The organism is Arthrobacter sp. UYP4 (genome assembly GCF_057291175.1).
This window is the reverse complement of the sequence record NZ_JBXAVU010000001.1, coordinates 1-230,101: the sequence shown is the minus strand read 5'-3', so window position 1 is coordinate 230,101 and position 230,101 is coordinate 1. Positions and strand designations below refer to the sequence as shown.

The 230,101-nt window shown below is 69.6% G+C and carries 201 protein-coding genes, 2 tRNA genes, 3 pseudogenes and 2 riboswitches (1 of these 208 cut by a window edge); of the genes and pseudogenes, 76 read left to right on the top strand and 130 right to left on the bottom strand.

What is annotated here, in order from left to right; genetic code table 11:
* From AC0Z9V_RS01030 to AC0Z9V_RS01005, 6 genes are all read right to left on the bottom strand, one after another.
* A protein-coding gene (locus AC0Z9V_RS01030; protein ID WP_485140447.1) for an alpha/beta hydrolase crosses the window boundary here: on the bottom strand, positions 1–39 show its start. 759 nt of this gene lie to the left of the window's left edge; the window shows 39 of its 798 coding nt (coding positions 1–39); it begins with the start codon at positions 37–39; its stop codon lies off the left edge, out of view.
* Between the two features lie 60 nt (positions 40–99).
* Positions 100–780 (bottom strand): thiamine phosphate synthase, encoded by a 681-nt coding sequence (thiE, locus tag AC0Z9V_RS01025; RefSeq protein WP_485140446.1) that lies wholly within the window; start codon positions 778–780, stop codon positions 100–102.
* A complete protein-coding gene (gene thiM, locus AC0Z9V_RS01020) occupies positions 780–1,661 on the bottom strand; it encodes a hydroxyethylthiazole kinase (protein WP_485140445.1) in 882 nt (293 codons plus the stop codon). Before thiM ends, thiE begins: the two co-directional genes overlap by 1 nt.
* Positions 1,662–1,701: 40 nt before the next feature.
* Positions 1,702–1,796, bottom strand: a riboswitch (TPP riboswitch).
* A gap of 50 nt (positions 1,797–1,846) precedes the next feature.
* Complete coding sequence (locus AC0Z9V_RS01015; protein ID WP_485140444.1) at positions 1,847–2,878, bottom strand: aldo/keto reductase; 1,032 nt, start codon at positions 2,876–2,878, stop codon at positions 1,847–1,849.
* Between the two features lie 136 nt (positions 2,879–3,014).
* The gene (locus tag AC0Z9V_RS01010; protein ID WP_459289637.1) at positions 3,015–3,299 is read right to left on the bottom strand and encodes a DUF427 domain-containing protein; all 285 of its coding nucleotides are present in this window, start codon (positions 3,297–3,299) and stop codon (positions 3,015–3,017) included.
* 116 nt (positions 3,300–3,415) lie between these two features.
* The gene (locus AC0Z9V_RS01005) at positions 3,416–4,192 is read right to left on the bottom strand and encodes a thioesterase family protein (RefSeq protein ID WP_133081782.1); all 777 of its coding nucleotides are present in this window, start codon (positions 4,190–4,192) and stop codon (positions 3,416–3,418) included.
* A 268-nt stretch (positions 4,193–4,460) separates the two neighbouring features.
* On the opposite strand from AC0Z9V_RS01005, the gene AC0Z9V_RS01000 reads away from it, so the two are divergent.
* The gene (locus tag AC0Z9V_RS01000) at positions 4,461–5,999 is read left to right on the top strand and encodes an MDR family MFS transporter (RefSeq protein WP_485140443.1); all 1,539 of its coding nucleotides are present in this window, start codon (positions 4,461–4,463) and stop codon (positions 5,997–5,999) included.
* Between the two features lie 65 nt (positions 6,000–6,064).
* Here the strand turns inward: AC0Z9V_RS01000 and AC0Z9V_RS00995 are convergent, their stop codons facing one another.
* A complete protein-coding gene (locus tag AC0Z9V_RS00995; protein WP_485140442.1) occupies positions 6,065–6,922 on the bottom strand; it encodes a Rieske (2Fe-2S) protein in 858 nt (285 codons plus the stop codon).
* Between the two features lie 232 nt (positions 6,923–7,154).
* On the opposite strand from AC0Z9V_RS00995, the gene AC0Z9V_RS00990 reads away from it, so the two are divergent.
* The 4 genes from AC0Z9V_RS00990 to AC0Z9V_RS00975 all read left to right on the top strand — a co-directional run bounded on the left by AC0Z9V_RS00990 (position 7,155) and on the right by AC0Z9V_RS00975 (position 10,867).
* The gene (locus AC0Z9V_RS00990; RefSeq protein ID WP_485140441.1) at positions 7,155–8,015 is read left to right on the top strand and encodes a pentapeptide repeat-containing protein; all 861 of its coding nucleotides are present in this window, start codon (positions 7,155–7,157) and stop codon (positions 8,013–8,015) included.
* A gap of 127 nt (positions 8,016–8,142) precedes the next feature.
* Positions 8,143–9,099 carry an SGNH/GDSL hydrolase family protein gene (locus AC0Z9V_RS00985; protein ID WP_485140440.1) on the top strand — a complete coding sequence of 319 codons (957 nt, stop codon included), beginning with the start codon at positions 8,143–8,145 and terminating at the stop codon, positions 9,097–9,099.
* Between the two features lie 61 nt (positions 9,100–9,160).
* Complete coding sequence (ypfJ, locus tag AC0Z9V_RS00980; protein ID WP_208739740.1) at positions 9,161–10,063, top strand: KPN_02809 family neutral zinc metallopeptidase; 903 nt, start codon at positions 9,161–9,163, stop codon at positions 10,061–10,063.
* A 42-nt stretch (positions 10,064–10,105) separates the two neighbouring features.
* Positions 10,106–10,867, top strand: coding sequence for a glycosyltransferase family 2 protein (locus AC0Z9V_RS00975; RefSeq protein WP_485140439.1), 762 nt, complete (start codon positions 10,106–10,108; stop codon positions 10,865–10,867).
* Positions 10,868–10,882: 15 nt separating this feature from the next.
* Here AC0Z9V_RS00975 and AC0Z9V_RS00970 read toward each other — a convergent pair whose 3' ends face one another.
* The gene (locus AC0Z9V_RS00970; protein WP_485140438.1) at positions 10,883–11,494 is read right to left on the bottom strand and encodes a DNA alkylation repair protein; all 612 of its coding nucleotides are present in this window, start codon (positions 11,492–11,494) and stop codon (positions 10,883–10,885) included.
* 10 nt (positions 11,495–11,504) lie between these two features.
* Complete coding sequence (locus tag AC0Z9V_RS00965; protein WP_133081957.1) at positions 11,505–12,272, bottom strand: CPBP family intramembrane glutamic endopeptidase; 768 nt, start codon at positions 12,270–12,272, stop codon at positions 11,505–11,507.
* 209 nt (positions 12,273–12,481) lie between these two features.
* Here AC0Z9V_RS00965 and AC0Z9V_RS00960 point away from each other — a divergent pair, with 209 nt between their 5' ends.
* Both AC0Z9V_RS00960 and AC0Z9V_RS00955 read left to right on the top strand, forming a co-directional pair.
* Entirely contained in the window at positions 12,482–13,369 is an 888-nt protein-coding gene (locus tag AC0Z9V_RS00960) for a ribonuclease Z (protein WP_133081775.1), read from the top strand.
* A gap of 177 nt (positions 13,370–13,546) precedes the next feature.
* Positions 13,547–13,801, top strand: a complete 255-nt coding sequence (locus AC0Z9V_RS00955) for a hypothetical protein (RefSeq protein WP_485140437.1) — start codon at positions 13,547–13,549, stop codon at positions 13,799–13,801.
* A 511-nt stretch (positions 13,802–14,312) separates the two neighbouring features.
* Here AC0Z9V_RS00955 and AC0Z9V_RS00950 read toward each other — a convergent pair.
* Complete coding sequence (locus tag AC0Z9V_RS00950; protein ID WP_459289659.1) at positions 14,313–14,576, bottom strand: hypothetical protein; 264 nt, start codon at positions 14,574–14,576, stop codon at positions 14,313–14,315.
* A 242-nt stretch (positions 14,577–14,818) separates the two neighbouring features.
* Here AC0Z9V_RS00950 and AC0Z9V_RS00945 point away from each other — a divergent pair, with 242 nt between their 5' ends.
* From AC0Z9V_RS00945 to AC0Z9V_RS00935, 3 genes are all read left to right on the top strand, one after another.
* Positions 14,819–15,163 carry an ANTAR domain-containing protein gene (locus AC0Z9V_RS00945; RefSeq protein ID WP_133081772.1) on the top strand — a complete coding sequence of 115 codons (345 nt, stop codon included), beginning with the start codon at positions 14,819–14,821 and terminating at the stop codon, positions 15,161–15,163.
* Between the two features lie 302 nt (positions 15,164–15,465).
* Complete coding sequence (locus AC0Z9V_RS00940; protein WP_244185979.1) at positions 15,466–15,765, top strand: YegP family protein; 300 nt, start codon at positions 15,466–15,468, stop codon at positions 15,763–15,765.
* 305 nt (positions 15,766–16,070) lie between these two features.
* Positions 16,071–16,784 (top strand): VOC family protein, encoded by a 714-nt coding sequence (locus AC0Z9V_RS00935; RefSeq protein WP_485140436.1) that lies wholly within the window; start codon positions 16,071–16,073, stop codon positions 16,782–16,784.
* A gap of 86 nt (positions 16,785–16,870) precedes the next feature.
* Here the strand turns inward: AC0Z9V_RS00935 and AC0Z9V_RS00930 are convergent, their stop codons facing one another.
* Complete coding sequence (locus AC0Z9V_RS00930; protein WP_485140435.1) at positions 16,871–17,164, bottom strand: hypothetical protein; 294 nt, start codon at positions 17,162–17,164, stop codon at positions 16,871–16,873.
* Between the two features lie 123 nt (positions 17,165–17,287).
* Here AC0Z9V_RS00930 and AC0Z9V_RS00925 point away from each other — a divergent pair, with 123 nt between their 5' ends.
* The 8 genes from AC0Z9V_RS00925 (at position 17,288) to AC0Z9V_RS00890 (ending at position 24,425) form a co-directional block, all read left to right on the top strand.
* Positions 17,288–18,124, top strand: a complete 837-nt coding sequence (locus tag AC0Z9V_RS00925; RefSeq protein ID WP_485140434.1) for a formate/nitrite transporter family protein — start codon at positions 17,288–17,290, stop codon at positions 18,122–18,124.
* A 379-nt stretch (positions 18,125–18,503) separates the two neighbouring features.
* Entirely contained in the window at positions 18,504–18,890 is a 387-nt protein-coding gene (locus AC0Z9V_RS00920; RefSeq protein ID WP_208739601.1) for a PadR family transcriptional regulator, read from the top strand.
* A complete protein-coding gene (locus AC0Z9V_RS00915) occupies positions 18,887–19,600 on the top strand; it encodes a hypothetical protein (protein ID WP_485140433.1) in 714 nt (237 codons plus the stop codon). The genes AC0Z9V_RS00920 and AC0Z9V_RS00915 overlap by 4 nt, the downstream gene beginning before the upstream one ends.
* Positions 19,601–20,075: 475 nt before the next feature.
* Positions 20,076–21,308: a saccharopine dehydrogenase family protein gene (locus tag AC0Z9V_RS00910; RefSeq protein ID WP_485140432.1), complete on the top strand. Its 1,233-nt coding sequence runs from the start codon at positions 20,076–20,078 to the stop codon at positions 21,306–21,308.
* Positions 21,309–21,907: 599 nt separating this feature from the next.
* Positions 21,908–22,228, top strand: coding sequence for an ANTAR domain-containing protein (locus AC0Z9V_RS00905; RefSeq protein WP_459267768.1), 321 nt, complete (start codon positions 21,908–21,910; stop codon positions 22,226–22,228).
* Between the two features lie 320 nt (positions 22,229–22,548).
* Positions 22,549–23,256: a PAS and ANTAR domain-containing protein gene (locus AC0Z9V_RS00900; RefSeq protein WP_485140431.1), complete on the top strand. Its 708-nt coding sequence runs from the start codon at positions 22,549–22,551 to the stop codon at positions 23,254–23,256.
* Between the two features lie 184 nt (positions 23,257–23,440).
* Positions 23,441–23,593: a hypothetical protein gene (locus tag AC0Z9V_RS00895; RefSeq protein ID WP_485140430.1), complete on the top strand. Its 153-nt coding sequence runs from the start codon at positions 23,441–23,443 to the stop codon at positions 23,591–23,593.
* Positions 23,594–23,666: 73 nt separating this feature from the next.
* Positions 23,667–24,425, top strand: coding sequence for a DUF7010 family protein (locus AC0Z9V_RS00890; RefSeq protein ID WP_485140429.1), 759 nt, complete (start codon positions 23,667–23,669; stop codon positions 24,423–24,425).
* Positions 24,426–24,457: 32 nt separating this feature from the next.
* Here the strand turns inward: AC0Z9V_RS00890 and otsB are convergent, their stop codons facing one another.
* Positions 24,458–25,234, bottom strand: coding sequence for a trehalose-phosphatase (gene otsB, locus AC0Z9V_RS00885; RefSeq protein WP_485140428.1), 777 nt, complete (start codon positions 25,232–25,234; stop codon positions 24,458–24,460).
* A gap of 81 nt (positions 25,235–25,315) precedes the next feature.
* Here otsB and AC0Z9V_RS00880 point away from each other — a divergent pair.
* Positions 25,316–25,384: pseudogene (locus tag AC0Z9V_RS00880) on the top strand (hypothetical protein); the annotation flags it as partial.
* 266 nt (positions 25,385–25,650) lie between these two features.
* Here AC0Z9V_RS00880 and AC0Z9V_RS00875 read toward each other — a convergent pair.
* Entirely contained in the window at positions 25,651–26,064 is a 414-nt protein-coding gene (locus tag AC0Z9V_RS00875; RefSeq protein WP_485141258.1) for a VOC family protein, read from the bottom strand.
* 70 nt (positions 26,065–26,134) lie between these two features.
* Complete coding sequence (locus AC0Z9V_RS00870) at positions 26,135–27,310, bottom strand: FAD-dependent monooxygenase (protein ID WP_485140427.1); 1,176 nt, start codon at positions 27,308–27,310, stop codon at positions 26,135–26,137.
* A 255-nt stretch (positions 27,311–27,565) separates the two neighbouring features.
* Between AC0Z9V_RS00870 and AC0Z9V_RS00865 the strand changes: the two genes are divergently transcribed.
* The 4 genes from AC0Z9V_RS00865 (at position 27,566) to AC0Z9V_RS00850 (ending at position 32,452) form a co-directional block, all read left to right on the top strand.
* Complete coding sequence (locus AC0Z9V_RS00865; RefSeq protein WP_485140426.1) at positions 27,566–28,606, top strand: AAA family ATPase; 1,041 nt, start codon at positions 27,566–27,568, stop codon at positions 28,604–28,606.
* A 478-nt stretch (positions 28,607–29,084) separates the two neighbouring features.
* The gene (locus tag AC0Z9V_RS00860) at positions 29,085–30,479 is read left to right on the top strand and encodes an ABC transporter substrate-binding protein (protein ID WP_485140425.1); all 1,395 of its coding nucleotides are present in this window, start codon (positions 29,085–29,087) and stop codon (positions 30,477–30,479) included.
* Between the two features lie 63 nt (positions 30,480–30,542).
* On the top strand, positions 30,543–31,499 hold the full coding sequence (locus AC0Z9V_RS00855; RefSeq protein WP_133081758.1) for an ABC transporter permease subunit: 957 nt from the start codon (positions 30,543–30,545) through the stop codon (positions 31,497–31,499).
* A complete protein-coding gene (locus AC0Z9V_RS00850) occupies positions 31,496–32,452 on the top strand; it encodes a carbohydrate ABC transporter permease (protein WP_485140424.1) in 957 nt (318 codons plus the stop codon). The genes AC0Z9V_RS00855 and AC0Z9V_RS00850 overlap by 4 nt, the downstream gene beginning before the upstream one ends.
* 39 nt (positions 32,453–32,491) lie before the next feature.
* On the opposite strand, the gene AC0Z9V_RS00845 is transcribed toward AC0Z9V_RS00850, so the two are convergent.
* On the bottom strand, positions 32,492–33,022 hold the full coding sequence (locus tag AC0Z9V_RS00845) for a sigma-70 family RNA polymerase sigma factor (RefSeq protein ID WP_208740312.1): 531 nt from the start codon (positions 33,020–33,022) through the stop codon (positions 32,492–32,494).
* Between the two features lie 508 nt (positions 33,023–33,530).
* Between AC0Z9V_RS00845 and AC0Z9V_RS00840 the strand changes: the two genes are divergently transcribed.
* Positions 33,531–34,277: a GAF domain-containing protein gene (locus AC0Z9V_RS00840; protein ID WP_485140423.1), complete on the top strand. Its 747-nt coding sequence runs from the start codon at positions 33,531–33,533 to the stop codon at positions 34,275–34,277.
* Between the two features lie 279 nt (positions 34,278–34,556).
* A complete protein-coding gene (locus AC0Z9V_RS00835; protein ID WP_485140422.1) occupies positions 34,557–34,997 on the top strand; it encodes a hypothetical protein in 441 nt (146 codons plus the stop codon).
* A gap of 150 nt (positions 34,998–35,147) precedes the next feature.
* On the opposite strand, the gene AC0Z9V_RS00830 is transcribed toward AC0Z9V_RS00835, so the two are convergent.
* The 7 genes from AC0Z9V_RS00830 to AC0Z9V_RS00800 all read right to left on the bottom strand — a co-directional run bounded on the left by AC0Z9V_RS00830 (position 35,148) and on the right by AC0Z9V_RS00800 (position 42,728).
* Positions 35,148–35,879 carry a DinB family protein gene (locus AC0Z9V_RS00830; protein WP_485140421.1) on the bottom strand — a complete coding sequence of 244 codons (732 nt, stop codon included), beginning with the start codon at positions 35,877–35,879 and terminating at the stop codon, positions 35,148–35,150.
* A gap of 215 nt (positions 35,880–36,094) precedes the next feature.
* Complete coding sequence (locus tag AC0Z9V_RS00825; protein ID WP_459289692.1) at positions 36,095–36,709, bottom strand: ankyrin repeat domain-containing protein; 615 nt, start codon at positions 36,707–36,709, stop codon at positions 36,095–36,097.
* Between the two features lie 236 nt (positions 36,710–36,945).
* A complete protein-coding gene (gene nrdF / locus AC0Z9V_RS00820) occupies positions 36,946–37,920 on the bottom strand; it encodes a class 1b ribonucleoside-diphosphate reductase subunit beta (RefSeq protein ID WP_133081752.1) in 975 nt (324 codons plus the stop codon).
* A gap of 96 nt (positions 37,921–38,016) precedes the next feature.
* Entirely contained in the window at positions 38,017–40,176 is a 2,160-nt protein-coding gene (gene nrdE / locus AC0Z9V_RS00815) for a class 1b ribonucleoside-diphosphate reductase subunit alpha (protein ID WP_133081751.1), read from the bottom strand.
* On the bottom strand, positions 40,173–40,646 hold the full coding sequence (gene nrdI / locus AC0Z9V_RS00810; RefSeq protein ID WP_485140420.1) for a class Ib ribonucleoside-diphosphate reductase assembly flavoprotein NrdI: 474 nt from the start codon (positions 40,644–40,646) through the stop codon (positions 40,173–40,175). Before nrdI ends, nrdE begins: the two co-directional genes overlap by 4 nt.
* A 39-nt stretch (positions 40,647–40,685) precedes the next feature.
* Positions 40,686–40,931, bottom strand: a complete 246-nt coding sequence (nrdH, locus tag AC0Z9V_RS00805; RefSeq protein ID WP_133081749.1) for a glutaredoxin-like protein NrdH — start codon at positions 40,929–40,931, stop codon at positions 40,686–40,688.
* 516 nt (positions 40,932–41,447) lie between these two features.
* Positions 41,448–42,728 carry a class I SAM-dependent methyltransferase gene (locus tag AC0Z9V_RS00800; protein ID WP_485140419.1) on the bottom strand — a complete coding sequence of 427 codons (1,281 nt, stop codon included), beginning with the start codon at positions 42,726–42,728 and terminating at the stop codon, positions 41,448–41,450.
* Between the two features lie 282 nt (positions 42,729–43,010).
* Between AC0Z9V_RS00800 and AC0Z9V_RS00795 the strand changes: the two genes are divergently transcribed.
* Together AC0Z9V_RS00795 and AC0Z9V_RS00790 are read left to right on the top strand one after the other, a co-directional pair.
* On the top strand, positions 43,011–43,964 hold the full coding sequence (locus AC0Z9V_RS00795) for a LysR family transcriptional regulator (protein WP_133081747.1): 954 nt from the start codon (positions 43,011–43,013) through the stop codon (positions 43,962–43,964).
* Between the two features lie 95 nt (positions 43,965–44,059).
* Positions 44,060–45,097: an SDR family oxidoreductase gene (locus AC0Z9V_RS00790; protein ID WP_485140418.1), complete on the top strand. Its 1,038-nt coding sequence runs from the start codon at positions 44,060–44,062 to the stop codon at positions 45,095–45,097.
* 49 nt (positions 45,098–45,146) lie between these two features.
* Here AC0Z9V_RS00790 and AC0Z9V_RS00785 read toward each other — a convergent pair whose 3' ends face one another.
* Positions 45,147–46,049, bottom strand: a complete 903-nt coding sequence (locus AC0Z9V_RS00785) for a methylenetetrahydrofolate reductase (RefSeq protein ID WP_485140417.1) — start codon at positions 46,047–46,049, stop codon at positions 45,147–45,149.
* A gap of 121 nt (positions 46,050–46,170) precedes the next feature.
* Positions 46,171–47,310 (bottom strand): phosphatase domain-containing protein, encoded by a 1,140-nt coding sequence (locus AC0Z9V_RS00780; RefSeq protein ID WP_133081744.1) that lies wholly within the window; start codon positions 47,308–47,310, stop codon positions 46,171–46,173.
* 185 nt (positions 47,311–47,495) lie between these two features.
* Between AC0Z9V_RS00780 and AC0Z9V_RS00775 the strand changes: the two genes are divergently transcribed.
* From AC0Z9V_RS00775 to AC0Z9V_RS00765, 3 genes are all read left to right on the top strand, one after another.
* The gene (locus AC0Z9V_RS00775; protein ID WP_133081743.1) at positions 47,496–47,849 is read left to right on the top strand and encodes a hypothetical protein; all 354 of its coding nucleotides are present in this window, start codon (positions 47,496–47,498) and stop codon (positions 47,847–47,849) included.
* 205 nt (positions 47,850–48,054) lie between these two features.
* Complete coding sequence (locus AC0Z9V_RS00770) at positions 48,055–48,429, top strand: hypothetical protein (protein ID WP_485140416.1); 375 nt, start codon at positions 48,055–48,057, stop codon at positions 48,427–48,429.
* A gap of 68 nt (positions 48,430–48,497) precedes the next feature.
* The gene (locus AC0Z9V_RS00765; protein ID WP_485140415.1) at positions 48,498–49,343 is read left to right on the top strand and encodes an HNH endonuclease; all 846 of its coding nucleotides are present in this window, start codon (positions 48,498–48,500) and stop codon (positions 49,341–49,343) included.
* Between the two features lie 31 nt (positions 49,344–49,374).
* Here the strand turns inward: AC0Z9V_RS00765 and AC0Z9V_RS00760 are convergent, their stop codons facing one another.
* The gene (locus tag AC0Z9V_RS00760; protein WP_485140414.1) at positions 49,375–50,028 is read right to left on the bottom strand and encodes a M23 family metallopeptidase; all 654 of its coding nucleotides are present in this window, start codon (positions 50,026–50,028) and stop codon (positions 49,375–49,377) included.
* A gap of 89 nt (positions 50,029–50,117) precedes the next feature.
* Here AC0Z9V_RS00760 and AC0Z9V_RS00755 point away from each other — a divergent pair, with 89 nt between their 5' ends.
* From AC0Z9V_RS00755 to AC0Z9V_RS00745, 3 genes are all read left to right on the top strand, one after another.
* A complete protein-coding gene (locus AC0Z9V_RS00755; RefSeq protein WP_485140413.1) occupies positions 50,118–51,602 on the top strand; it encodes an MFS transporter in 1,485 nt (494 codons plus the stop codon).
* Between the two features lie 126 nt (positions 51,603–51,728).
* Positions 51,729–52,106 carry an ArsR/SmtB family transcription factor gene (locus tag AC0Z9V_RS00750; protein WP_133081739.1) on the top strand — a complete coding sequence of 126 codons (378 nt, stop codon included), beginning with the start codon at positions 51,729–51,731 and terminating at the stop codon, positions 52,104–52,106.
* Positions 52,103–53,029, top strand: coding sequence for a cation diffusion facilitator family transporter (locus AC0Z9V_RS00745; RefSeq protein WP_485140412.1), 927 nt, complete (start codon positions 52,103–52,105; stop codon positions 53,027–53,029). Before AC0Z9V_RS00750 ends, AC0Z9V_RS00745 begins: the two co-directional genes overlap by 4 nt.
* A gap of 55 nt (positions 53,030–53,084) precedes the next feature.
* Here the strand turns inward: AC0Z9V_RS00745 and AC0Z9V_RS00740 are convergent, their stop codons facing one another.
* From AC0Z9V_RS00740 to AC0Z9V_RS00725, 4 genes are all read right to left on the bottom strand, one after another.
* Positions 53,085–55,547, bottom strand: a complete 2,463-nt coding sequence (locus tag AC0Z9V_RS00740; protein ID WP_485140411.1) for a right-handed parallel beta-helix repeat-containing protein — start codon at positions 55,545–55,547, stop codon at positions 53,085–53,087.
* Between the two features lie 275 nt (positions 55,548–55,822).
* On the bottom strand, positions 55,823–56,416 hold the full coding sequence (locus tag AC0Z9V_RS00735) for a methyltransferase domain-containing protein (protein ID WP_485141257.1): 594 nt from the start codon (positions 56,414–56,416) through the stop codon (positions 55,823–55,825).
* Between the two features lie 39 nt (positions 56,417–56,455).
* Positions 56,456–56,677 carry an SAM-dependent methyltransferase gene (locus AC0Z9V_RS00730; RefSeq protein WP_485140410.1) on the bottom strand — a complete coding sequence of 74 codons (222 nt, stop codon included), beginning with the start codon at positions 56,675–56,677 and terminating at the stop codon, positions 56,456–56,458.
* A gap of 125 nt (positions 56,678–56,802) precedes the next feature.
* Positions 56,803–57,627 (bottom strand): GAF and ANTAR domain-containing protein, encoded by an 825-nt coding sequence (locus AC0Z9V_RS00725; protein ID WP_485140409.1) that lies wholly within the window; start codon positions 57,625–57,627, stop codon positions 56,803–56,805.
* A 382-nt stretch (positions 57,628–58,009) separates the two neighbouring features.
* On the opposite strand from AC0Z9V_RS00725, the gene AC0Z9V_RS00720 reads away from it, so the two are divergent.
* Both AC0Z9V_RS00720 and AC0Z9V_RS00715 read left to right on the top strand, forming a co-directional pair.
* Positions 58,010–58,264: a hypothetical protein gene (locus tag AC0Z9V_RS00720; protein WP_133081734.1), complete on the top strand. Its 255-nt coding sequence runs from the start codon at positions 58,010–58,012 to the stop codon at positions 58,262–58,264.
* Positions 58,265–58,415: 151 nt separating this feature from the next.
* On the top strand, positions 58,416–59,072 hold the full coding sequence (locus tag AC0Z9V_RS00715) for a PAS and ANTAR domain-containing protein (protein ID WP_485140408.1): 657 nt from the start codon (positions 58,416–58,418) through the stop codon (positions 59,070–59,072).
* 149 nt (positions 59,073–59,221) lie between these two features.
* On the opposite strand, the gene AC0Z9V_RS00710 is transcribed toward AC0Z9V_RS00715, so the two are convergent.
* A complete protein-coding gene (locus AC0Z9V_RS00710; RefSeq protein WP_485140407.1) occupies positions 59,222–60,196 on the bottom strand; it encodes a DMT family transporter in 975 nt (324 codons plus the stop codon).
* 72 nt (positions 60,197–60,268) lie between these two features.
* On the opposite strand from AC0Z9V_RS00710, the gene AC0Z9V_RS00705 reads away from it, so the two are divergent.
* Positions 60,269–61,198, top strand: a complete 930-nt coding sequence (locus tag AC0Z9V_RS00705; RefSeq protein WP_485140406.1) for a LysR family transcriptional regulator — start codon at positions 60,269–60,271, stop codon at positions 61,196–61,198.
* A gap of 238 nt (positions 61,199–61,436) precedes the next feature.
* Here AC0Z9V_RS00705 and AC0Z9V_RS00700 read toward each other — a convergent pair whose 3' ends face one another.
* On the bottom strand, positions 61,437–62,171 hold the full coding sequence (locus AC0Z9V_RS00700) for an NADPH-dependent F420 reductase (protein ID WP_485140405.1): 735 nt from the start codon (positions 62,169–62,171) through the stop codon (positions 61,437–61,439).
* A 298-nt stretch (positions 62,172–62,469) separates the two neighbouring features.
* Here AC0Z9V_RS00700 and AC0Z9V_RS00695 point away from each other — a divergent pair, with 298 nt between their 5' ends.
* A complete protein-coding gene (locus tag AC0Z9V_RS00695) occupies positions 62,470–64,002 on the top strand; it encodes a DHA2 family efflux MFS transporter permease subunit (RefSeq protein ID WP_485140404.1) in 1,533 nt (510 codons plus the stop codon).
* 58 nt (positions 64,003–64,060) lie between these two features.
* On the opposite strand, the gene AC0Z9V_RS00690 is transcribed toward AC0Z9V_RS00695, so the two are convergent.
* On the bottom strand, positions 64,061–64,450 hold the full coding sequence (locus AC0Z9V_RS00690) for a MerR family transcriptional regulator (protein WP_133081728.1): 390 nt from the start codon (positions 64,448–64,450) through the stop codon (positions 64,061–64,063).
* A gap of 143 nt (positions 64,451–64,593) precedes the next feature.
* On the opposite strand from AC0Z9V_RS00690, the gene AC0Z9V_RS00685 reads away from it, so the two are divergent.
* The 4 genes from AC0Z9V_RS00685 (at position 64,594) to AC0Z9V_RS00670 (ending at position 67,769) form a co-directional block, all read left to right on the top strand.
* Complete coding sequence (locus AC0Z9V_RS00685; RefSeq protein ID WP_485140403.1) at positions 64,594–65,922, top strand: NtaA/DmoA family FMN-dependent monooxygenase; 1,329 nt, start codon at positions 64,594–64,596, stop codon at positions 65,920–65,922.
* A 400-nt stretch (positions 65,923–66,322) separates the two neighbouring features.
* Complete coding sequence (locus tag AC0Z9V_RS00680) at positions 66,323–66,847, top strand: hypothetical protein (protein ID WP_485140402.1); 525 nt, start codon at positions 66,323–66,325, stop codon at positions 66,845–66,847.
* 134 nt (positions 66,848–66,981) lie between these two features.
* Positions 66,982–67,254 (top strand): hypothetical protein, encoded by a 273-nt coding sequence (locus AC0Z9V_RS00675; protein WP_485140401.1) that lies wholly within the window; start codon positions 66,982–66,984, stop codon positions 67,252–67,254.
* Positions 67,255–67,421: 167 nt separating this feature from the next.
* Positions 67,422–67,769 (top strand): hypothetical protein, encoded by a 348-nt coding sequence (locus AC0Z9V_RS00670; RefSeq protein WP_133081725.1) that lies wholly within the window; start codon positions 67,422–67,424, stop codon positions 67,767–67,769.
* A gap of 113 nt (positions 67,770–67,882) precedes the next feature.
* Here the strand turns inward: AC0Z9V_RS00670 and AC0Z9V_RS00665 are convergent.
* The 16 genes from AC0Z9V_RS00665 to AC0Z9V_RS00590 all read right to left on the bottom strand — a co-directional run bounded on the left by AC0Z9V_RS00665 (position 67,883) and on the right by AC0Z9V_RS00590 (position 87,460).
* A tRNA-Ala gene (locus tag AC0Z9V_RS00665) sits at positions 67,883–67,958 on the bottom strand.
* Positions 67,959–68,053: 95 nt separating this feature from the next.
* A complete protein-coding gene (locus tag AC0Z9V_RS00660; protein WP_485140400.1) occupies positions 68,054–68,734 on the bottom strand; it encodes a histidine phosphatase family protein in 681 nt (226 codons plus the stop codon).
* A complete protein-coding gene (rsfS, locus tag AC0Z9V_RS00655) occupies positions 68,731–69,141 on the bottom strand; it encodes a ribosome silencing factor (protein ID WP_133081723.1) in 411 nt (136 codons plus the stop codon). The genes AC0Z9V_RS00660 and rsfS overlap by 4 nt, the downstream gene beginning before the upstream one ends.
* A gap of 27 nt (positions 69,142–69,168) precedes the next feature.
* On the bottom strand, positions 69,169–70,197 hold the full coding sequence (locus AC0Z9V_RS00650; protein WP_485140399.1) for a hypothetical protein: 1,029 nt from the start codon (positions 70,195–70,197) through the stop codon (positions 69,169–69,171).
* A gap of 7 nt (positions 70,198–70,204) precedes the next feature.
* On the bottom strand, positions 70,205–70,873 hold the full coding sequence (gene nadD / locus AC0Z9V_RS00645) for a nicotinate-nucleotide adenylyltransferase (RefSeq protein WP_279628611.1): 669 nt from the start codon (positions 70,871–70,873) through the stop codon (positions 70,205–70,207).
* Between the two features lie 35 nt (positions 70,874–70,908).
* On the bottom strand, positions 70,909–71,145 hold the full coding sequence (locus AC0Z9V_RS00640) for a hypothetical protein (RefSeq protein WP_459267711.1): 237 nt from the start codon (positions 71,143–71,145) through the stop codon (positions 70,909–70,911).
* 108 nt (positions 71,146–71,253) lie between these two features.
* Positions 71,254–72,576, bottom strand: a complete 1,323-nt coding sequence (locus tag AC0Z9V_RS00635) for a glutamate-5-semialdehyde dehydrogenase (RefSeq protein ID WP_485140398.1) — start codon at positions 72,574–72,576, stop codon at positions 71,254–71,256.
* A gap of 48 nt (positions 72,577–72,624) precedes the next feature.
* Complete coding sequence (gene proB / locus AC0Z9V_RS00630; protein ID WP_459289751.1) at positions 72,625–73,782, bottom strand: glutamate 5-kinase; 1,158 nt, start codon at positions 73,780–73,782, stop codon at positions 72,625–72,627.
* A 2-nt stretch (positions 73,783–73,784) separates the two neighbouring features.
* The gene (gene obgE / locus AC0Z9V_RS00625; RefSeq protein WP_485140397.1) at positions 73,785–75,368 is read right to left on the bottom strand and encodes a GTPase ObgE; all 1,584 of its coding nucleotides are present in this window, start codon (positions 75,366–75,368) and stop codon (positions 73,785–73,787) included.
* A gap of 118 nt (positions 75,369–75,486) precedes the next feature.
* On the bottom strand, positions 75,487–75,747 hold the full coding sequence (rpmA, locus tag AC0Z9V_RS00620; RefSeq protein ID WP_087073579.1) for a 50S ribosomal protein L27: 261 nt from the start codon (positions 75,745–75,747) through the stop codon (positions 75,487–75,489).
* A gap of 56 nt (positions 75,748–75,803) precedes the next feature.
* Positions 75,804–76,112: a 50S ribosomal protein L21 gene (rplU, locus tag AC0Z9V_RS00615; RefSeq protein WP_087073581.1), complete on the bottom strand. Its 309-nt coding sequence runs from the start codon at positions 76,110–76,112 to the stop codon at positions 75,804–75,806.
* Positions 76,113–76,331: 219 nt separating this feature from the next.
* Positions 76,332–77,927, bottom strand: coding sequence for a bifunctional hydroxymethylpyrimidine kinase/phosphomethylpyrimidine kinase (thiD, locus tag AC0Z9V_RS00610; protein WP_485140396.1), 1,596 nt, complete (start codon positions 77,925–77,927; stop codon positions 76,332–76,334).
* A riboswitch (TPP riboswitch) is annotated at positions 77,919–78,029 on the bottom strand. It overlaps the preceding gene by 9 nt.
* Before the next feature lie 102 nt (positions 78,030–78,131).
* Positions 78,132–81,458 carry an Rne/Rng family ribonuclease gene (locus tag AC0Z9V_RS00605; RefSeq protein ID WP_485140395.1) on the bottom strand — a complete coding sequence of 1,109 codons (3,327 nt, stop codon included), beginning with the start codon at positions 81,456–81,458 and terminating at the stop codon, positions 78,132–78,134.
* Between the two features lie 559 nt (positions 81,459–82,017).
* Complete coding sequence (gene dxs, locus AC0Z9V_RS00600) at positions 82,018–83,991, bottom strand: 1-deoxy-D-xylulose-5-phosphate synthase (RefSeq protein WP_485140394.1); 1,974 nt, start codon at positions 83,989–83,991, stop codon at positions 82,018–82,020.
* A gap of 121 nt (positions 83,992–84,112) precedes the next feature.
* Complete coding sequence (locus AC0Z9V_RS00595; protein ID WP_485140393.1) at positions 84,113–85,474, bottom strand: class I SAM-dependent RNA methyltransferase; 1,362 nt, start codon at positions 85,472–85,474, stop codon at positions 84,113–84,115.
* 9 nt (positions 85,475–85,483) lie between these two features.
* A complete protein-coding gene (locus tag AC0Z9V_RS00590) occupies positions 85,484–87,460 on the bottom strand; it encodes an APC family permease (protein WP_485140392.1) in 1,977 nt (658 codons plus the stop codon).
* A gap of 102 nt (positions 87,461–87,562) precedes the next feature.
* On the opposite strand from AC0Z9V_RS00590, the gene AC0Z9V_RS00585 reads away from it, so the two are divergent.
* Together AC0Z9V_RS00585 and AC0Z9V_RS00580 are read left to right on the top strand one after the other, a co-directional pair.
* Complete coding sequence (locus AC0Z9V_RS00585) at positions 87,563–88,237, top strand: potassium channel family protein (protein WP_133081714.1); 675 nt, start codon at positions 87,563–87,565, stop codon at positions 88,235–88,237.
* On the top strand, positions 88,234–88,911 hold the full coding sequence (locus AC0Z9V_RS00580) for a potassium channel family protein (protein WP_133081713.1): 678 nt from the start codon (positions 88,234–88,236) through the stop codon (positions 88,909–88,911). The genes AC0Z9V_RS00585 and AC0Z9V_RS00580 overlap by 4 nt, the downstream gene beginning before the upstream one ends.
* 206 nt (positions 88,912–89,117) lie before the next feature.
* On the opposite strand, the gene AC0Z9V_RS00575 is transcribed toward AC0Z9V_RS00580, so the two are convergent.
* The 5 genes from AC0Z9V_RS00575 to dut all read right to left on the bottom strand — a co-directional run bounded on the left by AC0Z9V_RS00575 (position 89,118) and on the right by dut (position 92,973).
* Positions 89,118–90,251 (bottom strand): glutamate--cysteine ligase, encoded by a 1,134-nt coding sequence (locus tag AC0Z9V_RS00575; RefSeq protein ID WP_133081712.1) that lies wholly within the window; start codon positions 90,249–90,251, stop codon positions 89,118–89,120.
* A 174-nt stretch (positions 90,252–90,425) separates the two neighbouring features.
* On the bottom strand, positions 90,426–91,208 hold the full coding sequence (locus AC0Z9V_RS00570; protein WP_485140391.1) for a DUF3159 domain-containing protein: 783 nt from the start codon (positions 91,206–91,208) through the stop codon (positions 90,426–90,428).
* The gene (locus tag AC0Z9V_RS00565) at positions 91,209–91,448 is read right to left on the bottom strand and encodes a hypothetical protein (RefSeq protein WP_244186211.1); all 240 of its coding nucleotides are present in this window, start codon (positions 91,446–91,448) and stop codon (positions 91,209–91,211) included.
* Positions 91,449–91,573: 125 nt separating this feature from the next.
* Positions 91,574–92,386: a DUF3710 domain-containing protein gene (locus tag AC0Z9V_RS00560; RefSeq protein WP_485140390.1), complete on the bottom strand. Its 813-nt coding sequence runs from the start codon at positions 92,384–92,386 to the stop codon at positions 91,574–91,576.
* A 77-nt stretch (positions 92,387–92,463) separates the two neighbouring features.
* Positions 92,464–92,973 (bottom strand): dUTP diphosphatase, encoded by a 510-nt coding sequence (gene dut, locus AC0Z9V_RS00555; protein WP_133081708.1) that lies wholly within the window; start codon positions 92,971–92,973, stop codon positions 92,464–92,466.
* Positions 92,974–93,185: 212 nt separating this feature from the next.
* On the opposite strand from dut, the gene AC0Z9V_RS00550 reads away from it, so the two are divergent.
* Positions 93,186–93,662: a DUF3093 domain-containing protein gene (locus AC0Z9V_RS00550; RefSeq protein ID WP_133081707.1), complete on the top strand. Its 477-nt coding sequence runs from the start codon at positions 93,186–93,188 to the stop codon at positions 93,660–93,662.
* 72 nt (positions 93,663–93,734) lie between these two features.
* Here AC0Z9V_RS00550 and AC0Z9V_RS00545 read toward each other — a convergent pair whose 3' ends face one another.
* Positions 93,735–94,049 carry a DUF4193 domain-containing protein gene (locus tag AC0Z9V_RS00545; protein ID WP_485140389.1) on the bottom strand — a complete coding sequence of 105 codons (315 nt, stop codon included), beginning with the start codon at positions 94,047–94,049 and terminating at the stop codon, positions 93,735–93,737.
* 186 nt (positions 94,050–94,235) lie between these two features.
* Between AC0Z9V_RS00545 and sepH the strand changes: the two genes are divergently transcribed.
* Entirely contained in the window at positions 94,236–95,654 is a 1,419-nt protein-coding gene (sepH, locus tag AC0Z9V_RS00540) for a septation protein SepH (protein WP_485140388.1), read from the top strand.
* Positions 95,655–95,711: 57 nt separating this feature from the next.
* Here sepH and AC0Z9V_RS00535 read toward each other — a convergent pair whose 3' ends face one another.
* Genes AC0Z9V_RS00535 through AC0Z9V_RS00520 form a run of 4 tightly spaced genes read right to left on the bottom strand, consistent with a single transcriptional unit; the run spans position 95,712 to position 101,267 of the window.
* Complete coding sequence (locus AC0Z9V_RS00535) at positions 95,712–96,494, bottom strand: thymidine kinase (RefSeq protein WP_485140387.1); 783 nt, start codon at positions 96,492–96,494, stop codon at positions 95,712–95,714.
* Positions 96,487–97,692, bottom strand: coding sequence for an alkaline phosphatase family protein (locus tag AC0Z9V_RS00530; protein ID WP_485140386.1), 1,206 nt, complete (start codon positions 97,690–97,692; stop codon positions 96,487–96,489). Before AC0Z9V_RS00530 ends, AC0Z9V_RS00535 begins: the two co-directional genes overlap by 8 nt.
* A 6-nt stretch (positions 97,693–97,698) precedes the next feature.
* Positions 97,699–98,373 (bottom strand): DUF5998 family protein, encoded by a 675-nt coding sequence (locus AC0Z9V_RS00525; RefSeq protein WP_133081702.1) that lies wholly within the window; start codon positions 98,371–98,373, stop codon positions 97,699–97,701.
* Positions 98,374–98,420: 47 nt separating this feature from the next.
* Positions 98,421–101,267, bottom strand: coding sequence for a bifunctional acetate--CoA ligase family protein/GNAT family N-acetyltransferase (locus tag AC0Z9V_RS00520; protein WP_485140385.1), 2,847 nt, complete (start codon positions 101,265–101,267; stop codon positions 98,421–98,423).
* Between the two features lie 124 nt (positions 101,268–101,391).
* Between AC0Z9V_RS00520 and AC0Z9V_RS00515 the strand changes: the two genes are divergently transcribed.
* Complete coding sequence (locus AC0Z9V_RS00515; protein ID WP_485140384.1) at positions 101,392–103,998, top strand: DNA gyrase/topoisomerase IV subunit A; 2,607 nt, start codon at positions 101,392–101,394, stop codon at positions 103,996–103,998.
* Between the two features lie 23 nt (positions 103,999–104,021).
* Here the strand turns inward: AC0Z9V_RS00515 and AC0Z9V_RS00510 are convergent, their stop codons facing one another.
* The 4 genes from AC0Z9V_RS00510 to AC0Z9V_RS00495 form a co-directional block, all read right to left on the bottom strand.
* A complete protein-coding gene (locus AC0Z9V_RS00510; protein ID WP_485140383.1) occupies positions 104,022–105,068 on the bottom strand; it encodes a GNAT family N-acetyltransferase in 1,047 nt (348 codons plus the stop codon).
* A gap of 49 nt (positions 105,069–105,117) precedes the next feature.
* The gene (gene cydC / locus AC0Z9V_RS00505; protein WP_485140382.1) at positions 105,118–108,588 is read right to left on the bottom strand and encodes a thiol reductant ABC exporter subunit CydC; all 3,471 of its coding nucleotides are present in this window, start codon (positions 108,586–108,588) and stop codon (positions 105,118–105,120) included.
* 20 nt (positions 108,589–108,608) lie between these two features.
* The gene (gene cydB / locus AC0Z9V_RS00500) at positions 108,609–109,631 is read right to left on the bottom strand and encodes a cytochrome d ubiquinol oxidase subunit II (protein ID WP_485140381.1); all 1,023 of its coding nucleotides are present in this window, start codon (positions 109,629–109,631) and stop codon (positions 108,609–108,611) included.
* A gap of 81 nt (positions 109,632–109,712) precedes the next feature.
* On the bottom strand, positions 109,713–111,314 hold the full coding sequence (locus AC0Z9V_RS00495; protein WP_208740953.1) for a cytochrome ubiquinol oxidase subunit I: 1,602 nt from the start codon (positions 111,312–111,314) through the stop codon (positions 109,713–109,715).
* Positions 111,315–111,537: 223 nt separating this feature from the next.
* Here AC0Z9V_RS00495 and AC0Z9V_RS00490 point away from each other — a divergent pair, with 223 nt between their 5' ends.
* The 3 genes from AC0Z9V_RS00490 to AC0Z9V_RS00480 all read left to right on the top strand — a co-directional run bounded on the left by AC0Z9V_RS00490 (position 111,538) and on the right by AC0Z9V_RS00480 (position 113,473).
* Positions 111,538–111,906 carry a BlaI/MecI/CopY family transcriptional regulator gene (locus AC0Z9V_RS00490; RefSeq protein WP_133081698.1) on the top strand — a complete coding sequence of 123 codons (369 nt, stop codon included), beginning with the start codon at positions 111,538–111,540 and terminating at the stop codon, positions 111,904–111,906.
* A 7-nt stretch (positions 111,907–111,913) separates the two neighbouring features.
* Positions 111,914–112,906 carry a M56 family metallopeptidase gene (locus tag AC0Z9V_RS00485; RefSeq protein ID WP_485140380.1) on the top strand — a complete coding sequence of 331 codons (993 nt, stop codon included), beginning with the start codon at positions 111,914–111,916 and terminating at the stop codon, positions 112,904–112,906.
* A gap of 252 nt (positions 112,907–113,158) precedes the next feature.
* Positions 113,159–113,473 carry a hypothetical protein gene (locus AC0Z9V_RS00480; RefSeq protein WP_133081696.1) on the top strand — a complete coding sequence of 105 codons (315 nt, stop codon included), beginning with the start codon at positions 113,159–113,161 and terminating at the stop codon, positions 113,471–113,473.
* 138 nt (positions 113,474–113,611) lie between these two features.
* On the opposite strand, the gene AC0Z9V_RS00475 is transcribed toward AC0Z9V_RS00480, so the two are convergent.
* A complete protein-coding gene (locus AC0Z9V_RS00475; protein WP_133081695.1) occupies positions 113,612–115,720 on the bottom strand; it encodes a DNA gyrase subunit B in 2,109 nt (702 codons plus the stop codon).
* A gap of 249 nt (positions 115,721–115,969) precedes the next feature.
* Here AC0Z9V_RS00475 and AC0Z9V_RS00470 point away from each other — a divergent pair, with 249 nt between their 5' ends.
* On the top strand, positions 115,970–116,191 hold the full coding sequence (locus tag AC0Z9V_RS00470) for a DUF7455 domain-containing protein (RefSeq protein WP_133081694.1): 222 nt from the start codon (positions 115,970–115,972) through the stop codon (positions 116,189–116,191).
* 277 nt (positions 116,192–116,468) lie between these two features.
* On the opposite strand, the gene AC0Z9V_RS00465 is transcribed toward AC0Z9V_RS00470, so the two are convergent.
* From AC0Z9V_RS00465 to AC0Z9V_RS00450, 4 genes and pseudogenes are all read right to left on the bottom strand, one after another.
* The gene (locus AC0Z9V_RS00465) at positions 116,469–117,686 is read right to left on the bottom strand and encodes an RNA polymerase sigma factor (protein ID WP_208740947.1); all 1,218 of its coding nucleotides are present in this window, start codon (positions 117,684–117,686) and stop codon (positions 116,469–116,471) included.
* Between the two features lie 249 nt (positions 117,687–117,935).
* Positions 117,936–119,372 carry a DUF4192 family protein gene (locus AC0Z9V_RS00460; protein ID WP_485140379.1) on the bottom strand — a complete coding sequence of 479 codons (1,437 nt, stop codon included), beginning with the start codon at positions 119,370–119,372 and terminating at the stop codon, positions 117,936–117,938.
* 89 nt (positions 119,373–119,461) lie between these two features.
* The gene (locus tag AC0Z9V_RS00455; RefSeq protein WP_485140378.1) at positions 119,462–120,805 is read right to left on the bottom strand and encodes an MFS transporter; all 1,344 of its coding nucleotides are present in this window, start codon (positions 120,803–120,805) and stop codon (positions 119,462–119,464) included.
* Positions 120,806–121,101: 296 nt separating this feature from the next.
* Positions 121,102–121,995 (bottom strand): annotated as a pseudogene (locus tag AC0Z9V_RS00450) (proteasome assembly chaperone family protein); the annotation flags it as partial.
* A gap of 232 nt (positions 121,996–122,227) precedes the next feature.
* Between AC0Z9V_RS00450 and AC0Z9V_RS00445 the strand changes: the two are divergent.
* The 4 genes from AC0Z9V_RS00445 (at position 122,228) to AC0Z9V_RS00430 (ending at position 128,037) form a co-directional block, all read left to right on the top strand.
* Positions 122,228–123,775: a leucyl aminopeptidase gene (locus AC0Z9V_RS00445; protein WP_485140377.1), complete on the top strand. Its 1,548-nt coding sequence runs from the start codon at positions 122,228–122,230 to the stop codon at positions 123,773–123,775.
* A 263-nt stretch (positions 123,776–124,038) separates the two neighbouring features.
* Positions 124,039–125,421, top strand: a complete 1,383-nt coding sequence (gene lpdA, locus AC0Z9V_RS00440; RefSeq protein WP_133081688.1) for a dihydrolipoyl dehydrogenase — start codon at positions 124,039–124,041, stop codon at positions 125,419–125,421.
* A gap of 150 nt (positions 125,422–125,571) precedes the next feature.
* Positions 125,572–127,398: a 2-oxoglutarate dehydrogenase, E2 component, dihydrolipoamide succinyltransferase gene (sucB, locus tag AC0Z9V_RS00435; protein ID WP_485140376.1), complete on the top strand. Its 1,827-nt coding sequence runs from the start codon at positions 125,572–125,574 to the stop codon at positions 127,396–127,398.
* Positions 127,399–127,605: 207 nt separating this feature from the next.
* Positions 127,606–128,037 carry an OsmC family protein gene (locus tag AC0Z9V_RS00430; protein ID WP_133081686.1) on the top strand — a complete coding sequence of 144 codons (432 nt, stop codon included), beginning with the start codon at positions 127,606–127,608 and terminating at the stop codon, positions 128,035–128,037.
* Between the two features lie 74 nt (positions 128,038–128,111).
* Here AC0Z9V_RS00430 and AC0Z9V_RS00425 read toward each other — a convergent pair whose 3' ends face one another.
* Complete coding sequence (locus AC0Z9V_RS00425) at positions 128,112–131,519, bottom strand: S41 family peptidase (protein ID WP_485140375.1); 3,408 nt, start codon at positions 131,517–131,519, stop codon at positions 128,112–128,114.
* Positions 131,520–131,648: 129 nt separating this feature from the next.
* Between AC0Z9V_RS00425 and AC0Z9V_RS00420 the strand changes: the two genes are divergently transcribed.
* Entirely contained in the window at positions 131,649–132,545 is an 897-nt protein-coding gene (locus AC0Z9V_RS00420; RefSeq protein ID WP_485140374.1) for a TIGR01777 family oxidoreductase, read from the top strand.
* A 27-nt stretch (positions 132,546–132,572) separates the two neighbouring features.
* On the opposite strand, the gene AC0Z9V_RS00415 is transcribed toward AC0Z9V_RS00420, so the two are convergent.
* Positions 132,573–134,657 (bottom strand): protein kinase domain-containing protein, encoded by a 2,085-nt coding sequence (locus AC0Z9V_RS00415; protein WP_485140373.1) that lies wholly within the window; start codon positions 134,655–134,657, stop codon positions 132,573–132,575.
* 133 nt (positions 134,658–134,790) lie between these two features.
* Between AC0Z9V_RS00415 and AC0Z9V_RS00410 the strand changes: the two genes are divergently transcribed.
* From AC0Z9V_RS00410 to AC0Z9V_RS00395, 4 genes are all read left to right on the top strand, one after another.
* Complete coding sequence (locus AC0Z9V_RS00410) at positions 134,791–135,153, top strand: hypothetical protein (protein WP_485140372.1); 363 nt, start codon at positions 134,791–134,793, stop codon at positions 135,151–135,153.
* A gap of 69 nt (positions 135,154–135,222) precedes the next feature.
* Positions 135,223–135,969: a lipoyl(octanoyl) transferase LipB gene (gene lipB / locus AC0Z9V_RS00405; protein WP_485140371.1), complete on the top strand. Its 747-nt coding sequence runs from the start codon at positions 135,223–135,225 to the stop codon at positions 135,967–135,969.
* The gene (gene lipA, locus AC0Z9V_RS00400) at positions 135,966–136,967 is read left to right on the top strand and encodes a lipoyl synthase (protein ID WP_133081680.1); all 1,002 of its coding nucleotides are present in this window, start codon (positions 135,966–135,968) and stop codon (positions 136,965–136,967) included. Before lipB ends, lipA begins: the two co-directional genes overlap by 4 nt.
* A gap of 74 nt (positions 136,968–137,041) precedes the next feature.
* Positions 137,042–137,794, top strand: a complete 753-nt coding sequence (locus AC0Z9V_RS00395) for a DUF4191 domain-containing protein (protein ID WP_208740932.1) — start codon at positions 137,042–137,044, stop codon at positions 137,792–137,794.
* Positions 137,795–137,875: 81 nt separating this feature from the next.
* Here the strand turns inward: AC0Z9V_RS00395 and AC0Z9V_RS00390 are convergent, their stop codons facing one another.
* Positions 137,876–138,313, bottom strand: coding sequence for an RDD family protein (locus tag AC0Z9V_RS00390; protein ID WP_133081678.1), 438 nt, complete (start codon positions 138,311–138,313; stop codon positions 137,876–137,878).
* Positions 138,314–138,574: 261 nt separating this feature from the next.
* Between AC0Z9V_RS00390 and glnA (AC0Z9V_RS00385) the strand changes: the two genes are divergently transcribed.
* Positions 138,575–139,999 carry a type I glutamate--ammonia ligase gene (glnA, locus tag AC0Z9V_RS00385; RefSeq protein ID WP_133081677.1) on the top strand — a complete coding sequence of 475 codons (1,425 nt, stop codon included), beginning with the start codon at positions 138,575–138,577 and terminating at the stop codon, positions 139,997–139,999.
* Between the two features lie 74 nt (positions 140,000–140,073).
* On the opposite strand, the gene AC0Z9V_RS00380 is transcribed toward glnA (AC0Z9V_RS00385), so the two are convergent.
* On the bottom strand, positions 140,074–143,082 hold the full coding sequence (locus AC0Z9V_RS00380) for a bifunctional [glutamine synthetase] adenylyltransferase/[glutamine synthetase]-adenylyl-L-tyrosine phosphorylase (RefSeq protein WP_485140370.1): 3,009 nt from the start codon (positions 143,080–143,082) through the stop codon (positions 140,074–140,076).
* Positions 143,083–143,111: 29 nt separating this feature from the next.
* The gene (glnA, locus tag AC0Z9V_RS00375; protein ID WP_133081675.1) at positions 143,112–144,452 is read right to left on the bottom strand and encodes a type I glutamate--ammonia ligase; all 1,341 of its coding nucleotides are present in this window, start codon (positions 144,450–144,452) and stop codon (positions 143,112–143,114) included.
* A 289-nt stretch (positions 144,453–144,741) separates the two neighbouring features.
* Between glnA (AC0Z9V_RS00375) and panB the strand changes: the two genes are divergently transcribed.
* On the top strand, positions 144,742–145,620 hold the full coding sequence (gene panB, locus AC0Z9V_RS00370; RefSeq protein ID WP_133081674.1) for a 3-methyl-2-oxobutanoate hydroxymethyltransferase: 879 nt from the start codon (positions 144,742–144,744) through the stop codon (positions 145,618–145,620).
* Between the two features lie 21 nt (positions 145,621–145,641).
* Here panB and AC0Z9V_RS00365 read toward each other — a convergent pair whose 3' ends face one another.
* Positions 145,642–145,803, bottom strand: a complete 162-nt coding sequence (locus AC0Z9V_RS00365; RefSeq protein ID WP_208740926.1) for an SPOR domain-containing protein — start codon at positions 145,801–145,803, stop codon at positions 145,642–145,644.
* Positions 145,804–145,901: 98 nt separating this feature from the next.
* On the opposite strand from AC0Z9V_RS00365, the gene map reads away from it, so the two are divergent.
* Together map and ppgK are read left to right on the top strand one after the other, a co-directional pair.
* Entirely contained in the window at positions 145,902–146,780 is an 879-nt protein-coding gene (gene map, locus AC0Z9V_RS00360; protein WP_208740924.1) for a type I methionyl aminopeptidase, read from the top strand.
* 82 nt (positions 146,781–146,862) lie between these two features.
* Positions 146,863–147,675: a polyphosphate--glucose phosphotransferase gene (gene ppgK, locus AC0Z9V_RS00355; RefSeq protein ID WP_485140369.1), complete on the top strand. Its 813-nt coding sequence runs from the start codon at positions 146,863–146,865 to the stop codon at positions 147,673–147,675.
* A 131-nt stretch (positions 147,676–147,806) separates the two neighbouring features.
* Here ppgK and nrdR read toward each other — a convergent pair whose 3' ends face one another.
* The 3 genes from nrdR to AC0Z9V_RS00340 form a co-directional block, all read right to left on the bottom strand.
* Complete coding sequence (nrdR, locus tag AC0Z9V_RS00350; protein ID WP_133081670.1) at positions 147,807–148,304, bottom strand: transcriptional regulator NrdR; 498 nt, start codon at positions 148,302–148,304, stop codon at positions 147,807–147,809.
* Positions 148,305–148,414: 110 nt separating this feature from the next.
* A complete protein-coding gene (hisD, locus tag AC0Z9V_RS00345; protein ID WP_244186207.1) occupies positions 148,415–149,785 on the bottom strand; it encodes a histidinol dehydrogenase in 1,371 nt (456 codons plus the stop codon).
* 62 nt (positions 149,786–149,847) lie between these two features.
* A complete protein-coding gene (locus AC0Z9V_RS00340; protein ID WP_485140368.1) occupies positions 149,848–150,375 on the bottom strand; it encodes a hypothetical protein in 528 nt (175 codons plus the stop codon).
* Positions 150,376–150,510: 135 nt separating this feature from the next.
* Between AC0Z9V_RS00340 and AC0Z9V_RS00335 the strand changes: the two genes are divergently transcribed.
* The gene (locus AC0Z9V_RS00335) at positions 150,511–151,038 is read left to right on the top strand and encodes a flavin reductase family protein (protein ID WP_244186205.1); all 528 of its coding nucleotides are present in this window, start codon (positions 150,511–150,513) and stop codon (positions 151,036–151,038) included.
* Positions 151,039–151,096: 58 nt separating this feature from the next.
* Here AC0Z9V_RS00335 and dnaE read toward each other — a convergent pair whose 3' ends face one another.
* The 23 genes and pseudogenes from dnaE to dinB form a co-directional block, all read right to left on the bottom strand.
* Entirely contained in the window at positions 151,097–154,636 is a 3,540-nt protein-coding gene (gene dnaE / locus AC0Z9V_RS00330; protein WP_485140367.1) for a DNA polymerase III subunit alpha, read from the bottom strand.
* 103 nt (positions 154,637–154,739) lie between these two features.
* The gene (locus AC0Z9V_RS00325) at positions 154,740–155,675 is read right to left on the bottom strand and encodes an RluA family pseudouridine synthase (RefSeq protein ID WP_133081668.1); all 936 of its coding nucleotides are present in this window, start codon (positions 155,673–155,675) and stop codon (positions 154,740–154,742) included.
* A gap of 157 nt (positions 155,676–155,832) precedes the next feature.
* A pseudogene (gene lspA, locus AC0Z9V_RS00320) lies at positions 155,833–156,339 on the bottom strand (signal peptidase II); the annotation flags it as partial.
* A gap of 292 nt (positions 156,340–156,631) precedes the next feature.
* Complete coding sequence (locus AC0Z9V_RS00315; RefSeq protein WP_133081667.1) at positions 156,632–157,285, bottom strand: DivIVA domain-containing protein; 654 nt, start codon at positions 157,283–157,285, stop codon at positions 156,632–156,634.
* Positions 157,286–157,432: 147 nt separating this feature from the next.
* A complete protein-coding gene (locus AC0Z9V_RS00310) occupies positions 157,433–157,723 on the bottom strand; it encodes a YggT family protein (RefSeq protein WP_133081666.1) in 291 nt (96 codons plus the stop codon).
* A 59-nt stretch (positions 157,724–157,782) separates the two neighbouring features.
* On the bottom strand, positions 157,783–158,304 hold the full coding sequence (locus AC0Z9V_RS00305) for a cell division protein SepF (RefSeq protein ID WP_133081665.1): 522 nt from the start codon (positions 158,302–158,304) through the stop codon (positions 157,783–157,785).
* Between the two features lie 96 nt (positions 158,305–158,400).
* Positions 158,401–159,162, bottom strand: a complete 762-nt coding sequence (locus tag AC0Z9V_RS00300) for a YggS family pyridoxal phosphate-dependent enzyme (RefSeq protein WP_485140366.1) — start codon at positions 159,160–159,162, stop codon at positions 158,401–158,403.
* Positions 159,159–159,908 carry a purine nucleoside phosphorylase YfiH/LACC1 family protein gene (locus AC0Z9V_RS00295; RefSeq protein WP_485140365.1) on the bottom strand — a complete coding sequence of 250 codons (750 nt, stop codon included), beginning with the start codon at positions 159,906–159,908 and terminating at the stop codon, positions 159,159–159,161. Before AC0Z9V_RS00295 ends, AC0Z9V_RS00300 begins: the two co-directional genes overlap by 4 nt.
* Positions 159,909–159,911: 3 nt before the next feature.
* Positions 159,912–161,111, bottom strand: coding sequence for a cell division protein FtsZ (gene ftsZ, locus AC0Z9V_RS00290; protein ID WP_133081662.1), 1,200 nt, complete (start codon positions 161,109–161,111; stop codon positions 159,912–159,914).
* Between the two features lie 251 nt (positions 161,112–161,362).
* Positions 161,363–162,196, bottom strand: a complete 834-nt coding sequence (locus tag AC0Z9V_RS00285; RefSeq protein WP_485140364.1) for a cell division protein FtsQ/DivIB — start codon at positions 162,194–162,196, stop codon at positions 161,363–161,365.
* A complete protein-coding gene (murC, locus tag AC0Z9V_RS00280; RefSeq protein WP_485141256.1) occupies positions 162,193–163,557 on the bottom strand; it encodes a UDP-N-acetylmuramate--L-alanine ligase in 1,365 nt (454 codons plus the stop codon). Before murC ends, AC0Z9V_RS00285 begins: the two co-directional genes overlap by 4 nt.
* A gap of 173 nt (positions 163,558–163,730) precedes the next feature.
* Positions 163,731–164,849, bottom strand: a complete 1,119-nt coding sequence (murG, locus tag AC0Z9V_RS00275) for an undecaprenyldiphospho-muramoylpentapeptide beta-N-acetylglucosaminyltransferase (RefSeq protein WP_485140363.1) — start codon at positions 164,847–164,849, stop codon at positions 163,731–163,733.
* Entirely contained in the window at positions 164,846–166,276 is a 1,431-nt protein-coding gene (gene ftsW / locus AC0Z9V_RS00270) for a putative lipid II flippase FtsW (RefSeq protein ID WP_485140362.1), read from the bottom strand. Before ftsW ends, murG begins: the two co-directional genes overlap by 4 nt.
* Positions 166,276–167,856 carry a UDP-N-acetylmuramoyl-L-alanine--D-glutamate ligase gene (murD, locus tag AC0Z9V_RS00265; protein ID WP_485140361.1) on the bottom strand — a complete coding sequence of 527 codons (1,581 nt, stop codon included), beginning with the start codon at positions 167,854–167,856 and terminating at the stop codon, positions 166,276–166,278. The genes ftsW and murD overlap by 1 nt, the downstream gene beginning before the upstream one ends.
* The gene (mraY, locus tag AC0Z9V_RS00260; protein WP_133081657.1) at positions 167,853–168,953 is read right to left on the bottom strand and encodes a phospho-N-acetylmuramoyl-pentapeptide-transferase; all 1,101 of its coding nucleotides are present in this window, start codon (positions 168,951–168,953) and stop codon (positions 167,853–167,855) included. The genes murD and mraY overlap by 4 nt, the downstream gene beginning before the upstream one ends.
* Positions 168,950–170,464, bottom strand: coding sequence for a UDP-N-acetylmuramoyl-tripeptide--D-alanyl-D-alanine ligase (locus tag AC0Z9V_RS00255; RefSeq protein WP_485140360.1), 1,515 nt, complete (start codon positions 170,462–170,464; stop codon positions 168,950–168,952). The genes mraY and AC0Z9V_RS00255 overlap by 4 nt, the downstream gene beginning before the upstream one ends.
* A 6-nt stretch (positions 170,465–170,470) precedes the next feature.
* On the bottom strand, positions 170,471–172,075 hold the full coding sequence (locus AC0Z9V_RS00250) for a UDP-N-acetylmuramoyl-L-alanyl-D-glutamate--2,6-diaminopimelate ligase (RefSeq protein WP_485141255.1): 1,605 nt from the start codon (positions 172,073–172,075) through the stop codon (positions 170,471–170,473).
* A gap of 56 nt (positions 172,076–172,131) precedes the next feature.
* Complete coding sequence (locus AC0Z9V_RS00245) at positions 172,132–173,922, bottom strand: peptidoglycan D,D-transpeptidase FtsI family protein (RefSeq protein ID WP_485140359.1); 1,791 nt, start codon at positions 173,920–173,922, stop codon at positions 172,132–172,134.
* A 63-nt stretch (positions 173,923–173,985) separates the two neighbouring features.
* Positions 173,986–174,660, bottom strand: a complete 675-nt coding sequence (gene ftsL / locus AC0Z9V_RS00240) for a cell division protein FtsL (RefSeq protein ID WP_485140358.1) — start codon at positions 174,658–174,660, stop codon at positions 173,986–173,988.
* Positions 174,657–175,658, bottom strand: coding sequence for a 16S rRNA (cytosine(1402)-N(4))-methyltransferase RsmH (rsmH, locus tag AC0Z9V_RS00235; protein WP_485140357.1), 1,002 nt, complete (start codon positions 175,656–175,658; stop codon positions 174,657–174,659). The genes ftsL and rsmH overlap by 4 nt, the downstream gene beginning before the upstream one ends.
* Before the next feature lie 237 nt (positions 175,659–175,895).
* The gene (gene mraZ, locus AC0Z9V_RS00230) at positions 175,896–176,327 is read right to left on the bottom strand and encodes a division/cell wall cluster transcriptional repressor MraZ (protein WP_133081654.1); all 432 of its coding nucleotides are present in this window, start codon (positions 176,325–176,327) and stop codon (positions 175,896–175,898) included.
* A gap of 345 nt (positions 176,328–176,672) precedes the next feature.
* Positions 176,673–177,050, bottom strand: coding sequence for a DUF3040 domain-containing protein (locus AC0Z9V_RS00225; RefSeq protein WP_133081653.1), 378 nt, complete (start codon positions 177,048–177,050; stop codon positions 176,673–176,675).
* A 221-nt stretch (positions 177,051–177,271) separates the two neighbouring features.
* Positions 177,272–178,552: a DNA polymerase IV gene (gene dinB, locus AC0Z9V_RS00220; RefSeq protein ID WP_133081937.1), complete on the bottom strand. Its 1,281-nt coding sequence runs from the start codon at positions 178,550–178,552 to the stop codon at positions 177,272–177,274.
* Between the two features lie 228 nt (positions 178,553–178,780).
* On the opposite strand from dinB, the gene AC0Z9V_RS00215 reads away from it, so the two are divergent.
* Positions 178,781–179,905 carry a polyprenyl synthetase family protein gene (locus AC0Z9V_RS00215; RefSeq protein WP_485140356.1) on the top strand — a complete coding sequence of 375 codons (1,125 nt, stop codon included), beginning with the start codon at positions 178,781–178,783 and terminating at the stop codon, positions 179,903–179,905.
* A 34-nt stretch (positions 179,906–179,939) separates the two neighbouring features.
* Here AC0Z9V_RS00215 and AC0Z9V_RS00210 read toward each other — a convergent pair whose 3' ends face one another.
* Positions 179,940–180,293 carry an Rv2175c family DNA-binding protein gene (locus AC0Z9V_RS00210; RefSeq protein WP_208740248.1) on the bottom strand — a complete coding sequence of 118 codons (354 nt, stop codon included), beginning with the start codon at positions 180,291–180,293 and terminating at the stop codon, positions 179,940–179,942.
* A 308-nt stretch (positions 180,294–180,601) separates the two neighbouring features.
* Here AC0Z9V_RS00210 and AC0Z9V_RS00205 point away from each other — a divergent pair, with 308 nt between their 5' ends.
* Together AC0Z9V_RS00205 and AC0Z9V_RS00200 are read left to right on the top strand one after the other, a co-directional pair.
* Positions 180,602–182,164 (top strand): LysM peptidoglycan-binding domain-containing protein, encoded by a 1,563-nt coding sequence (locus AC0Z9V_RS00205; protein ID WP_485140355.1) that lies wholly within the window; start codon positions 180,602–180,604, stop codon positions 182,162–182,164.
* Positions 182,165–182,245: 81 nt separating this feature from the next.
* Positions 182,246–184,555: a protein kinase domain-containing protein gene (locus AC0Z9V_RS00200; protein ID WP_485140354.1), complete on the top strand. Its 2,310-nt coding sequence runs from the start codon at positions 182,246–182,248 to the stop codon at positions 184,553–184,555.
* Positions 184,556–184,639: 84 nt separating this feature from the next.
* On the opposite strand, the gene AC0Z9V_RS00195 is transcribed toward AC0Z9V_RS00200, so the two are convergent.
* Positions 184,640–186,022: a class II 3-deoxy-7-phosphoheptulonate synthase gene (locus AC0Z9V_RS00195; protein ID WP_133081648.1), complete on the bottom strand. Its 1,383-nt coding sequence runs from the start codon at positions 186,020–186,022 to the stop codon at positions 184,640–184,642.
* A gap of 99 nt (positions 186,023–186,121) precedes the next feature.
* Complete coding sequence (locus AC0Z9V_RS00190; protein WP_485140353.1) at positions 186,122–186,982, bottom strand: lysophospholipid acyltransferase family protein; 861 nt, start codon at positions 186,980–186,982, stop codon at positions 186,122–186,124.
* A gap of 323 nt (positions 186,983–187,305) precedes the next feature.
* On the opposite strand from AC0Z9V_RS00190, the gene AC0Z9V_RS00185 reads away from it, so the two are divergent.
* Positions 187,306–187,845, top strand: coding sequence for a hypothetical protein (locus AC0Z9V_RS00185; protein WP_208739795.1), 540 nt, complete (start codon positions 187,306–187,308; stop codon positions 187,843–187,845).
* A 12-nt stretch (positions 187,846–187,857) separates the two neighbouring features.
* On the opposite strand, the gene AC0Z9V_RS00180 is transcribed toward AC0Z9V_RS00185, so the two are convergent.
* Positions 187,858–188,946, bottom strand: coding sequence for an ROK family glucokinase (locus AC0Z9V_RS00180; RefSeq protein ID WP_133081645.1), 1,089 nt, complete (start codon positions 188,944–188,946; stop codon positions 187,858–187,860).
* A gap of 135 nt (positions 188,947–189,081) precedes the next feature.
* Between AC0Z9V_RS00180 and AC0Z9V_RS00175 the strand changes: the two genes are divergently transcribed.
* Positions 189,082–190,890, top strand: coding sequence for an AMP-dependent synthetase/ligase (locus AC0Z9V_RS00175; protein ID WP_485140352.1), 1,809 nt, complete (start codon positions 189,082–189,084; stop codon positions 190,888–190,890).
* Between the two features lie 40 nt (positions 190,891–190,930).
* Here the strand turns inward: AC0Z9V_RS00175 and AC0Z9V_RS00170 are convergent, their stop codons facing one another.
* Together AC0Z9V_RS00170 and AC0Z9V_RS00165 are read right to left on the bottom strand one after the other, a co-directional pair.
* The gene (locus tag AC0Z9V_RS00170) at positions 190,931–192,334 is read right to left on the bottom strand and encodes a mycothione reductase (RefSeq protein ID WP_208740902.1); all 1,404 of its coding nucleotides are present in this window, start codon (positions 192,332–192,334) and stop codon (positions 190,931–190,933) included.
* A gap of 101 nt (positions 192,335–192,435) precedes the next feature.
* Positions 192,436–195,879: a pyruvate carboxylase gene (locus AC0Z9V_RS00165; protein ID WP_485140351.1), complete on the bottom strand. Its 3,444-nt coding sequence runs from the start codon at positions 195,877–195,879 to the stop codon at positions 192,436–192,438.
* Between the two features lie 229 nt (positions 195,880–196,108).
* Between AC0Z9V_RS00165 and AC0Z9V_RS00160 the strand changes: the two genes are divergently transcribed.
* The gene (locus AC0Z9V_RS00160) at positions 196,109–196,933 is read left to right on the top strand and encodes a ParA family protein (protein ID WP_208740900.1); all 825 of its coding nucleotides are present in this window, start codon (positions 196,109–196,111) and stop codon (positions 196,931–196,933) included.
* A gap of 116 nt (positions 196,934–197,049) precedes the next feature.
* Here AC0Z9V_RS00160 and AC0Z9V_RS00155 read toward each other — a convergent pair whose 3' ends face one another.
* From AC0Z9V_RS00155 to AC0Z9V_RS00090, 14 genes are all read right to left on the bottom strand, one after another.
* The gene (locus AC0Z9V_RS00155; RefSeq protein ID WP_133081640.1) at positions 197,050–197,637 is read right to left on the bottom strand and encodes a MerR family transcriptional regulator; all 588 of its coding nucleotides are present in this window, start codon (positions 197,635–197,637) and stop codon (positions 197,050–197,052) included.
* Positions 197,638–197,864: 227 nt separating this feature from the next.
* Positions 197,865–198,368 (bottom strand): bifunctional nuclease family protein, encoded by a 504-nt coding sequence (locus tag AC0Z9V_RS00150; protein WP_133081639.1) that lies wholly within the window; start codon positions 198,366–198,368, stop codon positions 197,865–197,867.
* Positions 198,369–198,378: 10 nt separating this feature from the next.
* Complete coding sequence (gene ftsR, locus AC0Z9V_RS00145) at positions 198,379–199,128, bottom strand: transcriptional regulator FtsR (protein WP_133081638.1); 750 nt, start codon at positions 199,126–199,128, stop codon at positions 198,379–198,381.
* Positions 199,129–199,136: 8 nt separating this feature from the next.
* Positions 199,137–199,583, bottom strand: a complete 447-nt coding sequence (locus AC0Z9V_RS00140; RefSeq protein ID WP_244186199.1) for an FHA domain-containing protein — start codon at positions 199,581–199,583, stop codon at positions 199,137–199,139.
* Between the two features lie 122 nt (positions 199,584–199,705).
* Positions 199,706–200,092 carry a glycine cleavage system protein GcvH gene (gcvH, locus tag AC0Z9V_RS00135; protein ID WP_485140350.1) on the bottom strand — a complete coding sequence of 129 codons (387 nt, stop codon included), beginning with the start codon at positions 200,090–200,092 and terminating at the stop codon, positions 199,706–199,708.
* 198 nt (positions 200,093–200,290) lie between these two features.
* Positions 200,291–200,364 (bottom strand) — tRNA-Pro (locus tag AC0Z9V_RS00130).
* Between the two features lie 77 nt (positions 200,365–200,441).
* Positions 200,442–201,998 carry a ribosome biogenesis GTPase Der gene (gene der / locus AC0Z9V_RS00125; RefSeq protein ID WP_133081635.1) on the bottom strand — a complete coding sequence of 519 codons (1,557 nt, stop codon included), beginning with the start codon at positions 201,996–201,998 and terminating at the stop codon, positions 200,442–200,444.
* A gap of 80 nt (positions 201,999–202,078) precedes the next feature.
* Positions 202,079–202,816 (bottom strand): (d)CMP kinase, encoded by a 738-nt coding sequence (gene cmk / locus AC0Z9V_RS00120; protein ID WP_133081936.1) that lies wholly within the window; start codon positions 202,814–202,816, stop codon positions 202,079–202,081.
* A gap of 20 nt (positions 202,817–202,836) precedes the next feature.
* Positions 202,837–203,964 (bottom strand): prephenate dehydrogenase, encoded by a 1,128-nt coding sequence (locus AC0Z9V_RS00115; RefSeq protein ID WP_459267655.1) that lies wholly within the window; start codon positions 203,962–203,964, stop codon positions 202,837–202,839.
* Between the two features lie 3 nt (positions 203,965–203,967).
* Entirely contained in the window at positions 203,968–205,281 is a 1,314-nt protein-coding gene (locus AC0Z9V_RS00110) for a pseudouridine synthase (protein ID WP_485140349.1), read from the bottom strand.
* A gap of 27 nt (positions 205,282–205,308) precedes the next feature.
* The gene (scpB, locus tag AC0Z9V_RS00105) at positions 205,309–205,950 is read right to left on the bottom strand and encodes an SMC-Scp complex subunit ScpB (RefSeq protein WP_133081632.1); all 642 of its coding nucleotides are present in this window, start codon (positions 205,948–205,950) and stop codon (positions 205,309–205,311) included.
* Complete coding sequence (locus AC0Z9V_RS00100; protein WP_485140348.1) at positions 205,943–206,887, bottom strand: segregation and condensation protein A; 945 nt, start codon at positions 206,885–206,887, stop codon at positions 205,943–205,945. Before AC0Z9V_RS00100 ends, scpB begins: the two co-directional genes overlap by 8 nt.
* 44 nt (positions 206,888–206,931) lie before the next feature.
* Positions 206,932–207,819 (bottom strand): ParA family protein, encoded by an 888-nt coding sequence (locus AC0Z9V_RS00095; RefSeq protein ID WP_133081630.1) that lies wholly within the window; start codon positions 207,817–207,819, stop codon positions 206,932–206,934.
* Between the two features lie 300 nt (positions 207,820–208,119).
* Positions 208,120–209,517 (bottom strand): cation:dicarboxylate symporter family transporter, encoded by a 1,398-nt coding sequence (locus tag AC0Z9V_RS00090; protein WP_133081935.1) that lies wholly within the window; start codon positions 209,515–209,517, stop codon positions 208,120–208,122.
* 227 nt (positions 209,518–209,744) lie between these two features.
* Here AC0Z9V_RS00090 and AC0Z9V_RS00085 point away from each other — a divergent pair, with 227 nt between their 5' ends.
* Together AC0Z9V_RS00085 and AC0Z9V_RS00080 are read left to right on the top strand one after the other, a co-directional pair.
* Complete coding sequence (locus AC0Z9V_RS00085) at positions 209,745–211,436, top strand: sensor histidine kinase (RefSeq protein WP_133081629.1); 1,692 nt, start codon at positions 209,745–209,747, stop codon at positions 211,434–211,436.
* The gene (locus tag AC0Z9V_RS00080) at positions 211,433–212,155 is read left to right on the top strand and encodes a response regulator (protein WP_133081628.1); all 723 of its coding nucleotides are present in this window, start codon (positions 211,433–211,435) and stop codon (positions 212,153–212,155) included. Before AC0Z9V_RS00085 ends, AC0Z9V_RS00080 begins: the two co-directional genes overlap by 4 nt.
* Before the next feature lie 13 nt (positions 212,156–212,168).
* Here the strand turns inward: AC0Z9V_RS00080 and AC0Z9V_RS00075 are convergent, their stop codons facing one another.
* The gene (locus AC0Z9V_RS00075) at positions 212,169–214,115 is read right to left on the bottom strand and encodes an AMP-binding protein (RefSeq protein WP_133081627.1); all 1,947 of its coding nucleotides are present in this window, start codon (positions 214,113–214,115) and stop codon (positions 212,169–212,171) included.
* A 187-nt stretch (positions 214,116–214,302) separates the two neighbouring features.
* On the opposite strand from AC0Z9V_RS00075, the gene AC0Z9V_RS00070 reads away from it, so the two are divergent.
* The 4 genes from AC0Z9V_RS00070 to AC0Z9V_RS00055 are packed head-to-tail and all read left to right on the top strand — an operon-like array spanning position 214,303 to position 218,633.
* Entirely contained in the window at positions 214,303–214,983 is a 681-nt protein-coding gene (locus tag AC0Z9V_RS00070) for a GntR family transcriptional regulator (protein ID WP_208740882.1), read from the top strand.
* On the top strand, positions 214,976–216,496 hold the full coding sequence (locus AC0Z9V_RS00065) for an MmgE/PrpD family protein (protein ID WP_485140347.1): 1,521 nt from the start codon (positions 214,976–214,978) through the stop codon (positions 216,494–216,496). Before AC0Z9V_RS00070 ends, AC0Z9V_RS00065 begins: the two co-directional genes overlap by 8 nt.
* A gap of 6 nt (positions 216,497–216,502) precedes the next feature.
* A complete protein-coding gene (prpB, locus tag AC0Z9V_RS00060) occupies positions 216,503–217,432 on the top strand; it encodes a methylisocitrate lyase (RefSeq protein WP_485140346.1) in 930 nt (309 codons plus the stop codon).
* A gap of 55 nt (positions 217,433–217,487) precedes the next feature.
* Entirely contained in the window at positions 217,488–218,633 is a 1,146-nt protein-coding gene (locus tag AC0Z9V_RS00055) for a bifunctional 2-methylcitrate synthase/citrate synthase (protein WP_485140345.1), read from the top strand.
* A gap of 47 nt (positions 218,634–218,680) precedes the next feature.
* Here AC0Z9V_RS00055 and AC0Z9V_RS00050 read toward each other — a convergent pair whose 3' ends face one another.
* The 10 genes from AC0Z9V_RS00050 to AC0Z9V_RS00005 all read right to left on the bottom strand — a co-directional run bounded on the left by AC0Z9V_RS00050 (position 218,681) and on the right by AC0Z9V_RS00005 (position 228,755).
* On the bottom strand, positions 218,681–219,223 hold the full coding sequence (locus AC0Z9V_RS00050; protein WP_485140344.1) for an 8-oxo-dGTP diphosphatase: 543 nt from the start codon (positions 219,221–219,223) through the stop codon (positions 218,681–218,683).
* Between the two features lies 1 nt (position 219,224).
* Entirely contained in the window at positions 219,225–220,118 is an 894-nt protein-coding gene (gene xerD / locus AC0Z9V_RS00045) for a site-specific tyrosine recombinase XerD (RefSeq protein ID WP_485141254.1), read from the bottom strand.
* 254 nt (positions 220,119–220,372) lie between these two features.
* Positions 220,373–221,059: an NUDIX domain-containing protein gene (locus tag AC0Z9V_RS00040; RefSeq protein ID WP_485140343.1), complete on the bottom strand. Its 687-nt coding sequence runs from the start codon at positions 221,057–221,059 to the stop codon at positions 220,373–220,375.
* A gap of 2 nt (positions 221,060–221,061) precedes the next feature.
* Positions 221,062–222,762, bottom strand: coding sequence for a CTP synthase (gene pyrG / locus AC0Z9V_RS00035; protein WP_485140342.1), 1,701 nt, complete (start codon positions 222,760–222,762; stop codon positions 221,062–221,064).
* Complete coding sequence (recN, locus tag AC0Z9V_RS00030; RefSeq protein WP_485140341.1) at positions 222,759–224,486, bottom strand: DNA repair protein RecN; 1,728 nt, start codon at positions 224,484–224,486, stop codon at positions 222,759–222,761. Before recN ends, pyrG begins: the two co-directional genes overlap by 4 nt.
* A complete protein-coding gene (locus AC0Z9V_RS00025; RefSeq protein ID WP_485140340.1) occupies positions 224,483–225,409 on the bottom strand; it encodes an NAD kinase in 927 nt (308 codons plus the stop codon). The genes recN and AC0Z9V_RS00025 overlap by 4 nt, the downstream gene beginning before the upstream one ends.
* On the bottom strand, positions 225,402–226,253 hold the full coding sequence (locus tag AC0Z9V_RS00020) for a TlyA family RNA methyltransferase (RefSeq protein WP_485140339.1): 852 nt from the start codon (positions 226,251–226,253) through the stop codon (positions 225,402–225,404). Before AC0Z9V_RS00020 ends, AC0Z9V_RS00025 begins: the two co-directional genes overlap by 8 nt.
* Entirely contained in the window at positions 226,240–226,479 is a 240-nt protein-coding gene (locus AC0Z9V_RS00015; protein WP_485140338.1) for a hypothetical protein, read from the bottom strand. The genes AC0Z9V_RS00020 and AC0Z9V_RS00015 overlap by 14 nt, the downstream gene beginning before the upstream one ends.
* Positions 226,472–227,461 carry an HAD-IIA family hydrolase gene (locus AC0Z9V_RS00010; RefSeq protein ID WP_485140337.1) on the bottom strand — a complete coding sequence of 330 codons (990 nt, stop codon included), beginning with the start codon at positions 227,459–227,461 and terminating at the stop codon, positions 226,472–226,474. The genes AC0Z9V_RS00015 and AC0Z9V_RS00010 overlap by 8 nt, the downstream gene beginning before the upstream one ends.
* Entirely contained in the window at positions 227,454–228,755 is a 1,302-nt protein-coding gene (locus AC0Z9V_RS00005; RefSeq protein WP_485140336.1) for a hypothetical protein, read from the bottom strand. Before AC0Z9V_RS00005 ends, AC0Z9V_RS00010 begins: the two co-directional genes overlap by 8 nt.
* Positions 228,756–230,101 lie beyond the last annotated feature (1,346 nt).

The following is a 230,101-nucleotide window of genomic DNA, read 5'->3' as shown; positions in this document are numbered from 1 at the left end:
GGCCAGCGCGCCGGCAAGCACGGTCCTTCTCGTCGCCACATCCGGATTCTAGGTCCCGGTGGTGCCTACTCTCCCGGTTGCCGTTGCGCCCGGATTCGGCTATCGGCTCCGCCATCCCGTGGGGGCGCGCCATGCTTCAGCCAGGTCCCTGGTGGAAGCGGCGGGGTCGGCCGCCGCGCAGATGGCGGACACCACCGCCATCCCCGCCGCGCCGGCAGCCCGCAGGGCGGCGGCGTCCGCGGTGGTGATCCCGCCGATCGCCACGCAGGGCAGGTCGGCGCCGGCGGCCAGCGTCGCGAACCCCTCGACGCCGAGCGGCGCCGGATGGTCCGGTTTCGTGGCGGTGGCGTGCACCGCTCCGATGCCGAGGTAGTCCACCGTGCCGGCGGGCAGGGCGTGCGCGGCGGCGACCTGCCCGGGTGTCGCCGCGCTCAGTCCGACGACGGCATCGACGCCGACGATGCGCCGCACCACCCCCGGTGGCAGGTCGGACTGGCCCACGTGCACGCCGTCGACGCGCGCCCCGAGCTCTCGCGCCGCGAGGTAGACGTCCACCCGGTCGTCGACCAGGACCGGCACCCGACCCTCGGCGGCGCGGGCCACCGCGGCGACGAGCGACACGAGGTCCCGCCCGCCCGCGTGCTTGTCCCGGACCTGCACGCAGGTGACACCGGCGGCGACGGCCGCCGCGACCACGTCGGCGACGGCCCGGGGCGCGCACAGGGCCGTGTCCGTCACGAGGTAGAGCGGCAGGTACTGCGCCGGAGCAGGCCGGGGCATCAGTCGCTCCCGGACAGGCGCAGGCCACGGCGGACATCCGACGGCGTGACGTCGGCGAGCGCATCGAGGAAGCGCGGGGCGAACGTGCCGGGACCTGCCGCGCCGGCCGCGGCACGCTCCGCGGCGAGGGTGTACACGCCGGTCGCCGCTGTGGCCGCGAGCAGTGCATCCGGGGTGAGGGACGCGAAGGCGGCCATCACGGCTCCGAGCGCGCAGCCCCCACCGGTCACGCGCGTCAGGAGCGGGGTCCCGTTGGCGATCCGGACGACGGGCCCGTGCGCCGGCACGACGGCGTCGACGGCCCCCGACACGGCGACGACCGAGCCGTGGCGGATCGCCAGCAGGCGCGCCGCATCCAGCGCGTCGTCGGGGCCGTCCACGGAGTCGACGCCGCGGCCGCCGCCTCCCGTGCCGGCGAGCGCGATGATCTCCGAGGGGTTGCCGCGGATGATCGTCGGCCGGATCGCGACGAGGTCCTGTGCCGTCCGGGTCCGGACCGCGAGGAATCCCACCGCGACGGGGTCCAGGACCCACGGGGTCCCCGCGGCAGCCGCCGCCTCCGCCGCCTCGCGCATGGCGACGCACTGGGCCGGGGTCGGTGTGCCGAGATTGACCAGGACCCCCGAGGCGACCGGCGCGAACTGGCCGGCCTCCTCCGGGATGTCCACCATCGCCGGCGTCGCGCCCACGACGAGCAGCACGTTCGCTGTGACATTCGTGACCACGGCGTTGGTGATGCACTGCACCAGCGGCACGGCGTCGCGCAGTGCGGCGAGCAGCGCGGCACACGCCTCGGCCGTCACCTGCGGGTCGGCGCCCCGGAAGCTCTCGGGCGGTGTTCCGAGGGGTGTTCCGAGTGGTTCGAGGGTCGGTTCCGACATGTGCTGCCTTTCGCTTGCCACGGCGGAAGGACGGCCGGACGTCGGACCGGCAGGACATCCCTTCGCCAGTATGAGCTGGATCAGGTTCGACGGGTCTCATCTCAGCCCCGGAAAGGGACACCCCGTGTCGCTGCTCGAACGATAGCGGCTGGCTGCCGGAGCGTCCAGCCCTGCGGGCGCCCCGGTCAGCGGCCGCCCTGGATGCGGCGGCTGCGCTGCTCGATGCCGGGGCCACCGTACGGGTAGTCGCTGAAGGTGGGGGCACTGACCTCGCCGAGGCGGCCGAGGTCGCCGGACGACAGCTCGAGGTCGGATGACGCCAGGTTGTCCGCCAGCTGTTCCCGGGTGCGGGCACCGAGGATCACCGAGGTCACCCCCGGTTGCGCGGCGACCCAGGCGAGCGCCACGTGGGAGGCGTTGACGCTCCGCTCCGCGGCGATCTCCGTGACCGTGTCGATGATCCGCCAGGTCCTGTCCTGGGCGTTGCGCTTCTCCCAGGCCTCCATGCCGCGCTGGGGGTTCTCACCGAGGCGGGTGGCGCCGGTCGGCTCGGTGTCACGGGAGTACTTGCCGGTCAGCCAGCCGCCACCGAGGGGCGACCACGGCAGCATGCCCATGCCCGCGTCGAGGACCGCGGGCACGATCTCGGCCTCGATCTCCCGCACGAGCAGCGAGTACTGGGGCTGCAGCGTCACCGGCAGCGAGTAGCCGCGCTGGCGGGCGAGCATGACGGCCTTCGTCAGCTGCCAGCCGGTGTAGTTCGAGAAGCCGTAGTACCCGATCTTCCCCTGGACGACCGCCTCGTCGAGGAAGCCGAGCGTCTCCTCGAGCGGCGTCAGCGGATCCCACGAGTGCACCTGGTACAGGTCGATGTGGTCGACGCCGAGCCGCGTGAGCGAGGCGTCGAGCGCCCGGCGGAGGTGCCGCCTGGACAGCCCGAGGTCGTTGACGTCGTCGCCCATGGGGAAACGGCCCTTGGAGGCCAGGACCATGCGGTCGCGCTCCGTCGGGTTCCTGGCGAGCCACCGACCGATGATCTCCTCGGACGCCCCCGCCGTGTACACGTCCGCGGTGTCGATCAGGTTGCCGCCGGCCGCCGCGTAGTCGGCGAGGATGGCGTGGGAGGTGGACTCGTCCGACTCCGCTCCGAAGGTCATCGTGCCGAGGGCGAGGTGAGAGACCGACGTGCCGCTGTTGCCGAGTTTCCGGTATTCCATGGGGTTCTCCTTCGTTCGGGCGCCGGGCGGCGCCGTGGTGCCGTGGATCGGGCGGGTGGATCGGGTAGGTCGCGCAGTACTGCCGGCGCACCGCAAGGGGACGCCGTCGATCGGACGGCGCCCCTGTGCGGAGTGCTCAGTCGGTGACCGTGACGCCCTTCCAGAAAGCGTAGTAACCGCGGATGTTCTCCGCCGCTTCCTTCGGTTCCGGATAACTCCAGGCGGCGTCCCGGTTCTGCTCCCCCGCCACGTCCAGGGTGAAGTAGCTGGCCGTGCCCTTCCAGTGGCACACGGTGTGTGTCCCGGTGGGGACGAAGAACTCCTGCGAGACAGAAGCGGGCGGGAAGTAGTGGTTCCCCTCGACCATCACGGTGTCCGCTGATTCCGCGATCACGGTGTCGTTCCAGATTGCTTTCGGCATGGTTCCTCTTCCTCGAAGACGTCCCACGGACGCGTGGGGGCGCTGTCCTCCGCCGCGGCGTCGGCCATGACACCTGCAACCCCGGGGACGGCCCCGGCATTCCGGCTGCAGAGCTGCTACAGCTTCCGCACCGTGAGGATCTGCTCGAGCCGCCCGAACGGGCCGTCGAGGTCGTGGACCACGCTGGAGGTCAGCCCCACGCCGTTCGCGCCGAACGTGACCCGCGTGTCGAGGCCGAGCCACTCGCCCTCCGGCAGGCGGTGCAGGTGGATCTGCAGGTCCACGTTCGGGTAGAGCCAGCTGTCGCCACCCGGCGGGACACGGGTGGCGATCCCGTTGGCGGCGTCCATCATGCCCACGAGCCGCACGACGTCGGGGGTCTCCTCTCCCTCGACCATCGAGTAGGGGTTCCTCATCCAGACCTGCCCCCGTCCTGGCCGGTGGCCGGGGACCACCCGGACCTCGAGCGACCTGATGAACCCTCCCGGCCACGCCGTCATGCCCTCGTGCGGTCCGGCCTCGTCGGGGCCGGGGATCCGCGGGTCCTCGACAGCGGCGACGACACCCGTGTCCTGGCCGGCGAGGCGCCACGCCTTCGCAACGATCGCCGTCCTGCCGCCTGCCTCCATCCGCGCCTCCACCAGTTCGATTGTCCGGCCCGGCCGGACGACGGCGGTCGTCACCTCGAACTCGCCTCCCGGGATCAGGCCGAGGATGTCGAAGCTCAGGCGGCCCAGATGCATCCCGTCGCGCGGCTCGCAGGCGAGCAGGCGCTGTGTGAGGAGTCCCGAGATGGGCGCCATGTGCTGCTCGTGGGCGTTCCAGGCACCCTGAGCGTGATCGGTCGACGCGAACCTGCCGCCGCCGAGATCACGGTAGAAGGAATCAGGCACGGGGAATCTCCTTCGTCGGGGAATGCCGGGGCTCCTGCGCTGCGCGCCGGAAAGAGCGGCCGGGACCGCGACCGCACCCGCCCCATGCTAGTGGAGCAGCGGCGCCTTCCTGCCCGGAGCGGGAGGGACACCGGGGGTCGGAATAGAGTTCCGGTGTGCGGGGTTCAGTTCATTGACCGGGCCTGCGTTCGCACCTGCCCGATCCACGACCACGGCACCCGGGACGGTCGATCCCGACGGTGCGCACAGCCGAACCGAGCGGATCACCATGACCTCCCAGAGTCCCCCGTCCCGCGTCTCCGACGCTCTTCCGACACCGCCGGAGACTCCACCGGCCGCCGGCACCCCCGCTCCCGCCCCCTCCCGGTCCACAGGCGTCGACGGCGCCCTCCCGGCACGCGACAAGCTGGTCATCACGCTGCTGCTCATCTCCGCCTTCGTGGTGATCCTCAACGAGACCATCATGGGCGTGGCGATCCCCCGCCTCGTGGAGGACCTGGGCATCACGGTGGGCGCCGGTCAATGGCTGAGCACCGCGTTCATGCTGACGATGGCCGTCGTCATCCCCGTGACGGGTTTCCTCCTCCAGCGCTACAACACGCGACCGGTCTTCATGGCCGCCATGGGCCTGTTCAGCCTCGGCACGCTCGTCGCCGCGATGGCGCCGGGCTTCGGCGTCCTCGTGGTCGGCCGCGTGGTCCAGGCCACCGGCACAGCGATCATGATGCCCCTGCTCATGACCACCGTGATGACCCTCGTGCCGCCGATGTCCAGGGGCAAGATCATGGGTAACATCTCGATCGTCATCTCCGTGGCCCCCGCGCTGGGCCCGACCATCTCGGGCGCCATCCTCAGCGTGCTCGACTGGCGGTGGATGTTCTGGCTGGTCCTGCCGATCTCGCTCGCCGCCCTGGCCGTCGGTTCCGCCAAGATGCAGAACGTCACCGACCCGCGGCGGTCCGCGATCGACGTCCCGTCGGTCGTCCTGTCCGCGGTCGCCTTCGGTGGCGTCATCTACGGTCTCAGCCAGCTCGGCGAGGCCTCGACCGGCAGCGCCGTCCCTGCATGGCTCCCGCTGGTCGCGGGCGTCGTCGGGCTCGCCGGCTTCATCTCGCGCCAGCTCGTGCTGCAGCGGCGCGACGCGGCCCTGCTGGACCTCCGTGTCTTCGCCTCGAGGAACTTCACGGTCTCGATCGTCGCGATCGCCATCAGCATGATGGCGCTGTTCGGCACCATCATCCTGATCCCCATCTACGTCCAGACCGTCCTCGGGATGGATCCGCTGGTCTCAGGACTGCTCCTCCTGCCGGGCGGCCTGGCGATGGGGCTCCTGGGTCCCGTCGTCGGCCGCATCTACGACCGCCGCGGCCCTCGCGTGCTCCTGGTGCCGGGCGCGCTCCTGGTCAGCGGGGTGTTCTGGTCCATGACGCGGGTCACCGAGACCACCCCGGTCTGGCTGGTCCTGGTCGCGCACGTCCTGCTCAGCGTGGGCCTGGCGCTCATGTTCACGCCGCTGCTCACCTCCGCGCTGGGGTCCGTCAAACCGCACCTCTACTCGCACGGCAGCGCCGTGTTCGGCACCGCCCAGCAGCTGGCGGGGGCGGCCGGCACCGCCCTGTTCATCTCGGTCATGACCATCCGGAGCACGTCCCTGGCCGGCACGGGCGTCGCCGCGGAGGCCGCCCTGGCCGGCGGCATCCGCGCGGCGTTCCTGTACGGCGCGATCATCTTCCTGCTCGCCGTCGTCGCCTCGTTCTTCGTGCGGGCGCCCGAGGAGAACGGGAACTCCCCCGTCCCCGTGCACTAGGCATCCGCACGACGACGAAGCCCCGCCGGACGGTTCCGGCGGGGCTTCGTCGTTCGCGCGTGCACTCAGGAGGCGGGCTGGCGCAGTTCGATGTAGCCGTCCGTCGTGACCCGGGTCTCGTACACCGGCTGCGGCACAGCGGCCGGTCCGCGGTAGTTCTTGCCGTCGTCGAGCCGGAACATGCTCTGGTGCCACGGGCAGGTGATGCAGCCGTCCTCGATCGTGCCCTCCTCCAGCGGCCCGCCGAGGTGGTTGCAGACGCTGTCCATGGCAGTGAGCTTCCCGCCCTGGCGCAGCAGCAGGATCGGCACGCCGTTCGCTTCGACCGTGTGCCGTCCGCCGTCGACGACGTCGGCGTCGCTGGCCACCCGCGTCCAGTCCTTCGGTGCCTCGTGCCACGCCGTCCGGTTCACATTGACGCCGCTCGCGTAGCTGAGGTGGCCGCCGAGGAACGCGCTGAGCAGCATCGACCCCAAGCCGCCCAGGCCGAGCAGCACCCCGAGGCCGCGCCGGTCCTTCGCCCTGGCGACGGCGGAGGCGGTGTACAGCGTCAGGGCCAGTGAGTTGCCGGCCGCATGGACGATCCCGACGCGGCGCTCCTTCTCCTGCGTGTCCGACCAGTCGTGCAGGCCCGTGGCCGCCGTCGGGACGGCGGTGAGGATCCCCACCGTCACGAGGAGGTCGGCCGCCCTGCGGGAACTCCTGCCACCGACGAGGTCGAGGAACGAGGCCATGCTCCAGGCACCCGACGGAATGACGACCAGCATGGGATGGAGGTGGTGGCCGATGGCCGTACCGCTCAGGAGGTTGCGGATCCTCCGGGGCCGTACGGCCTTGCTGACGGCTGCGGCGAGGGGATCCGCGATCCGGTCCAGCGACGTCGCGTGCTCGAGTCCGTCCAGGATTCCGTACACGATGTTCATGCTGTGCTCCTTCTGATCCGGGACGGTGGCCCGCGTGTCCGGCGGGTGTCGACGACGGTGCCGCCCGTTCCCCACCGTTCCAGCAGCCCCTACACCTGACAACCCGGCGCGGCGCAGCGAGGTTTCCCTTGGCGACGCACCGGATCGGTGCGAGAATCCCGCAGGGTGACCACCGCGCACAGCGTGGCGCGCCGCCCCGCCATCGATCCCCGCACCCCTGGAAGGACCGGCCGTGCCCGCCGTGCCGCTGCACCTCTCCGCCCACCCGGACGTCGAGCTGACCGCCGACTGCTCGAGGTGCTTCGCGCTGTGCTGCTCCGCGCTCGGCTTCGAACGATCGACCGACTTCGCGCACGACAAGCCCGCAGGCCAGGCATGCCGCAACCTCGCCGCCGACTTCTCCTGCACCATCCACGCCCGGCTCCGTGGCGAGGGGTACAAGGGCTGCACCGTGTTCGACTGCTTCGGCGCCGGCCAGCACGTGGCGCAGCAGACGTTCGGCGGTCGCAGCTGGACGGCACATCCGGAAGTACGGCCCGCGATGTTCGCCGCCTTCCCCGTCGTCCGGCAACTGCACGAGGTGCTCTGGCACCTCGACGACGCCGCGCGACTGGCAGGATCGTCCGGGTCCGTGCCTCCGCAGCACGCCTCCTCGATCGCCGCCCTGGTGTCGGAGACGGTGTCCCTCACGCGGCTGGATCCGGCGGGCCTCGACGCCGTCGACCTCGACGCGCTCCGGGCCAGGGTCGGACCGGCGCTGTCGGCGGTGAGCGGAGCGGTCAGGACGGCTGCCGGCGGCAGGCGCATCCCCCGGCGGCTGGCGCCGGGTGCCGATCTCCTCGGTGCGGACCTGGCCGGGCAGGACCTCCGGGGTGCGGACCTCCGGGGCAGCTATCTCATCGCGGCCGACCTCAGGGCGGCCGACCTGCGCTGGGTGGACCTGCTCGGTGCCGACCTGCGGGACGCGCACCTGCACGGCGCCGACCTCTCCCATGCGCTCTTCCTCACCCCGATGCAGGTCGCCGCGGCGTCGGGTGACAGCCGGACGCGGCTGCCCGACCGGATCGACGCGCCGTCCTCCTGGAACACCTGAGGACATCCGCGCCGCGCCACCGGTACCGCCGGAATGCCACCGGATCAAGCACGAAGCTGCCTCCCCGCGCTTGTAAACTGGGGACAGGACTCCGGATGGGGGCAGTCCGGGCGACAAAAGGGTGGCAATGCACAGCAGCACGACGAGCGGGGCCCGCGGCGCCCCGGTACCGCGTCGGAGGAACTCGGCGCACGTGGCCCTCATGTCCCTCGGGCTCTCGCTCGGTCTTCTGGCAGGTACCGTTCCTCCCGCCTCCGCGGAGACCCGCGACGCCACGGCCTCGGACGCCGAACCTCCTGCGGCCATGGCCCGGCAGGCGCGGACCGACAAGACCCCGGGTGAGACGCCCGCGGATCCGACGACCGCGAAGCTACCTGCCGTCGCGCCTGCGCAGCTCCCGGTCGGCAGCGCCGCCAGGAATCCCGCCACGGGTCGCCTCGAAGTGGTCGTGCCCGACGTGCAGCGCACCGCAGTCCTCATCGGCGACTCGCAGTCGGGCGGAGCGGACACCTGGCCCCAGATCGCCCTGCACGAACTCGGGTACTCCGTGCGGTTCCTCGGCGCGGGCGGTACGGGCTTCGTCGCGACGAACGGAGCGGGCGACGCGAACTACCACGATGCGCTCACCAGCGGGGACTGGGTCCTGCCGCACGGGGATCCCGCCCTCGTGGTCGTCGAGGGCGGAGGCAACGACGCCCGGTCCGGCGTCTCGGACGGCGACATCCTCGCGAGCGCCAACGCCCTGATCCTCGAGCTCGAACGCACGTACCCGTCCTCCCGCATGGTCATGATCGGCACGCTCAGCCGCAGCGCGACGGACGGCGGCGCCCGTCGGGCCGAGGTCGACGCCCTGCTCGGCACCCTCGCGAGCCAGCGCGGGATCCCCTTCGTGTCGGCCGGGGGCTGGCTGACCACCCACGCCCTCGAGGAATTCCTCGCGGACGACGTGCATCTCAACCCCGTGGGCCATCAGAAGGCGGCGCTCCTGCTCGAGCAGGATCTCGCCGCCCTGAAGCTGGCTGCCGCATATACCGCCGTCGACCCGCTCGCCCGCCTGCCGCGGGAACTGCGCCCCCTCGAATAGCACGACGGGGCTCAGCCGCGCAGTGTCCCGCGTCAACCCTCAGTCGGCTTATTGTTGATCCATGAGCTTCAACGACAACACCCGGCTCGATCCGTCGCGCGTTCGTGACCGTCGCGGACGCGGCCGGGGTGCCGCCGTGGGCGGCGGGGTCGGTGGCGGCCTCCTCCTCATCCTCTCGCTGATCTTCGGACCGGACGTCGTGGATCAGCTGGGACTCCAGGAGGGCGCTCCGACCTCGCAGCAGGAGGACAGGGAGGTCGAAGCGATCAACGCGTGCCAGACCGGCGCCGACGCCAACGAGCAGCTCGATTGCCGCATCCTCGGCACGGCCGAAAGCCTCGACAGCTTCTGGCTTCCCTACCTGGACCAGTTCGGCGTCGCCTACACGCAGCCCGGTGTCGTACTCTTCACCGGCAGCACGGATACCGGCTGCGGGACGGCCACGAGCGCCGTCGGGCCCTTCTACTGCCCCGCGGACCAGCAGACCTACTACGACACGGCGTTCTTCGACGAGCTCGTGACGCAGTTCGGTTCGGCCAGCGGCCCGCTCGCCCAGGAGTACGTAGTGGCCCACGAGTTCGGCCACCACATCCAGAACCTCATCGGCACCCTCGGTGCCGCCCAGCAGGATCCGGAGGGAGCCGAATCCGGCGGTGTCCGCGTCGAGCTGCAGGCCGACTGCCTGGCCGGGATGTGGGCCGCCCACGCCACCTCGGTCCCCGATCCCGAGTCGGGAGAACCGTTCCTGCGGACGTTCTCGACGACGGACCTCGAGGACGCGCTCTCCGCCGCCGCGTCCGTCGGTGACGACCGCATCCAGGAAGCCGTCACCGGCCGGGTCGACCCGGAGGGCTGGACGCACGGCTCGAGCGCCCAGCGGCAGGCCTGGTTCTCGCAGGGCTACGAGACCGGGGACCTGAGGTCCTGCGACACCTTCGGCGCCCGCGACCTCGACAGCCCCTGACGCCATGCCGTCGATCCACGCCCTGGCCTCGGAGCCCGGACGATGACCGAGCCGCTCGCCGTCGTCGTGCCCGTCTTCAACGAACCCGGGATCGCGCGGACCCTCGAAGCACTGCGCCGGCAGCGCGGGGACGCGGACCTGCGCGTCTACGTGGTGGACAACGGGTCCACGGACGACACCGTGCTGCGGGTCCGGCGGTTCGCCGCGGCCCACCCGTTGCTGAACGTCACGGTCCTCACGGAAGTCCAGAAGGGCACGGGAGCTGCGAGCGACACCGGTTTCCGCGCCGCGATCGCCGACGGGTTCCGCCTCGTGGCGCGCACGGACGGTGACAGCGAGCCGGCGGAGGACTGGGCCGACCGCATCCGCAGGACGTTCGCCCGGCACCCGGAGGTCCAGTTGCTGGGTGGGACCAGCGTGCCGCTGCGCGACCGGTACTACCGGTGGGGTGACGACCAGCTGATGCCCGGTGCGCTGGTGCTCCTGCGGATCATGATGGCCGTCACCTATCTCGACGTCGCCTACCTGCGCTTCGTCGCTGGTCACAACATGGCGATCCGGGCGTCCGCCTATCTGGAGGTCGGCGGATTCGGCCGGACGGCGATCGACACGCGCGACGAGGACATCGATCTGTCCGTCCGCGTGTCCCGCCGGCTGGGTCGCGCCGCGGTGCGCATCGACGCGGGGCTGAAGGTCGCGACGTCGATGCGGCGGGTCCGGCGCTACGGCCTCGGCCTCATGGGCGTCCACCACCTCGTACCGGCGCTGCGCGGCAAGCTCATCCGGACCATCGACATCCGGTAGCGCCTCCGGTCCCGGTCAGCCGGCTCCGGCGGCCCGCACCAGCGCCACCGCGTCCTCGACGGCCGTGTCCCGGCCCGTCTGCGCGCCGGAGACCAGCCGCACCGTGCGCCGGAAGGATGCGTCGTCGCCGTCCCCGGCCCGGAAGGCCGGCAGGTGCGCGAGGACCGCTGCACGGCGCAGCCACGGGTCGTCCGCCGCCGCCCAACGGTCCAGCACGGCGGACGCGCGGACGGCATCCTGTTTCCGCAGGCGCAGCAGCAGGGGGCCGACGACGTCGACGGCGAGGGGGTCCACGAGCTCCCGGAGGAGCGCCGAGCGGAGGAAGCCCTCGATCCGGGTGAGGTCGGACGAGCGCAGGAGCCGCACCGACGACTGCAGGAGCACGACGGCCGCGAACCGCCGCTCGAACACCGGGCGGGACCACAGCTCGGAGGCGACGGCCGCGACGTCGTCGTGTCCGAGGCTCCGGTACCGGCGCTCCGCGTTGCGGACGGCGCCCCGGACCGCCCCGACGGAAGCGCCGTAGTACGCGAGGTCCGTCCCGTACCGCCGCTCGTACTCCTCCGCCCGCTCCTCCGAGCTCTCGTACTGGAGCGACTCGTCAATGAAGTCGGCGGGATCGCTCATCGGTGCCCGCTCAATAGAGAAAGATGTCGATCCACGCGCGGTTGTGCGCGTGGATCAGGACGAGGAACAGGACGAAGTCGAACAGCAGGTGGACGCACACGATGTACGAGAGCGATCGCGTCCGCGTGAAGATGAAGGCCTGGAGGAGCGCGAACGGGAAGATGAACAACGGCGCCCAGGCGTGGAAGCCCAGCTCCCACAGGAACGAGGTGAAGAGCACCGCCTGCAGCACGTTGGCCTGCGCCATGGGCAGGTGGCGGCGCAGGAGGGCGAAGACCGTGCAGATGAAGAAGAGCTCGTCCCAGATGCCGAGCCCGTTGGTGCCGAGGAACAGCCGGGCGATCTCGTCCGGCTCCGAGGCCGCGGGCCAGTTCTCGTACACCCCGGTGCCCAGCATGTAGACGGGCAGCAGGGCGTAGCCGATGACGACGACGGCGGGAAGGTACCACTTCTCCGCGCGTGACCACGGTCCGGAGCGCACCGGGAAGGTGATGGCGTGGTCGCGGTAGGCGAAGCGGGACACCGCGTAGGGGACGCCGACGGCGAGGATCATCGCCGTGCCCATGACGCCCATGTGTGCCGGACTGATGTCCGTGGTGATCGGCACCAGGCTCATGACGGCCAGCCCGAAGGCGATGAGCAGCAGGTCCCGGAACAGCACCCGGTCCAGCACCACCGCCGCGACGAGCGCGATCGCCAGCAGGAGGTACCCGATACCCGATGCATGGAGCACGAACAGGGCGAAGCCCGCTAGGGAGACCAGCGTGGCGGGGATCAGCGCGCGCGACGGCGTGTTCCAGGCGCCCTGCTTCCAGGCCCGCCGGCGCGTCTCCTCCGGCTGTGCCGGTGCCACCGGGCGGGCGTGCTGCTCCACGGGATCGTGCTCCTTCGGTGGTTCCTCGCCATCATTCTTTCGCCTGCCGACCGATCGGTCCACTTCCGGCCCGCGCCGCGCTCCCCCGGTATCCCCGATGCGAGACTGGGGTCATGCGTGAGCTCGTCATCCTCGGCACGGCCTCCCAGGTGCCCACCCGGTCCCGCAACCACAACGGCTACTTCCTGCGGTGGGAGCGCGAGGGGATCCTCTTCGATCCCGGCGAGGGCACGCAGCGGCAGATGATCCACGCCGGCGTCTCCGCCTCGCGGATCACGAGGATCTGCCTGACGCACGTGCACGGCGACCACTGCTTCGGGCTGCCCGGCGTGCTGTCGCGGATGGTGCTCGACGGCGTGGAGCACCCCGTGCACCTCCACTATCCGGTGTCGGGCGAGGAAGTGGTGCGGTCGCTCGTCTCCCTCGCGACGCCGGGGTTGGACCTGCACCTGCACCCGCATGGTGTCGAAGGACCGATAGCCGCCGGGATCGAGGTGCAGCCCCTGAGGCATCGCATCGAGGCCTACGGCTACCGTGTGACGGAACCGGACGGGCGGAGCTTCCTCCCCGACCGCCTCGCCGCCGCGGGCATCGGGGGGCCCGACGTCGGCCGCCTGCAGCGCGAGGGCCGGCTGGGCGACGTGCGACTGGAGGATGTCAGCGTGCACCGGCCGGGCCGCCGGTTCGCCTTCGTCATGGACACCGCACTGTGCGACGGCGCGTTCGCGCTCGCCGACGGCGCCGACCTGCTCGTCACGGAGAGCACGTTCAGCGACGACGACGCAGCCCTCGCGGACCAGTACCTACACCTGACGGCCGGCCAGGCGGGCAGCCTCGCGCGCGCCGGGAGAGCGGGCACCCTCGTGCTGACGCACTTCTCCTCCCGGTACGACGACGTCGGGGAGCTCGCCGCGCAGGCACGCCTCTCGGCCGGTCGGGCGACCGTGGTGGCGGCGTCCGACCTCGACCGCCTTCCCTTCCCGCGGCGGGCGCGAGGATAGACGCCGGGCGGGCCGGGGGCACCCGCCCACGCCGTGCCCCCGGACTGCTGGGCCGCTGGGACGCAGCCCGTCGCGTCGTACCGCGCCCCGGGTGGTCGCGAACCCGGCGGCCGCCTCGACAGTGCAGCGGGCGGGATCCACACTTGAAGCACCGGACAGGGATTGGAGTGGCACCGGGTGGACCCGAACAGGTACGAGGATCACGGTGAGCGTCGGCGCGCACCGACGGAGCCCCGCCGTCGGACGCTGAGGATGGTCCTGCTGCTCGCCATCGCGGTGTTCGCCGTATCCATCGCCTTCGTCCTCGTGTATGCCACGGGACTCTCCTGGCCGACGGCCGTCCTCATCACCGTGGTCCTCGCCGGAGGCCAGGCCTATACGCTGCGGCGCGCCCTGTTCCCCGGGGACGGGGGCGACGGCACGGACCCGTAGTCCGCTGCGAGCCGGCCCGGACCGCTCTCGTCGAACTGATCGGCCCGCGGCTCGCACGGTAGCCCGACGGGACCGCGTGCTCGCCGGGGCACCCCGCCCTGCAATCGGTCCACGCGTCCGCGACCCATGTATCGGCCGGGGAAACCACCGACGAGCAGGGTCGCACCCGCGCGGGCAAGGCAGACGCCCAACCCGTGGCGACCCTGCGCCCACGCACACCAGGAGCCGAGGACCACGAGAACGGCGGACCTATCGGCAGCGGCACGGACAATCCCCACTCGCCGTGCGACCGCCCCTTGCAGTGCACCCCTCGTGGTGATGCCAGCCCTCTGAGCGCGGGTCGGGTCTCACGCGGCGACGCTTCCGCCGTCGTGCCATCCTCGTGACGGTCCGATCCGAATACCCGATGACATCCTTCCATCGGGTTTAACAGTGGGCCCGCTGGGAGGATGTCGCCTCCTTCACCGGGATCACCGCGAGCGATGCCGCCTGCGTAACCTGCGGTGCGGTGTCAGACGTACCAGTGCCAGGCAGGTGGCTGCCAGAAATCCGGGACAGCGTGGGAACTGTACTGGTTGCAGCCCATGCACAGATAGCTCACGGTGCCGAGGTGCTCCTGCCCGTCGGGCAGCACCCTGCTCGGTACGAAGTCCTCGAACGCCAGATGCTCGGCGGTGTCACATGAGGCACAGAACGGGATGTCCCCCTGATCCGGGGATGACTGACCGATCGGGATCCGGGGCACGGGAATGATGGACGCAGAGGATAAAGCCATGGTTTCTCCTCGAAAATCCGACCATGGCCGCTGTTTGACTACTGTGTCAGGCCGGGCCTCAAGCGTAGGTCGTCAAGGAAAGCCCGACAAGCCCCCGATGAGCAGAAATGCTTGACGAACACGGAAAGTGCGTGTCGCCTTCGGCCGTAAGGAAGTGCCGTGCGGTCGACATCGCATGAGAGAGTGTGGACCGGGGGAAGGATCTGGTCGGTCTCAGCCGCGATATCTCGAGGATCCAAGTGATGGGGAACGACCCGAATGACACGAATCGCCGAGGCGACCCGAACGAGCAGGACGAGCCTGCCGATCGGAGCGATGCGGGCACACCGGACGACGACGCGGCTCTCGAGCGGGTGACGGAGCGCCTGCGGGAGATGACCGAGAAGGTCGAACACCTGACGATGGGCATCGAGAGCCGGGATGTGATCGGGCAGGCCAAGGGCATCCTCATGGAGCGCTACGGCCTCACGGGCGAGCAGGCATTCGAAGTACTCGTCTCGGTGAGCTCGACCACGAACCTGAAGCTTCGTCAGATCGCCGTGGACCTGGTAGTCACCCGGACCCTGCCGGGGCTCCCCGAGCAGTAGCGGCCACACCCCGTGCCCCGCCGGGCTCCGGCCCTCCCAGCGGCGCCCGAAATCGACGCACCGAAGATTCCGAGCGGCTGAGCAAAACGGAAAACCAAAAAAGCTAGGCTGATGAGCAAATGCATAAAGCAGAATCCTAGGGTGCTTGATAAACAGCCGGGTGAAAGCACCCCCGAGCCCGCTGACCCCTTCTGCGATTACTCGCCAGTACGAAATACGACGCCTACCATGGATGAATTGGGTGTGGCTGGGGTCACATAGGGGTAGCCCTATCCCGCTTCCGGGCCAGCCGGAAAGCAGCGTTGAATTCCGGTTTCGACGACGAGCCCGGGCAGTTCCTCTGCCTGGGTGACGAGGGGGTAATGATGGCCGGATCGTTCGAACTCTTCCGTGACGGAGGAATTTCCTTCAGGTTCAGGTTGAAAGGGCCCGACGGTACGGTTGTCGCCGTATCCGGGCCGTTCTCGGACAAAGTGTCGGCGGTCGAGGGTATCGACGCCGTTCGTGAGTGCGCGGGGACGGGGCTGATCACTGACCTCTGCCCACCGATGTCCCATGAAGCGATGGCATTCGACCCGGCGTCCTCCACCAGGGCGGCATAACGACCCCCTCGAAGCGCTCGCAGCGCCCGGCCAAGAATATGCCGGAGCTGCAGGCCGGACGCTATCAATAGGACGGCACGGTCCCCGACATCCCGTTCCGAGAGGCGAAACCGACAATAGCCCTTCTGCTGGCTGCGGTGCCCCGGAGCAATAGGATCAGGCGACGTCGAAGGGAGCGCATCGGCCGATCTGCAGGCACCCGAACTCGACCAGGACGTCGACATCACGTGATTCATCGTCAGCAATCGCGAGACCGACGTGTTCGTCCCTTGAGCCACGTGCCCGCCTGGCCTACGGTGGCCTGCATGTATCTGGAGAATCTCGTCGTCGACGCCGCGGAACCCCGGCGACTCGGCCGCTTCTGGGAGGCGGTGGTCGGCGGAGAGACACTCACGGACGAGCCCGGGGTGTACGAGACCAGGCTCAGTATCGAGGGTGGTCCGGTGCTGGATCTGTGCTTCCAGCGCGTCCCCGGTTCTCCCCCACCGCCGCGGCTGCACGTCGACCTTCGGGGCGGCTCCCGGCAGACGGAAGAGGTCGATCGGTTACTCGGGCTCGGTGCCCGGCACCTCGATGTGGGTCAGGGGGACGTGCCATGGGTGGTTCTCGCCGATCCTGAGGGAAACCCCTGCTGTGTCATGGACGAGCGGGCGGACCATGCCCAAACCGGGCCGATCGCGGCGCTGCCCCTCGACTCCGCCGACGCGGACCGGGACGCGCGGTTCTGGTCCTGGCTCACTGGCTGGATCCGGGTCCCGGGACGGTTGCCCACACTGCGCCACCCGTCGCTGCGGGGCCCGCTCCTCGTCCTCTGCCCTGAGCCGTCACCCAAGGGCACCGCGAAGAATCGGCTGCACCTGGACGTCAGGCTCGAGGATGGGGATGATCCCGACGACGTCGCGGCGGGCATCATCGAGCGGGGCGGCCGTGAACTGCGCCCCGACTGGGGCGACCTGCCGTGGCGTATCTACGCCGATCCGTCGGGCAACGAACTGTGCGTGCTGCCGGCCCACTCCTGACAGCGGGCCTCACGCCGACACCGCCGGGATCACGTCGGGAATCCCTTTGCCGTAGTCCTGAGCTGCATCGATGTCCCCGAAGGTCGTCAGGCACTCCACCCGAGGACGGTGCCCCCGAACACCATCGCGCCGAACCACGTCACCACCGCGACGACAGGCACGAGGAGTAGCCGATAGGACCGGCGCAACGCCAACTTCACGCCGACACAGGTCAGCACCAGCCACCAGCCGAGGAACACTGCCAAAGCCCAGAGCGGGGCGACGAGACCGCTGGTCAGGTAGAGATACCCAACCGCGAGCTGAGCGGCTGCGGCAAGGACGGCAGTCACCACGTACAACGCGAGGCCCCCGCGGTCGAGTGCGGGCTCGGGATAGTGCACACCCGCAGTCTAATCGGGCCGTTGGGGGGACACTGTCGTGGTGGGGAGAGAGGACGCAGGCCGTGGACTCGGGGATCGTGAAGCTCATCCTCCTAGCGCCACACCCAGGCACAGGAAGGCGACATGAGCGAGGACCGCAGACGGGAACTGGGTGCATCAGATGCCCCGGTCGAGGACGAACTGAAGGAGTCCTTCGACAAGACGATCGAAGAAGGCGCCGAAAGACTCCATCGCACCACGAGGAACATCCTCGTGACCGGTGTCTTCGGGGGGTTCGAGATCGGCCTCGGAATCATGGCCTATCTGGCCGTCATGCACGAGACGGGAAACCATCTGCTCGCCGGCCTCGCCTTCAGCGTCGGCCTCGTCGCGCTCCTGTTGGCGCACAGCGAGCTCTTCACCGAGAACTTCCTCATGCCGGTCGCCGCCGTCGTCGCCAGAGAGGGAAGCATCGCCCAGCTGGGAAAACTATGGGCGGGCACCCTCGTGGCCAACCTCGCCGGTGGGTGGGCTTTCGTTTGGATCGTCATGCAGGCCTTCCCGGAGTGGACCGACACGGTCAGCGAGAGCGCACACCACTACTTCGACGCGCCCTTCTCCCTGCAGACCGTCGCCCTCGCCGTCCTCGGGGGAAGCACCATCACCCTGATGAGCCGCATGCAGCAGGGCACGAACAACGACGTCGCCCGGATCGTCGCCACCGTCATCGGCGGATTCCTCCTGGCGGGACTCCAGCTGTTCCACTCCGTCCTCGACTCGCTGCTCATCTTCGCCGCCATCCATGCCGGTGCCGACATCAGCTATGGGCAATGGCTCGGCTGGTTCGGCTACACGCTGCTCTTCAACATGCTCGGTGGACTGGTACTGGTGACCCTCCTCCGGCTTGTTCGTACCAAGGAACTCCTCGAGCAACGCAGGAGCGAAGCCCCGGATGACCCGGAAGCACCGCATGACCGATAGCAGGACTCCGCACGGACACGGAGCCCTGCCCGCGGATGATCAGGGTGCTCCCGGTGCACGACGGCGTGGAGCTGGTCTCGGCTTTCCTCGAGCTTCGGACCGGAGTGTGTTCGGATCGATTCTTATACCCCCCACCGGTGAAAAGGATCGCGATACCCCCCCAGGGTATCTCGGAGATCACTGCGATCCTGGAGGGGCTCCCCTTGCCCACGACATCACCACCTCCCGGCCGGCCGACGGGTCCACCCCTGAAAGGAGTCGGAATCCCGGCCTAACGCTGTTGGTGGTCGCGAGCACCCAGCTGACCGAACGCCCTGGCCCTGATCACCACGACCTTTCCTGCCTTTACAGGCTAACTACTTAGAGACACAATCTAGTCATGGAAGTCTCAGCTGCAGATCCGCGAGTCGCGGCAGGTATCGAATGGCCCAGCGACTGGCTCAGAGCCACCCTGGGTTTCCTGGCGCTCCGAGCACTGTCCGCCGGGCCCTCCTACGGGTACGCGATCATCAGCGAACTGGAGCGACACGGTTTCGGAACCATCAAGGGTGGAACCCTGTATCCGCTTCTCACCCGGTACGAGACAGCGGGCCTGGTGACCACGGAGTGGCGGGCCGGCGAGGGCGGCCCAGGCCGCAAATATTTCGCCCTGACCGATCAGGGCCGCTCCGAACTCACTCGTCTCGGTGGTGACTGGGAGCGCTTCGTCGAGACCAGTGTGCAGTACCTCGATCCCGCACGATCAACAGAGGGGACCTCCGCATGAGGCAGCAGACCAGCGACAAGAAGTGGTTCGACCAGCTCGTCATCGAGCTCCGGCTACGCCAGGTACACGGGAGCGCCATCGGGGACACCGTCGCGAGCGCCAGGGAACTCCTCGGCGACACCGGCCAACAGGCCGAAGAAGCGTTCGGGCCCGCGCGTGATTACGCTGCAGCACTCGAACTCCCCTCCGCGCCCCGGAACGACTGGGTGCGGGATGCGCTCTGGCCATCGCTGCTCGGACTCCTGGCCTTCCTGCTCTTCAACCAGGCAGTCGTGTCATGGACCCGGTCCGAGCTCTTGCTCGTCTCCCCGGCGCAGCTGGCCCTCCTCGCCACACCAGTGGTGCTCGTAGCCTTCCTGCCGCTCTATCTCGACGCCGTCATCCGCCGGATCTGGGTCGGCATCGGCATCAGCGGTATCTGCGCGCTGGCAGGAATCCTGTCGGCCTTCGCTGCCCCTGACGATCGTGCCGAGGCATGGCTGGCAATCGACCCGGTGCCCTGGCTCATCGGCAGCGCCCTGGTCATGGTGGCACTCTCGGTCAGGAACACCGCCCGGTCGTCCCTCTCGACGGACGACGAGATCATCGATCCACGCTCGGGTACCGCGGACACCACCGGAACGGGTGCGAGAGCCCTGGTCCAGGTCACCAACTGGCTGTTCCCCCTCCTCGCCCTCGTCATGCTCGGCCTCGCAGTCGCACTCCGCTAGCGCTGTCAGGGACCGGAACGACTACTGCTGCGGGGCTATGCGCCAGTATGGACATCCCTCGGACGATCGAGCGCAGGCGCCAGGGCTCGGATGACGACAGCGGCGCCGATGAGAGTCGTACCCATGGGGATCAACGCCCAGCGGACCAGCGTCAGAACGATGTCCACTGCTCCTACCCCGATTGCTGCAGTCGGCCCCACGGCCTCTGTGAGCAGACCGAGTAGCTGAGGAAGGAGAACCAGCACGAATCCGCCGGCCACAACGAGGATGACGCCCCACTGAACACACTTCTTCGCTGTCGATTCCACTGTTCCCCCGAACGAAACTTCTAGTTGTCCGCTGATCCTAGTGGCCAGGAGTGAGGAAGGAACAGGTGATCCGCGAGCCAGGTGCAGAATCGTCGGGTCCTTCTGCCACAGGCGAGGTGGACACCGCTCCTGTGTCGGTCCGATCGATGCCATGGAAGACTGCTGGCATGAATGCCCCAGCGCGCGATCACGACCTCGTCCTCTTCGGTGCCACCGGCTTCGTCGGCGAACTGATCGCCGGCTACCTCGCGGTCCACGCTCCACCGGACCTGCGCGTGGGACTCGCGGGGAGGTCGAGGGAGAAGCTCGAGGCGGTACGGCGCAGGCTGCCTGCTGCTGCGCGCGACTGGGCCCTCATCGAGGCCGACTCGGAACACCCTGCGACGCTCGCCGCGCTGGCTGCGGACACCCGGGTCCTCTTCACCACGGTGGGTCCCTATGCGAAGTACGGGCTCCCGGTCGTCGAGGCATGTGCCCGCGCCGGCACGAACTACGGGGATCTGACGGGTGAGGTGTCCTTCGTCCGCGAAGCCATCGATCGCTTCGACGCTTCGGCGAGGACCACCGGTGCACGGATCGTCCATGCGTGCGGTTACGACTCGGTCCCCTCGGACCTCGCGGTGCTCCTCCTGCACCAGGCCGCGGAGTCCGACGGCGCAGGCGGACTGACCGAGGTCCAGCTCGTGGCGACGGCCAAAGGTGGCTTCAGCGGCGGCACCATCGAGTCGATGCGTGGGCAGCTCGATGCAACGCGGTCGGACCCCGTGCTGCGATCACTGCTGGGCGATCCCTACTCCCTCGCTGCGGATCGGGCGGCGGAGCCTTCGACCCGGCAGCCGTCGGATCTGGGGTGGGTCGGCCGCTCGGAGGACGGCCTGTGGACCGCACCCTTCGTCATGGCGTCGGTGAATACGCGCATCGTGCGTCGCAGCAATGCCCTGCAGGGTTGGGCCTACGGTCGGACCCTGCGGTACGGGGAGGTGATGGGCACGCGGCGTGATCCCGCAGGCGCCCTCCTCGCCGGAGCGATGGCGCTCGGCCTGCGGGTGTTCGGAGCCGCGATGGCCTTTCCTCCGACGCGGAAGCTACTGGACCGGGCCCTACCCGCCCCGGGCACCGGCCCGACCGAGGCTGTGCGGACCTCGGGCTGGTTCCGTTCCGAGGTGACCGCGTCGACGGAGAGCGGCCGGCGGTACCGCGCTGTCGCAGCCGGCCCGGGCGACCCCGGATACGCCGCCACCGCCGTCATGGCCGGGGAGGTGGCGCTCTCACTCGCCCTCGACGGCGACCGCCTGCCGCCCGCCGCAGGATCGCTGACCCCGGCGACCGCCCTCGGCGACGTCCTGGTGCAGAGGCTGCGCACGGCAGGCCATACCTACGACGTCACTCCCCTCACCTGACGGACGAAGTGCCTCACTGCCGACAAGCCTGCGACCGATGCCGGGACGCTGGCGCTGTGGCTGGACGGAGAGAGGCCCGAGGCCGAACCACGCGCCCTCGGAGTGCCGGACGAGAACGGCAGAGAAAGCGACAGAACCCACTCTTCGTCCCGATTATCCTGCAACGAGGGACAGTGCCAGGTCGCCGGCAGCACGCAGCGCACGAACGACGGCAGCCTCTGCTCCCGAGCTGATGGTCTTCCCATCGAACGCATCGTCGATCAGGACCTCGATCCGAGGATTCCGATGCCTGGATAACCCGTATCGTTAGGTGCACACGGCCCGAGTGCTCGCAGCATGTGCGCTCTTGTAAGGTGATGTCCGGCCTGTAGCAGAGCGGGCCTGCCAGCCCGGCGCAAGCGCCCAGTGCTTCGCCTTACTCAAGCAGGTTGATCATGCCAGCACACGACCCTCAGGGATCGGGACCGAATCCTCCACGGCCACCGGCCGGTACACTCCCCTTCCCGGATGCGGGAAGCTCGCCAGGTGGCAGTGCGGTACCTGCCGCCATGGGAAGCATCGCGGATCTACCACCCGGGTCGTTACGACTGATCTCCGGGATGGTGGACCTCACGGCGGACTTCCACCCGGAACGGCGCCCAGCACGTGGAGCCACCGGTGACGGAACGACGACCGAACTACGCCTGGTTCTCCAACGCCTGGCTGAAGTGACCGACAAAGTCGAGCACCTCACCCGTGCGATCTCACGCCGGGACGTGATCGAGCGAGCCGCGGGAATGTTGATGGAGCGGTACGGGCTCACCAGTGAGCAGGCACTCGAGCTACTGGTCGCGACGAGTTCGGCCGGTAACAGCAAGTTGGCTGCCGTCGCCGCTCATCTGACAGCCACAGGGGTCTTGGAGCAGCCGCCACAGCCTTGACCCACCCTGAGAACGATGGATCGCGGCATGCGTCCCACGGCTGCAGCGGCAGGCAAAGCTTGAGCGAGAGCACGGGTGATGTTGAAAGTCTGCTGCGCATACTGGACGTACGCCTGAAAGATGTTCCGTGCTTCATCGCGCGGGGCTCAGCCGGCCACACCGACGGGCCTCGTGCACGAACGTGGGATCTCCTTCACAGGTCAAGCAGCTGGACTGTGAAGGGGAACCGAACATGGACGAGTAGGGACGGGGTCGGTCGGACTCATCAACCGGTCAAGAAGCCGGCCGGTTCTCTTGTCGCGTCGAAGGACCCTTCACCAGTGACCACCACTGCTTCCTCGTCCCAGGAAACCCCCGCGCTGCCGGCACACACGTCCGGGGTCGGAGCTCATTCCGTCGAGACGGTCGAGTATTTCGTCAACTGCCCGACCGGCATCGTCGAGCACTACTTCGAATCCCCTGCACTGCACTGGTCCGACGAGTTGTACCGCATCCACGGGTACGAACGCGGCGAGATCGTACCGACCCTCGACCTCGGCATCTCCCACTTCGAGCCGGCCGATCAGGACGCGGCCAGGTCCCTGTGGGAGAGCCTGTTGAGCAAGGGTGGTCCGCGCTCGGCGTACCTGTCCCTGCGACATGTGACCGGAAAGGCCCGCAAGGTGTTGATCTCGGGCGACTACATCCTCAAAGAGGGCGAACACGGCAGTGAGCCTATCGGGGTCTGGGCTCTGGTCGTGGATCTGACCAGGTCCATCCACACGGATACGCACCGATTGGCGAATGAAGCGTTAGCCGCGTCGGCCGTGAAGCGCAGCGTGATCGAGCAAGCCAAGGGCATTCTGATGGCTCGAGGCGGGCTGACAGCATCTGAAGCCTTCGATCGGATCAGGCAGCGGAGTCAGCTGACCAACCGGAAGGTGATCGCCATCTCGCAGGACATCATCGATCGCACTCACCAACTCAACCAGCAGAGCCGGCCTGAACTCCTTGCCCGGGCATTGCTGGATCTGTTGCCGACACCCTGAACTGTCCCAGCCACTCCTTCCGGGACCTGGCACTTCACCGGTGCTCGACGGCGGACTGCCGGCTCCTGCGGTGTCCTGGAAGCTGTCGACTCCACGCCTTCTGGGCCTGCCTGTACCGCGTTCTTGTATAAGGGGCCCTTTCAGGGTTCTTGTATAAGGGGCCCTTTCAGGATTGGATCGCTTCATGAACCCGACCCGGCTCAACACGAGCGCCTTACCGGAGAACCTTGCACTCCTGATCACAGGTATCGGCGTGGCGGCCGTCATCGTGGTGGTGGCGTGTGCGGTCGTGATGCACTACATCGACAGGTCCAAGGAACAGCGTTCCAAGCAGTAGGTCGGACGATGGGGTCCGATCCACGCTGCGCAACCTACTGATCGCCATCAGTAGCCGAGGGCTAGGGTGAGCCATGACGACCATCGTCGAGCCACAGTGGCTCGAACGATCCGGTACGTCCGGGAACCAGTCGTCGATCCAGCTCCTCGGTTCGATCACGACGGCAAGAGACCGCAACTGGAATGTCGCTCCCGACCACGAGATCGACGCATTCCGTGCCGTCCGCTCCCCTACGAAAGGTTGTCCGGTGGCCCGCAACAGCAGCACGACGTCATCTCCCGTCGACTCACCTCCCCGCTTCATCGACCCGAGGCGATGGGGAACCCTGATCGGATTGTTCGGTGCAGGTGTCTTCGTCTTCTCGTACACGCCGGGATTCGCAGGGTTCACGACGGTGGCCGCACGCATCCTGGTCATCGCTGCAATCACCGGTACGCTCTGGTTCCTCTTCGCCTCTCCGCGTTTCCTCGGCCCGTTCAGTGCTCCTCGTGGTCGGCACATCGAGATCTACCTGCTGTGCGTGATCATGGAATTCGCGCTCATAGCCTTCGGCACGGGACGGCTTACATCGTTGGGGAAACCAGAACTTCAGCCCGCGCTGATCGCCCTGGTCGTCGGTCTCCACTTCATACCCTTCGCCTGGGCCTTCAGGGAACGTATGTTCTACACGCTCGGTTCAGTCCTTGCCCTCCTCGGTGGTGCTGGTCTGCTCATCGGCACAGGAACCAGCGCACTGACAGCGGCGGTGGGAGCTGGGCTCATGATGTCGCTCATTCTGCTTGCCTACAGTCTGGGGATGTTCGCGGGCCCGCGACCGGGAAATGATCGATAGCAGGCACTGATGCCGCTGGGTTCTCCCGCTCGCTATCGGATGGCATTGTCGAGTCGCTGCAACCATGACTGGAACTTCTCGGGGCCGTCGAAGTGGGCACCGGGTAGTCTGCTCACGTCCGGAGCCATGTCAGGGCCATCGACGACGAGCGTGTAGCCCCCTGCTGAGGTTGCCACGTCGAAGGCAGGCAGGTCGCCCCGATCATCACCCGCGTACGCGACGGTCTGCAGTCTCCAGGTACTGATGATGCGTCGGAGTGCTGTGCCTTTGTCCTGCTGCAGGGGCATGCGGAGTTCCTCCACGAATTTGCCGGGTTCGCGCCGCAGCGCGTGAGTGTCGATCACTTCCTGAAGGAGCGGAGTGATCAACTTCGTCGCGACATCGCGGTCTGGTGCACGCCGCCAGTGAACGGCGACTGCGAGCGATTTGTCTTCGACGTATACACCCTCGACACCGTCCAACTCCCGGTGCAGCACCGCGGTGGCGTCTTCGACGGCGGTCATCCACTGTCGCGCTTCGGGAACGACCTCGATGCCGTGATCGGTGAGGTGTTCGAGACCGTAGGAACCATACAGTTCTACCCCTGGGATGGTTGCCCGCGCAGCGAGGAAGCCGGCCGGGCGTCCGGAGAGGAGGGCGACGACCGACAGCTTGGTCGCCAGACTCCTGAGGATCTCCTCGGTACCGTCCAGTAGCTCGCTGGCATCAGGATCATCGGTGATCCGGGAGAGGACACCGTCGAAGTCCATCACCAACCCGGCGCTCTCGTTCGTCGCCAGAGCTTGCACTACGGAGGTCTCCAGGTCCATGTATCCACCCTAGACCGACGGCGTCACTCACCATTCGCGTGGACGACCCTCGATCCGGGATGCGGAACGGGCATATTCACCGTGACTCCCGCAGGTGAAGGACGGGACGTCTTGAGTGTGGACCCGTCGCCCACCATGCTCTCCTACGCACAGCACAGGGAGGGAGCCGACACCGTCGAGTGGATCCTGGGTGACAGCGGAAGCGTTCCACGCAGCAGGCTTCGATGTCGAGGCCACCTACGGGACCTGGATGCGGACGCCGTTCGACGACACCTGCCCCCTCATCATCCTGATCGCAAGAGCACTCTGAGGATTTGTGTGCCGTTCACTCAGCGGCCTGCTTCGACCTGCGCACTTCGAGGCGCTCCACATGCACGACGAGAATGTCCACCTGACGGACGAACATTGATGCTCGCTCAGGCTACGAAGATGCAGAACGGATGACCAGCGGGATCGGCGTAGACGTATAACGGCTCGTTCGGGTCGTCCGTACGATCGAACCGGAGCTCTGCACCCAGTGCCAGTGCCCTGGAATGGTGATGCTCGAGCGCTTCCCGGTCGGGAACGGTCAGATCGAGGTGCATCTGCATCGGCACATCGGGCCTGGGCCAGGTCGTCCGCTCCAGGTGGTCGACCTGCTGGAAAGCGAGGGTGCTGTTTCCCTGCCCGTCAGTGAGAACGAGCCAATCGACATCATCACGCGTGCCCTCATCCGCGGGCTCGTCTCCTGGCCGGTACTGGAACCCGAGGAGTTGTCGGTAGAACTCCGCCAGCCCTCGCACATCGGTCGTGTCGAGAACCGTCTGCAGTATCCGAGGGAAACCGGTCATGAGCCGAGACTGACGTTCGACGGACACGAGTTGTGGTCTTCGGAGAACACCGCCGGTGACGTGTGCGTGCTCACGCCGTGGCTTTCCACGTGAGGACCGAGGCTCCTGCTTTCATTGCAGGTCCGGCGGGCACCGCCCTCATCAGGGTGTTCCGCACAGTGATTCCGATCCTGCTCTGCACGTCAGCTCCGACCTGCCCGGCGCGGCGCGATCGGCGGATCATTTTCTGGGTGCACGGGCGGCGGACTGCGTCGAAAGAGCGCACAGCGGATTGCAGGGGCACTCCCTCCCTGACGGGTCGACCGATCAGAAGCCCGATGCATGCGCCGTCCTCCAGGGAGGAGTTCGCTCCTTGCCCCATGGTGGGGATCATGGCGTGTGCCGCGTCGCCGATGAGCACCACCCGTCCGAAGATGTAGGTCCGAAGGTTCGGGGGGAGGTCGTAGACGTCGTGACGCATGACTCGATCGCCCGGGGTGAGTTTGATGAGGGGTCGTACGGGGTCCGCCCAGCTCCTGAAATGATGCATGGCGGCCGATTTTTCATCGGGCCGACGATGGCCTTCCTTCGAAGAGGTATAGCCGTACCAGTACACCTGGGCAGCTCCGATACGCACCGCTCCGAACTCTGTTCCCCGGCCCCATCTGACGACGAAATCCTCGGTAACCAGCGCGGAGTCGGCGACGATTCCGCGCCATGACGACTTGCCACTGAAGCGGGGCCCTGTTCCAGGAGCAACGAGGCCCCTGACAGTGCTGCGAAGACCATCAGCCCCGACGACGAGATCGGCGTCGTAGGATATGGTGCCCTTCGCGCTGACACAGTCCACTCGCGCCGTGGCTCCGCCCGGTGTACCCGGAGCGACGCTGACGACGCGGGTACCGCTCATCAACTCGGCCCCGTGGGTAGCGGCCAGCAGCGAGCCATGGAGGTCTTGTCGGTGGATCCCGTAGACCTCCTGGCCCGAACCGGACGCACGCGGTACGCGCAGCAACCATGAGCCGTGTTCATCGGTGGTACCGGCCATCCGCACCCGGTAACCGGCATCGCGGACAGCGGTGTCGACGCCGATGGATGCCAGTGCCGACATCCCATTAGGAGTGATTGTCAGGCCTGCACCGACCTCGGTGAAGGCTCGCGCCTGCTCGAGCACTGTCACCCTCCAGCCCTCGTGCAGAAGGGATACCGCCGCAGCCAGACCTGCAATGCCTCCGCCGACAACTACTGCATGGTGCTCTACCGTCATGACAACACCCTTCCGCTTGCCTCCACCAACCGGAGCCTACGCCGAGCAGCCTCCGATCACGGTCACGGGAACGCTGAGCGAGCAGAGCAGCAAGCTCTCACCTCGAACGATAGCCGCGCTCCTGCTCGCAGTCCGGGTGCGGTAGCTTGGACGCAATCCCGACGAATCGATGCATGGGCCGCTTCCGCGGCAACTCGTCAGGCCACTCACCGCAATCCATCCACTCCTTGCTCTTCCGTCGCTCAGGAGATACTCATGGCCCCAAGCCGCAATCCACTCGATGACCTGCGCGAGACGCTCGGCCATTTCACGGACCAGCTCAAATCATCGGGGTCGGACCGCGTCGAGGACCTGCGCGGCGAGTACTTCCCGGCGCGTCCCGGTCCCGCTCGCCCGCTGGCCGAGGTGCAGGCCGAACTCGACGCCCTGGTCGGGCTGGACACCGTCAAGGAGCAGGTGCGAGCGCTCGTCGCCCTCCTGCAGGTGCAGGCCCGTCGCAAGGCCCACGGCCTGCCGGAGGTCGCTACCTCCCAGCATCTGGTGTTCCTCGGGAACCCGGGTACCGGCAAGACCACCGTGGCGCGGCTCCTCGCCGAGATGTACCGCGCTGTCGGGCTGCTGCAGAAGGGACATCTTGTGGAGGTGGACCGGTCCGGCCTCGTGGGGCAGTACGTCGGTGCGACAGCCATCAAGACGGACCGCGTGATCCGGCGTGCCCTGGACGGCGTCCTGTTCATCGATGAGGCGTACGCCCTGACCCCGGAGGACGGCCGCATGGACTTCGGTCCTGAGGCCATCGAGGTCCTGCTCAAGCGGATGGAGGATCATCGTCACCGCCTCGTGGTCATCGTGGCCGGATACCCGCAGCTGATGGAGGCGTTCCTCCTGTCGAATCCCGGCCTGCGGTCGCGCTTCGCGCGGGAAATCACGTTCCCGGACTACTCGATCGACGCGCTCCAGACGATCTTCCACCAGATGCTCGCTCAGCACGAGTACGTCCTGGCGCCGGGGGCTGACGACATGCTGCGTCGCATCTTCTCGGGCCTCCATGTCGGTGAGGACTCGGGCAACGCCCGTTTTGCCCGGACGCTGTTCGAGCAGGCGCTCAACCGGCAGGCGCTGAGGCTGTCACTCGATGAGGGCCGCGACTTCGATGCGCTCGACCGGGAGGACGTCATGACGCTCACCGCGGACGATCTCGTCGAGGCTGCGCAGGCGCTGGGCGGCGAGCCGGAGCCGGAGCCCCGTTCCGAGCCGGAGCCGACGCACTGGTGGAACTGGCGGACCTGGCCGTAGCCGGCAAGGCCACCAGGTCCAATCCCAGGGATCCTCGTCCTCTACCGGTTCATCGTTCAGCCATTCCCCATCGAACCGCCACTGCAAGCCAGGAACCAATCGTCGATCGGCCCAGCACGAACCAGGCGTCGTCTCTTCCGATTCCGTGTCGCTGAACGGAGAGCGATGAGACTTCCTCGACCGGTCGGGAGCAACGCTGTCTCCATCGACTCACCCTGAAGCCTCGAGTCCATCAGCAGTCGAAGCGTGGCCGCGGAAGCGCCTCGTCATGGGAGGGTCAAAGTGTTGCTTCAGGACCTCCGCCAACGGGTCCGCTGCAGGGCTGCTCGAGCCGACTCCAGACGTGATCCTGTGCAGCTGTTTTCATCGATGACGGTTGGGTGTTGAATGAGCGCACCCCTTGCGGGGTCCACCGGCACGGTGTTCAGCCGACCGGGCGGAGAAGAAATTGTATCGGAATCTATGGATGGAAGAGGACATGATGCAGCGACGACACAATGGTGTGTATTCGTTCCTCGCCGTGACGCTCGTGGCGCTCACTGCGTGCTCGGGAGGATCCGGGGAAGAGTCTCCGGATCCTGATTCGCTGACGGTGTGGACGACGGAAGACCTGCCGGACCGGGTGGCTTCCCAGCAGGCCATCATGGATCGCTTCACCGAATCGTCCGGGGTCCAGGTGGAACTCGTCGCGATTGCGGAAGATCAATTGACGTCCGTGCTGTCCTCCTCGGCTGCCTCGGGTGAGCTACCGGACGTCATTGGAGCGCTCTCCCTGAACGGGATGAATCAGCTCTTCACCGATGGACTGCTGGACACATCGGCTGCGGCAGCGGTCGTGGAGGAACTCGGTACGGACACCTTTTCCGCCCGCTCCCTCGAGCTGACCTCGTCGGAGGACCAGCAGCTGTCGGTCCCCAGCGATGCATTCGCTCAACTCCTCTTCTACCGGCTGGATCTGTTCGACCAGGCGGGGCTCGACGTCCCGAACTCCTATGAGGCGATAGAGGCCGCCGCCGAAGAGCTGAACTCCGATTCCCTGGCCGGGATCGTCGCCGCCACGGCACCCGCTGATTCGTTCACCCAGCAGACGTTCGAACAGTTCGCGCTGGCGAACGGATGCGAATTGGTGGACGACGACGGCAACGTCACGCTGGACAGCAGCCAGTGCCAGGATGCCTTCACCTTCTACTCGGATCTCCTGCGCGAGTATTCCGTGCCCGGCAACCAGGACGCGGACACCACACGAGCGAGCTACTTCGCGGGCGAAGCGGCCATGACCGTGTGGTCATCGTTCCTCCTCGACGAACTCGCGGGGCTGCGCAGCGACGCCCTGCCCACGTGCCCGGAGTGCGCGGACAACCCCACCTTCCTTGCCGAGAACACCGGTATCGTGACCGCCATCAAGGGTCCCGACGGCGATGAGGCTGCCGGGTACGGCGAGGTGGTGTCGTGGAACATCCTCAACGACGCATCGCCCGCCGCGCAGGAACTGGTCACTTTCATGATGAGCGACGGATACCAGGACTGGTTGGCAGTCGCCCCCGAAGGAAAAATCCCTGCACGGTCGGGGACTGCTGACAATCCGACCGAGTACGCCGATGCGTGGCAGGGACTCGAGGCCGGTGTCGACACCAAGGCCTTGCTGTCCTCGGTCTATCCCGCCGAGACGCTCGACGAGATCACCCAGAGCACCGACCGTTTCAGGCGATGGGGCATCCCCCAGGGCCAGGGCGCGCTGGCCTCGGCGGTCAGCGGACAGTTCATCGCCCCGCAGATCATCGCATCCATGGTCAGTTCGGGCACCAGCGGCGAGGACGCGGCGAACCAGGCCCAGGACGAGGCCGAGACGCTGAAGAACGATCTGGGCCAGTGACGATCGTGGGCCCGCAATGGGTGCACCGCGTGTCCGCCACGGCTTGCCGCTGAGGAGCAGGAGATGACGTCGACTCCCACGTCCCGCCGGCGGACGCTGTCACAACGGGACGCACGCACGGGGATCCTCCTGATGTCCCCCACCCTGTTCATCGTGCTCGCCGTCGTGGTCCTGCCGCTGGTGTGGTCCATACTGATCGCCTTCCAGCAGTTGAGGCTGCTGGAAATCGGTACGGCGAGTCCGTTCCGGCCTCTGACGACGGCCAACTTCGAACGCGTGTTCGCCTCGGGGGAGCTCTGGGTGAGTCTTGGTACGACCTTTGTCTACACCGCGGGCTCTGTACTGCTATCCATCACCCTGGGCCTGATCGCCGCGATAGCAGTGCGCAAGCCCTTTCGAGGCAGGACCTTCGTCCGGGCAGCGTTCCTCCTGCCGTATGTGGCCCCGGTCGTCGCCGTCACCTTCGTGTGGCGCACCATGCTCAGTCCGCAGTTCGGCATCGTCAACGAAGCGGGGCAGTCACTGTTCGGGTGGGCACAACCCATCCCCTTCCTTTCCGAAGCGCAGCGCACCCTCGAGATCCTGGGTGCGGAGTTCCCGATACCGACCGCACTGATGACCGCGATCGCGTTCGAAGGGTGGAGGTACTTCCCGTTCGCTTTCCTGTTCCTCATGGCGCGACTCGAGGCACTGTCGGCCGAGACGGAAGAAGCGGCACTCGTGGACGGCGCCACCCCTCTTCAGTCCTTCCGCTACATCGTCCTGCCGCAACTCATGCCGGTCATCGCCCTCCTCGCGATCCTCCGGACCATTTGGACGTTCAACGAATTCGACGACATCTTCCTGCTCACCGGCGGAGCAGCCGGTACGGGCGTTGCCAGCGTCCGTGTCTACGAATTCCTCACCGTGCAGCGCAATGTCGGAGCAGCATCAGCACAGTCCCTCATCCTGTCCCTGGTCCTGATCGTGATGCTCGCCCTCTACATGGCACTGCTGCGCAAGCGAGGAGAACGACTATGAGTACGCCTGCTGCACAGACCCGACCCGACGCCCACAGCACCCCGGCGCCGACCAGCCGCACGGCGCCGTCACCGCCCCGGCGTCGCCCGACCCGCTATGCGCTCGAACGGAGGATATTCGCCGTTCTGAGGTGGGTCGTGATCGCCGGCTTCCTCCTCGTGACTCTGCTGCCGTTCTACTACATGGTCCTGCTGTCCCTGAAGCCGATCGAATCACTGCTACGCGACCCCGCGTCCGTGATCGTGACACCTGCGGAGTTCACCCTCAGAGCCTATGAACAGGTACTCACCCCCGTGTCAGCAGGCGGCCAGGGATTCGGGACCTTCCTGCTCAACAGCGCCTTCGTCGCCATCAGCGCAGTCATCCTGTCCCTGATCGTCGCGGTCCCCGGTGCGTACGCGGTGGCACGTCTGCCCTTCTTCGGGCACCGGCAGGTGAACGCCCTGTTTCTCGCGGCGTACCTCTTTCCTGCCATCGTCATGGCCATCCCGCTGTTCGTCCTGTTCACTCGTCTGGGACTCCGCGGTTCTCTCGTGGGCCTGGTGCTGGTCTACATCGCCCAGACAGTACCCGTCGCCATCTATATGCTGCGCAACTACCTCGAGACGGTTCCCGTCTCGGTCGAAGAAGCCGGTCTCGTGGACGGGCTGAGCCGCTTGGGCGTGCTCCGCCGCATCAGCCTGCCTCTCATCACACCCTCCATCATGGCTACCGGGCTGTTCATCTTCATGATTGCGTGGAACGAGTTCCTCTTCGCGCTCCTGTTCCTCGTGGAGAAACGTGAAAGCTGGACCGTTTCGCTGGGCTTGTCGCAACTGTCCGGAAGTGCGGAGATCCCCACGACCGTCCTCATGGCAGGCTCGGTGGTCCTCACGTTACCCATCCTGATCGTGTTCTTCTCGACAGAACGTCTTCTCACCGGCGGGCTGACCGCCGGCGCAGAAAAAGACTGACCACGCACCTCGCCGGCAGGCCTTCCGGATGGACCCTGCTCAGGATGGCTCTTTGTCGTGCTGCGTCTCCAATTCCCTGCGCAGTTTCCTCATTCCGTCGCGGATCCGCGTTTTCGCCGTGGGGGCGGGGATCCCGAGGTGCTCGGCCACTTCGTTGTAGGTCAGGTGAGAAAAGTACGCCAGGGAGATGGCTTGATGCTGCAGTGGTGACAGGACGGACATGGCGGCCTGCACATCCGCTGAGTTCTCCCGTTCCAGGACTGTTTCTGCGACCTCGTCGAAGCCGGTGTCCCAGTTGCGTCGCCCCCACTTCTCATCGCGGGCCCGGCGGGTAGTGTCCATCCGAAGGCGGTCCACCGCTCGGCGATGCGCGAGGGTCATGAGCCAGGACACCGGGTGGCCGAGCTCCGGCCGGTAGCGATCGCCCTGCTCCCACACCATCAGGAACACCTCCTGGGTCACCTCCGCGCAACTGTCGGGGTTCTGCAGTGTCTTGCGCACCATCCCGTAGACCCTGCGCGCGCACTGCTCGTACAAGATCTGGAAAGCCTCCGGATCCTTGGACCCCACAGCGAGGAGAACAGCAGCAAGATCCAGTGATGCATCCCCCGCACCGGGAAATGGGCCGCGACGAGCGGTGCTGGAACGGTAAGAGCTCCGCGGTTCGGGAGTGGAGCCACGGACGGCGAGAGGCAAGGTGGAGGAAATGGCGGGGCTTCCTGACTGAGACCGGAACCGGAGCGCTCGTGCCGCCGCTTCACAGGTGAAGAGCTACGCCCTTCGCCCTGAATGTAATCTGTTCCACCACGGCACGTCCACCGAACACACCAGTCTCAGCTGTCACAAGGGCCACCGCGGTTGCGCCAGCCCAGCCTGCCGTGCAGGTCATCATGACGGCACGAAGCACTGATACTGTTCGGGACGCGGTCGATCCTGCAGTGGGCGACGTGCCGTCGCACGCGCGTACTGGTTTAATGAGCAGGTTCATTGTCAGGGCAGGCAGCGCCGACGAGAGCAGAATTGCACAGGCAGAACAGGTGGAGGCATTGGAATGCGTGGAGGACCGCAGCGAGCGCTGATGATCCAGGCCATCGCCGCTGCGGCGCTGACGATGGACGTCATCACGGACCGGTACCTCACCTCGGGCGGCGCCGCGTCCCCTGAAGCCGTCAACAGGTACCTGAGCGGCCTGGGCGACCTCCCGTCCCGCGAAAGCGATCGACTCGCCGATACCGTGAACGACCTCGGCCGGAAGTCACCAGCTCTGCCGGTTCCCTATCTGAAGGAAGACACCGCCGGCGATTCTCCTGAACAATCACGACGCTCTCTCGGAGCCTCCGGCGCATTTCTGCTCTCCGACTCAGAACAAGAACAAGCACGCATCGACGCCGTCACCCGCACAAACCTTCTCGACACACCTCCCGAGGAACGGTTCGACCGCATCACCCACACTGCGCAACGCCACTTCGAGGTCAGCACCGCGATCGTCACCCTCATCGACGACAAACGGCAATTCCTGAAGTCGGTCATCGGCCCGGTGGAGCAGAACATGCCCAGAGCCCGGTCATTCTGCAACACCACCATCCGGACCCCTTCCCCACTCATCGTCCGCGACACCTTCCACGACGAACATTTTCGGTGGAACCCGCTCGTCCTCGGAGAGCCCTTCATCCGCTTCTACGCCGGATACCCGCTGCGAAGCCCTGACGGCTGGATCATCGGTACCCTCTGTGTCATAGACCAGCACGCACGCACCTTCTCGGACGCGGACGAGCACTCCCTGCGCCGCCTCGCGGAGATCACCGAACACGAACTCGCCGCCTGACCGAGCTCCCCACCCCCAACGCTTCCTGCACCGGTCAAGGGCGTCTTCATCCTTTGATGACGATGGCAGCCTTCACGGACCGCTATAGGGGTTACTGGGTTACTCCGCGCGGCAGGTAAGGACCTTGTCACGGTCCATTGACATGACGGAACAGTGCACTGATCCTATTGGGACGGTGGCAGTTCCCGTCGTGTGACCAGCATCTGCACGCCGGTCATCCCTGTGCTTCACCCCGGGTTGTGCCGTCATCCAGAAAGGATTCAACGTCGAATCGAGGACATGATGAACAATTGGCAACTCGCCTCGGCGCTTGTCACGGCAAGCGCTGTTGTTTTCACCGGCGCCGTTTCAGCATCAGCAGCAGCTTCAACCGGTGCCTCTGTGTACAAGCAGCTCGGATGCGTGGACTACGGCCACGTCGAGGTGTGCGGGACGATCCACTCCACCATCACGGTGATCGACACACCCTCGGGGCATGTGGTTATGCGCGGCAGCACCCGCTATGACACGACGACCACGTTCGATGAGGGCTACTCCTACTCGACAACAGGCTCCATGCGGTCCCATCTGTTAAGGAAAGACGATCAGAACACGGTCTATCATGACCAATTGACCGAGACCCTTGTCGACCCGCACCTGGGTATCTGCACAGCAGTCATCGATGTGCACTACGCCGCCGGCGAGCTCCAATTCGAACAACGCAGCTTCGAGTGCGTGTAGGGGCACTGCGCGGAAGCCGGATTCGATGATGCGGTCGAATCGTCGGCTGAGTGATTCGTTCGCCCGGACCGCCGCTGAGGCCAGAGGCACTGGATGAGCCTGGCCGTGTCAGCGGCCAGGCCAGTCTGGCGGGTAGGGCGGGCCACCGGCTCAGCCTAAGCGAGCGAGATCCCGTCGGATGTAGCGCAGGTGCGCCCACTCCTCCTCCAGGATCACGCGGATGCAGTCACCGACGCTGGGACGCCAGTCGTCGCCGCCCCACGGGTTCTCACGTTCTTCCGCGAGCAGGTCCGTCGTAGCCGTGGCCAGGAAGTCGGTCACCTGTCCCTGTCGTTCGGCCCGGACGTCGAGGATCTCCTCGTACGTCGGCGGGTCAGCGCGGAAGATCGACATGTCGAAGCCCATCTGGTCGGCGCCGGTGAAGATCTGCCCGAGTTCGTGGAACGGTTGCTGTATCTGCAGGATCCCGCCGCGGAGCCAGGCGTCTGTCGCCAGGATGAGGTGCCGTAGGGTCTGGGCCAGGGACCACTCGTCCTCCACATGGGCATCGACCAGGTCCTGCGGCGTGCCCGTCACCGTCTCCTGCCACGCGGACTGCACCGCCATCCACCCCTCGCGGAGGCCTTCGGACGTCTGGGCCTTCTGCAGCTCGCGGCCCGGGAACTGCCGGTTGAGTTCGGCGTCCACGAGCGGCACCACGTCGACGCCGTTGACGAACAGGCTGCCGAAGAACAGGTCATGACTGTCGATGTCGAGTCCGTCCACGTCGACACCGCGCATCGTCACACCACTGACGTCGGAGAATCGTAGGGTGGCGCCCTTGAAGTTCGCTTTGACGAAGGTCGCGCCCTCGAATTCCTTCGTGCCGGAATAGGTCGTCATCGCTCCATTATCAGCGCCGCCGGGGACACTTCGAGGCTGGGACAACACAGCGCGCGATCCTTCGAGGGATACAGGCGAGCAGGTGTTCTGGTGGCCCAGGCTACGACGGCGCCGGGCCGGGCCCACGTGCAGTCGTAGCCGTCGCGTACGATGTCCTCTGGATCAGCTCGTCGTCGGTGTGGTCGATCGATTCCGCAACGGCCCGGCACCTCCTATCAGGAGGATCGGAGCAGGTCGGCAATGGCCGTGAAGCCCAGCCGCTCCGCGTTCTGCAAAGCCGTTCTGCCCTCGACATCCCGGATGTCGGGATCTGCTCCCGCTTCCAGGAGCTGACGCACCACCTCCACCTGGTTCGGCCCACCGTCGTTGAGCAGGATGGCTTCCTGGAGTGCGGTCCAGCCGAGGTTGTTGACATGGTCCACATCGGTACCGGCGGCGATAAGGATGCTCACCGTCTCGACATAGCCGTGCTCACTCGCCGGAATCAGGGCTGTTCCCCCGTATCGGTTGGTGCTCCGCACGTCAGCCCCAGCGGCAAGCGTCAGTTGCAGGACCTCATTGAACCCCTCCGCTCCCGCGTACAGGAACGCGGAATCCTGGAGGTCGTCCTTGGCGTTGACATTCCCGCCCGCGTCGATGAGTTGGCGGACCCGGGTGGGATCATTCGCTTTCGCAGCAAGGATCAACTGACGGTCGACGTCCGCCTGGTCCTCGGGTGAGAGCGCCGGTGGCTCGAAGGGCGACACCGTCGCTGACGGCAGGGGCGCGTCGGGCGGCGGGTTCGACGGCGTGGCCGGCGTGGTCGGCCGCGACGGCGGCTCGGTCAGCACCGTGGGAGGAGCCCCGGACCGGGACGGCCGGCCCTCCGTAGCCGTCCCGGTCCGGGTCTCCTCCGACGACGACGAACCTCCGTCCACCGGTGCGCACCCGGCCAGAGCCAGGCCCGCGAGGAGGGTCGTCATCGTCATGGTCCAGAGGACCGGCGCACGCATGCGCAACGTCGATATCTCCCGGGCGGTGAGACCGCCCGGGTGCGACCGTTCGGCGCGCGAACGACGCCGGAGGGTTAGAAGTCCCAGTCCTCGTCCTCGGTGTTCACAGCCTTGCCGATGACGTACGAGGAGCCCGAACCGGAGAAGAAGTCGTGGTTCTCGTCGGCGTTCGGGGACAGCGCCGAGAGGATCGCCGGATTCACATCGGTCACGGACGACGGGAACATCGCCTCGTAGCCCAGGTTCATCAGCGCCTTGTTGGCGTTGTAGTGCAGGAACTTCTTGACGTCCTCGGCCAGGCCGACGGAGTCGTACAGGTCGTGCGTGTACTGGACCTCGTTCTCGTACAGCTCGAAGAGCAGCTCGAACGTGTAGTCCTTGAGCTCCTGGCGGCGCTCCGGCGTCGCGCTCTCCAGCCCGCGCTGGAACTTGTACCCGATGTAGTACCCGTGCACGGCCTCGTCGCGGATGATCAGGCGCACCAGGTCCGCTGTGTTCGTGAGCTTGGCGCGCGAGGACCAGTACATCGGCAGGTAGAAGCCGGAGTAGAACAGGAAGCTCTCGAGCAGCGTCGAGGCGACCTTGCGCTTCAGGGGATCATCGCCGCGGTAGTAGTCCGTGACGATGTTCGCCTTCTTCTGCAGGTTCACGTTCTCCGTGGACCAGCGGAAGGCCTCGTCGATCTCCTTGGTGGAGGCCAGCGTGGAGAAGATCGAGGAGTAGCTCTTCGCGTGCACCGACTCCATGAACGCGATGTTCGTGAGCACGGCTTCCTCGTGCGGCGTAACCGCGTCGGGGATGAGGCTGACGGCACCGACGGTTGCCTGCACGGTGTCGAGCAGGGTGAGGCCGGTGAAGACGCGCATGGTGAGCGTCTGTTCCTCCGGAGTCAGGGTCGCCCATGACTGCACGTCGTTGGACAGCGGCACCTTCTCGGGCAGCCAGAAGTTGTTCACCAGGCGGTTCCAGACGTCGACGTCCTTGTCGTCCTGGATGCGGTTCCAGTTGATGGCCTGGACCTGGTCGACGAGCTTCAGCTTCTCGCTCATGGTGTGTTCCTTGTCTGCGTGTAAGTAATGCCGGTGATACCGGTGGAGCCTGGAGTGTCAGGCCGGGCGGAATGCCCGGCCTGACGACTTAGTTGCCTAGAGCATGCAACTGACGCAGCCCTCCACCTCGGTCCCCTCCAGCGCGAGCTGGCGGAGACGGATGTAGTAGACGGTCTTGATGCCCTTGCGCCAGGCGTAGATCTGCGACTTGTTGATCTCACGCGTGGTGGCGGTGTCCTTGAAGAACAGCGTCAGGGACAGGCCCTGGTCCACGTGCTGCGTAGCAGCGGCGTAGGTGTCGATGATCTTCTCGTAGCCGATCTCGTACGCATCCTGGTAGTACTCCAGGTTGTCGTTGGTGAGGTACGGGGCCGGGTAGTACACGCGGCCCAGCTTGCCTTCCTTGCGGATCTCGATCTTCGACGCCACCGGGTGGATGGAGGACGTCGAGTTGTTGATGTACGAGATGGACCCGGTGGGCGGGACGGCCTGGAGGTTCTGGTTGTAGATGCCGTGCTCCATGACCGAGGCCTTCAGGGCACGCCAGTCCTCCTGCGTGGGGATGTGCACGTCGGCGAACAGCTCACGGACGCGCGGCGTCGCCGGCTCCCACACCTGATCGGTGTACTTGTCGAAGAACTCCCCGCTCGCGTACTTGGACTTCTCGAAGCCTGCGAACCGGCGGCCGGTCTCGATGGACATCAGGTTCGACGCCCGGATGCAGTGGTACACCACGGAGTAGAAGTAGATGTTGGTGAAGTCCAGGCCCTCTTCGGAGCCGTAGTGGACCCGCTCCCGGGCGAGGTAGCCGTGCAGGTTCATCTGGCCGAGGCCGATGGCGTGCGAGGCGTCGTTGCCCTTGGCGATCGAGGGCACCGAGCTGATGTGGCTCATGTCCGAGACGGCCGAGAGGGTGCGGATCGCGGTCTCGATGGTCCGGCCGAAGTCGGGCGAGTCCATGGTCTTGGCGATGTTGAGCGAGCCGAGGTTGCAGGAGATGTCCTTGCCCACGGAGTCGTAGGACAGGTCCTCGTTGTACGTGGTGGGCTCGGAGACCTGGAGGATCTCGGAGCACAGGTTGGACATGATGATCTTGCCCTCGATCGGGTTGGCCCGGTTCACGGTGTCCTCGAACATGATGTACGGGTAGCCGGACTCGAACTGGATCTCCGCGAGGGTCTGGAAGAACTCGCGCGCCTTGATCTTGGTCTTCTTGATGCGGGCGTCGTCCACCATCTCGTAGTACTTCTCGGTGACCGAGATGTCGGAGAACGGCATGCCGTAGACGCGCTCGACGTCGTACGGGGAGAACAGGTACATGTCCTCGTCGCGCTTGGCGAGCTCGAACGTGATGTCGGGGACCACGACGCCGAGGGACAGCGTCTTGATGCGGATCTTCTCGTCCGCGTTCTCGCGCTTGGTGTCCAGGAAGCGGTTGATGTCCGGGTGGTGGGCGTGCAGGTACACGGCGCCGGCACCCTGGCGGGCGCCGAGCTGGTTGGCGTAGGAGAAGCTGTCCTCGAGGAGCTTCATCACGGGGATGACGCCGGAGGACTGGTTCTCGATCTGCTTGATCGGCGCGCCGACCTCGCGGATGTTGGTGAGGGCGAAGGCGACGCCGCCGCCGCGCTTGGAGAGCTGCAGGGCCGAGTTGATGGACCGGCCGATCGACTCCATGTTGTCCTCGATGCGGAGGAGGAAGCAGGAGACGAGCTCGCCGCGCTGGCGCTTGCCGGCGTTGAGGAACGTGGGGGTGGCGGGCTGGAAGCGGCCGTCGATGATCTCGTCGACCATCTGCTCGGCGAGCTGCTCGTTACCGCGGGCCAGGTGCAGGGCGACCATGCAGACGCGGTCCTCGTAGCGCTCGAGGTAGCGCTTGCCGTCGAACGTCTTCAGCGTGTACGAGGTGTAGTACTTGAAGGCGCCGAGGAAGGTCTCGAAGCGGAACTTCTTGGCGTAGGCACGCTTGAAGAGGTCGCGGATGAAGTTCATCGTGTACTGGTGGAGCGTCTCGCGCTCGTAGTACTCGTTCTTCACGAGGTAGTCGAGCTTCTCCTCGAGGTCGTGGAAGAAGACCGTGTTGTTGTTCACGTGCTGCAGGAAGTACTGGTGCGCAGCCTCGCGGTCGGCATCGAACTGGATCTCCCCGTTCGGTCCGTACAGGTTGAGCATCGCGTTCAGCTCGTGATAGCCCAGGTCCTTGAAGCGGTCGGCCGCGGCAGCGGGTGCGCCCGTCTCCGTCTCTGCAACACTCATGTCCAAAACTCTTCCAATCCTTTGGTTACTCGGTCCACGTCCTCGGACGTGCCCATGACTTCGAATCTGTACAGCACCGGCACATGGCACTTGGCCGCGATGATGTCGGCGGCAAGACAGTAGGTCTCACCGAAATTGGTGTTCCCCGCCCCGATGACCCCCTTCAGGAGGCTGCGGTTCTGCTCGTTGTTCAGGAATTTGACGACCTGCCGGGGCACCGCGCCCCTACCGGTGATCCCTCCGTAAGTGGGGAGGACCAGGACGTACGGGCGGGTTGCCTGCAGGGTCGGCTCCTTGGTGAGCAGCGGCATGCGGGCGGCCCGGACCCCCAGCTTCGTGACGAAGCGGTGGGTGTTGTCGGAGACCGACGAGAAGTAGATCAGCGGGGCACCGGTGACCGGCCCCTCCCCGTCCTCGGCAGCTGCCGGATCAGCGGAGGTGGTGCGGTCGTCCACAGCGGTGGCGGTCATGGCCGATGCCGGTCCCGTGGAACCCTCTGAAGGATCCGTTCAGGCTACCGAGCTGACGACGGAGTCCGCGAGGGAGGCGATCTTGTCGGGGCGGAATCCGGACCAGTGGTCGTTGTCCGTGATGACGACGGGAGCCTGCATGTAGCCCATGGAGCGGACGCGCTCGAGGGCGGCAGGATCCTGCGAGATGTCGACGCTCTGGTAGGCGATGCCCTTCTTGTCCAGAGCCCGGTAGGTGGCGTTGCACTGTACGCAAGCCGGCTTCGTGTAAACCGTGACGGTCATGTCTAAGTCCCCTTTTCTCTACTGCTGTCGTGCTGTGTCATGGGTGGCGCGCGGCCCCGGAAAGGGGAAGGAAATCCGGGGATTTCCGCGCCTCCGGGCCCATGCCCGTCCAGCGGTTGTTTCTGTCCTTCGATACTACATCTAGTGCGGCCCGCTGGCGCAGACCCCAACATGATGTATTACAAGTATGTCATTCCGGGAGCGAGTAGTCCACACGATGTCCACAGACGGAGCCCTCCGGAAAGCCCGGAAACGTGCCGATCCGGCGCGTCCACAAGGCATCTCTCCACACGCTGTGGAGTACTTCCGCACAGGTGCAGAAACTGCCGTGTCGCGCTTCGTCCGGCGTGTCGCGTGCCGACGGTCGACGTCGTCGCATTGCCTCTGGACAGGCGTGCGCGCAGCGCGTACAGCGACAGCCGGTGCTGCTCCTGGCGAGCGGCACCGGCTGTCGGTGGGGCGCGTGAGCGGGCCGGCAGGCCACCCGGGGAGCGGGCGCCCGGCCGGGGCTGCCGTTCAGGGACGCCGGTCGAAGATCAGTTGCTGGACGTCGAGATAGCCGGCCTGGAAGCCCGCCCTCGAGTAGCAGAGGTAGAACGTCCACATGCGCTCGAAGGTCTCGTCGAAGCCCAGGGCCGCGACCTCGTCGTGCCGGGCGAGGAAACGCTCCTCCCAGAGGCGGAGGGTCTGCGCATAGTGGTCGCCCATCGAGAGGCGCTCACGCACCCTCAGGCTCGTGTAGCGGTCGGTGACGTCCTCGATCGCGCGGACGGACGGGATGAATCCACCGGGGAAGATGTACTTGTGGATCCACGTGTAGGTCCGCCGCGTCGCCATCATGCGCTCGTGGGGAAGCGTGATGGCCTGGACCGCGACCCGGCCGCCCGGCGCGAGGACCCGATCGATGGTCTGGAAGTAGACGGCCCAGAACTCGTAGCCCACGGCCTCGATCATCTCGACCGAGACGACGGCGTCGTACTGACCCTCGACCAGCCGGTAGTCCTTCAGCTCGACCCGCACGCGGTCCGCGAAGCCGGCCTCCCTGATGCGCTCCTCGGCGAGTTCCTTCTGCTCCCGGGACAGTGTCACGGACACGACCGTCGCTCCCCTGGCCGCGGCACGGAGCGCCAGTTCGCCCCAGCCGGTGCCGATCTCGAGGACACGGGTCCCCTGTCCCACGTCCGCCTGGTCGAGCAGGCGGTCGATCTTCCGCTGCTGCGCGGCGGCGAGCTCGTGCCACTCGACATGCAGCAGGTCCTTGCCGGTCGCGTCGAACAGGGCGCTCGAGTAGGACATGGTCGGGTCGAGGAAGAGGGCGAAGAGTTCGTTCGACAGGTCGTAGTGCCGGGAGATGTTCGAGCGCGTGTTGGCCGTGCTGTTCCGTTCACGGCGGGGCGGCTTGGGCAGGTAGAGACCGCGCAGCTTCTGCAGCGGGACGGGTACGAGGTGCGCCGCACGCGCGGCGAAGACCTCGAGGACCTCGGTGAGGTCCGACGCCGTCCAGTCCTCCGCCATGTAGGACTCGCCGAGGCCGATCAGGCCGTTGTCCCCGAGCCTCGCGTAGAAGTCGGCGGGCCGGTGGATGCGCATCTCCGGCCGCGGTCCGCCGCCGGGCGCGCCCAGCACGGTGCCGTCGTCGTGAATGACCCGGAGCTGGAGGGTGTTCACCGCGGCGGAGAAGATCTTCTCCGCGACCGTCGCGGCGATCCTGTTCCTCGCTCCGGCGGGGACGCCGGCGATCCCCGGCCAGACCGCCGGATCGACGTCCGCCTGCGAAGGAACAACTGTGGTGCTCATCGAACTACCTCCCGGGTCCACAGGCGCTCCCTGCTGGTGGGTAGCCGCCGTCGCCAGAGTCTAATCTCCTGCCCGAGGATCTCCAGCGCCACGTAACGCTGGGACATCAGGCCGGCCGGCGACACGTGGACGGCGGGAACGCAGCAGATCGCTGGTGGCCACGGGTAGGCTCGACGGGATCCGTTCGTCCTCCCGGGGCGCCTCGTCCGGCGGCGGCGCTGGTGGGGGTCACATCACGCGAGCTGGCTCGCGACGGGAGTCCCACCACCGGGAGAGTGCTACTTGGTCAACCCGATCCACCTGCGGACCCTGCTCGAGGTGATCCGCCATGGATCGTTCAGCGGGGCCGCCACGAGTCTCGGCTACACGGCGTCCGCCGTCTCGCAGCAGATGTCGGCCCTCGAGCGTGACACGGGCGCCACGCTGTTCACCCGGTCCGCCCGCAGCGCCGTCCCCACGGACGCAGCCGTCGCGATGTCCCGGCACGCGGCGAAGGTGCTCACGGACATCGACGCGCTGCTCGCCTCCACGGCGCGCTCCGGCAGCGGACCGGAGCACGAACTCAGGCTCGGCATCTTCCCGAGCCTCGCCACGTTCGCTCTGCCGCGGCTGCTCCGCATGCCGGAGTGGCAGCGGCTGGGTGTCTCCCTGCGCGTGTTCGTCGGCGAACCCGCACACACGATCCAGGGGCTGAGGACCGGCGGAGACCTGGACCTCGCCCTCGTCTACCAGGTCGGGCAGGCCGGACTGGCCTGGCCCTCGACGCTCAGCCGGCAATGGATCGGCGACGACGACTTCCGGGTCATCCTGCCGGCGAGCTGGGGAATCCGCAGCGGTTCCAGGGTCACCGCCGACCAGCTCGCGGACATGCCGTGGATCATGCACCACCCGGGCACGGCGGACGCCACGGTCATCGAACGGCTGTTCGCGAGCTGCAACCTCCATCCGCGCATCGCGGCGTACTGCGACGACTTCAACGCGAGCCTCGAACTCACCGCCGCGGGCCTGGGGGCGGCGCTGGTGCCGGAACTGGCCATGGTCAACCGGCCCGACGGCATCGTGGCCCTCGACGTCCCCGAGATCCGGCTGGCCCGCAGCATCTTCGCCCTGCGGACGGGCGACGCCGACGACGCCAGGGTGCGACTGTTCATGGACCAGCTGGCCGAGATCCTCCGGAGCCAGAGCATCGGCCCGAAGCACACGGCGCCGGGATACGCACCCACCTCGGGCCGCTGAATCCCGTATTGCATGCGCCCTCGCGCCGTCCGTACCGTCGGGGCAGGCGTGGGCGCCGGCCCGCGGGCTTCCACAGCGTCCGAGGAGGACCCCCAATGCGGATCAAGAACAGCGTTGTCGTCATCACCGGGGCGGCGAGCGGCATCGGTCGCGCGACCGCGCTCCGGTTCGCCCGCCGCAGGACGAGCCTCGTCCTCGCGAGCAGACGCGTGGAGGCACTCGAATCGCTCGTCGCCGAGTGCGCGGCGCTCGGCTCCCGCGCCATCGCGGTCCCCACCGACACCTCGGATCACGACGCCGTGCAGGAGCTGGCGAGCAGGGCGGTCGAGAAGTTCGGGCGGATCGACGTCTGGGTGAACAACGCCGCCGTCTCCTTCTTCTCGCCGTTCCTGGAGGTGCCCCTGCGTGACTTCGAGCGCGTGATCGACGTCAACGTCATGGGCTACGTCTACGGTGCACGGGCGGCTCTCGAACGGATGCAGGACCAGGGCTCGGGCGTACTCGTCAACGTGGCCTCGATCGTCGGGGAGGTCCCCCAGCCCTACACCTCCGCGTACTCGGTGTCGAAGGCGGCGGTCCGCGCCCTCGGCGTCAGCCTGCGGTCCGAGCTGACGCTGGACCGGAAGAAGCACATCCACGTGTGCACGGTCCTTCCGCCGACCATCGACACCCCGTTCTTCAACCACGCGGCCAACTACACGGGCCGACGCGCCGTGGCCATGCCTCCGGTCTACAGCCCGGATCGCGTCGCGAAGACGATCCTCGACGTCGTCGAGGTGCCGACCCGCGAAGTCGCCGTCGGGCGGATCGGCCGGTCGATGGTGCGGCAGCACCGCCTCATGCCGGGGCGGATGGAGAAGCTGATGGCGCACCAGGTGGAGCACACCCACCTGTCCAGGACGGAACCGGCGGAGGACTCGACCGGGAACCTGTACGGCCCCTCGCTCGATCCCGCGAATGCGGCGGTCACGGGCGGATGGAGCGGAAGACGCCGCACCGCGCAACGCCTGGTCCTCGGTACCGTCCTCGCGGGAGCGGGTGCCGTCGTCTTCGCCGACACGCTGAAGTCGGCGGCTCCAGCGGTGACGGGGGCCATCGCCGCCGCGGGCCGGGCCGTCGCCAGACCCTCCTGAACGTCGAACGGGCAGGGGGCGCCGTAGCCCCGGGGGTGCGGGTGGTCGGTCACAGGGAAGCGGCGAGACCGGCTTCCGGGGGTCGTTCGAGGTCCAGGGCGTCGAGCACGTCGAGCGCGGCGGAGTGCTCGTTGAAGGTATAGAGATGAAGGCCGGGAGCGCCGTCGTCGAGCGCCGCCCGCGCGAGTTCGACGGTGGCGGCGACGCCGACCCGACGACGCTCGTCGTCGGTCCGGGCGCCGTCGAGTCGCGCCTGGAGTCCCTCGTCGATGTCGATCCCCGCGAGTCCGCCGAGCTTCTTCAGCCGGCGGGAGCTCGTCATCGGCATGACGCCGGGGATGATCGGGATGGTGACACCGGCCCGACGGGCACGGGCCACGAGCCCCGCGTAGTCCGAGGAGTGGAAGAAGACCTGGGTGATGGCGAAATCCGCGCCCGCCGCCTCCTTGGCCAGGAGCACCTCGATGTCCTGCTTCACGCTCGGCGAGTCGGGGTGCCGCGTGGCGTACGCCGCCACTCCCACGGACACCCTGCCGGCGGCGAGGTGTGCGGTCCGCTGCGCCTCGACCTCGCGGATCAGGCGGACGAGTTGATCGGCGTGCTCTACCTCGCCCGGCTGTCCCTCGGACCCCTCGGGCGTATCACCGCGGAGGGCGAGGATCCCCCGGACCCCACCGCCGATGAGCCGTTCGACGATCTCGGTCAGTTCGGCACGGCTGCTGCCGACGGAGGTCAGGTGGGCCAGCGGTTTCAGTGTGGTCTCCGTGAGCAGCCGCCGCAGGAGATCGACCGCGGTCTCCCGGTTGCTGCCGGCCGCGCCGTACGTGACCGACACGAAGTCGGGGCGGGTGCGCTCGAGGCGGCGGATGGTCGTCCACAGCGCGTCCTCCGCCGCCGCGTTCCGCGGCGGATACAGCTCGTAGGACAGCGCCGGATACGTGGCAGGCGGCATCTGGATTCCTTCCCGTACGTGTCGTCCTCTGGGTGCGGCGAGTTCGGGCGACGGAGGCGGCGTGTGCAGGACGGCGGGTCCCCGGCCGGCCGGGATCAGGACGATGCCCGGAGGGGCGGGGTCAGTCCGCTTCCTCAGGCACGTCCGCCGAGCGCACTTCGCTCCGGATGATGCCGAGTTCCTCCAGCTTTGCCGACATCCCTGCTCCGTCGGGAGCGTAGATCCACGGGATCCCCGGTGTCGTCGGCACCCCGGCCTTCGAGCGGCCACCCGCGAGCACCGCCTCTCCGACCGACAACTGACGGATCGCGATGGCGCGGACGTTCTGCGGATGGCGCTGCGCGAACTCCGAGTAGATCGCCTCGTCATGCTGGCCGTCGTCGCCCACCAGCAGCCACTTCACGCCGGGGAACTCCTCGGCCAACCGCTCGAGCGACGTCCGCTTGTGTTCCTGGCCGCTGCGGAACCAGCGATCGCGGGTGGGCCCCCAATCGGTCAGGAGCTTGGGCCCGGCAGGATAGAGATTGCGGGAGAGGAAACGGGAGAGGGTCGGCGCGACGTTCCAGGCACCGGTCGAGAGATAGAGCACCGGCGCCGACGGCAGCGTCCTCACGATCCGCTCGTACAGCACGGCCATGCCCGGCGTCGGCATGCGTGCGTGCTCATCGAGCACGAAGGTGTTCCAGGCCGCCAGGAACGGGCGCGGCAACGCGGTCACCATCACGGTGTCGTCGATGTCGGAGACGACGCCGAAGTCCGTCCCGTCCGCCACCACGCGCATCGGGGCTTCGACGACCCTGGAGGCACCGGAATGGAGCGAGATGGTGTGCCAGCCCGCCTCGAGGTCCACCGGGATGCGAGCGTCGACGATGCCGCCGCGGTCCGCCGTGACGTCATGGACGACGCCGTCGATGGTCACATGCACGACGGCGTGGGCCACCGGAGCATTCGTGAAGTTGCGCCAGCCGCGCATGCCCTCCTTGATCGGCTTCAGGGGGCCGTCTTCCGGGCCGTGCCCGGTGTCCCTCGGATCGCTGAGGACGACGCGCGCCAGTACCCGGACCCACGACGTCGTGCCGTACCCGGTGTAGGGGATGACGGTCTCGACCCGGCCGCGCCGGACGGCGAGGCGCGTCTGCAGCCTCAGCCAGGCGTCGTCGAGGCGGACGGCGAGGTGGCGTCCCTCCGGTCCGGATGGCGTCGTACTGCTGTTCTCGGCGTCGGCTGATGGGTCGTGAGGCTCCGCGGGGCGTGGACACATGCCCACCAGTCTGGCACGAGCGGATGTGGCCCACGACCCTGCCGCGCGAACGCGTACGATCCGCGTCGGCTGCACAGGTCACGGGCCGCTAACAACTTCGCATCCGGGTTGCGGCCGGCTTGTCGCCCGGAACCACGCCTGCGACGCTGGGATCTCGAGGGACGGGACGATCATCGGGGGACGACATGGCGAACAGTTGGGACGACGCAGGGGTGCGCCTGAAGGAGGACGCCGCTCTGCGGGCCTGGGACGCGTCGGCCGCCGAGGACCCGGGCACCACCGCCCTCGACCTGGCCCATGCCGTCCTCTTCGGGAAGGCCCAGGCCGCGCTGGAAGCCGTCGCGGCGGGTGGTGTGGGGCTCACGACCGATCATGCGAGGGCGTTGCATTTCGCCAACGAGATGGCGCAGCTGCGGCATTACGGTCCGCTGACCGCCGTCGATGACGGCCTGCCGGTCCTCGCCCCCGGAGTCCGCGCCATCATCGCCACGTTCGACGCCCATGGCGTGTGGGACGGCCGGCCCGCCTGGAACCTCTGACCTCCGTCGGGGAGCGCTGCCGACGGATCCGAAAGTCTTTCGTCCCGTGACCCATCCGTCCGGGATGCAGGTCCGAATGCATGTCGGTCGGCGTGCTCCTGCGCGGGCTGCCGCCGGCGAGCGGCCCGGCCGAGATCCCCGACAGTACTGTGAGTTGCCGCTCCGAGGTCGCCTGAGGCGGTTACCCGATTTGGATGCACACGTGATGCCCCGATGCACGGACCAGGCACCGGGCAGGACCGGCGAGGGGCGGCTCTCGGTGACCGCCCTGCCCTTCATGCTCTGCCTGCGCTGGCAGCCGCGGATCATCATCGACCGGGAGGACATCACGGTCGCGGGATCGGCGATCGCCGCATCCGGCCGCGGCGGTCTTCCCCTGCTGGTCGAGGTCTCCGCCCTTCGGGAGGTCACCTGGGCAGCGAGGGAGCTCGTCCTCGCCTACGAGCATCCAGCACGGATCGCCATCCTCGGGTACGACGACGTGGACCGCGTCCTCATGGCGTTCATGGTCAGATCGGCGACGAAGACCCGATTCTTCCTGGACCGGGACGCCGCGGTCCGTTGGTTGCTGCGGGCCTGACGCCCGACGAACCACCCCGGCCGTCCTCCGGACCCGTCCGGGCGCCCGGTCGTGGCACACTCGATGGCATGGCGGCACTGATCATCGGGTGGGACCCCGGGCAGCCGGGGTGGACCGGCGTCTACGCGGCGGACGTCGAAACGGTCCGGAGGACCGGCGTCATCCGGCAGGAGTGGCAGGTCCCGGGTGACCCCGCCCTGGTCGAGGGCCTGGACGTATGGCTGCTCGCGGTGGGCGCGCGTCCCGCCCAGCACGGCCTGATCGGACACGGCACCCTTGCCGCAATCCGCTCTCCGACGTGCTCGGAGGCCGGGTCGGTGGAGATCGACGTCGATCTCGACCTCCTGCTGCCCCGCGGCGACCAGGTGCCATGTGCCGACGTCGCCGGACGGCTACCGGATCTCCGCACCGGAGAACCCCCGGTGCGATTCATCGACGGTCCGGCGGAACTCGCCGTCCGGATGCTGTGGGCGGAGGCCAACCCCCCGGACCGCGCGTCCCTCGACCCGCTCCCCGGCGCCCTGCCCGCGTCGGCCGTCCGACGCGTGCCGGTCAACGGGTTCGAGCGGGACCGGGACCTGCGGCGCGTCGCGATGGCCCACCGGGGTTCTGTATGCCATGCGTGCGGGCTGGATCCCGAACAGGTCTACGGGATCGAGGGCCCCGCGGTGATGCAGGTCCACCACATCACGCCGCACGCGCACCTCGAGGCCGGGTATGAGGTCGACCCCCTCGTCGACCTCATACCCCTGTGCCCCACCTGCCACGTCGTGGCCCACAGCCGCTGGCCCGAGCCCTACGGCGTCGAGGACATCAGGACGATGCTGCGTGGGGCGGGATTCCTGCGCGGATCGGTGCTCACCCCGGAACAACTCGAGTCCGAGGCGGCTGCGGCGCGGATCCTCGGCACCTGACCCCGCTACCGCGCGTCGACCGATGACCGGCTCAGGGGACGACGACGATCCGGTATTCGGCGGGGAGTTCCGGACCCGCGGCGCCCTCGAAGGCGATGGGCAGGCCACGGGCGAGCGGCCAGTCGATGCTGTCGGTCGCCTGGACGTGCACATGCGGTTGTGTGCTGTTTCCGGAGTTCCCGCACTCCCCGACCACGGCACCGGCGGTCACCCGGTCGCCGCGCCGGACAGCGAGCGAACCCTGGCGCAGATGGGCGACGAGCACGAAGGGGCCGCCCGCGGCGAGGGCGATGACGACGTGATTGCCAGCAATCGCACCCGCACCGTCCCGGAGACGGCGCGGTTGGCCCAGCGCGTAGGCGAGCAGGTGGAGCTGCGACCGGCGGGCCTCGTGGTCACTCTCGCCGTCGTGGGCGACGACGACGACGCCCGTGCAGGGTGCCAGTACCGGGACCCCGAACCCGAAGAAGTCCTCCGGCGGTTCCGTCGCGACGAGCGCGCGCCAGCCCCAACCGGCCGTACGGTGGCGAGCATCGACGGGCACGAGGTCGATGGCGCAGGTGGTCCCCATCCGATCGGTGCCGTGACTGGGTACCCTCCGGGCCGGGCTGTTGCGGACCAGGAGGAGGCCCCGGAGGGGATACCGCAGAAGGACGGGATGCTGCTCCGGGGCATTCGGCGCCACAGTACGGTCCTCCTTCGTCGTCCCGATACGTCCATCCTGCCCTGCGGCAAGCGTTCCCGTCCCGGTTCATTCTCAGTACACTGGGGCGCATGACCGGGCAGGAACCGGTCCCGCCGGGGGCCGCTGCGGTTCCGCATGGCAGCACGGGCCTCTCCGAGGACGTCGCCGTCCCTTTTCGGCAGCCCGGCGACTCCGAGGACCGGCCCGACAGCGAGTCGCTCCACACGTCCGTCCGCAGTCCGGCGGAGCGGTCCCGCACCTTTCTGCGCATCCTGGTGAACACCGGGGTCGCGAACATCACGACCAGTTACCTGTGGTTCGCCCTCACGTTCTGGGCCTACCTGCAGACCCGCAACGTGATCGCCACCGGAGTGATCGGCGGTGCCTACATGCTGTTGATCGCCCTCTCCAGCATCAGCTTCGGCACCTTCGTAGACCGCTACCGCAAGCTGGCCGTGATGCGCTTCGCCGCCGGCTTCACGCTGGTGATGTTCGTGCTGTCCGGAGGGATGTTCCTGCTGACGCCCGCCGCCACCCTGCTGGATCTGCGACAGCCGTGGTTCTGGGCCTTCACCCTGATCATCCTGATCGGTGCCGTCGTCGAGAACATGCGGAACATCGCCCTCGCCACCACGGTCACCATCCTCATCGAACCGGACCGGCGGGCCAACGCGAACGGGCTGGTGGGCATGGTGCAGGGACTCATGTTCATCGTGACCTCGGTGCTCTCCGGGTTGTCGGTCGGGCTGATCGGCATGGGCTGGACCATCGTCGTCGCCCTAGTGCTCACGGCTCTCGCGTTCGCGCACCTGCTCACGCTGCGCATGCCCGAAGAGGTGCGCGCGGCCGCGACGGACGCCCACGGCGGCTTCGACCTGCGTGGCTCCTTCGCTGCCGTCCTGGCCATCTCAGGCCTGTTCGCGCTGATCCTGTTCTCCACGTTCAACAATTTCGTGGGCGGCGTCTACATGGCCCTGATGGACCCCTACGGGCTGGAGCTGTTCCCCGTGGAGCTGTGGGGGACCTGGTTCGCGGTCGGCGCCACCGGGTTCCTGGTGGGCGGCGCCCTGATCGGCAAGTTCGGCCTCGGAGCCAACCCGCTGCGCACCATGCTCATCGCCGTCGTCCTGATGGGCATCGTCGGTGCGGCCTTCACGGTGCGCGAGTGGGCGTGGCTGTACGTCGCCGGCATCTGGCTCTACCTCGTCCTGGTCCCCTTCGTGGAGGCCGCCGAGCAGACGGTCATCCAGCGGGTGGTCCCCCTGCAGCGGCAGGGGCGTGTATTCGGATTCGCCATGGCGTTCGAATCGGCGGCAGCGCCCGTCACCGCGTTCCTGATCGCGCCGATCGCGCAGTTCTGGATCATCCCCTATGCACGATCGGCCGAGGGCAGCTCGCACCTCGCCCCCCTGCTGGGCGAGGGCACCTCCCGGGGCATCGCCCTCGTGTTCCTGGTGGCGGGGATCATCATCATCGCGGCCGCGGTGCTGGCGTTCCTGACGCCTGTCTACCGCCGGGTCTCGGAATCGTATGCCCGGACGACCGCCGAGGGTGCGGAACCGTCGCAGGAGTAGTCGGGTTCCGGCGTGGAGCAAAGTGCTCCGGCACGGGACAGGCGGAACCCCGACCATCCCGGCCGTCGCGGCTGCAGACGGACCCGACGCTTCCTTCCGATCGATCGATGCCGATATAATCGTTGGATGGCGATGAATTACGATCTGCACCAGCATGACGCGGTCGCGCGGTTGTTCCGTGCGCTGGCCGAGCCTGCCCGGCTGTCCCTGGTGCATTGCCTGGCGGACGGCCCGCACCGGGTGGGCGAGCTCTCCGCGCATCTCGGCCTGGCCCAGTCCACGGTGTCGGCCCATCTGGCGGTCCTCAAGGGTGCCGGCCTCGTCGAGGCGGCCCCCGACGGTCGTGCGACCCTGTACCGGCTGGCCACCTCCGGCCTCGATGAACTTTTGCACGCCGGCGAACGCCTGATCGATCCGCACGGACCGGACCAGGATCCGCTCGACCACCATGCGGCATCAGGGACGGACCGGGACTCCGCCCGCCTGCCGGGCGGTGGGCGATGAGTGGCAGCCACAGCCACGGCCACAGCCATGGGATCGGCACTGCTCCGACCGCCGGCGGATCCCACCGGCGACGGCTGATCGGGGCACTCGCCATCACCGTATCGGTGATGCTGATCGAGGTCGTCGGCGCACTCGCGTCCGGATCGGTGTCACTGCTGGCCGATGCCGGACACATGCTCAGCGACTCGGCGGGTCTGGCGATCGCGATCGTCGCCACGGGCCTGGCGGCCCGACCCGGGACCGAGCGCCGCACCTTCGGGTGGAAGCGCGTGGAGATCCTCGCCGCCCTCGTGAATGGCCTGGTCGTCGCTGTCATCGGGGTCCTGATGCTCATCGAGGGAACCAGGCGGGCCCTGGGCCCGGCCGACGTCGACGCACCGGTCATGCTGGTGGCGGCCGCACTCGGCCTGGTCGCGAACATCGTCGCCCTGCGCCTGCTGGCGGGCGGGCAGAAGGAGAGCCTCAATGTCCGCGGCGCCTACCTCGAAGTGCTGGGTGACCTGCTGGGCTCCGCCGCGGTGATCGTCGCCGCCCTGGTCATCTGGTCCACCGGGTTCCTGGCGGCGGACGGACTGGCCGGCATCGCCATCGGCCTGCTGATCCTCCCGCGCGCCTACGGCCTGCTCAAAGCCGTGGTGCTCGTCTTGCTGGAGGCAACCCCCAGTGACACCGACCTGGCCGAAGTGCGCCGACACATGGAGGAGGTCCCGGGCGTGGTGCTGGTGGAGGATCTGCACGCCTGGACCATCACCTCGGGCCTGCCCGCACTCACCGCGCACGTACAGGTCGACGACGACGCCTTCGACAACGGATCCGCCCCCCGGATCCTCAGCGACCTCAACACGTGCATCGGCGACCACTTCGACATCCGCCACTCCACCCTGCAGCTCGAGCCCGCCTCGGGCCGCCACAACCACTGCTGACGCCCGGGCCCGCCGTCAGGTCCCGGCGTCGATGGTGGCAGCGGCCGGACGTGCGTCAGCCGGCGGCGGGTCCGGTCAGCAATGTCCCTGAAGGAAGCCGCAGGAGGCCGGCGATCCGGGCGGGAAGCGGCTGGGCGACGGCCGCCGATCGCGCGCTGTCACTCACGCGGAAGGTGGCGGGGTCGGCGACGGCTCCCCCGGTCAGTTCCGTGTCACTCCTCCCCTGTCCCGTCGCGGCCCTGAACGTGTCGAGGGTCGTGAAGACGGCCGGGTTGCCGGCGCCCCGCGACCAGACCACGAGCCAGGTGGGAGCGGACACCGTCGCGCGGTGCAGGACGTTGCCCGCCGTCGTCACGCCCATGGCTTCCGCCGAGAACTGGCCCGAGTAGTCCTCGACGCACAGCAGGCAATTGCCGGTGGTACCGCTGATCACGTTGTTGCGGACGGTCACCGGACCGTTGATCCAGGTCATCGTCGGATCAGGGAACGCCTGGCGAGGGTCGTGGCCCGGTGTGCCGCGGTCCGCGGCGCGTCGTGCGTCCTGGACGATGTTGACGGGTCGCCCGTTGCTGATGAACGAGTTGTTCCAGACCTCGACGTCGCTGGTGTTGTTGATCTTCAGGCCGTGGCCCTTGTTCCCGGCGATGACGTTCCCGGCGACGACGGCACGGGCTGAGATCTCGACCGAGATCCCGTGGCCGCTGTTCCCGGTGATCCTGTTCCCGGACGCGGTGAGATCGACCACGGACTCGTCGAACCAGAGTCCGGTGCCGTTGTTCGCGGTGAACGTGCTGTCCTGGACCTGCACGGTCCGGGTGCGGCCGATCTTGAAGCCACCCGCCACCGGTGCACTGTTGAATCCCTCGGTGTTGTTGTCCGTCACCTTGAGGTTGGTTGCCGACAGCCGGTCGGCGTACGTCGCGGACGCGCCGAGCATGCCGTTCTGCGTGAGCGTGATGCCCTTCAGGCGGACGTCCGTCCCGGATACCGCGAGTCCGGTCGTGGAGGTCTGCTCGATGACGACGTTCTCGACCGCGATGTTGCTGCTCTCCAGGGTCACTGCGGCCATGTGCGGCACGGAGGGTGAGAAGCGGCGGACACCGATGCCCTTGAGCTCCGAGCCGGCGGATTGCACCGAGATGGCCTTGGCGATCGAACCGGCCCTGACCTGCCTGCCGGCGGGGTCCGATCCGAGGAAGAGGCGGTCAGCGCCGTAGTCGACGTAGAAGGAGCCGGCGGTCAGGTCGGCGAGGGATCTCACCTGGCGCTGGGCCGTGCCGTCGATCCACACCTGGTCCGGGTGCGCGGCCATGGGGCGGCTGGGGTTGACGAAGGACCAGCCCGGCTGGGTGCCGTCGGCGCTGCCCCAGGTGTATGTCGGGCTCGCGTCGAACTCGGCCGTCCAGCCGTCGACGACGAAGGCCCTCCCCTCGGGCGTGAAACCGGACACCAGGACGCTGCCGTCGAGCCACACCTCCTCGTGAGGGAACGCCTGGAGCGTGATGCGCTTGGTGGACGGGATCTTGACCGCTTCGAGGTACGAACCGGCGCGGAGGACGATGGTCTGCCCGCTGACGGCCTTCGTGACCGCGCCCTTGATCGTCTTGAGCGGTGAGTCCTGCGTGCCGCGCGCCGTGTCGCTCCCGTTCCCGGCGACGAAGATCGCGTCCGCGGGGACGGGGTACGACGTCGTGCCGACGGGGGCGGAACCGGACGCCGCGACTGCGACCGGAGCGGGGACGACAGGAGCAGGTGCGGGAGCCGGAACGACAGGTGCCGGGGCCGGGGCGGGAACGACCGGAGTCGGGGACGGTGACGGGGACGGCGACGGGGACGGCGTGGGAGCCACCGTCGGCACCGGGGTCGGGACCGGTGTCGGCGCGGGCGTCGGGGTCACGACCGGTGCAGGGGCAGCGGTCGTCGGCGCGGGCACCGGAGCCGCGGTGGGGGCCGGAACAGGTGCCGGAGCGACGGCGGTCTGCGCCCAGAACTTGGCGCCTTCGTCCTTCCAGCCGGCGGCCTTGAGCTTCGCCTGGTCCGCCGGTGATGCGGAGAAACGGTGGAGGGCGCCCTTCTGGTAGCGGCGCACCTCGAGCCCGCAGCCGACCTTCGTCGCGGAGGCGTAGAACTCGATCTTCTGGCTGACATACCCGTACCTGGTCTGTGCGTTCTCGTACTCACCGACGCCGGCAGTATCGGCGACGAACAGGAAGTCACCACCCTTGTACATCCGATGGACGGGCACCAGTCCGGGCCTCGCCGCCGGGGAGACCTTGAAGACGACACCGCGCTTGTCGGTGAAGCCGTTCCTGGTGGCCGCGCTGGTCACCTCGGTCGACGACGTGGTCAGCAGGGAAGCCCCGGACGTGGGGTTGATGCTCTGGTGGACGCTCTGCGTCATCGGCGTGCAGACGGTCGTCGCCGCCGTGGCCGGCAGCGCCACCCCTGCGAGCAGGGGCAGAACGGCGGCCGTGACAGCAGCGGCCGCCACGGATCGGCGGAGGTGGTTCGTGAACAATCTCGGTCCTTCGTACGGGCAGATGGCGTCTGCAGTCCGGGCCCTGTCCAGACCGGGGCGACCCCGGGGCCTGTCATGCCTGTGTGCGGCCTACTATCGGAACGCTCGGCGCCGTCGTTAGGATCCGTCGGGACCCGGGTATCAGAGGACCGGACGGGTACCATGACGCCGGGCAGCCGATCCAGGGCCGGCCTCCTCATGCGAACGGTCGCACGTGCGTGCTCGCCCGGAGGAGCGCCGGCGAACAGTGGCTCGTGCCACGTCGGTCGGACCGTTCAGCGTGATGCTCCGCCGTCCTCCGCCTTCGTCAGCGTGAAGATCCCGTAGCGCATGGCACCGGTGCGGTAGGCCAGGATCAAGCGGGGCACACTCAGGAGGAAGATGCGATTCCGTCCACCGATCGCGAGACGACGGGTCTCACGATCGACGAGCAAGGCCTTCGCGATGCGGCGGGCGCAGATCGACCATGTGCGCGCGACGTTGCGGCTGACGTCCTCGTAACCGGTGACCGCGAAGCCCGCCGCTCGCGCCATCGCCTCGTACTCCTCGCGCGTGCCCATGGAGGGCAGACGCCCTTCGCGGCAGATCGGCTCGAGCAGATGGCGGACCTTCACGTCGCTCGCGTCGGTCTCGGCGAGCCACGCGCAGACGACCAGACGGCCGCCGGGTGACAGGACACGATGCGCCTCGGCGAAGAACCCGGGCTTGTCGACCATGTGCTCGCTCGACTCGATCGCCCAGGCCGCGTCGGCCGATGCGTCGGCCAGTCCGTTGACGAGCCAGTCACGAAGCGTGATCTCCACGTCGGGGACGGGATGTGCGGCGGCATAGTCGACCTGCGCGGCGGAGAGCGTGAAGCCGGTGACGATGACCTGGCGCGTCGCCGCGAGCCGCCGTGCGGTGGATCCTTAGCCGCAGCCGATGTCGACACACCGCTCGCCGGGCGAGAGATGCAGCCGGTCGCCGACAGTGTCGACGAGCGCCTCGACGGCCTCGGCGGGCGTCTCGCGCCCTGTCGTCCATAGCCCGTGATGGACGTGCTCGCCCCAGACGCGACGATAGACCGGATCGAGCTCGTCGTAGTGATCCGCGACGGCGACGGCGTCCTGGGAGATATCGGGGGCGATCACGCGATCACAGTACAGCGGTGATGCATTCCACCGGAAGGTCCCGGCTCGCGACGCGTCGCTTCCGGTGCGCGGTGAGGGACACCAGCGCGGCCGGACCGCCGTCGCAGACCCGACCACCTGCCCGATCAGTGCTCGAAGTGTGTGACCGGTGCCTGCCCGCTGACGGAAGCGACAACGGCCGCAGCCAGATCGCGGAGCTTCCTGTTCCTGGCGCTGGCGGCGGCTTTGAGGATGGTCATCGCCTCATGCTGACTGCACGTGTTCTGGGACATGATGATTCCGGCCGCGAGATCGATCGTCGTCCGCGAGGTCATCGCGACCGTCAGATTCTGTCCCGTGTCGGTCAGGTGCGCGATCCTCACGGCCAATCGCAACCCCTGGGATGCTTCGTCGGCGAACTGCTGCGCCAGGGCGATCCGTTCCGGTCCGAACGCATCCGGTGTGTCCGCGTACAGGTTCACGGCGGCCGCCGCTTCCCCGCTGAGGAGGACTGGTACGGCGAGGATCGATCGGACACCGTGGGCGTGGGCCAGGGTGAAGTACTCCGGCCACCGATCGTCGTCGGCGACGTCGCGCACGTACACGCGCATCTCGGTGCGGGTCGCTTCCAGGCACGGTCCGTTCCCGGACGCGTTCTGCAGTTCGTCGAGCCGCCGGGCGACCTGGTCGCTGCTGGCTGCCGTCCCCTGCTTCCTCGGACGCAGCAGGGTCACTCCGCATCGGACCGTGGAGTCGTGCCCGGAGAGGCGCTCTGCCGCGAATCGGGCGAGATGGGTCAGGAATTCCTCGACGTCGGGGCTGTCCAGGACCAGGTTCTGCAGGACGACGGACGTCTCGCCGGTCCCGTACTCGGTCTCCCCTGTCCCGTACTCATCGGGACGATCGTTCGGTGTTCGCTGGGAGGTCGCGTCACGGTGAGTACCCGTTGCAGCAGTCTCGCGGTTCGTCATCAAGGAAATCAACCTCGCTCGGCAGTCATCGGCAGACGGCGCATGAACCCATCTCTATGGGCGCACGCGCTCGTGCACTGCCGCTTCTGCTCAACGACAACTCACAACCCTACCCCCCCACCTCTGCCCCATCCGGAGTCACGGCGCATTGTGCTGCGGAGGCGCTTGTCAGTCGTCGGACTCGATCCACGTCACGTCCTGGTCACTCGGTGCGCCGAGCTCAGGCCTCGTCCGGTCCGGGACCCCCCATCCGCACCCGGTTGCGGCGAGGCACCCTGCACGACGATGAGAATGCAATGCGGGGACCGAGGATGGCACGCGACCGGCAGGTGTACGCGGATGGGTCTACGGTGGAACCACGACCTCGTGAGGAGGGGCAGTGATGGGCAAGCCGATGAACGCCGCCGAGCATCACACCGCGCTCTCCGACGCCGCTCACCTCATCGGGGTGCAGCCCTATGCTCTGTGGCTGGACTACTTCGGACTGTGCGGAAACCTCACCCCCCTGGACATCGAGGCCTACATCTGTGGGCTTGCCCCTCTCCCGGCAGCGGACCGGTCCATCCTGGAACAGGCGCTGTGGGAGCTTGATCCCGTCCTCTACGGTCTCGCCGTCCATGCGACCCGAACCTCCTGACCCTCCCGCCGGAGGAAGCTGCTCGTCCGCGCATCGATCTGCATCCCGGGCAGGTGTAGGTGGACTCTCGTGTCGGTGAGGCTTGCTACTCTTCGGTACGAACAGAGTTGAGCAGCCAGCTCTGCGACGTCCCGTAGAGAGCCGTCTCCTCGTGCAGTCATCCAACCCGTCGCCTCCGACCCGTCGGGGCTTCGACGCGCCGTCCGACATCTTCGAGAATTGCCCGACAGGCACGTTCCAGTACATCTTCGCCACCGATACCTTTCACTGGTCCGACGAGATGTTCCTCATGCACGGGTACGAGCCCGGCGAGATCGTACCGACATATGAGCTCGGTCAGAGCCACGTCCACCCGAGCATGCGTGAGAGCAGTGCTGCGTTCTGGGCCGAGGCGACCGACCTGGACGGCCCACTGTCCGCCTATCTGACCCTGCAGGACCGCAACGGCAAGGACTTCCAGACGCTCGTCGTGGGAGGGCCACTCTTGGAGGACGGGGAACGCATCGGCGTGTGGGGCCTGCTGATCGACCTCACCCACTCCATCCACGCCGATTCCCACCGGCTCGCGAACGAAGCAGTCGCCGCTTCGGTCGCCAAGCGCAGCACCATCGACCAGGCCAAGGGGATCCTCGCCGGCCGCATGGGTATCAGCCTCCAGGATGCGTTCGACGTGATGAGCCAGCACAGCCAGGACACGAACCGGAAGGTCAACGCCATCGCCCAGGATGTCGTCGAAGCGCTTGGACAGCGACTCACCCACCAGGTCGACGGCAGGGAGCAGGCCCGCAGGTTCCTGCGCTCCCTCTGACCACCCTGGCGCCCGCCGAGAGGTTCGACGCGTTCGGATCGGTTGCTCCGGGAAGGCCGGCACCACGCTGCCCGCCGAGCGATGGGCCGCCGTGCCGGGCATGCGCGGGCGTCCTGGACCATGCACGGAAGCGACGGCGAGCCGGACTGTCATGGGTAGACGGGCACCGGGACGTGTGGTGTCCGGTGGCGGGCTTCGGCGCGTAGTCCGAGGTAGGTGCCGGTGATGATGAGGACGGCTCCGATGATGCCGAGGACATCGAGTGCTTCCTGCCCGATGCTGAGTCCGACGAGGACCGCCCAGATGGGTTCGGTGCCCATGAGCAGACTGGCCCTCGATGCTGAGGTGTGCTGGATGGCCCAGGTCTGCACGAGGAACGCGAACACACTGCAGGCGAGTCCGAGGTAGAGGACGCCGACCCACTCGCCGGTATCGAAATGCCGCACGGCGTGGAGCACGCCTCGATAGTCGGCGAGGGTGTAGATGAGGGCGCACACCGCGCTTTGAGTCAGGGTCAGCATGAGCGCGCTGAATCCGCGTCCCCGGGTGAGGACCGAGACCGCGGTGACGTGGACAGCGCGCACGAGTGCGGCCGCGAGGACGAGCATGTCCCCGAGCGTCGGTGCCACGAACCCGTCCCCGGAGACGAGGAGACACACGCCGACGACCGCGACGATCCCGGCGATGAGCACCATGCGCGGCAGTGGTACGCGGAACGCGATGCTCTCGGTCACAGGGGTGAACACGATGACGAGACTGATGACCAGCCCGGCGTTCGTGGCGCTGGTGCCGGCGATCCCGTGGGTTTCCAGGATGAGCACAGCGGCCTGGGTGCATCCCAGAACCGCACCGACGACCGTTTCGCGGCGGGAGGCCCTACGCCGGTTCCAGAACAACCAGAGTGCCACCAGGGCCACGGTGGTGATGAGGAAGCGCAGGGAAAGGATGACCGTGACCCCGACGGTCTCCGTGAGGGTCTTGGCCGCGAGGTAACTGCTGCCCCACACGAGAGCGACCAGCAGCAGGAGCAGATCCACCCGGCGTGCAGCAACAAACCCCCCGAACGTGTCTCGATGACCGGCGAGGACGGTTCCCGGTGTCCGGGACAGCAGTGATGACAGCACTTCGCCATTCTGCTGGTCGAACATCGGTAAGACGAGAGGGTAGTTGATGAACTAGGGGTTTAGGATTCGCTTATGGATCTTCACCAGTTGCGGCTGCTTCGCGAGTTGGGCGAACGGGGCAGCCTCGCCGCGGTGGCCCGGTCCCTCCATGTCTCGGCGTCCGCGGTGTCGCAACAACTCACTGCCCTGCAACGCAGGGTCGAGGTCCCCCTGACCGAACGCAAGGGACGGAACCTTGTCCTGACAGGCGCCGGCCGGGCCCTGGCATCAGCTGCGGTGGACATCAGTGTCGCGATGAGCTCCGCCGAGCAGGCCGTCAGCCGGTACGTGCAGGACCCCACCGCGACGGTGAGTATCTCGGCGTTCACCAGTGCCGGCCTGACCTGGTTCGGCCCCCTCCTCCACGCTCTGTCCGCCGACGGGAACCCGCGGGTGGTCCTGCACGACAGGGACGTGGGACAGGACGCCTTTCCCGCCCTCGCCGCCGACTACGACCTGGTCATCGCGCACCGCCTCGAACACAGCAAGCCGTGGCCGGACACCATCTCCGTCCTACCCCTGGTGCATGAACCCCTGGACGTGGCCATGTCGGACCGACACCGGCTCGCCCTCGCCCCCAGTGTGGGTGTCGCAGACCTCCTCGATGAGGAGTGGGTGTCCGTCCAGGACGGATACCCACTGGAGTCCGCCCTGCAAGCCATCGCCGTTCATGCCGGCAGACCCCCGACGGTCACGCACCGCATCAACGAGTTCCTCATCGCGGCCGCAATCGTCTCGGCCGGTTCTGCGATCGCCCTGATGCCCCGCCGCACCGCACCGCCACCACTGGGCAGCGGGATCGTCCTGAAATCGCTCCACGACCTACCCCTCGCCCGGCACGTCGACATCCTCTGCCGCCCCGAAGCCCTCCACCGTACTGCCGTCCGCACGGTCGTCACCACGCTCCAGAACCACGCGTCCGGTGGTCCTGACCAGACGGGCTCTCGCGCCTCCGCGTCATGATCCGCGAAGTCGTCGGCAACGCAAGGATGAACCTCCTCCGCCTCGACGACATGGAGAAGGCATTCCCCGGCTTTCTCCCCGCCGTCCTCGCCGGCTCAGCCACCGTCGGCTAGAACACGACGTCCTGCACTGACGCTCGAGCGCGACCTCTCCGCTGCATCCTGCTACCCAGCGAGCCTCCCGTACCTCCGGCATACGAGGTGCCCCCTTCCCAGGGGCTCCGACCCGTCCCCCGCGCTCATGCGTAGATGGATCGGTTGAGGGCAGCGATCTCCTCGGAGGTCAGTGATTCGAACTTCTCCCCGATGGCCGCCATGGCCTGGTCACGTCGAGCGGGCAGGAGGTCCTTCTGGGCCCGCGCGAGGGCTGCCGGCAGCTCGTCCCGGGTCAGGGCGGTGCAATAGGCGGGGGTGCCAGGCTGCTGGCGCCACGACTCGGAGAGAGAGCCGGCATCGACGGCATCGAACCCCGTGTCCTCCACCAGGCTCATCGCAGCCCGCTTGCCGACCGCATCGTCACCTGCGACAGGAATGGCGAGGCGGCCTGCCTGCCCTGCCGGTCGTCCTTCGGTCTCGAAGGTGCCCGAGAGGATCGCGTTCCAGGCCTTCGTGACGGGGCGCCCGATCTGTTCGCCGACCCACAGACCTTCCACCTGCCCGCTGTCGAGGGCTTCGATGTGGCCGTCGCGCAGCGGGTAGTAGTTCGACGTGTCGATGATGACCGCGTGCGCGGGAAGCCCCTCGACGAGGGCGCGGATGCCCGTCATCCGACGGAGTGGAATCGACGTGACGAGCACGTCGACGTCCCGGGCGACGTCGGCCGATGCGACCGCAGTCGCCCCTGTCACCAGGACGGCCGCATCGATGGTCTCCGGGCCGCGGGAGTTGGCGACCTTCACCTCATGCCCTGCCTCCGCGAGCTTGCGCGCCAGCGTCGAACCGATGAATCCTGCTCCGAGGATGCCGATCTTCATGAATGTCCTTCCATCGAACCCATTGTGGGTTCCCAGTCTCCAACGTTCCACCGATGGCAAGGTCAAATCGTGGCGACGGCGAGCGCCCGCCAGATGTCGTGTGACGAGTGTCTCAGCCCTCCGGATTTGACCTTGCCACTAATGAGAAGGTTGCACGATAGGACGTGAGGCTCCGCCAGGCCGCGTTCCGCGCAGCCCAGAAGTACGCCGCGAGCGGCCGACCGCTCACGCGCACTCCCTGCGCCACCGCCGTCGACGAGCCTCGTTCCGACCCCTTCGTCATGACCAGGAGAACCCCGTGCCGGGATCGACACCGAATGAGACAGCCCTGACCGCACCCCACCCACTCCCCGACGCCGCAGCCGCCTACACGCCTGACGCAGGCCCGGATGAGACCATGCCTGCTGCCGGCGCTCCTGGTGATCGGATGGCGCCCGGAAGCGCGATGATCATCGGTCTGCTGATGGTCTCGGCGTTCGTGGTCCTGCTGAACGAGATGATGCTCGGCGTCGCCCTGCCGACGCTGATCGCGGACCTCGACATCACCCCGACGACGGGTCAGTGGCTGACGACGGGGTACCTGCTGACCCTGGCGGTGCTCATTCCGGCGACGGGGTTCGTGATGCGCAGGTTCACCACGCGTGGGATCTTCCTCGGCTCGATGTCGCTCTTCCTTCTCGGCACGGTCATCGCCGCGGTGGCTCCGGGCTTCGGCGTGCTTCTCGCCGGCCGGATCATCCAGGCGATCGGTACAGCGGTGTTCGTGCCCTTGCTGATCACCACGACCATGCGCCTGGTGCCGGCGTCGCGGCGGGGCAGGATGATGGCCCTCGTCACGGCGGTGCCCGCCATCGCACCCGCGGTCGGACCCGCAGTCTCGGGAGTGATCCTGTCCCAGCTCTCCTGGCGGTGGCTGTTCCTCCTCATGCTGCCCATCGTCGTGGTGGCACTGGCGCTGGGCGCGCTCAAGCTACGGAACGTCACCACACCCGAGCGGGTGAGCCTGGACGTGGTGTCCGTGCTGCTGTCCGTCGTCGGGTTCGGCGGGCTGGTCTTCGGCCTGGCATCGATCGGCGAATCGGTCTCCGGCCACGCACCGGTCGCGCCCTCCATCCCCATCCTCATCGGCCTGGCCGGCGTGGCGGCCTTCGTCCACCGGCAGGTGAAGCTGCAGAAGAACGGGAGTGCATTCCTGGACATGCGGATCTTCTCCACCCGCGCCTACGTCATGCCGACGATCGTGATGACGTTCGTCGCGCTGAACGGCTTCGGCGTGGTCCTGGTCCTGCCGCTGATCCTAACTGCCGTCCTCGGACTGGACACCCTGCAGATGGGCCTGTTCCTCTTCCCGGGCGGGGCGATGATCGCGATCGTCTCCGCACTCGGCGGACGCATCTACGACAGGGTAGGGCCCAAGCCACTGGCGATTCCCGGCTCCATCATCTGGGTGGGGACTATCTGGTTCCTCACGACCATCGACGAGAACACGAGTGTGTGGCTGGTCCTGGGCGTCTACCTCGTCATGACCGGAACGCAGGCACTGATGTGGGCGCCGATGACGACCTCCGCCCTGGGCTCACTGCCGGCGGAGCTCTACCCGCACGGCACCGCAGCGTTCTCCACCGTCCAGCAGTTGGCCGGCGCGGCGGGAGGCGCGATCCTCATCTCCGCCTTCACCATCGGCGCGAACGCTCCTCAGGCGGGTGCCCTCAGCGCCGCCCAGAGCATCGACGCCGGACAGGCCGCCTTCACCGTCGCTGCGATCCTCGCCCTCGGCGCCGTCGTCGGCGCGCTCTTCGTCAGCAAGGCCCGCACCACCCATGACGAGTGATCCGCGTGGATCCCACGAAGACAGCGGACCACCGGCCCCGTGCTGTGTCAGCGCAGGCTCACCCTGCTCTGAGCGGCCGCTCCTGGGAGCCGGCCTCGTCGATGGCCTGGATGTACCGGGTGATGGAGTCCCGGTTGTGGGTGAGGAAATCGATCTTCTCCGACATGCGGTCCCGCTCGGTCACCAGCAGCTCCCGCAATCCGGGCTCGGCGTTCCTCACGACGATGGTCTGCGGCTGGTCCAGGCAGGGCAGGATACTCGAGATGATCCGCGTCGGGATTCCCGAGTCCACCAGCCCACGGACCTTCTTCACCCGGTCCACCAGGTAGTCGTCGTACGTCCTGTACCCGTTGTCCAGACGCCGGGGCGAGATGAGGCCCTGCTCCTCGTAATACCGCAGCATCCGGGCAGGAACGCCCGTCTTCTGGGCGAGCTCGCCGATACGCATTGGACCTCCGGGACATGTGATCGGAACCGCCGATTTGACCTTCACATTAGTGGCAACGTTGACACTTATCAAGATGGCCGGAGCGACCAGCACGCGCTACGAGCATCAGGCATTGGTAACGACCACGTGTACGAGGAGAACCTTTGAAGAAGTCGCAGATGATCCTGGGTATGCACCTGGGCAACGGCTACGGGTCCCAGAGCTCAGCCTGGCGGGCCCCCAACGTGAACCCGGCGAACTATGCGAGCTTCGACGCGCAGGTCCGGTACGCGCAGGCCGCCGAGCGCGGGAAGTTCGCCTTCCTGTTCCTCCCGGACTTCCCCGGACTACAGGCCGACGTGGATCATGAAGCACCGCAGATCACCCTCGATCCGATGATGACCCTCGCGGCGATCGCCCGGGCCACAGAGCGCATCGGGCTCGTCGCCACCGGGTCCACGACGTTCAACGAGCCCTTCAACATCGCCCGGCAGTTCAAGGCCCTGGACGTGATGAGTCACGGACGCGCCGGATGGAATGCGGTCACCACCAGTGATCCCAACGCGGCAGCGAACTTCGGCCAGGGCATCGCGCCCCGGCCGCAGCGATACCAGCGTGCCCACGAGACTATCCAGATCACCCAGGCCCTCTGGGGTAGCTGGCAGCAGGACGCGTGGATCAAGGACCAGAAGACCGGGCGGTTCGCTCACCCCGACAAGATCCGGCCCATCAACATGCAGGGCGAGTACGTCGCCTCCCGCGGACCGCTGCCCATCCCACCGTCCGAGCAGGGCCAGCCCGTCATCTTCTCCGCCGGAGGAGGCGCCAACGGGCTCGAGATCGCCGGACGCTACGCCAACGGCGTCATCGGCGCCACATTCACCATCGACGACGCCCGCAGGCAACGCCAGGCCTACCGCGACGCCGCAGCGAAAGCAGGGCGGAACCCCGACGAGATCAAGTTCTTCGCCGGAGTCATGCCCGCCGTCGGCAGGACCAGACGCGCAGCCCTGGACCGGCGCGTGCAGCTAGCAGAGCTCACGGCAGCATCCCGCGTCCCCTACCTCGGCTCGATGCTGAGCCTCCAGCTCGACCCGAGCCAGCTCGACCAACCCCTCACACCCGCTCAGCTGGCTGCTGCCTCAGCGAGCCCATTCGATCCCCGCTCCCCACGAGCCCTGGAGGTCGCACGCGAGGGATGGACGCTCCGCGACATCCTCGCCCACGGCGTCATCGACTACCACCCCACCCCTGTCGGTACCGCATCGGAAACCGCGGACCACCTGCAGGAATGGTTCGAAGCCGGGGCCTGCGACGGATTCTGGGTGTCCATCGACGTGAACGAGGACGGCATCGACACCTTCGTCGACGAAGTTGTCCCCCTCCTGCAGGAGCGCGGCGTCTACCACCACGACTACGACGGCGCCACCCTCCGCGACCACCTCGGCGCCCCCGCCCACTACGGACTCGACCCCCGCCTCGCCCTCCAGTAACGACCGACAGGAGCGAGTGAGACAACGGACGTCACGTGGAGACCCGACTATCACCCGGAGTTGACGGTGTCGATTGGCGAGCTCACCTCACGACCACCTGAGGCGGGCGGAGCCGGGGGTGAGTCCTGTCCTGCGTCCTCGTCCCGACGTCGATTGGTCCGTGGGCCAGCTGCCTGGACGCCAGCGGTACGAGATCGTCCGCCCCTGGGATACGGGCTGTTGCTGGTGCGCACAGGACGTAGTGGGCCGGGAGATGCGGGTATCCGGCTGGCCGGGTGGGGTGGGTGGTACTCGTGCGCGCTGCAGGTCTCCCCCGTAGCTTCTACAGCATCAGGGCGCCCACGCCGGCTCCCGTGCACGGGAGTGCCGGGAGCGTCCCTGTTCGACAGTCCCTCTCGGAATGGAGCTCGATGCCTACTTCACTTGTGCTGTCAGGACCTTCTGGGCGGGAGCAGGGATGAGGATCACCCTCCTGGCGGACTCCTGCACGACGGGCTGGCTGAACTGGGGCCATGGTGAACTGCGGCTGACGCCGCATCACGTGGTGCGGATCGGTCGGCGTGAGCTCACCCTGAGGTCCGCCGTGAAAGGTGGTGCGATGGGCGGTGCCGTCGCTGCGGCAGGAGGTCTGGGGCTCCTCGCAGTGCAGGCGGCGGGCAAGAAATTCGCCAGTGGTCGACCCGCACCAGGCGCGGTGGTCGTGGTCGAGAAGGACACCTGGGAGGGCGAGCTCGACGGTCAGCCGAAGGCCTTGATTCTCGGCCGCGACGATATCGACTCCCTCGACTATCGGCACGGAATCAGCTCTTCCCGCCTGCACATCAGGATGACCGACGGACGTGAGCACAAGCTGCTGTGGTTGCCCAATCCTCATGCCGGGAATCTCCTCGCCCACGCTTTCGGTCCCCGGATGCACCGATCGTGACGGGCAGCGTAGCGGCACCGTTCCACGGACACCGTGATCGGCCGGAATTCGGTTCCCATCAGTACAGGCTGCGTTCACGCCGCTGACACGCGATCTCCCGATGGCTGTCAGCATCCCTGCCTACCGTCGGACCCATGAGCTTCGATCTCGATCTTCGTCCTGTTCACGCCCTGTCGGTCCTCCCTGCAGGATCGACCGTCCACGCAGCAGGACGTTCGCGTTCCATCACTGTCGGGCTCCGACTGGCCGAGGCAGTCCACGTACGGCAGGCCCTGCACAACACGGGTCTGTCCCCGTCGGACTATCGCCGAGTCCTCCGGCAGTTCCTCGGCCGCGACGTCGAATCCCTGGTGCAGATCGATCGTCATGAACTGCGGCCCTTGCTGCGCCGGTTGGACTCGCTCTGACTGCTCTCGAGCGGAATCGTCAACCGGTGGGAGGTCGCGTTCCGTCCTACGTCCCGGGCACGGGCACGGGCAGCGCCGTCGGACAGGGTTGCCGGGTCGGGTGGGAGGGTGACGCGTGCACCGTTCATACCGTTGCTCGACGCACAGCTCGAGCGTAGGTTGACTGCATGGATCGAGCCCCTGCGAGTCGGTTGCCGGTCGTGCCGGTCGTGCCGGTCGTTGCGCCGGTGCTGGCCCTGGGTGGTGGGGCCGCTCTCCTGATGGCCGAGCGGATCGGTTTCATCAGTGAGGCGGCCGAGCAGGTCTCGACGCTTCTGTGGCTCGGAGGGTGGGTGGTGATCGTCTGGGCACTACTGCTCCTGGGTGCCCAGCTGGTGACGCTGGGCGTGCAGCTTCACGCTCATCGGTCCGTCAGTCGCTGGGACGCTTGCAGTGTCGGAGCGACGACCCTCCTTCTTGGCGTGGTGATCGCGAGTCATCCGCTGTGGGGAACAGGATCGGGCGTCGGAGGCTGAGGGCATCACTCGAACAGGACCTCGTCGGGGATGGCAGAAGGAGTGCATCCCGTAGTTCAGGGCAAGAAAAAAACCGCTGGAATCAGGACCTTCACCCTGATTCCAGCGGTTCGTGGTGGAGCTAAGGGGATTCGAACCCCTGACCCCCTGCATGCCATGCAGGTGCGCTACCAGCTGCGCCATAGCCCCGTGCCGTGCTGCTCCAGGAGGCCTTCACCCCGCCGAAGCAACTTGACCAGTCTAGTAAATTCTCGCGACTTCGCCAAATCGGCCGTTCGGGCATCTCAGCCCTCCAGGGGCTCCACGGGAAGCGACCCCAGACCCACGTTGTGCTCGGTCAACTGCCACGAGAACAGCGCTCCGGATCTGCCGACAACCTCGTGCACCTCCGACCAGTGGCAGTTCGAGAGTCCCGCAAGGGCACCCCAGCGCTCCGGGGGCAGCCCCATCAGGGCGGCCAGGGCTGCCCTGATCGCTCCACCGTGGCTGACGACCACGAGGGTCTCCGACGGCGCGATGCTGGCGACGGCATCCGTCACCGCGGCGAGCATGCGCTGTCCCACCTCGATCCGGTTCTCCGCACCACCGGCCCGCACTTCGGGGTCTCCCCCGCGCCAGGCGGCGTTGTCGTCCGCGAACTGCTCGTTGATGGCGGCGAAGGACAGTCCCTGCCACTCGCCGGCGTCGGTCTCACGCAGCCGCACGTCGTAGGAGACGTCCATGCTGCTGAGACCGGCCAGTGCGGCGGCGGTGTCGGCCGCGCGCCGCAGGTCGGACGAGATGATCATCGAGGGCTGCCGCGTGACGAGGACCTCTGCGGCGCGCGCAGCCTGCTCACGACCCGTGTCGTCGAGGTCGATGTCCTCCTGGCCCTGGAACAATCCGGACCGGTTCCACTCCGTGCGCCCGTGGCGCCAGAAGATGATCCGCCGGGCCGCCGGATGGGTGTGGGGGTTCCGCGTCACTCCGCGGCGTCGTCGGCTGCTACGACCTGTGGTGAGGTCTGCAGCTCACCCTCGAGCTGGAGGTCCACGGACGGGCAGTCCTTCCAGAGCCGGTCCAGGGCGTAGAACACCCGGTCCTCCTCGTGCTGGACGTGGACGATCACCTCGGCGTAGTCGAGGAGGACCCAGCGGCCCTCACTGCGCCCCTCACGCCGCACGGGCTTCAGGCCCTGCTTGGACAGTTCCTCCTCGATGCCGTCGACGATGGCATTGACCTGCCGCTCACTCGGCGCGGACGCGATGACGAAGACGTCCGTGATCGCCAGCCTGTCGCTGACGTCGAGGGCGACGATATCCTGGGCGATCTTGTCCGCCGCGGCGTGCGCCGCGGTGCGGGCAATGCCGATGGACTGTTCGGTAGCGCTCACTGATCTCCTTGTGTGGTGCCAGCGGTTTCACCCATTGAGGGAGCTGACGGTCATTATTATCCCGGTTACGAGCGCTGCTGCGCCCACCCCGAGCAACGAATACTGGATATAGCGCAGCCGGCGCAGCCGTCCGAGGCCGGCGGTCATGGCGTCGAGTGGCTCCAGGCCGAACGCGCTCCGGGCCCCGATCGGTTCCGTCGGGCCGCCGTCTAAAGAGCTTGCAGACACGCCCTCGCCCGTGGCGGGGTTCCGCTCGGGACGTGGGATGACCACCGGTATCAGCGAGGTCGACGGCGCCCGCAGGACGGATCGCGTGCCGCCCGGAAGCCGGACGAACTCGGGTGGCGCGACGAACGAGAGGTTGTGTGCCGCGGTCGGATCATGGGGGACGGACGGCTGCGGCGGACCCTGCGCCGCGACCTCCTGGATATTACGGGCGCGGGCGTTGAGGGCAGCCGCCCGCTCGGCCAGCGCCTGCTGGCGTGCCAGCATCGCGGGGTCCACGGAGAACGGGTCGTCGGTGGCCGCGGCCTGCAGGCCGGCCGCGTGCGCGGCGGCGTCCTCGATCAGCGCGTTGCGCCTGGCGAGGGCCTCCTCGATGCTCATGTCCTCGACGCGGCGCGTATCCGTCCCCCGGGAGGCCGTATCGGCGAGGGGTCGCCGCGCGCCGTCGTCCGCCTGTGCCTGCTGCTGCCGACGGCGGTCCCTGCGCCCGCCCGGCAACGGTTCGGTGGAGCGCACGGCCAGGGACGCACCATAGCCGACGGCAGGGCCCGCCGCGTCCAGCCGGACCGACGGGTCGACGGCGACCGCCGACACGCCGTCGGCGGTGGGGGCGACAGCCCTGCCCTGCGACCGCAGCAGCCTCAGTTGCCTGCGGGTCGGTAGTTCGACACGCACACCCTCGAGCAGGGCGGCCTGGTGCTCGGCCAAGGCGCGCAGGGCCCCCAGCGCTTCCCGGTTCCGTGCGGAGATCTCCGACTCCTGCGCTCCTGGCGCTGGACGGTCGGTTCCCTGCGACCCGGCCGTCCGTACGGCGTCCTCTGCCTTGCTCATCGCTGATTCATCCAGTCGGTTGTTTCTCGCCCTCGACGCCCGAGGACGGTGCGCCCTCCTGCCGGATGTCGCGCCGGTAGAGCCGGTGCTTGGCGATGTACTGCACGACGCCGTCGGGCACCAGGTACCAGACCGGCTTGCCCTCGCCCACACGGCGCCTGCAATCGGTGCTGGAGATCGCCATGGCCGGCACTTCCAGGAGGCTCACGTCGCGCCCGCGGCCGTTCAGCTCGTGCCCTGGCCGCGTCACCCCGATGAAGTGCGCCAGGGACCAGAGTTCCTCGGCGTTCTTCCACGTGAGGATCTGGGCCATGGCATCCGCGCCGGTGATGAAGAACAGTTGCGCATCCGGCCGTTCGACCTTCAGGTCGCGCAGCGTGTCGATCGTGAAGGTGGGGCCCGGCCGGTCGATGTCCACGCGGCTCACCGTGAAGCTGGGGTTCGACGCCGTGGCGATCACGGTCATCAGGTACCGGTGCTCGGCCGCCGTGACGTCCTTGTCGGCCTTCTGCCAGGGCTGGCCCGTCGGGACGAAGACCACCTCGTCCAGATCGAAGACCGATGCGACCTCGCTGGCGGCCACGAGGTGACCGTGGTGGATCGGATCGAAGGTGCCGCCCATGACGCCGAGGCGCCACGGCGAACCATCACGATGCCGCTGCCGGAGGCCACCCATGACGTCCCGCTCGATACCCTCTGCCACCAGGACTGCTAGTGCCGGTTCGCTTCGCCGTGATCGTGGTTGTTCGCGTGCTGCTTGTGCGGGTCGATGTGCTCTTCGACGGCCTCGTGGCGGTTGCGCACGTTGGAGAAGGAGATCGTCACGATCATCAGGGTGAGCAGGACACCCATGGCGATCAATCCGTACGCGATCGCCGGCATCGGCAGCTCGGAGTGGGTTTCCATGGCTTCGTTCGCCAGCAGTGCGCTGCCGAGGGAGTAGAGCATCGTGGTTCCTCTGTCGGGTCAGGTTCTGCCGGTGGTTCCGGTCCGGCGTGGGCATTTCCTCCAATGGTACGCGCAACGGGGCACGGGGCTCCGCCGACGGGAGGTCCGTCAGCGCCGGACGTGCCCCTCGCCCTGCACGATCCACTTGGTCGTCGTGAGCTCGGCCAGCCCCATCGGTCCCCTCGCGTGCATCTTCTGCGTGGAGATGCCGACCTCGGCCCCGAGGCCCAGTTCGCCGCCGTCGACGAACCGTGTCGATGCGTTGACCAGCACGGCGGCGGAGTCCACGCCGGCCACGAACTCCTCGGAGGACGCGAGGCTGTTGGTGATGATGGCCTCGCTGTGCCCGGTGCTCCAGCGTCGGATGTGCTGCAGCGCCTCGTCGACGCTGTCCACGGTGCGGACTGCGAGGTCGAGCTGCATGTATTCGCGGTTCCAGTCGTCGTCGGTCGCCGACGGAGCAGCCGTCCCCTCGGGCAGGAACGCACGCGAGCGGTCGTCGACGTGGAGCGTCACCCCGGCGCGCGAGAGGGCGGCGAGGACTGCAGGAGCGGCTCCGGAGCGGCTGTGCACGAGGAGGGTCTCGACCGTGTTGCAGACGCTGGGGCGCTGCGTCTTGGCATTGAGCAGGATGTCGACGGCCATCTCCTCGTCGGCGCTCTCGTCGAGGAGGATGTGCACGTTGCCCTCGCCGGTCTCGATCACGGGGACCCGGGCGTTCGTGACGACGGACTGGATGAGCTCGCGTCCGCCGCGCGGGATCAGCACGTCCACGCGTCCGCGGGCCTCCATGAGCACGCGGGCGCCCTCCCGCCCGAACTCGTCGATGGTCAGGACGGCGTCGTCGGGCAGCCCGTGGTCCTCGAGGGTGTCCCGGATGACGCCAACGAGCGCCGCGTTCGTGGCGGCGGCCGCGCTGCCCCCGCGGAGGATCACGGCATTCCCGCTCTTCAGGGCCAGGCCGGCGATGTCGACCGTGACATTCGGGCGGGCCTCGTAGATCGCCGCGACCACGCCGAGGGGCACCCGGACCTGCCGCATCCGGAGCCCGTTGGGCAGCGTCTCCGCACGCACGGCGGTCCCGACGGGATCAGGAAGGGCGGCCAGCTGGGCGAGTGCATCCGCGAGCCGGCCGATGCGCTCCGGGTCCAGGCTCAGCCGGTCCAGCAGGTAGTCGGAGGTCCCGGCGGCACGGCCGCGCTCGACGTCGGCCCGGTTGGCGGCCAGCACGAGGTCCCGCCGGGCGACCAGCGCGTCGGCGATCGCCAGCAGCACGCGGTCCTTGCGGGCGCGGTTCGCCCGGCCGAGGATCCTCGAGGCGGTCCTGGCCCGGTCCGTGATCGCGTGGACCGCCGCGGTGAGCTGTTCCGGGGTGAGCGACGGCGTGTCGTCGGTCCGGGCGGTCGTGGGCTCAGCCTGCAGATCGGTCATCCCAGCAGTCTAGCGAGGAGCCGGTTCGGAGGACGCCCGGAGGTCGGGTTATGACGCGGCGGCAGGCCGCAGCACCACGAGGTCGTTCACGTGCACCACGGAACGCTCGTACTCGGCGCCCAGCTCCTCCGCGAGATCATGCGTGGAGCGTCCGAGCATGCGCGGCAGCTCGGACGAGCTGTAGTTGACGAGTCCGCGCGCCACCACGGTCCCGTCGCTGCTCACGAGCTGCACGGGGTCACCGGCCTCGAAGACGCCGGAGACGCCGACCACTCCCGCGGGGAGGAGGGACCGCCGCCGCTCCCCCACGGCGCGGACGGCGCCGTCGTCGAGCACGAGGGTGCCGAGGACCCTCGCGAGGTGGGCCAGCCAGAGCAGGCGGATGGGCTGCCGCTTGCCGGTCGCCGTGAACCAGGTGCCCACGTCCTCGCCGCGCAGCGCAGCGGCGGCATTCGCTGTGGACGTCACGAGCGCGGGGATGCCGGAGGCCGCCGCGATGGTGGCGGCCTCGACCTTCGTGACCATGCCGCCCGTGCCGACGCCCGCCTTGCCTGCACGCCCGATCGTGACACCGTCCAGGTCGGCCGGCGACTCCACGAGCGGGATGCGCAGGGCACCCTCGCTCGGTGGGCCGTCGTAGAGCGCATCGACGTCGCTGAGGAGCACCAGTGCCTCCGCCTTGACGAGGTGGGCGACGAGGGCGGCCAGGCGGTCGTTGTCCCCGAAGCGGATCTCATGGCTGGCCACGGTGTCGTTCTCGTTGACGATCGGCACGACGCCGAAGTTCAGGAGCCGCTCCATCGCCCGGTGCGCGTTGGCGTAGTGGGACCGCCGGATCAGGTCGTCCGCGGTCAGCAGGATCTGGCTCACCGTCACGCCGTGCGCGGCGAAGGCCTGCGAGTACTGCGCCATCAGCAGGCCCTGGCCGACGCTCGCTGCGGCCTGCTGCGTGGACAGCTGCGCGGGACGCCGGGCGAGACCCAGCGGCGCCAGACCTGCCGCGATCGCACCGGAGGACACGAGGATCACCTCGGTCCCCGCGGTGCGCCGCGCGGCGAGGACATCGGCGAGGCCCACGAGTGCCTCGCCGGAGATGCCGCCCGAGACGGACGTCAGGGACGACGAACCGACCTTGACGACGATCCTCCGCGCGGACGGTAGTCCCGCCCGGGAGGCCAGCGGATGCAGTGACGTGTCCAGGCCCACGGCTAGCCCTCGGACTCGCCGTCCGCTTCCTGCGGCGCAGGGGCAGGCCGCGTCCGCTTCTGCACCGATTCGGTCCAGATGCCGGCCTTGCGGTCCGCCTCGAGATCGGCCCGGGCGGCAGCCTTCGCCTCCTTGCGCTCCTGGTACTCCTCACGCTTCTGCTCGCGCGTCGGCCGGACGTACTCGGCCAGGCGCAGGTCGGAACCGCGCGGTCCGGCGAGCAGCTCGGCGCCGCCCATCATCGTGGGCTCCCAGTCGAAGACGACGCCGTCGCCCTCGCCGATCACCACGGTGTCGCCGGGCTTGGCGCCGACCTTGAACAGCTCCTCCTCGACACCGACCTTGGCCAGGCGGTCCGCGAGGTAGCCGACGGCCTCGTCGTTGGTGAAGTCGGTCTGCTTGACCCAGCGTTCGGGCTTCTCGCCGAGCACGCGGAAGAGGGGAAGGGCGTCCTTCTCCTCGAGGCGGATCCGGAACGGTGCGGCGTTGACGCCTCGGGGGCGCAGCACGGGCGGCGCGACCTTCGGAGGTGCGGCGGCAACGGTCCTGCGCGCGTTCTCGACGATCTCCGCCATGGCGAACCCGAGCTGGCGCAGTCCCTCGTGGCTCGACGCGGACACCTCGAAGACGCGATAGCCGCGCTCCTCGAGCTCGGGACGGACGAAGTCCGCCATGTCCCGTCCGTCCGGCACGTCCACCTTGTTGAGGGCGACGAGGCGCGGGCGCTCGTTGAGGGGGACGACGTCGCCGTCGGGCCCTGCGTAGCTCATGTCCACCGAGTACTTCTCGAGCTCACGCTCGATGATGCCGAGGTCCTTCAGCGGATCGCGGTCCGTCTCGAGGGCGGCGCAGTCCAGCACGTGCACGAGGGCGGCGCAGCGCTCCACGTGGCGCAGGAAGTGGTGGCCGAGGCCCTTGCCCTCGCTCGCACCCTCGATCAGGCCGGGGACGTCCGCGATGGTGAAGCGCGTGGAACCCGCTTCGACGACGCCCAGGTTCGGCACGAGCGTGGTGAAGGGGTAGTCGGCGATCTTCGGGCGGGCCGCCGACATCGCGGCGATCAGGCTGGACTTTCCGGCGGAGGGGAAGCCTACGAGGGCGATGTCCGCGATGGACTTGAGCTCGAGGACGACATCCCGCTCGTCACCGGGGATGCCGAGCAGCGCGAACCCCGGGGCCTTGCGCTTCTGCGAGGACAGCGCGGCATTGCCGAGGCCGCCCTGGCCGCCGGCCGCCGCGACGAACTCGGTGCCTTCACCGACGAGGTCGGCGAGGACCTCGCCGTCCTTCGACTTGACCACGGTGCCGTCCGGCACCGGCAGCACGAGGGTCTCCCCGTTCTTGCCGCCGCGCCAGTCACCCATCCCGTTGCCGCCGTTCGTGGCATGCCGGTGGGGGGCGTGGTGGTAGTCGAGGAGCGTGGTGGTCTGGTGGTCGACGCGGAGGATGACGTTGCCGCCGTCGCCGCCGTTACCGCCGTCGGGCCCGCCGAGGGGCTTGAACTTCTCGCGGTGGACAGAGACGCAGCCGTGGCCGCCGGTGCCTCCGGATACGTGCAGGACTACGCGGTCAACGAAACTCGCCACGTCGGTCTCCTTCTACAAATGCTTCACTGTGCCGAGTCGGGTCGGCTTAAAAGAAGGTGGGGCGAGCCATAGAGGCTCACCCCACCCGAATGCTTGGTGCACCGTGTGCTGGCAGAGACTACTCTGCTGCCGCGCCCACGATGTTGACGACCTTGCGTCCACGACGGGTACCGAATTCCACGGCACCTGCCTCGAGTGCGAACAGGGTGTCGTCGCCGCCGCGGCCGACATTGGCGCCCGGGTGGAAGTGGGTGCCGCGCTGGCGGACGATGATCTCGCCGGCCTTGACGACCTGGCCGCCGAAGCGCTTGACGCCGAGGAACTGTGCGTTCGAGTCGCGGCCGTTGCGAGTGGAGCTTGCGCCCTTCTTATGTGCCATGAGTTATGCCTGCCTTCGCTGAAGTGTCTACGTGACCGATCGGTAGCCCGAAGGGACTACGCGATGCCTGTGATTTTGACGCGGGTCAGTTCCGAACGGTGACCCTGGCGCTTCTTGTAGCCGGTCTTGTTCTTGAACTTCTGGATGACAATCTTCGGTCCACGAAGATTCTCGACGATCTCGGCAGTGACGGTGACCTTCGCGAGGTCCTCCGCTGCGGAGGTGATCTTGGCGCCGTCTACCAGAAGGAGGGCGGGAAGCTTGAACGTGCTTCCTGCCTGACCGGTGACGCGGTCAAGGGTAACGAGGTCTCCTACAGAAACCTTTTCTTGGCGGCCGCCTGCGCGGACAATCGCGTACACCACTTGGGAACTCACTTCTCTCGACAATCTTGACTTCTGATGAAAAAACCTGGGTGCGCCTCGGCGGCAATCCTGGGGTTGCTCGTCGTGCGGGACCCGCACTGGTGCCTTCGACGTCGCCGCCCGGAGGCCGCTCGTGTCTGCTGGACATCCCAGTCTGCGAATCCTGCGCAGTTGCCGCCGGACATGCCGGTTGACAGGCAAGTGCACCGAGGGTTCAGATTACGCCAGTACAGCGCCCTCCCGCAAATCAGCGGGCGCTCGGCGCGCGGCAGCGCGGGCCCTCGGGGCGTCGAAGAAGTCCCGTTCATAGGCGGCGGACCAGCGGAACGCCGCAAGCATCGCCGTGCGTTCGACCGGGGACGCCCGTCGGTGCGCGCCGTCGGCGATCTGCTTGGCGCGCGCGGTGGCCTCCGCGAAGCCGGGGTCGGCGTAGGTCGCAATCCATGCGGCGTAGGGATGCGTGCCGGACGGGCCGTGGCCTCCGGGTCCTCCCTGCGGTCTCTCCTGCACCCTCTCCTGCACGTGGTCGCCGACCGCTGCGTAGAGCCAGAAGCACGGCAGGACGGCGGCGACGAGTTCCGCGTACGATCCCCGCCCGGCGACGGCCCGGAGGTGGTCGCAGTAGGCGCGGGTGACGGGACCCGCATCGCCCTCCCCTGCCCGGATGCCGGTCTTCCCCGACAGCCAGGTCCGGTGCAGCTCCGCCTCGGTCTGCAGGCACGACGTCGCCGCGGTCAGCCAGAACAGCTGCTCGTCCTCGGCCGGCGCCATGGCGGCGGCACGGGCCAGGACGGCGGAGTAGTCGCGGAGGTACAGCGCGTCCTGCTGCAGGTAGTAGGCGAAGTCGGTCGCGGGAAGGTCCCCCTCCGTCAGCGCGGTGAGGAAGGGCAGCTCCAGGAGGTTCCTGCGCAGTTCCCCGATGTCGCGCCAGGCGAGCTCCGTGAAGCGCTGGTGCGCGCGAGGATCAGGTCCGGCGTGGAAGTGGTGCACCGGTCCGCTGCCTGCTCCCACGTCCAGCAGGTCGGCGCCCTGCAGTGCCCCTTCGAGCCAGGACTTCGCCTCCCGCACCGCCGTGGGCCAGTCGCCGGTCACGGCGACCCGCGTGGCGATCGCGGACGACAGCGAGCAGCCCGTACCGTGCGTGTTCTCGGTCGGCACCCGGCAGCCGTCGAGGACCACGGTGTCCGGGCCGCCCGTTGCGTCCTGCGGGGCGGGGACGAGGGCGTCCGGGCATCGTTCGCCGGGCAGGTGCCCGCCCTTCACCAGCACCCGGGTGCCGAGCCGGACCGCGAGGACCCTCCCCTGCTCGAGTGCTGCGGACCAGGAGGCGGCAGGGTCCGCTCCGACGAGGACGGCGAGCTCCGCGATGTTCGGGGTCACCAGCGACGCACGCCGGGCGAGGTCGACGACGGCGCGTACCGCGTCGTCGTCGAGCAGCCGCGCACCGCTGGTGGCGACCATGACCGGATCGAGCACGACGACCGGCGGGCGGGCGTGGTCGAGCCATGCGCCGACGCAGCGCGCCACGGCGGCGGAACCGAGCATCCCGATCTTCACGGCGTCGATGCGCACGTCCTCGGCGATGGCGTCGAGTTGCTGCCGGAGGAAATCCGTGGGCGGGATGTGCACCGCGGTCACGCCGCGGGTGTTCTGCGCCGTCAGGGCGGTCACCACGGCCATCGCGTACCCGCCCGTGGCGCTGATGCTCTTGATGTCCGCCTGGATCCCGGCGCCGCCGCTCGGATCCGAGCCGGCGATGCTCAGGATGTTGGGGATCCCGGAGATCGGATCGCACGCTGTTCGGGCAGTGTCCATGACTGACATCCCTCCGCTAGGCACGGGCGCGAGGCCCACTAGATCAGGTTCGACGGGTGTGATCTCAGCCCTGCATCCGGCAGGGCACCCCGTGTCACCGACCAGCCTATAGCAGCCGGGCGCCCATGGACGGGACACGCGAAGGCCGGAGCCCCTGGGGACTCCGGCCTTCGCGTGCCTGCCGATCCGTCGTGCGTGGAGCTGCTACAGCTCCGACGCCGGCACGCCGACGCCGAAGATCAGCGGCTCCGCACCGGATAGCTCCGGCTTCCGCGCGATCGGCCCGGCCTTCGCGACGTGCCGCGTCCCGGAGGGCTCGGCGGCGGTCTCGGCACCCTGGGTCTCGATCGTGGTGTCCGCAGCACCCTGCGCGCTGCGGGCGACCCGGCGTCGCGGCCGGGACCGGCGCGCCGGCGCCTCGGGCGCGGGAACGACGACGGGAGGTGCGGCGCTGGTCGCGGGGACCGCCCGGACCTCGGCGGCCTCCTCGCGGTCGCCGTCTGCCGCGGCGCCGTCGCCAACGGGCGCGACGTCGACGGCCGGGACGTCCACATCGGCGGGCCGGCGGTTGAAGGCCTCGCTCAGGCTGTCCAGCGTCAGGCGCGTCGCGGGCGCCTCCTGGGCCTCCTCGACGGCCGGCCGACGGCTCTCCGCCCGTGGCAGTGTCACCGTCTCGCCGTTGATCGTCAGCACGGCTTCCGTGACCTGGACGTCGGCGTCGGCAGGGGCCTGCTCCGCGTGCTCCTCGTGGGCGTGGTGCGTGGCGGCCGCGATGCTGGCGAGCGCGGCCCGGGCCGCTTCGGCCTTCGCCGCGCGGTCAGGGGTCTCGGCCACGGGGGCCGGGGGCAGTGCGATGCCCTCGTCCTGCTGGTTGCCGCGTCCCCGGTTGCGCTTGCGCTCGCTCCGGGACGGCTTGTCCTGGCGCAGCTGCTGCTGGTTGTCGGGCGCAGGCACGGAACGGCGGTGCTCCACGGGCTCCATGTGGGTGACGACGCCGCGGCCCGCACAGTGCTCGCAGTCCTCGCCGAAGACCTCGAGCAGGCCCGTGCCCATGCGCTTGCGCGTCATCTGGACGAGCCCCAGCGAGGTCACCTCGGCGACCTGGTGCTTGGTCCTGTCACGGCCGAGGCATTCGACGAGACGGCGCAGCACGAGGTCGCGGTTCGCCTCGAGCACCATGTCGATGAAGTCGATCACGATGATCCCGCCGATGTCGCGGAGCCGCAGCTGGCGCACGACCTCCTCGGCCGCCTCGAGGTTATTCTTCGTGACGGTCTCCTCGAGGTTGCCGCCGCTGCCGGTGAACTTGCCCGTGTTGACGTCGACCACGGTCATGGCCTCGGTGCGGTCGATCACGAGCGAGCCGCCCGACGGCAGGAACACCTTGCGCTCCAGGGCCTTCGAGATCTGCTCGTCGATGCGCGAGGCGGCGAAGATGTCCTCGTCGCCCGTCCACTTCTCGAGCCTGCCGACGAGGTCCGGCGCCACGTACATGACGTAGGCCTCGATGGTGTCCCAGGCCTCCTCGCCGGAGACGACGAGCTTGGAGAAGTCCTCGTTGAAGACGTCGCGGACCACCTTGATGGTGAGGTCGGGCTCGCCGTAGAGGAGTTCGGGCGCCAGGGTCTTGGTCGAGCCGGCCTTGCGCTCGATCTCCTCCCACTGGGCACGGAGGCGGTTGATGTCGTGCGTCAGCTCCTCCTCGCTGGCACCCTCCGCCGCCGTCCGGACGATCACGCCGGCGTTCTCGGGCAGGCGGTCCTTGAGGATCCGCTTGAGGCGGTTGCGCTCGACGTCGGGCAGCTTGCGGGAGATACCGGTCATGGAGCCGCCGGGCACGTACACGAGGTATCGGCCGGGCAGGGAGATCTGGCTCGTGAGCCTCGCACCCTTGTGGCCCACCGGGTCCTTCGTGACCTGCACGAGGACGGGATCGCCCGACTTCAGCGCGAGTTCGATGCGGCGCGGCTGGCCGTCGAGGCCGGCCGCGTCCCAGTTGACCTCTCCGGCGTACAGGACGGCGTTGCGGCCGCGTCCGATGTCGACGAACGCCGCCTCCATGCTCGGCAGCACGTTCTGCACCTTGCCGACGTACACGTTGCCGATCAGCGAGTCCTGCTGCGTCCTGGACACGAAGTGCTCCGCGAGGATGCCGTCCTCGAGGACGCCGATCTGGATCCTGTCATCGCGCTGGCGGACGATCATCTGGCGGTCCACGGATTCGCGGCGGGCGAGGAACTCGGCCTCGGTGATGACCTGGCGGCGGCGGCCCGTGTCACGGGACTCGCGGCGGCGCTGCTTCTTGGCCTCCAGCCGGGTGGAGCCGCGGACGCTGGTCACACGGTCCGAGACGGGCTCGCTGGACTGGCGGGGAGCCCGCACGCGCGTGACGGTGTTGGGCGGATCGTCGTCCTCGCCGCCGGTCAGCTCGAGGTCCTGGTCTCCACGGCGGCGACGACGACGACGGCGCGACGTGACGCCCGCGCCCTCCTCGGGGCCGTTCGCCGGGGACCGTCCGTTGGTGTCCTCAGGACCCTCTGTCTGGCCGTCGTCGGTTCCGGCGTCGGCCTGGCCGGCATCGCTGCGGCTGCGCGTGCGACTCCGACGGCTGCGACGCGAGCGACGACCGGACTCGTCCGACTCCTCCTCGTCCGTGTCCTCCTGCGGCGGCGCCACCTTCACGGACGGCACGGTGACGGTGCTGAGATCCGGTGCGTGGAACAGCAGCGACAGCGGCGACTCGGGGACCGCGAAGGGATCGAACCGGTTCTCGTCCGACGGCGTGTCCTCCTGGCCGGCATCGACCTGCGTGATGTCGCCCTGCGCGGCTCCGTCCTGGGGCTGCGCGGACTGCCGGGACTCCGAGGCGGCGTCCGGGCGCCCTGCGGGAGTGTCGGCTGCTGCGGGAGTGCCGTCTGCTACGGGTTCCGCCACTGCGGCGTCGTCCGACTGCGCGGGCTCCGACGCCCTGCGGCTGCGCGTCCTCGTCGAGGTACGGCGCGCCCGTGCGGGCTTCTCCTCGGCCGGAACGGCGGGAATCGAGGCGGCGTCCGCTCCGACTGCGTCGGGCGCGTCGACGGGTGAGGCAGCGGTTGCGGCGTCGGCTGCGGGCGCGGGTGACGCGGCGGGTGCAGCATCGGCTGCGGGCTGCTCGACGGGACGGGCTGGGCCGGCTTCAGCGGTCGCGGCGCGTCGGCGGGTGCGGGGGGCCCGAGCGGTGGCCGTCGCTGCAGGGGCGTCGGAGGCCGGCGATGCTGCTCCGTCGCCGGCGGGTACGGCCACGGCGTCCGCCTCGGTCTCGTCCGTCACCACGACGGGCTTGCGCGCCCGGGTGGCCCGCTTGCGGACGGGGGCGGCGGCTTCCTCCTCGGGGGACGCCTCCGGTGCCTTGGGTGGTGCTCCCTCGGGGGCACTCGCGGTGCGGCGCTTCCGCGGCGCCCTCGCCGGTGCGGCCTGCTCCTGGGATTCCGGCGCGGTAGCGGGTGCTTCCGTCACTGCCTGTTCGTTTCCCTGCTGCTCTGACTGATCCATGCGTGCTCGCTCCAAACCCCTGCGGCACCGTCCACATTCCAGCGCCCTCCAGGGCGGTATGTCGGCCGGCCGCGGGCCCTTCGCCCGGCGGCTGACCGGAAGTCGTTGTCATGCCGTCCGAGGTCACACCGTCATGGGGGTGCGGAATCACTCGGAGGCCAGTGGCGCTTTTCCAACTCAGCCGCCCGTGTGGACGGTGGGTCCCGCCAGCGGATTCCGCCTACGTCCGCCGATGGGGCGGAGTCGATAGGACGGAAGCATCGCTCACGGAACGGAAGCCTGTCACCGGACCGGCGTGGGAATGTGGTTCCCCCACCAGCCATCGCCATTGTCTCACACCGGTTCCGGAAAGGGACCGATAGTGCGGGCTGCACTCGCGGACAGGAGCCGGTCCATCGTGCTCCGGGCGAGCGGTTCGGCGTTCCGGGGCCGTTCATCGGCGTCCGCCGTCGTCGGATGCCGGCCGTGTCCGCCGTCGTCGCGTTCGCGGATGCCTCCCCCGCGGGGTTCGGGCGGTGGCGTGCTGCGGGAAGCGGCGATCCACCGCTTCCCGCAGGGATCAGTGCTTCGGGAACTGCCCTGTGACCGGCGATGCGTCGTCGGCGAGCGGCCTCGCGACCGGCACCTTCGTACCCAGGACCTGCGCGACGACGTCGTGCGTGATCTGCTGGGCGGTGAGGCCGACGCGCTCGAGGACCTGGTTCCGGGAGCCGTGGTCGAGGAACTCGACGGGGAGTCCCACCTCGTTGAGCGCGGTGTCCACGCCCGCGGACCGCATCTCCTGGCGGATCCTCGATCCCACGCCACCCGCACGGACACCGTCCTCGATGACGATCACGATGCGGTGCTCGGCTGCGAGGTCGATCACCGAGCGGCGCACCGGCAGGAGCCAGCGGGGATCGATCATGGTGGAGCTGATGCCCTGCGCGCCGAGCCTGTTCGACACGTCGAGCGCGAGCTCGCTCATGGCCCCGACGCTGACGATCAGGACGTCGTTGGCGCGGGAGCCGGCGGGCCGGCGGGACAGCACGTCGACGCCGTCGTGCAGGCGTTCGATCGCCTCCACCTCCGCGCCGACGGATCCCTTCGAGTAGCGGACCACGCTCGGGGCGTCCGAGATGGCGACGGCCTCGCGCAGTTCCTCGCGCAGCCGCGTGGCATCGCGGGGGGCGGCGAGGTGCAGGCCCGGGACGGCCTGGAGCAGGGCGAGATCCCACATCCCGTGATGGCTCGCGCCGTCGGGCCCCGTGACGCCCGAGCGGTCCAGGACGATCGTCACCCCGGCCCGATGCAGGGCCACGTCCATCAGGAGCTGGTCGAACGCGCGGTTCAGGAAGGTCGCGTAGAGGGCGATGACAGGGTGCAGGCCGCCGAAGGCCATCCCGGCCGCGCTGGCCACGGCGTGCTGCTCGGCGATGCCGACGTCGAACACGCGGTCCGGGTGCCGGGCGGCGAAACGGTGCAGTCCGACGGGGATGAGCATGGCGCCGGTGATGCCGACGATGTCCGGCCGCTCGTCGGCGATGTCGGCGATCTCGTTCGCGAAGACCGAGGTCCAGGACTGCTGGCCCGCGGCGTCCACCGGTTCGCCCGTCTCGGGGTCGATGATGCCGACGGCGTGGAACTGGTCGGCCTCGTGGGCCCGGGCCGGGGCGTACCCGTGGCCCTTCTCCGTGATGGCGTGCACGATCACGGGCCCCTCGTAGTTCTTCGCGAGGTGCAGTGCCTGTTCGACGGCGGCCTGGTCGTGGCCGTCCACGGGGCCGACGTACTTCATGCCGAGGTCCTCGAACAGGCCCTGGGGTGCCCACCAGTCCTTGATGCCCTTCTTCATGGCGTGGAGGCTCTTGTAGCTGAACGCGCCGACCGTGCCGCCGTTCTGCATGCGGGTCTTCACCCAGTCGAGGGTGCGCTCGTAGACGCGGTGGGTGCGCACGGAATCGAGGGTGGGACGCAGCGAGGCGAGATAGTCGGCCACACCGCCGATCGTGGGCGCGTAGGAACGGCCGTTGTCGTTGACGACGATCACGACCCTGCGCCGCTTGTCCGCGGCGATGTTGTTGATCGCCTCCCAGGCCATGCCGCCGGTGAGCGCACCGTCGCCCACGAGGACGACGGCGTAGCGGTCGCCCTCGCCGTTGAGGACCCGGGCCCGGGAGATGCCGTCGGCCCAGGAGAGCGAGGACGAGGCATGGGAGCTCTCGACGACGTCGTGCACGGACTCCGCGCGCGACGGGTAACCGGACAGGCCGCCCTGCTGGCGCAGGGTGCTGAAATCCTGCCGCCCGGTCACGAGCTTGTGCACGTAGGACTGGTGGCCGGTGTCGAAGATGATGCTGTCCCGCGGTGAGTCGAAGACGCGGTGGATGCCGAGGGTCAGCTCGACGACCCCGAGGTTGGGCCCCAGGTGTCCTCCGGTCCGCGAGACGTTGCTGACCAAAAAGGTACGGATCTCCTCGGCGAGCGCTGACAGTTGCGTGTCGCTGAGCTTGCTCAGGTCCTGTGGGCCGTGGATCGTCTCCAAGAGTCCCATCGGCGCCTCCTCGGTTCGTTCGGCGTGGCGAGGGATCGCCCTCGATTGACCTTAACTCTAACGTCCGGGTGTCCGGCGGGGTGCCTCGATCGTCCGCCCGGCTCGCCCGAGCCCTCCGTCGTCAGGCCGGTGGCGGCAGGAGCCGCGCGAAGGATTCCATGTGGTGCGTGTGCGGGTAGAGGTCGAAGACGCGCAGGGAGTCGAGCGACCAGCCCGCGGCGAGGAAGTAGCCGAGGTCGCGGGCGAACGACGCCGGGTCGCAGGACACGTAGCCGACGACGCGCGGGCGGGCCTGCACGATCTGCCGGACCACCTTCCTGCCGGCCCCCGCCCGCGGCGGGTCGAGCAGGACGGCGTCGAGCGGTTCGCTCCAGCGGCCGAGCACGGCGTCCACCCGCCCCTGCACGATCGACACGTGGTCCTGGCCGTGCAGGTTGCGCCGCGCATCGCGGCTCGTCCCGGGCGCACCCTCGACCGACAGCACCGAACCCTCCGGCCCGACGGCGCGGGCGAGTGGCACGGTGAACAGACCCGCGCCAGCGTAGAGGTCGGCGATGCGTTCACCCGGCGCCGGCTGCAGCCCGTCGAGCACCGCGGACACGAGCGCCTCGGGAGCACCCCGGTGGATCTGCCAGAAACCGGCTCCCGTGATCCGGTAGTCGATGCCGAGGACGCTCTCCTGCAGCCACGTCCTCCCCTTCAGCCGCTCGACCTGCCCCGACGCGGGATCGAGGACGCCCACGGAGGCGCCGTGGACGGACGAGGCCACCGAGGCGACGCGCCGCGGGGACGTGCCCGCCGCGGGGACGAGCAGCACGAGCGGCTCACCCCCGCCCGACGGGACGGCGACGTCCACCCTCGCGATGCCGCTGAGGTCCAGCGCCCACAGCCGCAGGTCGTTGACGGCCGCGACGGCCAGCGGCATCTCCCGGACGGGGACGACGCCGTGGGAACGGTGCAGGTGCATGGCGAGACGGCCGGCCGAATCCACGGCGAAAGCCGCGCGCGTGCGCCAGGCCAGGCCGTCGGGTGCCTCCCCCGGCGCTGCCTCGACCGTCACCGCCCGGTCGGTCTTCGCGAGGCGGACCAGCTGCTCCTCGACGATGGCACCCTTGAGCCGGCGCTGCTCGTCGAGGGCGATATGGCCGAATTCGGCGCCACCGACGGCGGAGCGTCCCTTCGCGGCGGCCGTGAGGGCGTCCGCCAGGGGCCAGGGATGGGTCACGCGGTGCGGGGAGGGCTCGATCACCTCGACGACATCCGCCCGCCAGAAGCTCGCGGCCTCGTCGGTGTCGGTGAACCGCACGCGGACCACTTCCTCCGGCAGGGCGTGGCGGACGAAGACCACGCGGCCTTCGTGCCGGGCCACGAAGTGCCCGCCGTGGGCGGGCCGTTCGATGGTCAGCTCGGACGTGCCGGCGGCGGAGCCTGCTGCCCGGTCCAGGTTCTCGGTGGGGTCGGCGGCTGGTACGGCGTCGGTCATGGTGTCTTCCTACTTCAGGTCCTGGTAGATCTGGGCCGCGTCGGAGGACGCGAGCTGCCACGGCACGCTGGCGACCATCACGCCGGGCACGAAGTGCAGCCGTGCCTTGATGCGGAGGGCGGTCTGGTTGTGGACCAGCTGCTCCCACCACTTTCCCACCACGTACTCGGGGATGTAGACCACGATCAGGTCGCGGGGCGAGTCCCGGCGCATCGTCCTGATGTACTCGAGGATCGGTGTGATGGTGTCCCGGTAGGGCGAGGCGAGGACTGTGATCGGCACCGGGATCTCGTACTTCTCCCAGTCGGCGAGGGTTCGGCGGGTCTGCTCGGGATCGACGTCGACCGTGATGGCATCCAGGCGCGACGGACGCGACGCCCGGGCGAAGGCGAGGGCGCGCAGCACCGGCTTCCGGACGTGTGAGACGAGGATCACGGCGTGCACGCGTGAGGGCAGGGCCCGCAGGCGGACCGCGTCGTCGATCGCGAGTTCCTCGGCGACGGCGTCGTAGTGCTTCTTGATGCTGCGCATCACCGCGAACAGGATCGCCATGGCGAGCACCGCGATCCATGCGCCGTACTCGAACTTGGTGACGAGGATGACGGCGAGGACCGCGGCGGTGAGCCCGAAGCCGAGGGAGTTGATGGCACGGGACTTGTGGATCCTCCACCGCTCCTGCTTGCCCACCGTGCTGCGGAGGGTCCTGTTCCAGTGCCGGATGAGGCCCAGCTGGCCACCCGTGAAGGAGACGAACACCCCCACGATGTACAGCTGCACCAGCGCCGTGACGTCGGCCCGGAACACGAGGATCAGGACGATGGCCCCCAGCCCGAGGGCGAGGATCCCGTTGCTGAACGTCAGCCTGTCCCCGCGGGTGCGCAGCTGGCGCGGCAGGTAGCCGTCCGTCGCGAGGATGGACGCGAGGACGGGGAATGCGTTGAAGGCGGCGTGGGCCGCGAGGAGCAGGATCAGGGCGGTCGCCGCCACGACCGCGTAGAAGGCGGGAGACCCGGCGTCGAAGACGGTCCTCGCCAGCTGGCTGACCACGGGCGCCTGGATGTAGTCGTCCGGGACGGGCGCGCCGTCGAGCAGCAGCTGGGCCTGCGGGTCCTGGACCACGTGCACGCGGGTGGCGTTCGCGAGGTAGAGGACGCCGGCGAGCATCCCCGAGGCGACGACGCCGAGGATCACGAGCGTCGTCGCCGCGTTGCGGCTGTGCGGGGCCTCGAAGCGCGGCACGTTGGCACCCGGCCCTTCGAGGCCCGTGAGGGCCGCAGCACCTGCGGAGAACGCCCGGAGGATCAGGAGCGCGCCGGCCAGCCCCACGAGGCCGGCGTCGAGGGCGGCGTCCGGGACGATCTCGAACCGCGCGCTGGGCGCCTGCGCGAGCGTCCCCGTGACCGCCTGGCCGATGCCGGTGGCACACAGCGCGAGGATCCCGGCGAGGAAGGCGTAGGTGATGACGGCGCGGGCGCGGATACCGCGCGTGATGCCCCGCAGGTTCAGCAGCACGAGCACCGCGACGCCGACGACGGCGAGGACCACGCGTCCACCCTCGAGGCCGGGCGCGAGGGAGACGACGTACTGTGCTGCGGCGGAGACCGACACGGCCACGGTGAGCAGGTAGTCGATCATCAGCGCGGACGCCACGGTGGTGCCGGCGCGGGGTCCGATGTTCCGCTTGGCGATCTCGTAGTCGCCGCCGCCCGAGGGATATGCGTGCACCGCCTGGCGGTAGGAGGCGACGACGACGAGCAGGACGGCGATGACGGCGAGGCCGACCCACGGCGAGACGGCCACGGACGCCACACCCGCGAGCGCGAGCGTCAGCAGGATCTCGTCCGGGGCGTAGGCCACCGAGGACAGCGCACTCGCCGAGAAGACGGGCATGGCGAGGCGCTTCGGCAGGCTCCTGTTCCTCAGCCTGTCGCTGGCGAAGGGCTTGCCCACCAGCACCCGCTTGACGGCCTCGAGAAAAGTCAGCACAGCCCACAGACTAGCGCGTCGGCGCCGGGACCAAGCCACTAGGCTTGATGCTGGTACGGCAGGGAACGGCAGGATCTACACCAAGAATCAGGGGTGCCCCCGGTGGCTCATTTTGTGATCATGGGATGCGGCAGGGTAGGCGTCAGCCTCGCCCATACGCTCGACGAATCCGGTCACTCGGTGGCGATCATCGACCAGGACGACCGCGCCTTCCGCCGCCTGCGGTCGTCCTTCGGCGGGCGCAAGGTCACGGGTGTCGGGTTCGACCGGGAGACCCTCAAGTACGCGGAGATCGAGGATGCCTACGCCTTCGCCGCCGTCTCGAGCGGCGACAACTCCAACATCCTCGCGACCCGGGTCGCCAGGGAGACGTTCCACGTGCCCCACGTCGTCGCCCGTATCTACGACCCGGGGCGCGCCGAGATCTACCAGCGGCTCGGGATCCCCACGGTCGCCGCGGTGCGCTGGAGCGCCGACCAGGTGCTGCGTCGCATCCTGCCGGAACAGACCATCAACGGCGATTTCCGGGAGACCTCCGGCCGGCTGATCCTCGCCGAGCTCGCGTTGAGCGATGCCTGGCTGGGCCGGTCCCTGCGCAGTATCGAGTCCGCGAGCGGAGTCCGGGTCGCGTACCTCACCCGATTCGGGGAGGGGATCCTGCCGACCGCCGAGACCAACTACCAGCAAGGGGATATCCTGCACGCCATGATGCAGACGACGGCGACGGACGAGATCGGTCGCATCCTCGCGGCCGCACCGCAGGAGGATCTCTCATGAGGGTCGTCATCGCCGGGGCCGGGAGTGTCGGCTCGTCCATCGCACGGGAGCTGCTGGGCAACAAGCACGAGATCCTGCTCATCGACGAGAAGCCGGAGGTGATCGGCCGCAGCGGGCTCAAGGGAGCCAAGTGGCTGATCGGTGATGCGTGTGAACTGACGACGCTCAAGGATGCCCGCCTGGAGGAGGCCGATGTCGTGGTGTCCGCCACCGGTGACGACAAGGTCAACCTCGTGGTGTCGCTGCTCGCGAAGAGCGAATTCGGTGTGGGCCGCACCGTGGGGCGCGTGAACAACCCGAAGAACGACTGGATGTTCGACGACTCGTGGGGTGTGGACGTCGCCGTCAACACCCCGCGCCTCATGACGGCCCTCGTGGAGGAAGCCGTCGAGATCGGCGATCTGGTCCGCCTGCTGACGCTCCAGACCGGCGTGTCCTCGATCGTCGAGTTCACAGTCCCTCAGGACTCCCCGCTCGTCGGCGGGACGGTCGGCTCCATCGAGCTGCCGGCGGACTGCGCCGTGGTGGCCCTGCTGCGGGACGACTCCCCCATCACCCCGAGCCCCGACGACGTCGTCGAGGGCGGCGACGAGATGTTCTTCCTCGCGGCGATCGCGGCGGAGGACGAACTGCGCGTCGCGCTCTCGGCGCGGAGCGACGGGGCCGGGAGCTAGCTGCGCGGGCCCGCCGGGGGGGGGGGGAAGATCTCCACGATCGCGTCGAGGTCCGCGCACGTGCCGTGCGGGGTGGGACTCACCACCAGGGCGGCGGGAGCTGCCGCAGGTCGGGAAGAACGCCTGGCCCGCCCCGACTCGGCCCTGCCGGTACGCGGGCGGCGTGTAGCCGTACCGATCGGGTTCCTGGTGCTCGGCGTCGATCGTCACGACTCCTGGTTGCTGCTGAGCAGGGCCGAGGGGGCCGGATCCTGCAGCGGGGTGGCCGGCAGGGCGCCGGCCACCACCGCGTCGGCGATGACGTCCCCGAGGCTGCCGGCCCTCGCGTAGGCGGTCCGCTGACGGGCGGCACCGGTCCCCCGCGCCAGGAGCTGGAACAGCAGGAACTCCACGGTGCCGAGTTCGCCCTGGTCCTCCAGGACCGGCTGGAGGTGGTCGAGCAGGGCCATGACCACCTCGAACGCGCCGCGCGGCTCGCCGGACAGCGGGTGCATCAGCCGGTCGTCGAGCCCGAACCTGCTGGCCTGCCAGCAGGCGAGCCGGAGCTGCACGGCGGGGGCCGGTACGGGTGCCACGCCGGCGCGCCACTGCCGCGCTGCCGTCTCCACGAGGCCCCGCACCAGGGCCGCGAGGAGAACGGCGTCGTCGGCCTGCAGGCAGACGTCGCCCACCCGGACCTCCACCGTGGGATGGCGGTGGCTCAGCCGGGCGTCGAAGTAGATCTGCCCCTCGTCGAGGGGGACCCCGGACCGGAGGATCTCCCGCACCTGGGCGCGATAGGCCTGGGCGGACCCGAAGATCTCGCAGGGACCGACGGTGGGCCAGCGGTTCCAGGCCTGGGAGCGGTAGCTCGCATAGCCGGTGTCCGTGGCGTTCCAGAAGGGGGAATTGGACGTGATGGCGGCCAGCACCGGGAGCCAGATCCGGATCCGGTCGAGGACGGCGACGCCCTCCTCGTCCGACACCACTTCCACGTGGACATGGCAACCACAGGTCAGCTGCTCCACCGCGGTGAGGCCGAACCGCTCCACCATCCGCTGGTAGCGCAGGCCAGGTGTCGTCGTGCTCGTCGCCGGAAGTGGTGATGTGGCGAGGGCGACGGCCCGGGCACCGACCGAGCGGGCCGTGGCGTCCGCTCGAATGCGCTGTGCGGTGATGTCACGGGACAGTTCGGCGAGGCCGATCCGCGGAGGGGTGCAGGTCTCGATCTGTTCCTGCTTCATCTCACTGCTGAGGCCGTCGGCTCCGCCGAGGCGCTCCAGCACGTCGCCCAGCGCGACGGGGTGTCCGTCGACGCCGTCGACGATCAGGAATTCCTCTTCGACACCTGTTCGACGCATCTTCGCGATCCTGTGGCACTGGATGGAGGGCCGGGCGCCGTTCGACCGACCCCCAGAGTGCCAGCATCGTAGGCCTGCCGAATCCGGCTCCGCAAGGAATGCTGCTGGGCCGATCGGGCTTGAAGAAGGGGATCCGCGACGGTCGCCGCGAGGACGACGACGAGGGGTGCCCGGCTACATGCCGGGGACGATGCCCGAGTCGGAGTCGGAGTCGGAGTCGGCCGGGCGCGGCCGGGAGACGACCCATGCCAGCCACAGCCCGAGGGCATACAGCGGCAGGCCCATGGCCACGCGCATGGAACCCAGCGCCGCCACGTTCTCCGTCAGGTAGAGCGGCACCTGCACCACGAGGCGCAGCGCCAGCACCGAGACGATGATCCAGGTGGCGAGGGAGTACGCGCGGACGCGGACGGGATCCTTCCGCCACTCGATACCCTCGTTGCGGAGGAGACCGAACAGGAGTCCTGCGAACGGCCAGCGGAGGACCACCGACGCGGCCATCGCGAGGATGTAGGCACCGTTGATGAAGAACCCGGGGAGGAAGAAGTCCTCCGCGTTGCCCGTGCGCAGGGCGACGAAGGCGCAGAAGGCGACGCCCACGAGTCCGGCGAGGGCCTGCGTGACGGGCGTGCGCGAGACGAGCCGGATCCCGGTGAAGACGGCGGAGACCGCCAGCGCCGCGACGAGCGAGACCGGGAGGTCGGTGGTGATCGTGAAGAGGACGGTGAAGACCAGGCCCGGCGCGATGCTTTCGGCGAGTCCCTGCACGCCACCGATCGAGGACAGGACGTCGATCTGGCCGGAGTGGTTGCGCTTCACCCCGGACCTGGCTGCGTACTGCGTGGCCAGGTCGGCCGCCGTGGGCCCGGCCTGCTGCGGGTCGGGGCGGGAGGCCGGGCGTCCATCGGCGCCGGAAGGCTCCGAGGACGCGCCGGGCTCGTTCGTGGGGTGGCTCATTCAGGACTCCTCGGGGCGGCCGATGATCTCGTAGCGGGGGTTGTACACGGTGGGCAGGCCGTCGACCCGGCTCAGCATGCCCTCGAAGCGCAACGCTACCCCTGCCTCCATGCCGGGGATGCGGCGCTGGCCCATCCAGACGATGCGCACGTCCTCCCGGGCGCCGTTCCAGTCGATCCGCGCCAGGACGGTGAACGACGGCGATGCGGTCACCGGCGCGATGGTGATCCGGTCGATCACGCCCCGTGCCTTGATCCTGCCGCGTTCCGGCAGCGCTGCGGGCACACCGGACGTACCCGCGGGCCCGCCCGTCGGCATGGACGAACCGGCCGGGCCTGGTGAGTACTGCCGGGATGGCACGTCGGCTAGCGGGTCTCGGTGATCTCGGGCCCGCGCTCCAGCGGGTTCAGGTCCGGGCGGGCGGCAGCCGGAGCAGCCGGCGGGCCGGCTGCGGCGTCCTTCGGCAGCCGGAGCTGCAACAGCTCCCGGGGCGGCAGGGGGTGGTCGCCACGAACCACGACGACGCTGCGGAACAGCTTCTCGATGGGCGCCGCGGCGCTCGGGTTCAGGGCCGCGGGACCGCCGAAGACACCGCGGAGGAACCAGCGGGGTCCGTTGATCCCCACGAAGCGGGCGACGCGGACGCCGGCCTGCCCGTCGGGCGTCTGTGCCGGCAGCTTGGCGAGCAGCTCCGTACCGAGGCGTCCCGGGCGCTCCTCGACGGTTCCGCCCTGGGAGCCGACGGAGGTCCCGATCTGCTCCCTGATCTCGTCCCAGAGCCCCTCCGTCTTGGGCGCGGCGAAGGCCTGGAGCTGCAGCGTGGATCCGGCCAGGTCCAGCGTCACCGCGATGACCCGCTTGCTCCGCTCCTCCACCTCGAGGCGCAGCTGGAGTCCTTCGGCGGCATTGATGCGAAGGGCACCGAGGTCGATGTAGCCGTGGTCGGTGTCCTGCTCAGAGGCGTCGAACGGACCCTGGGCGGCGCGGTCGTAGTCGGCACTCGCCAGGTGGCCGGCGGGTGCGGCCGGTTCGAGGGGGACTCCGGCCTCGTCCGGGGCTGCTGCCGGTGTGTCCGCCGGTACCGGCGCGTCGTCGACGGCGTCCGCCGCCGGCTCCTGCGTCAGCGGCGCGTCGGCGGCGTCGTCCTGCTTCTTCTTCCTGAGGCGCCCAAAAGCCATGTCCGGGGTCCTTTCCTGATGAGGTTCTCGTGGGGGTGCGATGTTCCGTGCGACGCGGCGGACGCCTGCGGGAGGCGTCAGCCGCCGGCCGCGGAGCGGAGGTCCGCGGGTGTCGCGTCGAGGGCACCGAAGCCGCCGGTGGACCCGAAACCGCCCGTGCCCCGCACGCTGTCGGGCAACTCGTCGACCACGGCGAAGACCGCGTGCTCGACCCGCTGGATGACCAGCTGCGCGATCCGGTCACCGCGGGAAAGCCGCACCGCCTCGGACCGGTCCGTGTTGAGCAGGCAGACCTTGATCTCCCCGCGGTAGCCCGCGTCGATGGTGCCCGGCGCGTTGACGATGGTCAGGCCGTGGCGTGCAGCGAGTCCGGACCGCGGATGGACGAGCCCGGCGTACCCGCGGGGAAGCGCCAGGGCCACTCCCGTGGGGACGAGCGCCCGCGCACCGGGCTCGAGGACGACGTCGACGGCGGTGCGCAGGTCCGCGCCCGCATCGCCGTCGGTGGCGTAGGCGGGCGGCTCGAGGCCGTCGTCGAGCATCAAGATCTGGACCCGGAGGTCCTGCTGTGTACCCATTGACCGCATCTCCCACGCAAGCTATCCGGTTACCAGCGTCCCACTTTAGCGCCTTTGCCGGTGCCCTACCCGACAGGCCCGGGCCACACCGACGGTGGCTCCTCCCGGACGAGGGCGGGGACGTCCCGGCCCCCGTCCGGGAGGGAGGGACCGTGCCCCACCCGCCGCTCCTGCGGCCCGGCCGGGATGAGACCGCCGCCAAATGATGGAATGCTGGTTCCATGTCCAGCGCGCCAGGGGAAGCACCCCGCAACACATCCGACGAGGCCGTCCTGTACGAGGAGCGCCTCTGGCCCTCACCCTGGATCTGGCTGATCGCCGCGGGATTCTCCTCGGCCGTGATCGTGATGTTCGCTCCCATCTCGATGGGATTCGGCTACGGTGCGGCGCTCGTCGTCGCCGTCATCGTGTTCACCCTGCTGATCCTGTCGACACCGCGTATCGCCGTCACCGGGACGACGCTGACCGTCGGGCGCGCGAGCATCGAGCGGAAGTACCTGGGCTCGGTGGAGTGGTTCGGCGGCGACGACGCGACCCACCAGCGGGGCCCGGGCCTGAACGGGCTCGCGTACCTCTGCATCAGGGGGTGGATCTCCCCCGTGGTGCGCATCGAGGTCACGGACCCCGAGGACCGCACACCCTACTGGCTGACCTCGTCCCGCACCCCGGAACGCCTCGTGGCCGCGCTCGCGGCCTGATCCGGCGCCCGCGCCCGGTCGGGACGGGGAACGACGCCGTCGGTCGACGGTGCCACATCTGCTGCGGTTGTGTCAGCCCTCGCAGTCCATGCAGTACAGCTGCCCGCCCCTGTCGAGTGCGATCTGCGACCGGTGACGGACGAGGAAGCACGAGGCGCAGGTGAACTCGTCGGCCTGCGCGGCGAGGATCTGCACGGAGATCTCCTCGCTGGAGAGGTCAGCTCCCGGCAGATCGTAGGAATCCGCCGCTTCGAGTTCGTCATCGTCGACCGGTGCGATCATCTGCGCGGTCTGCCCCGCCGGCCGATGCCCCGCGAGAACGTCCGTGCGGGTGTTCGAGTCGTCGTCGTCGACCGCCGTGCGCGGCGCGTCGTAGTCTGTCGTCATACCTGTCTTCCGCTCCATACTCTCTGGCCAACGCCGGGGTCTGCCCCTCCGGCTCCAACAACGCCGAAAGGCCGGGATTTGTGCCCGCTCCCGGTGTGCCGGCCGCCACGCCTCACCGCGTAGTAGGAAAGGCCGACATTCAATGGCAAAGTTTCACGTAGCAATTATTGTCGGCTGGAGGAATTGATGCAGGAGTTACGCCTGGTGGGTGTCCATGAGGATGGCGAACATCTGCTGTTGAGCGGCGGGGACGGCACGTCCTACCGCCTTCCCATCGACGATGCGCTGCGGGCCGCGAGCGACCGGATCCCGGACGCACCCCTGGCAGCATCACCGGAGGCTCCGGAGCCGGTCCGTCCGAAGCCCGCGAAACCCCCGAAGCCGCCGAAGCCGCCGGTGCATCTGACCCCCCGGGACATCCAGTCGCGTATCCGCTCGGGCGCCACGGCCGAACAGGTCGCCGCCGAATCCGGACTCGATCTCGCGCACGTCGAGCGGTACGAGGGACCGGTGCGTGCCGAGCGCGACTACGTGGCCTATCTGGCCCAGCGGGTGGAGGTCGCCACGCCGCTGCCCAGCCACGACGGCTACCGATCGGCCTTCGGGGACGACCCCGCACTGCTCGGGGACATGGTCGCCTTCCGTGTCCAGAGTTACGGGATCGACCCCGTGTCGCTCGAATGGGACTCCTGGCGCCGTCCGGACGGCTCCTGGCACGTCGAGGCGTCCTTCGACCTGCCGGACGATTCGACGGTGGACCTCGGCGAACAGCCTCCCGCCCAGTGGACGTACAACCCCACACGCAAGACCGTCGCCAACGCCAACCGCTGGGCGCAGGTGCTCAGCGAACTGGAGCCGCTCGACGGCCCGCTCCCCTCACGCCGGCTCAGCGCCGTGGCGGACCGTGTGTTCGACTTCGAGGCGGAGAAGGAGGACGAGGCTCCGACGCCGGACCAGGACGGTCTGCTCGACGTGCTCCGCTCCCGTCGCGGCCAGCGCCTCGGCGCCGACGAGGAAGGCGACGACGCCCTCGCCGAGCTGCTGACACGCGGGAGCATCCCCGCCGCGCATCCCCGTGACGAGGACGCCGACCAGGAGACGCCGGAGGGCGAGGAGGTCCCCATGCCGGGGCTGGCCCTCGCTCCTCGGTCCGGGGTCGCCGCCGACACGGAGACGGACACCGGTCAGGACGACGGCGCCGACGACGGAACCGCCGATGACGGTCAGGGCGGCGACGTCCTCGGGAGCGCGGCCGCCGACCCCACCCACCACGAGGACGGCACGCCCCGGCTGTACGAGGGCGTCAGCACGGACACGCGCGAGATCAGCATCTTCGCGCGACCGACGCGCAGGCTCCAACCGCCGGCAGCGGCGCAGCAGGGGACGGGGTCGCCGGCGGCACGCGCCGGCGGCCGCGGCGCGGCGGCGGCAGCGAAGGGCCCGGACAAGGATCCCGCCGAGCAGACGGTCAAGAATGCGGGCAAGGACCCCATCAAGGATCAGGGCAAGGACGCAGCGGAGGCCACCCCCGAGCGGCGCGTCAAACCGAAACGCTCCAGCGTCCCCAGCTGGGACGACATCGTGTTCGGACGCAAGGGCGACTGACCCGCGCTGCGTGCCTCCGCGCTGTCGGTGGCGGCGCCGTTCTGCGGTGCGCCCGGCTCAGGAGCCGCTGGTACCCGGTTCCGCGTCCTGCAGGGTCGGGGTACCTCCGCTGCGCGGCGGGACCGCCCTCTCCTCGAAGGGCAGCGGCATCTCGTTGGAGACGAGGGACGGCGACGTGCGGGACGTCTGCCGTCGCATGTGGTGCCGACGGCAGAGCGTCTCGTAGCCCACCACCGGCACGCGGACGGACGTGACCGGGTCCGCGGCTGCCCCGGCAGCCGGTGCCGCAGGCGAGTCCTCGTCGCCGGGCTGGTCGACGTCTCCCACCACCATCTGGTCGCCCTCGACCACCATGACGCCGTCGACCGTGCGCGCGTTGTGCGTGGCCCGCTTGCCGCACCAGCACAGGGCCTCGACCTGCAGGACCTGGACGCGGTCCGCGAGCTCGATGAGGCGCTGCGACCCGGGAAACAGCCGTGTCCGGAAATCGGAGGTGATGCCGAAGCTGAACACGTCGATGTCCATCTCGTCCACGATGCGGGCCAGCTGGTCGATCTGGTCGACGGTGTAGAACTGCGCCTCGTCGCAGATGACGTAGTCGATGCGTGCGCCCATGGTCTGCCGCAGCGTCAGTTCGACCCAGAAGTCGGTCTCGGGGAAGACCTCGACCGCCGGTACCTGCAGGCCGAGCCTGCTCGAGATCATGGATTCGCCGGCGCGGTCGTGGGAGCTGAAGAGCAGCCCGCGACGCCCGCGTGCCTTATGGTTGTGGTCCATTTGGAGCGCGAGCGTCGACTTGCCGCAGTCCATGGTGCCGGAGAAGAACAACAGCTCAGCCACGGCCGGCACCCTTGCCGCTCCCCCGTCGGGAACCGCCGGCGGGGGGTTTGCCCAGGACCAGCAGCGGGATCTCCCGCTCGGCCCGCGTCAGCGAGCCGTGCTGCCCGACGACGTCGAACGCGACCGGCTGGACGCGCCGCCCGTCGAGGAGGGCGATGCCTTCCCGTGCGAGGACCAGGAGGTCCCCGATACGTGGCAGCACCGTGTCCGAGACCGGTCCGAAGTAGCCTGCGGCCACGGCCTCGTCCCGCGGGAGGATCCACGCCCGGGTACCGAACGCCTCGTGCCAGCGCAGGGCCAGCGACTCGCGGTCGCGGACGGCGAGATCCTGCTCGAGGTACAGGTGGAGCATGCGCGGCTCGCCCCCTGTGTGGGCCACTCCGTCGACGAGACCGGCGCGCTCGGAGTAGTCGATGCGCTGCGACGGCGGGATGTCCACCATGCCGTGGTCGGCGGTGAGGAGCAGGAGAGTGTCGGGCGGGACCCTCCGGGCCAGGAGCCTGAGCGCGGCGTCCAGGTCCTCCAGGGTCCGCAGCCACTCCGCGGAGTCGACGCCGTACCGGTGTCCGGCCTTGTCGAGGTCGTTGAGATAGAAGTACATGAGCATGCGCGGGGCGCTCGCCAGCTGCTCGGCCGCCGCGTCGATGCGGGCGTGGATGGTCTGCGCGCCCACGAAGGCGCCGCCCCGCAGGGCCGCCCGCGTCATGGGCGAGTCGGCGAAGCGGGGCTGGCTCACGGTGACGACCGGAAGGTGCTGGGACACGCGCTCGAAGACCGTCGGGTGCGGTTGCCAGGCGAGCGGATCGACGCCGGCGTCCCAGCGGCCCAGCATGTTGACCACGCGTCCCTGCGCAGGATCGAGGACGTCGTAGCCGACCATGCCGTGCAGGCCGGGTGCGAGGCCCGTACCGAGGCCGGCGAGGGACGCGGCCGTGGTGGACGGGAAAGCCGAGGACAGCGCTCGGGCCGCGTCGAGGCTCTCCCGGAGGTACGGAGCGTGGGCCGCGTACTTCCGGAGCAGCGACAGGCCGAGGCCGTCCACCATGACCACGGCGATCCGGCGGGAGGCCGGCAGGGCGAGGGCGTTGCCGAAGCCATCGACGCCCAGGGCCGCGGCCGAACTGGTGAGGACCTCGGCGACGGTGGCGGTCCCGTAGGCGGGCGCGGGCGGGAGGCGCTCCAGGTGCTGGAAGGGCATCAACCGCTACCGCTGGTGATGGGGGCGGTTGAAGCGCCCGCCGAAGCCGGGTTGGCGGCGCGGGGCCACGTCGGATCCGACGTACCCGCCCGACGCGGGGCTCGCCGTGTTCACCTTCCTCAGGGCACGGGCGAAGGCCTTGGCGTTCTGCACCGCCTGGGCGCCGTCGGCCTCGGCACTGACACGCAGCACGATGTCCTCCTGCGCCACCGTGCCCGTGAAACCGTGGTCGGCGTCGCACTGCGGGTCGCCGCAGCTCGCGGGGCCGATGTCGAGGCGCTGGCCGCCCGACCAGGCGATCGCGAGCGTCATCTCGCGGACCTGGTCGCTGGGCTTGTAGTCCTGCGGCTGCGCGTAGAGGTAGCTGAGGACCACCGAGCGGATCTGGCTCACCGGGACGGATTCGGTGGAGATTTGCGCCATCACCTGCTCGCCCGCGTCGTCGAGCTGCTGGTCGTCCACGTGCGTGATGACCAGCATGTCCTCGGTGAGGACGAGCACCGTGATGTGCCGGTGCACCTCGGTGCGCTCGAAGTGCGTCTCGAGGTGGGCCACGTGGGACAGCGGCTCGCGGCCGTCGAGGGCGTCGTGGACGACGTCGGCCACGAGACGCGGGTAGAAGCCGGCCCGCTCGAGCGATGCATCGAGGTCACGCCGCTGGGCGGAAAGCGATGGGGTCATACCCCCAGTTTCCCCCACCGGGCCGGGTTGTGCCTAACCAGCGGGCGTCAGTCCCGCATGGCGCGGCGGGCGCTGTCCGTGCGCCGCTGGGGGTTCCCGACGTCGATCGCGGCGCTCAGGACCGCAAGGCCCGACGTCGCGACGAGGACCGGGTTGAAGTCGAGGCGGGCGATCTCGGGGTGGTTGTCCTTCAGGAGCGCCACGCGGGCCACGAGGTCCTCGAGCGCCGGAACGTCCGCGGCAGGGAGCCCCTGGTAGCCGAAGAGCTTGCGGGAGGCGCGCGGTGCCCGCACGAGATCGGCGAGGTCCCCGGTGCTCAGGGGCGGGACGGCGTGCGCCCAGTCGTCGAGCAGGTTGACGGCGTCACCCGCGAGGCCGAAGGAGACCACGGGCCCCATGAGGGGATCCTCGATGGCGCGGATGCTGCAGGCCTGGCCGGAGGGGGCCATGGACTGCACTTCCATGCCGAAGCTGCCGAAGGGCGCCAGGACGTGCGCCATCTGCGTGATGTTGCGTCGCAGCGATTCGGCGTCGTCGATGTTGAGCCGCACGCCGCCGAGGTCCAGGCGGTGGCGGAGGTGCTCGTCCATGGTCTTGAGGGCGACCGGCCAGCCGAGGCGCTCGGCCGCCTCGACCGCTTCGTCGGCCGAGGCGAACCGCACCGACGGCAGGAGCCGGATCCCGTACGCCTCCATGAGTGCCCCGCACTCCTCGGGGGCGAGCCGGGTCAGCTCGACATCCGTGACGCGCGCCCGGACGCCGGCGAGGACGCGGACGGCCTCGTCGACGTCCACGCCGTCGGGGTCGAGGAACTCGCCGTGGTCCCGCGTGCGCCACATCGCGTAGCGCACCACGGCGCCCAGGGCGGCCAGGGCGGCGCCGGGACTCGGGAAGCAGGGTATGCCACGCTGCAGGGGCAGGACCGTGTCCGCGGCCTGCGGTTCCGGGGTGGCACCGGCGAGGGGGGCCCGGACCGTTCCGGGGCCGCCCGCCGCCACCTCCGCCGGGGACCCCGGTGACAGCCGATCGGACGACAGCGCCGCCGTCCTCCGAGGGTCCGTCACCCGGGGATCCGGCGGCGGCGCGGAGGCGACGAGGCCGTCGAGTTGGAGGCGTGTGTCCAGGGTGCCGGTGAACGAGGCGATGACGGGCTTGCCGGCCTCCTCGGCGCATTGCTGGAGGCAGGCCGCGATGGTCTCAGCCGGGAGTCCCCGGGCGGGCAGCGTCGTGACCACGGCGGCGTGGACCGCATCATCCCGCAGTGCATCCGCGACCACCGATCTGAGGGCGGGAAGCGCCACGGACTGCCCGGTGTCGAGCTCGAGCCCGGCCTCCAGCCGCGCGACGGTCATGCCCTGCGAGGCCACGCCGTCGGCGACCACCTTGCCGAGGGCCGAGGAGTTGCTGAAGACGGCGACGCCCGGTCCCTGCGGCAGCGGCTGGCTCGCGACGATCTGCGCGATGTCCATCAGCTGCTCCGTCGTCTCGACCCTCATGACGCCGGACTGCCGGAGCATCGAGTCGAGCGCTCCCGGCGGTGCCTGGGTGGTGCGGACCGCGTGTCCCGGCGGCAGCTGCAGGCCCGTGACATCGGACTTCGCCACGATGACGGGCTTGGTCAGGGCGAGGCGGCGGGCGATGCGCGAGAACTTCCTCGGGTTGCCGATCGACTCGAAGTAGAGACCCACGGCGCGCGTGCTCGGATCGTCCTCCCAGAACTGCATGGCATCGTTGCCGGACACGTCGGCCCGGTTGCCGGCGGAGATCACGGAGGACACCCCGAGCCCGCGCCGCCGCGCGCTGGCGTAGAGGAGGACACCGAGGCCGGCGGACTGGCTGAACAGGGAGAGCGCTCCCCGTTCGGGCAGGCCGGGCGCCATCGAGGCGTTCAGCCGGACCGCGGGGTCGGTGTTGACGAGGCCCAGGGATGCCGGCCCCACCACGCGCATGCCGTGCGCCCTGGCCTTGTGCACGAGGGCGCGCTGGCGCGCCAGCCCGTCGCCGCCGTCGTCGGCATAGCCTGCGGTGGCCACGAGGAGTCCTTTGACGCCTGCGCGGGCACACTCCTCCACGACGGCGTCCACCTGCTCGTGCGGCACGGCGATGACGGCGAGGTCCACCTGCTCGGGTACCTCCGTGAGGGAGGCGTGGGACATGATGCCGTGCAGTTCGAAGGCCTCGGGGTTGACGGCGTACACCGTGCCCGTGAAGCCACCGTCGATCAGGTGCTCGAGGAGGGCATGGCCCACCGTCCCCCACTCGCGGCTCGCGCCGATCACCGCCACGGACGACGGCGTCAGGAGCTCCGCCATGCTCCTGGCCTCGGCGCGGTGCTCCCTCGACTCCATGACGGCCTGCGACCGGCGGGTGGGATCGATGTCGAAGCCCAGCATCACGACCCCGTCGTCGAAGTGCCGATCGACCTCGTAGCCGGCCTCGGCGAAGACGGTGATCATCTTGCGGTTCTCGGGAAGGACCTCGGCCGAGAACCGGCGGATGCCGTTCTCGCGGGCGGCCGCGGCGAGGTGCTCGAGCAGGATGGAGCCGACCCCGCGTCCCTGGTGGTGGTCCGAGACGTTGAAGGCGACCTCGGCCTCGAGCGGATCGTCGAGGCGGTCGTAGCGGCCGATGCCGATGATGTCCGTGCCGCGCGTGATGACGAAGGCCACGCGGTCCCGGTGGTCCACCTCCGTGAAGCGCTTGAGCTCCTTCGCGCTGAGCGTGGCCTTGTACGTGAAGAAGCGGAGGTAGATCGAATTCTGCGACTGGCGCACGTGGAAGGCCTGCACCGCGTCCGCGTCGAGAGGCGAGATGGGCCGCAGGTGCGCCGTCCCGCCGTCGCGCAGGACGACATCAGCCTCCCAATATTCCGGGTATTGTCCGTCCGCCACCATAGACTCAGGGTAGTCGGCATCCCCTCGACCGTGGGTCGGTCCGCTGCCGGAACCGCCCGCGGACCGCGGATGCCCGCCGACCACCCGATCTGCCCACCCGAGTTGTTGAGGAACCGCACCGCACATGGCCAGGCGCCAGAACTCCGCACCGCCGGAGGATTTCACCGAGAAGATCATCGACATCGATGTCGAGACCGAGATGGAGGAGTCCTTCCTGGAGTACGCGTACTCCGTGATCTACTCGCGCGCCCTGCCGGATGCGCGCGACGGCCTCAAGCCCGTCCAGCGGCGCATCCTGTACATGATGACGGACATGGGCCTGCGTCCCGACCGCGGGCATGTGAAGTCCGCACGCGTGGTCGGTGAGGTCATGGGCAAGCTGCACCCGCACGGTGACAGCGCCATCTACGACGCCATGGTGCGCATGGCGCAGGACTTCTCGCTGAGGCTGCCCCTCATCGACGGCCACGGCAACTTCGGCTCGCTCGACGACGGTCCGGCGGCCGCCCGGTACACGGAGGCGCGCCTCGCGGCGGCCGCCCTGGCGCTGACCGACCACCTCGACGAGGACGTCGTCGACTTCGTCCCCAACTACGACAACCAGCTCACGCAGCCGGAGGTCCTCCCCGCGGCGTTCCCCAACCTGCTCGTCAACGGTGCCAGCGGGATCGCCGTCGGCATGGCGACGAACATGCCGCCGCACAACCTCGGCGAGGTGGTCGCTGCGGCACGCCATCTAATCGCGAATCCGGATGCCTCGCTCGAGGACGTGATGCGCTTCGTCCCCGGGCCCGACCTCCCGAGCGGTGGCAGGATCGTGGGGCTCGACGGCGTACGCGACGCCTACGCGACGGGCCGCGGGTCCTTCAAGACCCGCGCGAAGGTCACCGTGGAGCAGCTCTCGGCGCGGCGCACGGGCCTCGTGGTCACCGAGCTCCCCTACACCGTGGGCCCCGAGAAGGTGATCGAGCGGATCAAGGACGCAGTCACGTCGAAGAAGCTGCAGGGCATCTCGGACATCGTGGACCTCACCGATCGCACGCACGGCCTGCGCCTCGTGATCGAGCTCAAGAACGGCTTCAACCCGAACGCCGTCCTCGCGCAGCTGTACCGCTTCACGCCGATGGAGGACTCGTTCGGCATCAACAACGTGGCCCTCGTCGACGGTCAGCCCCGCACCCTCGGGCTCGTGGAGCTGCTCCGGGTGTACATCGCCCACCGCATCCTGGTGGTGCGCCGTCGCACCTCCTACCGGCTGCAGCGCAAGCGCGACCGCCTGCACCTCGTGGAGGGGCTGCTCATCGCGATCGTCGACATCGACGAGGTCATCCAGATCATCCGGTCCTCGGACGAGGCGTCCGCGGCGCGCGAGCGCCTGATGTCCATCTACGACCTGTCCGAGACGCAGGCGAACTACATCCTCGAGCTCCGGCTGCGGCAGCTGACCCGGTACTCGCGGATCGAGCTGGAGAAGGAACAGGACCAGCTCCGCCGCGAGATCGCCGAACTCGAGGCGATCCTCGGCTCCGAGGAGCGCCTGAGGACCCTCGTCTCCGACGAACTCGCCGGACTCTCCGACCAGTTCGCCACGCCGCGGCGCACGGTGCTCCTGGAGTCGGAGGCCTCGGCGCCGCTCAAGGGGACCCTGCCCGCCGCTCCTGCCGGCAAGGGCGCCAAGGCGGTCCTCCCGCTGGAGATCGCCGACGACCCCTGCTGGGTCCTCCTGTCGGCCTCGGGGCAGCTCGCCCGCACGTCCGACCGCCAGCCGCTCGGCGACGGCCAGCGCATCAAGCACGACGCCTTCCGGTCCGTGCTGCCCTCGACGGCCCGGGGCGAGGTGGGAGCCGTGACGTCCGGGGGACGCATGATCCGCCTCCAGGTGATGGACATGCCGGCCCTGCCGCCCACCGCCGGCGTGCCGAACCTGGCGGGCGGAGTGCCGTCGTCGGAGTTCATCACGCTCGAGCGCGGCGAGTCCCTCGTGGGACTGGCACCGCTGAGCGGCGTCGTCGCCCTGGGTACCGCGCAGGGCGTGGTGAAACGCGTGCAGCCCGACTATCCGCTGAACCGTGACGACTGGGAGGTCATCTCCCTCAAGCCGAAGGACAGGGTCGTCGGTGTCGCGACGGCCGGCGACGAGGACGACCTCGTGTTCATCACCCGCCTCGCACAGTTGCTGCGTTTCCCGGCGTCGGCGGTGCGAGCGCAGGGCCGGACGGCCGGCGGCATGGCGGGCATCAAGCTCGCGGCCGGGGACGCCGTCCTGCACTTCGGCGCGATCGCCCGGGGTGACGAGCAGGGCGTGGTGGTCACGGTCTCCGCCGCGGACGACGCGCTGCCCGGCACGACGGCCGGTTCGGCGAAGGTCACCGAGTTCTCCGAGTACCCCCCGAAGGGCCGGGCGACGGCGGGGGTCAGGGCCCACCGTTTCCTCCGCGGCGAGGAAGCCCTGTCGCTGGCGTGGGCGGGCCACGGGCCCGCGCGCGCGGCGTCCGCGAACGGTGTGGCCCGGGCGCTGCCCACCGAACACGGGCGGCGCGACGGTTCGGGTGTCCCCCTCACCCAGCAGATCGACGCCGTCGGGCCGAGCCTGCTCGGTCTCATCGAGGCGTCCCGCCCCGTCGCTCCCGTCGCCGGCGTGCGCCTGGTGGACGGGTCGGCGCCGGATCCTGTCGTGCACGGAGGACCGGCGGCCGGAGCGGACGACGAGGGACAGGGCACCCTGCTCTAGCCTGTGGGTGCCCGCGACGCGCCTCAGCCCGTGCGGGCGGGAAGCGGGAAATCGAACACGATCGAGCGCTGCGTCGGCACGTAGCCCATGCGTTCGTAGAGGCCCAGCGCACCGGACGGATTCTCGGTGTCCACGCCGAGCCCGGCGTTGTCGATGCCCGCCGCACGGTACCGCCGCATCGCCTCCGCGAGCAGAGCCGGAGCGAGACCGCGTCCGCGCCACGTCCTGCGGACGCCCAGCAGGTCCGTGTAGCCCTCCGTGTGGCCGAGCAGCTCCTCCGAGTCGGGGTCGTAGCTGGCGAGCTGGTATGCCGCCACCTCGCCCCTCGCAGGGTCGAGCAGTGCCAGGCTCCAGTCGGCGCGGAACTCGGGGTGGGTGACCGTGAACTGCCAGGATTCCTGGTCGCGGGGTTCGCTGCCCCAATGGTCCTGGAAGGCGTCGTTGTGGGCGAGGCGGACGAGTTCGCTGATGTTCCTGTCGGATCCCTCGGCGAAACTGACGAGTTCCAGCTCCGGAGGGATCGGCAGGTCCGGGATCGGCTGGTCCAGCGGCCTCGTCATCTCGGTGAAGTACCGGACGATGCTGCTCCCGCTCGCCCGCAGCAGCGCAAGGTGCGAGGGGTTGCGTTCCTCGACGTAGTTCCGGAAGATCCCCTCCTCCTGTCCGGTCTCCAGCAGGCGCATCCCGGCCCGCCTCGCCTGCCAGGCGAAGACGGCACGGCCGATCCCGCGCCCGCGCCACGCGGGGTCCACGCCGCCCGCGCCGTGCACCAGGGAGGAGCCGGTATTCATGGAGAGGCGTCCGAACGCGCGCGGCACGCCGTCCCCGTCGAAGCCGGCGATCGTGTCACGACGCGAATCGTTCTTCGACGCCCGCAGCGCCTGCTCGAGGTCGGCGCGTTGCTCCACCCAGTCCGGCTGGTCCTCCTCGGCGATGCGCCTGACCAGCTCGAGCCAGGGGTCGATGTCGGCGTAGGCGAGTGGTCGCCATTGCAGCAGGGCGGGGAGGTCCGGAGCTTCGGCGTCCCGGGCGCGCGTGGTACGGGCATCCGGGGTGTCTGCGGTACTCATGACCCCAGCGTATTGCAGGGCGGGGACGCGCGCCCGGCAGGCGCGGCGCCTAGCCCCGCTCGGCGCCCGTGCGGGTGCCCAGCGCCATGACCCCGTCGCAGAGCGCCGCTTCGTCCTGATCGTGCGTGACGAGGAGGACGGCCGTGTCCGGGAGCCCGCGCCGCAGGTCCGCGAGCAGCGAGCGGGCACCCTCGGCGTCGAGGTGCGCCGTGGGCTCGTCCAGGAGGACGACGCCGGAGCGGGTCAGCAGGGCGCGGGCGACGGCGAGCCGCTGCCGCTGGCCGCCCGAGAGCCGGGATCCGCCGGGACCCACCGGAGCGTCGAGACCCTGCTCGAGGCCGGCGACCAGCCCGGCGAGCCCCACGGCCTGCAGTGCCGCCTTCAGCTCCGCCGGGGTGGCGGGGTCGTCGGGAGTGCGTGCGAGCTGCAGGTTCGCGCGCAGGCTCGAGTTGAACAGATGGCTCTCCTGCGGGCACCAGGCGATCCGCGGCACCTCGCCCGCCGTCACCGGCCGGCCGTCCACCAGCAGCCTGCCGTCCTCGAGGGGCAGGAAACCCAGGAGGGCTCCGATGACGGTCGACTTGCCGCTGCCGGAGGGTCCGGTGAGCCCTGTCCAGCGTCCCGGACGGAGGTCGAGATCGACGTCCTGCACCACGGGATGTCCGGGCTCGTAGCCGATGGCTGCCCGGTCCAGGGCCACCGTCCGCACCGGCAGGCCGGCCCCGGGGCCCCGATGGCCCTCCGCGCCCGTGGTGGATGCACTGAGCGAGGGCTGGATGCGCCGTGTGACGGCCGCCAGCGGACCCCAGTGCTGCACCGCCGAGCTCCCGGCGACGAACGGCTCCACCAGGGCGAGTTGCATGAGGACCAGGACGGCGGTGAGGTCGGCGGGCAGGCCGGTGGCCGTCGTGAGGATGCCGAGGGACGCGGCGCAGCAGGCCGCCACGATCACCGCCGTCGAGGTCCCGGCCGCCGCCGCCGACCGGCGGGCGGCTGATGCGGCGCGGCGGTCGAGTCGCCGGGTGGAGCCCAGCGCCGCGCGGTGCGCGCCGTTCACCCGCAGGTCCGGCGCTGCCCTCAGCAGGCCGGTGACGCGCTGGAGCGCGTCGGCGCGGACCTGCACGGCGGCTGCTCCGGCGGCCCGCTCCCGGACCACGGCGATCAGCGGGGCGACGACGAGGGCGGCGCCGACGGACAGGGCCTGCCAGCCGAGGGACGCGGGATGGAGCGCGGCGGTGGCGGCCAGCGCGGCGACCCCCGTGAGGACCGCGGTCGCGAAGGGCAACAGGGCACGCGAGGACAGGTCCCGCAGTTCGTCGATGTCACCGACGAGACGTTCGATCCCGCCCGAGCCGCGGGCGAGCAGCCGCCAGGCGCGGCCCGCCCCGAGGAGCCCGGTCCACAGGCGCAGCCGCGTCTCGTCGGCGCGGTGGAAGACGGCACGGTGCAGCCAGAGGCGCTCCTCGTAGCGCAGGAGGGAGCGCCCGATGCCGAAGAACCGGACGCCGACGATCGCGGTGAGGAGATGGAGGATGGGCGGCTGCTCGGCGGCGCGGACGATCAGCCAGCCGCTGAGCGCCGTCAGTGCGACGGCGAAGACCGAGGCGCCGAGCCCCAGCCCCGCGGCCGCCAGGAACCGGCGGTCCCACGGCCGGACCAGGACCAGCACGTCGCGCACACCGGCGAACCACGACGTGCCGGGACCGGCGGCGCCAGCGCTCGGAAGGAGGTCCGGTCTGGGACCCTGCGGCCCGTCCGTACCAGGCGTGCCGGCCGGTGCCGGACGGACGGCTCCGAGGGTCGCATCCCGCCGTCCCCCCACGCCGAGCCGCACCTCGGCCGATGCGATGGCGGCCGTCTCGTCGTCGTGCGCGATCAGGAGGACGGCCAGCCCTGGCCTGCGCCCCTCGATGGCGGTGCGGATGGCACGCGATGCTGCGGGATCCACGTGCGCTGTGGGCTCGTCGAGCAGCAGGAGCCGGACCGACGGATCCTGCGCCCGCAGCAGCGCGCGTGCGACGGCGACCCGCCGCAGTTCGCCGGGGCTCAGCTCCCCCGTGTGCCGCCCAGCGAGGTCCGCGGCGCCGACGGCGGCGAGCCCGGTCCGGATGGCGGGGTCGTCCTCGGACAACCCGGCGTACAGCGCGAGTTCGGCGCGGACCGTGTCCATCACGAGTTCGGGATGCTGCGGGACCCAGGCGATGCCGCCGTCCACCGGCCCTGCGATGCTCCCCTGCAGCCGGAGCCCGGCCGGTGCCGCCGCTCCCCCGGCCAGCGCCCGCATCAGGGTGGACTTGCCCGAGCCGCTCGGGCCCCGCAGCGCCGTGATGGAGCCCGATCCGAGGACGAACGACACGTCCTCGAAGACCGGCTCCCGGACGCCGTCGTACCCGGCCGTCAACCGATCGACGCGGAGGAGGACTCCGGTCTCCTCCCGCACTGCGGGAGCGGAGGCGGACGACAGCCCGGAACGGGAGGGAGCCACCGGGGCGTCGACGACCACCCGGACCCGGGCTCCGGCCTCCTCGCCGTCCTCGCTGGCGTGGTGGGCCGCACCGACGTCGCGCAGGGGTCCGTAGCACTCGGGCGCGAGGATCAGCGCGATGAGGGCCGTCTCCAGGCCGAGGTCCCCGTGGATGAGGCGCACACCGGCGAAGACCGCGACGACGGCGACGGAGATCGTGCTGATGAGCTCGAGCGCGAGGGACGAGAGGAAGACCGTGCGCAGCGTGGTCATGGTGCGGGACGTGTAGGTGCCGGCGATGTCGCGCAGGGCACGCGTCTGCTCGGCGGCACGCCCCAGGCCCACGAGGACGGGCAGGCCCCTGGCGAGTTCGAGGAGGTGGTCGGACAGTCGCCCCAGCGCGTCTGCGGCCTGCCGCGTCCGCTCCTGGGTGTGGAGGCCGATGAGTGCCATGAAGACGGGCACGAGCGGGACGGTGAGGACGATGATGAGCGCGCTCACCCAGTCGGCGGCGAGGATCCGTGCGCCGACGATCAGCGGCACCACGGCGCAGGTGATGAGCGCGGGGAGGTACTGCGCGTAGTACTTGTCCAGGCCGTCGAGTCCGCGGGTGAGCAGTACCGCGAGGGAGCCCTGCCCGCTGCCGGCAGGAGCGGCCTGCGTGGTGCCGCCGTCGTCCAGCACGCGCACCAGGGCGGCCTCGCGCAGGCGCTCGCGCACGCCGAGGGCGAGGCGCGCGGCCGTGGCGTCCTGGCCCCACGCCGCGATGGTGCGCAGCGCGGCACCGAGGACGCCCTGCAGCAGGACGGCCCGGACGTCCGGCGACCCGCTCGCGACGGACGCGATGCCGAGCGCGAGGGCCTGGGCCATGAGGACCAGCCCTGCGGCCCGGGTGGCGGCGAGGACGCCGAGAAGGTAGACGGCCGACGTCGAACCGGCCGCCCCCGCCGGCCCGCCGGACCTGAGCACGGCCATCGGGGACGGGCGGCGGGGCGCCTGTCCGTCCCCGCCCGCGCCGGTCCCCGCGGCGGCCGGTGGGGTGCTGTACGGCCGCATGGCCGTCCTGGTGGCTCCGCTCACAGGGCTGTCACCGCGTTGGCGGCCGGGATGCTCGCCTCCGACACGCGCCGCCGGAAGACCCAGTACGTCCAGGCCTGGTAGGCGAGGACGAGCGGTACGCCGAAGCAGGCCACCACGCTCATCAGTCCCAGCGTGTAGGGCGAGGACGAGGCATTCTGCACCGTGAGGTCGAACGCGGGGTCGAGGGTGGAGGGCAGGACGACGGGGAAGACCGCGCCGAAGATCGATCCCACGATGGCCAGCATCCCGCCGCCGAGCGCCGCGAACGCCCGCCCATCCCGACCTCCCACGGCGGAGCGGTACGACGCGGTGAGGCATGCCACCGCGAGCACGACGGCGAGCCAGGTGACCACCGAGCCGGTGCGCACCTGCACGAGGACCGTCCAGCCCAGGAACGGGATCAGCGCGAACGGCAGGAGGCGGCGGAACAGGCGATCGGCCTGGCCCCGCACGCCCCCCTCGGTCTTGAGCGCCACGAACGCCGCGGCGTGCACGAGGCAGAACAGGACGACGGCGGCCGCGCCGAGGAGCGCCGGCGGGGTGGCCCACGCGAAAGCGCCTCCCACGCGGTCACCGTTCGCATCGAGCGGCAGTCCCGTCGTCGTCAGCGCGAGCGCGGCACCGATACCCGCCGCAGCGGTGAAGGAGCCGACGGCGATGGCCCAGTCCCAGCGGTTGCGCCAGGAGTCGCTGTCCTGCTTGCCGCGCCACTCGAAGGCGACCGCACGGAAGATCAGGCCGAGCAGCACCAGCAGGAACGGCAGGTAGAGCGCCGACAGCAGGGAGGCGTACCAGTGCGGGAAGGCTGCGAAGGTCGCACCGATGGCGGTGACGAGCCACACCTCGTTGCCGTCCCAGACGGGGCCGACGGTGTTGAGCAGGACGCGCCGCTGGGTGTCGTTGCGGGCCAGGAGCTTCATGAGCATCCCCACCCCGAGGTCGAATCCCTCGAGGAAGAGGTAGCCGGCCCAGAGCACGGCGATCAGCACGAACCAGAGGGTGGGCAGTGCCTCGGTCATCGGGGAGCCTTCCATGGGTCAGGGTGGTTCGTCGTCGCGGGGGTGATGTCGACGCCGGTGGCGGAGCTGGTGGAGGGGGTGTCAGTAGGCGAAGGCCAGGACATCGCCGTCGTCCTTCCTGCCGCCGTGCGGGCGTGCCGCGTCGTCGTCCTCGTCCTCGTCCTCGTCCTCGGCGGCGTGTGCGAGCTCCGGCATGGCGGACGCGGTTCCGCCGCGGACGTAGGTGACGAGGAGCCGCACCTCGACCACGAGGAGGACCGCGTACACCGAGGTGAGCACCACGAGGGAGGCGATCAGCTCGGCCAGGGAGACACCGGGCGAGACGGCGGCGGCGGTGAACATGAACACGCTGTCGATCCCCGACGGGTCCGGGTTGGGCGCGACGACGAAGGGCTGCCGTCCCATCTCGGTGAAGATCCAGCCGGCCGAGTTGGCCCCGAAGGGCGCGAGGATACCGAACACGGCGAGCCTCATGAGCCAGCGGGACTCCGGGACGGTTCCCCTGCGCAGGACCCAGAGGGCCGCGGCGGCGGCCGCCGCGGCGATCGCGCCGAAGCCGATCATGATGCGGAAGCCCCAGTAGGTGACCTCCATGACCGGCAGGTAGTCGATCTCGGTGCCGGCGCGCTCGCCGTACATGGGGTCGTCGGGCAGGGTGGTGCCGTACTTCTCCTGGTACTCGGGCAGCAGGGTGTTGACGCCCTTGACCTCGGTGGTGAAGTCGCCGTTGGCGAGGAAGGACAGCACACCGGGGACCTCGATCACCGCCGTGATGTCGTCGCAGCTCTGCGCCCCGAGGTTGCCGACGGACAGGATCGAGAAGCCCGTGCCGTCATGGCACGCTGCTTCGGCGGCGGCCATCTTCATGGGCTGCTGGTCGAACATGAGCTTGCCCTGCAGGTCACCGGTGATCCCGGTGCCGGCGAACGCGATCATCGCGACGACGGCGCCGGCCCGGGCCGAGCGGAGCCATACGGCGTGGTCGACGGCGTCCCGGGCGCCGCGCGGGTTCCCGACGACGAGGCTGCCGTCCGGCCCGAGGCTGTCCAGGCCGTCGCGGCGCCGCTTCCACAGGTGGTACCAGCTGATGCCGAGGAGGAAGGCCCCGGCGACGGCGAGGGCACCGAAGACGGTGTGCGGGAAGGCGACGAGGGCCGTGTTGTTCGTGAAGACCGCCCAGGCGTCCACCATGACCGGCCGGCCGTCGACCATCTCGACACCCACGGGGTGCTGCATCCAGGAGTTCGCCACGAGGATGAAGTACGCGGAGAACACCGAGGCCAGGACGGCGGCCCACAGGCTCAGGAGGTGGATGAGGCGAGGGAGGCGTCCCCACCCGAAGATCCAGAGGCCGAGAAAGGTGGACTCGACGAAGAAGGCGAGGAGCGCCTCCATGGCCAGCGGCGCTCCGAAGACGTCGCCCACGAAGCGGCTGTACTCGCTCCAGGCCATGCCGAACTGGAACTCCTGCACCAGCCCGGTCGCCACGCCCATGATGAAGTTGATGAGGAAGAGCTTCCCCCAGAACTTCGTCATGCGGAGGTAGTGGTCCTTGCCGGTGCGGTGCCACAGGGTCTGCATGCCGGCGACCAGCAGCCCCAGCCCGATGGTGAGGGGGACCATGAGGAAGTGGTAGACAGTGGTGATCCCGAATTGCCACCTGGCAATTTCCAAGGCTTCCATGGGGCCCTTTCAGCAGCGCCTGGCGTCGGCGACGACGGAACTTCTACAACCCGTAGAACAAGTTCTTCTACACATCGTAGAACAAATCCGCACCAATTTCTACGCGGAGTAGAAATGTCTGCGCGGACGCTGTACTTTAGAGGCATCACGCTTGATCGCTCCCTGCGGGGAGCGGATCCGGGTTCGAGGCGGACCGGGATCGCGCAGAAATTGAAGGAAGAACATGGCAACGCTCGGAGACCTCGAACGCACGGTGATGGACCTGCTGTGGACAACGCCGGAAGCGATGACCGCGAACGAACTACGGGACGCCATCGCAGAGGCGCCCTCGGGTGAGGTGGGACGCGAACTCGCCGTGACGACGGTGCTCACCGTCCTCTCACGCCTGGAGAAGAAGGGCCTGGTCGAGCGGGAGCGCGACAGCCGCCCCCACCGGTACAGGTCGGTGACGAGCCGCGAGGACCACACGGCCGAACTCATGCACGAGGTGCTCGTGACGGCGCCGGACCGTGAAGCCGTGCTCGCCAGGTTCATCGGCAGCGTCTCCGAGGCCGAGGCCGAGACCCTCCGCAAGCTGCTCGGCGGCAGCTGACCCGCCCGTGTTCTGGGCCTCGTACCTGCTCGCTGCTCTCGCGATCATCCTGGCGTGGCCTGCGCCCATCGCGCTGTCACGGGCCTCCTGGCCCGCACGCGCGCCCTTCACGGCCATGGTGCTCTGGCAGTCGATAGCACTCGCCGGTGGCCTGTCCATGATCGGGGCCATGCTCGTCTGGGGCCTCGAGCCGCTGGGTGACAACCTCGTGTCGGCGTCGGCCGGATTCTTCACCATCCTGCTCGACGACGAATCGGCGCAGACGCTCGGCGTGGTCCACGTCTTCGCCATCAGCGCGGCGACCCTCCTGTTCGCGCACCTCCTCTTCACCCTCGCGCTGACATTCATCCGGATCCGGCGACAGCGTCGGCGCCACCGCGACATGCTCACGCTGCTCAGCTCACCCGCCGCCGACCAGCCCTCGACCCTCGTGATCAACCACCCGGCACCCGTGGCCTACTGCCTACCCGGCGGGGCCCGCTCCGTCACCGTCATGTCCGACGGCCTCATGGACCTCCTGTCGCGCGCCGAGCTCGACGCCGTCCTGACCCATGAGAACGCGCACCTGCACCAGCGCCATCACCTGCTGCTCTGGGCATTCGCCGCCTGGCGTTCCGCCCTGCCGTGGCTGCCGACATCGCAACTCGCGCAGCGGGCCGTCAGTGAACTGATCGAGATGCTGGCCGACGACGAGGCGCTCCGCCACGTGGACGAGCCCACGCTCGTCCGGGCGATCGCCATCGTCGGATCCGGCGCCCTGCCCTCGTCGCCGGACGCCCTCGACGATTCCCTCGCCGAAACGGGCCGGAGCGGTGGGGCGGTCCGAGCGGACGTGACCGGCGGTACCGCCGACGTGCAGTCGACGGCCCACCGGCTGCGCCGCCTGCTCACTCCCCTGCCACCCCTCAGCCGGCTCCAGCAGGGGGCAGCGCTCTCCGCCGCCGGTCTGCTGCTGGTGGTCCCTCCGGCACTCCTGGTGGCACCCGAGCTGCTCGGCTGAACCCGACCTCCCGGAAGGATGGGTGCCGCCTCCTCCTCGCCACCGGTCGATCGTCGGTGGCTCGAGCGGCCGGAAGACCGGTGACTCCTCCTCTTCCGCCTGTTCCGGGCCGTGAGTAGACTTCGCGGCACGGGCCTCAGCAGGCTCGGAGGGAGCAGACCTGCGCTGGGCAGTGTCGCGGTTTGCAACCACTACCGCGCGCATGCGTCGGCGCCCTGGAAGTTGGAGCACTTCTAGAGATCGAGGCACGTCATGCGCAAGACATTCCTACTCGGCGCCGCAGCCTGCGCCCTGGCACTGACCGGTATGGGCTCGTCCCCGGCCTTCGGGGCGGGCCCTGTGGAAAGAGGCCCTGATAAGGACCGGGTCAACTATGAGAAGGGCACGGAGCACGCCAATTCCATCTGTGCGTTCTCGGGGCAGAACGACGACCCCGAGGAGGCCTATCCGTTCGGCGGCCGGGTGCAGTCCTACGGACAGCTGGTGAGGCTCGGGCTCAAGGGTGACTTCCCGAGCCCGGGTGAAGTGTGCAGCCTGCCCTACACCCCCGGGACAGAGGCCCCCTGACGGACGGCCGGGCCGGCCCCCGGTCTCGGGGCCGGCACTGCACTGCACTGCACTGCACTGTGCAGCACATCGGGAGGAGGCACACCCCCGACGGTTCCGGGAGTTCCGTGCGGCTTCTCCCGGAGCGGGCGGCGCCGGTCAGGCGTCGATGCGGTCCCGATCGAGCGACGAAGCGCCCGCGACGATGAAGTCCTTGCGCGGTGCGACGTCGCTTCCCATGAGCAGGCCGAAGACACGCTCGGCCGACTCGGCCTCCTGGATGCGCACGCGGCGCAGGGTGCGGTGCCGCGGGTCCATGGTGGTCTCCGCGAGCTGGCCCGCATCCATCTCCCCCAGGCCCTTGTAACGCTGGATGGGCGACTTGTACCGCTTGCCCTGCTTCTCCATGGCTGCCAGCAGCCGCGTCAGCTCCGCCTCCGAGTAGGTGTAGATCATCTCGTTGGCTTTCGACCCGCCGTTGATCACCTCGACACGGTGCAGCGGTGGGACGGCGGCGTAGACGCGGCCGGCCTCCACCAGCGGGCGCATGTACCGGAAGAACAGCGTCAGCAGCAGCGTCCGGATGTGGGCTCCGTCGACATCGGCGTCGGTCATCAGGATGATCTTGCCGTAGCGTCGGGCGTCCAGCTGGAAGCTCCGCCCCGAACCCGCCCCGATGACCTGGATGAGGGCGGCACACTCCGCGTTGGAGAGCATGTCCCCGACCGAGGCCTTCTGCACGTTGAGGATCTTGCCGCGGATGGGCAGGAGCGCCTGGTAGTCGGAGGACCGCGCCAGCTTGGCGGTCCCGAGGGCGCTGTCGCCCTCGACGATGAACAGTTCGGAGCGCTCCTGGTCGTCGATGCGGCAGTCGGCGAGCTTGACGGGCATGCTCGACGTCTCGAGGGCGTTCTTGCGCCGCTGGGTCTCCTTGTGGACCCGGGCCGAGATCCGCGACTTCATCTCGGCGACGACCTTCTCGAGCAGCAGCGCCGACTGCGCCTTGTCGTTGCGGGCGGAGGAGGACAGGCGTGCCTGCAGTTCCTTCTCCACCACCTTCGCGACGATGGCCTTGACGGCCGACGTCCCGAGGATCTCCTTGGTCTGCCCCTCGAACTGCGGCTCGGCGAGGCGCACCGTGAGGACGGCCGTCAGCCCGGCGAAGACGTCGTCCTTCTCGATCTTGTCGCTGCCCGCCTTCAGCTTGCGGGCGTTGGCCTCGATGACCTTCCGGAAGGTCTTCAGCAGCGCCTGCTCGAACCCGCTCTGGTGGGTGCCGCCCTTCGGCGTGGCGATGATGTTCACGTAGCTCCGGACCGTCGTCTCGTAGCCGATGCCCCAGCGCAGCGCGATGTCGACGTCGCAGTCGCGTTCCACCTCCGCCATCTGGCTGTGTCCGCGCTCGTCGAGGACCGGCACCGACTCCTTGAAGCGGCCGGACCCCTGGAAGCGCCACACATCGGTGACCGCGGTGTCGAGGGCGAGGAATTCGGCGTACTCGGAGATCCCGCCGTCGTGCTGGAAGACCTCCTCCACCGGACCGGACTCACCCGGCGTTCCGGGAAGCCTCCGTTCGTCGCGCAGCGTGATCCGGAGCCCCGGCACGAGGAAGGAGGTCTGCCGCGCGCGGGTCTGCAGTTCCTCGTAGGAGAACGTGGCATCGCGGGTGAAGATCTGCCGGTCGGCCCAGTAGCGGATGCGCGTGCCGGTTCGCCCGCGCTTGGCCGTGCCGACGACCTCGAGGCGCGAACCGTCGAGGAAGGGTTCGAAGGACGACTCCGGCGAGGGCGTCCGGCCGTCCCTGAAGACACCGGGCTCTCCGCGCCGGAAGGACATGGCGTACGTCTTGCTGCCGCGGTCGACGAACACGTCGAGACGGGAGGACAGCGCGTTGACGACGCTCGCTCCGACGCCGTGGAGGCCGCCCGACGCCGTGTAGGACCCGCCGCCGAACTTGCCGCCGGCGTGCAGCTTGGTGAAGACGACCTCGACGCCGGTGAGGCCGGTCTTCGGCTCGATGTCCACCGGGATGCCTCGGCCGTCGTCGTGGATCTCGACGGATCCGTCCGCGTGCAGGATCACCGTGATGCTCTGGCCGTAGCCGGCCAGTGCCTCGTCCACCGAGTTGTCGATGATCTCCCACAGGCAGTGCATCAGGCCGCGGGAGTCCGTCGACCCGATGTACATGCCGGGACGCTTGCGCACCGCTTCGAGGCCCTCGAGGACCGAGAGGTGCCGGGCGGTGTAGTCCGAGGTGGGGGGTGTCACGGGGGAAGAGTCTCCTTGGCGGAACGGGCACGATCCAGGACAGGCGTCAGGAGGGTGAGGGGGAAGAGTAGGACCAGTTTATTACGTGCCGCCGACACGACGGGGAAGCCGCGTCCCGAGGGCGTTCCCGGGCCTGCCGGACCCAACCCCTACCCCCTGGTACGCCCGGAGCGAAAGGAGGCCCAGCCTGCGAAGGGGCGGCAACGAATAGTGGTTATATGAATACACGATCCACATGAGGAGGCTTTCATGACCACTGCAGTAGCAACTCGCGAACTCACTGCCCTGGACCGCTGCGACCGATGCGGCGCCCAGGCCTACGTGCGGGCCGTCCTTTCGTCCTCCGGTGGAGAGCTTCTGTTCTGCGGCCACCACGCGCGCGCCGTCGAAGCGAACCTGAAGCCGCTCACGTCCGAGTGGCAGGACGAGACGAAGCGGCTTCACGAGAAGCCGGCCGTCGTCGGCGACTGATCGTCGCCGGACGCCGCACCCCACGATCCGAGAACAAGCGCTCCGTGTACAGGCGCTGAAGCGTAAGGGCCCCTCCGCCAGGAGGGGCCCTTCCTGCGTCGTGGGGCGGGGACGGGATCGCAGTCCCCGCCCGGCACCGATGGTCCGCCCGGCGGCAGAGCTCTCCACCGGGCGGACGCGGGCTGACGCGGGCGGACGCTCACGGATGCGGCGGTACCGGAGCGGGTACGCGAAAGGGCCCCTCCCGGAGGAAGGGCCCTTTCGGAGGTCCTGCTGATCAGTCGAGGTAGTCCCGCAGCACCTGAGACCGCGACGGGTGACGCAGTTTGGACATCGTCTTCGATTCGATCTGGCGGATGCGCTCACGCGTGACCCCGTAGACCTTGCCGATCTCGTCCAGCGTCTTCGGCTGGCCGTCGGTCAGCCCGAACCGCATGGCGACCACGCCCGCCTCCCGTTCGGAGAGGGTGTCGAGGACCGAGTGCAGCTGCTCCTGCAGGAGCGTGAAGCTCACGGCATCGGCGGGCACGACGGCCTCGGAGTCCTCGATCAGGTCACCGAACTCCGAATCGCCGTCCTCGCCCAGGGGCGTGTGGAGTGAGATGGGCTCGCGGCCGTACTTCTGCACCTCGACGACCTTCTCGGGGGTCATGTCGAGCTCGAGCGCCAGCTCCTCGGGAGTGGGTTCGCGGCCGAGGTCCTGCAGCATCTGGCGCTGCACGCGGGCCAGCTTGTTGATGACCTCCACCATGTGCACCGGGATGCGGATGGTCCTGGCCTGGTCGGCCATGGCACGGGTGATGGCCTGGCGGATCCACCAGGTGGCGTAGGTCGAGAACTTGAAGCCCTTGGTGTAGTCGAACTTCTCGACGGCGCGGATCAGGCCGAGGTTGCCTTCCTGGATGAGGTCGAGGAAGAGCATGCCGCGTCCGGTGTACCGCTTGGCCAGGGACACCACGAGGCGGAGGTTCGCCTCGAGCAGGTGGTTCTTCGCCCGCTTGCCGTCGTGGATGACGAACTCGAGTTCACGCTTGAGCTTCGGATCCATGTCCGGATCGGCGGCGATCTTCTCTTCGGCGAACAATCCGGCCTCGATGCGGAGGGCGAGATCGACCTCCTGCTCGGCGTTGAGCAGTGCGACCTTGCCGATCTGCTTCAGGTAGTCCTTGACGGGGTCGGCGGTCGCGCCGGCAGAGACGACCTGCTGGGCGGGGGCATCGTCGTCATCGGCGTCCGAGTAGACGAAGCCGGTGGTGGTGCCGACCTCGGCCGCCTCGGGCTTGAGGTCCTCCGGGTCCACCTCGACGGCGACGTCGACGGCGGGGTCCGCTCCGTCGAGCGTATCCACCGAACCCTGTGCATCCGAGGTCGAAGCCTTCGCGGCCGCAGCGGACGAAGCAGCTTTCGTGGCAGGCTTCTTGGCCGCTACCCGTCGCTTGGTAGTGGTGGTACCGGCGTCTGGCGACGCCGGTGCTGCTGTCTTCTTGACCGACACAGAGAACCTTTCGTACGGCGGTGTGTGGTGCCATCAGAGGGACAACACCACTATGACCCTGTCAAGTCCGCGCTGTTCACCTGATGTGTCCGGCGGGGCGGGTCCCTAGGGAACGGCCCTGCCGCCCGCGCTATTCCCCGTGGCTCCGCCTTTCGGCGTGGATCCTGGGAAATGCTCGGTGACGTTCTGGTACGCGGACCCAACCGGGTCTCACTACCATTGTCTCACGATCGGCGTCCACGCCGGAAATCATCGGCCGGGCTGTTCAGCCGTCCCGGCGTGCTGCGGGACGGCGGTCGGATCCTTCCCCGCCGCACCTGCCGTCCAGGCCGTGGACCTGCTCCTGGCCCAGGCCGGCAGCCCCCCGCGCCGGAGGAGTTCGTGCAGCAGGCGGGCGAGCCGGTACCCCGGTACCGCCCGTTCTGCGGCGTCGAGGTAGACCGCCGCCCTGGATCCGCGTCCGCGGGCGTACTCGAACCAGGCCGACATGGTGAGACCTGCGGCCCTGGCCTCACCGTCCGATACCTCCGCCAGTCGTCCGAGGACGACCGTCATGCCGTCCACGCGGTCCCAGGCGATGGCGCCGGTGAACCTGCCGGCCAGCACGTCCGCGTAGACCGGACCCGCATCGCCGACGATCGGGCCTCCACCCGGTGGTGACGCCGCGGGCGCTCTCCCCGCCCGGCCGGTGCCGGTCCCCGGGTCCCGGCCACGCTCCGTCGATGCCGGCAGGCGCAGGGCCGCGCGCAGTCCGGACGCCTCCCGCACATCCGGCAGCACCCGGTCTCCGCGGACCGCGCCATTGTCGGCGCGTGTCCCGGCGGGTCCGGAATCGTCGAGGAGGCCGCATGCCGCGACCCCGGCCCGAGCCGTGCCCGACCCGACACAGGCACTCACCAGGAGGAAATCACGGACGGTCCGCGACTCGATACTTGCCAGGAGGAACGCCGCGACATCGGGCTCGGCGTCGACGACGAGTGCTTCCGGCCGCAGGAGGACCGCATCCCACACGTCCGATACCGCCTGGAACTGGGCCGGGGACGTCCACCGACCGGCGCAGCCGAACGCGTAGCGTGCGCGGGCCTCCTCCACCACCCGGAGGCGGTGTACCGGCGAGGAGGTCCGTCGTGCCACGGACGGAGCGGCGCGGAGCACGGCGTCCGACGCCGAGGCATCGAACGCGCTTCCGCTGAAGATCAGCTCGGCGTTGAGCGGACTGAGGACCACGGCGTCGAGCGGTCGGCCGGGCCATGGGCAGCACTCCTCGTCGCTGCAGAAGTAGTCGCGCCAGGCAGAGGCCGAGACGAGCCAGCCCCCGTGGACCGGCAGTCCGGCGGCTTCCAGGACCGCTTCGACGACTCGGACCAGTCCGTGCCGGGGTGGGAGTGCCTGCCGTGGCCAGCCCTGCTTCGTGTAGACGACGAGGAGGGTGCCGTCGGCGTCGGCGTCCCCCCGCAGGAAGGACACCACCCCTTCGGCGAACGCGCGGGAGTCCCTGCCGTCGGGCGGCAGGTCCACCCGCAGGGTGGCGCCGAGCCTCCGGCCCTGCGTCGTGAGGACCACGAGGCTCTCGTCGGGCAGGAATCCGAGGGCGTGCGGGACGTAGGACAGGATGTCCGCCGGGGACGAGACGGCGATGGGAGGGGACGGTGGGATGCCCGGTGCCGGGCTCGCAGGGGATGACATGCCGCCAGCCTGCTACGCGGACCGGGCCCCCGCTCGGCCCGCCGACGTCATGTGGACAAGCCCGCCGCTTGGATGGTTCCCGATGCGACCTAGTCGCCGGAGGGCCTCCGGGCAGCCTTCTCGTTCCGGCGGCGGCGGCGCTCGCGGGCCAGCGCATCGCGGATGGGCGGGACGACCACGCCTTGCTCCGCCATCCGCCGGCGCACCCTGCGCCGGGCGATGACGACCGCCACGACCCCCGCCGCCAGGAACACCAGCTGCACGGCCATGGCGAGGCGGAAGGACGCGAGGGCGTAGAGGTCACCCCGGGAGAAGCCGCTGCCGAGCAGGACGTCGAGGACGACACCGATGACGAACATCGACAGCAGGGACGCCATGAAGCCGCCGATGTTGACGATGCCCGTCGCGGTTCCCATGCGGGCCGCGGGGTTGAATGTACGGGCGAAGTCGAAGGCGATCATCGACCCCGGCCCGCCGACGGCCAGCGCGACGACCAGCAGCGTCAGCAGCGGCAGCGGAGCCGGTCCGGGGTAGAGCAGCACCGCCAGCCAGGCGGCGGCCATGAGGGCGGCGATCGCCAGCACCATGGTGGATCGCCGCAGGGGATGCCGACCCACGTACCTCCCGAGCAGTGGTCCGCAGGCGATCCCCACCGCGACGAACAGGGTCATCAGGGCGGAGGCGACACCCTCCCCCACCTTCTCCGCGCGGACCAGATAGGGGTAGCCCCACATGAGGACGAAGACCGTGCCGGGGAACTGGATGGTGAAGTGCGACCACAGGCCGAGGCGCGTCCCCGGTTGTCTCCACGCCGCGGCGAGCGAGGTGCCGGTCTGCCGCAGCGTCTGCGGGGAGCGCTCGGTCCCCGCCAGCGGCGAGTCGCGGATCACGGTGATCGAGAGGACGACGGCGAGCACCGAGAGGGCCGCGGCCGAGAGGAAGGCCGGCTGCCAGCCGAAGGTGGACAGCAGTGCCACGAACGGGATGACCGAGACCACCTGCCCGAGCTGGCCGATGATGCCCGTCCACTGCGTGAGGACCGGGATCCGCCGGGGCTCGAACCACGCGGGCAGCAGCCTCAGGACACTGATGAAGGTCGTCGCGTCGCCCGCCCCCACGAACAGCCGTCCGACGATCCCCGCACCGACCGAGTCCGCGAAGGCGAGCTGCGCCTGGCCGAGCGCCATGAGGACGCCTCCGGCGACGATGAGCGTCCTCGGCCCCCACCGGTCCACGAGGACACCGACCGGCACCTGGAGGCCTGCGTAGACGAGCAGCTGCACCACCGTGAACACGGACAGCTGCGAGGCGGAGGCGCTGAAGCGGTCCGTCGCCTCCAGCCCGGCGACACCGAAGGTGGTGCGCTGCGTCACTGCAACGAGGTAGGCGGTGACACCGGCCGCCCAGACAAGTACTGCCCTCGAGGATCTCACAGCCCCATTATCGCGTGGCGGGTGACCCATCCACTCCCGCGTTACGGCCCGTGGCCGGCAGCGCGCCCGCGGGCGGACGGCCTGCCGTCCGGATCGCGATCCGTTCGGCGACGGGGCTACGCCGCGGAGCGCGAGCCCGGACCGGCCGGTCCTTCGTCGTCGCGTCCCGCGGCGTCCCCTGGTCCCGGCTCCCGGTCACGACTCTCGCCGCTGTCGTGGCTGCCGTAGTCGATGGGGCTCGCGCCCAGGAACTCCGTGTCCCAGAGCAGCGTGGACTCCTCCTCCGCCTGCGGGCTCGCGAGGTACGCCTCGACGGCCGCACCGAGCTCCTCGGCGCTGGCCAGCTCGCTGTTCTCCTTGACCAGCAGCGACCTGCGCGCGGCTCCGTCCGCGTACTCGTCGTAGCGCTTCTCGAGCGACGCGACCACCGACTGTACCTCGGCCGAGTTGCCGACCTGCCGGGCGATCTGGCGCTCGACGTCGCGCCCCGTCTCGCGGAGCCGGTCCGTCGGCAGCACGAGCCGCGCCGTGGCGCCCAGGTACTCGAGTCCGGCGACGGCTGCCGGCGGATACTCGGCCTCGGAGAGGTAGTGGGGCACGTGGATGACGTGACCCACGACGTCGTTCCCCGCCTCGACGAGGCGCAGCTCGAGCACGTGACCGATGGACGCCTGCAACTCCGCGGTCGGGCGCCAGGCGTTCATGCCGTCGATCAGGTCGGACCGGTTGCCGTGCAGGGTCACCCCGATGGGCCGCGTGTGCGGGACCGGCATCGGGATGGCATGTATCCAGGAGACGAGCGGCACCTCGAGGTCCTCCACCAGGCCGACGACGGCGCTCGCGAAGCGCTCCCACTGCAGATCGGGTTCGACGCCGGTCAGGAGCAGGAACGGCTCCCCCAGTCCGTCGAACAGCCGGTGCAGCTCGAGCCGGTGCGGCTGGTAATCGGTCAGGTGGTCCTCGGCGAACGTGATCTTCGGGCGACGGCCGCGGTAGTCCATGAGCTGGTCGGCGTCGAACTCGGCCACCAGCTCGTGCTCGAGGACTTCGAGCAGCTCCTCGCTGACCTGCGAGACAACGTGCCCGGCATCCAGGAAGCCGGTGAGGCTCACGAGCAGGGGGAGCCCCTTGATCCGCGGGTCGCCGAAGACGTCGGCGTCGGTGTTGTACAGGGTTCGTGGATCCAGCATGGCTCTCTCCTCCGGTCGGGTCCTGCTCCTGTCAACGCCGTCCGAGCCCGCTTCATTCCGTACCACGCGATGCGTCCCGGGAGGAGGATCCACCCCCACCGACCGCCCCGCCCTCGGCGACGCCGCACCTCGCGGGGCAGCGACTACGATCGTCAGGACGGTTCCCGGACCACCAGATGCCGGAGCCGCGCAGAACCTGGACAACCCATCCGGACACGAGGAGACATATTCCGTGATCAAGACGACCGAACTACACCTGACGGCTTCCGCGAAGGACCTCAAGAAGATCCCGAGCGACGCGCTCGTGATCGCGGTCGCCAAGGGGACGGACGGGCCGGTCCTCCTCGACAGCCCGCTGCCCCCGAAGGCGGCGCGCGCCCTCGGGGACTCGCTCCAGGTGCTCGGCATCACCGGTGCCGCCGACGAGGTGCGCCGCCTTCCCGGGCTGCCCGACACCGGAGCCGACTCCCTCGTCCTCTCCGGCGTGGGCAGCGTGGCCGACGGCGAGGCACTGTCCCCGGAGACCCTGCGCCGTGCCGCCGGTGCCGCCGTCCGCCAGCTCACCGGCCTGGAGACCGTCGTGCTCGCGCTCCCGGCCGGCACCGTCGCCGCCGCCGCCGCCGTCGCCGAGGGTGCCGCGTTCGGCGCCTACAGCTACGAGGGCCACAAGTCGGGGATCAGGGCCGACGGGACCGTGGCCCCGTCGAAGGACCAGGCCGCCGTCCGCACCGTCGTCGTCCACACGTCCGCGGCCGACGACGTGGACCTCGCGCCTGCCTTCAGGCGCGCCACCATCCTGGGCAAGAACGTCAACGCGACGCGCTCCCTCGTGAACCAGCCGCCGAGCCACCTCTACCCCGAGACGTTCGCGCAGGCCGCGAAGGACCTCTCGCGGGGGCTCCCCGTCAAGGTCACGGTGATGGACGAGAAGCGCCTGGAGCGCGACGGCTACGGCGGGATCCTCGGCGTCGGCAAGGGCTCCACGCGGCCTCCCCGCATGGTGAAGGTGGAGTACTCCCCCGCGAACTCGGCCGTGCACCTCGCCCTCGTGGGCAAGGGCATCACGTTCGACTCCGGCGGACTCTCCCTCAAGCCCGCCGCAGGGATGCAGACCATGAAGCTGGACATGGCCGGCGCCGCTGTCGTCCTCACCACGCTCCTCGCCGTCGCGGAACTCGGCCTCCCTGCCAAGGTCACGGCGTGGCTCTGCCTCGCCGAGAACATGCCCTCGGGCTCCGCGCAGCGCCCCGAGGACGTGCTGTCCATCTACGGGGGCCGCACCGTCGAGGTCCTGAACACCGACGCCGAGGGCCGCCTCGTGATGGCCGACGGGCTTGCCGCCGCGAGCGAGGAGTCCCCCGACGCCATCATCGACATCGCCACCCTCACCGGCGCCCAGATGATCGCCCTCGGCACCCGCGTCTCCGGCGTCATGGGCGACGACGGGGTCCGCGACGCCGTCAAGGCCGCCGCGGACCGCGCGGGCGAGCAGTTCTGGCCCATGCCCCTGCCCGAGGAACTGCGTCCGAGCCTCGAGTCGCAGGTCGCCGACATCGCCAACATCGGTGAACGGCACGGCGGCATGATGACCGCCGCCGTGTTCCTGCGCGAGTTCGTCGGCCAGGTCGACGGCGAGAAGATCCCGTGGGCGCACCTCGACATCGCCGGACCGGCCTTCAACGAGGGGGCCCCCTACGGCTACACCCCGAAGGCCGGAACCGGCGTCGGCGTCCGCACCCTGCTGGCCTACGTCGAGGACGTGCTCGCCCGAACCGCCTGACGGAACGGGTGCCGCGGCGGACTACCGCCGCGGCACCCGCCCAGCCTGCCCGACCTGCCCGACCTGTTCGCGTGACGCTGGGCACATCCGGGCGCGGACGGCACGTCCTCGGCACACTTCAAGTGGATGCGGGCTTGTTCTGGGGATAGGGTGAAAAACGAGAGCACACCAAGCACCCGCCGTGTGCCCCGCGACCGCATCAGCAATCGATTTATCAACCGACGCGTCCTGCGCGTCAACAGACCACGCGAGGGAGCGTTCAAGTGGCCGGATCGGCAACTGCGCAAGAATTCGACATCCTGGTACTCGGTGGAGGAAGCGGCGGCTACGCTGCCGCACTCCGTGCGGTGCAGCTGGGCTTCACCGTGGGGCTCATCGAGAAGGGCAAGCTGGGCGGCACCTGCCTCCACAACGGCTGCATCCCGACCAAGGCACTCCTGCACTCGGCCGAGATCGCCGACGGCGCCCGCGACTCCGAGAAGTACGGTGTGAAGGCGACCTTCGAGTCCATCGACATGAACGCCGTGAACGCGTACAAGGACGGCATCATCGCCGGCAAGTACCGCGGACTCCAGGGCCTCATCAAGTCCAAGGGCATCACGGTGATCGAGGGCTCGGGCAAGCTCGCGTCGCAGAACACCATCGACGTCGACGGCACCGTCTACACCGGCAAGCACATCATCCTCGCCACCGGTTCCTTCTCGCGCAGCCTCCCCGGCCTCGAGATCGGCGGCAAGGTCATCACCTCCGACCAGGCCCTCACGATGGACTTCGTCCCCAAGACCGTGGTCATCCTCGGCGGCGGCGTCATCGGCTGCGAGTTCGCGTCCGTCTGGAAGTCCTTCGGCGTGGACGTCACCATCATCGAGGCGCTTCCCTCCCTCGTCCCGAACGAGGACGCGTCGATCGTCAAGAACTTCGAGCGGGCGTTCAAGAAGCGCGGCATCAAGTTCAACACCGGCACCCGGTTCAAGTCGGTCCAGCAGAACGACGACGGCGTCGTCGTCACCCTCGAGGACGGCAAGACGTTCGAGGCCGATCTCATGCTCGTCGCCGTCGGCCGCGGCCCCGTCACGCAGAACCTCGGCTACGAGGAAGCGGGCCTCACGATGGACCGCGGGTTCGTCATCACCGACGAGCGCCTCCACACCGGCGTCGGCAACATCTACGCGATCGGCGACATCGTCCCCGGACTGCAGCTGGCCCACCGCGGCTTCCAGCAGGGCATCTTCGTCGCCGAGGAGATCGGCGGCCTCAAGCCCGTCGTCGTCGCCGACCTCAACATCCCCAAGGTCACCTACAGCGATCCCGAGATCGCATCGGTCGGCTACACCGAGAAGGCCGCACGCGAGAAGTTCGGCGACGACCGCGTCGAGACGCACGAATACAACCTCGCCGGCAACGGCAAGAGCTCGATCATCGGCACCGGCGGCATCGTCAAGCTCGTCCGTGAGAAGGACGGCCCGATCGTCGGCGTGCACATGCTCGGCACGCGCATGGGCGAGCAGATCGGTGAGGCCCAGCTGATCGTCAACTGGGAGGCGTACCCCGAGGACGTCGCCCCGCTGATCCACGCCCACCCCACGCAGAACGAGGCGCTCGGCGAGGCGCACCTCGCCCTCGCCGGCAAGCCGCTGCACGGCTGAGCCGGGCACCCGCACCACCCCGAGCCTGGTCCACGCCCCGAGGGCGTGGACTAAGCTCGGAACCAGGAATTGCAAGCACGTCCAGCTGAGCGGGCCCCGGTCGTCGACCAGCTGCCAAGGAACGATCTATGAAGGAGAAACGGGCGCATTATGTCTGAATCCGTGAACTTGCCCGCTCTCGGTGAAAGCGTCACCGAAGGCACCGTCACCCGCTGGCTCAAGCAGGTCGGTGACCGCGTCGAGGTCGACGAGCCCCTCCTCGAGGTCTCCACCGACAAGGTCGACACCGAGATCCCCTCGCCCATCGCCGGAGTCATCGAGGAGATCCTGGTCGCGGAGGACGAGACCGCGGAGGTCGGCGCACCGCTGGTACGCATCGGGGACGGTTCGGGTAGCGGTTCCTCCGACGCCGGCAGCGCCGCTCCCGCCGCCGAGGAGGCCCCGGCCGAGCCCGAGCAGCCCGCCGCCGAGGAAGCCCCCCAGGCGGATGCCGCACCCGCAGCGAGTGAGACCTCCGACGATTCCGATTCCGGCGAAGGCACCGAGGTCACCCTCCCCGCTCTCGGCGAGAGCGTCACCGAGGGTACCGTGACGCGCTGGCTCAAGGCCGTCGGCGACGACGTCGAGGTCGACGAGCCCCTGCTCGAGGTCTCCACCGACAAGGTCGACACCGAGATCCCCTCGCCCGTGGCCGGCAAGCTGCAGGAGATCCGCGTCAACGAGGACGAGACCGCCGAGGTCGGCGCCGTCCTCGCGGTCATCGGATCGGGCGCGTCCGCGCCGAAGAAGGTCGAGGCCGCGTCGGGTGAGCCGCTCGTGGCCGCACCGGCCGAGGAGCGCAACGACGCCCCCACCGAGAAGCAGGGCGCAGGCCAGGAGGCACAGCGCGCATCGACGACCTCCGAGCCCGACGACGACGCCAGCGGCGCTCCCGAGCCCGCCGCCGCCGAGCCAGCCGCCGCCGAGGAGAAGCCGGCCGCAGCGCAGGAGCCGGCGCCGTCGGAGGACTCCGGGAACCAGGACGCCACCGCCTACGTGACTCCCCTGGTCCGCCGCCTCGCGAACCAGAACAAGGTCGACCTGTCCACCGTCAAGGGGACCGGCGTCGGTGGACGCATCCGCAAGCAGGACGTCCTCGAGGCAGCGGAGGCAGAGAAGGCCCAGCAGCCGGCTCCCGCCGCACCGTCGGCGCCCGCGGCATCGGCTCCGGCCGCGCCGTCGAAGCCTGCCGCTCCCGCCGTCGAGCCGTCCAAGCTCCGCGGCACCGTCGAGAAGGCGCCGCGGATCCGGCAGACCATCGCGAAGCGCATGCGCGAATCGCTTGAGGTCTCCGCCCAGCTCACCCAGGTGATCGAGGTCGACATGACGCGCATCGCGAAGCTGCGTGCGTCCTCCAAGGACACCTTCCAGGCACAGAACGGCGCGAAGCTCACCTTCCTCCCCTTCATCTCGAAGGCGGTCACCGAGGCGCTCAAGCAGCACCCGAAGCTGAACGCGTCCTTCGACGAGGAGAAGAAGGAAGTTACATACCACGACGCCGAGCACCTCGCGATCGCCGTGGACACCGAGAAGGGCCTGCTCGTCCCCGTCATCAAGGACGCCGGCAACCTCAACCTCGGCGGACTCGCCAAGAAGATCGCCGACGTCGGAGCCCGCACCCGCAACGGCCAGATCGGTCCCGACGAACTCTCGGGCGGCACCTTCACGATCACGAACATCGGGTCGGCCGGAGCGCTCTTCGACACCCCGATCATCAACCAGCCGCAGGTGGGCATCCTCGGCACGGGCATCATCGTCAAGCGCCCCGTGGTCATCACGGGCGTCGACGGCGACGACACCATCGCCATCCGGTCGATGATGTACCTGAGCCTGACCTACGACCACCGACTGGTCGACGGCGCGGATGCGGGTCGTTTCCTGCAGACGCTGAAGGCCCGCCTCGAGGGCGGCGCGTTCGAGGCCGATCTCGGCCTGTAGTCCATCCCCGGCTCCGGCCGGCCGCACAGGAGCCGCTTCCCACCAGGGAGGCGGCTTCCTGTGCGTTCTACCGCCCTGCCGCGCCGGAGGACCGCTCGAGGCCCGGCGGAGGCCGCCCCCGTGATGGAACTCCGCCCCGGGGCTCCCTAGGATGGGTATGAAGAACCCCGGCGTGACATCCGCGCCGGTCCGACCGCAAGGAGAACCATGGCTACCGTACGCACAGCCCACACCGTCTGGAGTGGCGACCTCCCCTCCGGCTCAGGCCAGGTAACGCTGGATTCGTCCGGTATCGGGACCTACGACGTCACCTGGAAGGCGCGTGCCGAGCAGTCCGAGGGCAAGACGAGCCCCGAGGAACTCATCGCCGCCGCGCACTCCGCCTGCTTCTCGATGGCCTTCAGCCACGCCCTCGGCGAAGAGGGGAAGACACCCGAGCGCGTCGAGACGAAGGCGGAGGTCGACTTCCAGCCAGGAACAGGCATCACGGCCATCCGACTGACTCTCGACGCCACCGTGCCGGGCCTGTCCGAGGAGGACTTCCAGCGCCTGGCGCAGGCCGCCAAGGAGGGCTGCCCTGTGTCGCAGGCCCTCGCCGCCGTCAAGGACATCTCGCTCACCGCGACGCTCCAGGGCTGAGCTCCGCACGAGAACGAGCAGGGACCCCGGACATCGTCCGGGGTCCCTGCTCGTTCTCGCCCGCAGCCGTGGGACTACTGGCCGCGGAGGTCCTGCGGACGCGGCGGCAGCGGCCCGGGCCTCAGCGCGGGGTAGCCCTCCCTGGCCGGCGGCACAGCGGCGGGATCCTCGGCGAGCAGGTCCCGCAGGATCCCGACGCCCCGCTCGAGCTGGGGGTCCTCGCCCGCCGCGTGGGCGTGCGGCGGGAAGGGCACCTCGACGTCCGGATCCACGCCATGGTTCTCGATGGACCAGCCGATCCCATCCGTCACGTGGAAGCCGTAGCGCGGCTGGTTCACGCCCGTCCCGTCCGCGAGCTTGAAGCGCCCGTCGATACCGACGACGCCGCCCCACGTCCGCGTGCCGACCACGGGCCCGATCCCGCGCAGCTTGGCGACCTGCGTGATGATGTCGCCGTCGGACCCCGCGAACTCGTCGGTCAGGACGACCACGGGCCCGCGTGGTGCGTGGGCCGGGTACGTGCCCGGCGCTTCTCCCCGAGGCATCGACCAGGCCGTGACGCGGCGCCCGATCAGCTCCGCGACGAGCTGCGAGGTGTGCCCGCCCCGGTTGCGGCGCACGTCCACCACGAGCGCGTCGCGTGCCGTCTCCCGGTCGAGGTCGCGGTGCAGCTGGCCCCAGCCGTGCGCCACCATGTCGGGGATGTGCAGATAGCCGAAGCGCCCGCCGGACGCCTCCTGCACCGCCGCCCGATTGGCCGCGACCCACGTCTGGTAGCGCAGGCGCTCCTCGCTGCGGAGGGGCACGACGGCGACGCGGCGCCGCTTCACGGCGTCTCCCCCCAAGTCTCCGCCGGCACCGGACCTCACCGTCAGCTCGACGGTGACCCCGGCTGCTCCGGCCAGGAGGACCCCCGGCCCGAAGGCGGCCGGCACCGGTACGCCATCGATCGCCTCGATCACGTCGCCGGCCTGGACGGCGGCCCCCGGTGCACTGAGGGGCGAGACGGCCTTCGGGTCCGAGGACTCCGTCGCGAAGACCTTCGTGACGGCCCAGCCACCGTCGGCCGGCGCGAACTCCCCGCCGAGGAACCCCTGGTGGCCCCCGGGCTCGGTGACCAGGACCGGAGCGACGTAGGCGTGGGAGGTCCCGAGTTCACCGTGCAGCTCCCAGAGCAGATCCGCGAGGTCGTCGTGGCTCCCCAGCCGGGCGACGAGCGGCAGGTACCGCTCCCGGACCCCCGCCCAGTCGATACCTGCCATGTCCTCCGTCCAGTAGAAATCACGCTGCAGGCGCCATGCCTCCTCGAACGCCTGGGTCCAGACGCTGACCGGATCGAGCATCACGCGGATGCGGTCCAGGGTGACATCGACGTACCTCGGGGAATCGGCGTCGACCGTGCCGTCGGTGGGGATCGCCGTGACCTTGCCGCCCGAGGTGTGCACCGCCGTCGAGCCGTCGGCGCTGACCTCGTACGCGTCGACGTCCCGCGCGAGGACCTCGACGGTCCTCCGGGCGAGATCGAAGCGCTCGAGCCGCCGCGGCGGCTCCTCCTCCGAGGAGGATGCACGGCCGTCCCCCGTGACGCCCCCGATGTCGCCGGCGGTCCACAGCAGCCCGCCCTCGACCGCCCGGAGGACGTCGTAGGTCCCCTGCCCGACGGGCAGCGCGATGGTCCGCGCCATCAGGAGCTCGGCATCGACGACGACGCGCGGGGCCTGGCCCGTCGCCTCTGAGGCTGTGTCGTCCTTCCCGGCATCCTTCCCGGCATCCTTCCCGGCGTCCTTCCCGGCGTCCTTCCCAGCGTCCTTCCCGGCGTCCTTCCCGGCGGAGGCAGCGGTGGGTCCGAAGGGGGACGGCGTGCCGGCCGCGAGCGCCACGAGGTACGGTTTCGTCGAGGCCGGGAAGCTGAGGTCGAACCGGTGGGTGTCGTAGACGGGGTCGAAGCTCCTGTCCGAGAGGAACGCCAGGTACTTCCCGTCCCGGGTGAACGTGGGCGACCAGTCACGGAACCGGCCGTCGGTGACATCGATGACCTCCTCGGGCGCCGCCACGGCGGCGAGGCGCACGCGGTTGCGCGTCCCCTCCTGCGCCATGGGTTCCGCCCAGGCCAGCCACGCCGAGTCCTGTGAGAACGTCACGGCCTCGATGGGCCCCTGGTCGGTCGCGACGATCCGCCGGCGCTCCCCCGACGCGAGCGTGACGACGTCCAGCGCCCCCGTCTCGGACGCGACGGCGATGCGCGTACCGTCCGGGCTGACGGCGAGCGCCGAGGCCCGGAAACGCCCGTCGAAGGCTACGCGCTGCAGGACGTCGTCGGCGGCGACGGCCTGGGCGCCGACCCGGGCTGCTTCACCGTCCCCGGCGGACACATCGGACGCCGCGATCCTCCCCGGAGGTGCGAACACCTCCCGGATGTAGAGGGCCTCCTCGCCCTCCGTGTCCGCGACGTACGCGACCCGCGAGGAGCCGACGGGACGGCCGAGGCGCGCCCGGACACCCGCCGCGGCTTCGACGACGCGTGAGGGACCGTCCCGGTGGGTGAGCCAGTGCAGGGTGCCGTGCGCCTCGATGATCGATGCCGTCCCGTCGGCCGTGGGGAAGGCGCAGGCCAGGTGGCGATCGACCTTGAGCGGCTGGGGGCGGCGTGCGGTCGACGCCGACCCGAGTGCGATGGACAGCCGGACGGCCTCCCCGCCGAGCGAGGGCAGGTGCCACAGGGTCCCCGCCGATTCGAAGACGACGCCGGTGCCGTCCGTGCTCGCATGTCGCACGTAGTACTCGTCGTGGTCGGTGTGGCGGCGCAGGTCGCCACCCTGCGGGTCCACGGAGTACAGGTTGCCGTGACCCTCGTGGTCGGACAGGAAGGCGAGGCGGCCGGCCACCCACATGGGGTCCGCGAGGTTGCCGTCCACCTCGGGCAGCAGGCGCCGGAAATCACCGCTGCCGTGGGCGTCGATCCAGAACTTGCCGGCCGTGCCGCCCCGGTAGCGCTTCCACCAGGCCGGTTCGCGGGTGAGGACGCTGCCGATGACCACGGGCTCCCCGTTGCCGGACAGGGGATCCCCGGCGATCGTGTCCACGGGACCGAGGGGGATGACGGTCTGCTCCGACCCGTCGACCGGCACGCGGTAGGCCCAGCTGAGGCGCGAGTCCTCGTGGCGGAACGCACTCGTGGCGAAGACGTCACCGGACGCGGTGAATCCCTTGACACGCGTACTCTGGTGGCCCCAGTAGGTGAGTCTGCGGAAATTCCCGCCCTCCACATCGGCGGCGACGACCTCCGGCGCTCCACCCTGCACGACCGTCCAGGCGATGGTCGTGCCGTCCGGCGAGAAGCGGGGGTTCCTCGCAGCCAGCTGCATGGCCGAGATCCGCCACGCGCGGCCCCCCTCGAGTGGCGCGACCCACACGTCGTTCTCGGCGACGAAGGTGACGCGGTTGCCGTGGATATGCGGATAGCGCAGGTAATCGGAGTCCATCGGTCGATCTTAGCCACGGGACCGCTGGCACCGGGATGACCGCCGCGCACTGCAGGGCCGGGGCCCGAGGACGCCGCCCGCGACGACGCCGCCATACCGCTCGGCGATGACAAGTGGTTCGATGGAGCCATGCGTATCCTCCTCGCCGGCGCGTCCGGGACCATCGGTACAGCCCTCATCCGCCAGCTCGAGAAGAACCACGAGGTCACGCGCCTCGTACGGCGCGCTCCGAAGGGCCCCGGGGAGATCCGCTGGAACCCCTCCGCGGGTGAGCTGGACGTCGCGGCCGTGGAACACGCCGACGCCGTGATCAACCTGTCGGGCGCGGGCATCGCGGGTGGTCCCTGGACGAGGGGCTACAAGGAGACCCTCTACTCCTCGCGCATCCTCCCCACCCGGACGCTGGTGCAGGCCATGCGCGCGGCCGCCGATCCGCCGCAGGTCTTCATCAGCCAGTCGGCGTCCGGCTACTACGGGGACCGGGATGATGAGCTGCTGACGGAGAATTCCGCCTCCGGCAACACCCTGCTGGCCGATATCTGCCGACGCTGGGAGGCCGAGGCCCGCAACGCCCCGGACGCCGTGCGCGTCGTGCTGGCCCGCACGGGGATCGTGATGGCGAAGGAGGGCGGCGCGCTCCCCAACCTGCTGGTCCCCATCCGGCTGTTCGCCGGGACGTCGCTCGGCTCGGGACGCCAGTGGTGGCCGTGGATCAGCCTGAACGACGAGGTCCGAGCCCTCGAGTTCCTGCTCACGGCACCCCTGTCCGGTCCCGTCAACCTGAGCGCACCCGCTCCCGCGACCCTCGATACGATCACGCTGCAGCTCGGCCGGGTGTTCCACCGCCCGGTGTGGTTCCGTGTGCCGGGCGCCCTGCTGAAGGCGGTTATCGGACAGCTCGGGTACGAACTCCTGCTGGTCAGCGCGCGCATGGAACCGCGGGCCCTGACAGCAGCGGGCTTCACCTTCGACGAACCGACGCCGGAAGCGCTCGCCGCCTGGGTCCACCGGCGCGTCACCGGCTAGGACGGCGGGCGCATCCATTCGGTCGTCTCACCCGGGTGACACGACCGAATGGATGCGCCAGCCGCCTCCGGAGTCCCAGAGGACGAAGATCAGGTCCTGCAGGCCCGCTGCCATCAGCGGGCTCGGCGCGTCCGCAGGAAGCCCTGCCGGGCCTGCCGCCTCCGTGTAGGAGGACACGGCCGCCGTCGCCCGGACCAGAGACACCTCCGTGCCGGCAGGTGGCGTCGAGGCCGGAAGGCCCGCGACCGCCGTCATCGCCGCCTGTTCCTCCCCGTCGAGTGCTGCAGGATCGCGGATCGTGATGGACAGGTCCCGGAGGCTCCGCCCCGAGGCCGCGAGCGCGGTGACGGCCTCCTGGTCGGCCGACATCGCGGGTGAGCCCTGGACGTCGACGGTCGCCAGCAGGGACGGATCGGCGGTCGCGAAGGCCTCGGCCCGGAGGGCGGCGAGACCGACGAGCGCCGTGACCGGGTCGGCGTCCAGCGTGACCCCGGCCGGCGCCTGCGGATCCGGAGGCCCTGGAGCCGCCTGCTCCTGCCCGGCTCCTCCCTGCGCGGCATCGTCCTGTCCTGCCCTTTCGTCCCCGGCCCTCTCCTGCCCGCCACCTTCCTGCCGAGTTTCTTCCTGCCGGGTTTCTTCCTGCGCGGCTCCCCCTGACCGCCCGCCGTCCACCACCGAACCCTCTCCCGTCGCCCTCTCCGGGGCCGGGACGATCACACCGCCGGAAGTGGCGGCCCCCGGTCGGTCCGCGCCCGGCGCACCGGGCCCGCCCAGCGTCAGCGCGATGCCCCCCAGCAGCAGCACGAGGGCAGCCACCCCAGAGACGATCGCGAGCAGCGTACGGATGCGCCCGGGTCCGGGCCGCACACCTCCCCGGCCGACGGCGGGAACCCCGGGAGTCCTTCGGCCCGCGGTCGCCCCGCGCGGACGCGGTCGCCCGTCCTTCCGGTCCCGGTCCCGGCCCCGGCCACCTGCGACGCACTTCCAGCGCCGGGTCAGGCCGGAGGGAGCAGTGCCCGTACGCCTCGTCAGCAGGTGCGGCAGCACGCTGGGATGCACGGCCGGTACGAGGTCGACCGGCCCCGGCTCGGTGCTGGACAGCAGCACGCGGGCGAAGGAGTCGGCGGTAGGCCGTCGGGCCCGGGACGGGTCCAGGCCGTCCTCGATGAGCTCCATGAGCTGCGGCGGCACGTCCGGGATGATCAGCGCGAGCGGCGGGCGGTGCTCGGCGGGCCCGGGGACGCGGCCGGTCAACGCGAACCACGACACCGCTGCGAGGGCGAAGACATCCGCTCCGGTGTCGAAGGAACCGTCGCGCAGCGGGTCGATGAAGCCGGGCGTGCCCGCGCCCGGAACGGGATCGGCCCCCAGGAGCCGCGCGGTCCCGAAGTCGCCGAGCAGGGGCTTGCCCTCCTGCGTGAAGAGGATGTTGCCGGGCGTCACGTCCCCGTGCAGTGCCCCGGCACCGTGCAGGTGGGCGAGCACCTGGGCGATGGGCGCCAGGGCCGTGACGACCTCCGGGATCGGGAGGGGACCGCGGCTGGTGACCAGGTTGAGCAGGGATCCACCGGGAGCGAGGTCCATCAGCAGCCCGGGACCCGCGTCCGTTCCCACGATGCGGAGCACCCTGAGGAGGTGGTCGTGGCGGAACCGCTGGAGGGTCAGCAGCTCGCGCGAGATGTCGTCGGCCGTCCGATCGGACGGCCCGTGCGGCCCGTGCGGCCCGTCGGCACCGTCGGCACCGTCGGCACCGTTGGACGATCGCTGCCCTCCGGCGCGGGGAGGAAATCCACCGTCGGGGGGTCCCGCGGCGCGGCGCCCACGCCGTCCCGCGACCAGGGCGGATGTCGGGGAAGCCTGCGTTGGCGTTGCCGTCCGGGGCGCAACGGGGACCTTGAGCGCGAAGGATCGACCGTCGTCGTCGGTCACGAGCCACACGGCGGACGTCCCGCCGCGGCCGAGGAGCCGTCCGACCCGGAAGCCCGCGGCCACCGGCCGGGGGACCTCCTCGGCATCGGGGGGAGTCGAGCGGGCGTCCGCCCGGACCTCGTGCAGCGTTGCCGTGGTCGACGCATGGTCCGCGGGTCGTGCTGATGCCGTGGGATCGCTCATGCATCAGTTCTAGGGCATGGGAGCGGGTGACCGGCGTTATCCACAGGCCCGAGCGCATCGCTGATCCACCCGGCCACGGCTTCGAATATGTGTTCTAATTTTAATTCTCAGATACACCGAAGGCAGGTAGGTCATGATTCCCTCACCAGCGGATCCGGTCGGCTCCTGGCGGACGTTCGATGACGCGGTCGCACTCACGTTCGACGCCACCGGCGGTGAGTCACGGCCCTACTGTCTGCACTGGCGCGGGTCGGCTTGGCACGTCGTGGACGGGTGCATGCACTGGTCCACCTGGCGCGCGCTGCCGGTGGCTCCGTCTCCGTCGCAGGGGACTGCTCCGAAGCGCGGCCTCAGGGCCGACTTCTGGCGTTTCCGCGCGCAGACGAGCGGGTTCTCCCCCGTCCTCCACTTCGAGGTGCGGCGCGCCGAACGGGAGTGGCGGCTCGTGCGGCTCCGCGCAACGTTCGAACTGCCGGAGAAGGGAACGGAGGGCTGATCGACCCCGACGCGGCCACCGCGGAGCAGGACGGCGCGATGTGTCGGTCCACCGGACTACCCTTGCTTCATGACTCTCGTACTGTCGCGTGTCGGACTCGCTCCGGACTACATCGAGTACACGGACGGCTGGGACCGGCAGAAGGCCCTTCACGCGCAGGTCGTGGACGGCACCGCACCCAGCACGGTCCTGCTCCTCGAGCACACGCCCGTCTACACCGCGGGCAAGCGGACGGAGGACCACGAGCGACCGTTCGACGGCACACCCGTGGTCCCGGTGGATCGCGGCGGGAAACTCACCTGGCACGGACCGGGGCAGCTCGTGGGGTACCCGATCCTCGCGCTGCGGGATCCGGCCCGCGTGGCCGAGTACGTCCACATCCTCGAGGAGGTCATCATCACCTCGCTCCTCCACTTCGGGATCGACGGCATCAGGATCGAGGGTCGCTCGGGAGTATGGCTGGCGGCGACGGACGAGCGACCCGCCCGGAAGATCGCGGCGATCGGCATCCGGGTGAAGGACCGCGTCACGATGCACGGTTTCGCGGTCAACTGCAGCAACGACCTCGCGCCGTTCCAGCAGATCGTCCCCTGCGGGATCAGTGACGCCAGCGTCACCTCCATCTCCGCCGAATGCGGCAGGACCGTCACTCCCGCGGAGATCGTTTCGCTAATAGAGGCCGGACTGCGTAACAATGAGGCGGTGCTGGTGGGCGAGGACGACACCGACGCACCCCGTATCGGCACTGCCGACGCCGCCGACACGCGCGCGGCCGGCCCCTCCCGGAACACCCCGTCAGAAGGAGCTTTACTGTGAGCCTTGCACCCGAGGGTCGCCGCCTGCTGCGCATCGAGGCGCGCAATGCCGAGACGCCGGTGGAGCGCAAGCCGGACTGGATCAAGGCGAAAGTCAACATCGGTCCCGAATTCGTCGCGATGAAGAACCTCGTGAAGAAGGAGGGGCTGCACACCGTGTGCGAGGAGGCGGGGTGCCCCAACATCTTCGAGTGCTGGGAGGACCGCGAGGCCACCTTCCTCATCGGAGGGTCCGAGTGCACCAGGCGGTGCGACTTCTGCCAGATCGACACCGGCAAACCGCAGCCGCTCGACCGCAGTGAGCCCTTCAAGGTCGCACAGTCGGTGCGGTCCATGAACCTGCGCTACGCGACCGTCACGGGCGTGGCGCGTGACGACCTGCCCGACGAGGGGGTCTGGCTGTACGCCGAGACCATCCGGCAGATCCACAGCATGAACCCCGGCACGGGCGTGGAGATCCTCATCCCGGACTTCTCCGGTCGGCCCGAGCACATCGCGGCCATCTGCGATGCCGCCCCCGAGGTCTTCGCGCACAACGTGGAGACCGTGCCGCGCATCTTCAAGCGCATCCGGCCGGCGTTCCGCTACGAGCGCTCGCTCGATGTCATCACGCAGGGACGCGACCGCGGCATGGTGACGAAGTCCAACCTGATCCTCGGCATGGGCGAGACGCGGCAGGAGATCTCCGAGGCGCTGCGGGACCTCCATGCCGCGGGCTGCGACCTCATCACGATCACGCAGTACCTGCGCCCCAGCGAACGCCACCTCCCCGTCGACCGGTGGGTCAAGCCCGGCGAGTTCGTCGAGCTGAGCCAGGAGGCCGAGGAGATCGGTTTCCTCGGCGTCATGAGCGGCCCCCTCGTCCGCTCCTCCTACCGTGCGGGCCGTCTCTGGGCCCGCGCCATGCGCAAGAAGGGGCTCGAACTGCCGGCCGAACTCGCCCACCTCGACGAGTCGGGCTCCGCCTCGCAGGAAGCCTCCTCGCTCCTCGCCGGCTGACGCGACTCCCACCCGCCGCCACGGGGTGCCTGCTCAGTCGGCACTTCCCGGCCATCCCGTAGAATCGAAGAACTATGTCGCACACGATCGATCCTTCAGGCTCACCCACGCCCAAACGCCGTCTTTTCTCCCGCAAGCCGAAAGCGGAGAAGGGGCCGAAGAAGACCGGGCGGATGAAGCAGATCGTCGAGGTCTTCAAGATGACGCGGCGCAACGACCCCAGCGCCGTCTGGTTCATGCTGCTCGCCTTCGTCGGCATCATCGCGGTGGGCCTGCTGATCGGCCTGCTGATCGACAACATCATCACCCTGATGATCATCGCGATCCCGCTCGCGTTCCTCGCGGCGATCTTCATCCTCTCCCGCAGGGCCGAACGTGCTGCGTTCTCGCAGATCGAGGGCAAGCCCGGCGCTGCCGGTGCAGCGTTGAGCGTCCTGCGCCGCGGATGGATCCTGCAGGAGCAGCCGGTCGCCGTGAACCCCCGCACACAGGACGCGGTGTTCCGGGTCATCGGCCGGCCGGGGGTCATCCTCGTGTCGGAGGGGCCCTCCACGCGGGTGAAGCAACTGGTCGACGGCGAGAAGCGCAGGATGGCGCGGATCATCCCGAACGTCCCGGTGCACGTCATCGAGACGGGGCGCGGCGACCGCCAGGTCCCGCTCGCCAAGGTCCCGAAGGCCGTGCAGAAGCTGAAGAAGACGCTGACGAAGCAGGAGGTCCACGCCGTCGACAAGCGACTGAGCGCACTGGGCACCAAGATGCCGATCCCGAAGGGCGTCGATCCCTTCAAGGCCCGCCCGGACCGCAAGGCGATGCGGGGACGCTGAGTCCCGCACCCGATCCTGATGAAGAGAGCCCCTCCCGCCGGCAGCGGGAGGGGCTCTCTCTCTGAGAACGGGACGACGTCCTCAGATGCGGAACAGGCCGGTGTTGCGGACGCGGTCGTGGAGTCCGCGCTGGTCGCTGTCGATGACGAGCGCCGGGATGACGAGGCACAGCAGGACGCTGCGGATGAGCGCCGTCAGGTAGCCGGCGGGTCGGCCGTCGAGCGTCTGGACCTGCATCCGCAGCAGCCGGTGCCCGATGCTGTAGCCGAAGAAGCCGACGAACAGGACCTGCTCCACGAGGAAGATGTACAGCGTCGCGAAGCCGTCGTAGCCGAAGAACGCGGCCGACAGCAGCGAGCAGAGGATCCAGTCGATGAGCAGCGCACCGGCTCTGGGGCCGAAGCGGGCGATGGACCCCGGCCCCGACTCCGGCCGTCCGAGCCGCTGCCCGGGCCACTGCTGGTTGCCCGACGGCGACGGACCTTCCATCCATGAGCCGATGTCGTTTCTGTTCACCACCGTTCCAGCCTACCCGCGGACCGGGTGGACGGGTCCGCATTATGCCTCCGCCTCCGCGGAGGCGCTAGGGTGGGAGGCGCAGTTCCCCTTCTGTAACGTCCCGGAAACAATGACGACACCAGCGAGAAACTGCCCGCTCCTACAGTTGGAACGAGTCGGCGGCAGCGTTCCATCCTGCCAGAGCTCGTGACATCCCGTGCGGTGCAGGGACACGCGCTGGCGCCGGGTCATCACCCAGCCATGCGTTAGGAGCATGATTCGATGTTTAAGAATGCGGACGAGGTCCTCAAGTTCATCGCCGACGAAGACATCAGGTTCGTCGATGTCCGGTTCACCGACCTCCCCGGAGTGCAGCAGCACTTCAACGTTCCCGCCAAGTCGGTCGACGCGGACTTCTTCATCCACGGCCAGCTCTTCGACGGCTCCTCCATCCGCGGGTTCCAGGGCATCGCGGAATCCGACATGCAGCTCATCCCGGATGTGACGACGGCGTTCATCGACCCGTTCCGCACCGAGAAGACCCTCGCGCTGAACTTCTCCATCGTCAATCCGCGCACCGGCGACCCCTACCACCGCGACCCCCGCAGCGTGGCCGAACGCGCCGAGGCCTACCTCTCCTCGACGGGCATCGCGGACACGGCGTTCTTCGCCCCCGAGGCCGAGTTCTTCATCTTCGACAACGTCCAGTACGAGTCCTCCCCGCAGGGCAGCTTCTACAAGGTGGACTCCATCGAGGCGCCCTGGAACAGCGGCCGCGAGGAGGTCGGCGGCAACCTGGGCAACAAGACGCCGTTCAAGGGCGGCTACTTCCCGGTCTCCCCCGTCGACAAGCAGGCCGACCTCCGCGACGCCATCTGCGTGGAGCTGGACAAGGCCGGCCTCGAGGTCGAACGCTCGCACCACGAGGTGGGCGGCGCCGGCCAGGCCGAGATCAACTACAAGTTCACGACCATGACGCACGCTGCGGACGACCTGCAGAAGTTCAAGTACATCGTCAAGAACGTCTCCAACGCCTGGGGCAAGACGGCCACCTTCATGCCGAAGCCGATCTTCGGTGACAACGGGTCCGGCATGCACTGCCACCAGTCCCTGTGGAGCGACGGTCAGCCGCTGTTCTACGACGAGCGCGGCTACGCCGGCCTCTCGGACACGGCCCGCTGGTACATCGGCGGCCTGCTGAAGCACGCCTCCGCCGTCCTCGCCTTCACGAACCCGACGGTCAACTCCTACCGCCGCCTGGTCAAGGGCTTCGAGGCCCCCGTCAACATGGTCTACTCGCAGGGCAACCGCTCCGCCGGTATCCGCATTCCGATCACGGGCTCGAACCCGAAGGCGAAGCGCATCGAGTTCCGTGCGCCGGACCCCTCCTCGAACCCGTACCTGGCCTTCGCCGCGCAGCTCATGGCAGGCCTCGACGGCATCAAGAACCGCATCGAGCCCGCCGATCCGATCGACAAGGACCTCTACGAGCTTCCGGCCGAGGAAGCGAAGGACATCCAGAAGGCCCCCGGCTCCCTCGAGGAGGCCCTGCTGGCCCTCGAGGCGGACAACGAGTTCCTGCAGGCCGGCGACGTCTTCACGCAGGACCTGATCGACACCTGGATCGAGTACAAGCGCGAGATGGAGATCAAGCCGCTCTCGCTGCGCCCGAACCCCTACGAGTTCGAGCTCTACTACGGCGTCTAGCAGCACCCGCACCGACGACGACGGCGGCTCCCCGACAGCGGGGGGCCGCCGTCGTCGTCTCCCCGGACGGCTGCCTAGTACCCGTAGAAGTGCCGCTCGAACACGGCCCTGCTGCGCCGCGTGAGCCGCAGGTAGTCCTCCTCCAGCTCCGATCCGCTCCCCGGGCCGTACCCGCACCATCGAGCCACGGCCTCGAGGTCCCGACGCGACGACGGCAGCAGGTCCGAGCCGCGCCCGCTCCAGATGACGTTCGCGGCACGGATCCGTGTCGCGAGGGTCCAGCTGTCGCGCAGCAGCCCGACGTCCTCCGACGGGAGCAGTCCCTCGTCGCCGAGGGCGGCGAGGGCGGCGAGGGTCGACTGGACCCGCAGGGCCGGAACGGCGTGGGCGTGCTGCAGTTGGAGGAGCTGCACGAGCCATTCGACGTCGCTGAGGGCGCCACGGCCCAGCTTGAGGTGACGGGACGGGTCGGCGCCGCGCGGGAGCCGCTCGGACTCCACGCGCGCCTTGATGCGCCGGATCTCCCGCACACCGGTCTCGCCGAGGTCCTGCGGGTACCGCACGGGATCGATCAGCGCGAGGAACTCGGCGGCCAGGTCGTCGTCGCCCGCGAGCGGCCGCGCCCGCAGCAGCGCCTGCGCCTCCCAGACGAGGGACCACCGGCGGTAGTACTCCCGGTAGGAGGAGATGGAGCGCACCATCGCGCCCTGCTTGCCCTCCGGGCGCAGTGCCGTGTCGATCTCGAGGACCCGTTCGGCGAGGACGGGCGGTTTGCACGGCTGGGTCAGCAGCGCGGCGAGGCGGGCGACGACAGCCTCGGCCTGCTTCTGCGCTGCCGCCTCGTCGGCCCCGGGCAGCGGGCGGTGGACATAGATGACGTCGGCGTCCGACCCGTAGGTGATCTCCCGACCGCCCTGGCGTCCCATGGCCATGACGACGACGTGGGTGAGCTGCTCCTCCTGCCCGAACACCTGGTTCTCGGCCACGTGCAGGGCGCCGAGGATGGCGGCGCGGTCGGCGTCGGCGAGGGCCTCCCCCACCTCTGGCTGTGACAGGAGGTTGGAGCTGTCCGCGATCGCGATGCGGAGCAGTTCGCGGCGGCGAATGAGCCGGATCAGCCGGATGGCCTCGTTCGGCGCAGGATGCCGCGACATCTTCGACCGGATCTCCTGCCACTGGGTGTCGAAGGTGTCGGGGACCAGTTCGGCGTCGGACCCGAGCCACTTCGTCGACTCGGGCGAGACCTCCAGCAGGTCGGTGATGAAGCGGCTGCTCGACAGGACGGCGCAGAGCCGCTCGGCCGCCGCGTTGGAGTCGCGCAGCATGCCGAGGTACCAGTGACTCTCTCCGAGGGACTCGCTGAGCCGCCGGAATCCGAGCAGGCCGGCATCGGGATCGACCCCGTCGGCGAACCAGGCCAGGAGGATGGGCAGCAGCTGCTTCTGCAGCATCGCCCGTCGGCGCAGGCCACCGGTCAGCGCCTCGATGTGGCGCATGGCGCCGCGCGGGTCCTGGTAGCCCAGGGCAGCCAGGCGGGCCTGGGCGGCCTCGGCCGTGAGCTGGACGTCCTCGGGCTGCAGTGTCGCCGCGTTGTTGAGCAGGGGCCGGTAGAAGATCGATTCGTGGAGGCGCTTGACGAGCTTCCTCGTCCGCTGCCATTTGTCGTGGAGGCTCTGCGCGCTGGGCCGCACCGTGACCATGCATCCCTCGGAGGACCGGGCGAGGGCGCGGAGGGCTGTCTCGTCCTCCGGCATGAGGTGAGTCCGGCGCATCTGCATGAGCTGGATCCGATGCTCGAGGACCCGCAGGTACCGGTAGGCGTCGTCGAGGTCCAGCGCGTCCGAGCGCCCGATGTACCCTCCCGCGCTCAGCGCGCCGATCGCGGAGACGGTGTCCCTGGCCCTCAGCGACTCGTCGAGTCGGCCGTGCACGAGCTGGAGCAGCTGGACGGTGAACTCGACGTCGCGCAGGCCTCCCGGTCCGAGCTTGAGCTGGCGGGCCTCCTCGTCGCGGGGGATGTTGTCGGTCACCCGGCGCCGCATGGCCCGGACGGCCTCCACGAATCCCTCGCGCTGGGACGACGCCCAGACGAAGGGGGCTATCGCCTCCTCGTACCGCCGGCCCAGCTCCGGGTCGCCGGCCGCGGCCCGGGCCTTCAGGAGTGCCTGGAACTCCCAGGTCTTCGCCCACCGCTGGTAGTAGGACACGTGGGACTGCAGCGTGCGTACGAGCTGCCCGTCCTTGCCCTCGGGCCGGAGGTTCGCGTCCACCTCCCAGAGTGCCGGTTCGGTGCCCGGGGAGTAGACGCCGCGGGACATCCCGGAGGCCAGGCCGGTGCCGATCCTCGTGAGCGTCGAGTCGTCGAGGTCCTCGCCCTCGGCGACGTAGACGACGTCGACGTCGGAGATGTAGTTGAGCTCGCGGGCACCGCACTTCCCCATCGCGATGACCGCGAGCTTCACGCGGGCGACGGTGTCGGCACCGTAGACCTCGCCGAGGTCCGCGCGGGCGACGGCGAGGGATGCCTCGAGGACGGCGGTGGCGAGATCGGCGAGCTCGCGGGCGACGACGGGCAGGTAGTCGACGGGGGCGCAGTGGCAGAGGTCCCGCACCGCGAGGTCCGTGAGGTGGCGCCGGTACGCCACCCTGAGCCTGCGGTACGCCTCGATCCCGCCGACCCCCGCCACGGGATTGGCCTCGGCCGGATCCGCGTCGACCGAGGAAAGCAGCGCGGCCCGGAGCTCCTCCTGCGTGACCACCGGGAGGACCGGAGGAGCGGGCCGGACGACGTCGAGGTGCCGGGGGTGCCGCATGAGGAACTCGCCGAGGGCCTCGGAGGCTCCGAGCAGGCGGAAGAGGGGCGCGCGCCTGCCCTGGTCCGAGAAGGCCGCACCCACCGCCCTGCGGTCGACGGCCAGGAGCCGCACGAAGGACTGCAGCGCGAGGTCCGGATCGGCCGCCACGGCCAGCCCGGCGAACAGGTCGTCGTCGTTGAGTCCCTGCAGCTCAGGAGCGCCGAGGAACCTGCGGCTCTTCTCGAGGTCCGTGAAGCCGTAGCTGATCAGCTTGCGGTTGAGGCTCATGCGCCAACACTAGCCAAGCCGCGGGCGGCCTAGAGGATGTTGAGGTTGCGGCGTAGCTCGTACGGGGTCACCTGGATCCGGTAGTCGTGCCACTCCGCGCGCTTGTTCCGCAGGAAGTTCTCGAACACCTGCTCCCCGAGGATGTCGGCGACGAGCTCCGAATCCTCCATGACGCGGATCGCGTCGTGCAGGCTCGCGGGCAGCGGGTCGTGTCCCATCGCGCGGCGCTCCGCCGCGGTCAGGCTCCACACGTCGTCCTCGGCGGCGGGCGGGAGTTCGTACCCCTCCTCGATGCCCTTGAGCCCTGCGCCGAGCAGCACGGAGTAGGCGAGGTAGGGATTGCTCGCCGAGTCGATGCCCCGGTACTCGATGCGCGCGGACTGCCCCTTGTTGGGCTTGTACAGCGGTACGCGCACCAGGGCGGAGCGGTTGTTGTGGCCCCACGAGAGGTAGCTCGGAGCCTCGCCACCGCCCCAGAGCCGCTTGAAGGAGTTGACGAACTGGTTGGTCACGGCCGTGAACTCCGGGGCATGGCGCAGGATGCCCGCGATGAACTGGCGGGCGGTCTGCGAGAGCTGGAACTCCGCGCCCGCCTCGTAGAAGGCGTTGGTGTCGCCCTCGAACAGGGAGAAGTGGGTGTGCATGCCCGAGCCCGGATGTTCCGAGAAGGGCTTGGGCATGAACGTCGCGTAGCTGCCGGAGGTGAGCGCCACCTCCTTGATGATCGTGCGAAACGTCATGATGTTGTCCGCGGTCTGCAGCGCGTCGGCGTAGCGTAGGTCGATCTCGTTCTGCCCCGGCCCGGCCTCGTGGTGGCTGAACTCGACGGAGATGCCCACGGACTCGAGCATCGCCACGGCGGTGCGGCGGAAGTCCTGGGCCACGCCGCCGGGGACGTGGTCGAAGTAGCCGGCGGAGTCCACCGGGACGGGCTGCCCGTCGGGGCCGAGTTCCGCGGACTTGAGCAGGTAGAACTCGATCTCCGGGTGGGTATAGCAGGTGAACCCCATGTCCGCGGCCTTCGCCAGGGTCTTCTTGAGGACTCCCCGCGGGTCGGCGGTGGAGGGCTGCCCGTCCGGCGTCAGGATGTCGCAGAACATGCGCGACGTCTGCTCCTTGTCGCCGCGCCAGGGCAGGATCTGGAAGGTCGACGGGTCGGGCTGGGCCAGCATGTCCGACTCGTAGACACGGGCCAGGCCCTCGATCGAGGACCCGTCGAAACCGAGGCCCTCCTCGAAGGCGCCCTCCACTTCCGCGGGGGCGAGGGCGACGGACTTCAGCGAGCCGACCACGTCGGTGAACCACAGGCGTACGTAGCGCACGTCGCGCTCCTCGATCGTCCGCAGTACGAACTCCTGCTGCCGGTCCATGACCACCCTCATTCCTTGTCTCGTTCCCCGGGCCGCCCCGTCGGGGCAGCGGGCTGTCCATGCCCGACGTCGCTCACGTCGGCGCGCCGCGGCGGCGGTACCTCGTGCCGCCGGGCACGCGTGCGCCTGCCGTCCTCACTCTACTGACCTGCGCGGGCGGCGACGGCTCCGCCCATTCTGGCGTGCCGAGATTAACGCGCGGTTACACGGTGCTCAGGTACGGTCCGCCCCGCCCGGGACGGACGGGTCACGGCCAGGAGGCGGGGCCGTGGTCCGCTAGTCTCGTGGCATGACTTCCGCCGAATTGCCAGCCCCCTACGGAGGGGGAGCAGCCGCGCCGTCGACCCCGGGGACCGCGGGCGGGTCGAAACGGCCGGGCCGGGTCCGGATCCATCATCTGCAGCAGGCCAAGGACCAGGGCGCGCGCTTCGCCATGCTGACGGCGTACGACCAGTACGCCGCGCAGGTGTTCGACGAGGCCGGGATCGAGGTGCTCCTCGTGGGCGACTCGGCCGCGAACAACGTCCTGGGCCACGCCACCACGCTGCCGATCACCCTCGACGAGATGATCCTGTTCAGCCGCGCCGTGAGCAGGGCCACGACACGCGCCCTTGTCGTGGCGGACCTGCCCTTCGGCAGTTACGAGGTGTCCCCCCAGCAGGCCGTCGAATCCTCCGTCCGCCTCCTGAAGGAGGGCCTCGTCCACGCCGTGAAGATGGAGGGCGGCGCGGACTACGCGGACACGGTGCGCGCCCTCGTCCGGGCGGGCATCCCGGTGATGGCCCACATCGGCTTCACCCCGCAGAGCGAGCATGCACTCGGCGGCTACCGGGTCCAGGGCCGCGGGGACGCCTCCCGCCGCATCGTCGACGACGCCGTCGCCCTCGCGGACGCCGGAGCGTTCTGCGTGCTGATGGAGATGGTGCCGGCGGAGACGGCGGACGCCGTCGACGCGGCCGTGCGCGTCCCGACGGTCGGCATCGGCGCCGGCGCCGGCACGACGGGCCAGGTACTGGTCTGGCAGGACATGGCCGGGCTGCGCGGCGGCCGGCAGGCGACGTTCGTCAAGCAGTACGCGGACCTGCGGACCGTCCTCTCGGATGCCGCCAGGGCGTACGCGGACGAGGTCCGGGCCGGCACGTTCCCCGGCCCGGAGCACACCTTCTAGCGGCGTCCGGAGGCGAGGGCCTCAGTCGTCGTCCTGGTCCCACGCGTCGTTGCGCTGCTGGACCTTCTCAAGGGCCTTCTCCGCCTCGGCCCTCGTGGCGTACGGCCCGATCAGCTGGGACCAATCCGACTGCCGGTCCTCCTCCACCTCGTGCGTGCGCACGTTGAACCAGTACTCCGTCACGTCGACCTCCTAGATCCAGGGCAGGGGCGATGTCACCCGGTGATCCGGCCGATGGCCCCCTCGGGGAGGCCGACCCGGCCCGCTATAGGATCAAGGGTATGCCCCAGTCCTCCGCCACCGCTCCCGTCGGGACCCTGACCCCCGGCACCGTCTCGCCGCAGCGCCCCGTCCCCTCCGGCATCGCCCGCCCCGAGTACGTGGGCCGCACGGCGCCCGCCCCCTTCACGGGATCCGAGGTCAAGACGCCCGAGACCATCGAGAAGATCCGCATCGCCGCGAGGATCGCCGCGCAGGCCATCGTGGAGGTGGGCCGCGCTGCGAAGCCCGGCGTGACCACCGACCAGCTGGACCGCGTCGGCCACGAGTTCCTCCTCGACCACGGGGCCTACCCGTCCACGCTGGGCTACCGCGGCTTCCCGAAGTCGCTGTGCTCATCGCTGAACGAGGTCATCTGCCACGGCATCCCGGACTCGACCGTGATCGAGGACGGCGACATCCTCAACATCGACATCACGGCCTACAAGGACGGCGTCCACGGGGACACCAACTACACGTTCTGCATCGGCGACGTGGACGAGGAGTCCCGCCTCCTCGTCGAACGGACCGAGGAATCCCTGAACCGGGCGATCCGTGCGGTCGCGCCGGGGCGCGAGATCAATGTCATAGGACGCGCCATCGAGTCCTACGCGAAGCGCTTCGGTTATGGTGTTGTCCGTGACTTCACCGGGCACGGCGTCGGAGAAGCGTTCCACACGGGCCTGATCATCCCGCACTACGACGCCGCCCCCGCCCACAACCGCGTCATCGAGCCGGGGATGGTCTTCACCATCGAACCGATGCTGACGCTAGGGACCATCGACTGGACCATGTGGGCGGACGACTGGACCGTCGTCACGAAGGACCGGAAGAGGACAGCGCAGTTCGAGCACACACTCGTTGTCACCGACCGCGGCGCGGAGATCCTGACCCTGCCCTAGCGCAGCCACCCCGCGGACCCCTGCCCGTACGCTGCAGTACCCTCATCCCGGCTCGCGCCGGTCCACCCTTCAACGGAGAATCATGGCCAAGGACACCGACAAGAAGAAATCGAAGAAGCTCCCCGAGACCGTCATCGGCGTCGACATCGGCGGCACCGGCATCAAGGGCGGCATCGTCGACCTCGAGAAGGGCGTGATCGTCGGTGAGCGCTACCGCATCCCGACGCCGAAGCCCTCCACGCCCGAGGCCGTCGCCGACGTGGTCGCCCAGATCGTCGCGGAGCTGTCCTCCCGGCCCGAGGGGCCGGGAGCCGACGTGCCCGTCGGTGTCACCTTCCCGGCCATCATCCAGCACGGTGTTGCGCGGTCCGCGGCGAACGTGGACAAGAGCTGGGTCGATACCGACGTCGACGCCCTGTTCACCCGGGTGCTCGGCCGGGACGTGCACGTGATCAACGACGCCGACGCCGCCGGGCTCGCCGAGGTCCGCTACGGAGCCGGCAAGGGGAAGCTGGGCACCGTCCTGGTCATCACCCTCGGCACGGGCATCGGATCGGCGTTCATCTTCGACGGCAGGCTGGTGCCCAACGCCGAACTCGGCCACCTGGAGATCGACGGGCACGACGCGGAGACGAAGGCATCAGCGGTGGCCCGTGAGCGTGACGGCATCGGCTGGGACGAGTACGCCGTCCGCCTGCAGCGCTACTTCTCGCACGTCGAGTTCCTCTTCTCCCCCGAACTGTTCATCGTCGGCGGCGGCATCTCGAAGCGGAGCAGCGAATACCTGCCGGCGCTGCAGCTGCGCACGCCGATCATCCCGGCGCAGCTCAAGAACCACGCAGGGATCGTGGGCGGGGCGCTGCAGGCCGCCCTGCTCTTCAGCCCGACGGTCTGACCCCGTCACAGCAGGAGCCCGGTACGGATCCGTACCGGGCTCCTGCTGTCTGTCCTGCCCCTCCGGGCGGACGTGGAACCGGTGGTGGCGTCGGCTTCCCCTCCGCAGCCACCACCGGGGTCTTCGGTGCGCTATTGCGCTGTCAACGGCCGTTGCGCCCCGGAGGGGACGCGCTCGTTGTCCTTCGCCTGCTCGCGGAGGGTCTCGATGGCATCCTCGAAGTCCTCGAGCGACTCGAAGCCCTGGTACACGCTGGCGAACCGCAGGTATGCGATCTGGTCGAGCTTCCGCAGGGGTTTCAGGATCGCCAGTCCTACCTCGTGCGCATCGATCTCGGCGACGCCGCTGGCACGGACGTTCTCCTCGACCTCCTGGGCGAGGAGCGCCAGGTCGTCCTCCGTGACGGGCCTGCCCTGGCAGGCCTTCCGCACGCCGTTGATGATCTTCATCCGGCTGAACGGCTCCCCCGCACCCGAGCGCTTGATCACGCTGAGGCTCGTGGTCTCCACGGTGCTGAAGCGGCGGCCGCACTGGGGGCACTGGCGGCGGCGGCGGATGGCCGACCCGTCGTCCCCGAGGCGGCTGTCGACCACCCGGGAGTCGGGGTTGCGGCAGTACGGACAGTACACGGCTTCCCCTCCCGCTCGATGATGGTCGTCCTGCCCATTTTAGGACTAGATGTGGTGAAACAACAATCCTGTAATTACCACATGTAGTGCTGGAGGAGCGATCCGGGGCTTCAGGAGCCAGCCGTCGGGAAGCGCGCCGTGACCGCCTCGCCGTGCGCGGGCAGGTTCTCCGCGGCCGACAGCGCCACGATCGACGTCGCCACCTCCCGCAGCGCCTCGCGGTCGTAGTCGACGAGCTGCACGGCACGCAGGAACGTCGTGACGTTCAGGCCGGACGCGAAGGCCGCGGTCCCGCCCGTCGGCAGGACGTGGTTGGACCCCGCGCAGTAGTCGCCGAGGCTGACCGGGCTGTAGCTGCCGATGAAGACGGCGCCCGCACTCCGGATCCGTCCCGCCACGGCTCTGGCATCAGCGGTCTGGATCTCGAGGTGCTCGGCGGCATAGGCGTCACAGACGGCGATGCCGTGGTCCATGTCGTCGACGAGGACCACGCCGGACTGCGGCCCCGAGAGGGCCGTGCGGACCCGCTCGGCGTGGCGCGTCCGGGCGACCCGGGACCGGAGGGCCTCGACGACGGCGGCCGCGAGCTGCTCGGAATCCGTGATCAGGACGGACGCGGCCTGCGGATCGTGTTCGGCCTGGCTCACGAGGTCCGCTGCCACGAGGTCGGCGTCGGCCGTCGCATCGGCGAGGACCGCGATCTCCGTGGTCCCTGCCTCCGAGTCGATACCGACCCGCCCGCGGACCAGGCGTTTGGCCGTGGCGACGAAGACGTTGCCGGGTCCGGTGATGACGTCGACCGGCTCGATGGCCGGCTGCGCGGAGCCATCCGCCGTCCCCGCGATCCCGTAGGCCAGGGCGGCCACGGCCTGGGCCCCGCCGATCGCATACACCTCGGTGATGCCGAGCATGGACGCCGCGGCGAGGATGACCGGGTGGGGCCAGCCGCCGAACTCCTTCTGCGGGGGTGAGGCGAGGGCGATCGACCCGACGCCGGCTGCCTGCGCCGGCACCACGTTCATCACCACCGACGACGGGTAGACAGCCAGCCCGCCCGGGACGTACAGGCCCACACGGTGGACCGGGATCCACTTGTGCGTGAGGCGGGCGCCGGGCGCGACCTCGACCTCGACGTCCGTGGGGACCTGGGCGGACGCGAAGATGCGCGCACGCCGGATGGCCTCCTCCAGCGCCGTCCGCACCTCGGGGTCGAGCCCCGCGACTGCCGCCCCGATGACCTCGGCCGGCACGCGCGGGTGCTCCTGCTCCACGCCGTCGAACCGTCGTGCGAGGTCCCGGAGGGCGTCGACGCCCCGCGCGCGGACGTCGTCGATGATGGCCTGGACGGCTGCCTCCGACGAGTGGGCGCTGGCGGCAGCGCGCGGCATGGCCCGCTTGAGCTCACCCGGCGACAGCGCCCGCCCGCGCAGGTCGATGGTGCGGAAGCCGACGGTCGGGAAGCTGCTGGGCGCTGGATTCACCCTGAGAGTCTACCGGGACCCCGGGCGGAGCTGCTCCGGATCGGGCGGGGACGCCGAGGAGGTCAGGACCGCCGGCGCGCCAGGCCGATCAGGGCCGTGGCGAAGATGATGAGGGCGGCGACGGCCGGCCAGATCAGGAGGGCGCCGTAGGACTGGAGGACGAAATCGGACCCGGGCAGCTCGGCACGCCCGTGGGGTCCGAACAGAAAGGCGAGACCCTCACCGACCGCGAGTGCGAGGACGGATCCGAGGATCGACCCTCCGACGGCGGCCACGATACGCGCCACCACTCCCGGCAGCCCGAGCCGCAGGGCGACGACGGTCCCCACGGCGATACCGGCCACGAACTCCAGACCGGCGAGGGTGAGATCGCGGAGCAGCCACTGGTCCGCCGACGCCGGATCGCCGAAGAGCCGCCCCGTGGGGGCGAGAAGCCACCAGCCCGCGCCGACGACCGCACCGAGCAGGATCGTCGAACCGAGCCACCAGAACACGCCCGCCGGCGGCACCGAGCGCCGATCCTTGGCCACCGCATAGACCGGAGGCGGATAGTTGCTTGATCCGGTGTCCGGCTCCTCGTCAGCGCGCATGACTTCTACATTAACAAACCACTCCCCGCCCCGGGCACGGGCCTAGTGTGGGGGTGGCAGCGTGAACGCCCGTCCGCCTCGGACCGGTCCATCCGCACCGCGTTGTCCACCGCCGTCGATCCCCGGAGGAACCACGTGAACAACCCCAGCACCGCGCCGGCAGGCCTGCAGTCCGCCGAACTCCACGGCGAGTCGTTCCGCGAGGTCTTCCGCCGCCATGCCGCCGGCGTGGCCATCATCACGGCGACCTACGACGGCGTCCCCTACGGATTCACTGCCACGTCCGTCGCGTCGCTGTCCGCCGAGCCGCCGCGGTTCTCCTTCAACATGGCCCGCACGTCCTCCTCGTGGCCCGCCGTCGCGAACACGAACTTCGTGGGGGTCCACATGCTCAGCACGGAGAACGAAGGCCTGGCCAACCGCTTCGCCCGCACCAAGGACCGGTTCACCGGCGACCACTGGGAGGCCGGGACCGAGGGCGTGCCGATCCTCAAGGACGTCGCCGGGTGGCTCGTCGGCCGCATCAGCATGCGCCTCTCCTTCGAGAACAACGCGGTCGTCGTCGCCGAGGTGATCGCCGGGAACATCGGACCCGACGGCGCTCCCCTGCTCTACCACGGCGGCAGTTACGGTACGCCGACGGCCACCGACTACGTCATCTAGGCGTCCTGCCCGCGCCGTCCGGTACTTCCAGTGAGCGCCGGACGACCCGCATGCGGGATCAGGCGTCCAGGCAGGCAGGTCCCAGCAGCACCTTCAGGTCGCCGAAGAGCCCCGGTGTCGGATTGACCCGCAGGTCGACGCCGAGCTTCATCACCTCGACCTTGCGGGACCCGCTGAGCCTGATCAGGACCTCGCTCGTGCCCGGGTGCGTCCTCAGCACGTCGCCGAGCGCGGTGACCGCGGTCTCCGTGGCCTTGTGCTGCAGCATGGAGATCACCACGGGACCCGAGTGGCCCTCGCTGAGGTCAGGCACCGTCAGTTCCTGCGCGTTGAGCATCACGGCGCCGTCGTCCCGGCGCTGCAGCCGACCCCGGACCACCACGATGAGGTCCTCCGCCAGCACGGCCGAGATGGGCCCGTACACCTGGCCGAAGAACATGACCTCCATGGATCCGGCGAGGTCCTCGACCTCCGCCCGCGCATACGCGTTGCCGCTGTTCTTCGCGATCCTGCGCTGCAGGGACGTGATCATGCCGGCGATCGTGACGATCGCCCCGTCCGCCGGACCCTCCTCGCTGATGATCGACGGGATCGACGAGTCGGCGTGCTGGCCGAGGATGCCCTCGAGCCCCTGCAGGGGGTGGTCCGAGACGTAGAGGCCGAGCATGTCGCGCTCGAAGGCCAGCTTGTCCTTCTTGTCCCACTCGGGCAGGTCCGGCACCTCGACGGACAGGCCGCCCACGGAGCCCCCGGCGTCGTCGAACGCGCTGAAGAGGTCGAACTGGTTCGCCGCCTCGTTGCGCTTGAGGACGATCACCGAGTCCACGGCCTCCTCGTGGATCATCGCGAGGGCGCGCCGTGGATGGCGGAGCGAGTCGAACGCGCCGGCCTTGATGAGCGATTCGATGGTGCGCTTGTTGCAGACGACGGCGGGCACCTTCTGCAGGAAGTCGCTGAAGGACGTGAACGCGCCCTTCTCCTCACGGGCACCGACCATGGCGCCGACGACGTTCGCGCCGACGTTGCGGATGGCACCCATGCCGAAGCGGATGTCCTTGCCCACCGGGGTGAAGTTGACGCTGGACTCGTTGACGTCCGGCGGCAGGACGGTGATGCCCATGCGGCGGCACTCGTTGAGGTAGATGGCCAGCTTGTCCTTGTCGTCACCGACGCTGGTGAGCAGGGCCGCCATGTACTCCGCGGGGTAGTGCGCCTTGAGGTAGGCCGTCCAGTAGGACACGAGCCCGTAGGCCGCGGTGTGCGCCTTGTTGAAGGCGTAGTCGGAGAAGGACTCGAGCACGGTCCAGAGCTTGTCCATCGCCGCCTGGGAGTAGCCGTTGGACTTCATGCCGGCGAAGAAGTCGGCCTGCTGCTTGTCCAGCTCGGACTTCTTCTTCTTGCCCATGGCGCGGCGGAGCATGTCCGCCTGGCCGAGCGTGAAGTTCGCCAGTTTCTGCGCGGCCGACATGACCTGCTCCTGGTACACGATCAGGCCGTACGTCCCGCCGAGGATCTCCTCGAGCGGTCCCTCGAGTTCGGGGTGGATCGGCTCGATGTCCTGCAGGCCGTTCTTGCGCAGCGCGTAGTTCGTGTGCGAGTTCACCCCCATGGGTCCGGGCCGGTACAGCGCCAGGACGGCGGAGATGTCCTCGAAGTTGTCGGGGCGCATGAGCTTCAGCAGGGAGCGCATGGGGCCGCCGTCGAGCTGGAAGACGCCGAGGGTGTCCCCGCGCGCCAGGAGCTCGTAGGACTCCTTGTCATCGAGCTCGAGGTCCTCGAGGACGAGGTCCACGCCCTTGTTCGCCGTGATGTTCTCGACGGCGTCCGTGATGATCGTCAGGTTCCTCAGGCCGAGGAAGTCCATCTTGATCAGTCCGAGCCCCTCGCACGTGGGGTAGTCGAACTGGGTGATGATCTGGCCGTCCTGCTCACGGCGCATGATCGGGATGATGTCGATCAGGGGGTCGGAGGACATGATGACGCCCGCCGCGTGCACGCCCCACTGCCGCTTGAGCCCCTCGAGGCCGAGGGCGGTCTCGAAGACCTTCGCGGAGTCGGCATCGGTCTTGAGGAGCTCCCGCAGCTCCTCCGCCTCGGAGAAGCGCTTGGCGTCCTTGTTGTGGACGTCCGCGAGGGCGAGGCCCTTGCCCATGACGTCCGGCGGCATGGCCTTGGTGAGGCGCTCCCCGGTGGAGAACGGGTAGCCCATGACCCGGGAGGAGTCCTTGAGGGCCTGCTTGGCCTTGATGGTGCCGTACGTGACGATCATGGCCACGCGCTCGTCGCCGTACTTCTCCGTCACGTAGCGGATGACCTCGGAGCGGCGCCGATCATCGAAGTCGACGTCGAAGTCGGGCATGGAGACGCGCTCGGGGTTCAGGAACCGCTCGAAGATGAGGCCGTGCTTGAGGGGGTCGAGGTCGGTGATGCGCATGGCGTACGCCACCATGGAGCCCGCACCGGATCCTCGGCCCGGACCCACCCGGATGCCGTTGTTCTTGGCCCAGTTGATGAAGTCGGCCACCACGAGGAAGTACCCCGGGAAGCCCATCTGGGTGATGACGCCGACCTCGAACTCCGCCTGCTTGCGGACGTCGTCGGGCACGCCGGCCGGGTAGCGGTACTGCAGCCCGGTCTCGACCTCCTTGACGAACCAGGACTGCTCGTTCTCGCCCTCGGGGACCGGGAACCGCGGCATGTAGTTGGCCTTGGTGTTGAAGTCGACGTCGCACCGCTCGGCGATGAGCAGCGTGTTGTCGCAGGCATCGGGGAAGTCCCGGAAGATCGCCCGCATCTCGGCCGGCGACTTGAGGTAGAACTCGTCGGCATCGAACTTGAACCGCTTGGGGTCGGCGAGGGTTGATCCCGACTGCACGCAGAGCAGCGCCGCGTGGGCCTTGGAGTCCTCGGCGTGGGTGTAATGGAGGTCATTGGTGGCGACGAGCGGCAGGCCGAGCTCCCGGGCGAGCTTGATCAGGTCCGCCTTGACGTTGCGCTCGATGTCCAGCCCGTGGTCCATCAGTTCGCAGAAGTAGTTCTCGGCGCCGAAGATGTCGCGGAAGTCCGAGGCCGCCTGCTTCGCCTCGTCGTACAGGCCGAGGCGGAGCTTCGTCTGCACCTCGCCGGAGGGGCAGCCCGTGGTCGCGATGAGGCCCTTGCCGTAGGTCTGGAGGAGGTCGCGGTCCATGCGGGGCTTGTACAGGTAGCCCTCGAGGGAGGCGAGCGACGACATCCGGAACAGGTTGTGCATGCCCTCGGTGGTCTCGGACCACAGAGTCATGTGCGTGTACGCTCCGGCGCCCGAGACGTCGTCGCGCCCGCCGCCGCCCCACTGTACGCGCGTGCGGTCGTTGCGCGCGGTCCCCGGCGTGAGGTATGCCTCGACGCCGATGATGGGCTTGATGCCGGCGCTCTTCGCCTTGCTCCAGAAGTCGAAGGCGCCGAAGACGAACCCGTGGTCCGTCGTGGCGAGGGCGCTCATCCCGAGCTCCTCGGTGTGGCTGAACAGGTCCGTCAGGCGGGCCGCGCCGTCGAGCATCGAGTACTCGGTGTGGTTGTGGAGATGGACGAACGAGTCGGTCGATGCAGGAGTAGCCACCCGCCAAGTCTAGTGCTCCGGGACCTGCCCGGCCGTCGCGGGGCGGGCTCGGGACTGTCTCCCGAGGTCGCTCCGGCGTGTCCTCCCGGCTCGCCCGGGCGTGTCACACCAGCCCGGTGGAGAGGGCGGTCAGTGCGTAGGCCAGGTCCACGGGGTACGGGCTCGAGACCGTGACCGGTTCGCCCGTCCGGGGGTGGGCGAAGCCGAGCCGGTGGGCGTGCAGCCACTGTCGCGTCAGCCCGAGCTCGGCCGCCAGCCGCGGGTCGGCGCCGTAGGTGAGGTCGCCGGCGCAGGGGTGGCGCAGCGCGGAGAAGTGCACGCGGATCTGGTGCGTCCTGCCCGTCTCGAGGTGGACCTCGACGAGGCTCGCGCGGCCGAAGGCCTCGAGCACCTCGTAGTGCGTCACGGAGTCGCGCCCGCCCTCCAGGACGGCGAACCGCCATTCGTGGTGCGGGTGGCGGCCGATCGGGGCGTCGATCGTGCCCTTGAGGGGTTCGGGCAGTCCCTGCACGACGGCGTGGTACACCTTGTCGACGGTGCGTTCCTTGAAGGCCCGTTTCAGTGCCGTGTAGGCGGGTTCGGTCTTGGCGACGACCATCGCGCCGGAGGTCCCGACGTCGAGCCGGTGGACGATCCCGACGCGCTCGGGCGCCCCCGAGGTCGAGATGCGGTACCCGGCCGCCGCGAGTGCGCCGACCACGGTGGGGCCGACCCAGCCCGGGGACGGGTGGGCGGCGACCCCGACGGGTTTGTCCACGACGACGAAGTCCTCGTCGTCGAGCAGGATGCCCATGCCGTCCACGGCCTCGGGGATGACGCGGTGCTTGTCCTCCGGATCCGGCAGGTCGACGTCGATCCGGTCGCCGGCGTGCACGCGGTCGGACTTCGCGAGCGGCGACCCGTCGCGGTGCACGCGGCCGTCGGCACACCACTGGGCGACCGCGGAGCGGGAGGCGTCCAGCAGCCGTGCCAGCGCGGCGTCGGTGCGGCTGCCGCCGTCGGCTTCGGGGATGACGAGCTGCCGGCGCTCAGCGGGCATCGTCGCCCCGCTCCCGGTCCGCGGATCCGGTCGCCGAGTCCGGCGTGCTGTCCGGCGTGCTGTCCGGCGTGCTGTCCGGCGTGCTGTCCGGCGTGCTGTCCGGCGTACTGTCCGTCGTCCTGTCCGTCGTCCTGTCCGGAGCTGCGGTCCCTGCAGTGGCCGGTGCGCTCCCTGCGTCGTCGGTGCTGCGCCGGCCGTCCATGCCGATCCCGCGCAGGGTCAGGAGGCAGATCAGCACCACACCGCTGACGACGGCGGAGTCGGCGATGTTGAAGATCGCGAAGTTGGGCAGGGCGATGAAGTCGACCACGTGGCCCTGGCCGAACGAGGGTTCCCTGAGCAGCCGGTCGGTGAGGTTGCCCAGGGCGCCGCCGAGGACCAGTCCCAGGGCCACGGACCAGCCCCAGGAGGCGACCTTCCTGACCTGCAGCACGATGGCGACGGCGACGGCGACCATGATGATGGTGAAGAACCAGGTGTAGTCGGTGCCGATGGAGAACGCCGCTCCGGGGTTGCGGATGAACCGCCAGTTGAGCAGGGGCGGCAGGACCTCGGTGACCTGGCCCTCGGTCATCGTCGACACGACCCACCACTTGGTGAGCTGGTCGAACGTGTAGGCGACGGCGGTGCACAGGAGCATCACGATCCCGAAGCGAGCGGGGATCCGCCGGGCGTGGCCCGGCTCGGCAGCGGTCGCCGCTGCGGGGCCGCCGTGGTCCGCCGGGTCGCTGGGCCTGCGTCCCGGGGCGGTGGACTCCCGGGCGGGTTCCGGAGCTCGGCGCGGCTCAGGGGTGGGATCGGTCGGCTGGTGCTCGTTCACGGTGTATCCAAGGTCTAGTCGCTGGTGTCCGCCGAGGTGCGCGGCGGCTGGAACGGCGAAAGGGCCGGCCCCCGGGGTTCTGGCCCCGGCGACCGGCCCTTCTCCTGGTCCGACGGCGGTCGGACCCGGCATCCTGCTAGGACGCGGACGCGTCGGCCGCGAGCGAACCGCGGGCGTCGAGGTCCCGGAGCTGGCCCTCGATGTAGGCCTTCAGGCGGGAACGGTAGTCGCTCTCGAAGCCACGGAGCTGTTCGACCTTGTGCTCGAGCACGGCCTTCTGCTCCTCAAGGTCGCCGAGGGTCTTGCGGCTCTTCTCCTCGGCGTCGTTGACGAGGCCGCTGGCTTCGATCTGCGCCTCGGCGATGATCTTGTCGCGCTGCTCGACACCTGCGTTGACGTACTCGTCGTGCAGGCGCTGCGCCATGGCGAGGACGCCGGCGGCGGCATCGGTGGACGCCGCGGGAGCAGCGGGTGAGGTCGCTGCAGGCGCGGCCGGGGCAGGCGCCGGGTTGGGCTCGTCGGCGGCGGGAACGGCGGTCGCCTCGTCCTCCGCGGGAACGTCCTCGGTCTGGGTGCTGGCGGCGACCGGCGCAGGCACTGCGCCGGACTGCGAGGTGTCGGAGGACTCGCCTGCGAGCTTGCGGCGCAGTTCCTCGTTCTCGGAGTTCAGACGGCGCAGTTCCACGACGATCTCGTCGAGGAAATCGTCCACCTCGTCCTGGTCGTAGCCCTCGCGGAACTTCGTCGGCTGGAACCTCTTGTTGACAACGTCTTCTGGCGTCAAAGCCATCTGGTCACCTCATACTGATAGAGGCCGGTCCGCCGGAAGAGCGGGCACGGCTGCGGTACCGAATTGCGGACATGATCAGCTGGACTCACGTCGAACTGTGAATCAGCGTATAGCTTCTCGAACTTCATCACGAAACGGACTCGGACGCTAGGCGGCGAGACCGGCGGACACGGACATCAGGATCAGCACCACGATGAAGAGCACGAGGAACGCGAGATCGAGCTGGACGCCGCCGAGGCGAAGCGGCGGGATGAGTCGGCGAAGGGCCTTGATCGGCGGATCGGTCACCGAGTAGACACCCGAGGCGAGCACGAGGGCGAGCTTCTGCGGTCGCCAGTCACGGGCGAACCCCTGCACGGCGTCGTAGATGATCCGGAGGATCAGCGCGAGCTGGAAGAGCATCAGTACCAGGTAGATCAGGGCGAATACCAAACTCACAGAGCAGTTCCAGTCCTTCGGGCCTTATGGGTCGGGGGCGACCGTGGAGGCCGCTGGGGTCAGCTCTGGTTGAAGAAGCTGGTCTGCGCTTCGCTTGCCTTCAGGTCCTCGCCGAGGACTTCAATATACGACGGCGACAGCAGGAACACCTTATTGGTGACGCGCTCGATGCTGCCGTGGAGGCCGAACACGAGGCCCGCCGAGAAGTCGACGAGGCGCTTGGCGTCGGCCTCGCCCATGTCCGTGACATTCATGATGACCGGGATGCCGTCGCGGAAGCTCTCGCCGATCAGCTTCGCGTCGTTGTACGACCGGGGGTGGATCGTGGTGATCTGGCGCAGGGCGCCGGAGTCCTCACGGGACGACGGCGCACGCTTGATCGGTGTCACGGGGGCGCGGTACTCCTCGGCGGGAGCGACCCGGGTGACGGCGGGAGCCGGCTCGAGGTGACGCTCGTCGCGGTCGTAATCCACTGAATATTCCTCGTTCCTGCTGTGCGCGCTTTTCGTTTCGGGCTCGTAGTGCTCATCACCGTCGGCGAGCCCAAGGTAGATCATCGTCTTGCGCAGTGCGCCAGCCATGGTGACTCCTGTTCTGGAAGTGGATTGGTGGGCTCCGGGGCCGCGCCGCACGCGGCCGGCCCGACTGCCCGTCGTGCCGCCGTTACAGCCTCGACGCTACCCCACGGCCGGACGGGGACCGAGGACATCAGAACCAATCCTCAGGTGTGTCGCCCCGGCAGCCACAGCGTCCTCGAGATCGCCGCTCATGCCCGCCGAAACGGCCGATGCGGCCGGATCCACGGCACGCACGGCATCGGCGATCCCCAGGAGTCGGGCGAACGCCCGTGCGGGTGGGACGCCGACCGGCGCCACAGCCATCACTCCGGCCAGGCGGAGGCCGTCCGTGGCGGCGACGGCCTCGGCCAGCGCACCCGCCTCCTCCGGCAGGGCGCCTCCGCGGCCGCCGGACCCGGCGTCCTCGTCGAGGGTGAACTGGAGGAAGCAGTGGAGGTCGCTCCGGGCGCTGCGCCCCGCTGCGGCCCGCCGCTCCTGCTCTACGGCGACGGCCCTGCCGAGCGCGGAGACGAGCGGGGCCCGGTCCACGGAGTGCACGCTGTGCGCGTAGCGGACCACCGACTTCGCCTTATTGGTCTGCAGCTGGCCGATGAAGTGCCAGGCCAGGCCGAGCGGTTCGAGTTCGGCTGCCTTCGCGGCGGCCTCCTGGTCCCGGTTCTCCCCCACGTCGGTGACGCCGAGGCCCGCCAGGATACGCACGTCGGATGCGGGGAAGTACTTGGTGACCACGACGAGCTCGGGCTCCGCGCGCCGGGCGGCGACCGCCGCAGCGGAGATGCGGTCGCGGACAGCGGCGAGGCGGGCCTCGAGCTCGCGTGCGCGGTGCCCGTCCTGCCCCGGTGCGTGCACCGGATGGTTCATGCCCGCCACACCAGCCCGGCGATCCTGCCCGCTCCGGGTTCCCGCCGGTGCGAGTACAGTCCCGGGTTCTCCAGGGTGCACGCCGGGCCGTACCCTTCGACCCGCTGGGCACGGACGGACGACCGCTCGAGCTGGCGCTGGACGGCCGCCGGGAGGTCGAGCGCCGGCGTTCCCGTCGGCGTCCGCGACGCGGCCTCCGGGACGGTGAGCGCGATCGACTCCATCATCCCGGCAGGCACCTCGTAGCAGGATCCGCACACCGAGGGTCCGATCCACGCTGCCAGGTCCCGGGCACCATGGCTCCGCAACAGGCGGACGGCACCTTCGACGATCCCGTTGCCGACACCGGCACGGCCCGCGTGCACGACGGCCGTGGCACCCGTACCGCCGTCGGTGACCGCCGCGTCCGCGAGGACGATCGGGACGCAATCGGCGACGAGAACGGCCAGCGGCTCACTGCCGTCGAGGGACACCATCGCATCCGCGTCCGGGGGCACGGGATCGCCGGCGGCGACCAGGGCGACCCGGTCGGAATGGGTCTGGCTCATGAACCGGAGTGACCCCGCGGGGACGCCCAGCGCTTCCTCGATCCCCCGCCTGTTGTCCCGGACGGCGTCCGGGGCATCCCCCACGTGGAGGGCGAGGTTGCCGGCAGCCACGGAGGTGAAGGCGACGCGGAGACCCGGACGCACCTCCGCGTTCCAGTAGAACGGGGAGGTGCGTCCGGGACCTTCGGCTGCGTCCACCGACTACTTGAGGAAGTCGGGTACGTCGAGGTCGTCGGACCGTCCGGCCGAGAAGTCCGGCTCCACGATCGCGGGGAGGTCCACGTCGAAGCCCGAGTCCGCGGGCACTGCCTGCACGTTCTGCGCACGCTGCTGCGACCAGGCGCCGAGGCCGGCGGTGGCGGCGCCGGCCATGCGCTGCTGGTCCCCACCGACGCTCGGCGCGACGGCCGGGCGCGATGCGGGGGCAGGGGCGGCGGCAGGCTGCGAGGTGGCATCCACCTGGTCGAAGCCGGCCGCGATCACGGTCACGCGCGCCTCGTCGCCCAGCGCATCGTCGATGACCGCACCGAAGATGATGTTCGCCTCGGGGTGTGCGACCTCCTGCACGAGGCGGGCGGCCTCGTTGATCTCGAAGAGACCGAGATCCGAGCCACCCTGGATCGAGAGCAGCACGCCGTGCGCGCCGTCGATCGAGGCTTCGAGCAGCGGCGATGCGATGGCGAGCTCCGCGGCCTTGACGGCGCGATCCTCGCCGCGAGCCGAGCCGATGCCCATGAGCGCCGAACCGGCGCCCTGCATGACGGACTTCACGTCGGCGAAGTCGAGGTTGATCAGGCCCGGCGTGGTGATGAGGTCCGTGATGCCCTGGACACCGGAGAGCAGCACCTGGTCGGCGGAGCGGAACGCGTCGAGCATCGAGACGTTCCGGTCGCTGATGGAGAGCAGCCGGTCGTTCGGGATCACGATGAGCGTGTCGACCTCCTCGCGGAGGGTGTCGATGCCGCTCTCGGCCTGGTTCGAGCGCCGCCGGCCCTCGAACGTGAACGGACGGGTGACGACGCCGATCGTCAGGGCGCCGAGGGAACGTGCGATCCGGGCGACGACGGGAGCGCCGCCGGTGCCCGTGCCGCCACCTTCGCCGGCGGTCACGAAGACCATGTCGGCTCCGCGCAGGACTTCCTCGATCTCCTCGGAGTGGTCCTCCGCCGCGCGGCGGCCGACCTCCGGGTCCGCTCCGGCGCCGAGGCCGCGGGTCAGCTCGCGACCGACGTCGAGCTTGACGTCGGCATCGCTCATGAGCAGCGCCTGCGCGTCGGTATTGATGGCAATGAACTCCACGCCACGGAGCCCGACCTCGATCATGCGGTTGACGGCGTTGACGCCGCCGCCGCCGATGCCGACGACCTTGATGACGGCCAAGTAATTCTGAGGTGCTGCCACGTCCTGTGTCCCTTGTTCGAATCTGTGTGCTGTACGGGGGCTGCCGGTGTTCCGGGTTCAACCTTTACCTTCGACAACGTTAACGTTCAGGTTGAGAGTTAACGTTATGTCAAGTAACTTCTATGTTCGACGCTAGGTGCAAGCGCTCCGCGTTGCAATGACCTGACGCCGCGTGTCGGTTCTGTCGACGCGCTGTGTACTCTTTTCACGCTCTGTTCGACCGCGGGCCGCACAGCCCGCGACGCCGTGCCTCACCGGGTGACCGGCCGGTCGGGGGTGCTCACGTCGAACACCTTCACCGGCGGATCGGTGGCGGGCATCGCGAGCATCGCCTCCAGGACGCTCGCCTTCTCGGAGCTGCGCTCGGCGCTGCCCCAGAAGATCCTCCGGTCCCCGGCCAGTGAGAGCTGGATGGAGTCGACGCTCGCTGCCGAGGCGCTGTTGAGCCGGGACAGCACGGAGACGGGCAACTCCGCCAGGACCGCCGTGATCGAGGAAAAGACCTCGGAGTTGACCGCGTTGGTCCCGCCGTCGATCAGCGGGAGCTTCACCTCGTCGCGTCGCGCCACGGTGCTCAACTGGCGGCCGTCCGCATCGATCAGCACGAAGTCGCCCCCGTTCTGCAGGACGGCGACGGGTACGCGTTCGCGGACGGTGACCACGAGCGTCGACGGGGGCTCGGCGGCGATCCCGACGTCCTCGATCGGCGCCTTGTCCGCCAGCAGCCCGCGGACCTGGTCCGGCGCGATCCTCGTCAGCGACGTCCCTATCAGCGGAGCGAGGGCCGTCTCGACCTCCGCCGCGGTGACCAGCGAGTTGCCCTCCACCTCGACCGTCCGCAGCGCCAGCGCCGGCGAGAACACGACGTACGCGACCACGCCGCCGAGGACCAGCACGAGCGCGGTGATGGCCAGGACGGTGTTCCGCACCCGGTGGGAGCGTCGGGGCGCGGGGAACTCGAGGACCTTCCCGGCGGAGGCCGGCCGGTCCGCGCGGTCGACGCGGCCCGGCGCTTCCGACCCGGCCGTCGCCCCGGCCTTCGGCACGGCCGGTACCCGGGCGATGCGTGGCTTCCTCGGCGTCATGCGCCGGTCCCCGCCGGTCCTGTTCCGTCCGCCCGCTCCTTCAGCAGGCCGACCAGCCGGATGCCGTACTGCGTGACGTCTCCCGCTCCGATGGTCAGGATGATGTCACCGGGTTCCGCCCGGTCGATCACGGAGCGGAGGGCCTCGTCCGGGTCCTCGCGATAGGAGGCGCCGGCACCCGGCATGAGATCGGTGATGGTCCAGCCGCCGATGTCGTCGACCGGGTCCTCGCGTGCCGCGTACACCGGCAGCACGGTCGCGGAATCCGCGAGGGACAGCGCCTCGGCGAAGCCCGCGGCGAACTCCCGGGTGCGGGAGAACAGGTGGGGCTGGAACAGGACATGCACCCCGTGCTCCCCCGCCACGGTCCGGGCGGCCGTCAGGGCGGCATGGACCTCGGTCGGATGGTGGGCGTAGTCGTCGAACACCCGGATGCCGTCGCCCTCGCCCCTGGCCTCGAAACGTCGCGCGGCGCCGGAGAACAGCGACAGGCCGGTCGCGGCGACGGCCGGATCCACTCCGAGTTCGAGGGCGACGGCGAAAGCCGCGGCGGCGTTGAGGATGTTGTGCCGCCCCGGCACGCTCAGCTGCAGTTCCTGCTGTGCGTCCAGCCCGTCGACGGCGAAGGACAGGACGCTGTTGGTGGTGCTGCCCACGGCCCTCGTGTCACTGATCCGGATGTCCGCCGTCCCGGCGTAGCCGTAGGTGCGCACGCGGCGTGGTTCCGGTACCCCGGCGGCCAGTGCGGCGGCACCGGCGTCGTCGGCGCACGCCACGAGGAGCCCGTCCTCGGGGAGCCGCCGGGCGAAGGTGCGGAAGGCCGCATGGACCGCGTCCGCCGTCCCGTAGTGGTCGAGATGGTCCGCTTCGACGTTCGTCACGACGGCGATGCGGGGCTCGTAGTTCAGGAACGAGCCGTCCGATTCGTCCGCTTCGGCGACGAAGACGCTTCCGTCCGCCCACTCGGCGTTGACGCCGAGGGCGGCCACGTCTCCCCCGATGGCGAAGGACGGACCCACGCCGGCGTTGCGCAGGAGGACGGTGATCATCGCGGTCGTCGTGGTCTTGCCGTGCGTACCGGCGACGGCGACGGCCTGCTGGCCGGTCATCGCCGCCGCGAGTGCCTCCGAACGGTGCAGCACCGGCAGGCCGCGACGGCGTGCCTCGACCAGTTCCGGGTTCGTGTCGCGGATCGCCGAGGACACGACGATCGTCCCGGTGTCGGGTACCGCCTCCGCGGAGTGCCCCACGGTCACGTCGGCGCCGAGCGCGGACAGCGCACGGAGCCCCTTCGATTCGGCCGCGTCCGAGCCCGAGACCCGCAGGCCCTGGCCGAGGAGGACCCGCGCGACGGCCGACATGCCGGCACCGCCGAGTCCGATGAAATGCACGGGTTCCTGCAGTCCGGCGTCGAGCGCCGGCGCGGTGCTGGTGGTTGCGATGCCGCTGCCTTCCGTCCCTGCCCCTCCGGGGGCCGTCGTCGTGATCCGGGGCGCCGGGCTCGCCCGCCGGTCTGTTTCCTCGCGCTCCGAGGTCACCGGGCGCCTCCCGTGGCGGAGAGGACGAGGTCGGCCATCCGCCGGTCGGCGTCGCGCACGCCCCGGGCGTGCGATGCCCGTGACATCCGGGCGAGCCGTGCCTGGTCGGCGACGAGCGAACGCACGGTGTCGCGGATCCACTCCGCGGTGAAGGCCGCGTCGTCGACCAGGAGGGCGCCGCCGGATTCCACGAGCCCTGCCGCGTTGAGTCGCTGCTCGCCGTTGCCGTGCGGCAGGGGCACGAGGACGGCGGGAACACCCACGGCGCTGATCTCGCTGACGGTGGCGGCGCCGGCGCGGGCGACCAGGAGGTCGGCTGCCGCGTACACGTGTTCCATGCCGTCGACGAACTCGACCTGGTGGTAGCCCGGCATGGCCAGCACGGATCCGTCGCCGCCGAGGACCTGCTTGCCGCGTCCTGTGATGTGGAGGACCTGGATGCCGGCGGCGACGAGGCCGGGCACGGCCTCGGCGACGGACCGGTTGAGGCTCGCCGCACCGGAGGACCCTCCGGTCACGATCAGGGTGGGACGGTCCGGATCGAGCCCGAGCGACGCCCGGGCGTCCTCGCTGCCGGCGGCGCGATCGAGGCCGGAGATGCTGCGGCGCATGGGCATGCCCACCAGCACGGCGTCGCGCAGCCCAGTGCCCTCGAAGGCGACGGCGACGCGCGCCGCGATCCGCGCGCCCACCCGGTTGGCGATGCCGGGTCGTGCGTTGGCCTCGTGGATGACGATCGGCACCCGCCGCGTCCAGGCCGCGAGATAGACGGGTGTCGAGACGTATCCGCCGACCCCGACGACGACGTCTGCTGCGGCGTCCGCGAGGATGGCGCGCGCCTGCCGCACGGCCCGGACGAGGCGGACGGGCAGTTTGACGAGGTCGATGGAGGGTCGCCGCGGCATGGGGACCCGGTCGATGGTGCGCAGGTCGAAACCGGCGGCGGGGACCAGTCGGGTCTCCATCCCGGCCTCGGTGCCCACGGCCGTGATGCGTGCGCCCGGCTCCCGTTCGACGATCGCCCCCGCGATCGCGAGGAGGGGGCTGATGTGGCCGGCCGTGCCGCCGCCCGCGAGGACGACCGACACGGGATGGTCAGGGGTGGAGGAGGTCATGAATGTGCGTGGTTTCTTCCGGCGGTGGAGGTCGTAGCAGGAACCGTCGGAGACGGCGCCGGCGTGGGGACGTGCGGGGTCTTGCGTGCGAAGGACAGGAGGACGCCGACGGCGGCCAGCGTGAACGTCAGCGCGGACCCGCCGTAGGAGATGAAGGGCAGCGGTACGCCGATGACGGGCAGCAGGCCGGTGACCATGCCGATGTTGACGAAGGCCTGGCCGATCAGCCACACGAGGATGGATCCCATGAGGATCCGCACGAAGGGGTCGGTGTAGCGCAGGGCCACCCTGATGGTGGCGACGGCGAGGATGCCGAACAGGAGCACGACGACGAGGGTGCCGACGAGGCCGAACTCCTCGCCGATGATGGCGAAGATGAAGTCGTTGTGCGCCTCGGGGATCCAGTTCCACTTCTGGCGGCTCTGCCCGATCCCGACGCCGAACCACCCGCCCGACGCCATGGCGAACAGGCCGTTGTCCGACTGCAGGCAGAGATCGGCGCCGTCGTCGCAGTTCAGGCCCAGCCAGGCGCTGATCCGCCCGCCGCGGTTGGAGCTCGTGGCGACCATGAGCAGGGCACCGGCCAGCGCCGCGAGACCCGTGAGCGTGAACAGCTTCAGCGGGGCGCCGGCGAAGAACAGCGCCGCACCGGCGATCATCATGAGCACGAGGCCCGTCCCGAGGTCACCGCCGATCAGGACGAGGCCGATCGGGAGTCCGCCGAAGGGCAGCGCGGGGATCATGGCGTGCTTCCAGTCCCGGATCAGCGCCTTCTTCCGCTCCAGGACGGCGGCGAACCACAGGGCGATGGCGAGCTTCGTCGGTTCGGACGGCTGGAAGGTCTGGCTGCCGATGCGGATCCAGTTCTTGTTGCCGTTGATCTCGACCCCGATGACGAGCACCAGGACCAGCAGCACCACCGCGATCCCGAGGCTCGGCCACGCGAGGGCCCGGTAGGCGCGGGGACCGAGCCGGGACAGGACGAGCATCAGGAGGAGCCCGGCGCCGGCCCACAGGGCCTGCTTGAGGAAGAGGTCGAAGCTGTCCTTGCCCTCGGAGATCGCTTCGACGGATGACGCCGACAGGACCATCATGAGCCCGATCGCGGTGAGGGCGAGGGCGGAACCGAGGATCAGGTAGTAGCTGGACCCGGTGGGCGCGCGGTCGGAGCCCTCGAGCAGCACCCAGCCGCGCCGCAGCCGGGCCCGGAGTCCGGTGCCCGCCCGGTCGGCGGAGCCGGTGGTGGCGGTGTCCGCCGTCGGAGCACCGGACTTGATGGTCCGTGCCTTCGCTGCGGCGCTCCCGCTGGGCGTCGCACTGTGTGCGGGGCCTACGCCGACGGAGCTGACCGGTCGGCCCGTCTCCTTCGTCCGGGCGGGCCGGACCGAGGGCTTGCGTCCTCCCGGACGGGTTGGCGTGGCCACCATTACGACTCCTTCGCGGTTGTCCCCTGTCCGCCACGTGCACGGACGGCCGCCACGAAGGCGGCTCCCCGGTGCGCATAGGAGGAGAACTGGTCCATGGACGCTGCGGCCGGCGCCAGGAGCACCGTGTCGCCGTCCTGGGCGAGGCGCGCCGCTTCGGCGACGGCCCACTGCATCAGGGCGGCGGCCGGATCGGCTGACCCGCCGGCGCCGCGCCCCTGTCCAGTGTGAAGGGTGGGATGGAGGGAGACCGGAACATCGGGTGCGTGTCGGGCGAGGGCGCCCTGCAGCGGTGCGGGGTCCGTCCCGAGAAGCACGACGGCCTTCAGTCGGTGGGCATGCTCGGTGACGAGGTTGTCGTAGGAGACACCCTTCGACAGTCCGCCCGCGACCCAGACCACCGATTGGAACGAGGCCAGCGATGCCGAGGCCGCGTGCGGATTCGTCGCCTTCGAATCGTTGATCCAGAGCACCCCGCCCTCGTTCTCGACGACCTGGATCCGGTGGTCCCCCGGCTGGAAGGCCCGGATGCCGTCGCGCACCGCAGCCGCCGGTATCCCCGCCGCACGGACGAGGGCTGCGGCGGCGAGGGCGTTGGCGACCAGGTGCCGCGGGACGACCTCGCCGAGCTCGCTGATGGAGGCGAGTTCGGCGGCGGAGTCCTTGCGCTGCTCGATGAAGGCTCGGTCCACGAGGAGGTCCTCGACGACGCCCATCATGCTGACGGACGGCATGCCGGTGGTGAACCCGACGGCCCGGCAGCCCTCGACGACATCGGCCTCCTCGACCATCTCCTCCGTCTCACGCTGCTCGACGTTGTAGATGCACGCGATCCTCGTCCGCTCGTAGACGGAGGCCTTGGCGGCGAGGTAGGCCTCGTAACTGCCGTGCCAGTCCACATGGTCCTCGGCCACGTTGAGGCAGACGCTCGCGAGCGGCGAGATGGAGTGCGCCCAGTGCAGCTGGAAGCTGGAGAGTTCGACGGCGAGGAACTCGTACCCCTGAGGATCACGGATCACGTCGAGGATGGGTGTGCCGACGTTGCCGGCGGCGACCGCGCGCTTGCCCGCGGCGAGGAGCATGGACTCCGTCAGTCCGACGGTGGTGGTCTTCCCGTTGGTCCCGGTGATGGTGAGCCATTCCGCCGTCGAACGGCCTTCGCGGGTCCGTACCCGCCAGGCGAGCTCGATGTCGCCCCAGATCGGGACTCCGGCCGCCGCCGCCTCGGCGAGCAGCGGCTGCGTGGGGCGCCAGCCGGGAGAGGTGACGACGAGGTCGGCGGGTTCCCCGTCGACCGGGGGCAGGGACGCTGCGTGCTCCGCCCCGAGCAGGACGGCGTGCGCACCGACGATGCGCAGGGTGTCGGCCTTCGCCTCGTTCTCCTCGGTCGCGCCGGCATCGACGACGACGACGACGGCCCCGAGCTCCACGAGGGTGTCGGCCGCGGAGAAGCCGGAGGCGCCGATGCCCGCGACGACGACGCGCAGGCCGGCCCAGTCCGAGTCCCAGGTCGTCAGACCGGCGAGCCGGGGTGTCTCCCAGGTGTTGGGTGCCGTCGATCCGGCAGCGTCCGATCCGCTCATCCCACGACCCATTCCGCGTAGAAGATCCCGAGCGCCGCGGCGACGAAGAGTCCGGCAAGGATCCAGAACCGGACCACCACCGTGACCTCCTGCCAGCCCTTCAGCTCGAAGTGGTGCTGCAGCGGTGCCATCTTGAAGACGCGTTTGCCGCCCGACAGCTTGAAGTAGCCGACCTGGATGATCACGGAGAGCGTGATCATGACGAACAGGCCCGCGAGGATCACGAGGAGGAGTTCCGTCCGGGACAGGATGGCGAAACCGGCGATCGCGCCGCCGATGGCGAGGGAGCCGGTGTCGCCCATGAAGATCTTGGCCGGCGAGGTGTTCCACCAGAGGAAGCCGACCAGGGCACCGCACATGGACCCGGCGATCAGGGCGAGGTCCAGCGGGTCGCGGACCTCGTAGCAGACGCTCCCGGCGCCGGGCGAGCCGCAGCTCTGGTTGCCCTGCCAGATCCCGATGAGGAGGTAGGCGCCGAAGACCAGGATCGAGGCGCCGGCGGCGAGTCCGTCGAGCCCATCGGCGAGGTTCACGCCGTTGCTCGCGCCGGTGATGATGAGGTTCGACCAGATGACGAACAGGATCGCGCCGAGGACCGTGCCCGCGAAGGCGAGGTCGATCGGCGTGTCACGGATGAAGGAGATGGCCGTCGACGCCGGCGTCCGCCCCTCCTCGTTGGGGAACATCAGCGCCAGCACGCCGAAGATCACGCCCACGGCGGTCTGCCCGATGATCTTCGCGGGCGCGCTCAGGCCGAGGCTCCGCTGCTTCGAGATCTTGATGTAGTCATCGGCGAAGCCCACCAGGCCCATTCCGGCGGCCAGGAACAGCAGCAGCAGTCCGGAGGCCGTGGGACCGCCCACGGAGGAACCCGTGGCCACCATCAGCAGATGCGTCAGGAAGTATGCGAGCAGCACCGACGCGACGATCACCGCGCCGCCCATGGTGGGCGTCCCGCGCTTGATGTGGTGGGCCGTGGGGCCGTCGTCGCGGATGAACTGCCCGTAGCCCTTGTTCACCAGGAGCTTGATGAACAGGGGTGTCCCGACGAATGCGAAGAAGAGCGCGGAGGCAGAGCCTATGAGGAGTGCGATCACGGCTGCTGGGCCTTTCCGGGAGCGGCAGGTCCGCTGTCCGCTTCGACGACTGCTGCGGGGGGCTCGGTCGCGCCGGGGCCGGCCTGGGCGACTCGGTCCCCGAGATATCTCAGTCCCGCCCCGTTGGAGGACTTGAACAGGACGATGTCGCCCGGTTCCAGCTCCGCCTCGAGCATCCGCTCCGCGGCGTCGACGTCGTCGACATGGACGGCCTCGCTGCCCCAGGACCCCTCGAGCACGGCACCGTTGAAGAGTGCCCGGGTGTTCGGGCCCACGCAGATGAGCTTGGAGATGTTGAGGCGTACGACGACGCGCCCGAGGAGGTCGTGCTCCTCGATGGAGCTGTCCCCGAGCTCGAGCATCTCACCGAGCACGGCCCACGTGCGCCGGCGGCCGCGGCCGAGTTCGGCGAGCGTCCGGAGCGCTGCGCGCATCGACTCGGGATTGGCGTTGTAGGCGTCGTTGATGACCGTCACGCCGTCGGCGCGCTCGGTGCGCTCCATGCGCCACCGGCTGGCGGCGGACTGGCTGCGCAGGCTCGCCGCGATCGTCCCGGGAGCGCAACCGACCTCGTAGGCGACGGTGGCTGCGGCCAGCAGGTTGGCGGTGTGGTGCAGTCCCAGGAGCGGGGAGACGACGTCGTGGGCACTGCCGTCCGGGAAGACGAGGGTGAAGGCGGGGTTGCCCTCCGCCGTCGTGGTGCTGTCGCGTGCCCGGACGACGTCGGACCCGGCGGCTGCGAAGTCGTCCGAGGAGGTGAAGAAGGCGGTCCGGGCGCCGGTGCGCCCCTGCATGGCCAGGACGCGCTCGTCGTCGGCGTTGATGACGGCGGTCCCGGCGGCCGGCAGGGCCTCGAACAGCTCGCCCTTGGCCTTCGCGATGTTCTCGACGCCGCCGAACTCGCCGGCGTGGGCGGAGCCGACGCCGAGCACGACGCCGAGGTCCGGCTGCACGAGCGACGCGAGGTACGCGATGTGGCCGGGCTTCGTGGCCCCCATCTCGATGACGAGGTAGCGCGTGTCCCAGTCCGCCTCGAACACGGTCAGGGGGACGCCGACCTCTCCGTTGTAGGACCCGCGCGGCGCGACGGTGGGGCCGTGGGCCGCGAGGATGCCGGCGAGCAGGTCCTTGGTGGTGGTCTTGCCCGCCGAACCGGTGATGCCGATGACGGTCACCTCGCCGTTCGCCCGCAGTCGCCGGACCGTCTCGGCGGCCAGCACGCCCATGGCGAGGACCGCGTCGGGGACGACGACGGCGGCGAACGGGGTCCCGTCCGGTCCGGTGACCTCCCGTTCGGCCAGCGCCAGGACGGCTCCGCGCCCGAAGGCGGCACCGATGAAGAGGTGGCCGTCGGACTCCTCGCCGGGCTTGGCCACGAACAGGGACCCGGGGACGCACTCCCTGGAATCCGTGGCCGCGGAGGTGACGGTGATGGCCGACCCGTCCTGGTCGGGACCGACCAGGACGCCGCCCGTGAGTGCCGCGATCTCGGCTGCGCTGAATTCAATCATGACGGTTCAGGACTCTATCCCGGACGTCGAAAGCACAGAGAATCCGTGCCTTGTCAACGCGGAGCGCAGTTCCAGGCGATCGTCGAGCGACAGATTGACGCCCTTCACCTCCTGCCACACCTCGTGGCCGCGGCCGGCGATGAGAACGGTGTCGGAGACGGTGGACAGCGCGACCGCGTGGTCTATCGCAGCCGCCCGGGGGAAGACCTCGAGCACCTCGCAGTCGAGCCCCTCGTCGCGGACCGCGGCCTCGGCGCCGGCCCGGACGGCGCGCCGGATGATCGCCTCGTCCTCGTCGTGCGGGTCGTCGTCGGTGACGATGAGGATGTCGGACAGGCGTGCGCCCACCGCCCCCATGATCGGGCGCTTCGTCTCGTCCCGCTGTCCCGTGGCGCCGAAGACCGCGATGACGCGGCCGCCCGGCCGGCGCACCGAGACCAGCGTCCGTTCGAGGGCGTCCGGATTGTGGGCGAAGTCGACGATCGCCGCGGGAGCCTCACCGATGAGCTGCATGCGCCCCGGGACCTCGGTGGTGAAGGGGTCCGAGTCGTCCAGGGCGCGCTGGACGTCCTCCACCGGGACGCCCGAGGCGAGGACCATGCCGGTCGCCAGGGCGGCGTTGGAGATGTTGAACGTCCCGGGCAGCCCGCTGCGGATCCGCAGTCGCCCGCCCGTCCGGCCCTGGAGCACGAAGGCGTGGCCGAGGCCGCTCGGTTCGACCCCGGTCACCGTCCAGTCGGCCTGCGCGTCCCGGTCGTCCGCCTGCGGATCGGTCCGCACCGTCAGCACGGGGACCTCCGCCGTGGCGGCCAGCCTGCGGCCCCAGGGATCGTCCACGAGCACCACTGCTCGCCGGCAACGCTCGGGGGTGAAGAGCGCAGCCTTCACCGCGAAGTACTCCTCCATGGTGCCGTGCAGGTCCAGGTGGTCCTGGGTGAGGTTGGTGAAGCCCGCGACGTCGAATCGCACTCCGTCCACCCGGCCGAACTCGAGCGCGTGCGAGGAGACCTCCATGGAGGCCGCGGCGAGCCCACGCTCCCGCATCAGGGCGAGGAGGGAATGCACCTGGGGCGATTCGGGCGTGGTGAGCGCGCTGGGGATGGCCTCGCCGCCTGCCCGGATCTCGATGGTGCCGATCAGCCCGGTGGACCTGCCCAGGGCGCCCAGGAGGGCGTTGAGGAAATAGGTGGTCGTGGTCTTCCCGTTCGTGCCGGTGACGCCGAAGAGGGTCGGGGTCGCCTGCGCGGGGGCGTCCTCGGACCGGCCGGCGAAGATCTCGCGGGCGAGCGGGCCGACCGCGCGGCGGGGGTCCGGGACGACGACGACCGGCGGCAGCTCGACCTGCCCCGCCGTCTCGGTCGCGAGGCGGGCCCCTTCCTCGTCCGTCAGGATGGCCAGGGCGCCCGCCCGGGCGGCCTGCAGGGCGAATTCGGCTCCGTGGCGGGAGGCGCCCGGCAGGGCGGCGTAGACGTCACCGGGCAGGACGGAGCGCGAATCGAGCGTGATGCCGGCGACGGTGGGGAGCCCCGGTGGTACCGACGGGCCGGCCAGCGTGCCGATGGCGGCGAGGGCCGAGGACAGCTCGACCGGGCGCGGGGCGCGGGGCCGCATCAGGGAAGCCGTGCTCCCCTGCGGAGTGTTCGATTGCACGTTCTCTTGCCTCCGGGTCAGTATTCGACCGGGTAGATGTCCGGCTTCGTCGTCGAAGCCGGGACGTTGTTGGAGTTGAGGACCTGCTTCATGACCTTCTGGAAGGACTCGCCGGGAATCAGGTAGTACAGGTCGCCCTGCGGACGCTGGAGCGTGATGACGACGACGTACTCGGGATCCTCGATGGGTGCGATCCCGGCATACGACAGAGTGTAGCCGTCGTACCCGCCGGTGGCGCTCGGTGCCTCCGCCGTGCCGGTCTTCGCCCCGACGCGGTACTGCTCGAGCTCGCCGGATTTGCCGGAGCCCTCCTCGGTGACGGTCTCGAGCATCTTCCGCATCTGCGCAGCGGTCTCCTCCGACACCACCTTCGTGCCCTCGGCCTCGGGGACCTCGTGCTCCGTGCCGTCGGGGTCGATGTACGCGTCGATCAGCCGCGGCTGGAGCCGCATGCCGTCGTTCGCGATCGTCTGGTACACCATCGCGGTGTGCAGCGCGGTCTGCGTCAGGCCCTGGCCGAAGAGCACCGTGTACTGCTGGCGGTCGTCCCACTGGTCGGGCGGAGTGAGGAGGCCCTGGTTCTCCTCGCCGAGGCCCGTGCCGAGCGGTTCACCGATCCCGAACTTCTTGAGCCAGTCGTAGCGTTCCTGCTTGGACAGCTTCCCGCCGATCTGCACCGTACCGGTGTTCATGGACTTGGCGAGGATCCCTGCCGCCGTCCGCTTCTCCGTGCCGTGCTCCCACGCGTCCTTGAACGTCTGGTCGCCGATGGTGTAGCGGTTCTCCAGGGTGAACTTCGACGTCGGCTCGATCAGTCCCTGCTCGAGAGCGGCAGCCATCGTGATGACCTTCGTCGTCGACCCCGGCTCGAAGGACGCACTGACCGAGTTCGGGCTGCGCTTGTCCGCGGGTGTCGCCTCCGGATCGTTCGGGTCGAGCGTCGTCGACTCGGCCATCGCCCGGATCGCTCCGGTCTTCGCCTCCACGACCACGATGTTGCCCCACTCGGCGTCGTAGTCCTTCACCTGCGAGGCGATGGTCTGCTGGGCGAACCACTGGAGGTCCTGATCGATCGTCAACCGCACGCTCTGGCCGTCGACCGCGGGCACGTCCTCGTTCGTGGCGTAGGGGATGCGGATCCCGTCCCCGCCGATCTCGAACGTGCGGCTTCCCGCCTCGCCGGTGAGCTGGTCGTCCAGGGACACCTCCAGGCCGGAGCGCGGAGCACCGTCGGCGCCCACGTAGCCGATGATCGACCCGGCCACGGGTCCGGCGGGGTAGGTGCGCACACTGGTCATGTCCGCGTACACGCCCGGGATGCCGACGGCCAGTGCCCTGTCCTTGACCTCCGGTGTGACGGACTTCGCCACGTAGTTGAAGGACTTGTCCCCCATGATGGACGCCTCGAGCGTTCCCGCGTCGATGCCGAGCACGGCCGAGAGCTCGGCGAATCCCTGGTCCATCGGGATGTCCATCTCGCGCTCGTCGGAACCGGCCGGTGTCCGGTCGAAATCGTCGACAGCACTGAGTCGCTGGTCCACCACGATGTCGTAGCGCTCCACGCTGCGAGCGAAGTACTTTCCGTTCATGTCCACGATCGAGCCGCGGATGGGCTGCACGGCGGTGCTGGTGAGCCGCTTGGACAGCCCTGCCTGTGCCATGCCGTTGAGGTCCAGCGCCTGGAGCTGGAACAGGCGTACGCCGAGGACCAGGAGCAGCACGAGGACGAAGGCCAATCCCACGCGGAGGCGCGTCGACCCGAGGGCCAGTCGGAGGCTGTCGGGGCTGCCGATGCGTGCAGGGGTCACGGGGAATCCTTGTCGAGACAGTACGGGCGGTGCGTCGGGCGGCTGGGGCTGAGGCGCCGCCTGCTACCGGTCGGTGCCGGCCTGCTCGGGACCGGGGATCGTCCCCGATGCCACGCTCCCCGCGTCTCCGTCCGTGGAACCGTCCGCAGCGACGCCGGTGTCGCCTCCGGCCGTCTCCTCGACCGGTTCCGCCGGGGGCGCCTCGACGGCCACCGGGACGGGCTGCTCCGTGACGAGGTTCGGTGCGGCGATCAGGACCTCGGGCTTGCGGCCCTCCACCGCGGGTTCCGGAGTGCCCGTCACCTTCTTCGTCTCGAGCTCGATCGTCCCGAAGGTCGGGGAGGACACCATGCCGAGTTTCGTGGCGGCGGCCGCGAGGTTCTGCGGGGCCTCCTTGCCCTCGATCTCGAGGACGAGCGCCTCGTTCTGCTGGCTGAGGGCCACCTGCTGGTTCCGCAGCTGGACGAGTTCGTACTGCGTCCCGGAGACCGAGATGTTGAGCATCAGGACCGCGGCGAGGGCAGCACCGAGGACGAGCAGGCTGAAGACCGCCAGGGGCATCCGCCGGCGGGCAGGACGCGCTGGGACCACTGACAGGGGGGTACGGGTCTTCTGCGTCGTGCCGGTCGGGGTGCCGGCCGTGGTGCCGGCCAGGCGCCCCGGGGCGAGGGCGAGCGCGCCGCTCCCGGAGAAGGCCGCAGTGCCGTGTCGCTTCTCGACTGTCAATGCCTGGCTCATCTGTTCTTCCTGTCGACGGGTCCTGCTTTGATTCGTTCAACTGCCCGGAGCTTGGCCGAGGCCGCTCGCGGATTCTCTTCGACCTCCGCTGCCGTGGGCGCCTCGGTGCCACGTGTCAGGGAGCGGAGGTAGGCCTTGTGCTCCTCGAGTTCCACCGGGAAACCGACCGGCGCCGAGGATCGGGTTCCTGCGGTGAACGCGCTCTTGACGATGCGGTCCTCGAGGGAGTGGTAGGACATCGCGACGACACGGCCTCCGGTCACGATCGAGTCGACGGCCGCGGGGACGGCCCGTTCGAGGACGGTCAGTTCCTCGTTGACCTCGATCCGCAGCGCCTGGAAGGTCCGCTTGGCCGGATGTCCACCCGTTCGCGCGGCCGCGGCGGGAACGACACTGCGGATCACCTCCACGAGCTGGGCGGTCGTACGGAGGGGTTCGGCCTGCCGCGCCTGCACGATCGCCGTGGCGATGCGGCCGGCGAACTTCTCCTCGCCCCACGTGCGGATGATGCGCAGCAGGTCTTCCGCGGCGTAGGTGTTCACGACCTCGGCCGCGGTGATCCCCCTGCTCGTGTCCATGCGCATGTCGAGCGGCGCGTCGAAGGAGTAGGCGAAACCGCGGTCGCGCTCGTCGAGCTGGAGCGACGAGACGCCCAGGTCGAAGAGGACGCCGTCCACCCCGTCGATCCCGAGGTCGGCCAGCACCTCGGGCAATTCGTCGTAGACGGCGTGCACCAGGTCGGTTCGGTCCGCGAAGGCGGCGAGACGCTCGCCGGCGAGCTCGAGGGCCTCCTTGTCCCGGTCGATCCCCACGAGGTGTGCCGAGGGGAACCGCTCCAGCATGCTCTCCGCATGGCCGCCCATGCCGAGGGTCGCGTCGACGACGACGGCCCGGCGCCCGGCGGCTTCGGCGGAGGCCACGGACGGAGCGAGGAGGGAGACGCAGCGGTCGCGGAGGACGGGGACGTGTCGCTCGTCCGTCGGCCGGTCATCGCGCATCCAGCCTCTCCCTCCTGCAGCTCGTGGTACATCGTGTCGGTGTTTCCCTGCAGGCTGCCGGAAGGAGGGTCCGGCTTCTTGAATCAGACCCCCATCCGGCCGGATCGTCGTCGCCTGGCTCCGGGGAAGTGGAGCCAGGTGGCGAATCGTATCCGGCGGCTGGAGATCTCATCCAAGAGACGTAGCCCACCCGCGTCGTCATTACTGCGTTCTTGTCCTGCTGGTCCTGCCGGTCGGTCAGATGATGCCCGGGAAGGCATCCTCGTCCGTCTCCGAGAAAGCCGTCTCCTTCTCGTCGAGGTAGGACTCCCACGCCTCCGCGGCCCAGATCTCCGCACGGCTCCCCGCACCGATCACGGCCAGGTCCCGGTCGAGTCCCGCGTACGTGCGCAATGCCGGAGGTATGGTGATCCTGCCCTGCTTGTCCGGCACCTCGTCCGAGGCCCCCGACAGGAAGATGCGGTTGTAGTCCCTCGCCTGGCGTGACGAGATCGGTGCGGCCCGCATCTGCTCGTGAACCCTCTCGAACTCACTCATGCTGAAGACGTAGATACAGCGCTCCTGGCCCCTCGTGAGGACCAGTCCCTCGCTCAGTTCCTCGCGGAACTTCGCAGGGAGGATGAGCCTGCCCTTCTCGTCGAGGCGGGGGGTGTGAGTTCCGAGGAACATCCCTGACCGCCTGTTCTGAGTCCGCCAAGCCCAGCCCGTTGCTGCCTTGCTCTTATGTTCCCCACTTTACTCCACAACCCTCCCCGGTCAATGCATGCCGGTCCCCGGCGCGCCCTCCGACTCCCGTCGCAGCGAGCGCCGACGCGGGGCAGGACACGGAGGCGGCGGTGGTGCATCCCGTGGAGGGAAGTGGAGGCCCGGTGGGCGGGAAGAGGGTGCAGGACTGCGGCGCACGGTGCCCGACCGGGGGAAGCAGCACTTAAAAGGAAAGAACCCGCCGAAGCGGGTTCTTTCCTTCCATCCGGCCGACGAGGGCTCGGACGATGCCGGTTCCGGCAGGTCCTGCTAGGTCTGGTCCCGTTTGCGCTCGTCCCACTTGTCCTCGAGGCTGGACATGAATCCGCTCTTGCCTCCCGAGGGGGCGTTCGACGGCCTGCCGATGGGTTGTCCTGCCTCCACCTGCTTCGACTTCGTGGTCGCGAAGTACACGCCCGCACCCATGATCAGGAATCCTGCCACCCCGATGAAGATGTTCTGGTAGACGATGCCGGCGAGAAGGACCAGGATCCCCGCGATCGTGATGAGCGAACCGATGACCAGGCGCCGGGTCGACATCGACTTCCGGGTGTCCGAGGCCATCGAGTGCGCGAACTTGGGATCGTCGGCGTGCAACTGCTGTTCAAGCTGATCAAGCAACCTCTGCTCGTGTTCCGAGAGTGCCATGACCGCCTCCTTGATGTGGGTACCAACGTTCCTCCACCCAACCAACGCTCCGGACGCGGGCCAGGTTCCCGGCGGAAGGGTCGGCGACCCCAGGCTCCGGACGGCGGATTTGCGTACTCGACGGCAGTTGGACTACCTACTTAAAGACTAGTTTGCTACGTGGTGGGCGCAAAGTCACAATGCGGTGTTGATCGGCTTCTCCGCACAGTGTTATCGGGCACTCAAGCCGCGGGATCGCGCGGGTTCCGCCGCTCGCCGGCACGTCCGCCCGGGCGCGATCCGGACGGGCCGCCGGCCCCGGCGCCCGCACCTCCTCCATCCGGCGCAGCGGGACGTCCGCCGGACCCGTTCGCGGGTCGTCCGCGGCCCTTCGCGGAGAGGAGCCCCGCCGGCACCACGCCGGCCTCACCGAACTTCCGGTTCACATCGTCCAGGGCCCGTTCGGCGATCCGCCAGTTGTCGTCCTTGCGGTCGATCGTCAGCTGGCTGGACCCGTCCCCTCCTCCCTGGAGGGACTCGGCGCGGAGTCCGATCAGCCGGACGGCCATCGGACGATCGCCCAGGGCGGCGAGCAGCGCCGTCGCGGCCGCGTACAGCGCGTTCGCGCTGTCCACGGGTTCGTCGAGCTTCTTCGACCGGGTGAGCGTGGAGAAGTCGGCGTACCGGAGTTTCAGGGCGACTCCCCCGGCCCGGACCCCGGAAGCCCGGAGCCTCGTCCCCGTCCGGTGCGCAAGCCTCAGGAGTTCGCGCCGCAGGACGTCGGAATCCTCGATGTCGCGGGAGAAGGTCTCCTCCGCACCGATGCTCTTCTCGGGCCGCGAGACCACGACCCTCCGCGGGTCACGGCCCCAGGCCAGGTGGTGGACATGCTCGCCCGACGCGCCCAGCAGCCTCTTCAGCGTGGACAGGGGCGTGTGGGCGACGTCCTCGACGGTGCGGATGCCGATCCGGGCCAAGACCTCCTGCGTCTTCGCGCCGACTCCCCACAGGGCCGAGACGGGCAGCGTGTGCAGGTAGGCGACGGTCTGGTCCCCGGGGATGAGCAGCAGGCCGTCGGGCTTCGCCCGGGTCGACGCGATCTTCGCGACGAACTTCGTGGTGGCCGCCCCGACGCTCGCCGTGATGCCGAGGCTCGACTGGATCTCCGCCCTCACCTGCTCGCCGATCTCGCGTGGCCCGCCGAGGCGACGGATGGAACCCGCGACATCGAGGAAGGCCTCGTCGACGCTGAGCTGCTCGACCTCGGGGGTGACCGAACGGAAGATGCGCATGATCTGCGCCGACACCTCGGCGTACCGTCCGTGGTGGGGTGGCAGGATGACGGCTGTCGGGCACTGCCGCATCGCCACGGACATCGGCATCGCGGAGCGGACCCCGAACCTGCGCGCCTCGTACGAGGCCGACAGGACGACGGAGCGTCCGGACGGCGAGCCGACGATGACGGGCACCCCGTGCAGATGCGGATGGTCGAGGAGCTCGACGGAGACGTAGAAGGCATCCATGTCGATGTGCAGGATGTGGCACTCGGCGTGCTCCGCCGCCGTCCTCCGCTCGTCCTTTGACACCGATACATCGTACGCAGCACCACCGACAGGTCCTCATCGGAGAGCCTCCGACCGTCCGGTGAGGTTCTTACCGCGCCCGGTCGGCGGGTAGCCGGCCAGCAGTGCCGCTCGGCGCCGCCGGTTAGAGTGGGAGCACCACGACCAGCCGAGCTGCCCGGGAGATCCATGCTGTCCGCACCTGCCACCCCCGACCAGGGCGGCCCTGTTCCCGATGCCATCACCGCCGAGCAGGAGCGGTTCCGCTCCTCCCTCACCCGGACCATCGAGGAGTTCCTGGCCGAACAGCGGGATGTCCTGGCCGCCATCTCCGACGAATCCCTGCCCCTCATCGCGAGTATCGCGACGCTGACGGGCGGGGGGAAGCGGATGCGTGCGCTGCTGTGCTACTGGGGATGGCGTGCGGCAGGCGGGTCGCCCTCCTCGCCGGCGCCCGTCGTCGCGGGGACCGCGCTCGAGTTCTTCCAGGCGGCGGCACTGATCCATGACGACATCATCGACCGTTCGGACACGCGCAGGGGGCGCCCCAGCGTGCACCGGCAGTTCAGCGGGCGGCATGCCGACGCGGGGTGGCACCTCGATCCGGAACGCTTCGGCGTGTCGGCGGCGATCCTCGCCGGCGATCTCTGCCTCGCGTTCAGCGAGGAACTGTTCACGGCGTCGTGCGCCGACACGGCGGGTACCGGCGCCCGGACGATCTTCAATCGGATGCGGACCGAGGTGATGGCCGGTCAGTACCTGGACCTCCTCGAGGAGGCCGTCGGTCCGGATCAGACGCCGGCCGTCGCCGAGGAACGTGCGCTCAACATCCTGCGGTTCAAGTCCGCGAAGTACTCCATGGAGCGTCCGCTGATGCTCGGTGGAGCGCTGGCCGGGGCCGATGAGGCCCTGCTCACGGCGTTCTCCGCTTTCGCCCTCCCCCTCGGCGAGGCTTTCCAGCTGCGGGACGATGTCCTCGGCGTGTTCGGGGATCCCGTGGTCACGGGCAAGCCGGCGGGTGACGACCTCCGCGAGGGCAAGCGCACCTTCCTGATCGCCCGCGCGATCGGCTCGAGCGGACCCGAGGCAGGCGCGTCGATCAACGCGATGCTGGGCGATACGTCCCTCGACGACATCGCGGTCGATGCGCTGCGGAGCCTCATCATCGGGAGCGGCGCCCTGGCCCACACCGAACACCTCATCGCGCGGAAGTCCGAGGAGGCCTTCGAGGCACTGGCCGGGCTCCCGATCGATACGGTGGCGAAGCGTGCACTCCGCCTGCTCGCGGAGGCGGCGGTCACGCGGACCGCGTGACCCCTGCGGAGGGATGCCTCCGCTCAGTTCCTGCCTACCAGGCGGCTGCCTGGGCGCGACGGCGGATCTCGGTCTTCCGCCCCTCGCGCAGAGCGTCGATGGGGCGGCCCGGAAGAGTCTCGTCCTCGGTGTAGAGCCAGCGGATGATGTCCTCGTCGCCGTAGCCGGAATCGGCCAGGACGACGACGGTCCCCCGCAGGCTGTCCAGGACGGTGCCGTCGACGAGGAACTCGGTCGGCACGCTGCGGACGTTGCGGTCGCCGATCCGCACGCTGACGAGCGACCTGTCGCTGATGAGCGAGTGCACCCTGGTGATCGGCAGATCGAGGGCCTCGGCCACCTCGGGGAGATTGAGCCAGGACGGGACGAGTTGTTCGAGTTCAGTCACCGTTCAAGGGTGCCATGCTCCAGCAGCCATCTCCACTCGGGCGAGTCGGCGGACAGCGCCCCCGCGGACCGCGTATCCGGGCAATACGTCTTACGACGGGGCCCGACACGCCGACAGTCGTCTGTGCCGCCTATTGTTCGGCTCTTGTGCTACACCGCATTTCGTGTAAATTCACAGGAGTCACACAAGTAACAGTATCAACAGGTGACTCAATAGCATCACCAGCACGTGCACCGGCCCGGTTCCGAGCACCACTCCGGGCAGGTGCGTCCGCGCGGACTCAGCCGCCAACAGACGAGGAACGAACAATGACTGCCCAGCGATCGAAAGCACCGCTGAACGGCACCCGCAGGAAGGCCGTCGGCGCCAGCCCACGCGGCCTGAACGTCGCCGTGACCACCGCCGCCCTGCCCGCGGTGATTCTCTCTTCCGTGGCCCTCGCCCAACCGGCGACGGCAGCACCCGCCCCGCAGGCTTCCACCGCACGGCACCTCGCAGCGACGGTGACACCCGTTCCTGCCCGTTCCATGGTGCCCGCGGCCCTCGTCGCGAGCCAGGTCCCCGCGCAGAAGATCGCCATCGTGACGCAGACGGTGCCCAGCAGCTACACGATCAAGCCGGGCGACACGATCGGCGCGATCTCCAAGCGGTACGGGCTCTCCACGGACGCCGTCCTCAAGCTCAACCGGATGGACGCGCGCACCGTCATCTATCCCGGGCAGAAGATCAAGCTGACCGGGAGCACCGCCCCGACGGCCAAGCCGGCTCCTGCCGCCCCCGCCCCGCAGTCCGCGACGACCTACGTCGTCAAGCCCGGTGACACCCTCGGGGCCATCGCCGCCCGCAACGGCGTCAGCCTGCAGAGCCTCCTGGCCGCCAACAAGCTCTCGATGACCTCGATCATCTACCCCGGCCAGAAGCTCGGCCTCGGAGGCAAGGCACCCGCGGCGACACCGGCTCCCGCCCCTGCCCCTGCCCCTGCCGGCGGCACCTACACGGTCAAGCCGGGCGACACCCTCGGCGCCATCGCCTCGCGCACCAAGGTGGGCCTGACTGCACTCCTGAAGGCCAACAACCTGTCCATGTCGTCGATCATCCACCCCGGGCAGGTGCTGAAGCTGTCCGGCACCGCCCCGACGCAGCCGACGCCACCGAAGGCCACCCCTCCCGCTGCTGCGCCGTCCCCCGCGCCGGCGTCGGGCGCCTACACCGTCAGGGCGGGCGACACCCTGGGGGCCATCGCCTCCCGCCACGGCGTGGCGTTGAACAACCTCCTCACCGCCAACAGGATGACGACCTCCACGATCATCTACCCCGGGCAGAAGCTCACGATCCCGGTCAAGGGTGCCGCACCCGCTCCTGCTCCCGCGCCCGCTCCCGGGGGACTCGTGCCGTCGACCTTCCTCGGCTACCAGTACCCCGACAGGGTCGTCGCCGACGCGAACGCCAACAAGGCGCTGCTCAACTCCCTGCCGGCGCCGTCACCGGCCGAGATGAAGCAGATCGTCGCGGACACCGCCCGCTCCATGGGCGTGGACCCGAGCCTCGCCCTGGCCTTCGCCTTCCAGGAATCCAGCTTCAACCAGCGCTCGGTCTCCCCTGCCAACGCCATCGGCACCATGCAGGTCATCCCCTCCTCCGGGCAGTGGGCGAGCGAGCTCGTGGGCCGCAAGCTCAACCTCATGGATCCGTACGACAACGCGACGGCAGGCATAGCGATCATCCGGTCCCTCGTACGCACCAGCCCGTCACTGGACATCGCCATCGCGTCCTACTACCAGGGCCAGTACTCGGTGCAGACCAGGGGTATGTTCGAGGACACGAAGCACTACGTCGCCGCCATCAAGGCACACCAGAAGAACTTCCGGTAGGCCTTCCGGCAGGCCGGCGGGAGGGGGCGGGATCGCGTGGTGGTCCCGTCCCCTCCGGCTGCACCCGTCTAGGATCGGAGGGTGCACCAGCATCGGAAGGACCCGCTCGAGGGCACGACTGTCGACGGACGCTACATCGTCCATTCGCGGCTGGCCCGTGGCGGCATGTCCACCGTCTACCTGGCCACCGACCGCCGGCTCGACCGCCGCGTGGCGCTCAAGGTGCTGTACCCGCACCTCGCCGAGGAACCCGGCTTCATCGACCGGTTCGAGCAGGAAGCGAAATCGGCCGCCCGCCTGTCGCACCCCCACGTGGTGGGCGTCCTCGACCAGGGCGTCGACGACGCGGGCGGGCAACCCGTCGCATACCTCGTCATGGAGTTCGTTCCCGGAAGGACCCTGCGGGACGTCCTGCGGGACCGCGGGCGACTGCCCCCGCGGGAGGCGCTGCAGCTGCTGGACGCCGTCGTCGAAGGACTGGCGGCGGCTCATGAGGCCGGCCTGATCCATCGCGACGTGAAGCCGGAGAACGTACTCCTCTCCGACGCGGGACAGGTGAAGATCGCCGATTTCGGCCTCGCCCGTGCGGTCTCGGCCACCACCGGCACCGCGACCCTCGTCGGCACGGCCGCGTACCTGTCCCCCGAGCTTGTCCTCGGCAGACCTGCGGAAGCGCAGAGCGACATCTACTCGACGGGCATCATGCTCTTCGAACTCCTGACGGGCCGGCAGCCCTTCACGGGCGAGACGCCCATCCAGGTGGCGATCCAGCACGCCCAGTCCGACGTGCCCGCACCGTCACTCCTCCTTCCCGGACTGGCCGCGGACATCGACGAGCTCGTCCAGTGGTGCACGTCGCGCGACCCGGAGGACCGGCCCGTGGACGGTTCCGCCCTCCTCGGCGAACTCCGGCACATCCGGGCGACCCTCAGCGACGGGGAACTGGACTTCGCGTCCCCAGACGCGCCCGCACCGGATCCGGGACAGGACCAGCTGACGGCTGCCGTCATCCCCCGGCTCCCGTCCGGAGACGCACGGACCGAGGCCCTGTCGTGGTCCGCGCTTGCGGGCGCGGACGAGCGGGACGACACCGCCGGGTGGACCGGAGTACTGCCCGCCCGGGGACGCGAGGACAACCGCACGAGCGTCATCGAGCCGGACCGCAACGCCACCCGCGTGCTCGGGGCGATGCCGGGACGCCCGCCGTCGTCCCCGCCGTCTCCCGGTACGGCGTCCGCGGCAGGGGCGCCCGGCGGTGCACCGCTGGTCCGGCCGGCGACGGACATGACACAGGTGATACGACCGGGAGTCGACGCCGAGGCCACCCTGCCGGGCCACGGCCTCTCCGGCCCGGCCGGGTCGGAGCACGATGCCCACGCCGCCGTGCGCGGTACCGGGGGCCCCGACGGCCGGCCTGCCGGGAGCACGGCTCGTGCCCTCACCCGACGGCAGCAGGCGCGGCAGGCGCAACGGCCGCAGAAAGCCCTGCTCGGGCGAACCGCGCGACGCTCCGTGCGGGTGTTCGTGGTGCTGCTGATCCTGCTCGCCGGACTCGTCGCCGGGGCCGGCTGGTTGTTCGGCTCGGGACCGGCGGGCCTGGTCTCGCTTCCCGATGTCGCCGACGTCCCGCTCGCGGAGGCACGCGCCGCGCTGAAGGAGGAGGGCTTCGCCTCCCTGACCACCGACGAGGTCTTCTCCGAGTCCGTGCTGGCGGGCCTGGTCATCGCCACCGACCCCACGGCGTCGTCCCCGGTGCGGCGCTTCGAGAGGGTGGAACTCATCGTGTCGAAAGGCCCCGAACTGTTCCGCGTGCCCGACCTCGTCGGCAGGACCGGTGTCGACGCCGCCGCCGGGATCGGGGCGGCAGGCCTGGCGGTCGGAGCACTCGACGAGGAGTACGACGACACCGTGCCGGCAGGACTGGTGCTCCGCCAGAGCCCGGAGGAGGGAGCCGAGCGCCGCCGGAACGCTCCGGTCGACCTGGTCGTCTCCCTGGGTCCCGCGCCCATCGCGGTCCCGGACGTCACGGGCCTCACCGAGCAGGAGGCGATCGCCGCGCTGGAGCAGGCCGGACTCGAGGCGACCGTGAGCGACACGCCGGAGTACAGCCGCACCGTGCCCGCCGGGGCGGTGCTGGCACAGAGCCCGGCCGGCACAGAGGTGCAGCGGGGTACGGCCGTCGCCCTGACGCTGTCCCGGGGCCCGCGCATGGTGCGGGTCCCCAGTGTCTTCTCGCTGACGGAGGAACGCGCCGTCGCAGCCTTGGAGGACGCCGGGTTCACCGTGCAGGTGGACTACACCTTCGGCGCCGCAGTCCTCGGCCTCGTCGCCGGGCAGAGCCCGACGGGCGAGCAGCCCGAGGGGACCACGATCCGCATCACCGTCACGTAGGGCGGGACCCTTCGGCTCGTCGTCGGAACACGAAGGAGGCGGCCACCGGACGTGGCCGCCTCCTGGTTCCCCGTCGACGCGCGGTCAGCTCTTGGAGAGCGCCCCCGCGACGAGGAACGCCATCTCGAGCGACTGCATGTGGTTGAGGCGCGGGTCGCAGACCGACTCGTAGCGCTCGATGAACGCATCCTGATCGATCGGGTCCGCCCCGCCGAGGCACTCGGCGACGTCGTCGCCCGTCATCTCCACGTGGAGGCCGCCGGGGAAGGTCCCCAGGGCGTTGTGGACCTCGAAGAAGCCACGCACCTCGTCGATGACGTCGTCGAAGTTGCGCGTCTTGTACCCGTTCGGCGACGTGACGGTGTTGCCGTGCATCGGGTCCGTGACCCAGAGGACCTGCGCTCCCGAGGCCGTCACGCGCTCCACGAGCGCGGGGAGCTTCTCGCGGATGTTCTGCGCACCCATGCGGGTGATGAAGGTGAGCCTGCCCGGTTCGCGGTTCGGGTCGAGCTTGTCGATGAGCGCGAGGGCGTCGTCGCCCGATGTCGAGGGCCCGAGCTTGACGCCGATCGGGTTCCGCACGCGGGACAGGAAGTCCACGTGGGCGCCGTCGATCTCCCGTGTCCGCTCCCCGATCCACAGGAAGTGCGCCGACGTGTCGTACGGCAGCGACGTCCGCGAGTCGATCCGTGTCAGGGCCCGCTCGTAGTCGAGCAGCAGTGCTTCGTGGCTGGCGAAGAACTCGACCCGCTTCAGTGCCTCGAAGTCCGCACCGCACGCGTCCATGAAACGCACGGCCCGGTCGATCTCCCGTGCGAGCGACTCGTAGCGGGAGTGGGCAGGGTTCGCGGTGAAGCCCTTGTTCCAGTGGTGGACCAGACGCAGATCGGCGAAGCCGCCCTGCGTGAACGCACGGATGAGGTTCAGTGTGGAGGCCGAGGTGTGGTAGGCCTTCACCATCCGCGAGGCGTCGTGCCCGCGGGTCTCGGGCGTGAAGTCGTACCCGTTGACCATGTCGCCCCGGTAGGCGGGAAGGGTGACGCCGTCGCGCGTCTCGTCGTTGGACGAGCGGGGCTTGGCGAACTGGCCTGCCATCCGGCCCATCTTGATGACCGGCAGGGACGCGCCGTAGGTGAGGACGACGGCCATCTGGAGGATCGTGCGGACGCGGGCGCTGATCTTGTCCGCCGTCGCGCCGTCGAAGGTCTCCGCACAATCTCCGCCCTGCAGGAGGAATGCCTTCCCCTGCGCCGCGGCCGCCAGCCGCTCACGCAGCACGTCCACCTCTCCGGCGAAGACGAGCGGCGGAAGGCTCGAGAGTTCCTTGACCGACGCCGAATAGACTCCGGGGTCCTGCCACGAGGGCTGCTGGGCCGCGGTCAACGAACGCCAGGCATCGAGGCCGGCGGTGGTGGACAGGGCGGGTGCCGCGGTGCGGGGAAGGACGGGAGCTAGTGAATCAGTCACAGGCAAATTCTACGGGCTGGACGTCCAGCACCCGATTCGGCCTGTCACGGCGGCTTCGCGGGATGTCACACAGTCCGGGCGGGACGGGACGGAGTCGCCCTAGCGGGCCTCGGGGCCGGCGTCCTTTCCGTCGTCGGCCCGGGCGGCCGCGTCGGCGGACGGTGCGCGGCCGACCTCGGTGACGGATCCCGGCGCCGGTCCGCTCGCGTCCTGGGAGATCCGCACGGCGGCACGACGGCTGTCCGCTCCCGGCTTGGGCGTCTTGCGGCCGGCGGCCTTCTCCGCTGCCAGGCGCTCCTTGACCGTGCTCGCGTAGGCGTCGACGTACTCCTGCCCGGACAGCCGCATCAGCTCGTACATGATCTCGTCGGTGACCGAGCGCTGGACGAAGCGGTCGTCCTCGAGTCCCTCGTAGCGCGTGAAGTCGAGCGGCTCGCCGATGATGATGCCCACGCGCCGGATGTTGGGGATGCGGCGGCCGATGGGCTGCACCTTGTCCGTCCCGATCATCGCCACCGGGATCACCGGTACGCCGGTCGCCAGGACCAGCTTCGCGACTCCCGTCTTCCCCCGGTACAGGCGTCCGTCAGGGCTGCGGGTGCCCTCGGGGTAGATCCCGAGGATGCCGCCGTCGTTCAGGATGTCCATGCCGGCCGTCAGGGAGGACGACGACGCCGCACCGCCCGAACGGTCCATCGGCAGCTGGTTCGACAGCCGGAAGAAGAGGGCGGTCAGCCTGCCCTTCAGGCCCTTCCCCGTGAAGTACTCCGACTTGGCGAGGAACACGACCGGGCGCGGGACGACGATCGGCAGGAAGATCGAGTCGGAGAAGGACAGGTGGTTGCTGACGATCACCGCCGGGCCCGACGAGGGGATGTTGTCGAGGCCCTTGACCCAGGGGCGGAAGAGGAGGTTGAGGATCGGACCGACGATGATCCGCTTCATCACCCAATAGAACACGCTGCTCGTCCTCCCTGCATGGACGGTCCGGCACTGTGCGTGCCGCCCGCTTTTCTCCTGTGGAAGCCTACTCTAAGGGCGTGCGGCCCCTGGACGACGTGCGGGCCTCCCCGCCGCGTCCTGTCCTGTCCGGCCCGGAGGGGTTCGCCGCCGTCCTGCCGTGCGGTGCACCCGGTGCCCGCAAGGACTCCGGAACGCCGGCAGGCGGTTGACGTAGCGCCGCGCGATGTCCACGATTGAACCAGCACGCCCTCTGAATCCCAGAACGCCGGGCGGATCACATCCGACGCCGGGCCGCAGCACGCGACAGCAGGTACCGAGATATGGGCCCCCGAGGTCAGGAACCGAACGAATCCACCGATGACGCCGTCTGGCAGGACCTCGTGGCGCGGCTCGAAGGGACAGCCACGGACGCCGGCCCCGGCGGGGAGCACCGCTCCGGCGCGTCGCCCGCCGGAACGCCGGATGCGGAGCGGAACGGCCACGGGGCGGACGGCCTGACCGACCTGGGCGAGTCCGGGACCGCTCCGACGGCGAGGGAGCGCGCCGACGCGATCTTCCGCAACCAGCCGCTCCGCTCCGAGGGACCGCGCGACTACGACGCGCCGGCGGACTCGGAGGACGACGAGGGCTTCACCCCGGAGGAGCCGCCGCCGCTCGGCACGGGCGATCCACTGACCGTCCTGGCCTGGATCGGGGCGGCGGGCGGGCCCGTCATGCTCCTCCTGTTCGCCATGTTCTGGCGGGACGCACCGCTCGCCGCCACGCTCGGCGTCCTGGCCCTGTTCCTCGCCGGGGCGGGATACCTCATCAGCAGGCTGCCCACCCACCGGGATCTGGGGGACGACGGCGCCGAGGTGTAGCGCCGTCGCGGTTCAGGTTCCGCTGCGCGAGAGCAGCCGTGAGAGGTCCGCGGCGCCGATGAGGCCGGCCTCCGGACCGAGCGCCGCCCGCTCGATCCGGGCCGCGGGCCGGAAGCCGCGACCGGTCAGATTGCGTCCGAAGGCGCGCCTCGCCGGGTCCAGCAGGAGTTCACCCGCCGCGCTCAGACCACCGCCGATCACGAAGGTCCCCGGATCCAGGGCTGCCGCGAGGTTCGCCAGCCCCAGGCCCAGCCACTGCCCGACGTCGTCGACCAGTTCACGCGACGCCGGGTCACCCTCCATCGCGAGGCGGGTCACGAGCGCGCCCGTGATCGCCGCATCGTCACCGGTAGCGGCGGCGATGATGGCCTGCGCCACGGGGGAGTTCGCGGCCGCGAGTTCCCGGGCCTCGCGGCCCAGCGCGTTGCCGGACGCGTACTGCTCCCAGCACCCACGGTTGCCGCACTCGCAGCGGTGACCCTGCGGCACGATGATCTGGTGCCCGAACTCACCGGCGACGCCGTACCGGCCGCGCTCGACGCGGCCGCCCAGGATCATCGCCCCTCCGATACCGGTGCCCAGGGTGACGCAGACCAGACGCGACTCACCCCGGCCCGCACCGAAACGCCACTCGGCCCAGGCTGCGGCGTCGGCGTCGTTGACGACCGTCACCCGGCGCCGGAGCAGCTTCTCGAGGTTCCGGCGCAGCGGCTCGTTGCGCCAGGCGAGGTGGGGACTGAACAGGACGGTGCTGTTGGAGAGGTCCATCCAGCCGGCGGCACCGATGCCGATCGAGCGGATCCGGTACTCGTGTGACAGTTCACGGACGAGGTCGGTGATGACCGACTCCACCGCGCGCGGGTCCTGGCCCGGCGTCGCGCGACGCGCCTCGGCGAGGATCCGCCCGTGGACGTCCACCACGCCCGCGGCCACCTTCGTGCCGCCGATGTCGACGCCGACCGCGAGTCCGCGACGCGCCGGATTGGGGAAGGTGCTCCGGGCGGCCCTCGCGGTCAGCGGACCGTTGCCTCGCCAGCCGGGACCGGACTCGGTGCGCGGGCGCCGGCCGCGGGGGCCGGACGTCTCGGGCAGAATCGGCATGCGGTCCCTCCGGAGTCGTGGGGGCGCGCGGACACGCCACCGTTATCGATTCGTACATTACTGGACCGTAATCTGGGGAGGTGAACCTATAGGCTGAAGCGACCCCGCGGTCAAGGTGATATCGAAGGAGCTATCGTGCGTGACATCAGCGTTCCCGTCCTCGTGGACGTCCCCCGCCAGAGCAACACGGCGGACCTCGTGATCCGGCAGGCGGCCAAGCCGTCGAACCCGGCGCTGTTCGCCGTCAAGGGGGCCTCGGGCGAGTGGACGGACATCCGGGCCACGGAGTTCCGCCGCCAGGTGGAGGACGTCGCGAAGGGCCTCATCGCCTCGGGCGTGCAGCCCGGTGACCGTGTGGCCATCATGGCCCGCACCCGGTACGAGTGGTCGCTGGCGGACTTCGCCATCTGGTTCGCCGGCGCCGTCTCCGTCCCGGTCTACGAGACCTCCTCCCCCGCGCAGGTCGCCTGGATCCTCAGCGACTCCGGCGCGGTCGGGGCCTTCGTGGAGTCCGCCCGCCACGAGAACGTGGTGCGCGAGGCGGTGGCGCTCGAGGGGATCGCGTCCCTGCAGCACGTCTGGCAGTTCGACGGGGACGGACTGGACACCCTGCGCACCGCCGGTGTCGGCACGGACGAGCAGACGCTGTCCGACCGCCGTGCCTATGCAGGGCTCGACGACGTCGCGACCATCATCTACACCTCCGGCACCACGGGGAAGCCGAAGGGCTGCGAACTGACGCACGGCAACTTCGTTGAACTCTCGGAGAACGCCGCGGCAGCACTGCCCGAAGTGGCGCGCGAGGGCGGCCAGACCATCATGTTCCTGCCCCTGGCGCACGTCTTCGCGCGCTTCATCTCGGTACTCTGCGTCGCGGCGGGAGCCACCGTGGCCCACACCCCCGACGTCAAGAACCTGCTCCCGGACCTCCAGAGCTACAAGCCGACCTTCATCCTGGCCGTGCCGCGCGTCTTCGAGAAGGTCTACAACAACTCGATGCTGAAGGCCGAGGACGGCGGCAAGGGCAGGATCTTCCACGCCGGCGCGGACATCGCGATCGCCTGGTCGAAGGCCGAGCAGGCGGGCAGGATCCCGCTGGGCCTGAAGGTCAAGCACGCCGTCTTCGACCGGCTGCTCTACGGCAAGATCCGCACCGCGATGGGTGGCCGCGTGCAGCACGCGGTCTCCGGCGGCGCTCCGCTCGGTGACCGGCTCGGCCACTTCTTCCACGGCATCGGGCTGATGGTGCTCGAGGGCTACGGCCTGACGGAGACCACGGCGCCCATCACCGTGAACACCCCCAGGCGCATCAAGATCGGCACCGTCGGGGCACCCCTCCCGGGCAACGCCGTGCGGATCGCGGACGACGGCGAGATCCTCACCCAGGGTGTCTGCGTCATGAAGGGCTACTTCAACCGCCCGGAGCTCACCGACGAGGCCTTCGTCGACGGCTGGTTCCGTACCGGCGACATCGGCGAACTGGACGACGACGGTTTCCTGCGCATCACGGGCCGCAAGAAGGAGATCATCGTGACGGCCAGCGGCAAGAACGTCATCCCCGCGATGCTGGAGGACGCCATCCGCGCGAACGCCCTGGTCTCGCAGTGCGTCGTGATCGGCGACCAGCGTCCCTTCATCTCGGCGCTCATCACCCTCGACGAGGAAGCGCTGCCGGGCTGGCTCGAGCGGCACCAGCTCCCCGCCGGCACCACCATGGCGGAGGCCTCGGAACATCCGACGGTGCTCCACGAGATCCAGGAGCTCGTGGACACGGCCAACACGACGGTGTCGCGGGCCGAAGCGATCAAGGTGTTCCGGATCGTGCCGACCGACTTCACGGAGACGACCGGGCACCTGACCCCGTCCCTCAAGATCAAGCGCGCCCAGGTCCTCAAGGACTACTCGGACGTCGTCGAGTCGATCTACTCGACCGCCAAGGTCTAGGCGATGGTCCCTCCGCAGACCCTGCGGAGGGACGGTCGCCTCAGTCGAGCGCGAGGTTCAGGAGCGCGTTCTCGACCACCTCGGTGAGCGCGGGATGGATCCAGTACTGTCCGCGCGCCATCGAGCGGGCATCGAGGCCGAAGGACATCGCCTGGATCAGGGGCTGGATGATCATGGACGCCTCGTGGCCGAGGATGTGCGCACCCAGGATCCGTCCTGTCGACCGCTCGGCGATGATCTTCGCGAACCCTTGGGTGTCCTCCATGGCCCACCCGTACGCCGTCGACCCGTAGTGCTGCACGGCGGTCACGATCGTGGTGCCCGACGCCTCGGCATGGAGGAGCGCCTCCTCCTCGGTCATGCCGACCGAGGCCGCCTGCGGGTGGGAGAACACCGCGGACGGCACGAACCGGTGGTCGCTCGCCCGCAGGGCCTCCGGGTGCAGCAGGTTGTGCGCGACGATCTTCGCCTCGTGGTTCGCCACGTGCTTGAGCTGGTGGGCGCTGCTCACGTCACCCAGGGACCACAACCCCTCGACCGGCCGCCCGTCGCGCAGCACCCGCTGGTACTCGTCGACCGCGAGGCGCCCGTCGTCGTGCAGGTCCAGGCCGGCGTCCGACGCGCCGAGCCTGTCCGTGTTGGGAGTGCGACCCACGGCCATGAGGACGGCATCGACCTCGAGGTCCACCGCACCGGCGGGCCCGCTGAGGCGCACGGTCACGCTGCCGTCGTCGTTGGCGGTGATCCCGGTGACATCGGTGTCGAGCCGGAGGTCCCACTGCCGCGCCGCGTGCTCGGTGAAGGCCTCGGAGACGGTCTCGTCGAGCTGCCGCAGCATACCCCCGGAACGGACCGCGATGGTCACATCGGTCCCGAAGGAGCCGAAGACGTGGGCGAACTCCGCTGCGATGTACCCGCCGCCCACGATCAGCAGGCGCCGTGGCCGGTCCTGAAGGCGCATCACGGTATCCGACGTGTGCACCTGCGGCAGGGAGATGCCCGGGATCTCGGGCAGGACGGCGCGGGAGCCCGCGGCGATGACCACCTGGTCGGCGGTGACCAGATCACCCGACGCCGTCTCGAACGACGTCTCCCCGGTCAGCCGCACGTACTCCTCGATGAGCGTCACGTTCTCGAGTTCGTCGGCGCGGTAGGCCCTCCCGCCCGAGGAGATGGCATCGATCCGGGTGAAGATCCTGTCCCGGATGTCGCTCCAGCGCACGCGGTCGAGGGTGAGGTCCACGCCGAGGCGCGAGGACTCCCCGGCCGCCGCGGCCAGCTGGGCCGGATAGACGTACATCTTCGTGGGGATACATCCCACGTTGAGGCACGTGCCGCCGAAGGTACCGCCGTCGACGAGGACGACCTTCCGGTCAGCCCATTCCGGCGAGATGAGCGTGTTGCCGGAGCCGGAGCCGATGACGGCGAGGTCGTAGTGGGTCACACGACGCAGTCTAGCCGCGCCCGGGCCGACAGCAGGCCGGAGCTGCACCCCCCCCATTCCCCGAGCCTGCCGGCTCCTCCCCCTCGATCCGACCCGTGGCGTCAGGCGGGGGTGATGGTGAGGAGGAGGTCTCCTCCCTGGGCGGGTCGGGTGCCGGTGAACGTGGTGCGCTGGATGGTGCCGGTGATGGGGGTGGTGATGTTGGCTTCCATCTTCATGGCTTCGATGGTGGCGACAGTGTCTCCGGCGGTGACGGCGGTTCCTTCGGTGAGGGTGATGGTGACGGACCCGGCGAAGGGTGCAGGGATGTGGCCGGGGGTGCCGGGGTCGGCTTTCTCGGCGGTCTTCACGTCACTGGTGGCGTTCTTGTCCCGGATGGCCACGGGTCGCATCTGCCCGTTGAGGGTGCACATGACGGTACGCATGCCCTTCTCGTCGGGGTCGGACACGGCTTCGAGGGTCGCGATGAGCCGGACGCCCTTGTCGAGTTCGATGACGTGTTCGGTGCCCGGTTGCAGCCCGTAGAGGTAGTCCGCGGTGCCGAGCACGGACACGTCCCCGTACGTGTCCCTCGTGGCGGTGAAGTCCCTGGTGGGTCCGGCGAAGAGCAGCCGGTTCAGGGCCTGCCGGCGCTCGGCGGGCGTCCCGGCGAGGTCCTTCCGGTCCTCGGCGGTGATGTCCGCGTCGCGTGGTTTGAGTTCGCGTCCCTTCAGGGCTTTGCTCCGGAAGGGTTCGGGCCAACCGCCGGGCGGGTTGCCGAGGTCTCCGTTGAGGAATCCGATGACCGAATCGGGGATGTCGTAGTCCTGCGGGTTGTCCTGGAACGCGGCGGGGTCCGCGTTGGAGCCGACCAGGGCCAGGGCGAGGTCCCCGACGACCTTGGAGGACGGGGTGACTTTCACCAGGCGTCCGAGGATCCTGTCCGCCGCCGTGTACATGTCCTCGATCGCCTCGAAGCGCTCCCCCAGTCCGAGCGCGATGGCCTGCTGCTTGAGGTTGGAGAGCTGCCCGCCGGGGATCTCGTGCCGGTAGACCCGACCGGTGGGGCCGGGCAGGCCGGATTCGAACGGGGCGTACATGCGCCGCACGGCCTCCCAGTAGGGTTCCAGCGCGCACACGGCATCCAGGTCCAGGCCGGTGTCCCGGGGCGTGTGGGCCAAGGCCGCGACCAGGGCCGAGGCGGAGGGCTGGCTGGTGGTCCCGGCCAGGGGTGCGCTGGCCACGTCCACGGCGTCCACCCCGGCGTCGACCGCGGCCAGGAGGGTCGCGAGCTGGCCGCCGGCGGTGTCGTGGGTGTGCAGGTGCACGGGCACCTCGAAGCGTTCCCGCAGGGCGGTCACCAGTTTCGCGGCCGCGGCGGGACGCAGGAGCCCGGCCATGTCCTTGATCGCCAGGATGTGTGCCCCGGCGCCCACGATCCGCTGGGCGAGGTCGAGATAGTAGTCCAGGGTGTAGAGCGTCTCGGCGGGGTCGAGCATGTCGGCCGTGTAGCACAGGGCGACCTCGGCGACCGCGGTCCCGGTGTCCCGGACCGCGCGGATGGCCGGTTCCATCTGGGACACGTCGTTCAGCGCGTCGAAGATCCTGAAGATGTCGATACCCGACGCGGCCGCTTCCTGCACGAAGGCCGTGGTGACGGCTTCGGGATAGGGGGTGTAGCCGACGGTGTTCCGGCCGCGCAGCAGCATCTGCAGGCAGATGTCCGGGATCTGGCGGCGCAGCGCGTCCAGGCGCTCCCACGGGTCCTCCCCCAGGAACCGCAGCGCCACGTCATAGGTCGCCCCGCCCCACGCCTCCACCGACAGCAATCCCGGGGTCAGCGCCGACACCGACGCACCCGCGGCGACCAGGTCACGGGTCCGCACCCGTGTGGCCAGCAGCGACTGGTGCGCGTCCCGGAACGTCGTGTCCGTCACCGCCACAGCGGTCTGCTCCCGCAACGCCCGCGCGAAGCCCTCCGGCCCGAGCTCCAGCAGGCGCTGCCGGCTCCCCATCGGAGCCTGCGCGTCCTGCCGGTCCTCGGGCTCACCGTGGGCCAGGGCGGTCGATGCGGGCAGTTCGGGGAGTTTCTCCCGTGGGTCGAGGTGCGCGGGCCGTGCCCCGTTGGGCTGGTTCACGGTCACGTCCGCGAGCCAGGTGAGCAGCTTCGTGCCGCGGTCCGCCGGGATGCGGGCGGTGAGCAGTTCGGGACGCTCGTCGATGAAGGAGGTGGCGACGTTCCCGGCGATGAAGTCCGGGTCGTCCAGGACCGCCTGCAGGAAGGAGATGTTCGTGGAGACACCGCGGACCCGGAACTCCGCCAACGCACGCCTCGCCCTCGTGACGGCGGCCGGGTAGTCCCGGCCCCGGCAGGTGAGCTTCACCAGCATCGAGTCGAAGTGCGGGCTGATCTCCGCCCCCGCATACACCGTCCCGCCGTCCAGGCGTACCCCGGCTCCGCCGGCGGACCGGTACGCGGAGATCCGTCCCACATCGGGCCGGAACCCGTTCGCCGGGTCCTCCGTCGTGATGCGGCTTTGCAGGGCGGCGCCGCGCAGGCTCACCGTCTCCTGCGACAGGCCCAGATCCTTGAGGGTCTCCCCGGCGGCGATCCGCAGCTGGGACTGCACGAGGTCCACGTCGGTGACCTCCTCGGTGACCGTGTGCTCGACCTGGATGCGCGGGTTCATCTCGATGAACACGTGCTGGCCGGCCCGCTCCCCGACCGTGTCCACGAGGAACTCCACGGTGCCCGCGTTCACATAGCCCAGCGCGGTCGCGAACTTCACCGCGTCCCGGTGCAGGGCCTGCCGGATCCCCTCGTCCAGGTTCGGCGCCGGGGCGATCTCGATGACCTTCTGGTGCCGGCGCTGCAGCGAGCAGTCCCGCTCGAACAGGTGCATGACGTTGCCCTCGGCGTCGGCGAGGATCTGCACCTCGATGTGCCGGGGCCGCAGCACCGCCTGCTCCAGGAACATCGTCGGATCCCCGAACGCGGACTGGGCCTCACGCATCGCCGCCTCCAGGGCCTCCGGCAACGCCTCGCGGGTATCCACCCGCCGCATCCCGCGCCCACCGCCACCGGCCACGGCCTTCGCGAACACCGGGAACCCGATCTCGTCCGCCGCGGCGATCAGCTCGTCCACATCGGCGCTCGGCCGCGAGGACGCCAGCACCGGGATGCCCGCCGCCCGGGCCGCGTCCAACGCCTTGACCTTGTTCCCGGCGAGCTCCAGCACGTCCGCCGGCGGACCCACGAACGTGATCCCCGCGTCCGCCGCAGCCCGGGCCAACCCCGGATTCTCCGACAGGAACCCGTAGCCCGGGTAGATCGCGTCACAGCCGGCCTCGACCGCGACCCGGATGATCTCCTCGATGTCCAGGTACGCCCGCACCGGGTGGCCCTCCTCACCGATCAGATACGCCTCGTCGGCCTTCTGCCGGTGGATCGAGTTCCGGTCCTCGTGCGGGAACACCGCCACCGTCTTCGCGCCCACCTCATGACCGGCCCGAAATGCACGAATGGCGATCTCGCCACGATTAGCCACCAGAATCTTCGAGAACATCGTGCTCCTGCATCCTTGCCGGTCGGGTTCCTCACGCTGGACTGATCCTACCCGGCACGTCCGCCACGTCGAGGGCCCCTGACACGGCACGAAACGCACGGGGCGTCGTCGTCCCGGTGATGGACATCCCTGCCGTTCCGGGCGTCGGGCGGGGCCACCCTATGATGGACGGGGATCAAGAGCGAGCCGCCTTCCTCCATGGCGGTTCCGGATAGGTGTGGGTTCGAACGTGCAGGTAGTGAGCATCAGCAGCCTCAAGGGCGGCGTGGGCAAGACGTCGGTCACCACGGGGTTGGCCTCGGCCGCACTTGCAGCCGGCATCCCGACGCTCGTCGTCGACCTCGATCCGCACGCGGATGCGACCACGGCCCTCGGCGTGAAGCCGTCGGACCAGACCGACATCGGGCGCCTGCTGAAGAATGCGCGGCGCGGCGACCTGGCCGGCAACACGGTCCCGAGCGGCTGGGTGGCGACTGCCGCCCGGCATTCGAGAGCGCGCACGTCCACGCTCGACGTCGCCATGGGATCCGCCTATTCCGGGATCTACGACCGTCCGGATCTCGGGCGCCGTGACCAGCGCCGGCTGGCGACGCTCCTGTCCCGCGTCGAGGGCTACAGCCTGGTGCTGATCGACTGCCCGCCGTCCCTCAACGGACTGACGCGCATCGCATGGACCGCCAGCAACAAGGTCCTGCTCGTGGCAGAGCCGGGCCTGTTCTCCGTCGCGGGGACCGAGCGCACCATGCGGGCCCTCGAGCTCTTCCGCCGCGAATTCGCACCCGACCTCAAGACCGCGGGCATCGTCGCGAACCGGGTGCGCTCGACGTCGGACGAGCACACGTTCCGGCTCCGCGAGATGCGGCAGATGTTCGGTGGCCTGCTGCTGAGCCCCACGATCCCCGAGCAGGCGAACTGGCAGCAGATCCAGGGGGCCGCCCACTCGGTCCACCACTGGCCGGGTGAGTCGGCGCGCCAGGCATCGGGCTACTTCGACGACCTCCTGAAGAGCGTCGTCGATTCCGGCAGGATGCGGAGCCGCAGCCCGAAGCGCTGACCGGACCGATCCTTCAGGGGGACGAACGCCCCGATCAGGGGGTGCGGAGCTTCCTGCTCCCGAGCCGCGCCGTGTCAGGGCGGGCGATGCCGTCAGGACGGACCCTGAGCCGGCTGTCAGCTGATCTTGCGCGTCGCCCGGCGCTTGCTGAGTTCGTCGCCGGGGTACTCCTGGTCGGGAGCATGCTCGCTCGGAAGGGCCGCGAGGCTTCCTTCGACCTCACGCCACACCCGGCCGACCGCGATCCCGAAGACGCCCTGTCCGCCCTGCACGAGGTCGATGACCTCGTCAGCGGACGTGCACTCGTAGACGCTCGCGCCGTCGCTCATGAGCGTGATCTGGGCGAGGTCCTCGACGCCCCGCTCACGGAGGTGCTCCACGGCGGTGCGGATCTGCTGGAGGGACACCCCGGTGTCCAGCAGGCGCTTGACCACCTTGAGGACGAGGATGTCGCGGAATCCGTAGAGGCGGTGCGTGCCCGATCCCGAAGCCCCGCGGACAGCGGGTTCGACGAGCCCGGTACGTGCCCAGTAGTCGAGCTGCCGGTAGGTGATGCCTGCGGCCTTGCAGGCGGTGGGACCGCGATATCCGGCGTCTTCGTCGAGAACGGGGAGGTCTTCCGTGAACAGTAAGCCCTGGGCGCTCGGCGGGACACCAGCGCCTGCCGGGCTGGATGCCTTGCCGGCGTCACCCTTCGGACTCACGTGCTGCCTCCTCGTCGGGTTCCCGGGGACATTTGCCGGGCGGGCGGAACCTCAGGATGTGCACTCAAGTGTGCCCCGGGCCCCCCGCACACGCAATGGGAACTGTATGCTTCGACGTTAGATCGCGGGAGGGTCGAGGTCAAAGATGCTGGGCCCCAAGGGTCGGCGTGTCGCCTGCGGCTCGCCGATCGCGCCTCCGACGGTGGGCCTGCAGCCCACCCGGGCCGTCAGCGCTCGAAGTCCTCGGGCTCGACATCGGCGAGGAACTCCCGGAACTGGAGCACCTCCTTCTCGGCGGTCTCCTCCGTGTCGCCGTCCTCCGCGTCCTCCGCGTCGGCATCGGCGATCTCGACGCCGGCGACCGCCAGGACCTCGTCGGCACAGTAGATGGGACAGGGCACGCGCAGTGCGACGGCCAGGGCGTCCGAGGCCCGCGAACTCACCGTCACGCCGTCACTGAAGACGAGCTGCGCGTGGTAGACCGTGTCCTCCACCGAGGTGATGCGTACCTCGGAGATCTCCTTGCCCGCCGCGGCGACGACGTCGACGAGCAGATCGTGGGTCATGGGCCGTGGCGGCACGATGCCCTGCTGCACGAAGGCGATGGCACTGGCCTCCGGCGCTCCGATCCAGATGGGCAGGTGACGCTCCCCCGCGGTCTCCTTGAGCAGGACCAGGGGCTGGTTCGACGGCAGTTCGATCCGCACGCCCACCACTTCTACTTCGATCACGGGATGCCGCCTAACTATCCATCCGGGCTATCTGGCTGTGCACCAGGGCACTGTGCAGGCCGAGGCACAACTCGCTGATCTCACGCGCCGTCTCCGCGGCCCGCGCCTTCGATGCCACGTCCTTGCGGGAGGCGACGGGGGCGACGACCCGCTCGACGAGCCCGAGTTCGCGGTCGGCGGCCGCGCGGAACGGCCTCAGGTGGCGGGGCTCGATCCCGTGGCTCTCGAGCTGGACGCACGCCCTGGTGATCTTGAGGGCGTGCTCGTCGAAGCGGTTGTCCACGGCGGTGATCAGCCCGAAACTCACGAGGTCGTCGACGAGCCTCCGGGGCGCGCCCGCCTCGGCGGCGAGGGTCTCCGCCGTCAGCCTCCGTCCGTGCGCAGTGAGCTCGCGGGAGAGCTGGTCGGACACCACCCGCGGGGAGAGCGTCATGCCTCCGGGCAGCGAATCGGGACGTTCGCCGCGGTCGATCGCGTCGACGTAGTCCTTGATGACCTTCAGCGGGAGGTACTGGTCCCGCTGCAGTGCGAGGACGAAGCGCAGCTGTTCGACATCGTGTCCGGTGTACTTGCGGTACCCGGCACGCGTGCGCTGCGGGGAGATCAGACCCTTCTCCTCGAGGAAACGGATCTTCGACGCCGTCACCTGGGGGAAATCCCCGGCCAGTTCGCGCAGGACCTCACCGATGTTCAGGACACCGGAGCCGGAGAGGCCGGACGCGACGCCGGCCGGGCGGCGGGCGGGTTGGGAGGAAGGCATGGAGCGGACTAGGCCTGCGCTGCGGTGTGCTGGGTGGCCTGGCCGGGAACGGTGCGCGCCGAGTAGAAGGTCAGCCGGAACTTGCCGATCTGCACCTCGTTGCCGTTGCGCAGCGCGACGGAATCGACGCGGTCGTTGTTGACGTACGTCCCGTTCAGGCTGCGGGTGTCCACGACCATGAAGCCGGTGTCGGTCCGGCGGAACTCGGCATGCTGACGGGAGACCGTCACGTCGTCGAGGAAGATGTCCGCGTTCGGGTGCCGGCCGGCCTTCGTGATGTCCTCGTCGAGGAGGAACCGGGCGCCGGCGTTCGGTCCCGAGTGGGCGATCAGGAGTGCGGAGCCTGCCGGCAGTGCCGCGACGGACGCCTGCTCCTCGCGCGTCAGGTGCCGCTCCAGTTCGGTCGTCGCGGCTTGCGGCGGCAGACCGATCGTCGTTGTCTCAGGAGACGTCATGTTCGGCTCTTCTCCATTCACGGCTGGATTTCCATCGGGCTCCATCGGTCTTTCCTCCCCTACTGCGCGGTGCGCCAGGTTGTCACCAGCCGCACCATCCCCGCTGCCTTCGCCGGGTAGAACTAGCCTACCTGCTGGGAGTAGTCGCCCGAACTCAGGAGGTTCTGCACCACGGAAGGATCGGCCGCCTTGATCTCGAGCAGCCACCCCTCGCCGTAGGGGTCCGAGTTGATCAGGGACGGGTCGTCGTCGAGCGCCTCGTTGCGCGCGACGACCTCGCCCGTGACAGGGGCATAGATGTCGCTGACGCTCTTGGTCGACTCGACCTCGCCGATGACGTCCGAGCCGGCCACACTGGTGCCCTCCTCGGGCATCTGCACGTAGACGACGTCCCCGAGCGCGTCCTGGGCGAAGTCGGTGATGCCGATGCGCACGGTGCCGTCGACGGCGGGCTCACTGACCCATTCGTGCTCCGCGGTGTAGTAGAGGCCATCGGGGATGTTGCTCATGGTTGCCTTTCGGACGCACGGGTTCCCGGGCGGCAGGACTGCCCGCCCGGGTACGGATACTGGTCGAGTATAGGCATATCCGGCGACGCCGTGACGCGCCTCTCACCTGCCCCGCGCGAAGGAGCTCGCCCTGCCCCCGGACATGCAAAAAGCCCGCCTCCGCCGGCCATCAAGCCGGTGGAAACGGGCCCTGCAGTGTCGGGATGACAGGATTTGAACCTGCGACCCCTTGACCCCCAGTCAAGTGCGCTACCAAGCTGCGCCACATCCCGATTGGCCTGTCCAGCAGGCCAAACCACTCGGATAACAATACAGCATTTCCCGGGCGGGTCAGCACACCGGCGAGGTGTCAGCGCTTGCGGCTGCGCTTCTCGCGGACGCGCATGCTGACCTCGATGGGTGTGCCCTCGAAGCCGAACGTCTCCCGCAGGCGGCGCGTGATGAAGCGGCGGTACCCCGGATCCAGGAAGCCCGTGGTGAAGAGGACGAACTTCGGCGGACGGCTCGAGGCCTGCGTGCCGAAGAGGATGCGGGGCTGCTTGCCACCGCGCACCGGGTGCGGGTGGGCGGCGACGAGCTCACCGAGGAAGGCGTTGAGGCGTCCCGTCGGGATACGCCGGTCCCACGATTCGAGCGCGACGTCCAGCGCGGGCACCAGGCGGTCCTTGTGCCACCCCGTCAGCGCCGAGATGTTGACGCGCGGCGCCCAGTCGACGTGCGCCAGGTCCTGCTCGATCTCACGCTCGAGGTACCGGCGGCGTTCGTCGTCGAGCAGGTCCCACTTGTTGAAGGCCAGCACGATCGCGCGCCCGGACTCGATGGCCATGTTCAGGATGCGGATGTCCTGCTCGCTCAGCACCTCGTCGACGGCGAGGAGCACGACGGCGACCTCCGCCTTCTCCAGTGCCGACTGCGTACGCAGCGAGGCATAGTAGTCGGCCCCCTGCTGCATGTGCACCCGGCGGCGGATGCCCGCGGTATCGACGAAGCGCCACGTGCGTCCGCCGAGCTCGATCATCTCGTCCACGGGGTCGCGGGTGGTCCCGGCGAGGGGATCGACGACCACACGGTCGGAGCCGGCGAGCTTGTTCAGGAGGGAGGACTTGCCGACGTTCGGTCGTCCGATGAGTGCGATCCGGCGCGGGCCGCCGGAGCGCTCGATCCCGCCGTGCTCGGAGAACTCGGGCAGGGTCTTGTTGACCTCGTCGAGCATGTCGGCGGTGCCGCGCCCGTGCAGGGCCGACACCGGCCACGGCTGTCCGAACCCGAGTCCCCACAGCACGGAGGCGTCGGCCTCGTTCTGGATGTCGTCGACCTTGTTGGCCACGAGGATGACGGGCTTCTTCTTGCGGCGCAGCATGCGCACGACCGCCTCGTCGGTCGCGGTGGCACCGACGGTCGCATCGACGACGAGCAGGACGGCGTCGGCCATGTCGACCGCGATCTCCGCCTGGTCGGCCACGCGCGCGGCGATGCCCTTCGCGTCCTGCTCCCACCCACCGGTGTCCACCAGGGTGAAGTTGCGGCCCGACCACTGGGCCGGGTAGGACACGCGGTCACGGGTCACGCCGGGGGTGTCCTCGACGACGGCCTCACGGCGGCCGAGGATGCGGTTCACCAGGGTGGACTTGCCGACGTTCGGTCGCCCGACGATGGCGAGCACGGGGTTGAGCCGGCCCTCCGCCTCGTCGTCGAAGTCCTCGTCCTGGCGGGCGAGGAGCGCTGCGTCCTCGTCGTCGAGCTCGTAGTCCTCGAGGCCCGCGCGGAGCGACGCGGCCCGCTGCTCGGCCTCGGCGTCGTCGAGCGTGTCGAGCAGCTCGCTGACCTGGTCCTGGCCGGTGGGCTCGTAGTCCTCGTCGGGTCCGGCGCCCTGGTCCGTCGCGTTCGGCGAAAGGTTCTCGCTCATCGTTGTTTCCTTCGGTTGGTGTTCACCGTCTCCCGACGGTAATCCTGGTGGGCTCGCGCCCGGAAGCTCTTGCGGTGGTGCTAGTGCGCGACCGTGCGCACGATGCCGAGGACCGCCGCGACGGTCTGCTCGAAGTCGAGGTCCGAGGAGTCGAGCGTGACCACGCCGTCCGCTGCCTGCTGGAAGTCGACCACTGTCGAGTCCTTGGCATCACGCTCGGTGACCTGCTGCTTGAGCTGGGCCTCCGACTGCGTCCCGCCGAGCTGGTCGCCACGACGGCGCAGCCGGGCCTCCTCGCTCGCGGTGAGGAGGATCCGCACTTCGGCGTCGGGGGCGACGACGGTGGTGATGTCCCGCCCTTCGGCGACGATGCGGTGCCCTGCACCGGCGATCAGCGCACGCTGCCGGCGGATCAGTTCCGCACGGGCGCCCATGGTCGTCGCGACCGCGCTGACGGCCGAGGACACCTCCGGCTCGCGGATGGCCGCGGTGACGTCGTCGCCGGAGATCGTCACGGACTCACGGTCCGGACTGGTGCTGATGAAGAGTTCGATGGATCGCGCGGCCGCCTCGACAGCGACCCGGTCCTCCAGGTCGATGCCCGTGGCGATGCAGTGGAGCGTGACCGCCCGGTACATCGCCCCGGTGTCCAGGTAGGCGGCGCGCAGGCGCCGGGCCACCTCGCGGCTGACGCTCGACTTGCCCGACCCCGACGGGCCGTCGATGGCGACGACGAGGGACTTGCCGAGGCGGAAGCCGGAGTAAGGGCTCGACGCCACCGCCTCCCCCGCCGGCTCCGCCGCGTCGGATGTCTGCATGGTCTCTGCTGAGATCTGAATCACTGCACTACCTTCCAGCCCCGCTGCACGAGGGACTCCGTCAGTTCTTGTCGTTTGCCTGGCAGGACGGAGAGCTCGGCGAGGCCCACCTCGCGTCCCGGGGAGTGTTCGAGCCGGAAATCCTCGACGTTGATCCCGGTGTGGCCGATCTCCGTGAGGAGCTTCGCGATCTGGCCCGGAACGTCGTCGACGAGCACGGTCAGGCGTGCGAAGGAGTTGGGCGGCGTCCCGTGCTTGCCGGGCACGCGCGCCTGGCCCGCGTTCCCCTCGGACATCAGCTGCGCCATGTCGAGGCGGGCGCCGCCCGCCGTCGGGTCCTCGAGCGTGCCGATCAGGCGGTCGAGGTCCTCCCGGACGCCGTAGAGGATGTCGACGAGCCGGGCGGCGTTGGCCGACAGGATCTGCACCCACAGGCGCGGATCGCTCGCAGCGATCCGCGTGACGTCCCGCAGCCCGTTCCCCGCGAGGGAGAGTGCCTGGACGGGTGAGTCCTGCAGCCTGCTCGCGACGAGCGACGACACCACCTGCGGGAGGTGGGAGATGAGCGCGACGGCCTCGTCGTGCTCCTCGACGGACATGCGTGCGGGCACGGCGCCGAGGTCGACGGCGAGCGACTCGGCGCGCAGGACGGCCTCGGGCGCGCTGTCGGCGTGTGCGCAGAGGACCCAGGGTGCTCCGGTGAACAGCTCGGCCCGCGCGGCGACCGGACCGGACTTCTCACGGCCCGCCATGGGGTGCGTCCCCACGTAGCGGGACAGGTGCGCAGCGGCGTCCGGGGTCGCCGAGAGTTCACGCAGGACGGCTTCCTTGACGCTGCAGATGTCCACGACGACGGCGCCGGGATAGGCCAGCAGTGCCCCGGCCACCACGCGGGCGGTGACGTCGGGCGGCGTCGCCACGACCACCAGCTCGGGTGACACCGACTCGCCGGCGCCCTGCGCCTGGTCGAGGAGCCGGCCCGCACCGATGTCGCGGGCCACCGCTTCCGTCGACGGCGAGCTGTCGGACAGGACGACGTCGAGCCCGCGCGCGCGCAGGCCCAACCCGATGCTCGCCCCCAGCAGGCCCGCCCCGATGACCAGGACGGGACCGGCGAGGTGGGTTCCCTGTTCCGTGCGCGTGGACATCGGCTAGAGGCCCACCGATGCCAGCAGGTGCCCGACCTCCTGGCGCCCGAGCACGCGGATGCTGCCCTGGCGCTGGTCGCCGACCCGGATGGGTCCGAGCTGGGTGCGCACGAGGCGCTCGACGGGGTGGCCGACGGCGTCGAAGAGCCGCCGAACCACGCGGTTGCGGCCGGAGTGCAGGACGACCTCGACGAGAACGTGGCCCGGCGTCGAATCGACGAGCTTGAAGGAGTCCACCTGAGCGAGTCCGTCCTCGAGCTCGATGCCCTCCTTCATCTGGGCGCCGACACCCTGCGCCATCGGTCCGCGGACCTGGACGAGGTACGTCTTCGGGACCTCGTAGGACGGGTGGGTCAGGCGGTTGGTGAGCTCGCCGTCGTTCGTGAGCAGGAGCAGGCCCTCGGTCTCGGCGTCGAGCCTGCCGACGTGGAAGAGGCGCTCGTTCTTGTTCTTGTTCTTCAGGAAGTCGCTGATGCAGGGGCGGCCCTCCGGATCCTCCATCGTGGAGACCACCCCGCGCGGCTTGTTGAAGACGTAGTACTTCAGGTGCTCGTCCAGCTGCAGGCGGATCCCGTCCACGTGGATGGCGACCTGCTCCGGATCGACCCGCACGCCGAGCTCCGTCACGACGGTGCCGTCCACCTCGACGCGGCCGTCGAGGATCATCTCCTCGCAGACCCGGCGGGAGGCGACGCCCGCGAGCGCCATGACCTTCTGCAGGCGCACGCCCTCCGGGTTGTGGACGTCGATCTCGTCCGCAGGGCGGCTCGCACGCCTGGGCCTGGCCGGACGCACCGGTCCGAGATTCTGCCCGAACCGCTCGCGGCCGAAGGCCTTGGGTCCCGCGGGCTTCTGGCGTCCGGCGCCCTCCTGCCCGCCGGAGCGGGAGCCCGGCTTGGAGCCGGCAGCGGGGCGTCCTGGGGTCTTCGCGCCGAAGCGGCCCGACGGGGTTCCCGAGGACGGGCGGCCGGCGGCGGAACGGGCACGGCCCTCGGCGGAATCACGGCGTCCACCGCCCGCGGAGGCCGGGCGGCCTTCGGCGGAGCGGCCGCCGCGTTCTGAACGGTCCTGGGACGGACGGCCCTCGGACCGGCCGGCATCACGTCCGCCGCTGTCCTGGGACGGACGGCCCTCGGATCGGCCGCCGCGCTCTGCTCGCTCCTGGAAGGGTCGTCCCTCGGCCGGACGGCCTGCGCCCTGCGCCGAGCCGCCGCGGGGCGAGGACTTCCGGCCACGGGCAGCATCGGATGGGCGTCCGGTCGACCCGCCGCGGCGCGGCGTATTGCGTCCGGAACCGGATCCTGGCTGCTGTGTCATGTAGAAAGTCCTTCTCGTAGGTCGTGCTCAGTACGTCGTCTCGTCATACTCCCCAAGGCTCTCGAGGCCCGGCAGATGGGGAGCGATCCGGGGCAATTCGTCGACGCTGCCCAGCCCCAATCTTTCCAGAAACAGGGTGGTGGTCCCATAGAGGACCGCACCGGTCTCCGGATCGGTCTCGAGCTCGACAACCAGTCCTCGCTGGAGCAGCGTCCGGACCACCGAGTCGACATTGACGCCCCGGATCGCTGAGACCCGGGCACGGGACACCGGCTGGCGGTACGCGATGACCGCCAGGGTCTCGAGTGCTGCCTGTGAGAGCCGGGCTGACTGGCCGTCGAGCACGAAATCGGCGACAACGGAGGCGAAGTGCTTCCGGGAGAAGATGCGCCACCCGCCGGCGATGGTCCGTAGTTCGAAACCGCGCGGCGAAGTGCTCTCGGTGTTCTGGGGGCCGGACCCAGTATAGCCGTCGTACTCGCGCTGCAGTTCCACGAGTACCGCGTGCACCAGGGCCTTCGGACGCTCGAGCACTGCAGCGAGCTGTTCGTCCGTGACGGGGCGGTCGGCGACCATGAGGATCGCCTCCACCGCTCCGCGGAGCCCGCCCGGGAGTTCCTCGACGGGGATCTCCCCGCTGCCGGAATCGGCTCCGGTGGGCTCATCCATGCCGGCCCCCGTCACCGTGCGCTCCGACGAGGTCTCCTTCGAAGTCGCTCGTCAACCGTTCCGCGGTCCACCGGTGGTCCTCGGCGCTCCAGGTCACCAGCAGCTCGGACAGCGGCGCCGACTGCTCGAAGGAGATGGCGCCGTCCCGGAACAGTTCGAGCAGCGCGAGGAACCGCACCACGAGCACCAGGCGCGACGCGGCGTCCGCCGTCAGCTGCCGGAAGGACAGCGGGCCGCGGGCCAGCAGCAGGTCCTGGAGCACCACGGCCTCGTCCCGCACGCTGACCGGTGGTGCGTGGAGATGCTCGATGCTGACCTGCAGCGGCTGCTCCTGGCGCGGAGCCAGCACCTTCGCGGCGAGGGCGGCGAACTCCTCGGCGGAATGCTTCCACACGAGTTCGGGGAGGAGTCGGGTGAACGCGGGTTCGAGGGGGACGTCGCGGGGGTGGCGCGCGTCCTCCTCCTCGAGCCGCTGCGCGAGGTGCCGAGCCATCTCCTTGAACGCCCTGTACTGGAGGAGGCGGGCGAACAGGAGGTCGCGGGCTTCGAGGAGCGCGATGTCCTCCTCGTCCTCGACGGCGCCGGCCGGCAGGAGCCGCGCTGCCTTCAGGTCGAGCAGCGTGGCCGCGACGACGAGGAACTCGCTCGCCTCGTCGAGCTTCCATTCGCCCTCGGCGGCCTGGATCCTCCGGATGTGGGCGATGAACTCGTCCGTGACCTGCGCGAGGGCGATCTCCGTGATGTCGAGTTCCCGCCGTGAGATCAGGTTCAGCAGCAGGTCGAAAGGCCCGCTGAAGTTGGTGAGCTGCACCTCGAAGACAGGGCGACCCGCGGCCGCCGGCGCCGCAGTGTCGTCGCCGTCGGCCGCCGGCGCTGCGGCTCCGCCCCGGGCCCCGGGGTCCACCGTCGTCGGCCGTCCTGCCCCACGCGTGGTCATGGGCACCATCTAGCTGTACCGGGCGGACCCGGGGGCGATCGGCACTAGGGCGCTCCACCCCTGCTGATGAGCTCCTTCGCGAGCCTGCGGTAGGCGTCGGCTCCGGAGTGGTTCGCCGCATAGGACGTGATGGGCTCGGCGGCCACGGTCGCGTCCGCGAACTTGATGGTGCGCTTGATGACGGTCTCGAAGACCTTGTCCCCGAACGCCTCCACGAGGCGCGCGATGACTTCGCGGCTGTGCAGGGTTCGCGCGTCGTACATCGTGGCGAGCACGCCGTCGATCTGGAGCCTCGGGTTCAGGCGGTCCTGCACCTTCTCGATGGTCTCGACCAGCAGCGCGACGGCACGCAGGGCGAAGAACTCGCAGATCAGCGGGATGATGACCCCGTGTGCCGCGGTGAGGGCGTTGACCGTCAGCAGTCCGAGGGAGGGCTGGCAGTCGATCAGGATGACGTCGTAGTCATCCGACACCTTGCGCAGCGCGCGGTCGAGGACCTGCTCGCGGGCCACCTCGTTGACGAGCTGCACCTCGGCGGCGGACAGGTCGATGTTCGCCGGCAGCAGGTCGATGTTCTCGATCGCGGTGTGCTGGATGGCGTCGTGGATGGTCACCTTCCGGTCCATCAGCACGTTGTACACCGTCACGTCGAGTTCGTGCGGGTTGGTGCCGAGGCCCGCGGACAGGGCGCCCTGGGGGTCGAAGTCGACCAGCAGGACCTTCCGTCCGGCCTCCGCGAGCGCCGCGCCCAGGTTGATGGTCGACGTCGTCTTCCCGACGCCGCCCTTCTGGTTGACCATCGCGATGACCCGCGCCGGGCCGTGCGACTCCAGGACCCTCGGCTCGGGGAATTCCGTCACAGGGCGGCCGGTCGGGCCCAGTCCCGCGTCCACTGCGCTGGGCAGAGTTGTGGAACCCTGTTCACTACTCACGTTGTTCTCCACGCTTCCATCAGAATCGGTGCGGGCCGGTCGACGATCCAACGCGAGCGGCATTTCTCATAGTCAACGGTACAACGCCCACGGCGACCGCCGTGGCGGGCCCTGCTGTTCGGGCGCGAGCCTTGAACCTCGACCAGAGGTCGAAGGTCGGTCCGACGGACGGGCGCCGAGTGCCGCGCCGTGCCGGCAGGCACCGGTTCGCGGCCGCCGGACGGAGACGGCGACGCCCCGGAAGCAATCCGGGGCGTCGCCGTCGTCTCGTTGCGGACCTCCGTCCGACAGGTGCGTGCGTCAGGGAGCGGTGTTCCCCCGGACGGCGGCCTCGGTCCTGGCCTCCGCGCCGTCCTCGACGTCGTCGTTGTCGAAGCGGTGATCGGTGCTCATCGTGGTCTCGTCGAACGGCAGGCGTCCCTCGAGGACCTCGTCGACGCGGCCCCGGTCGATCTCCCTGGTCCAGGTCCCGATCAGGACGGTGGCGACGGCGTTGCCGGTGAAGTTCGTCAGGGCACGGGCCTCGGACATGAACCGGTCGATACCGACGATCAGGCCGACACCGTCCACCAGGTCGGGGCGGTGCGACTGCAGGCCGCCGGCAAGGGTCGCGAGACCGGCACCTGTGACGCCGGCCGCACCCTTGGAGGCGATGATCATGAAGATCAGGAGGGAGATCTGCTCGCCGAGGGCCAGCGGCTTGCCCAGGGCTTCCGCGACGAAGAGCGAGGCCATCGTGAGGTAGATGGCGGTCCCGTCCAGGTTGAAGGAGTACCCGGTGGGGACGGTCACGCCGACCACGGGCTTGGAGATACCGAGGTGTTCCATCTTCGCGATGAGGCGGGGCAGCGCCGCTTCGGAGGACGAGGTGCTGAAGATGAGCAGGTACTCGCGGCCGAGGTACTTCATCAGCTTCAGGATGTTGACGCCGGTGGCGAGCTTCAGCAGCCCGCCGAGGATGACGACGATGAAGAGGATGCAGGTGATGTAGAACGCGATCATCAGGGTGGCCATGCTGATGATCGCCTGGATGCCGGTCTCACCGACCACGGCCGCGATGGCGCCGAAGGCGCCGATGGGCGCGAGCCACATGATCATGACGAGGATGCGGAAGACCAGTGCCTGGATGTGTCCGATGCCGCGGAGGACCGGCTTGCCCGCCGAGCCCATCTTCTGCAGGGCGAAGCCGACGAGCAGCGCGACGAACAGGGTCTGCAGGATGCTCGGCCCGGTCAGAGCCGACAGGAGTGTCGTCGGGATGATGCTGAGCAGGAAGCCGACGGTGCCGCCCTCGCCGCCCTCGGCGGACTCCGGCACCTCGTAGGTCGAGGACGAGATGTCGAGGCCCTCGCCGGGCTGGATGAGGTTGCCCACGACGAGGCCGATGGCGAGCGCGAAGGTGGACATGAGGATGAAGTAGCCGAGTGCCAGGCCACCCACCTTGCCGACCGTCGCAGCCTTGGCGATGGAACCGATACCGAGCACGATGGTGCAGAAGATGATGGGGGCGATCATCATCTTGATGAGGTTGATGAAGCCCGTCCCGAGCGGCTTGAGCGCCTTCGCGAATTCGGGGGCGGCCAGGCCGAGGATCGCGCCGAGCACCACGGCGACGATGACCGCGATGTAGAGGAAGTGGGTCTTGTCGACCCGCTTGCGGGGTTGTGCGGGTCCGCTGTCGGACCGCGATGGCGCCATAGCCATGGTGTCTCCCTAGGTGTTCGGCCGCCCGGTGGCGCCGGCGGGGAAGGTCGTTCTTCGTCCGCGGGGGAGGTACCAGGAAGCGTACTGTTGAGTATTTCCCCATCATCATCGCATCGGGCGTGACCGGGGTCACGATTGAGTTCATACTGGTCGTGGCCCGGCGCCGGGGCGCGGCGGCCCGGTCCCGGACCGGCAGGAACCGGAAGGAGCAGGATCACGGCGTGAGTCGATGGAGCCTCGCCCAGCAGTTCTTCGTGGCCCAACTCCTGTTCATCCTCGTCCTTGCCGCTGCCCTCTCGGTCATCCTCTACGCGGACGCCGAACAGGGCGTCAACGACGCCACGGCCGAACGCATGGTCGCGGTCGCCACGGCCATCGCCCTCGAACCGGCGGTCCTCGAAGCCGTCGAGGGGCCTGATCCCTCGGCCACCCTGCAGCCCTACGCCGTGGACGTCATGGACCGGCTGGGCGTGGACTTCATCACGATCATGGACACCGACAGGACGCGCTTCACGCACCGCACCCCGGAGCAGATCGGCAGGCCCTACATCGGCTCGGTCTCCGAGGCGCTGGCCGGCCGGACGCAGACCGAGACCTACGCCGGCACCCTCGGCCCGTCCATCCGGTCCATCGTCCCCGTGGTCGACGACGGCGGGGCGGTGCGGGCGATGGTCGCGGCGGGCATCACGGTGGATCGTGCCGCCATCGCACGGAACGCGCAGCTCCCCCTGGTCGCGTTCATCGCACTCGGCGCACTCGCCCTCGGCGCGCTGGCCTCCTACCTGCTCAGCCGACGACTGCGGGATGCGACGCTGGGAATGGGACCCGCCGAGCTCTCGCGCACCTTCGTGTTCTACGATTCCGTGCTCCACTCCGTCCGCGAGGGCCTCCTGCTGACCGATGCGGCCGGCTCCCTCGTCCTCTACAACGACCAGGCCGCGCGGCTCCTCGGACTGGACGGGACACGGAAGCCGATACCGGCGTCGCACCTCGCGGTCGCACCGTCCCTGCGGGACCTCCTCGGTTCGGGGCGGCGGGCGCGCGACGAGGTACACCTGACCGAGAGCCGGGTGCTCGTGGTCAACCAGGAACCCGCCGTCCCGCCGTCCATCCCCGGGCGGGCCGTCCATCCGCACGGGGCGCTCGGCACCGTCACGACCCTGCGGGACCACACGGAGATCGAGGCCCTGACCGGACAGGTCGAGACCATGCGCACCCTCACCGATGCCCTCCGCTCGCAGACCCACGAACACGCCAACCGCCTGCACACGATCGTGTCGCTCGTGGAACTCGGCAGGAGCGCGGACGCCATCGACTTCGCCACCCGGGACCTGCAGCAGTCCCAGCGCCTCACCGACGAGGTGGTCGAGGCCATCGACGAGCCCTTCCTCGCGGCCCTGCTGGTGGGCAAGGCCGCGCAGGCCAACGAGCGCGGGATCACCCTGACCTCGCAGATCGCACCCGACGCGCAGGCCGGGTCGCTGAACCCCGTGGACCTCGTGACGATCATCGGCAACCTCCTCGACAACGCCTTCGACGAAGCGGCCGGTTCGGAGGAATCCCGCGTCCTCCTCGTCGTCCGCCGCCTGGCGGGCGGGAACGGCACGGCCGAACTCGAGATCGTCGTCGAGGACAGCGGGAACGGCCTCCCCGACTCCGAGAAGGCGAAGGTGTTCGAGGTCGGCTACAGCACGAAGCAATCGGCGGAGGACACCGGTGCCGGCCGCGGTTTCGGGCTGGCGCTGGTCCGGCAGGCCGTCCAGCGCTTCGCGGGCACGCTCGAGGTGACGGACACGGAGGACGGCGGGGCCCGCTTCATGGTTCGGCTCCCCTACCCTGGGGCTCCCGCGGGCACCCCGGACCGGTCGGGTCCGCCGGCCGTGCGCCTGGCCGTCGACGGGGGCCACCCGTGAGCGCAATCCGTGTCCTGGTCGTCGAGGACGATCCGGTGGCCGCGGACGCCCATGCGGAGTACGTCCGGCGGCTCGACGGGTTCGAGCTCGTCGGCGTCGCCCGGAGTGGGGCGGAGCTCGCGGTCTTCCTCCAGCCGTCCGGCGAGGCACCGGGCAGGGCCGACCTCGTCGCGGACCTCATGCTGCTCGACATGAACCTGCCGGATGCCCACGGTCTCGACATCATCCGCCGGATCCGCGGGCTCGGTCTGCCGCTCGACATCATCGCCATCACGGCGGTGCGGGATCTGCACGTGGTGCGCTCCGCCATCTCGTCCGGCATCGTGCAGTACCTCATCAAACCCTTCACGTACTCGGCGTTCAGGGAGAAACTCGGCACCTACCGGGACTTCCGCCAGAACCTGGTGGAGCAGGCGACCGCCACCACGCAGGCCGAGGTGGACCAGGCGTTCGCCTCGCTCCGGCCCGCCACCGCCGCCACCCTGCCCAAGGGACTCTCCGCAGAGACCCTCCGCGCGGTCTCGCGCCTGCTGAAGTCGCTGCAGGAACCCACGTCCGCCATCGAGGTGTCGGAGGCGCTGTCCATGTCCAGGGTCACCGCGCGGCGGTACCTGGAGTACCTCGCGGACCAGCAGTCCGTCCTCCGCACGCCCCGCTACGGCACGAGGGGACGCCCCGAGTTCGAGTACAGCTGGGCGCGGAACAGCGCGGACCGCTAGCCCTGCAGACGGGTCATTCTGCGGGCACGGGCCGCAGCAGCGGCTCCAGCACGGCGAGGACCGCCGGGTCCTCGATCGTCGAGGGCACCGCATAGGGCTCCCCGGCTGCCATCTGCCGCATGGTCTTCCGCAGGATCTTGCCCGACCTGGTCTTCGGGAGGGCGTCCACCACCACGGCGGACCTGAAGTCGGCCACGGGACCGATCGTGCCGCGGACCATGGCCACGAGTTCGGCTTCCAGGTCCGTGGGATCGACCGACACCCCGGCTTTGAGGACCACGTAGCCGCTTGCACGCTGGCCCTTGAGCGGATCCCGGAGGCCGAGCACGGCGCACTCGGCGACGGCCGGATGCTGCGCGAGAACCTGTTCGATGGCCCCCGTCGAGAGCCTGTGGCCCGCGACGTTGATGACGTCGTCGGTCCGTCCCATCACGAAGACGTAGCCGTCCTCGTCCATGTAGCCCGAGTCCCCGCTCGTGTAGTAGCCCTCGAAGGCGGCCAGGTAAGAGTCCCGGTACCGCGCGTCGCTCCCCCACAGGGTCGGGAGGGTGCCCGGCGGCAACGGAAGCCGCAGGGCGATGCCGCCCTCGGTACCCGCCGGGACGGGGGTGCCGTGCTGGTCCAGGATGACGACGTCGAACCCCGGGGACGGCAACGACGGCGAGCCGGGCTTCAGCGGCACGCCGCCGAAGCCGCGTGGACTGGCGCAGATGGGCCAGCCCGTCTCCGTCTGCCACCAGTTGTCGACGACGGGTGTGCCGAGGACATCGGCGACCCACGCGGACGTACCGGTGTCGAGCCGCTCCCCCGCCGAGAAGAGGGTTTCGAGGGCGGACAGGTCGTGGGAGCGCAGGAGCGCGCCGTCCGGATCGGCGCGGCGAATGGCCCGCAGTGCCGTAGGCGCGGTGAACAGCACCCTGACGCCGTGCTGTTCGATCAGCCGGCCGAAAGCACCGGCGTCGGGGGTCCCCACGGGCTTGCCCTCGTACAGGATGGTCGTGGCGCCGGCCAGGAGCGGCCCGTACACGATGTAGGAGTGGCCCACGACCCAGCCGACGTCGGAGGCGGTGAGCATCGCGTCCCCCGGCCCGATGCCGAAGATCTCCCGCATGGACCACGTGAGCGCGACGGCGTGGCCTCCGTTGTCGCGGACCACTCCCTTCGGGGCGCCCGTCGTGCCCGAGGTGTAGAGGATGTAGAGGGGATCCGTCGCAGCGACCCCGACCGGGTCGACCGGCTCGGCCGCGGCGACGGCGTCGTCCCAGTCCACCCAGCGGCTGCCGGACTGCCGGTAGTCCCCGATACGGTGCACGAAGCCCTCGCGTGCCTTGGCGACGACGGGTGTCCCGGTACTGTCCGCGAGGGCGAGTGCCTCCTGCACCGCCGGCAGGTATTCCACGCGTCGCCCGGGTTCCAGCCCGCCCGACGCCGTGACGACGGCGGCGGGCCGGGCGTCGCGGATGCGGGCTGCCAGCTCCGCCGGGGCGAAGCCGCCGAACACCACGGAGTGCACGGCACCGAGGCGTGCGGCGGCGAGCATGGCCACCACGGCCTCGGGGATCATCGGCAGGTAGACCAGCACCCGGTCGCCCTTCCCGACGCCCAGCCCTGCCAGCACGCCGGCGAAGACGGCGACCTCGTCCCGCAGGCCGGCATAGGTGTACGAGCGGGTCGTGCCCAGCATCGCCGAATCGTGGACCAGCGCCACCCGGTCGCCGTGGCCCGCCTCGACATGCCGGTCGAGGGCGTTGTAGCTCGTGTTCAGGGAAGCATCCGGGAACCATCGGTAGAGCGGGGCGGCGGAGGCATCGAGGGCGGCGACCGGCGGCGTGCTCCAGTCGACGGCGCGGGCAGCCTCGAGCCAGAAGGCCTCGGGGTCCGCGAGGCTCGCAGCGTGCAGTCGTCGGTACTGGTCCGGCCCTCCGGTGTCGTGTCCGTCCCGGGATGCTGCAGCAGCCATGATCGCCCCTCGTCGCGCGTGGTGGGGGAACAGTATCACGGCCGTTCCGCGACTCTTTCTGTATACACAGGGAGGAGTCGACGCCGTCCCGACGGGCCCAGCGTGGACTTCGTGCTGCTTCTTGTATACATTGAGGAGGAAGAGCGCTCGTAGCGCGAGCGCGGACAGGACGACGGGGAGGACGCCGATGCGGGCCAGCGACCGCGCCTACTCCCTGCTCCGCTCCGACATCGTGGAGTGGAGACTCGCCCCCGGCGAGCTGCTCGCGGAGGTGGAACAGTCCGCCCGGCTGGGTGTGTCGCGGACCCCTGTGCGTGAGGCACTGTCCCGGCTCGTCGCCGAAGGTCTGGCCACCCCGCACAGCGGGCGCGGGGTGGTCGTCTCCGCGATCTCCCTCGACGCCGTCACGGACCTGTTCGACGTGCGGCTGCCCCTGGAGTGCGCCGCCGTCCGGCTCGCCGCCCGTCGCGGGGACCACGCGGTGTTCGCCGCGCTCGCCGACGAGTTCGCGGCGTCCGGGAGACTCATCGAGGGCGACGGTGGCGGGCAGGACGCATATTACGGACTCGTCGCGCGGCTCGACCGGGCCGTCGACGAGGCCGCACTCAATCCGTACCTCCTCCAGGCGCAGAAACCCATCCGCACCCATCTGGCGCGGGTCCGCCGACTCGCCCGGGACAACCCGCGCCGACTCCTGGCCTCGGCACGCGAACACGAGCAGATCGCGCTCGCGCTGAGCGCCGGACACGCCGACCTCGCGGAGGCCTCGATGCGCGTGCACCTCCACAACAGCCTGCAGCACCTCCTGTCCCCACCCACCGGGGACCATGACACGTCGCCGAACCATCGAGAGGAACACCATGGTTGACATCCATCCCGTCCGCGTCCACCGCAGCGAGGAGAACCTGCCCCGGACCGGGCAGCTCGCGTGGAAGATCGCCGACGTCGCAGCGGACGACGTCGAGGTCACCCCGGAGGTCACCGACATGGTGATCAACCGCATCATCGACAACGCCTCCGTCGCCGTCGCGTCGCTGAACCGTGCCCCGGTCGTCGCGGCCCGCGCCCAGGCGTCGAGCCACCCCGTGTCCGCGCACGGCTCGGGTGCGTCCGTCTTCGGCATCGACTCCCCCGTCTCGGCCGAGTGGGCCGCCTGGGCCAACGGCGTCGCAGTGCGTGAACTCGACTACCACGACACCTTCCTCGCCGCCGACTACTCCCACCCGGGGGACAACATCCCGCCGATCCTCGCGGCCGCTCAGCACACCGGCGCCTCCGGCCGGGACCTCGTGCGGGCGATCGCCACGGGCTACGAGATCCAGGTCGACCTCGTGAAGGCCATCTGCCTGCACGAGCACAAGATCGACCACGTGGCCCACCTCGGCCCCTCCGCCGCGGCAGGCATCGGCACGCTCCTCGGCCTCGACCGCGACGTCGTCTTCCACGCCGTCGGCCAGGCCCTGCACACCACGACGGCGACGCGCCAGTCCCGCAAGGGCGAGATCTCGACCTGGAAGGCCCACGCCCCGGCCTTCGCCGGCAAGATGGCCGTGGAGGCGGTCGACCGCGCCATGCGGGGCCAGACCTCCCCCACCCCGATCTACGAGGGCGAGGACGGCGTGATCGCCTGGCTGCTCGACGGGCCTGAAGCCTCCTACGACGTGCCCCTGCCGGCGCCGGGTGAAGCCAAGCGTGCCATCCTCGACACCTATACGAAGGAGCACTCCGCCGAGTACCAGGCACAGGCCTGGATCGACCTCGCGCGGCGCCTCCACGGCTCCCATCCGGAGGTGACGGACCCGGAGAACGTCGCGTCCGTCGTCATCGCCACATCGCACCACACCCACAACGTCATCGGGTCCGGCGCCAACGACCCGCAGAAGTACGATCCGACCGCCTCGCGGGAGACGCTCGACCACTCGATCCCCTACATCTTCACCGTGGCCCTGCAGGACGGCCGCTGGCACCACGAGGACTCCTACGCCCCGGCCCGCGCTGCCCGTCCGGACACCGTGGCACTCTGGCACAAGGTCACCACCGTCGAGGACCCCGAGTGGACCCGTCGGTACCACTCCCTGGACATCGCGGAGAAGGCGTTCGGCGGCAGGGTGGAGATCACCCTGACCGACGGCACCGTCATCACCGACGAGATCGCGGTGGCGGATGCGCACCCCCTCGGTGCACGGCCCTTCGCACGGGCCGACTACGTCGCCAAGTTGCGGATGCTGGCGGCAGGCATCGTCGACGACACCGAGCTCGACCGCTTCCTCACCGCCGTCGAGCAGCTGCCGGATCTCCCGGCCGGTTCGCTCGGGCAGCTCAACATCGTCGCCCGCCCCGGGTACCTCGATGCGGCCGCCGCGCCGCAGGGACTCCTGTAGGCCGCCGTGCTGTACTCGAGCGTGCCACCCGAGCAGAAGCGCCGGACACTCCGGGAGTCCCTGGCCTCCGGTCGGCTCCAGCAGTTCCCCGGCGCCTTCAACCCCCTGTCGGCCCGCCTCATCGGGGACAGGGGGTTCGACGGCGTCTACATCTCCGGGGCCGTGATCGCGGCCGATCTCGGGCTGCCGGACATCGGCCTGACCACCCTCACCGAGGTCGCACACCGCGCCGGCCAGATCGCCCGCATGACCGACCTGCCGTGCATCGTCGACGCCGACACGGGCTTCGGAGAACCGATGAACGTCGCCCGCAGCGTCCAGGAGCTCGAGAACGCCGGACTCGCCGGCTGCCACATCGAGGACCAGTTCAACCCGAAGCGCTGCGGCCACCTCGACGGCAAGAACGTCGTCGACCTCGACACCGCCGTCAAGCGCATCCGCGCAGCAGCCGACGCCCGGCGTGACCCGGACTTCCTCATCATGGCCCGCACCGACATCCGGGGGACGGACACGCTCGAAGCGGCCCAGGAACGGTCCCGGGCGCTCGTGGACGCCGGGGCGGACGCCATCTTCCCCGAAGCGATGCGCAGCCTCGAGGAGTTCCGGGCCATCCGGGAGGCCGTCGACGTGCCGATCCTGGCCAACATGACGGAGTTCGGCAAGAGCGATCTCTTCACCGTCGACCAGCTGCAGGACGCGGGCGTGACCATGGTGATCTACCCGGTCACCCTGCTCCGCAGTGCGATGGGCGCCGCCGAGCGTACGCTGGACTCGATCAGGGCCCACGGGACGCAGGAGGCGGTCGTGGGAGAGATGCAGACGCGCAGCCGCCTGTACGACCTGGTGGACTACGAGGGGTACAACCGCTTCGACTCCTCCGTCTTCAACTTCGAGGTGCCGGAGGGGCGCCACCGCGACGGCGGAGCGCACCGTTGACCATCGCCGACGCGCTGTCGCCGGCTCCAGGACCGAATTCCCAGAAGGAGCAGCCGTGACCGGACCAGAGATCCACAAGGGGCTTGCCGGGGTAGTCGTCGACTACACCGCCATCTCGAAGGTCAACCCGGAGACCAATTCCCTGCTGTACCGGGGGTACCCCGTGCAGGAACTGGCAGGGCACCGCGACTTCGAGGACGTTGCCTACCTGCTGTGGAACGGCGACCTGCCCGACGCCGCCGAACGGCAGCGCTTCGACGCCGTCGAACGCGCGCACCGGAGCCTACCGGAGAACGTGATCGCCGCGATCGACCTGCTGCCCGCCACCGCGCACCCCATGGACGTCGCGCGGACGGCCGTGTCCGTCCTGGGCGCCTGCCATCCGCTGGCGGGAGACGATTCCGTCGAGGCGAACATGGAGAAGGCCGCCGCACTGTTCGCCGCCTTCCCCGCGGTCGTCGCCTACGACCAGCGCCGTCGCCGCGGCCAGGCGCTCGTGGAGCCCCGCGACGACCTCGGCTACTCGGCGAACTTCCTCTGGATGACCTTCGGGGAGGAAGCCCCCGCCGAGGTGGTGCACGCGTTCGACGTCTCGATGGTCCTGTACGCCGAGCACTCCTTCAACGCGTCGACGTTCGCCGCGCGGGTCATCACCTCGACGCTCTCCGACCTGCACTCCGCTGTCACCGGCGCCATCGGCGCGCTCAAGGGTGCATTGCACGGCGGTGCGAACGAGGCCGTCATGCACACGTTCGAGGAGATCGGCATCCGCGAGGACGAGTCCGCGGAGGACGCCGCGGCACGTGCCAAGGCCTGGATGGAGGAGGCCCTGGCGGCCAAGAAGAAAGTCATGGGCTTCGGGCACCGTGTCTACAAGAACGGGGACTCGCGCGTCCCGACGATGAAATCCGCGCTCGACGCGATGATCGGATACTACGGACGCAGCGAGATCCTCGGGCTGTACTCAGGACTCGAGACCGCGATGGACGAGGCCAAAGGCATCAAGCCCAACCTCGACTATCCGGCCGGCCCCACCTACCACCTGATGGGCTTCGATACGGAGATGTTCACTCCGCTGTTCATCGCCGCGCGGATCACCGGGTGGACAGCGCACATCATGGAACAGGTGGCGTCGAACTCGCTCATCCGTCCCCTGAGCCTCTACAACGGCCCGGACGAACGGCACGTGGGCGGGAGCTGAGCAACGGGAGCCGGCGGCACCCCACCGTGCCGTCGGCACGCACCCGGTCATTCCAGGACGGCGCTGTCCACCGCTTCGTTGTCGGGAGCCATGACGATGCGCGCGTCGACCGGATGCCCGTCGAGCAGCGCCGGGATCCAGTGGGGGCCGTCCTGCCACATGCCGCTCCACGGCAGTGCGTCGACGGCGTACCAGCGCGGCTCGATCTCCTCGCCGGCCACCGGCAGGGCGTTCCCGGCATCCGCCGTGAAGAGGTGCGCGGCCATGTTCCAGCCCGGCTGGGCCGGGAACGACCAGGTGATCCGTCCGGCACTGCGGACATCGGCGGCCGAGAGCTGAATCCCGCTCTCCTCGGCGACCTCGCGGACCGCCGCATCGACCGCGGATTCCTGCCCGTCGATCTTCCCGCCCAGGGCCACGACCCGGCCCGTCCCGAAACCGGTGCGCTTCAGTCCGAGCAGGACCTCCCGTACGCCGTCGTGGACCCGGAAGAGGAAGCAGAGGGCCACGTTGCGGTACGCGATCCCGTCGATGGTCTGCCACTCGCCGGGGAGAGCGGGTGTTCCGGGTACGCCCGTCGCCCGTGCCATGTCAGGCGCGGGCCCGGGGGTGCGCGGCGGCATACACTTCCCGCAGTGTCTCCGCGGTGACCAGCGTGTAGACCTGGGTGGTCGTGACGGAGGCATGCCCGAGCAGTTCCTGGACCACGCGCACGTCGGCACCACCCTCCAGCAGGTGGGTCGCGAAGGAGTGCCGGAGCGTGTGCGGGGAGACGTCCCGCTGCACCGCCGCCCGCTCCGTCGCCGACTTCAGGATGCTCCACGCGCTCTGGCGGCTCAGGCGCCCACCGCGCGTGTTGAGGAAGAGCGCCGGGCTGCCCTTGCCCTTCGCGGCGAGAGCGGGGCGCCCCTGCACGAGGTAGGTGTCGACCGCACGGGCCGCGTAGGAGCCCACGGGCACGAGTCGCTCCTTCGAGCCCTTGCCGGTGAGCCGGACGACGGCGGGACCGTCGACCACGTCCGTGACGGAGACGTCGTCGACGTCCAGGCCCACCGCCTCACTGATCCGGGCCCCGGTGGAATACAGGAACTCGAGGAGAGCACGGTCCCGCCGGCCCGACGGCGTCCCGGTGTCGACGGCCTCCAGGATGCGCACGACGTCGGCCACGGGGATGGCCTTCGGCAGGCGCCGGCCCGTCATGGGCGGGTGGACCTCGCGTGCCGGGTCACCCTCGGTGACCCCCTCCAGGGCCCAGAAGCGATGCAGCCCGCGGACGGCGACGATGGTTCGCGCGGCAGAACGCGGGCTCAGGGCCGACAGCCCGTCCTCCCCCGAGACGACGGCCTGCGCGAAGGCCGACACGTCGTGTCGGCTAATCCTCGCTGCCTCGTCCACGCCGCGCCCGTCGAGGAAGGCCTCATAGCGCCGCAGGTCGCGGCGATAGGCGGCGAGCGTGTTGGCGGACAGTCCCCGCTCCACGGACATGTGCTGCAGGTAGTCCCGGACGAGGCCCGACAGCGGTCCGGACTCCGCGCCGGACTCCGCGCCGCCGGTGGACACGTCGGACTCCGCACCGCCGGTGGACACGTCGCCGGTGGACACGTCGCCGGTGGACACGTCGGACTCCGCGCCGCCGGTGGACACGTCGGCCAGGAGCACCGGCACGCCGGACCGTACCGCACCGGCCTCCCCGGTCCGGTCCGGCAGCGTCGCCCCCGCAGTCGGGTCCGGCACCGTCGTCAGGCCTCGAGCACGGCGCCGTGCGGCCAGGTGGAATGCCGGCTGGGGTGCTCGGGCCAGGGCGTCGTGGCCGGCCGGAGGTCCACGAAGCCGTTCTCCCGGGCCACCCGGGCCGCGAGGATCGCAGCAGCCGCGGACGGACTGTGGATGCGGCCTTCGAGCACGCCGTCCACCGCGGCGTCGAGGTCAACCCACCGGAGTTCGATCTCGGCCTCCTCGTGGGTGCGGGTATGGCGGTCCGCCTCGGGCACCTCACCGATACCCCGCGCGAGGTACACGCGCAGCGCCTCGGAGGAGGACCCGGGTGAGAGGAAGAGATCGACGAGGACGTGCCACTGCCGGGCGGTGAGGTCGGCCTCCTCGGCGAGCTCGCGGGCGGCGGCCTCGACGAACTCCTCACCCTCCTCGTCGAGGAGGCCGGCGGGGATCTCCCACAGCGCCATGCGCACCGGGTGCCGGTACTGGCGCAGGAGGAGCACCTGCCCGTCGTCGTCGAGCACCAGCACGGCGACGGCCCCGGGGTGCCGGATGAAGTCGCGCGTGATGGACTCGCCGTCGTCCGTGAGGGTGAACTCCTCGCTGACGACGTCCCACACCCGCCCCTCGTAGACCGTGGTGGTCCCGAGGAGCCTGCGCGGGCTCTGCTCGTCGCCGAACGTGGCGTCGTCGTTGCCGACCGGCTGCACGGTCAGGCCTTCGCGCCGCGGCGCTCGAGGGCCGCCTTGACGAGGCCCGCGAAGAGCGGGTGCGGCCGCGTGGGACGCGACCCCAGTTCGGGGTGCGCCTGCGTGGAGACGTAGTAGGGGTGGACTTCCTTCGGCAGTTCGGCGAACTCGACGAGCTTGCCGTCCGTCGTCGTCCCGGAGAAGACGAGGCCGGCGTCGGCGATCTGCTGGCGGAACTCGTTGTTCACCTCGTAGCGGTGGCGGTGCCGTTCGAACACCGTGGTCTTGCCGTAGGTCCCGGCGATGACGGAGCCCTCCTGGAGCTTCGCCTCCCAGCGGCCCAGGCGCATCGTGCCGCCCATGTCCCCCTCGCCGGCCACGATGTGGAGCTGCTCGGCCATCGTCGCGATCACCGGGTACTCCGTGTCCGGTTCGAACTCGCTGGAGGACGCGCCCTCGAGTCCGACCACGTTCCTGGCGTACTCGATGACCATGCACTGCAGGCCCAGGCACAGGCCGAGGGTCGGGATCCTGTTCTCGCGGGCGTAGGTCAGCGCTCCGAGCTTCCCCTCGAGTCCGCGGATGCCGAAGCCGCCCGGGATGCACACCGCGTCCACGCCGTCGAGGGCCTTCTTCGCCCCCTCGGGCGTCTGGCACTCGTCGGAGGGGACCCACTTGATCGTGACCTTCGCCTTGTTCGCGAAGCCACCCGCCCGCAGTGCCTCGGTGACCGACAGGTAGGCGTCGGGGAGGTCGATGTACTTGCCGACGAGCGCGACCTCGACCTGGTGCTTCGGGTTGTGGACGGCCTCGAGGAGCTTGTTCCACTTGGTCCAGTTGACGTCCTTGAACTTCAGGTCGAGCGACTGGACGATGTAGGCGTCGAGGCCCTGGGCGTGCAGGGTCTTCGGGATGTCGTAGATGCTGGGCGCATCCGCGGCGTTGACGACGGCGTCGAGGTCGACGTCGCACATGCGGCCGATCTTCTCCCGCATCGCCGCGGGGACCTCGCGATCCGAGCGGATGACGATGGCGTCGGGCTGGATACCGATGGAGCGCAGCATCGCGACGGAGTGCTGGGTGGGCTTGGTCTTCAGTTCCTGGGACGGGCCGATGTACGGGACCAGCGAGACGTGCAGGAAGAAGACGTTGTTCCGGCCGATGTCCTGGCGGACCTGGCGGGCCGACTCGAGGAAGGGCTGCGACTCGATGTCACCGACCGTGCCACCGATCTCCGTGATGATGACATCGGGCGCCTTCTTGCCCGGTGCCCCTTCGGCCGGCAGGCGCATGCGCCGCTTGATCTCGTCCGTGATGTGCGGGATGACCTGGACGGTGTCTCCGAGGTACTCCCCGCGGCGTTCCTTCGCGATGACCGTCGAGTAGACCTGGCCCGTCGTGACGTTCGCCGAACCGTCGAGGTTCTCGTCGAGAAACCGTTCGTAGTGCCCGATGTCGAGGTCGGTTTCGGAGCCGTCGTCCGTGACGAACACCTCGCCGTGCTGGAAGGGGTTCATCGTGCCGGGGTCGACGTTGAGGTAGGGATCAAGCTTCTGCATCGTCACGGAGAGGCCGCGCGCCCTCAGGAGGTGACCCAGGCTGGAAGCCGTCAGTCCCTTGCCGAGTGAGGAGGCCACGCCGCCAGTCACGAAGATGTGCTTGGTCGTTGCGGATTTAAGGAACCGGGAGTTTATTTGCTGCGCCACGGAATTCAAGCCTATCACCGAGCGGAGGTGCGGGCGGCATCGGCGAGGAGCTCCTCGGCGTGGGCGCGTGCCGATGCCGAGTCCTCCTGGCCTGCGAGCATCCTGGCCAGCTCCCGCACGCGCTCGTCGTCGGGCAGCACCTCGACATCGCTGGCGGTGACGCCACCGCCGTCCCCGTCCCGCGACACGTTCTTCGTGACGCGGATGTGCCGCGCCGCGAAGGCCGCGACCTGCGGGAGGTGCGTCACCACGATGACCTGCACGTGCTCCGCCAGCATCGCGAGGCGTCGGCCGATCTCGACGGCGGCCTTGCCGCCCACGCCGGCGTCCACCTCGTCGAAGACGAAGGTCGGTACGGGGTCCACCGCCGCGAGGACCACCTCGATGGCGAGCATGACCCGCGAGAGCTCGCCGCCGGATGCTCCCTTGCCCAGTGCGCGCGGTGCCGACCCGGGGTGCGGCTGCAGGTTGAAGGCGATGTCGTCGGCACCGTGGAGAGTCAGCGCCTCTGCCGGCGTGACCTCGATCAGCAGCTGGGCGTCCGGCATCGCGAGGGCGGTGAGCTCGTCGCTGACCTTCTCGGCCAGGCTCTCGGCAGCGGCGCGGCGCAGGGACGACAGCGCGTCCGCGAGTTCGTGCACCTGCCGGTCGAGGCCGTCGATGACGTCGTCGAGCTCCTCCACGCGGGAGGAGTCGCCACTGAGTTCGAGCAGGCGCTTGACGGCGTCCTCCTGCCAGGTCAGCACCTCGTCGATGCTCGGGGCATACTTCCGCACGAGGACGGAGAGTGCCGCACGGCGGGATTCGACCTCCTCCAGCCTGCCGGCGCCCTCGCCGTCGAGGGCTGTCCCGTATCCCGCCAGTTCGGCGGAGATGTCGGCCAGCAGGTAGCCGACCTCCGCGAGCCGCTCCGCGAGCTTCCCGAGGTCCGCGTCGTGCTCGGCGACCGCCTCGAGCTGGCGCTTGGCCTCGTCCACCAGTGACACGGCGTCCGCGCTGGCTCCGATGTCTTCCGAGACGAGCGCCTGGTGGGCCACGAGTGCTGCGGTCCGCAGTTCCTCCAGGTTGCCCAGCCGCATCGATTCGGCCTTCAGCGCGGCGTCCTCCCCCGGCTGGGGGTCGAGGTCGCCGATCTCCGTCAGCGCCGCCTCCAGGCCCTCGGCCTCGCGCAGCCGCTCCCGCGCCTCGCTCCTCAGCCGGTCACGCTCGGCCAGGGCGTCCCGCCACCGGCGGAAGGCGTCCGCGTAGTCCCGCAGCGCCTCCTCGACGGGCTTGCCGCCGAACTTGTCCAACGCCTGCCGCTGCGCCGGGGCGCCCTTGAGCCGCAGCTGGTCGGACTGCCCGTGCACGACGACGAGTTCGTCCCCCAGTTCGGCGAGGACGCCGACGGGAGCGGCCCGCCCGCCGACGTACGCCCGGCTGCGCCCCTCGCTCGTGACGGTGCGGGCGAGGATCAGTTCCGCGACGCCCTCGTACTCCTCCAGGGCAGCACCCGCCTCCGCCGCCCGCAGGGCGGCCGGGCTGGCCGGATCGAGCCGGAGGACGGCCTCGGCGGACGCGGATCTGGCGCCGAGCCGCACGGCACCCGCGTCCGAGCGTGCGCCGCGGAGCAGCCCCAGGGCCGTGATGACCATGGTCTTGCCCGCGCCGGTCTCGCCGGTCACGACCGTCAGGCCCGGCCCGAGGTTGAGAGTGGCGTCGGTGATGACGCCGAGGTCGCGGATGCGCATCTCCTCGATCATCGTGTTGGTCCGTCCTGGTGCTTCACGGGGCCCCGCCACCCCTGGATGGGTAGCTCGAACTTGCGGACGAGGCGCTCCGAGAACGGCGTCTGATGCGTCCGCGCGAGCCGCACGGGATGCTCAGACCGACGGACCTCGACACGTGCGCCGGGCGGCAGGTCGATGCTCCTGCGTCCGTCGCACCACAGCACGCCCGACGCCTCGGTGCGGGTCAGCAGTTCGACGGCGAGCACCGAGGTCGGCGCGACGACGAGCGGCTTCGCGAACAGCGCGTGGGCACTGATGGGGACCATCAACAGGGCCTCGACCTCCGGCCACACGATCGGTCCGCTGGCGGAAAAGGCATAGGCGGTGGAACCGGTGGGCGTCGCCAGGACGACGCCGTCACAGCCGAAGGAGCTCACGGGCCGACCGTCGACCTCCATCACGACCTCGATCATCCGCTCACGGTTCGCCTTCTCGACAGCCGCCTCGTTGAGCGCCCAGCTCTGCCCGAGCAGGGTGTCGCCGTGCCACACGAGGACATCGATGGTGGTCCTCTCCTCCACGGTGTAGCTGCGGTCCGCGACCCACCGCACGGTCTCCTCGAGGTCCGCGCGTTCGCTCTCGGCCAGGAACCCGACATGCCCGAGGTTGACGCCGAGCAGGGGGATGTCCGCCTCGCGGACGAGTTCGGCCGCCCGGAGGATGGTGCCGTCACCACCGAGCACCATCACCAGTTCCACGTCGCCGAAGTCGACGCCGTCGCCCAGCACCTCGGCGGGAGCGGCGAGTTCCCCGTACCCGCGCTGGATGTCGGCCAGCTCCTCACGGCGCAGCACAGGCTGGAGGCCCAGGTCGTGGAGGCGCGTGCACGCTTCCTGTGCCGCGACCATGGCGTTCCTGCGGCCGGTGTGCGCGAGCACAAGGATTCTTCTACTCATCAAGCTCCGTCTGGTCGGTCGGGCGTCCCGGGCTGGCGAAGAGTGCGCTCTGGTCGAGCGCATGGTCCGTCAACCGGTCCAGCTCCCCCTCGATCCTAGGCATCAATCCGTCGTGGGGCACCTTTATCCACACGAAGTACTCCAGGTTGCCGTCCTGGCCCGGCAGTTCGCTCTGCGCGAGGCCCCCGATGTCCAGTCCGTACCCGAGGGCGCCGCGCACCACTCCTGCCACGGCGTCGCGCCGGGCATCCGTCGATGTCACGACGCCGAGCCGGTTGAGGCGCCCCCGGCCGACCTCGAACTGCGGCTTCACCATCAGGAGCAGCTCGCCGCCGGCCTTTGTCGCGCCTGCCAGGGCCCCCAGGACCAGACGAAGCGAGATGAAGGACAGGTCCGCGACGGTGAGGTCGACCCGGCCGCCGATCTGCGCCGGCTCGAGGTGTCGGACGTTCATGCCCTCGAACACCAGCACGCGCGGGTCGTCCCGTAATTGCTGGACGAGCTGGCCGTGTCCGACGTCGACGGCGGCTACTTCCCGAGCGCCGCGCCGCAGGAGGACGTCGGTGAATCCTCCGGTCGAAGCTCCGGCGTCCAGGCATCGCTTCCCCGCCGGATCGACGGCGGGGAATGCGCGGAGCGCCCCGTCGAGCTTGGTGCCCGCGCGGCTCACGTACTCCTCGCCGCGCTCCTCGACCCGGAGGTCATCGGTCGGGAGGGTCGGGGCAGCGGGCTTCAGCGCCACGCTGCCCTCCCTGAGCACCCTGCCCGCGGCGATCAGCTGCGCCGCATGGGAGCGGGACCGCGCGAGACCCCGCGCTACGAGTTCCTGGTCAAGGCGAGCCATGGGCTCCTGCCTGGCGGAGCTTCTGCTCCGGATTCAGTTCGCCGCCCAGACGCGCATGGACCTCGAGGAACACCTCGGCATGCTCGGCGACCGGGAGATCCGGGAGCTCCCGGAGGACGGCCACGATCTGGTCGACCTGCGCGTCCCCTGTCGCGGGCCCGGCGCCGTCCGCCACCCCTCGTCGTTCCTGCGGCGCGTCGCCTGCCACTTCTGCGCCCTCACCCATCGGACGTGAACCTGATGTCCGGTGGGGAGTCCGGCGTCGTGTCGGGGTGGGCGGCCCACCACGCGGCGCACGCGGCACGCCAGCCATCCAGGTCGTCCTCGCCCGCGCTGATGCTCACGGTGGTCCCCGCGACCCGGGCCAGCGCCCGGCGGCAGCGGTACGAGTCGTCCTCGGTCGTGACCGGCGGATACTCCTCGTACAACTCCGAGAGGGAGCCGATCAGATAGTCGGGGCGTTCCTCGACCCGCGCTGCCAGGGCGGTGCGCACCGTGTCCACGCCCGTGAGGACGAGGGCCGTGGCCATGCCTGCACGGTTCCCGCCGAGGATGTCGGTGTCGAGGCGGTCGCCCACCACGAGTGCGCGCTCGACGCCGGAGTGCCGTGCCGCTGTCCGGAAGAGGGCGGCCTCGGGCTTCCCGGCGACGAAGGGCACCTTCCCGGTGGCTGCGGCGACCGCTGCCACGAGCGAACCGTTCCCCGGCGCTATCCCCCGCTCCTGCGGGATGGACATGTCCGTGTTCGTCGCCACCCAGACCGCCCCGGCGGTGACCGCGTAGGCCGCCTCCGCCAGGTCCTTCCAGCCGAGCGCGGGAGCGAATCCCTGGATGACGGCATCCGGGTGGTCGTCCGCCGACGCGACGACCACGAGGCCCTGCTCCCGGACGGCGTCCGCGAGGGTCTCGCTCCCGATGACGAGCACCGTCGATCCGGCAGCCACCTTGCCGGCGAGCAGTTCGGCGCCGGCCAGCGCCGAGCCGAAGACCTGCTCCGCTGCGGCCGGCGCCCCCAATTCCCGGAGGTGGGCGGCCACCTGCCCGGACGAGCGCGACGCATTGTTCGTCACGTACGCCAGACTCTTGCCTTCACCGCCGAGCCGTTCAAGGGCCTCGGTCGCTCCGTCGATGGCCCGAGGGCCGGCATACACCACACCGTCGAGGTCCGTCAGGAGGCCGTCGTAGGCATCGATGAGGCGCTCAGTCATCGGCCGCGTCCTCCTGGGTCGCTTTCGGCCTCGTGACCCTTGTGCGCTGGGGCGCGGCGACGTCGACGGAAGGTTCCGTCCCGGTTCCGCCCGTCGATGCCGCCTCCGAGAACTCGACGGCCGGGTTCGACGGCTCACCCGGATCCCCGATGTCGTCACGACCTGACGGTGAGATGTCGGAGGTGCCGGAATCGTCCATGCTGAAGAGCATCTCCGTCTGGAGAGGCTCCGCCGGAGCAGTGGTCTCACCGGCGGGAACAGCATCGACGGGAACCGACCCACGGGGCTCATCGCCGGAGGGTCCTGGGTCGGCAGCAGCTTCCGCCGCCTCCTGGATCACGGTCGCCTGGCCGGACGTCGCCCCGTCGGCGCTGCCGGCATCCGCCCCCTCGCCGTCGAGGTCCAGCCCATCGATCGAGGGCTCAGCATCAGTATCATCCTCGGAACCCGCCTTTGAATCGCCCTCAGAATCGACGACCGGATCGACGGGGGACTCCACATCGTCGGGCGCGCCGCCGTCGTCACCGCCGTCCTGATCGCCTCCGGACGCGGGCGATTCCACGTCGTCCGACGCACCGTCGTCGTCACCGTCGTCGTCACCGTCCGACGTGGCGACGCCTCGGTCGGTCCCGGCTGATCCTCCGAGCACATCGGCGACCTTGGGGACGGGCACCGGGGCCTCGTCGTCCTCCTCGCCGAGGTCGATGATGTCCGGTTCGAGGTCGTCGTCGAGGCCGAGGGCCTTTTCGGCCACTCCCGCCTGTCGACGCCAGGTGCCCGACTCGCCGGACCGCCCGACAGCATCGAGGGCATCGGCGTAGGCGCGGAACAGCCGCGGGCTGAAGGAAAAGGCTCGGTGGAGGTCGAGTTGCGGGATCTCCAGTGCGGCGACGGCCGCGTCGAGCTGACCAAGATCCGCACGCGCACCCGCAACGACCATTGCCAGCTCCACCTTGCCCGCGGTATCCAGCGATTCTGCTTCTTCGCTCCGCGCGAGGTCGAGTGCCCTGTCGGCACGCCCGAGGCCACGCTCGCAGTCGGCCATGATCGGGAGGTGGACGTTCGATCCGCTGATCCTCCTGAACGTGCGGAACTCGCGCAGCGCCTCACCGTAGTGGCCCGCAGCGTATGCCGTCAGACCGACGGCCTCGCGCACTGCAGCCAATCGTCCCCCACGGCGGCTCGCCGCCAGGGCGTGCTGGAAAGCCAGTTCGGGGTCGAGGTCGATGAGACGACCCGCCATCACCAGGTGCTTCGCCACCCACAGCGCGCTGCGCTCCTCTAGGTTGCGCACCTGCGCGCGGGTGACCCGGTCGAGCTCATCTCCCTTGACGTCCTCGTCGATCTCCGGTGAACGCTCGCGATCCGGCCGGTTGGCACTGCGGAGGTCACGGGCGTTGTGCGTCCGGGGGCCCGCTGCGTTCTCCTCCGGGCGGCTCCCATGGCGGCGATCGTCGGAGCGACGCTCTCCGCCGGCACCCCGATCCGGACGATCCGCAGGACGACGGAACGAACCACTGCGCTCGGTCGAACGCCGCTCATCACCCGACCGCCCGCCGGTCGCACCTGAACGGGACTGCCAAGGACGTTCTCCGCCCTCACCGGACCGGCCCGCCGGCGATCCCCCACGACCGGAGAAACGCGACTGCTTGTCCGCGGCCGATCCCGACGACGCCCCGCCTCGGGACGCGGATCCGCGAAGCTGCGCTCCCCTGCCGCCACCCGGAGCCCGATCGGTGCGTTCCACGGCGTTCGGTCCGCGATAGCCGCCCTCTGCGCGCGCACCACGGGTCTCATCCCGCCGCTGGCCGGATGCGTGGTTACGGTCCTGTGCCGGGCGGCCGTCCCGCGACGACGCCGACCGGTCACGCTGCTCGTTCTGCCCGTCCCTGGTGTACCGCCCGCCGCTGCGATCCGCTCCACGGGACTCGGACTGGCCCTTCCAGGCAGGCCGGCCCGCAGCAGGCCGCCCGCTGCTCGAGCCGCGGAAGCCGCCTTCAGTGCGGGGGCCGCGGCGCTCCTCGTTGGCACCGGCCCGCTCTCCGTTGGGTCGACCGCTGGTCCGATCCCCTCGATCGGACCGATCGCCGGACGGTGCCCCGCGATCCGGGAATCGTTCGTTGCTCCCGCCACGGGACGAGGGGCGCCCGCCCTGGCCGCCGGACTTCGACCCCCAGGAATGACGACGTTCGGTCTGCCCCGACCCGCCCTCGCTGCGGCCGGCCCCGCCCTCCGACCGGCGCGGTTGCCCGTCTCGTCCAGCGTTGTGCTCCTGGTCAGCCATGGCAGCGGGGTCCTCTCATCAGTTGTCGGCACGATCTGCCGACGGGTCTCTATTTTGCTATGGGTCCTACCCATCTATGGAACCACGAAGGGCCCTCGACGACTTCATCGCACAGGGACGAGGCGACCGCCGCGGGCTGGATGTCCCATGCCGGGCCAGCCGGCATCGCGGCAACGAGGGGCTGGATGCCCCGTGCCGGCCCGGCGCCATCGGGGTGTGGCCCGGCCCGGCGCCATCGGCGGCTGAGTGGGTGTGGGTGGTTTTAAGTGGGGAAGGCCCCGCACCTGGTGGTGCGGGGCCTTCCCGTTGGAGTGTTGTCCGGCGGTGTCCTACTCTCCCACACTCTCTCGGGTGCA

Coding starts and splice junctions, on each gene's coding strand:
- thiE (WP_485140446.1), bottom strand. CDS start 780: ATGCCCCGGCCTGCTCCGGCGCAGTACCTGCCGCTCTACCTCGTGACG.
- thiM (WP_485140445.1), bottom strand. CDS start 1,661: ATGTCGGAACCGACCCTCGAACCACTCGGAACACCCCTCGGAACACCG.
- AC0Z9V_RS01015 (WP_485140444.1), bottom strand. CDS start 2,878: ATGGAATACCGGAAACTCGGCAACAGCGGCACGTCGGTCTCTCACCTC.
- AC0Z9V_RS01010 (WP_459289637.1), bottom strand. CDS start 3,299: ATGCCGAAAGCAATCTGGAACGACACCGTGATCGCGGAATCAGCGGAC.
- AC0Z9V_RS01000 (WP_485140443.1), top strand. CDS start 4,461: ATGACCTCCCAGAGTCCCCCGTCCCGCGTCTCCGACGCTCTTCCGACA.
- AC0Z9V_RS00995 (WP_485140442.1), bottom strand. CDS start 6,922: ATGAACATCGTGTACGGAATCCTGGACGGACTCGAGCACGCGACGTCG.
- AC0Z9V_RS00985 (WP_485140440.1), top strand. CDS start 8,143: ATGCACAGCAGCACGACGAGCGGGGCCCGCGGCGCCCCGGTACCGCGT.
- ypfJ (WP_208739740.1), top strand. CDS start 9,161: ATGAGCTTCAACGACAACACCCGGCTCGATCCGTCGCGCGTTCGTGAC.
- AC0Z9V_RS00975 (WP_485140439.1), top strand. CDS start 10,106: ATGACCGAGCCGCTCGCCGTCGTCGTGCCCGTCTTCAACGAACCCGGG.
- AC0Z9V_RS00970 (WP_485140438.1), bottom strand. CDS start 11,494: ATGAGCGATCCCGCCGACTTCATTGACGAGTCGCTCCAGTACGAGAGC.
- AC0Z9V_RS00960 (WP_133081775.1), top strand. CDS start 12,482: ATGCGTGAGCTCGTCATCCTCGGCACGGCCTCCCAGGTGCCCACCCGG.
- AC0Z9V_RS00950 (WP_459289659.1), bottom strand. CDS start 14,576: ATGGCTTTATCCTCTGCGTCCATCATTCCCGTGCCCCGGATCCCGATC.
- AC0Z9V_RS00945 (WP_133081772.1), top strand. CDS start 14,819: ATGGGGAACGACCCGAATGACACGAATCGCCGAGGCGACCCGAACGAG.
- AC0Z9V_RS00935 (WP_485140436.1), top strand. CDS start 16,071: ATGTATCTGGAGAATCTCGTCGTCGACGCCGCGGAACCCCGGCGACTC.
- AC0Z9V_RS00925 (WP_485140434.1), top strand. CDS start 17,288: ATGAGCGAGGACCGCAGACGGGAACTGGGTGCATCAGATGCCCCGGTC.
- AC0Z9V_RS00920 (WP_208739601.1), top strand. CDS start 18,504: ATGGAAGTCTCAGCTGCAGATCCGCGAGTCGCGGCAGGTATCGAATGG.
- AC0Z9V_RS00915 (WP_485140433.1), top strand. CDS start 18,887: ATGAGGCAGCAGACCAGCGACAAGAAGTGGTTCGACCAGCTCGTCATC.
- AC0Z9V_RS00910 (WP_485140432.1), top strand. CDS start 20,076: ATGAATGCCCCAGCGCGCGATCACGACCTCGTCCTCTTCGGTGCCACC.
- AC0Z9V_RS00905 (WP_459267768.1), top strand. CDS start 21,908: ATGGTGGACCTCACGGCGGACTTCCACCCGGAACGGCGCCCAGCACGT.
- AC0Z9V_RS00895 (WP_485140430.1), top strand. CDS start 23,441: ATGAACCCGACCCGGCTCAACACGAGCGCCTTACCGGAGAACCTTGCA.
- AC0Z9V_RS00890 (WP_485140429.1), top strand. CDS start 23,667: ATGACGACCATCGTCGAGCCACAGTGGCTCGAACGATCCGGTACGTCC.
- otsB (WP_485140428.1), bottom strand. CDS start 25,234: ATGGACCTGGAGACCTCCGTAGTGCAAGCTCTGGCGACGAACGAGAGC.
- AC0Z9V_RS00875 (WP_485141258.1), bottom strand. CDS start 26,064: ATGACCGGTTTCCCTCGGATACTGCAGACGGTTCTCGACACGACCGAT.
- AC0Z9V_RS00870 (WP_485140427.1), bottom strand. CDS start 27,310: ATGACGGTAGAGCACCATGCAGTAGTTGTCGGCGGAGGCATTGCAGGT.
- AC0Z9V_RS00865 (WP_485140426.1), top strand. CDS start 27,566: ATGGCCCCAAGCCGCAATCCACTCGATGACCTGCGCGAGACGCTCGGC.
- AC0Z9V_RS00860 (WP_485140425.1), top strand. CDS start 29,085: ATGATGCAGCGACGACACAATGGTGTGTATTCGTTCCTCGCCGTGACG.
- AC0Z9V_RS00855 (WP_133081758.1), top strand. CDS start 30,543: ATGACGTCGACTCCCACGTCCCGCCGGCGGACGCTGTCACAACGGGAC.
- AC0Z9V_RS00850 (WP_485140424.1), top strand. CDS start 31,496: ATGAGTACGCCTGCTGCACAGACCCGACCCGACGCCCACAGCACCCCG.
- AC0Z9V_RS00840 (WP_485140423.1), top strand. CDS start 33,531: ATGATCCAGGCCATCGCCGCTGCGGCGCTGACGATGGACGTCATCACG.
- AC0Z9V_RS00835 (WP_485140422.1), top strand. CDS start 34,557: ATGATGAACAATTGGCAACTCGCCTCGGCGCTTGTCACGGCAAGCGCT.
- AC0Z9V_RS00830 (WP_485140421.1), bottom strand. CDS start 35,879: ATGACGACCTATTCCGGCACGAAGGAATTCGAGGGCGCGACCTTCGTC.
- nrdF (WP_133081752.1), bottom strand. CDS start 37,920: ATGAGCGAGAAGCTGAAGCTCGTCGACCAGGTCCAGGCCATCAACTGG.
- nrdE (WP_133081751.1), bottom strand. CDS start 40,176: ATGAGTGTTGCAGAGACGGAGACGGGCGCACCCGCTGCCGCGGCCGAC.
- nrdI (WP_485140420.1), bottom strand. CDS start 40,646: ATGACCGCCACCGCTGTGGACGACCGCACCACCTCCGCTGATCCGGCA.
- nrdH (WP_133081749.1), bottom strand. CDS start 40,931: ATGACCGTCACGGTTTACACGAAGCCGGCTTGCGTACAGTGCAACGCC.
- AC0Z9V_RS00800 (WP_485140419.1), bottom strand. CDS start 42,728: ATGAGCACCACAGTTGTTCCTTCGCAGGCGGACGTCGATCCGGCGGTC.
- AC0Z9V_RS00790 (WP_485140418.1), top strand. CDS start 44,060: ATGCGGATCAAGAACAGCGTTGTCGTCATCACCGGGGCGGCGAGCGGC.
- AC0Z9V_RS00785 (WP_485140417.1), bottom strand. CDS start 46,049: ATGCCGCCTGCCACGTATCCGGCGCTGTCCTACGAGCTGTATCCGCCG.
- AC0Z9V_RS00780 (WP_133081744.1), bottom strand. CDS start 47,310: ATGTGTCCACGCCCCGCGGAGCCTCACGACCCATCAGCCGACGCCGAG.
- AC0Z9V_RS00775 (WP_133081743.1), top strand. CDS start 47,496: ATGGCGAACAGTTGGGACGACGCAGGGGTGCGCCTGAAGGAGGACGCC.
- AC0Z9V_RS00770 (WP_485140416.1), top strand. CDS start 48,055: ATGCCCCGATGCACGGACCAGGCACCGGGCAGGACCGGCGAGGGGCGG.
- AC0Z9V_RS00765 (WP_485140415.1), top strand. CDS start 48,498: ATGGCGGCACTGATCATCGGGTGGGACCCCGGGCAGCCGGGGTGGACC.
- AC0Z9V_RS00755 (WP_485140413.1), top strand. CDS start 50,118: ATGACCGGGCAGGAACCGGTCCCGCCGGGGGCCGCTGCGGTTCCGCAT.
- AC0Z9V_RS00750 (WP_133081739.1), top strand. CDS start 51,729: ATGGCGATGAATTACGATCTGCACCAGCATGACGCGGTCGCGCGGTTG.
- AC0Z9V_RS00745 (WP_485140412.1), top strand. CDS start 52,103: ATGAGTGGCAGCCACAGCCACGGCCACAGCCATGGGATCGGCACTGCT.
- AC0Z9V_RS00725 (WP_485140409.1), bottom strand. CDS start 57,627: ATGACGAACCGCGAGACTGCTGCAACGGGTACTCACCGTGACGCGACC.
- AC0Z9V_RS00720 (WP_133081734.1), top strand. CDS start 58,010: ATGGGCAAGCCGATGAACGCCGCCGAGCATCACACCGCGCTCTCCGAC.
- AC0Z9V_RS00705 (WP_485140406.1), top strand. CDS start 60,269: ATGGATCTTCACCAGTTGCGGCTGCTTCGCGAGTTGGGCGAACGGGGC.
- AC0Z9V_RS00700 (WP_485140405.1), bottom strand. CDS start 62,171: ATGAAGATCGGCATCCTCGGAGCAGGATTCATCGGTTCGACGCTGGCG.
- AC0Z9V_RS00690 (WP_133081728.1), bottom strand. CDS start 64,450: ATGCGTATCGGCGAGCTCGCCCAGAAGACGGGCGTTCCTGCCCGGATG.
- AC0Z9V_RS00680 (WP_485140402.1), top strand. CDS start 66,323: ATGGAGCTCGATGCCTACTTCACTTGTGCTGTCAGGACCTTCTGGGCG.
- AC0Z9V_RS00675 (WP_485140401.1), top strand. CDS start 66,982: ATGAGCTTCGATCTCGATCTTCGTCCTGTTCACGCCCTGTCGGTCCTC.
- AC0Z9V_RS00670 (WP_133081725.1), top strand. CDS start 67,422: ATGGATCGAGCCCCTGCGAGTCGGTTGCCGGTCGTGCCGGTCGTGCCG.
- AC0Z9V_RS00650 (WP_485140399.1), bottom strand. CDS start 70,197: ATGAGCAAGGCAGAGGACGCCGTACGGACGGCCGGGTCGCAGGGAACC.
- nadD (WP_279628611.1), bottom strand. CDS start 70,873: ATGGGTGGCCTCCGGCAGCGGCATCGTGATGGTTCGCCGTGGCGCCTC.
- AC0Z9V_RS00640 (WP_459267711.1), bottom strand. CDS start 71,145: ATGCTCTACTCCCTCGGCAGCGCACTGCTGGCGAACGAAGCCATGGAA.
- AC0Z9V_RS00635 (WP_485140398.1), bottom strand. CDS start 72,576: ATGACCGATCTGCAGGCTGAGCCCACGACCGCCCGGACCGACGACACG.
- rpmA (WP_087073579.1), bottom strand. CDS start 75,747: ATGGCACATAAGAAGGGCGCAAGCTCCACTCGCAACGGCCGCGACTCG.
- thiD (WP_485140396.1), bottom strand. CDS start 77,927: ATGGACACTGCCCGAACAGCGTGCGATCCGATCTCCGGGATCCCCAAC.
- AC0Z9V_RS00605 (WP_485140395.1), bottom strand. CDS start 81,458: ATGGATCAGTCAGAGCAGCAGGGAAACGAACAGGCAGTGACGGAAGCA.
- dxs (WP_485140394.1), bottom strand. CDS start 83,991: ATGGGACTCTTGGAGACGATCCACGGCCCACAGGACCTGAGCAAGCTC.
- AC0Z9V_RS00595 (WP_485140393.1), bottom strand. CDS start 85,474: ATGACCGACGCCGTACCAGCCGCCGACCCCACCGAGAACCTGGACCGG.
- AC0Z9V_RS00580 (WP_133081713.1), top strand. CDS start 88,234: ATGAGGGTCGTCATCGCCGGGGCCGGGAGTGTCGGCTCGTCCATCGCA.
- AC0Z9V_RS00575 (WP_133081712.1), bottom strand. CDS start 90,251: ATGCGTCGAACAGGTGTCGAAGAGGAATTCCTGATCGTCGACGGCGTC.
- AC0Z9V_RS00570 (WP_485140391.1), bottom strand. CDS start 91,208: ATGAGCCACCCCACGAACGAGCCCGGCGCGTCCTCGGAGCCTTCCGGC.
- AC0Z9V_RS00560 (WP_485140390.1), bottom strand. CDS start 92,386: ATGGCTTTTGGGCGCCTCAGGAAGAAGAAGCAGGACGACGCCGCCGAC.
- dut (WP_133081708.1), bottom strand. CDS start 92,973: ATGCGGTCAATGGGTACACAGCAGGACCTCCGGGTCCAGATCTTGATG.
- AC0Z9V_RS00550 (WP_133081707.1), top strand. CDS start 93,186: ATGTCCAGCGCGCCAGGGGAAGCACCCCGCAACACATCCGACGAGGCC.
- AC0Z9V_RS00545 (WP_485140389.1), bottom strand. CDS start 94,049: ATGACGACAGACTACGACGCGCCGCGCACGGCGGTCGACGACGACGAC.
- sepH (WP_485140388.1), top strand. CDS start 94,236: ATGCAGGAGTTACGCCTGGTGGGTGTCCATGAGGATGGCGAACATCTG.
- AC0Z9V_RS00530 (WP_485140386.1), bottom strand. CDS start 97,692: ATGCCCTTCCAGCACCTGGAGCGCCTCCCGCCCGCGCCCGCCTACGGG.
- AC0Z9V_RS00525 (WP_133081702.1), bottom strand. CDS start 98,373: ATGACCCCATCGCTTTCCGCCCAGCGGCGTGACCTCGATGCATCGCTC.
- AC0Z9V_RS00520 (WP_485140385.1), bottom strand. CDS start 101,267: ATGGTGGCGGACGGACAATACCCGGAATATTGGGAGGCTGATGTCGTC.
- AC0Z9V_RS00515 (WP_485140384.1), top strand. CDS start 101,392: ATGGCCAGGCGCCAGAACTCCGCACCGCCGGAGGATTTCACCGAGAAG.
- AC0Z9V_RS00510 (WP_485140383.1), bottom strand. CDS start 105,068: ATGAGTACCGCAGACACCCCGGATGCCCGTACCACGCGCGCCCGGGAC.
- cydC (WP_485140382.1), bottom strand. CDS start 108,588: ATGCGGCCGTACAGCACCCCACCGGCCGCCGCGGGGACCGGCGCGGGC.
- cydB (WP_485140381.1), bottom strand. CDS start 109,631: ATGACCGAGGCACTGCCCACCCTCTGGTTCGTGCTGATCGCCGTGCTC.
- AC0Z9V_RS00495 (WP_208740953.1), bottom strand. CDS start 111,314: ATGGAAGCCTTGGAAATTGCCAGGTGGCAATTCGGGATCACCACTGTC.
- AC0Z9V_RS00490 (WP_133081698.1), top strand. CDS start 111,538: ATGGCAACGCTCGGAGACCTCGAACGCACGGTGATGGACCTGCTGTGG.
- AC0Z9V_RS00480 (WP_133081696.1), top strand. CDS start 113,159: ATGCGCAAGACATTCCTACTCGGCGCCGCAGCCTGCGCCCTGGCACTG.
- AC0Z9V_RS00470 (WP_133081694.1), top strand. CDS start 115,970: ATGACCACTGCAGTAGCAACTCGCGAACTCACTGCCCTGGACCGCTGC.
- AC0Z9V_RS00460 (WP_485140379.1), bottom strand. CDS start 119,372: ATGTCATCCCCTGCGAGCCCGGCACCGGGCATCCCACCGTCCCCTCCC.
- sucB (WP_485140376.1), top strand. CDS start 125,572: ATGTCTGAATCCGTGAACTTGCCCGCTCTCGGTGAAAGCGTCACCGAA.
- AC0Z9V_RS00430 (WP_133081686.1), top strand. CDS start 127,606: ATGGCTACCGTACGCACAGCCCACACCGTCTGGAGTGGCGACCTCCCC.
- AC0Z9V_RS00425 (WP_485140375.1), bottom strand. CDS start 131,519: ATGGACTCCGATTACCTGCGCTATCCGCATATCCACGGCAACCGCGTC.
- AC0Z9V_RS00420 (WP_485140374.1), top strand. CDS start 131,649: ATGCGTATCCTCCTCGCCGGCGCGTCCGGGACCATCGGTACAGCCCTC.
- AC0Z9V_RS00415 (WP_485140373.1), bottom strand. CDS start 134,657: ATGAGCGATCCCACGGCATCAGCACGACCCGCGGACCATGCGTCGACC.
- AC0Z9V_RS00410 (WP_485140372.1), top strand. CDS start 134,791: ATGATTCCCTCACCAGCGGATCCGGTCGGCTCCTGGCGGACGTTCGAT.
- lipB (WP_485140371.1), top strand. CDS start 135,223: ATGACTCTCGTACTGTCGCGTGTCGGACTCGCTCCGGACTACATCGAG.
- AC0Z9V_RS00395 (WP_208740932.1), top strand. CDS start 137,042: ATGTCGCACACGATCGATCCTTCAGGCTCACCCACGCCCAAACGCCGT.
- glnA (WP_133081677.1), top strand. CDS start 138,575: ATGTTTAAGAATGCGGACGAGGTCCTCAAGTTCATCGCCGACGAAGAC.
- AC0Z9V_RS00380 (WP_485140370.1), bottom strand. CDS start 143,082: ATGAGCCTCAACCGCAAGCTGATCAGCTACGGCTTCACGGACCTCGAG.
- glnA (WP_133081675.1), bottom strand. CDS start 144,452: ATGGACCGGCAGCAGGAGTTCGTACTGCGGACGATCGAGGAGCGCGAC.
- panB (WP_133081674.1), top strand. CDS start 144,742: ATGACTTCCGCCGAATTGCCAGCCCCCTACGGAGGGGGAGCAGCCGCG.
- map (WP_208740924.1), top strand. CDS start 145,902: ATGCCCCAGTCCTCCGCCACCGCTCCCGTCGGGACCCTGACCCCCGGC.
- ppgK (WP_485140369.1), top strand. CDS start 146,863: ATGGCCAAGGACACCGACAAGAAGAAATCGAAGAAGCTCCCCGAGACC.
- AC0Z9V_RS00340 (WP_485140368.1), bottom strand. CDS start 150,375: ATGCGCGCTGACGAGGAGCCGGACACCGGATCAAGCAACTATCCGCCT.
- AC0Z9V_RS00325 (WP_133081668.1), bottom strand. CDS start 155,675: ATGCCCGCTGAGCGCCGGCAGCTCGTCATCCCCGAAGCCGACGGCGGC.
- AC0Z9V_RS00315 (WP_133081667.1), bottom strand. CDS start 157,285: ATGGCTTTGACGCCAGAAGACGTTGTCAACAAGAGGTTCCAGCCGACG.
- AC0Z9V_RS00305 (WP_133081665.1), bottom strand. CDS start 158,304: ATGGCTGGCGCACTGCGCAAGACGATGATCTACCTTGGGCTCGCCGAC.
- AC0Z9V_RS00300 (WP_485140366.1), bottom strand. CDS start 159,162: ATGAACCATCCGGTGCACGCACCGGGGCAGGACGGGCACCGCGCACGC.
- AC0Z9V_RS00285 (WP_485140364.1), bottom strand. CDS start 162,196: ATGACGCCGAGGAAGCCACGCATCGCCCGGGTACCGGCCGTGCCGAAG.
- murC (WP_485141256.1), bottom strand. CDS start 163,557: ATGTCGGCCGTCGCGCGGGTCCTCCTCGGCCAGGGCCTGCGGGTCTCG.
- murG (WP_485140363.1), bottom strand. CDS start 164,849: ATGACCTCCTCCACCCCTGACCATCCCGTGTCGGTCGTCCTCGCGGGC.
- ftsW (WP_485140362.1), bottom strand. CDS start 166,276: ATGGTGGCCACGCCAACCCGTCCGGGAGGACGCAAGCCCTCGGTCCGG.
- murD (WP_485140361.1), bottom strand. CDS start 167,856: ATGAGCGGATCGGACGCTGCCGGATCGACGGCACCCAACACCTGGGAG.
- AC0Z9V_RS00255 (WP_485140360.1), bottom strand. CDS start 170,464: ATGATTGAATTCAGCGCAGCCGAGATCGCGGCACTCACGGGCGGCGTC.
- AC0Z9V_RS00250 (WP_485141255.1), bottom strand. CDS start 172,075: ATGCGGCCCCGCGCCCCGCGCCCGGTCGAGCTGTCCTCGGCCCTCGCC.
- ftsL (WP_485140358.1), bottom strand. CDS start 174,660: ATGAGCCAGGCATTGACAGTCGAGAAGCGACACGGCACTGCGGCCTTC.
- rsmH (WP_485140357.1), bottom strand. CDS start 175,658: ATGCGCGATGACCGGCCGACGGACGAGCGACACGTCCCCGTCCTCCGC.
- mraZ (WP_133081654.1), bottom strand. CDS start 176,327: ATGTTCCTCGGAACTCACACCCCCCGCCTCGACGAGAAGGGCAGGCTC.
- AC0Z9V_RS00225 (WP_133081653.1), bottom strand. CDS start 177,050: ATGGCACTCTCGGAACACGAGCAGAGGTTGCTTGATCAGCTTGAACAG.
- dinB (WP_133081937.1), bottom strand. CDS start 178,552: ATGGATGCCTTCTACGTCTCCGTCGAGCTCCTCGACCATCCGCATCTG.
- AC0Z9V_RS00215 (WP_485140356.1), top strand. CDS start 178,781: ATGCTGTCCGCACCTGCCACCCCCGACCAGGGCGGCCCTGTTCCCGAT.
- AC0Z9V_RS00205 (WP_485140355.1), top strand. CDS start 180,602: ATGACTGCCCAGCGATCGAAAGCACCGCTGAACGGCACCCGCAGGAAG.
- AC0Z9V_RS00185 (WP_208739795.1), top strand. CDS start 187,306: ATGGGCCCCCGAGGTCAGGAACCGAACGAATCCACCGATGACGCCGTC.
- AC0Z9V_RS00180 (WP_133081645.1), bottom strand. CDS start 188,946: ATGCCGATTCTGCCCGAGACGTCCGGCCCCCGCGGCCGGCGCCCGCGC.
- AC0Z9V_RS00165 (WP_485140351.1), bottom strand. CDS start 195,879: ATGTTCTCGAAGATTCTGGTGGCTAATCGTGGCGAGATCGCCATTCGT.
- ftsR (WP_133081638.1), bottom strand. CDS start 199,128: ATGCCTTCCTCCCAACCCGCCCGCCGCCCGGCCGGCGTCGCGTCCGGC.
- AC0Z9V_RS00140 (WP_244186199.1), bottom strand. CDS start 199,583: ATGACGTCTCCTGAGACAACGACGATCGGTCTGCCGCCGCAAGCCGCG.
- gcvH (WP_485140350.1), bottom strand. CDS start 200,092: ATGAGCAACATCCCCGATGGCCTCTACTACACCGCGGAGCACGAATGG.
- der (WP_133081635.1), bottom strand. CDS start 201,998: ATGAGCGAGAACCTTTCGCCGAACGCGACGGACCAGGGCGCCGGACCC.
- cmk (WP_133081936.1), bottom strand. CDS start 202,816: ATGCAGACATCCGACGCGGCGGAGCCGGCGGGGGAGGCGGTGGCGTCG.
- AC0Z9V_RS00115 (WP_459267655.1), bottom strand. CDS start 203,964: ATGTCCACGCGCACGGAACAGGGAACCCACCTCGCCGGTCCCGTCCTG.
- AC0Z9V_RS00110 (WP_485140349.1), bottom strand. CDS start 205,281: ATGACACAGCAGCCAGGATCCGGTTCCGGACGCAATACGCCGCGCCGC.
- scpB (WP_133081632.1), bottom strand. CDS start 205,950: ATGGATGAGCCCACCGGAGCCGATTCCGGCAGCGGGGAGATCCCCGTC.
- AC0Z9V_RS00100 (WP_485140348.1), bottom strand. CDS start 206,887: ATGACCACGCGTGGGGCAGGACGGCCGACGACGGTGGACCCCGGGGCC.
- AC0Z9V_RS00090 (WP_133081935.1), bottom strand. CDS start 209,517: ATGGCGCCATCGCGGTCCGACAGCGGACCCGCACAACCCCGCAAGCGG.
- AC0Z9V_RS00075 (WP_133081627.1), bottom strand. CDS start 214,115: ATGGCTGCTGCAGCATCCCGGGACGGACACGACACCGGAGGGCCGGAC.
- AC0Z9V_RS00070 (WP_208740882.1), top strand. CDS start 214,303: ATGCGGGCCAGCGACCGCGCCTACTCCCTGCTCCGCTCCGACATCGTG.
- AC0Z9V_RS00065 (WP_485140347.1), top strand. CDS start 214,976: ATGGTTGACATCCATCCCGTCCGCGTCCACCGCAGCGAGGAGAACCTG.
- AC0Z9V_RS00050 (WP_485140344.1), bottom strand. CDS start 219,223: ATGGCACGGGCGACGGGCGTACCCGGAACACCCGCTCTCCCCGGCGAG.
- xerD (WP_485141254.1), bottom strand. CDS start 220,118: ATGTCCGTGGAGCGGGGACTGTCCGCCAACACGCTCGCCGCCTATCGC.
- recN (WP_485140341.1), bottom strand. CDS start 224,486: ATGATCGAGGAGATGCGCATCCGCGACCTCGGCGTCATCACCGACGCC.
- AC0Z9V_RS00025 (WP_485140340.1), bottom strand. CDS start 225,409: ATGAGTAGAAGAATCCTTGTGCTCGCGCACACCGGCCGCAGGAACGCC.
- AC0Z9V_RS00020 (WP_485140339.1), bottom strand. CDS start 226,253: ATGGCTCGCCTTGACCAGGAACTCGTAGCGCGGGGTCTCGCGCGGTCC.
- AC0Z9V_RS00015 (WP_485140338.1), bottom strand. CDS start 226,479: ATGGGTGAGGGCGCAGAAGTGGCAGGCGACGCGCCGCAGGAACGACGA.
- AC0Z9V_RS00010 (WP_485140337.1), bottom strand. CDS start 227,461: ATGACTGAGCGCCTCATCGATGCCTACGACGGCCTCCTGACGGACCTC.